Origin of the sequence: Pedobacter frigoris (genome assembly GCF_005116445.1) — a bacterium.
In the GTDB taxonomy this organism is placed as follows: Bacteria; Bacteroidota; Bacteroidia; order Sphingobacteriales; family Sphingobacteriaceae; genus Pedobacter; species Pedobacter frigoris.
In genome coordinates, this window is record NZ_SWBQ01000004.1 from 346030 (window position 1) to 544857 (window position 198828).

General features: G+C 39.1%; 167 protein-coding genes and 1 tRNA gene (1 of these 168 only partly in view). 142 read left to right on the plus strand and 26 right to left on the minus strand.

The genetic code is table 11. The features are described from left to right. Positions 1-979, minus strand: the 5' portion of a protein-coding gene (locus tag FA047_RS15300) for an NAD(P)/FAD-dependent oxidoreductase (protein ID WP_136836945.1). The gene continues 32 nt to the left of window position 1, outside the view; 979 of the gene's 1011 nt are visible here — the first part of the coding sequence; it begins with the start codon at positions 977-979; its stop codon lies beyond the left edge, outside the window. Positions 980-1108: 129 nt separating this feature from the next. Between FA047_RS15300 and FA047_RS15305 the strand changes: the two genes are divergently transcribed. The 14 genes from FA047_RS15305 (at position 1109) to FA047_RS15370 (ending at position 23498) form a co-directional block, all read left to right on the plus strand. Continuing rightward, positions 1109-1858, plus strand: a complete 750-nt coding sequence (locus FA047_RS15305; protein ID WP_136836946.1) for a UDP-2,3-diacylglucosamine diphosphatase — start codon at positions 1109-1111, stop codon at positions 1856-1858. A 98-nt stretch (positions 1859-1956) separates the two neighbouring features. Then, complete coding sequence (prfA, locus tag FA047_RS15310; RefSeq protein WP_136836947.1) at positions 1957-3030, plus strand: peptide chain release factor 1; 1074 nt, start codon at positions 1957-1959, stop codon at positions 3028-3030. A 97-nt stretch (positions 3031-3127) separates the two neighbouring features. Next, positions 3128-3201: transfer RNA gene (locus FA047_RS15315), tRNA-Asp, on the plus strand. A 1391-nt stretch (positions 3202-4592) separates the two neighbouring features. After that, complete coding sequence (locus FA047_RS15320; RefSeq protein WP_136836948.1) at positions 4593-7574, plus strand: SusC/RagA family TonB-linked outer membrane protein; 2982 nt, start codon at positions 4593-4595, stop codon at positions 7572-7574. 18 nt (positions 7575-7592) lie between these two features. After that, a complete protein-coding gene (locus FA047_RS15325) occupies positions 7593-9191 on the plus strand; it encodes a RagB/SusD family nutrient uptake outer membrane protein (protein WP_136836949.1) in 1599 nt (532 codons plus the stop codon). A gap of 20 nt (positions 9192-9211) precedes the next feature. Further along, complete coding sequence (locus FA047_RS15330) at positions 9212-9886, plus strand: fasciclin domain-containing protein (RefSeq protein WP_136836950.1); 675 nt, start codon at positions 9212-9214, stop codon at positions 9884-9886. Positions 9887-9892: 6 nt separating this feature from the next. Continuing rightward, positions 9893-10924 (plus strand): DUF5007 domain-containing protein, encoded by a 1032-nt coding sequence (locus tag FA047_RS15335; protein ID WP_136836951.1) that lies wholly within the window; start codon positions 9893-9895, stop codon positions 10922-10924. A 35-nt stretch (positions 10925-10959) separates the two neighbouring features. Further along, the gene (locus FA047_RS15340; protein ID WP_169304422.1) at positions 10960-14115 is read left to right on the plus strand and encodes a SusC/RagA family TonB-linked outer membrane protein; all 3156 of its coding nucleotides are present in this window, start codon (positions 10960-10962) and stop codon (positions 14113-14115) included. A 9-nt stretch (positions 14116-14124) separates the two neighbouring features. Beyond that, the gene (locus FA047_RS15345) at positions 14125-15645 is read left to right on the plus strand and encodes a RagB/SusD family nutrient uptake outer membrane protein (protein WP_136836953.1); all 1521 of its coding nucleotides are present in this window, start codon (positions 14125-14127) and stop codon (positions 15643-15645) included. Positions 15646-15650: 5 nt separating this feature from the next. Further along, positions 15651-16382: a fasciclin domain-containing protein gene (locus tag FA047_RS15350; RefSeq protein WP_136836954.1), complete on the plus strand. Its 732-nt coding sequence runs from the start codon at positions 15651-15653 to the stop codon at positions 16380-16382. A gap of 33 nt (positions 16383-16415) precedes the next feature. After that, a complete protein-coding gene (locus FA047_RS15355) occupies positions 16416-18089 on the plus strand; it encodes a DUF5008 domain-containing protein (RefSeq protein ID WP_136836955.1) in 1674 nt (557 codons plus the stop codon). Between the two features lie 23 nt (positions 18090-18112). After that, complete coding sequence (locus FA047_RS15360; RefSeq protein WP_169304423.1) at positions 18113-19834, plus strand: DUF4983 domain-containing protein; 1722 nt, start codon at positions 18113-18115, stop codon at positions 19832-19834. 51 nt (positions 19835-19885) lie between these two features. Continuing rightward, positions 19886-21781, plus strand: a complete 1896-nt coding sequence (locus FA047_RS15365) for a M60 family metallopeptidase (RefSeq protein ID WP_169304424.1) — start codon at positions 19886-19888, stop codon at positions 21779-21781. Positions 21782-21794: 13 nt separating this feature from the next. Next, entirely contained in the window at positions 21795-23498 is a 1704-nt protein-coding gene (locus tag FA047_RS15370) for an alkaline phosphatase family protein (protein ID WP_136836958.1), read from the plus strand. Positions 23499-23556: 58 nt separating this feature from the next. Here FA047_RS15370 and FA047_RS15375 read toward each other — a convergent pair whose 3' ends face one another. Beyond that, the gene (locus tag FA047_RS15375) at positions 23557-27561 is read right to left on the minus strand and encodes a hybrid sensor histidine kinase/response regulator transcription factor (protein ID WP_169304425.1); all 4005 of its coding nucleotides are present in this window, start codon (positions 27559-27561) and stop codon (positions 23557-23559) included. A gap of 496 nt (positions 27562-28057) precedes the next feature. On the opposite strand from FA047_RS15375, the gene FA047_RS15380 reads away from it, so the two are divergent. The 17 genes from FA047_RS15380 to FA047_RS15460 all read left to right on the plus strand — a co-directional run bounded on the left by FA047_RS15380 (position 28058) and on the right by FA047_RS15460 (position 57464). After that, a complete protein-coding gene (locus FA047_RS15380; protein ID WP_169304426.1) occupies positions 28058-31066 on the plus strand; it encodes a SusC/RagA family TonB-linked outer membrane protein in 3009 nt (1002 codons plus the stop codon). Positions 31067-31085: 19 nt separating this feature from the next. After that, the gene (locus FA047_RS15385; protein ID WP_136836961.1) at positions 31086-32615 is read left to right on the plus strand and encodes a RagB/SusD family nutrient uptake outer membrane protein; all 1530 of its coding nucleotides are present in this window, start codon (positions 31086-31088) and stop codon (positions 32613-32615) included. Continuing rightward, positions 32599-33297, plus strand: coding sequence for a fasciclin domain-containing protein (locus tag FA047_RS15390; protein WP_136836962.1), 699 nt, complete (start codon positions 32599-32601; stop codon positions 33295-33297). The genes FA047_RS15385 and FA047_RS15390 overlap by 17 nt, the downstream gene beginning before the upstream one ends. 5 nt (positions 33298-33302) lie before the next feature. After that, positions 33303-34349 (plus strand): DUF5007 domain-containing protein, encoded by a 1047-nt coding sequence (locus tag FA047_RS15395; protein ID WP_136836963.1) that lies wholly within the window; start codon positions 33303-33305, stop codon positions 34347-34349. Beyond that, a complete protein-coding gene (locus FA047_RS15400) occupies positions 34346-37543 on the plus strand; it encodes a SusC/RagA family TonB-linked outer membrane protein (protein WP_225872752.1) in 3198 nt (1065 codons plus the stop codon). Before FA047_RS15395 ends, FA047_RS15400 begins: the two co-directional genes overlap by 4 nt. A 13-nt stretch (positions 37544-37556) precedes the next feature. After that, positions 37557-39110: a RagB/SusD family nutrient uptake outer membrane protein gene (locus FA047_RS15405; RefSeq protein WP_136836964.1), complete on the plus strand. Its 1554-nt coding sequence runs from the start codon at positions 37557-37559 to the stop codon at positions 39108-39110. Between the two features lie 27 nt (positions 39111-39137). Further along, on the plus strand, positions 39138-39869 hold the full coding sequence (locus FA047_RS15410) for a fasciclin domain-containing protein (RefSeq protein ID WP_136836965.1): 732 nt from the start codon (positions 39138-39140) through the stop codon (positions 39867-39869). A 21-nt stretch (positions 39870-39890) separates the two neighbouring features. Next, complete coding sequence (locus FA047_RS15415) at positions 39891-41525, plus strand: DUF5008 domain-containing protein (RefSeq protein WP_136836966.1); 1635 nt, start codon at positions 39891-39893, stop codon at positions 41523-41525. 45 nt (positions 41526-41570) lie between these two features. Beyond that, positions 41571-43295 (plus strand): DUF4983 domain-containing protein, encoded by a 1725-nt coding sequence (locus FA047_RS15420; RefSeq protein ID WP_136836967.1) that lies wholly within the window; start codon positions 41571-41573, stop codon positions 43293-43295. Between the two features lie 11 nt (positions 43296-43306). After that, positions 43307-44761 carry a M60 family metallopeptidase gene (locus FA047_RS15425; RefSeq protein ID WP_136836968.1) on the plus strand — a complete coding sequence of 485 codons (1455 nt, stop codon included), beginning with the start codon at positions 43307-43309 and terminating at the stop codon, positions 44759-44761. A gap of 26 nt (positions 44762-44787) precedes the next feature. Continuing rightward, the gene (locus FA047_RS15430) at positions 44788-46266 is read left to right on the plus strand and encodes a M60 family metallopeptidase (protein WP_136836969.1); all 1479 of its coding nucleotides are present in this window, start codon (positions 44788-44790) and stop codon (positions 46264-46266) included. A gap of 69 nt (positions 46267-46335) precedes the next feature. Then, on the plus strand, positions 46336-48090 hold the full coding sequence (locus tag FA047_RS15435; protein ID WP_169304427.1) for an alkaline phosphatase family protein: 1755 nt from the start codon (positions 46336-46338) through the stop codon (positions 48088-48090). Positions 48091-48163: 73 nt separating this feature from the next. Next, positions 48164-50422, plus strand: a complete 2259-nt coding sequence (locus tag FA047_RS15440) for an SMP-30/gluconolactonase/LRE family protein (protein WP_136836971.1) — start codon at positions 48164-48166, stop codon at positions 50420-50422. Positions 50423-50529: 107 nt separating this feature from the next. Beyond that, positions 50530-52578 (plus strand): polysaccharide lyase family 8 super-sandwich domain-containing protein, encoded by a 2049-nt coding sequence (locus FA047_RS15445; RefSeq protein WP_136836972.1) that lies wholly within the window; start codon positions 50530-50532, stop codon positions 52576-52578. A 34-nt stretch (positions 52579-52612) separates the two neighbouring features. Continuing rightward, the gene (locus FA047_RS15450; protein WP_136836973.1) at positions 52613-54094 is read left to right on the plus strand and encodes an alpha-L-fucosidase; all 1482 of its coding nucleotides are present in this window, start codon (positions 52613-52615) and stop codon (positions 54092-54094) included. Between the two features lie 889 nt (positions 54095-54983). Further along, on the plus strand, positions 54984-56198 hold the full coding sequence (locus FA047_RS15455) for a glycoside hydrolase family 88 protein (RefSeq protein WP_136836974.1): 1215 nt from the start codon (positions 54984-54986) through the stop codon (positions 56196-56198). Positions 56199-56201: 3 nt separating this feature from the next. Further along, complete coding sequence (locus tag FA047_RS15460) at positions 56202-57464, plus strand: DUF2264 domain-containing protein (RefSeq protein ID WP_136836975.1); 1263 nt, start codon at positions 56202-56204, stop codon at positions 57462-57464. A gap of 79 nt (positions 57465-57543) precedes the next feature. Here the strand turns inward: FA047_RS15460 and FA047_RS15465 are convergent, their stop codons facing one another. Beyond that, positions 57544-57891, minus strand: coding sequence for a hypothetical protein (locus FA047_RS15465; protein ID WP_136836976.1), 348 nt, complete (start codon positions 57889-57891; stop codon positions 57544-57546). Positions 57892-58017: 126 nt separating this feature from the next. Between FA047_RS15465 and FA047_RS15470 the strand changes: the two genes are divergently transcribed. Continuing rightward, positions 58018-58551 (plus strand): ExbD/TolR family protein, encoded by a 534-nt coding sequence (locus FA047_RS15470; RefSeq protein ID WP_136836977.1) that lies wholly within the window; start codon positions 58018-58020, stop codon positions 58549-58551. Between the two features lie 213 nt (positions 58552-58764). On the opposite strand, the gene metK is transcribed toward FA047_RS15470, so the two are convergent. Next, on the minus strand, positions 58765-60015 hold the full coding sequence (gene metK / locus FA047_RS15475; protein WP_136836978.1) for a methionine adenosyltransferase: 1251 nt from the start codon (positions 60013-60015) through the stop codon (positions 58765-58767). 231 nt (positions 60016-60246) lie between these two features. On the opposite strand from metK, the gene FA047_RS15480 reads away from it, so the two are divergent. The 30 genes from FA047_RS15480 to FA047_RS15625 all read left to right on the plus strand — a co-directional run bounded on the left by FA047_RS15480 (position 60247) and on the right by FA047_RS15625 (position 86963). Continuing rightward, entirely contained in the window at positions 60247-61128 is an 882-nt protein-coding gene (locus tag FA047_RS15480) for a diacylglycerol/lipid kinase family protein (RefSeq protein ID WP_136836979.1), read from the plus strand. 27 nt (positions 61129-61155) lie between these two features. Then, positions 61156-61506 carry a translation initiation factor gene (locus FA047_RS15485; protein ID WP_136836980.1) on the plus strand — a complete coding sequence of 117 codons (351 nt, stop codon included), beginning with the start codon at positions 61156-61158 and terminating at the stop codon, positions 61504-61506. Positions 61507-61652: 146 nt separating this feature from the next. Beyond that, complete coding sequence (gene pckA, locus FA047_RS15490; RefSeq protein WP_136836981.1) at positions 61653-63257, plus strand: phosphoenolpyruvate carboxykinase (ATP); 1605 nt, start codon at positions 61653-61655, stop codon at positions 63255-63257. Between the two features lie 287 nt (positions 63258-63544). Beyond that, the gene (locus FA047_RS15495) at positions 63545-64387 is read left to right on the plus strand and encodes a MotA/TolQ/ExbB proton channel family protein (protein ID WP_136836982.1); all 843 of its coding nucleotides are present in this window, start codon (positions 63545-63547) and stop codon (positions 64385-64387) included. A gap of 86 nt (positions 64388-64473) precedes the next feature. Beyond that, positions 64474-65091 carry an ExbD/TolR family protein gene (locus FA047_RS15500; RefSeq protein WP_136836983.1) on the plus strand — a complete coding sequence of 206 codons (618 nt, stop codon included), beginning with the start codon at positions 64474-64476 and terminating at the stop codon, positions 65089-65091. A 9-nt stretch (positions 65092-65100) separates the two neighbouring features. Then, entirely contained in the window at positions 65101-65634 is a 534-nt protein-coding gene (locus FA047_RS15505; protein WP_136836984.1) for an ExbD/TolR family protein, read from the plus strand. Between the two features lie 24 nt (positions 65635-65658). Continuing rightward, positions 65659-66480, plus strand: a complete 822-nt coding sequence (locus FA047_RS15510; RefSeq protein ID WP_136836985.1) for an energy transducer TonB — start codon at positions 65659-65661, stop codon at positions 66478-66480. Positions 66481-66483: 3 nt separating this feature from the next. Further along, positions 66484-66708 carry a hypothetical protein gene (locus FA047_RS15515; protein WP_136836986.1) on the plus strand — a complete coding sequence of 75 codons (225 nt, stop codon included), beginning with the start codon at positions 66484-66486 and terminating at the stop codon, positions 66706-66708. Between the two features lies 1 nt (position 66709). Further along, complete coding sequence (locus FA047_RS15520) at positions 66710-67615, plus strand: PstS family phosphate ABC transporter substrate-binding protein (protein ID WP_136836987.1); 906 nt, start codon at positions 66710-66712, stop codon at positions 67613-67615. A 188-nt stretch (positions 67616-67803) separates the two neighbouring features. Beyond that, positions 67804-69519 carry a tetratricopeptide repeat protein gene (locus FA047_RS15525; protein ID WP_136836988.1) on the plus strand — a complete coding sequence of 572 codons (1716 nt, stop codon included), beginning with the start codon at positions 67804-67806 and terminating at the stop codon, positions 69517-69519. A gap of 78 nt (positions 69520-69597) precedes the next feature. Further along, entirely contained in the window at positions 69598-69969 is a 372-nt protein-coding gene (locus FA047_RS15530) for an NADH-quinone oxidoreductase subunit A (protein WP_136836989.1), read from the plus strand. 106 nt (positions 69970-70075) lie between these two features. Next, the gene (locus tag FA047_RS15535; RefSeq protein ID WP_136836990.1) at positions 70076-70618 is read left to right on the plus strand and encodes an NADH-quinone oxidoreductase subunit B; all 543 of its coding nucleotides are present in this window, start codon (positions 70076-70078) and stop codon (positions 70616-70618) included. Further along, positions 70618-71121, plus strand: a complete 504-nt coding sequence (locus FA047_RS15540) for an NADH-quinone oxidoreductase subunit C (protein ID WP_136836991.1) — start codon at positions 70618-70620, stop codon at positions 71119-71121. Before FA047_RS15535 ends, FA047_RS15540 begins: the two co-directional genes overlap by 1 nt. A gap of 6 nt (positions 71122-71127) precedes the next feature. Beyond that, positions 71128-72339, plus strand: a complete 1212-nt coding sequence (locus FA047_RS15545; protein ID WP_136836992.1) for an NADH-quinone oxidoreductase subunit D — start codon at positions 71128-71130, stop codon at positions 72337-72339. Further along, a complete protein-coding gene (locus tag FA047_RS15550; protein ID WP_136836993.1) occupies positions 72332-72844 on the plus strand; it encodes an NADH-quinone oxidoreductase subunit NuoE family protein in 513 nt (170 codons plus the stop codon). The genes FA047_RS15545 and FA047_RS15550 overlap by 8 nt, the downstream gene beginning before the upstream one ends. Further along, positions 72844-74211, plus strand: coding sequence for an NADH-quinone oxidoreductase subunit NuoF (nuoF, locus tag FA047_RS15555; RefSeq protein WP_136836994.1), 1368 nt, complete (start codon positions 72844-72846; stop codon positions 74209-74211). The genes FA047_RS15550 and nuoF overlap by 1 nt, the downstream gene beginning before the upstream one ends. Positions 74212-74216: 5 nt before the next feature. After that, entirely contained in the window at positions 74217-75221 is a 1005-nt protein-coding gene (locus FA047_RS15560; RefSeq protein ID WP_136836995.1) for a 2Fe-2S iron-sulfur cluster-binding protein, read from the plus strand. Next, positions 75221-76258 (plus strand): NADH-quinone oxidoreductase subunit NuoH, encoded by a 1038-nt coding sequence (gene nuoH / locus FA047_RS15565; protein WP_136836996.1) that lies wholly within the window; start codon positions 75221-75223, stop codon positions 76256-76258. The genes FA047_RS15560 and nuoH overlap by 1 nt, the downstream gene beginning before the upstream one ends. 33 nt (positions 76259-76291) lie before the next feature. Then, positions 76292-76792, plus strand: coding sequence for a NuoI/complex I 23 kDa subunit family protein (locus FA047_RS15570; protein WP_136836997.1), 501 nt, complete (start codon positions 76292-76294; stop codon positions 76790-76792). 20 nt (positions 76793-76812) lie between these two features. Next, positions 76813-77310, plus strand: a complete 498-nt coding sequence (locus tag FA047_RS15575) for an NADH-quinone oxidoreductase subunit J family protein (RefSeq protein WP_136836998.1) — start codon at positions 76813-76815, stop codon at positions 77308-77310. Positions 77311-77318: 8 nt separating this feature from the next. Next, a complete protein-coding gene (gene nuoK, locus FA047_RS15580; RefSeq protein WP_394347590.1) occupies positions 77319-77639 on the plus strand; it encodes an NADH-quinone oxidoreductase subunit NuoK in 321 nt (106 codons plus the stop codon). 24 nt (positions 77640-77663) lie between these two features. Further along, a complete protein-coding gene (gene nuoL, locus FA047_RS15585; RefSeq protein ID WP_136837121.1) occupies positions 77664-79556 on the plus strand; it encodes an NADH-quinone oxidoreductase subunit L in 1893 nt (630 codons plus the stop codon). Positions 79557-79577: 21 nt separating this feature from the next. Further along, a complete protein-coding gene (locus tag FA047_RS15590; protein WP_136837000.1) occupies positions 79578-81044 on the plus strand; it encodes a complex I subunit 4 family protein in 1467 nt (488 codons plus the stop codon). A gap of 4 nt (positions 81045-81048) precedes the next feature. Beyond that, positions 81049-82422: an NADH-quinone oxidoreductase subunit N gene (locus FA047_RS15595; RefSeq protein WP_136837001.1), complete on the plus strand. Its 1374-nt coding sequence runs from the start codon at positions 81049-81051 to the stop codon at positions 82420-82422. A gap of 45 nt (positions 82423-82467) precedes the next feature. Further along, on the plus strand, positions 82468-83127 hold the full coding sequence (locus FA047_RS15600; RefSeq protein ID WP_136837002.1) for a DedA family protein: 660 nt from the start codon (positions 82468-82470) through the stop codon (positions 83125-83127). Positions 83128-83130: 3 nt separating this feature from the next. Then, a complete protein-coding gene (locus FA047_RS15605; RefSeq protein WP_136837003.1) occupies positions 83131-83682 on the plus strand; it encodes an inorganic diphosphatase in 552 nt (183 codons plus the stop codon). A 17-nt stretch (positions 83683-83699) separates the two neighbouring features. Then, positions 83700-85094, plus strand: coding sequence for a hemolysin family protein (locus FA047_RS15610; RefSeq protein ID WP_136837004.1), 1395 nt, complete (start codon positions 83700-83702; stop codon positions 85092-85094). 11 nt (positions 85095-85105) lie between these two features. Then, a complete protein-coding gene (locus FA047_RS15615) occupies positions 85106-85810 on the plus strand; it encodes a 16S rRNA (uracil(1498)-N(3))-methyltransferase (RefSeq protein ID WP_136837005.1) in 705 nt (234 codons plus the stop codon). Further along, positions 85807-86463 (plus strand): DUF4159 domain-containing protein, encoded by a 657-nt coding sequence (locus FA047_RS15620; RefSeq protein WP_136837006.1) that lies wholly within the window; start codon positions 85807-85809, stop codon positions 86461-86463. The genes FA047_RS15615 and FA047_RS15620 overlap by 4 nt, the downstream gene beginning before the upstream one ends. 2 nt (positions 86464-86465) lie before the next feature. Beyond that, positions 86466-86963: an acetyl-CoA carboxylase biotin carboxyl carrier protein subunit gene (locus FA047_RS15625; RefSeq protein ID WP_136837007.1), complete on the plus strand. Its 498-nt coding sequence runs from the start codon at positions 86466-86468 to the stop codon at positions 86961-86963. Between the two features lie 53 nt (positions 86964-87016). On the opposite strand, the gene FA047_RS15630 is transcribed toward FA047_RS15625, so the two are convergent. Further along, on the minus strand, positions 87017-88630 hold the full coding sequence (locus tag FA047_RS15630; protein ID WP_136837008.1) for an SUMF1/EgtB/PvdO family nonheme iron enzyme: 1614 nt from the start codon (positions 88628-88630) through the stop codon (positions 87017-87019). Between the two features lie 251 nt (positions 88631-88881). Between FA047_RS15630 and porV the strand changes: the two genes are divergently transcribed. After that, on the plus strand, positions 88882-90063 hold the full coding sequence (gene porV, locus FA047_RS15635; protein WP_136837009.1) for a type IX secretion system outer membrane channel protein PorV: 1182 nt from the start codon (positions 88882-88884) through the stop codon (positions 90061-90063). Positions 90064-90098: 35 nt separating this feature from the next. Continuing rightward, positions 90099-90581, plus strand: a complete 483-nt coding sequence (ispF, locus tag FA047_RS15640; protein ID WP_136837010.1) for a 2-C-methyl-D-erythritol 2,4-cyclodiphosphate synthase — start codon at positions 90099-90101, stop codon at positions 90579-90581. Positions 90582-90814: 233 nt separating this feature from the next. Here the strand turns inward: ispF and FA047_RS15645 are convergent, their stop codons facing one another. The 9 genes from FA047_RS15645 to FA047_RS15685 form a co-directional block, all read right to left on the minus strand. Further along, positions 90815-91690 carry a pirin family protein gene (locus FA047_RS15645; RefSeq protein WP_136837011.1) on the minus strand — a complete coding sequence of 292 codons (876 nt, stop codon included), beginning with the start codon at positions 91688-91690 and terminating at the stop codon, positions 90815-90817. Between the two features lie 46 nt (positions 91691-91736). Next, positions 91737-92267 carry a YceI family protein gene (locus tag FA047_RS15650; RefSeq protein WP_136837012.1) on the minus strand — a complete coding sequence of 177 codons (531 nt, stop codon included), beginning with the start codon at positions 92265-92267 and terminating at the stop codon, positions 91737-91739. Between the two features lie 91 nt (positions 92268-92358). Continuing rightward, positions 92359-92949 carry a Crp/Fnr family transcriptional regulator gene (locus tag FA047_RS15655; RefSeq protein WP_136837013.1) on the minus strand — a complete coding sequence of 197 codons (591 nt, stop codon included), beginning with the start codon at positions 92947-92949 and terminating at the stop codon, positions 92359-92361. An 18-nt stretch (positions 92950-92967) separates the two neighbouring features. After that, positions 92968-93126 carry a FeoB-associated Cys-rich membrane protein gene (locus FA047_RS15660; protein WP_136837014.1) on the minus strand — a complete coding sequence of 53 codons (159 nt, stop codon included), beginning with the start codon at positions 93124-93126 and terminating at the stop codon, positions 92968-92970. Positions 93127-93175: 49 nt separating this feature from the next. Then, a complete protein-coding gene (locus tag FA047_RS15665; RefSeq protein WP_136837015.1) occupies positions 93176-94366 on the minus strand; it encodes an ATP-grasp domain-containing protein in 1191 nt (396 codons plus the stop codon). A 2-nt stretch (positions 94367-94368) separates the two neighbouring features. Then, positions 94369-95214 (minus strand): type 1 glutamine amidotransferase, encoded by an 846-nt coding sequence (locus tag FA047_RS15670; protein ID WP_225872753.1) that lies wholly within the window; start codon positions 95212-95214, stop codon positions 94369-94371. Continuing rightward, complete coding sequence (locus FA047_RS15675; protein ID WP_136837016.1) at positions 95214-96317, minus strand: carboxylate-amine ligase; 1104 nt, start codon at positions 96315-96317, stop codon at positions 95214-95216. The genes FA047_RS15670 and FA047_RS15675 overlap by 1 nt, the downstream gene beginning before the upstream one ends. A gap of 3 nt (positions 96318-96320) precedes the next feature. Further along, complete coding sequence (locus FA047_RS15680; protein WP_136837017.1) at positions 96321-97361, minus strand: ATP-grasp domain-containing protein; 1041 nt, start codon at positions 97359-97361, stop codon at positions 96321-96323. Between the two features lie 137 nt (positions 97362-97498). Next, positions 97499-98203: an esterase family protein gene (locus FA047_RS15685; RefSeq protein ID WP_136837018.1), complete on the minus strand. Its 705-nt coding sequence runs from the start codon at positions 98201-98203 to the stop codon at positions 97499-97501. A gap of 290 nt (positions 98204-98493) precedes the next feature. Between FA047_RS15685 and FA047_RS15690 the strand changes: the two genes are divergently transcribed. Next, positions 98494-99303 carry an alpha/beta hydrolase gene (locus FA047_RS15690; RefSeq protein ID WP_225872754.1) on the plus strand — a complete coding sequence of 270 codons (810 nt, stop codon included), beginning with the start codon at positions 98494-98496 and terminating at the stop codon, positions 99301-99303. Here FA047_RS15690 and FA047_RS20555 read toward each other — a convergent pair. Beyond that, positions 99300-99476, minus strand: a complete 177-nt coding sequence (locus FA047_RS20555; RefSeq protein WP_169304428.1) for a hypothetical protein — start codon at positions 99474-99476, stop codon at positions 99300-99302. The genes FA047_RS15690 and FA047_RS20555 overlap by 4 nt on opposite strands. A gap of 371 nt (positions 99477-99847) precedes the next feature. Between FA047_RS20555 and typA the strand changes: the two genes are divergently transcribed. Both typA and FA047_RS15700 read left to right on the plus strand, forming a co-directional pair. Next, positions 99848-101647 (plus strand): translational GTPase TypA, encoded by a 1800-nt coding sequence (gene typA, locus FA047_RS15695; RefSeq protein ID WP_136837019.1) that lies wholly within the window; start codon positions 99848-99850, stop codon positions 101645-101647. Positions 101648-101759: 112 nt separating this feature from the next. After that, entirely contained in the window at positions 101760-102476 is a 717-nt protein-coding gene (locus tag FA047_RS15700) for a 3-ketoacyl-ACP reductase (RefSeq protein ID WP_136837020.1), read from the plus strand. Positions 102477-102487: 11 nt separating this feature from the next. Here FA047_RS15700 and FA047_RS15705 read toward each other — a convergent pair whose 3' ends face one another. Together FA047_RS15705 and FA047_RS15710 are read right to left on the minus strand one after the other, a co-directional pair. Beyond that, complete coding sequence (locus tag FA047_RS15705) at positions 102488-103237, minus strand: glycosyltransferase family 2 protein (RefSeq protein ID WP_136837021.1); 750 nt, start codon at positions 103235-103237, stop codon at positions 102488-102490. 18 nt (positions 103238-103255) lie between these two features. After that, complete coding sequence (locus FA047_RS15710; RefSeq protein WP_136837022.1) at positions 103256-104527, minus strand: glycosyltransferase; 1272 nt, start codon at positions 104525-104527, stop codon at positions 103256-103258. 142 nt (positions 104528-104669) lie between these two features. Between FA047_RS15710 and FA047_RS15715 the strand changes: the two genes are divergently transcribed. Then, positions 104670-105419, plus strand: a complete 750-nt coding sequence (locus FA047_RS15715) for a class I SAM-dependent methyltransferase (RefSeq protein ID WP_136837023.1) — start codon at positions 104670-104672, stop codon at positions 105417-105419. Positions 105420-105421: 2 nt separating this feature from the next. Here the strand turns inward: FA047_RS15715 and FA047_RS15720 are convergent, their stop codons facing one another. After that, positions 105422-106321 (minus strand): glycosyltransferase, encoded by a 900-nt coding sequence (locus FA047_RS15720; RefSeq protein ID WP_136837024.1) that lies wholly within the window; start codon positions 106319-106321, stop codon positions 105422-105424. Between the two features lie 163 nt (positions 106322-106484). On the opposite strand from FA047_RS15720, the gene FA047_RS15725 reads away from it, so the two are divergent. Further along, the gene (locus FA047_RS15725; RefSeq protein WP_136837025.1) at positions 106485-107165 is read left to right on the plus strand and encodes an FkbM family methyltransferase; all 681 of its coding nucleotides are present in this window, start codon (positions 106485-106487) and stop codon (positions 107163-107165) included. A 2-nt stretch (positions 107166-107167) separates the two neighbouring features. Here the strand turns inward: FA047_RS15725 and FA047_RS15730 are convergent, their stop codons facing one another. Genes FA047_RS15730 through upp form a run of 5 tightly spaced genes read right to left on the minus strand, consistent with a single transcriptional unit; the run spans position 107168 to position 111240 of the window. Beyond that, positions 107168-108502, minus strand: a complete 1335-nt coding sequence (locus tag FA047_RS15730) for a flippase (RefSeq protein WP_136837026.1) — start codon at positions 108500-108502, stop codon at positions 107168-107170. Between the two features lie 18 nt (positions 108503-108520). Further along, entirely contained in the window at positions 108521-109033 is a 513-nt protein-coding gene (locus FA047_RS15735; protein ID WP_136837027.1) for a DinB family protein, read from the minus strand. Between the two features lie 3 nt (positions 109034-109036). Continuing rightward, positions 109037-109786: a DUF4476 domain-containing protein gene (locus tag FA047_RS15740; protein WP_136837028.1), complete on the minus strand. Its 750-nt coding sequence runs from the start codon at positions 109784-109786 to the stop codon at positions 109037-109039. 60 nt (positions 109787-109846) lie between these two features. Then, on the minus strand, positions 109847-110536 hold the full coding sequence (locus tag FA047_RS15745) for a YjjG family noncanonical pyrimidine nucleotidase (protein ID WP_136837029.1): 690 nt from the start codon (positions 110534-110536) through the stop codon (positions 109847-109849). Between the two features lie 59 nt (positions 110537-110595). Beyond that, a complete protein-coding gene (gene upp / locus FA047_RS15750; protein WP_136837030.1) occupies positions 110596-111240 on the minus strand; it encodes a uracil phosphoribosyltransferase in 645 nt (214 codons plus the stop codon). Positions 111241-111304: 64 nt separating this feature from the next. Here upp and uvrB point away from each other — a divergent pair, with 64 nt between their 5' ends. From uvrB to FA047_RS15880, 26 genes are all read left to right on the plus strand, one after another. After that, the gene (uvrB, locus tag FA047_RS15755) at positions 111305-113344 is read left to right on the plus strand and encodes an excinuclease ABC subunit UvrB (protein ID WP_136837031.1); all 2040 of its coding nucleotides are present in this window, start codon (positions 111305-111307) and stop codon (positions 113342-113344) included. Positions 113345-113361: 17 nt separating this feature from the next. Next, positions 113362-113562 (plus strand): YwbE family protein, encoded by a 201-nt coding sequence (locus tag FA047_RS15760; protein WP_136837032.1) that lies wholly within the window; start codon positions 113362-113364, stop codon positions 113560-113562. A gap of 94 nt (positions 113563-113656) precedes the next feature. Beyond that, positions 113657-113908 carry a DUF4834 family protein gene (locus FA047_RS15765; RefSeq protein ID WP_136837033.1) on the plus strand — a complete coding sequence of 84 codons (252 nt, stop codon included), beginning with the start codon at positions 113657-113659 and terminating at the stop codon, positions 113906-113908. A 77-nt stretch (positions 113909-113985) separates the two neighbouring features. After that, a complete protein-coding gene (locus FA047_RS15770) occupies positions 113986-116481 on the plus strand; it encodes a YfhO family protein (protein ID WP_136837034.1) in 2496 nt (831 codons plus the stop codon). 114 nt (positions 116482-116595) lie between these two features. After that, complete coding sequence (locus FA047_RS20700) at positions 116596-117582, plus strand: energy transducer TonB (RefSeq protein WP_205943324.1); 987 nt, start codon at positions 116596-116598, stop codon at positions 117580-117582. A gap of 216 nt (positions 117583-117798) precedes the next feature. After that, a complete protein-coding gene (locus FA047_RS15780) occupies positions 117799-118050 on the plus strand; it encodes an energy transducer TonB (protein ID WP_262709996.1) in 252 nt (83 codons plus the stop codon). A gap of 158 nt (positions 118051-118208) precedes the next feature. Further along, positions 118209-119060, plus strand: a complete 852-nt coding sequence (locus FA047_RS15785) for a UDP-2,3-diacylglucosamine diphosphatase (RefSeq protein ID WP_136837125.1) — start codon at positions 118209-118211, stop codon at positions 119058-119060. A 73-nt stretch (positions 119061-119133) separates the two neighbouring features. Then, positions 119134-120120: a glycosyltransferase family protein gene (locus tag FA047_RS15790; RefSeq protein WP_136837036.1), complete on the plus strand. Its 987-nt coding sequence runs from the start codon at positions 119134-119136 to the stop codon at positions 120118-120120. A 29-nt stretch (positions 120121-120149) separates the two neighbouring features. Then, positions 120150-121130 (plus strand): DUF6427 family protein, encoded by a 981-nt coding sequence (locus FA047_RS15795; RefSeq protein WP_136837037.1) that lies wholly within the window; start codon positions 120150-120152, stop codon positions 121128-121130. A gap of 74 nt (positions 121131-121204) precedes the next feature. Continuing rightward, positions 121205-121960 (plus strand): type III pantothenate kinase, encoded by a 756-nt coding sequence (locus FA047_RS15800; protein WP_136837038.1) that lies wholly within the window; start codon positions 121205-121207, stop codon positions 121958-121960. Further along, positions 121944-123242, plus strand: coding sequence for a porin family protein (locus tag FA047_RS15805; protein WP_136837039.1), 1299 nt, complete (start codon positions 121944-121946; stop codon positions 123240-123242). The genes FA047_RS15800 and FA047_RS15805 overlap by 17 nt, the downstream gene beginning before the upstream one ends. Then, positions 123242-123811, plus strand: coding sequence for an LPS export ABC transporter periplasmic protein LptC (lptC, locus tag FA047_RS15810; protein WP_225872755.1), 570 nt, complete (start codon positions 123242-123244; stop codon positions 123809-123811). Before FA047_RS15805 ends, lptC begins: the two co-directional genes overlap by 1 nt. Positions 123812-123934: 123 nt before the next feature. Beyond that, positions 123935-126031: a peptidylprolyl isomerase gene (locus FA047_RS15815; RefSeq protein WP_136837040.1), complete on the plus strand. Its 2097-nt coding sequence runs from the start codon at positions 123935-123937 to the stop codon at positions 126029-126031. Positions 126032-126118: 87 nt separating this feature from the next. Then, a complete protein-coding gene (locus tag FA047_RS15820; protein ID WP_136837041.1) occupies positions 126119-126634 on the plus strand; it encodes a DUF2480 family protein in 516 nt (171 codons plus the stop codon). Between the two features lie 30 nt (positions 126635-126664). Beyond that, on the plus strand, positions 126665-127444 hold the full coding sequence (locus FA047_RS15825) for a DUF3108 domain-containing protein (protein WP_136837042.1): 780 nt from the start codon (positions 126665-126667) through the stop codon (positions 127442-127444). Then, positions 127444-128013: a DUF3109 family protein gene (locus FA047_RS15830; protein ID WP_136837043.1), complete on the plus strand. Its 570-nt coding sequence runs from the start codon at positions 127444-127446 to the stop codon at positions 128011-128013. The genes FA047_RS15825 and FA047_RS15830 overlap by 1 nt, the downstream gene beginning before the upstream one ends. 66 nt (positions 128014-128079) lie before the next feature. Beyond that, positions 128080-128940: a glucose-1-phosphate thymidylyltransferase RfbA gene (gene rfbA, locus FA047_RS15835; RefSeq protein ID WP_136837044.1), complete on the plus strand. Its 861-nt coding sequence runs from the start codon at positions 128080-128082 to the stop codon at positions 128938-128940. A gap of 223 nt (positions 128941-129163) precedes the next feature. Continuing rightward, positions 129164-131521 (plus strand): PDZ domain-containing protein, encoded by a 2358-nt coding sequence (locus tag FA047_RS15840; RefSeq protein WP_136837045.1) that lies wholly within the window; start codon positions 129164-129166, stop codon positions 131519-131521. 22 nt (positions 131522-131543) lie between these two features. Then, complete coding sequence (locus FA047_RS15845) at positions 131544-133682, plus strand: alpha-L-fucosidase (protein ID WP_136837046.1); 2139 nt, start codon at positions 131544-131546, stop codon at positions 133680-133682. Positions 133683-134082: 400 nt separating this feature from the next. Next, the gene (gene fucP, locus FA047_RS15850; RefSeq protein WP_136837047.1) at positions 134083-135339 is read left to right on the plus strand and encodes an L-fucose:H+ symporter permease; all 1257 of its coding nucleotides are present in this window, start codon (positions 134083-134085) and stop codon (positions 135337-135339) included. Position 135340: 1 nt separating this feature from the next. Continuing rightward, positions 135341-135676 (plus strand): L-rhamnose mutarotase, encoded by a 336-nt coding sequence (locus tag FA047_RS15855; RefSeq protein WP_136837048.1) that lies wholly within the window; start codon positions 135341-135343, stop codon positions 135674-135676. Further along, positions 135676-137334, plus strand: coding sequence for a UxaA family hydrolase (locus tag FA047_RS15860; RefSeq protein WP_136837049.1), 1659 nt, complete (start codon positions 135676-135678; stop codon positions 137332-137334). The genes FA047_RS15855 and FA047_RS15860 overlap by 1 nt, the downstream gene beginning before the upstream one ends. 14 nt (positions 137335-137348) lie before the next feature. Further along, positions 137349-138113: an SDR family NAD(P)-dependent oxidoreductase gene (locus FA047_RS15865; protein ID WP_136837050.1), complete on the plus strand. Its 765-nt coding sequence runs from the start codon at positions 137349-137351 to the stop codon at positions 138111-138113. A gap of 32 nt (positions 138114-138145) precedes the next feature. Continuing rightward, positions 138146-139003 (plus strand): fumarylacetoacetate hydrolase family protein, encoded by an 858-nt coding sequence (locus FA047_RS15870; protein WP_136837051.1) that lies wholly within the window; start codon positions 138146-138148, stop codon positions 139001-139003. Next, positions 138990-139826, plus strand: coding sequence for an amidohydrolase family protein (locus tag FA047_RS15875; protein WP_136837052.1), 837 nt, complete (start codon positions 138990-138992; stop codon positions 139824-139826). The genes FA047_RS15870 and FA047_RS15875 overlap by 14 nt, the downstream gene beginning before the upstream one ends. Before the next feature lie 6 nt (positions 139827-139832). Then, positions 139833-140621 (plus strand): L-fucose dehydrogenase, encoded by a 789-nt coding sequence (locus FA047_RS15880; RefSeq protein WP_136837053.1) that lies wholly within the window; start codon positions 139833-139835, stop codon positions 140619-140621. A 287-nt stretch (positions 140622-140908) separates the two neighbouring features. On the opposite strand, the gene FA047_RS15885 is transcribed toward FA047_RS15880, so the two are convergent. Next, positions 140909-141331: a lipocalin-like domain-containing protein gene (locus FA047_RS15885; RefSeq protein ID WP_169304429.1), complete on the minus strand. Its 423-nt coding sequence runs from the start codon at positions 141329-141331 to the stop codon at positions 140909-140911. 107 nt (positions 141332-141438) lie between these two features. Then, the gene (locus tag FA047_RS15890) at positions 141439-143214 is read right to left on the minus strand and encodes an aminopeptidase P family protein (RefSeq protein WP_136837055.1); all 1776 of its coding nucleotides are present in this window, start codon (positions 143212-143214) and stop codon (positions 141439-141441) included. Between the two features lie 144 nt (positions 143215-143358). Between FA047_RS15890 and FA047_RS15895 the strand changes: the two genes are divergently transcribed. Next, positions 143359-145623, plus strand: coding sequence for a glycosyl hydrolase family 95 catalytic domain-containing protein (locus FA047_RS15895; RefSeq protein ID WP_136837056.1), 2265 nt, complete (start codon positions 143359-143361; stop codon positions 145621-145623). 23 nt (positions 145624-145646) lie between these two features. Here FA047_RS15895 and FA047_RS15900 read toward each other — a convergent pair whose 3' ends face one another. Then, complete coding sequence (locus FA047_RS15900; RefSeq protein ID WP_136837057.1) at positions 145647-146315, minus strand: response regulator transcription factor; 669 nt, start codon at positions 146313-146315, stop codon at positions 145647-145649. Between the two features lie 855 nt (positions 146316-147170). Here FA047_RS15900 and FA047_RS15905 point away from each other — a divergent pair. The 46 genes from FA047_RS15905 to FA047_RS16130 form a co-directional block, all read left to right on the plus strand. Next, on the plus strand, positions 147171-148013 hold the full coding sequence (locus FA047_RS15905; RefSeq protein ID WP_136837058.1) for a hypothetical protein: 843 nt from the start codon (positions 147171-147173) through the stop codon (positions 148011-148013). A gap of 1 nt (position 148014) precedes the next feature. Continuing rightward, on the plus strand, positions 148015-148908 hold the full coding sequence (locus FA047_RS15910) for a hypothetical protein (RefSeq protein ID WP_136837059.1): 894 nt from the start codon (positions 148015-148017) through the stop codon (positions 148906-148908). A gap of 2 nt (positions 148909-148910) precedes the next feature. Beyond that, on the plus strand, positions 148911-149906 hold the full coding sequence (locus tag FA047_RS15915) for a hypothetical protein (RefSeq protein WP_136837060.1): 996 nt from the start codon (positions 148911-148913) through the stop codon (positions 149904-149906). A gap of 1 nt (position 149907) precedes the next feature. Further along, positions 149908-150879, plus strand: coding sequence for a hypothetical protein (locus FA047_RS15920; protein ID WP_136837061.1), 972 nt, complete (start codon positions 149908-149910; stop codon positions 150877-150879). Positions 150880-150888: 9 nt separating this feature from the next. Next, positions 150889-151779: a hypothetical protein gene (locus FA047_RS15925; RefSeq protein ID WP_136837062.1), complete on the plus strand. Its 891-nt coding sequence runs from the start codon at positions 150889-150891 to the stop codon at positions 151777-151779. 10 nt (positions 151780-151789) lie between these two features. Further along, positions 151790-152650 (plus strand): hypothetical protein, encoded by an 861-nt coding sequence (locus tag FA047_RS15930; RefSeq protein WP_136837063.1) that lies wholly within the window; start codon positions 151790-151792, stop codon positions 152648-152650. Between the two features lie 4 nt (positions 152651-152654). Continuing rightward, positions 152655-153716, plus strand: a complete 1062-nt coding sequence (locus FA047_RS15935) for a hypothetical protein (protein WP_136837064.1) — start codon at positions 152655-152657, stop codon at positions 153714-153716. Next, on the plus strand, positions 153713-154777 hold the full coding sequence (locus FA047_RS20705) for a hypothetical protein (RefSeq protein ID WP_136837065.1): 1065 nt from the start codon (positions 153713-153715) through the stop codon (positions 154775-154777). Before FA047_RS15935 ends, FA047_RS20705 begins: the two co-directional genes overlap by 4 nt. A gap of 13 nt (positions 154778-154790) precedes the next feature. Next, a complete protein-coding gene (locus FA047_RS15945; RefSeq protein WP_136837066.1) occupies positions 154791-158099 on the plus strand; it encodes a hypothetical protein in 3309 nt (1102 codons plus the stop codon). A gap of 12 nt (positions 158100-158111) precedes the next feature. Then, positions 158112-161552 carry a DUF6443 domain-containing protein gene (locus tag FA047_RS15950; RefSeq protein ID WP_136837067.1) on the plus strand — a complete coding sequence of 1147 codons (3441 nt, stop codon included), beginning with the start codon at positions 158112-158114 and terminating at the stop codon, positions 161550-161552. Then, entirely contained in the window at positions 161552-161854 is a 303-nt protein-coding gene (locus FA047_RS15955) for a hypothetical protein (RefSeq protein WP_136837068.1), read from the plus strand. The genes FA047_RS15950 and FA047_RS15955 overlap by 1 nt, the downstream gene beginning before the upstream one ends. 1342 nt (positions 161855-163196) lie before the next feature. Then, positions 163197-164471: a nucleotide sugar dehydrogenase gene (locus FA047_RS15960; RefSeq protein ID WP_136837069.1), complete on the plus strand. Its 1275-nt coding sequence runs from the start codon at positions 163197-163199 to the stop codon at positions 164469-164471. A 53-nt stretch (positions 164472-164524) separates the two neighbouring features. Next, entirely contained in the window at positions 164525-165661 is a 1137-nt protein-coding gene (gmd, locus tag FA047_RS15965) for a GDP-mannose 4,6-dehydratase (RefSeq protein WP_136837070.1), read from the plus strand. Between the two features lie 145 nt (positions 165662-165806). Then, positions 165807-166535, plus strand: a complete 729-nt coding sequence (locus tag FA047_RS15970) for a tyrosine-protein phosphatase (protein ID WP_136837071.1) — start codon at positions 165807-165809, stop codon at positions 166533-166535. 79 nt (positions 166536-166614) lie between these two features. Further along, entirely contained in the window at positions 166615-167421 is an 807-nt protein-coding gene (locus FA047_RS15975) for a polysaccharide biosynthesis/export family protein (protein ID WP_136837072.1), read from the plus strand. Positions 167422-167447: 26 nt separating this feature from the next. Next, the gene (locus FA047_RS15980; protein ID WP_136837073.1) at positions 167448-169808 is read left to right on the plus strand and encodes a GumC family protein; all 2361 of its coding nucleotides are present in this window, start codon (positions 167448-167450) and stop codon (positions 169806-169808) included. A gap of 102 nt (positions 169809-169910) precedes the next feature. Continuing rightward, a complete protein-coding gene (locus FA047_RS15985; protein WP_205943325.1) occupies positions 169911-171098 on the plus strand; it encodes a UDP-N-acetylglucosamine 4,6-dehydratase in 1188 nt (395 codons plus the stop codon). 1 nt (position 171099) lies between these two features. Then, positions 171100-172248 carry a LegC family aminotransferase gene (locus FA047_RS15990; RefSeq protein WP_136837075.1) on the plus strand — a complete coding sequence of 383 codons (1149 nt, stop codon included), beginning with the start codon at positions 171100-171102 and terminating at the stop codon, positions 172246-172248. Between the two features lie 41 nt (positions 172249-172289). Further along, positions 172290-173315: an N-acetylneuraminate synthase gene (gene neuB / locus FA047_RS15995; protein WP_136837076.1), complete on the plus strand. Its 1026-nt coding sequence runs from the start codon at positions 172290-172292 to the stop codon at positions 173313-173315. Beyond that, positions 173312-174418, plus strand: coding sequence for a UDP-N-acetylglucosamine 2-epimerase (gene neuC, locus FA047_RS16000; RefSeq protein WP_136837077.1), 1107 nt, complete (start codon positions 173312-173314; stop codon positions 174416-174418). The genes neuB and neuC overlap by 4 nt, the downstream gene beginning before the upstream one ends. A gap of 5 nt (positions 174419-174423) precedes the next feature. Further along, positions 174424-175473, plus strand: a complete 1050-nt coding sequence (locus FA047_RS16005) for a nucleotidyltransferase family protein (RefSeq protein ID WP_225872756.1) — start codon at positions 174424-174426, stop codon at positions 175471-175473. Next, entirely contained in the window at positions 175470-176168 is a 699-nt protein-coding gene (locus FA047_RS16010; protein WP_136837079.1) for an acylneuraminate cytidylyltransferase family protein, read from the plus strand. Before FA047_RS16005 ends, FA047_RS16010 begins: the two co-directional genes overlap by 4 nt. Continuing rightward, a complete protein-coding gene (gene hisF / locus FA047_RS16015) occupies positions 176155-177000 on the plus strand; it encodes an imidazole glycerol phosphate synthase subunit HisF (protein ID WP_136837080.1) in 846 nt (281 codons plus the stop codon). The genes FA047_RS16010 and hisF overlap by 14 nt, the downstream gene beginning before the upstream one ends. After that, positions 176988-177656, plus strand: coding sequence for an imidazole glycerol phosphate synthase subunit HisH (hisH, locus tag FA047_RS16020; protein ID WP_136837081.1), 669 nt, complete (start codon positions 176988-176990; stop codon positions 177654-177656). The genes hisF and hisH (FA047_RS16020) overlap by 13 nt, the downstream gene beginning before the upstream one ends. After that, the gene (locus FA047_RS16025; protein ID WP_136837082.1) at positions 177656-178891 is read left to right on the plus strand and encodes an N-acetyl sugar amidotransferase; all 1236 of its coding nucleotides are present in this window, start codon (positions 177656-177658) and stop codon (positions 178889-178891) included. The genes hisH (FA047_RS16020) and FA047_RS16025 overlap by 1 nt, the downstream gene beginning before the upstream one ends. A gap of 10 nt (positions 178892-178901) precedes the next feature. Further along, entirely contained in the window at positions 178902-179912 is a 1011-nt protein-coding gene (locus tag FA047_RS16030; RefSeq protein WP_169304430.1) for a Gfo/Idh/MocA family protein, read from the plus strand. Positions 179913-179922: 10 nt separating this feature from the next. Beyond that, a complete protein-coding gene (locus FA047_RS16035; protein ID WP_136837084.1) occupies positions 179923-180885 on the plus strand; it encodes a Gfo/Idh/MocA family oxidoreductase in 963 nt (320 codons plus the stop codon). A 36-nt stretch (positions 180886-180921) separates the two neighbouring features. Further along, the gene (locus FA047_RS16040) at positions 180922-182091 is read left to right on the plus strand and encodes an O-antigen ligase family protein (RefSeq protein WP_136837085.1); all 1170 of its coding nucleotides are present in this window, start codon (positions 180922-180924) and stop codon (positions 182089-182091) included. Then, entirely contained in the window at positions 182066-183358 is a 1293-nt protein-coding gene (locus FA047_RS16045; protein ID WP_136837086.1) for a lipopolysaccharide biosynthesis protein, read from the plus strand. Before FA047_RS16040 ends, FA047_RS16045 begins: the two co-directional genes overlap by 26 nt. 5 nt (positions 183359-183363) lie before the next feature. After that, on the plus strand, positions 183364-183873 hold the full coding sequence (locus FA047_RS16050) for an acyltransferase (protein WP_136837087.1): 510 nt from the start codon (positions 183364-183366) through the stop codon (positions 183871-183873). Further along, positions 183873-184877, plus strand: a complete 1005-nt coding sequence (locus FA047_RS16055; protein ID WP_136837088.1) for a hypothetical protein — start codon at positions 183873-183875, stop codon at positions 184875-184877. The genes FA047_RS16050 and FA047_RS16055 overlap by 1 nt, the downstream gene beginning before the upstream one ends. 61 nt (positions 184878-184938) lie before the next feature. Then, the gene (locus FA047_RS16060) at positions 184939-186075 is read left to right on the plus strand and encodes an N-acetyl sugar amidotransferase (protein WP_136837089.1); all 1137 of its coding nucleotides are present in this window, start codon (positions 184939-184941) and stop codon (positions 186073-186075) included. After that, the gene (gene hisH, locus FA047_RS16065) at positions 186072-186686 is read left to right on the plus strand and encodes an imidazole glycerol phosphate synthase subunit HisH (protein WP_136837090.1); all 615 of its coding nucleotides are present in this window, start codon (positions 186072-186074) and stop codon (positions 186684-186686) included. Before FA047_RS16060 ends, hisH (FA047_RS16065) begins: the two co-directional genes overlap by 4 nt. Positions 186687-186713: 27 nt before the next feature. Continuing rightward, positions 186714-188159, plus strand: coding sequence for an MBOAT family O-acyltransferase (locus FA047_RS16070; protein WP_136837091.1), 1446 nt, complete (start codon positions 186714-186716; stop codon positions 188157-188159). Between the two features lie 6 nt (positions 188160-188165). Further along, positions 188166-189101: a hypothetical protein gene (locus FA047_RS16075; RefSeq protein WP_136837092.1), complete on the plus strand. Its 936-nt coding sequence runs from the start codon at positions 188166-188168 to the stop codon at positions 189099-189101. A gap of 35 nt (positions 189102-189136) precedes the next feature. After that, positions 189137-189916, plus strand: coding sequence for an AglZ/HisF2 family acetamidino modification protein (locus FA047_RS16080; RefSeq protein WP_136837093.1), 780 nt, complete (start codon positions 189137-189139; stop codon positions 189914-189916). Positions 189917-189941: 25 nt separating this feature from the next. Continuing rightward, positions 189942-191099 carry a glycosyltransferase family 4 protein gene (locus FA047_RS16085; RefSeq protein WP_136837094.1) on the plus strand — a complete coding sequence of 386 codons (1158 nt, stop codon included), beginning with the start codon at positions 189942-189944 and terminating at the stop codon, positions 191097-191099. A gap of 35 nt (positions 191100-191134) precedes the next feature. Further along, entirely contained in the window at positions 191135-192169 is a 1035-nt protein-coding gene (locus FA047_RS16090) for a polysaccharide biosynthesis protein (RefSeq protein ID WP_136837095.1), read from the plus strand. A 1-nt stretch (position 192170) separates the two neighbouring features. Further along, positions 192171-192602, plus strand: a complete 432-nt coding sequence (locus FA047_RS16095) for a WxcM-like domain-containing protein (RefSeq protein WP_136837096.1) — start codon at positions 192171-192173, stop codon at positions 192600-192602. Between the two features lie 9 nt (positions 192603-192611). After that, positions 192612-193736 carry a polysaccharide biosynthesis C-terminal domain-containing protein gene (locus tag FA047_RS16100; protein WP_136837097.1) on the plus strand — a complete coding sequence of 375 codons (1125 nt, stop codon included), beginning with the start codon at positions 192612-192614 and terminating at the stop codon, positions 193734-193736. Between the two features lie 23 nt (positions 193737-193759). Continuing rightward, positions 193760-194902, plus strand: coding sequence for a non-hydrolyzing UDP-N-acetylglucosamine 2-epimerase (gene wecB, locus FA047_RS16105; protein ID WP_136837098.1), 1143 nt, complete (start codon positions 193760-193762; stop codon positions 194900-194902). Positions 194903-194905: 3 nt separating this feature from the next. Then, entirely contained in the window at positions 194906-196111 is a 1206-nt protein-coding gene (locus FA047_RS16110) for a glycosyltransferase family 4 protein (RefSeq protein WP_136837099.1), read from the plus strand. Further along, positions 196104-196706, plus strand: a complete 603-nt coding sequence (locus FA047_RS16115) for a sugar transferase (RefSeq protein WP_136837100.1) — start codon at positions 196104-196106, stop codon at positions 196704-196706. The genes FA047_RS16110 and FA047_RS16115 overlap by 8 nt, the downstream gene beginning before the upstream one ends. Further along, positions 196706-197326 carry an acetyltransferase gene (locus tag FA047_RS16120; RefSeq protein ID WP_136837101.1) on the plus strand — a complete coding sequence of 207 codons (621 nt, stop codon included), beginning with the start codon at positions 196706-196708 and terminating at the stop codon, positions 197324-197326. The genes FA047_RS16115 and FA047_RS16120 overlap by 1 nt, the downstream gene beginning before the upstream one ends. Continuing rightward, a complete protein-coding gene (locus tag FA047_RS16125; protein ID WP_136837102.1) occupies positions 197316-198473 on the plus strand; it encodes a DegT/DnrJ/EryC1/StrS family aminotransferase in 1158 nt (385 codons plus the stop codon). The genes FA047_RS16120 and FA047_RS16125 overlap by 11 nt, the downstream gene beginning before the upstream one ends. A 17-nt stretch (positions 198474-198490) precedes the next feature. Beyond that, a partial coding sequence (locus tag FA047_RS16130; RefSeq protein WP_136837103.1) for a 2-dehydropantoate 2-reductase N-terminal domain-containing protein occupies positions 198491-198828 on the plus strand: 338 nt, incomplete at its 3' end.

The following is a 198828-nucleotide window of genomic DNA, read 5'->3' on the forward strand; positions in this document are numbered from 1 at the left end:
ATTTCATGGTGTATTTAATTCCCGGGTTCATATATTGATATGCGCTATGGCTCATTAAAGCTGCTTCGTGGAAACCACAAAGTATCAGTTTTAATTTATTTGTATAGGTATTGATGTCGCCAATTGCATATATACCAGGGATATTGGTTGAATAATCATCTGTATTTACCTCTATTGCACTTTTGCTGATGTTTAGGTTCCATTGCTCAATAGGTCCTAATTTAGGACTTAAGCCAAACAAAGGAATCAGGTGATCAGCAGCAACGTTGGTAGCCTCTAATGTTTTGTTGTGAACGATTTCTACATTTTCAAGTTTTCCTGAGCCAGATACAGAGTTAAGGTTGCTGTTTAAGATCAGGTTGATTTTACCACTTTCAGCTAATGCCATTACTTTGTTTACAGAATCAGGCGCGCCACGGAAGCTTTCGCTGCGGTGTACCAGTGTTAATTCCTCTACGATATCAGCAAGGAAGATGGTCCAGTCCAGGGCAGAGTCGCCCCCACCTGCAATTACCATCTTTTGTCCGCGGTATTGCTCCGGATCAAGGATCATATAATTTACCCCTCTGCCATTTTCAAATTGCTCAAGACCGGCTACCGCTGGTTTACGAGGTTCGAAACAGCCTAGTCCGCCTGCAATTACGACCACCTTGGATTCTATAATTGTACCCATGTTTGTGGTCAGTACAAAATCCCCTTCACCACGTTTTTCTAAACCTTCTATACGTTCACCTAATGTAAAACCAGGATGAAAAGGTTTTCCTTGTTCCATCAGGTTGTCGATTAGTTCCTGAGCCAATACTGTCGGGTAGCCAGGGATGTCGTAGATTGGTTTTTTAGGATATATTTCAGATAGTTGTCCACCCACCTGAGGCAAATAATCAATTAAATGACAACGCATCTTCAATAATCCAGCTTCAAAAATTGCAAATAAACCTACGGGTCCGGCGCCAATAATGGCTATATCAGTAGAAATCATGTGTTTAAAATTTGTGCGAATTTACGAACTTTTGTTATCAATAACGATTCTATTTGTTAATATTCTACATAATCTGTAGAACTTCTGAAATGAAACCTGGTTGATATTTTGTTTATCTTTGTTTTATTGATGACTAAGAACATATATTTCGCCTCTGATTTTCATTTAGGCTCTCCTGATTTTGAGGAGAGCAGAAAACGTGAAGATCGCATCGTTAGATGGTTAACTTACATTGAATCAAGCTGTAGTGAGCTGTTCTTGATGGGAGATATATTTGACTTTTGGTTTGAATACAAGACGGTTGTTCCCAAAGGATTCATTCGTTTGCAGGGTAAGCTTGCGGCTATGGCTGACGGCGGAATTAAGATTTACTTTTTTAAGGGGAACCACGATATGTGGGTCGATGATTACTTTATCAAGGAAATTGGAATTGAAATTGTAAGCGACGAATTGGTTATTGAGCGGGCGGGGAAAAGGTTCTTTTTACATCATGGTGACGGATTGGGGCCGGGTGACAAGAAATATAAGTTGCTAAGAAGGGTTTTTAGAAATCCTGTTTGTCAATGGCTGTTTTCGCTAATCCCTCCAAGAATTGGTCTTGGAATAGCAAATGGCTGGTCCGGACATAGTAGAGCTGCTAATAACAAAGAAGAAGTGTTTTTGGGTGAGGAAAATGAATGGCTGGCGATTTATGCAAGGGAGCAATTGTTAAAACAACATTATGATTACTTTGTATTCGGACACAGGCATTTGCCACTTGAAATAAATCTGACTGCAAATAGTAAATATGTAAATATAGGAGAGTGGATTAATTTTAACTCTTATGCCGTATTTGATGGTAATGAATTAAGTCTTAAGTATTTTGAGAAGGTTAATTAAAAAAGCTGTAATTTTGCTGCCCGAATAAAAATCATGCATTAAGTGTTCAATTATAACCAGATTGAGGCTTAATGATCATATAAGTTTCTGAAAAAGATATGTTAGAAAAATTAGAAGCAATTAAACTGCGTTGGGAAGATGTTGAGGAGCAGTTAAGTAATCCTGATACCATGCAGGATATGAAGCGTTTTGCGGCTTTGAATAAAGAGTATAAAGATCTTGGTAAAATTGTAGAGGAGTATAAGGTCTACAAGAATGTGATGAGCAACATTGAAGCGAATAAGGAGATCTTAAGCACAGAGAAAGATGCAGAGATGCGTGATATGGCTAAAGAAGAGCTTGATTTGCTATTGGTTCAGCAGGAGGAGATGGAGGAGAAGATTAGGCTGATGCTGATTCCGGTAGACCCTGAGGATGCCAAGAATGCAGTATTCGAGATTAGAGGTGGTACAGGCGGTGATGAAGCTGCTTTGTTTGCTGGGGATTTGTACAGAATGTACAGTCGCTTCTTTGAACAAAAAGGCTGGAAAGTAGAAACTGTTGACGTAACAGAAGGTACAGCCGGAGGCTACAAAGAGGTGATTTTAAAGGTGAGTGGCGAAGATGTTTACGGACAGTTGAAATATGAATCTGGTGTGCATCGCGTACAGCGTGTGCCAGATACAGAAACTCAGGGCCGCGTTCATACTTCAGCAGCCTCAGTTGCTGTTTTACCAGAAGCTGAAGAAATTGATCTTTATGTTAATCCAGCTGATATTGACCTGCAGACCTCACGTTCTGGTGGTGCGGGTGGACAAAATGTAAATAAGGTAGAAACTAAGGTGCAGTTGACGCACAGACCTTCAGGAATTGTAGTGGTTTGTCAGCAGGAGCGCTCTCAGTTGGGTAACCGGGTTATTGCCATGGAGATGCTGCGCAGTAAGCTTTACGATATTGAGCTGCAGAAAAAAAATGGTGATATCGCAGCCAGGAGAAAGACAATGGTGTCTACGGGAGACCGTTCAGCTAAGATCAGGACCTATAATTATCCTCAAGGCAGGGTTACTGATCACCGTATCGGATTGACGCTTTATAACCTGAACGGAATTATGGATGGTGGAGTTCAGGAGCTAATTGATGCATTGCAATTTGCTGAGAATGCAGAGAAGTTAAAAGAAGGTTCTGGAAATTAAGGACTTGCAATTATTTTAAAATAAATGTTGCAAAGTTGAATTAAGTGCCTATATTTGCAATCCCGAAACGAAACAACGATACAAACAACGGGAAAACGGACCGGTAGTTCAGCTGGTTAGAATGCCGCCCTGTCACGGCGGAGGTCGCGGGTTCGAGTCCCGTCCGGTCCGCAAAAGCCACTCAAACGAGTGGCTTTTTTGTTTTCAGGCCAATTCATCATGTGCGGAGTAACTGCACTTTTGTTCATAAATACTTGCTGTTTATTGAGCGGCGATATGCATGATTTTTAGGTCATCCTATCTATCATTGACTGGCTTTAATCGGTAGCAGTATCACTTAGTATTTAGCAGGCCGCTAATGCCGACGATTCGTCATTGTTTATGAGTTTTCCGGAGTCTTATTTTTCTTTATACCTTGGTGAGGTCAGGTAATTCATTGCTTTATTATTTTAGTAGGTATTATCGGAGCTGAACACATTGATTGTATTGTTGCCGTAGCTATTTCATGCCTTTTATGACAACGTTTTCATGAGAAATTTTTATCAATACTATATTTAATTTTAATCGTCTTGATCAATAAATAGTTATTAATCAGGTAATATATTACTTTGACTGTCCCATAGCCTAATGTAAAGTTTAAAAAAATTTGCATTGTATATTTATTCTGCTTTACTTTGTGAAAACGTTTTCATATCTGTTTTGCAATAAAGTGTAAAAACTGAATTAATTTTGTCAAAGATTCCAAAGGGCAGAATGTCCTTTTTAGTAGTTTAAACACAGATTTAAGACAGTGAAAAGTTGATTTTTCGTGAGTCTGTTATATCGTAAGCCTCCTTTTTGTTACTATTAAGGCGGTTTTTATGTAATGCAAACGGTTGTGTTGTTTTTTTGAATAGCATTGGCATTCTGCTTGCATCAACACTTTGTTTTTCTTCGTCTTTTCTTCTTTGAAGAAATTAATTGATCTATTTTGTGATTATCACAATATTTTTAACTCTTTATGGTTAATGAATCCAATTTTTTTTTAAGTAGTTCTTGTAAAGAAAGCTTCCGGTTAAAATAAATAGGGTAATTTGAATATCAACCGTTTGCGTTGATATTATATATAACATGTTAGACTTAATGTTATACTTTAGTTTTTGTATATTTAAATATGTGTAAGTTAATTGTTTAGGGAACAATAGTATTGAACATATATTTTATATAAATGAACAGAACAACCTAACCCAAAAAACCGACTATGAACCAAACCTTTACTTTAATCTTTTCGAAAACCGATTTACTCATCTTTAATAAATAAGATGACAGAGGTCATCGATTGCATGATCTCTCTTTCTATTGGTTATAACTAAATCTAAAACAAACTAATCGTTCTTAATGCATTTTTTTGCGCTAAGAATTAATATTAAACAATCCTAATCCAAATTCTATGTTCAAAAAAAATTACTCTTTGTCCTTTGGCGTTTCTATGGCCAATAATCTCAAATCGATGTAATTTCCAATTGGTATTTTAACAATCGAGATTATTTTTTAAACACTAAAACTTTAATTAAACTAATAAAATGGTTAAAATTTATACAAGCGTTTCTTTTACCTTGTTTTTATCTATTTTTGGATTACAATCTTTATATGCTAATAAAACGTGGCATAAGACATCAGACAAGAGCTATTTTGTTTTTCAGCAAGATACTACCAAGTCTAAGAAGGATTCATCCATTTATTCCATAAAAACAGATACAATTGGTCAGATGGTTAAAGCGTTGCAGAGATTTAAAACTGGACGTGATACCATAAATATTCGTTCTTCAGCTCCAGTTCCTAATTTGTCATTGCAACAAATAATTAAGGGAAATTTGGCTGGAGTATACGTGCAGGAGCCAAACGGAGAACCAGGTACTGAGCAAAGTATCATTGTTCAGGGAGCATCAGGCCTATTATTTACAAAAAGAGATATCTATGCATTGCAGCCGGCCGTTTATTTAAACGGCGTACCACTCGTACAGGATAATCCTTTTGCTTTTGATGTACAAAAATACGACTACAATAGAATTGGCCCCGCTACAAATTTGCTGTCACAAATTAATATTGAGAACGTACAGTCAATTACAGTAGTTAAGGATCCTTTTGAATTGGCTAAACTGGGCCCAAATGCTGCGAATGGAGCAATATATATCACGACAAAGAATGCAAGAGCAGGTCTTAAAGACATTAGCTTGAATTCTTATTTCGGTTACGTAACACCTCCTAATGTAAACACAGTTAACGGGGTTTATGAGAATAATTTCAGAAAGCCTTTTTATCAAAAATATGCAACTGCCGAGAATTACGATGGTTATGCATCTTACTTAAGGGACTCTACGAATACAGCCTACTATGGTCCGTCAAACTGGAATGATCTATATTATAAAAACACACCTACGTTTTCAGCTGATTTGGGGATTACCGGTGGTAGTGACAGAGCTAATTTTAGATTTTTTGGTTCAGGTACGAAGAATGCAGGTAATGCCGACGATACGAAGATCAATAGATACAATCTTTTCTTTGGAATCAATATGGCACCATTTAAATGGCTCACAGTTTCAAGTGTGGTAAATGCGGTTCGTTTAGATAGATTTAGAAATAAGAGTTTAAGAGATCGTTTTGCAGAAACCAGGTATATACCGGATTTGTCAAGTCCGTTATCTCCTAATGCAGCTATTTATAGCGGGTTCCTTACTGAGAATGATAAAAATGTTGATAACAACCGTTCTTCAATCCTAAATGGTAACCTTACGTTAAGTGCGAAAGTGAATAAAGTAATTCTTTCGACAAGCTTGATTTTTGATTATAATGAAGGTAGCAGGGATTATTTTACGCCTTCAACTTTAATGGATGGTGTTAGTTATATTTCTAACTATTTCGGTTATAGTCAACGCCTCATTATGAATAATGAGGCATCTTATAAATATACAATAGATAAGAAAAATACGATTGATTTTGAAGTAGGACAAAGTTTACAGGGAGATACTTATAAATATAATTACGCACGAGCTTACAATGGCCCTAATGATTATGTAAAGTTGAACCTGGTTAACGGTAATTCAGCAACAGGCGGATATTTAAATACTTTATCTTCTGGCGGATTTTATGTTTTCAGATATATTGATAAGGAAAAAAATAATTTGATGTCTATTTATGGCTCTGCAAAGTATAGCTATAATAACATTTTCGAGTTAAGTGCGATTCTTAGAAGAGATGGTTCATCAAACGGACAGCCAGACAGCAGATGGGTGACCACTCCGGCGTTTAATGCGAATTTCAATCTTAAGGAGCAATTTTTTAAAACCAGTACTACTTTTGACAAGTTAAACATTAGTGCAGGTTGGGGTAGAAGTATTAGAATTTTCCTTGATGACCGCTATGCTGCCGGACCTCAATATCGTTCAGAAAATGGATGGTTTGAGGAGCCAACAATACCTGGATACGGTGGTAGACTTGGAATTAACAGGCCTTACGACAGTGGTTTCATTGGATATGGAATTACATTGCCATATGCAGACAGAACCAATTTAACGATAGATGCATCTTTCTTTAATAACAGGTTGAATGCAGCAGTTACAGCTTATAACAGAGACGATAAAAATCAGATTATCGGGATTCCGGTGCCATTCGAGACAGGTTATGGTCTTACTCACAAAACGGGTATGAATATTAACAACAAAGGTCTGGAATTGATGCTAAACGGATTGGTGATCAGTAAGCCTAATGGAATAAACTGGAATACTAGCGTTAACTTAAATTACAATAAAAATGAGCTTAAGGCATTGCCGGAAGGTTTGACTGAAGTGATCAACGGCGACAACAAGTTAGTTGTGGGTAAGCCTGTAGGTAGTTTCTGGCTATATACTAACAATGGCATTTACGGTAGCAACGGAGAAGTTCCAGCAGGTAGAACATTTAATGGGATACCATTGAAGGCAGGAGATCCAAACTGGGTAGATTATAATAATGACAATAGGATAGACAGTAAGGACAAAGTCCTGACTGGTGACAGATTGCCAAAATTCATTGGTGGTTGGAATAACACACTTGCCTACAAAGGTTTTGATCTTAATTTTAATTTAATATTTGCGTTGGGACAAAAGGCGATGAATCAATATGAGTCAACCCGTTATGGATTTATCAACCGTGAAGCTGGAAATGATATCAACTCTGTTAAGGAAGTTTCTTCATGGCAAACATTTGATAATGAAAAAACTTATCCGATTTACAACCCATGGAGCGATGTTGATGCATACAGAGTAGATCAGGATTTATTCCTGGAAAATGCATCGTACATGAAACTGAGATCAGTAACAATAGGTTATGACTTTGGTAAAACGACGTTGTTTAAAAAATCAGGAAATTTCAGAAGAGCATATTTATATGCAACTGCTATGAACGTTTTTACAGTAACTAATTTTTCTGGTGCAGATCCGGAATTGGTAAACTATAACGGATATTATGATGGTGCGAATTTAACCATCCCAAGAACGTTTGTATTAGGTTTTAAATTGGATTTATAAAATAATTATAGAGTTAATATGAATTATATAATCAATAAAAGGAATAATTTCTACAAAATTTCTGCTGCGGTTTTTATGCTGCTGATAGGAGTAGGGAATTTTTCGTGTAAGAAAATTGACGACGTCGCCTCAACAAGGTTAGCTACGGAAGAAACTAACTGGAAAACGTTAGAGGATGCTAAAGCCAATTTATTGTCGGTATATGGATTACTTCGTTCAGCTACTGTAGCTGATAACGGACATTGGGTATTGGGTGACTTAAGACAAGGTGACTTTACTATTACCAATCGTGCGGATTTAAAAGCGGTTGTGAATGGGCAATTGAATGCGTCATATCCTGTAATTAATCGTTTAACAAACTGGAGGAGATTTTATGCGGCTATAAATGCAGCAAGTCTTTTTGTGGAGCGATCAAAAGAGATATTGGCTTTGGATCCTCGTTATACAAAACTTAATAATGATGTAGACGTTGCACAGGCAAGAATGCTGAGGGGATTCGCATATTTTTATATGAGCAGAATCTGGGGAGACGTTCCTTTGCTTACCTCTTCACATGATGGTGAGTTCATTAAACTGGCAAGAACATCTCAGCAGAAGGTTTTGGCATATGCTACAAATGAGGTTCTTGCGTCTGCAAAGGTAGTGCCTTTCAGATATGGTGGAACCGATCCGATTATGCCTGGTTTATATTATGGTGCTGATTGGCCTTCGTGGAATGGTATTGTTTTTACCAGGTTGTCGGCTTACATCATTCTTGCGCACATAGCTGCGTGGCAAGGTAATTATATAGATGCGGCGAATTATTCCAAATTCGTATTGGATAATCAATCTACTCAATATTTCGTTGATGGTGCGAATCCATTGGACTATATAGATATGCTGGCATTAACAGAAAATCAAAATAACTATAGTCCATTTGCTTATAAGAGAGCAAATCTTATGGTAGGTTTTCCTTTTGAAGCAGGTAACGGTTTGTCTACGGCAAATGGTCATATTGAGCAATTGACATTGGCATCGCCATTTATTCCGAAGTCAATGCCAGAGATGTTTGTACCTAAGGACACTATTCTTAAGGCATTCCCGAATGCTGCAGATTTGCGCTTTAGCATTGATGTGGTTACCAAGCAGTACAGAACAAATTACTTTTACAATTTCCAGTCTGAAAGACCAATCTTTAATAAAGTGAAAGTTATTTATCCATCTAATACCTCAGGGAATGTGACATTATTCAGTTCATCTATGGTATTTAGCCGCATGGAAGAAATCACTTTGTTGAGAGCAGAAGCTTTAGCTGCTTTAGGTCAGAAGGAGGACGCTTTTAATGCGCTAAACAGGGCCTGTAATTTAAGAGGAATTAGCTTTTCTCCGACAACTACACCGGATTTGATGGCTGCAATTTTTGCAGAAAGAAGAAGAGAATTAATGGGCGAGGGTTGGAGATGGTATGATATCATAAGGTATAACAGAATTAAAAACTCTAACGGTGTTTTTGCTGTGAAGAATGGCCAGCAGATGACTTTTAAACAATTTGAGCAAGCAGGTGGAATTTACTGGCCGGTATCTCAGGATGTAATCACGGCGAATTCATCAATTACTCAAAATCCTTATTGGCAATAACTAACCTAATTAGAAATAGAATGAAAAATATAGTATATAAAAAAAGCACATTTTTTCTTTTAGGGCTTATTTGCTTGTGCGCTGGCGCATGTAAAAAAAGTGATTCGCCTTATTATGATTATGTAAATACAGTACAGACTTTTAATGGGACAGCAATGGATTATCTTAAGGCTCAGCCTGCTGGCACTTTTGATTCCCTGTTGTTAGTACTTGACCGTTATCCGGCATTGAAGACCTCATTGACTACTGAGGAGTTAACGGTTTTTGCTCCTGTTAACAAAAACTTCCAGGCGGCCATTAAATATTTAAATATAGCACGTAAAGCACAGGGAAAGGCTCCAGTATACCTGGCTAATGCAGATGAAATTCAGCTGTATGAGATGTTGTGTAAGTATATTGTTAAAGGAAAAAGAACTACAGATGCATATCTTAACAGTGCTGACGGTTCTTTATTTGACTCAATTGAGGATTATCCTATGCATATTAAATACACTAAGTCGAGTTCAGCTGGTTACGTAAAGGGCGGGCCTGCTGTATTAAATTTCAGCGATACAAAAGGATCTATTTTTAATATAGATTGGGTAACAACTACAACAAATGCCGTAAATATCAAAACTAACAATGCCACAATTAACATTTTATCTGCGGTACATAATTTTGGCTTTGATGAATTCACAAACAGATTGAACAACTAGATAGGAATGATGAAAAATATTATATATATCTTACAAGTATTCTTAACCATATTTACAGGCGGTTTGCTATTAACGTCGTGTAGAAAGAATTTACCCAATGAGCGCTTATCAATAGCAAATGATTCTCAATATACTCAATATGTATACCAGCCGGTCTTAGGAAGAAACACATTGTTTGCCAATAATTTTCAATACGGGAATTCCAGCAGGCCTTTGGATTTCAAGATTGTAAATATGAGGACCTTTTCAGGAGAAGATGCTCCTGAGCTAACGAACAAATATCCGGTAACTGTATGGAAAACTGCATATGACGGTACCGAGAAATCTATAGCAGAGATCAATGCTAAACGTACTACAGAGAATCATTCCTTATTTGAAGTAAGACCTCATTCAGGAGAATTTATCATGTGGGCAGCGGCAAATTTAAATATGGTGAAGGCTCAGCCAGACTCAGGTTATCTTTTTGATGTAGAGATGTCTAATTCAGGAGGAAGAAGATATTTCCAGAATTTTAGGTTGCGCCCGTTACGCGAACGTCCTTATGAGCCATCGAACTTTGATCCGATAACCGGTCAGGGGCCATCCGTATCAGTGAGTCCAAGCAGTGTGGAAATCACTGGAGAGCGAGGCCAGCCACTAAATACAAGAGATGACGTGCAGGTTTTGTTCAAAAAAATTGAAGGGGGAAGCGGGAATAGCATCACTTTTAAGTTTATAGATACGCTGTCTAATCCTATCAATCCGGATAAGTTTGCGACAACGGACTGGCCGAACCTGATTCACGGATTTAACATGGTGAAGGATGCCACTAAAGTAAAATATGATGTTGCTTATCCAATCCCTTGCAGTGCCTATCCAACTAAGTATACCACGCTTTCGGGTGAGCAGGCAAGAGTTGTTTTTAGATTCGAAAGAATGGCATTTGGTAACATTCTAAGGAAATGTCACCTGGCATTCAACTTTAATATTTACCAAAAAGGCGACTGGGAGATAACCTTCTGGTTTAAAAGGGATAAACCAAAATTTGATAACGATTAATGGAACGATATAATTTAAAACAAAACATATTTCCGATGAAGTATTTTTACACCATAGTTATTTTATTGTGTTTTGGTTTGCAAAATGCTGCTATAGCTCAGCAGCGCATAACCGTGACAGGCGTGGTCACTGATGGCTCGTCAAAATCAAAGGAAACGATATCTGGAGTCAATATCAGTAGTGGAAATAATCCGCTGGGGTATACGGATGTAAATGGTAAGTTTAAGGTTCAGGTAGCCGATAACGGATCGTTAACCTTTAAATATATAGGTTTTGAAACCGTTACTGTAAAAGTTAACGGTAGAACAGATATCAGGATTGCAATGAATACATCTGAGAAAACATTAGAGGTTGTAACCATAACTTCAGGATATCAGACTAAAACCAAAACATTGAATACAGGTTCTGCTGTAACTATTTCCGGAAAAGATATTCAAGGTCAGCCAGCGGGTGACGTAATGTCTTTATTACAAGGTAAGGTAGCAGGATTGAATATTCAAAATAACACGGGAGCTCCTGGTTTCAGGGGTAGTGTTACTATACGTGGTATTTCTAATATTAACGTATCTGGTTCTGGAAACGCGTCATTTCTAACCCCAACGTCTCCTTTGTATGTTATCGATGGTGTGCCTGTGGATGACAATACAAATTATTCCTACGGTTTCCAACAAGCAGGACCTGGTGTTTCTCCAGCGTCTCAGATTCCACCAGAGGATGTTGAAGATATAACCGTTCTAAAAGATGCTGCAGCTACTTCGCTTTATGGATCGAGGGGTGCTTATGGGGTAATTTTGATTACAACTAAGCGTGGTAATTCTAAAGTGCCTGTTGTACGTTACAATGGCCAGGCATTTATGTCAGCCGTTCCTCAATTGCGTACTGTAGTCGGTGGTAAAGACGAACGGTTATTGCGAATTGATCAAATTATGCGTTATGACACTTCAGCAAACCACGCTATAGATTTAGTGAATTCTACTCCTTTCTTATCAGACAGTTTAAATGCTTATTACAACAACTCTACGAACTGGCAATCTTATTTTTATAGACCTAAGCTAAGCCAGACCCACAACTTAAATATTTCTGGTGGTGATATCTTATTCAACTATAAGGTAGCATTGGGAGTTTATGATGAAAATGGAATTCAGGAAAATACAGGATATTCCCGTTATAACCTGAACATGAATATGACTTATAATCCTACTACAAGATTTAAAATTGAGGCGCAGTTAAACAACTCCATACAGAAACAGCAAACAGGTAGTGGAAATGGGCTTCAGAATAGTGGTGTCGCTGACGGAGGAAGTTCTTCTTCACTATTACCTGCTCCTTCACTCTACTCTTCTGTAAACTCAGTACTGGGAGCAATGACGACAGATAATGACAATAAAGTTTTAATTACTACTGCGACATTAAATGCCAGTTATGATATTGTCAAAAATCTTAAGCTTAGTTCATATTTGAATTATAATGGACAATCCTCAACCAAGGATAACTTTTCTCCTGCAGCATTGAATTCAAACCAATCTATATACTACACTTATAACGACCGTGCTACTACGCTTTATAACAGGAATCAGTTGGCTTATGTATTTTCACTGAAAGAAAAAGGAGAAGATGCGCATACCTTCAACATCTTTGCTTTCTCTGAGTTGAGGTCTTCGTTTTTTAAAGCAGATGCGATAAACAACGATAGAGGTGTAAATGATCAGTTAAGGGGGCCGTTGACTAACATGTCTAGTTATTTAGTATCTCAAGGTGGAACCATCGATTATACCGATCTAAGATCAATTGCTTTTGCCGGTGCATTCTCTTATAACTACAAACAGAAATACGTATTTGATTTTAACTACCGTATTGATGGTTTGTCGACAAATGGTCCTGATGCTGGCTACAAAAAGAATCCCGCTATCTCGTTAAAATGGAATTTCGATAGGGAATCATTTATGGAAAATGTTAAGTGGTTAGATTTTGGAGATATTCGTCTTAGTTATGGTTCTAACATTACTCCAAATGGGGACATTTATCAGGCTTATGGTAAATATGTCGGAAGTAGCCGCTATAATAATAGCAATACAATCGTATCTGATTTGGGTTATTTACCTAATTTATCTTTAGAGCCGACTAAGTCTACAACATATAACTCTGGTTTTGATTTTGGTATATTTAAGAACCGATTATCGATGCAAGTGGATGCTTACTACAGGCAAACCGACAATATGCTTCGTCCAAAAAGGTTATCTACTTCCAATTCATTTACCAATATCGCTTCTACAGAGATTAGTATTGTCAATTACGGATGGGAGTTCCAGGCTACTGGTCGCCCGCTGAATCCAGAAAGTGCTTTTCAATTGACATTAAATGGATCATTAGCGATTAACCGCGAGGTATTGGCTCAGCTTCCTGATGGTTTACGTGAAATCATTTATTCTGATTCGGATTTTGGACAGGATACTTATTACAGACTGGGAATTAATGCTTTGTCTAACTATTTATACAATACGAAAGGTGTATATTCCACAAATAGTCAGGTTCCTGTAGATCCCGTTACTGGCTTGCCGTATCGGATTGGCGGAAATGGACTTCTGAATTATTTTAAAGCAGGAGATCCAATATTTACTGATTTGGATGGTAATTATGTATTGAATTCATTCGATAAGGTAATTGCAGGAAACTCTCAACCGCAGATCACTGGAGGTTTTACAGCTATGGGTAGATATAAAAACTGGACTTTGGAGGTTCTCACATCATTTACTTTGCAACGTGATGTACTAAATAACAGTTTAGCGGCCCGATTCGCTTCATTTGGAAGCCCAACGACATTAGGCAACATCGTACCTCTTACCGAGTTTAGTTATTGGTCTAAGCCGGGAGACGTTGCATCATATGGTAATCCTCTGGACTTTGTAAGGTCAGGATTAATTAATCCATTCAGGTTTCCTCAGACAATATTTCAGGAAGACGGATCTTACTTTAAGCTGAATGCCGTTAAATTGTATTACAACCTAAATCAGTCATTTACAAGCAGGTTTGGTATGAACAGGGTAAGCCTTCATGCTACGGCTTCAAACTTAGGGTTCATCACACGCTATTCAGGGCCGAATCCAGAGAATGTTACGGCTTTGGGTAGAGATTCGGATGGTAATTATCCGATGCCTAAGACTTTTACATTAGGATTAAACATAGAATTTTAATTTTTTGATATGATGAAAAATATAAAATATTTAATAGTGGTAATGACCATATTTACTATGGTCTCGGGATGTAAAAAATTCCTCAATGTGACGCCAATCGATGCTTTATCCGGAAATAATTTTTGGCAAACCAGAGAAGATGTTGAAGGATTTACGAATGGTATATACTCCAGATTAAGGACTAAAATTGGCGGAAGCGTAATGATGCCTGCACTTGATATCAGAGGAAACTTTGTTAAAGTTGTGGGTACAGTAGATGGCAGTGGGAACAATCAGGTGAATGCCTTGATCTCGAATAACTTAAAGCCGATGGTTACTGGTACATCAACTTATGATGGCAGGTTCAGAGCAATAATGGACTGGAAGGCCTGGTACGATATTATTGCTGCCAGCAATATATTATATGTTGAGGTTGATAAGGTTCCTGCTTCAATTTTATCGGATACTGATAAGAAAAGATACAAAGCTGAAGCAGTTTTTACACGTAACCTAAGTTACATGTTCCTGTGTAAGTTATTTGGTGATGCGATTTATTATACAAACGCGTATAACAGCGTAGCTCTTCCAAGAACGCCACAAGTTGAGGTTATGAATAAATGTATTGCGGACATGTCTGCTGCAAAAAATGATTTGCCAACTTCATATACCGAGAGTTCTTTGATTGGCGTCAGGCCTACAAAAGCAAGTGCTGTAGCTTTGCTGATGCACCTGAATATGTGGGCAGCAGCTTGGGATGAAGGTAATAAAGCCAACTATTATGAATCGGTTCTCACACTGGCTGAAGAGATGGCTACTTATACGAACTACCGTGTTTTGCCAATTACTGTTGAGAATACAAAAGCAATTTTCAAAGGTCGTACACCTGAAAATCTATTTGGCGTATTGCAGGACTTTAATTATGGTGAGGTTTTCTCTGAATTTTCTAATCTTTCTTTTTACTTTTCTCACTATCCATACAGGGGGCAGGTAACAAAGACAACGAGTTTCATGACTTTTGAGAGAGACTACATCACCAAGTTATTTCCTGCTGGAAGTCCTGATGCCAGATTGGCGACATGGTTTGAAAATTACAACTCAGATAATACCAGCTTTCAATTTAAAAAGTACATTAATGTTTATGCTACTGGATCTGGCTCGAGTTTGAATGTAAAGAGCGATGACAGCGCAATTATTTTTAGGTTACCGGACGCTTTGTTATTGGCAGCAGAAGCAGCAGCAGAGCTTGGTAGAGATGTCATAGCCCGAGGTTATGTAAATCAGGTAAGAGAAGCCGCGTCTGCTTTACCTATCACTACTTCAGGTGAGATGTTGAAAGTAGAAATTTACCAGGAAAGATGCAGAGAGCTGATTGGTGAAGGACATTTCTTCTTCGATCTTGTGAGAACAAAAAGAGCGGTAGACTCGGAATTTACAAAATCAGTAATTAGTGTCGGAAACTTTAATAATGGAGCCTGGACATGGCCTTTAACAATTAGCGCTACTGAACGTGCTGCGAACCCTAAATTAGTTGGTAACACCTTTTGGAATTAGAAATTATGAAAATACAAAACAAAAATAGAGTATTCTTACTAACACTGGCAGCTATGCTGATGCTGTTTGGCAGTTGCAAAAAGTACTATTTTGATTCAGGGATACACGAGGCAAAGTATAATGGCAGCACATTACAATATCTAAAATCAAAACAATCTTTTTTTGACAGTACATTAACTGTAATTGATTTGGCTGGAATGAATGATGTTCTGGATAAAGAAAATGTAACGTTTTTCGCGCCTCCTAGTGGATCGGTTTATAAATCAATCAAAAGATTAAATATCTTTTTAAGAAGCACGGGAAAAGATACGGTGTCAAAGTTGAGCCAAATCAAACCCGAAGTATGGAGGAATACACTTTCTCAATACCTTTTTAAAGGCAGCTTTTTGCTAAAGGATTATCCACAAAGAGATACTACATCTTATATCGCTTTTCCCGGACAAAATTACACCAATTATGGGGGGCGTATCATGAATGTCGGGGTGATTTTTAACGATGCGAATGCAGATGGTAATGTGATTAAATATGCGGGGTACCGCCAATTGTTTCTGGCGTATATTCCAGATCTTTCAAACCCGCAGATTGCATTGCAAAATAATCCCGTTGCGAGTTCAGATATTCAGACTAAAAATGGTGTGATACACGTGCTGACAAAACTTAAGCATAACCTGGGCTTTAATACGGATACCTTTATCGATCAGGTAATTGCTTCTGGGGTTTTACCTCCAACACCTTAACTAATTAAGTTATTAATATAAATTAACTGATAAATGTTAACGAACATAAAATATAAAATAAGCCTTTTTGCAGCATCAGCTGTTTGCATTGCTGGCTTGATGGTTTCTTGCAAAAAAAGTAAGGGCTTAGCAGACGATCCTTATGCCGGAGGTAAACAAGTTCTAGGAATCACTTTTGTTTCAAAAACTACAGATCCGGATATTGTAACCGCGGGTACAACTTTAAATCTCATGGTCAATGGACTAATGAAATATAAAGATGATTTCAAATTATATGTAAATGAAATTGAAGCTGAAGTTTTAAACTATACTGATAGCACGGTACAATTTAAAGTGCCATTGACTGCGAGTACCGGTAGTGTTTGGATCACTTCACAAGGTCAGAGTTTCTTCGGGCCAATTGTTAAAGTTGGGGGTAAAGTCTCGGTAGATCCTTTGTTTAAAATTGTGAATGGAGCAGGAAGCCAGGCTGCAGGTGGAGCGGCTACGGTTTTTGATGCAGAGAAATTACCTAGCGGTAGGTTTTGGCTTGGTGGCGCTTTCAGTAATTTTGAATTGAAAGCTACTACGACGGTGCCGAATGGCGGAATAGTTCAACTGGATCCTGATGGCGGTTACCTTACGACCGATATCAATTTTGGTAAAGGTGCAGGCGGTGGAGAAAGGACAATATATTCGATCAGCAGAATTGCAACAGGTACCCATAATGGTAAATTTATCGTTGCCGGTAACTTTAGTGCGTATAATTCAACGAAACCGAATCGTCAGACCTTAAGCAACATTACCAGATTAAATGCTAATGGAGGTTTGGACAGTCTTATAACTAAAGATATCATCAATCCTAGACCAGAACTAATATGGAAAAATGCAGATACTGTTGCTGCATTTAATGCAGGTGTTGACGGCACTGTAAAAAAGACATTTATTTTTGGAGAACAGGTTTATATTATTGGGGACTTTCAGAACTTTAAACGGATGTTTTATCCAAATTCGACATATGATGACAAGGTTTATGACATCACCAGAATGAGACAAATGGTACGCGTCAATTCAGATGGATCAATGGATTCAACTTTTCACTACAATAAGTTAACTAAACAAAGTGCTATTGGCGGTAACGGCCCGATAATTGACGCTACTATGCAATCAGATGGCAAGCTTATACTGGCTGGTAGTTTTACAACATTTAATGGTGTTGCTGCTAACCGTATTGTAAGATTGAATTTGGATGGTTCTGTTGATCCTACATTCAATGCAGGCACTGGTGCGAATGGCGATATTTATTCTTTAAGATACAATTCAACCACTAACAAGATTGTAGTTAGCGGTACTTTTACAAGTTATAACGGAAAATCTTCTTCAGGTCTGGCCTTGTTAAATGCGGACGGATCTACGGTAAGTACATTTACTGGTGCTCAAATCTCCGGAGGTACCGCAACTTTTGCCGGTCAGTTGAACAATGGTAAAATTATAGTGGCAGGGTCGTTCAATAAATATGGAGATTACCTGAGACAAGGTTTCATGATATTAGAAGCTAATGGTCAGTTGGCTGTTGGCTACAACAATACCGGTGGATTCCAGGGACGGATATACGACATGATTGAGACACCTGTTAATAACGGTTCTCAAGTTGTTCTAGTAGGCAATATTATTAGATTCAATTCTATTCTACCTCGCAACGTACTTAGGTTAATCATTTCTAATTAATGGGGCTTTTAATTTATACGGATATGAAAAAAATTATGAAATCAGTTTTTGAAAGAAAAACTTTGAGTATTACCATCATCCTGGGTCTTATTTTGGTAAGCTCAGCCTGTAATAAGAGTTTTGACAATGTTCTGCCGAAGTCATTTAAAAATGACACGCTTGGTGTTGGAGATGGCTCAAAGAGAGTGTTATACATTATTTTGGATGGAGTAAGAGGATCTGTAGTGAAGTCTTTAGCTCCGGCAAATCTTACTCAGATTACGAGCAGGTCAGTTTATACTTATGATGGTTTGGCGGATTATCAGCGTAACCAGATAACAAATGCTGCTTCCTGGACTACTATGCTGACGGGGGTGGATTACACTAAACATAATGTGACTAACGAAAATTTTGCAGGATTTGATAATCAGGTTACGCCGACCATTTTCACAAGACTTAAGTCTGTTCTTGCTAAAGCAAGGACAATTTCATTTGCAAGTACAGCAGTATTCAATGATAAGCTGGCTGCCGATGCGACGGTAAAACAGAATCTTTCTAACGATGCAGCGGTGAAAAGTGCAGTAGTTACTGAACTTACAACCAATGATCCGTCTTTTTTAGTCGCTCAATTCAACAGTGCAGAATTGGCTGCAGGTAGTAATTACACTTCTGCTAACACTGCCTATACATCAGCAATTACAACCCTTGATGGATATATTGGAGAGATTTTGACGGCATTAAAAGCAAGAAAAACCTACGCTGGTGAGAACTGGTTAGTAGTTGTATCGTCAAATAAAGGTGGCGGCGTTTCTGGCGGTGCAGCCGGATCAAATATCTTTTTTGATGAATCAAGAAATACTTTTGTCGCGTTTTATAATCCGAAGTTTACTTCTGTGGTTTATAGTATGCCAGATTTAAATGGACTGCCTTATTCAGGATCTGGCCCAAGGTTTCTCTCTAACTCAGGGGGAAGTGGGATAGCCGTCCAAAACAATACCTCAATTGGTAATTTTGGTTCAACTGGTAATTTTACCATGATGTTCAAAATTAGAGATGACAATCCGGGAGTTAACAATTACCCGATGTTCGTAGGGAAGAGAAACCCAGCTAATACAGGAGTAGGTACAGGCGGATGGAGTTTTCTACTAGGGGGAGGGAGTTTCCAATTGGATTGGAATGGATCTCCTCGTCCGGGAGGTGTAATTAGTACTAAAGACGGAAAGTGGCACACCATGGGTTTCACCATTTTTAATGAAGGTACAACCCGTAGACTAGCGTTGTTTGCAGATGGAGTCAAACAGGCGACTGTAACTATCGGCGCAAATACTGATAATAATTTCCCGTTAAGAATTGGTACCGATGTAAACTCATCAACGAATTTGCTTATCAGAGAAATTGCGATATTTAATGTGACGATGTCTGATGCGGATATGGTTTCAAATATGAGAAGACAACTTCAACCTGCAAATCCATACTACGCTAATCTTATCGGATATTGGCCTGGAAATGAATCTTCAGGGAGTACAATGTTTGATATTTCTGGAAAAGGTAATAATTTTACTTACAGCAGTGCGACCCAGTTTGCTAACTTCAGTGATATTTCCCCAAATATTTCTCCAGAAATATCTCAAGCGGCTTTTAGTGCTGTTCCTAATGGCGTAGATATACCTTCAATGATTTATAACTGGATGAATATTTCTATTCCGGAACAATGGAATTTAATGGGTAAATTTTATAATCCAACGGTTGCTTTACCTAAAAACTAATTAAATATTAGACATATGAAACTTTACCATTTCACAAAATTATTTGCCGTTATGATGCTGCTAGTAGTAACATCATGTAAGAAATACGGTTACAATATCCCAGACGGTTACCCAGATGATTCTAAAACTGTAGCCGATGGTGGTATTGATACAAACATGAAGCTCATAGATAAATCGATGTACGCAAAGGCAAGGGTATTTCCTGGCCTGGTAGATCAGACAGAGCCTCGTGTTCAAGGTGTTAAATTTACCATGAATTTGAAATTTACGGATCAAACTACCGACAATCTTCGTATTTCTGTAGCTCCGCAACCGCAATTTAGCACAGGATATTATGCAGCTCCAGGGGAGCTTGTTAAAATTGACGTTCCAGCCGGTATAGAAGGATTAACAGTTCAGGTTGGAGGACATACCGACAACCTGGGCGGTAAATATCCTTTACTTCGTGATCCACTTGTTTACATGCGTCAGAGATTGTACACGGGTGCAAACTACGTTCGCAATCTATATGGCGGTACAATATACTTTATTGCCAACAAGTCTTATGAAAATCCTGTAGAGTTTACAATTACCAATGCCTGCGTTTCTCCGGATTTTATTCTCGGACAGACGACTGACGCTGAGTGGGTAGCTAAAGTAACAGCTTCGAAGGTGCCATGGTTAGAGCTTAGAACAAACAGGGTAATCTTTTTGATCCCTAGAGATAAGGTGATCAAAACATTAACTTCAGCAGAGCCATTTAACAATCCGACGGCGGTTATGACTAAGTGGAATGATGTATTCGATTTAGACTATAATGCATGGATGGGCTTATCAGATAATGCACTTGATCCTGTAGACAGAAGTCCGCAAGGAGCATGGAGAGGAGTTTTAGATATCCAATTGTCATTGGGTTATGGCCACTCAGGTTTTCCTTTTGTGGGTCTGAATGATGACTATTGGTTTGCCAGTTTTACCAGTTTGAAGTCAATTACTACAAGTGCTGGTCAGTGGGGAACTTACCATGAATTTGGACACAACTGTCAGCAGGGTAGAGTTTGGAGTTGGAGTACTTTGGTAGAGACAACCAATAACCTCTTCAACTTTAAAGTAGCGAATAGAATAGGTGCGGATTACAAAATTCTTCACCCCTCGGTAACTACTGGTTTCCCGCAGGCGATTGCTTATGCAAGCGGAACTGTAGCTAAGAATTTTGACTTCGATGGGGCAATGAACGATCCATTTAAGCGTATGACGCCATTTGTTCAGATTTTCGAACAATTTGGTTACGGTGCAATGACGCATTTATATACAGAAGCCCGTCATGCTCCCCGTCTTAATTCAAATGACCTTGCAATGCACAATTGGGTTTATGAGAAGCTATCTGATTATACGAAAATAGATCTTGCACCATTTTTTGATGCATGGGGTATTACATATAGTGATGCTGTAGCTGTGAAAATGTCAAGTAAATATCCGTTGTTGACCAAGCAAATCTGGACTTATAATCCTTTGACGAAATCAGGTGGTACAGGTACTATAGTTTATAACACAAGTGTTGTTTCCACAAGTTCGCCAGTACAGGAAGGAACTGTTGCTGCACTTGTTGATAACAATCCAGCTACTTACTATCATAGTAAATATTCCAGTCCAACTCCTGCGGAATCCTATCCACATACGATCGTGCTGAATGCGGGTGCCAATATTGCCATAAAAGGAGTATATTTTAATGCAAGGGCAGGAAGTAATAGAGCTGGAGACGGGAAAGACATTGAGATTTTTTATAGTAGAGACAATCTTAACTATACAAGTATCGGAACAACGACTTTGCCAAACAACGCCAATAGATACGAATACATATTTCCTAATGGAAATATAAATGCTAAATTCTTCAAAATCGTTGTTAAAAATGGATATAGTACTAATCCTTATATAGTATTCGGTGAAATGAATTTGATTAAGCCATAATTATCGATATATCATGAAATTAAATTATAAAACTTTTACAGCTCTTTCAGCAGGTCTATTGAGCATTTTAATTTATTCTGGCTGCAAAAAATACGATAATCCACCGCCGGTATTTGAGGAGTTAAAAAACTTAGCATCTGCCCCACGTAAGGTTTTGATTATTAGTATCGATGGGCTAACAGGCACAGAACTTCAAGCCGTTGCCCCGCCTGTGATTACCGGATTACAAAAGAATTCAAAATATACTTACAATACCCTAAAAACGGCTTCTGACGCCGGAGGTTGGGTTTCTATGGTAACAGGTACTGGATTTTCCAAGCACCAAATTAGCAATGATAATTTTGAAAGAACTCAGAATCCTAATGATGATGTGCATGGGAACATCACATCATACCGTAATGTATTAGATTATGTAACGCAATACAAAGCGGTAACCACAGCAATGGTAACAACCTGGCCCAATCTCCGTAATTATGTTCGTAATGCTGACTTTTCGCCTGTTGTGACTACTGATGTAGCTGTGAAGGACAGCACGATTAATCTCTTGGCTAACAAAGCAGGTTTAGGAACTATTTTTGTAAACTTTAGAGATGTTCAGGCTGCCGGAGGCAATGGTGGCTATGTAGCTACTAACAGCAATTATAAAAATGCAATTCTCAAAGCTGATGAATATGTAGGAGAAATAATGACGGCTCTAAAAGCAAGAAAAAATTATGCTAATGAAGACTGGTTGGTTATTATAACGGCTAATCATGGAGGAAGCAGCGCAAATCCTACAAATGGATTTACTTTGGCCTACAATCCGGCATTTAAGGAATTCGAATTGAAGAAATCAGGATTTAATCCGGTTCTTTTCAGTACCGCTACGTCAAGAGCTGTTGTGCCCAATGATAATGGACTTTATGATGTAGGAGATACCAAAAACATAACTGTACAAATGGAGACCAAATTTAATAGTACCAATATTAACTATCCGACTTTTTTTGGTAAGAGTACTGATTTGAATGGTAGTGTTATAACTGGTTGGCAATGGGGTCACTACGGCGACCAATGGTCTGTGACAGTGGGAGGAATTGCGAATGGTGGCTCTGGAAAACTACAAGTGAATGCAACAACTGCACCGGGTACAAACTGGCACACTTTGACTATGAGTATAACTACCACGGTTAATGGCTCAGGCGTGGCAACGGCCAGATCGCTTAAATTATATATGGATGGAAATCTGGAAGCGACAAGTGATATTTTAGGCAGGAAGAGTTTGAGCACAACTGAGTTACTCAGATTAGGTCACAGAAAGGGTGATACTGACACACCTACGCCGTTTTACGGTGCTAACCTACAGTTTTTTAACGTAGCTTTAAGTGATGCTACCATAAAAGCGAATATTGGTCTTAAAGACATAACAAAACACCCGAACTATTCCAATTTAATTGGTTTTTGGCCAATGGATGAAGGAACTGAAGGGACTTTCTTTAATAAAGCCCCTGTTGGATATAACATGTCTTTATCAGGAGTTTATACCTGGGCTAATTTAGCTGCATTATATCCTCCAGGAACGACAGTTGAGCCGGTTACGTCAACTTTGTCAATCCCATCAACGGTAAGTGATATACCTGCATTAACATTATATTGGATGAAGATTCCAATCCTTGCTGATTTCGGTTTTGATGGTAAACCTTATCTCAACAAATTTGAAATAGAATTTTTGAAAAACTAATTAAAAAAGGCCCTTGTCGAATGATAAGGGCCTTTTTACTTAACAGGACGATAAGATATTAGTCCATTGTATTAATAAATACCCTTGGCGTCTCGCCAAACTGCTTTTTAAATTCCCTGCTGAAATATTTGGGATCATTGAATCCCACTAAATAGGAAACCTCAGATATGGTGTAGGTTTTCAATTCCAGCAACTGAGCAGCTTTTTTTAATCTTATAGACTTGATGAAATCATTAACAGAGAGATCTGTTAGTGCCCTTACCTTTTTATAAAGCACCGGCTGACTCATGCCCATTTCAACAGAAAGTTCTGGAACCCCAAAATTCTGGTCTTCCATATTGGTTTCTATATATTGAATGATCTTAGTCATAAAAATATGATCAGTAGAATTTACAGTAATATTCTGCGGCTGTAAACTAACTTCCTGGCTATATTTTTCTCTCATTTTAACTCTTGTGGAAAGCAGATTTCTAACATTAAGCTGTAATAATTCCATACTGAAAGGCTTGGTAATATAGGCATCTGCACCAGTTTCCAGGCCACTTACCTGATGAGTATGTGAAGACCTGGCCGTAAGAAGCACGACTGGAATATGGCTGGTACGCTCATCAGTCTTTAATTTTGCGCAAAGCTCCAACCCATCCATAATTGGCATCATTACATCGCATATAATCAGATCTGGCAAAAGTTCAATAGCTGTCTCCCAGCCCTCCAGTCCATTTTCGCTGGTTTCTATGTGGTAGTGCTTACCCATAAACGAAGAAATGAATTCTTTTATTTCTTCGTTGTCTTCGATAATGAGGATTGTCTCCGGACTTAAGGCACCTAAAGTCGTTTCCAGATCATTTGAGACAAGCTCCGGAAGATCTGTGTACAAATATTCTTCATCATATATAGGACCGGCCAATTCTGAGGCTTTAAAATGATCTTTCCCTTTTTTGAGCATCACAGTAAAGCAAGTCTCTCCGAGTTGAACTGACGTAGCAGGATTGCTTTTAATGAGGATATTTCCCTTATGTGTATCAATAATGCTTTTAGAAAGTGCCAATCCTATTCCCGAACCAATGTGGCTTGATCCAGATTCATCAATTTGAAAGAAGTCACTGAATAATTTACTTTGGCTTTCATATGGGATCCCCTTTCCATTGTCCTTCACTCTAATTTCAACTTCCTGGTCAAGGTTTTCAATGGAAACGGTGATCCGTCCTCCGTTGTCTGTGAACTTAAAAGCATTTGACAGCAGGTTGAATAGCACTTTTTCCATTTGCATCTTGTCGAAGAAAAGGTCTATTGTTTCTAATTCGCAATTAAAAGTGTAGTTGATGGTGCGATTAAGTGCTTCATGCGAAAAAGCCCGGAAATTATTCCTGGTAAAGTCAACAATGTTAGTTTTACTTACATTTAGTTTTAAATGTCCGGATTCCGCCTTTCTAAAATCCATTAATTCAGTAACGAGTCTGAGGAGACGATCGGCATTATTTTTAACCAATGTTACCTGATCATTCACTTCAAAATTGTCCTTTGTGCTTTTTAGCAGACTCTCAAGCGGCCCGACAATCAATGTAAGCGGGGTACGAATTTCGTGTGAAATATAGGTGAAGAAATTGAGCTTCATTTGCTGCACGTTTTCCGATCTTTTCAGTAATGCACGCAAAAAGAGATAGCGTATTGTCAAGAACAGGATGATAGAAAAAATGAGCAAGTATGCGAAATAAGCCCACCAGCTAGCCCATAATGGTGGAAGAATCTTAATATCGATTACTGCACTTTCGCCACCGGATATGCCATCATTATTGGTTCCTTTAACAGTAAATGAATAACTGCCAGAAGGAAGATTGGTATAGGTTGCACTAGGGCTGCTTACTTCGTTCCAATCTTTGTCATAACCCTGGAGTTTATATACATAGCGGTTTTTATCGGATTTAACATAACTTAATAACGCAAAGCCTATTGTGAAATGATTTTGGTCATGTTTGAACTTAATTTGCTCCGTATTATTGATGCTCTCTTTAAGCAAATTGTCTGGTGCATTTACCTTTACTTGTTCATTAAATAGCTTTAGTCCTGTAAATACTATTGGAGCTTTGTGATTGTTAACCTGAATTTGACTAGGATTAAAAGCTGTTAGGCCACTATGCCCGCCAAAAAATAAAATGCCGTAACTGTCTTTAAATGCAGACCTGAGGTTGAAATCATTACCTGCAAGACCATCACTTTTTGTATAATTTCTAAAGCTTGAGGTCTTTAAATCCAATTTTGATAAACCATTATCCGTACTGATCCACATGGTACCCCGATCTTCAACCATTGCAAGTACATTGTTATTTGATAGGCTATTTTTTTCAGTGTAGGTCTTAAATTTTTTCGATAAGGGATCGTATACGCTTACTCCTCCATAATAGGTTCCTATATAGATTTTACCCTCAGTGTCCTGCAAAAGACAATTGATGTGATCGGATTGGAGTGCATTGAGGTCTACCTCGTTTTTGAAATGAGAAGTTACTTTTCCAGTATGGTAGTCATAAACAAATAAGCCACCGGTAGTGCCAATCCATACATTTTTGTCTTTATCCTCGAATATTACCTCAATGCGTTTATTAGAGAGTAATTTTTCGACCGGACTTTTAGTGGTAATATGATCATATACTCCATTCGTTCTTTTCAGATTAGTAAGACCACTATGACTTCCAATCCAGATATCACCGTTACTGGTTTCATTGATTGCCACAATTTCTGAGGTACTTGCAGTATTATTATTGCCAATATTTATGATATTTTGAAATCTCCTGGTAGTTGGATCAAAAACATTTAACCCTCCGTGGTGTGTACCAATCAATAAATTTCCGTCCCTGCTTTTGTGAATAGTTTTGATTAGGTTAGAACTGGGTCCGGCCCCAGGTATTGAACTAATTTTGTAATGCTGGTAGATGTTGTTCTTTCGATCAAAATAATCTAGCCCACCTCCTTCAGTCCCAATCCACAAATTCTGCTTAGCGTCTTCTACTATCGAACTTATAATATTGCTGCTGATACTGGGACGAATCTTACTGTTTTCATAAACGTAGAATACCTTGGCATACGGAGAAACCATATTTACTCCGCCATAGTAGGTGCCAATCCACACATTCCCGGTAATATCAAAGAAGATGTCATGAGTAGAATTGTGGCTCAGACTAGATTTGACCTCTGGGTCGTGCTGATAATTGGTGAATGTCTTGGCTACAGGGTTTAGTATACTCAATCCCTCCTGAGTACTAATCCACAGCATTCCTTTTTTATCAGGATTAATTTTCCTAATGTCATTGTGAACAATTGTGTTTGGATCTTGTGCATTGTGCTTATAAACAGTGAATGTTCGAGTAGCTTTATTATAGAGGTTCAAACCATTGTCTGTACCTATCCAAAGGTTTTGCTGTGCATCTGCATTAATACTCGTTATGTAATTTGAACTGATGCTTTCAGGGTTTTTATTGCTACGGAATATGCGATTATTAAAATGGCCTTTTTTAAGCGACATCCGGATCAGGCCTGTTACCGTTCCGAGCCATAGGTCACCTTCATTGTCTTTAAAAATTGAATAAATTTGATTTTGCCTATTGCCTGCTTCTTTATTTCCGAAAAAGAAAGATTTAAATTTACGGCTCCCGTGAGCGAGTAGATTGAGCCCTGAAGAGGTTCCTATCCAGAGATTTTTTTGATCATCCTCGTAAATACAGTTGATTGCATTGTTACTTAAACCTGACCCTGAGGTTTTAGAGATACGTGTAAAAGCATCTCTATTTTTATCGTATTTATTTAGCCCTTTAGAGGTGCCAACCCATAGCCTGCCTTTTGAATCGTTGAATACACATGAAATTGAATTACTGGAAACGCTTTCAGAATCTGTCGGATCATTTAAATATATTTTAAATTGATAGCCATCATAACGATTTAAACCGTGATTTGTACCAAACCACATGAACTGCTGCTTATCCTGGGTAATGGATAAAACGGAATTTTGGGACAATCCATTTTCTATGGTAAGACTGTTAAAAGTAATCGCTTTCTGTGCATATATTTCCATTTGTATTGTAATAAAGGAAAAGCACAGAATAAAAAATTTCCATTTAACAAGTTTCATAAAGTATCAGTTAGTTATCCTTCTTATTCGCCGTGTGAGGTCTAATGTCAGGTTTTTTTATGATTTTTCTACCTTTTCTTTTAGAATTTTCATCTTTTTTACGCGAATAATGCAACAGATTTGAGAATAACAAAACAGTTGTCATTCTTATATCATTTGAATGATTATTGAAATACTAGGGGGATAGATCGGACTGAATATCAGTGATCTATATTTAATATAAAATGCGTATGAATAAAAACTAACTAAACCATAGTCAGTCATGACTTAAAAAAATGAACCAATATCAGCTTTTAAACTAACAAACCACTAACCACACTATGATGTCTAATACATTGACCAAAGCGTATACGCTGGTAGGCCTATCCCTATTTTTCTGGTTGCGTCCCAAGCCCATTTTTTCTAACCTGGCTATAAATAAATAATATATCGAATGTTAATGAAAAATACCCGAACTATTAAACACATTCAATGGCAATTTGTCATTTCATCTTTTCTTTTTGTAGGGATTATTGTTCCGACAGAAGGATATAGCGCCGATTCCTATCGGAAAGCCAGTTTTGATTCTTTTTTTCAGGATACTTCTGCAAACGTTTTCAGTAAAGATACTGGTACTGTGGATTCCAGCAAAGTAAGATTGAGACGGTTCGTTTCAAAGAAAAATGTTGACTCATTGAATGTTAGAGAAATTTCAAAATCGCCTTTTGTTTCTTTGCAACAGGTACTGAAAGGCAATACTGCTGGCGTGTATGTGCAGGAAACAACTGGTGAACCAGGAAATGTAGAACAAAGTATGTTGATAAGAGGCTTGTCTATGCCGTTATTATCCAGAAAGGATATCTATCAGGCTCAACCTGCTGTTTATATAAATGGAATCCCTTTAATTCAGGATAACCCATTTATGTTTGATGTCCAAAAGTATGATTATACTCCGATTGGAACAGCAACAAACTTATTGTCTACCCTGGATATGGATAATATAAAATCCATAAATATTGTAAAGGGCGGTGCTGCCTCAGCCATATATGGCCCTAGAGCTGCAAATGGGGCAATATTAATCACGACAAAGAATGCCGAACAAGGCCTGAGCCAAATTAGCGTAAATAGCTATTACGGTATGGTCCAAAAAGATGGAGTAACCACCGCTAATGGCCAGGATGAAAACGATTTCAGGATGCCTTTTTATCAAAAATTTGCTTCTCCTACTGATTTGGATAATTTTCCAGCCTATTTGAGGGATGCCACTAATGAAAATTATTATGGCCCATCAAATTGGACAGATTTATATTATAAAACAAGTCCGGTCAGAGCCATCAACGGGAGTATCACAGGAGGAACTAACCGATCTAATTTCCGTTTTTTTGGCGGTAATACTAGTAATGCAGGTAATGCCGACGGCACTAAGCTAGACAAATACGTAGCTTCTTTCTTCATCAATATGCTTCCATTGGAGTGGTTGACGGTGTCAAGTATGATTAACGCTACAAGACTGGAAAGAGACAGGAACAGAAGTTTTAGAGACAGGTTCTCTGAAATGCAATATGTACCGGATCTAACAAGTCCTATTGCACCAAATAAGCTGATCTATGGAAATTTACTCAACGACTATGATTCGAAGTCTATAGACAAAAATAAAAACAACTCCATTCAAGGTTACTTCTCAGTTAATGCTAAGACAAAAAATCTGGAGTTTATGTCGCGTGTTGGGTTTGATTACAATGAAGGTCTTCGCGATGTGTTTTTCCCTTCTACAATGCTGGATGGAAATAACTATATCTCTAACTATTTTGGTTATAACCAGCGGTTTGTTTTTGATAACGTATTGAGCTATAAATATAAAGTAACTGAGAAACATAAACTTAATCTTGAAGCCGGGTACTCTGTTCAGGCAGACGTAAACAGGTATAACTATGCTTATGGTTATAAAGGCTCAAGTGACTACATCAAAATAAATGTAGTTAATGGAAGTACTGGAGCTAGTGACTACCTGCTCCCTAAGGATTTTATAGTTTACCGTTTTACAGATCGTCAAAAGGCGAATCTGAACTCATTGTATGGTAAAATTGAATATACTTATAATGATGATCTGACTTTAACAGCTGTAGGACGGACTGATGGATCGTCCAATATGCAACCCAGTGCAAGGTGGTTTTTCTCTCCGATAGTGAGTGCAGAATATGATTTAAAGAAGTTCTTGCCTGCAGATAAAAGCACCATTTCTAAATTGGCTTTAACAGCGTCATGGAGTCGTATTGGTAATTTGATCTTAAATGATCGTTTTGCAGCAGGACCGCAATACACTGTAGATTTGGGCTGGTCTTCAAATCCTGCATTTTATTCTTACGGAGGATTCGGTACTTTGTCAAGACCATACACGGCAGGATGGGTTGGATATGATATCCCATGGGCATATGTTCAGGAGACAAATTTTGGTGTAAATGCTGATTTCCTTAACAATCGTTTGTCAGCCAGGGTAGAACTCTATTCTAAAAACAATAACCGTATGTTATTGGCTATGCCGGTCAATTCCGAATCGGGATATACATCAGCTTACCAAAGCGGAATGGATGTAAACAATAGCGGAGTAGAGTTGATGCTGCAAGCCAATATACTGAGTGGGGGTAAAGATCAGTTAAGCTGGTCAAGTGGTTTTAATGCAAGCTATAATAGAAATAAATTAAAGGCACTCCCTGGAGGATTATCGGAAATATTGATCGGTACTCAAAAGCTTGTTGTTGGTGAAGCTGTAGATAAATTCTGGGTTCTTCAAACTCAGGGGGTATTTAACTCAGATGTAGATGTACCGGTTAATCCTGCCAATTATCAGATTTTCAACTATAAAGGACTTGCATTCCATGGTGGAGATCCGAGATGGAAAGACCTGAATGGCGATTATACCATCAACGAGCAGGATAAAGTAGCCTTAGGTAATTACATGCCAAAAGTAACCGGTAACTTCTCAAATACTTTTAGTTACAACAATCTAAGCCTTGACTTCAACCTATATTTTGCATTAGGGCGTAATATCTTAAATCAGGCTGTAGCCAATCGTTTTGATTTTATAAACAGAAGGGGACAAAATGATATCTCTTCAATAGATGAAATCACTTTCTGGCAAAAAGATTTTGATGCTTCAAAATACCCGGTTTATAATCCATGGAGTGCTGTACAGGCGTACCGTTCAGATCAGGATATTTTTATCGAGAATGGTTCATTTTTAAAATTAAGGTCTCTTTCGTTGAGCTATGACTTTGGAGGACTAAATTTTCTGAACAAAACCAAAGGAAAGCAAAATAGATTCCTTTTATATGTTACTGCTACCAACCTGTTCACAATCACTCCTTACACAGGTGGAGACCCGGAGGTTGTTGGATATACCGGAATTGACAGCGGCTACGGCTTGTCTATTCCAAAGACATACACATTAGGTTTTAAGGTCGATTTATAAGCATAGAAATAGAAAAGATATGATGTTTAATATAATAACAATTCCTTATCGCATCTTAACCGGGATTTTAATCGTCGGATTATTAGCCTCAGGATGTAATAAAAATCTTGAAATAGATTCAAGTCATTTGGTTAATGAAGGAAATAACTGGAAGTCGATTACTGATACACGTTCTGCTTTGTTGGGTACATATGGTTTACTGCGTGCAGCGATGGCCGACAATAATGGGCATTGGTTATACGGTGACCTAAGAAGAGGAGATTTTCAGGCTACTTCCCGTCTGGACCTAAAAGCAATTGTTGGAAACAATTTAAATGCACCTTATCCTGTTGTAGAGTCATTAAGAAGCTGGCGCAGGTTCTACGCTGTAATTAACAGTGCGAGTTTGTTCATAGAACGCGCACATGAAGTTATGGCAAAGGACAAACAATACACAGAAAGAAACTACAAAGTTGATATTGCCCAAATGCATGCTTTAAGAGCTTTTGCTTATTTCTACATGAGCAGAATTTGGGGAGATGTACCTTTGATAACTTCATCGAAAGATGGTTCGTTTGAAAATGTAGCCCGTACGCCTAAATCCGTAGTTCTGGGTTATGCTGAAAGTGAATTATTGAAAGCAGTAGATAACCTTCCTTATAAATATGGCGACGTAAATGATCCTGTTTTTCCGGGGCTTTACTATTCACAAGCTACTGCAAACTGGAGTGGAGTGTTGCTTACGAAAATTTCAGCATATGCCATTCTTGCACATATAGCAGCATGGAATGAGAGATATATCGACGCTTCTGGATATGCATCTTTTGTACTGACCAATTTTGACAAGGCTGGGGCTGCTTACACAGCAACTGCCAATGTGAGTAAATACGATGGTCTTTTCTACGATAAAAAAGCATCACAGATCTTTGGGCTTGCATTTGCATGGACCGATAGGGAAGCAAGTGTAGTAGGACATATAGAAGACTTAGCGCTCGCTGCTCCTCTGGTAACAAAGCCAGTTCCTCAAATCTATGTTCCTGATCAAACGATTCTATCCATCTTCAATGAAGACAAGGATGAAAGGTTTTCCATTAATGCAACGACAGGTAGGGCAGTAACGGATTACTTTACAAATTTCGGCAGCTCAAATACTGTATTCAGTAAAATCAAATGTATCCGTGATGCATCTTCAGATGGCTCTTTGGGATTGTTTAGTTCAGCTATTGTATTCACAAGACTGGAAGAGATTACTTTATTATATGCCGAATCTATGGCTGTTATTGGTAACACTCAAGAGGCTATAGATGCGCTGGACCGAATCAGGATTGCCCGTGGATTGCCACTTTATCAAGGCGCTAATGACGGTGTAGTTGATGCCATTTTTAAAGAAAGACAAAGGGAACTTATGGGTGAGGGATGGAGATGGTATGACCAGATCAGGTACAACAGGATTAAGAAAACCAATCCTGAATTTAATAAGCTAATCAGTACTAATGGTATTTTCTGGCCTATTTCAGAAGACGTCCTAAGCCGCAATTCTTTACTGGTTCAAAATGAATATTGGAGATAATACGATCATGAAGAAACAATCAAATATAATAAAAGGCCTTGCCGTAGTATTTGCCGCCGCATTGTTAATCACGGCATGTAAAAAACAAGATCCGGGAGCTTACGATTTCGAAAACAAAGTAAACGTATATGAAGGAAATGTTTATGCTTACTTTAAGTCTCAACCAGGTGTCTACGATTCACTGGTTAAAGTAATTGACCGAATGGACTGGTTGAAAGAAGCCTTGAGCTCCAATACTCAATTTACAGTATTTGCACCTACCAATCGCAGTTTTGTGCTTGCATTACAAAATCTAAATAACCTGCGTACTTCACAGCATAAGCCGGCATTGAATTTATCTACGGCTAATCTGGATGAACTGGATGTACTTACGTGCAGATACGTCATCGAAGGTAAATATTCTACTGACAGCCTTTTGCTTGCCGATGGAGTGTTGTTGAATACTATAAAGTATGATTATATCATGCACGGAGAACAAAAAAGCACTAATGCTTATGGTTTTGTAAATGGCGGACCTAAAAGTATCATCTATAGTGATATTAAATACTCACAATACATAGCTGAATGGCAAAGAACAACTACTCAGGCCGTAAATATCTATACAGACAATGCCATTGTACATGCGTTATCGCCATCACATGAGTTTGGTTTTAGTGAATTTACACTGCGTCTCAATAAATAACCTACATGAATTTAGTAACAAAAATTATGATCAATAAAAAAAATATAATCATTAGTACAATTCCATTGATGATGCTTTTGGGATTATTGGGTGCATGTAAAAAATTCCTGCCAACTGATAGGGATACCTTCAATACACAAGCAAGGTTTACGCAGACTATTTATAAACCCGTTATGGGCAGAACGACCGTAATGGGAGATAATTTTGATTCTCAGAGTTCATCATTGCCGCTTACGTTTAAAATAGTAAATATAAGGAACAGTGATGGTCTTTCAGCACCCGAGCTTATTAAACCATTCGATGTATTGGTGTGGAAGAAGGCTTACTTCGGAACTGAAAAATCAATTGCCGAAATCGAAGCTAAAAGAGTGATTGAAAAGCATCCTTTATTCGAAATCAGAGAGCACTCTGGAGAATTTATCATGTGGGCGGCTTCAAATTCTTCAATCATAAAAGCACTGCCTGATTCAGGATATACATTTGATGTAGAAGTTACCAATAATGGAGGTCGCCGGTACTTTAACAATATGCAATTGCAACCTTACAGAGAACGAAAGTACGAACCAAATTCATTAGATCCCACAACAGGAGCTGGTACAAATGCAGCGATCAGGCCTAATGTGATCAACAATATGAAAGGTGAAATTACTTCAAGTAACCTAAGTAGCAATGACGTGAATGTATACTTCAACCGCATAGGCGATGGCAATTCAATAACATTTCGCTTTTTAGATACTTTGTCCAGGCCTATTGATCCGGCAAAATTCAAACTTACAGACTGGCCTAATCTTGTTCATGGTTTTAACATGGAAAAAACAAGTACTTACGTAAAATATGATGTTGCCTATCCCATTCCACTGGTAGAAATACCAACAGCCTATACAACACAGGATGGTAGACAAGCGAGAGTAAAATTCTCCTACGACCGGCTGGGTTTCGGTGGTGTAAAGGAGGTTGCAGAGATGTCTTTCAACTTTAGTATTTATGAGAAGGGAGCGTGGGAAATTGTCTTTTGGTTTAACAGGGATAACCCAAAATTCAGTAACGAATGATGAACCGTAGAGATAAAAATATACTTAAGCTAAGCACGCTAAAACAAAATATTGCTATGAAGCACCTGTTTAAATATTTAATATTCCTTTTAGTTCTGATGACTACCTCTGCCTATGCGCAGAAAATAGTGAACGTAAAGGGAACTGTAGTCGAAAAATCAAATAATCTGGGATTGCCGGGGGTAAACATCCTGAGCGGAACCCCGTTAAAATCTGTGGGTAGCACAGGTGGTGATGGGTCGTTTAGTATTAATGTCCCTGAAAATGCATCATTGGTTTTTACTTACATCGGTTTTAACAACCAAACGATAAAACTAAATGGTAAAAACGTGTTGCGGGTACTCATGCAGGAATCTAACAATGACTTAAAAACGGTTGTTGTTGTGGGTTATGCGCCAAAAACAAAAGAGGTAGCTACCGGAGCACTGACCACGATCAGCGGAAAAGCTCTGCAAGATGTACCGGTTGCTAACGTAATGGAACTTTTGCAAGGTAAGGTAGCCGGTTTAAATATTCAGAATAATACAGGTAGTCCTGGTGCGAGGGGTTCAATCTTTGTACGTGGATTGTCCAGTATCGAAGTTCAGGGTTCAGGTAACGATGCTTTCCTTACACCTACATCACCTTTGTTCGTAATTGATGGTGTGCCATTGGACGCAAATACCAATTATGAATACGGATTCTCACAAGGCGGACCAGGTATTAGCCCATTGTCTCTGATCCCACCTGAAGATATCGAAGAAGTTACCGTTTTAAAAGATGCGCAGGCTACCTCATTATATGGTTCTCAGGGAGCATATGGAGTAATCCTGATCACTACCAAAAGAGGTAAATCTAAAACTCCAATTATACAGTATGTAACCAGTTTCTTCGTAAATACTCCCCCTAAATTGAAACAGGTTATCGGAGGTAAGGGTGAGCGCGATCTTAGACTTTGGCAGATCATGAACTACGATACAACGGTTTACTCCGCAAGACAGCGAATTGATAATAACCCATTGCTGTCCGACAGTTTAAATGCTTTCTATAACAACTCAACGGACTGGCAAAATGTATTTTACCGGACTACATTAAATCAGAATCATAATGTTAATGCATCTGGTGGTGATGAAAGGTTTAACTATAAAGTCAATCTTGGATATTACGACGAACGCGGTATTGTTGAAAATACAGGCCTAAAGAGGTATTCCTTAGGTATGAATGTGCTTTATCAGCCAAACGAGAAGTTCCGCCTTTTTGCAAATGTTTCGAGTGCTTTGGGTATGAGTCAGAAAGGTAGTGGAAATGGTATTCTTCAGAGTGGGGTTGCTTCGGGAAGCTCAGCATCTTCATTGTTGCCGGCGCCTTCATTATTCAGTAGTTCGGGAGCAGCAACTGGAGTTCTTATCGTAGATAACAACAACAAGTCCGGCAACATAAAAACCAACCTTGAGGCAAGATATCAGGTGCTTAAGCCAGTTTCGGTAACAAGTGTTATCAATTATGATTACAATACCGGAACAGAGGATACATTCAAACCATCAATATTGAACAACAATAGTTCGAATGTTTACTCCTATAATGATCGCCGCAGTACATTATACAACCGTAACATGATCAGTTATGCGCAGACTTTCAATGCAGTACATAATGTGAATGCTTACGTCTTTAACGAGATGTATATCCGTAATTATCAGGCACAGGCGGTGAGTCAGGTACGGACACCGAATGACCAATATCAGGGCCCATTGGGCTTTAACGCGGCAACCTCTAGAGGCGGGGTGCTTAGTAGTTATGCTGATTCTCGTTCGGCAGCACTGGCTACGCAGCTTTCTTATAACTATGACCGAAAATATGTGCTTGATCTTTCTTATCGCTGGGATGGCGTATCAAGTAGTGGGCCAGATGTGCCTTGGTCTAAAAACCCTTCAATCGGATTAAAATGGAACTTTAACAGAGAAAGTTGGTTTAAAAATGCTAAATGGTTGGATTACGGGTCTCTTCGTACCACCTGGGGTAAAAACATTGTACCTAATGGTACTGTATTCGATGCATTTGGATCTTATAATTTCAGCGGAGTATATAACGGATCACAATCTATTGGTGTCGGATTTGGTAACCTTCCAAATACAACATTGACCCCAACAGTTACAACTCAATATAATGCTGGTCTTGATGTCGGTTTATTTGAAGGGAAGTATCAGTTTACGTTTGATACTTATTACAAAATGGTTGACAACCAGATCAGAGAAAAAACCCTGGCCGATCATAATGGATTTGGAGCTGTAAAAACCAACGAGGTAAGTTTGGTGAATTATGGTTATGAACTTAGCTTAACGGTTAGACCTCTTGCGAAAACCAGTAAAGTAAACTGGACTGTATCAGCAAACGGTGCTATTAATAAGGACGTATTAACAAGTTTGCCGGATAGGGTACGTCAGATTTTACTAGACGGCGGTGCGACAGGACAAGCAATACTTTACCGTTTGGGTGTTAACAGTTTGTCTAATGTATTGTACAATACCAAAGGGGTTTATGCCAGCACTGATGCAGTGGCTGTCGATCCTGCAACCGGAAAAAGATATCAGACTACGAACGGTGGATCTACAGTTTTCTTCCAGGGAGGTGATCCTTACTGGACAGACCTTAACGGAGATTATAAATTAGATGGAAAGGATCTTGTGATCGCAGGTAATTCACAGCCAATGATCACTGGGGGTGTTAGTTCATTCTTCTCCTACAAAAATTACTCTGTCAATGTAAATATGTCTTATACGTTGAGAAGGGATATTCTAAACGTGCCTTTGGCTGAGCGTTTCCAGAATTTTTCTAATCCTGGCGGTGCAAATAGCTTAGTGCCAATTGAGGAACTTCAGTATTGGAAGTCCGCAGGTGATGTAGCATTATATCCAAATCCTTACGATTACCTGCGTTATTCCGCATACTCGCCTTTCCGTTATAACCAAACCTTATTTCAGGAAGACGGATCATACCTAAAGCTAAATACGCTAACCCTGGCATATACCTTTGACAAGAAATTTGCTGAGCGTTTAGGAATCACCTCTATGCGTGTTTATTGTACAGGAAATAACCTTTACACCTTTACAAACTACTCAGGGCCCGATCCTGAAAACGTAAGTGATTTAGGTCGTGATAACTCATCGGGTTATCCCAGCAGACGCAGTTACTCACTTGGTCTAAACATTCAGTTCTAAAATGAAATTAATTATGAAAAGGATTTTATATATACTCCCATTATTAGTACTGGTTATAGCAAATCCAGGCTGTAAAAAGTTTTTAAATGTTGAACCGGTAACAAGTCTTTCTGGCAATAATTACTGGAAAACATCAAAAGACGCTGAAGACTTCACAAAGGATGTTTATCGCATGTTCCGAGTTTCTACCATGTCCAGCATTGTTCTGGCAATGGGGGATTTCCGGAATGGCCCGGCAAAGGCAGGAGCAACATTTCCTAAGCGTCATGATTTTGACTACATGTCTGTAAATAACCTTAAGAAAACATTGGCTGCTGATGCTTCACGTACCAGACCAGGTTATAATGCAGAATTAGAATGGTATCAGGCCAGAGCCCGTTATGATTTAATTCCTGATTGGACACCGTGGTACAAAACAATACAGGCCTCAAACATTCTGTACAAAGAGGTAGATCGAATAGAAGATCCTGCTTTTTCAGAAGCCAACAAGAAACAATATAAAGCAGAAGCGGTCTTCATGCGTTGCCTCTCTTATTTCTTTTTGGTAAGGTTATACGGTGATGTTCCTTATTACACCAATGCTTATAATCAGGATCCTTTGCCAAGAACAAACATGATCACAGTATTCAGAAACTGCATTGCTGATCTGGAAAAAGTAAAAAATGATCTGCCATGGACTTATAAAGATCCGGCTAACCGTGCAGTAAGGGCAATGCGCGGAAGTGCTATCGCGCTGATGATGCACATGAATATGTGGTGTGCTGGGTTTGATTTAACGCGATCAGCGGAGTATTACAGGGCCGTTGATACCTTAGGTATTGAAATAGAAACTATTGGCGAAGCAGAGCAGGGGGCATATACATTATTGCCTATTGAACAAACCTATCTTGTCATGTTTGGGCGCTCTAAAGAAGGATTATTTGAAATTCAACTGAGCAATAACTATGGCGAGGTAAGTTCAGAACGCCGATATAAATTCTCGAACAGTGTTGCCCATTTGCCATTCCTTACATCTACTGACCGTACATTAAGTGAGCTTGCTTTCAGATCTGCTTATATGAAGAAGATCTTTCCGGAGACAGTGGCTGATAAAAGGAAGACCGAATGGTTTGACATTGCGGATATTTATGATGAAACAGGGAAAGCGATCATCTATAAATTCTTTAACCGGTCGGCACCTACACAAGGTGATGACGACAACCCGATCATTTTCCGCTATGCAGATGTAATATTGCTCCATGCTGAAGCGCTGGCTGAACTGGGAGACGATATAACTGCAAAAACATTATTGAACCGAATCAGAGCCAGAGCAGGCGCTGAAGAGTTTCCTGCAAATCCAGGAGAAGGAAAACTTAAAGACGCCATTTACTACGAACGTTGTAAAGAGCTATTGGGAGAAGGTCAGTACTACTACGATTTGGTACGTACCAGAAAGATTCTTAGTGCAGATTATTGCTATAGTCCGATGTCTTACTCAGCATTTATTGCAAATGCCTGGACCTGGCCAATTGCGACCAAGGCGCTAAACAACAATCCTTACATGACATTAAACAATTACTGGCAATAAAGCAGGTTTCATATTTAATAATAAAAGATGTACACATTAAAAAATATAACAAAAGGCCTCACTTTAATTGCAGTCATTGCAATCGGTCTTACTACAGGTTGTAAAAAGTATGAGCATTATCTGGATACTGGCACCACCACTCCAACATATAATGGCAGTATTATGCAGTACCTGGAATCAAAACCGCTGAATTTCGATACCCTTACGCAAGTGATCAAGCTTGCTGGCATGGAAGATGTTTTTAAAAATGAAAATGTTACCCTGTTTGCACCGCAAGATCCTTCTATCGCAAAGTCTATCAACAGACTAAATGCATACTTGAGTTCGGCAGGTAAGGACTCTGTAAAAACATTGTCAGACATCAAGCCGAAAGCCTGGAAAGAGATACTGTCCATGTACGTATTTAAAGGGACTAACCGCTTGAAAGATTACAGACAAGTGGATACCCTGGCATTAGATACTTATTCAGGACAAGGTTACCTATCATACAATGAAAAGCCGCTAAACATAGGTGTAGTATATAACGATGCGGTTAATGGCAGCGTAACCATTAAATATGCAGGTTATAGACAACTGATGATCTCCTATATTCCAGATCTGTCAAAACCTAAAAGCAACTGGATAAATGCATCGATATCTTCCTCGGACATTAATCCAAGTAACGGGATAGTTCACTCGATTAAGTTTGCTAATCACTCATTTGGCTTTAGTGTAGACAGGTTTATCCTGATTGCAACAGAAAATGGTATAGGGAATTAATTTGTAATAGGAGATAAAAATATGTTGAACAGAACAAACAATAATAATCAAAAGATGAATGCTCAAAAATGGTATTTTCTATGCCTTACCTTACTCTCCATTGTATTTTTTTCCTGCAAGAAATCTGAAAAGCTTCAGGATGATCCATATGCCGGAGGAAAAGAGGCCCTCGGTATCAGGTTTGCCGATGCTACCCCAAAGCCTGCTTTTGGAATAACAGGAGCAGAGGTGATTTACCAGATTTCAGGCTTGCTCCCATTCAAAGATAAAATGAAATTTTATTTGAATGAAACAGAAGCCACGGTATTAGAAGTAACAGACAAAAGCATCAAGATTAAGGTTCCTGAGAATGCCAGTTCAGGTGGTGTTACTATCGTGATAGATGGACAGATTTTCTTTGGTCCGGAGTTTACCGTATCGGGTAAAGCCGGTATAGACCCTACTTTTAAAACCATCGTAGGTACCAACCGAGTAATCAATCAGATCATGCCGCTTCAAAACGGGAACTTCATTTTTGTAGGAGGGTTTACAGATTTTGACAAAGGAGCTACCACTAAAAAGCCGATTAACTATATCGTATCTACTACCTCTGACGGAACTTATCTTCCTAGTTTTTCTACAGGAGCTGGAGCCAACGGAACATTAGCTTCCATGGTAAAACTTCCGAATGGACAATTTATGGTTGGAGGGTCATTTACGGCTTATAACAAAAGAAAAAGTATTGGCGGCATTACCCGGTTGAATTCAAACGGTTCACTGGACAGTACAATTGTTGAGGTGGTAAACCTTACGCCATTGGAACCAAAAAACAGCTATGATACACTTGCCGCATTTAATGGAAGTGTAACAGGATCAGTAAGAAAGATCTTCTCTTATAATGACAAGATCATCGCTGTAGGTAGTTTCAATAATTATGGTGAATACTTCTATGAGCGCTCAACCCGTGATAATAAGGTTATCGGGTATACTAAAATGACCAATGTATTAAGATTGAAATCAAATGGTAAGTTAGACTCTACCTATAATTTTAATACGGCAACCAATATGAGCTATGAAGGAGGTAATGGTGCTATTAATGATGCATTCATGCAGGCTGATGGTAAAATTATCCTGGTAGGTAGTTTCAGCAGGTATAATGCAACCACAGCAAACTACATCGTTAGGCTCGATAATAACGGAGTAATAGATCCGACATTCCAGGTAGGTACAGGAGCTGACGCAGCGATTACGAACATTCGTTACAACACCGCTACTCAGAAGTTCATGGTATCCGGAGCATTCAAAAACTTCAATGGAAAACCGGCTAATGGTTTGGTGATGTTAAATAATGACGGTTCAGTAGATCAGTCTTTTGTAATGGGATCACTTGAAGGTGGTAGTGTTGGTTTCTCTGCTCAGTTGTCCAGCGGGTTAATCCTGGTTACGGGCTCTTTCACCAAGTACAATACTGCTGTAAGACAGGGTTTCATGATCCTTAATAGTGATGGGACTTTGGCTGCCGGCTATAACAACACAGGAATGTTCCAGGGGGTAGTATCAGATATTTACGAGACCAAATCAGCACTCGGATTTCCTGCAGTTTTAATGGTTGGTAACATCTCCAAGTTTGATAATAAAACAGTAGGTAATATAGTGAGAGTGATCTTGCGTCCATAAATAGAATCAATAGCAATACGATCCGTTAAAATAACAATTAGAGAAATGACAAAATATTGGTTAAATAACAAAAGTTCATGGGGATTGCAATTATCCTTATTAACGATGATCCTTATTACTATGGTTTCCTGTAATAAAGATTTTGAAAACAAACTAGACCTGTCCGCAAAAAAGGATAGCATAACGGGATATAGAGTTTCTAAAGTCCTGTATATCATTATTGATGGGGCAAGAGGTGAAAGCGTAAATACTGTTCAGGCACCGACCATAACTGAAATGGCGTATAATGCGCTGCAAACCTTTAATTCAGTAAGTGATGAAAGCGGATTGCCTGCTACAACCCTTACTGACATGGTTACTGGTGTGACTAAAGCAAAACACAAGGTGACAACAGCTGATTTTGCCGGGAATAACCTTACGAATTATCCGATGTTCTTTAAACAGATTAAGGAAAAAAGTGCTGATCTGCGTACTGCGGCATTTACTTCAACTTTGTCTTTTTCACAAAAATTGATCAGCAATGCTGATGTTAATCAAAACTTCAATAATGATGATGCTGCGGTTAAAACAGCAATGATCAACGAACTGAAAGAAGACAATGCCAGTGTTGTTCTTGCTGAGTTTAACAGCGTAGACAGGGCTGGCCAGCAATATGGTTATGATGCCAGTGTGGCGCAATATAGCAGTGCTATTCTTACTGTTGATGGTTACATCAAAGAGGCATTAAGTGCTTTAAAACAAAGGAAAAATTATGACAAAGAAGATTGGTTAGTCATCGTCGCTTCCAATCAGGGAGGTAATTACACATTGCCGCCATCACAGGTAGACATTTCATTGTACAGCAAACCGTTATTAAATGGATTTGTATTATTTTACAATCCACGCTTTGCCTACCAGTTTTACGGTAGACCAAACGTATCTGAACTTCCATACGAGGGAAAAGCAATTCAATATACTGCAAGTACCATATTCGGTTCAATTCCTGTTGCTGATGCAGCTATTTACAACTTCGGAACTACAGGGGAATATACTGTGCAATTGAAAATTAAGCTGTTAACCAGAGGCTCAAACAATCCTCCAATTATAGCTAAGTCGGATGATACAGGAAATTCTGCCGCAGGCTGGTCATTTTTATTAACTACTTCCAATAGTTCCTGGAGGATGCAACTTGCCGGATCAAGCGTTTCCGGAACTGCACTGAACCTAAACCAATGGTATACCCTGACCGGGAAATTATATATGGAAGGTACAGCCCGTCGTATGAAAGTATTTACGGATGGGGTATTAAACAACCAGGCTGCCATGACTGCCAATGGTACATCTACAACTGCTGCATTAAATGTAGGTAACTCGAAATCTGCATTTGGTGGAGGAACCGCACAGACTATCGTGACTGACGTAAGAATTTACAATACGGCCTTACCTGATGCTTATATCGCGGCCAACTACTGTAAAGCAGAAGTTAAACCAAATGATATTTATTACAATAAACTGATCGGCTACTGGCCGTCAACTGATGGTACAGGAAAAGAACTTGTAGATCTAAGCCCAAGTAAAAGAAATTTCACATTGAACGGTGCTTTCTCATGGAATGCATTCAATGATTACCAACCAAACTTCTGTCTGGATTTGCCTGTGGATATCTATAAAAGAATTCCTAATGGTGTTGACATTCCGAATTTCATCTTCGGATGGATGGGCATTAAATCTCTCGGCTTAAACCTGGATAGTAAAACCTGGTTGCCATTATATAATAGTACTAAACCTTAAACTGAGAAAAGATGAAAAAGATTTTTAATAGCCTGCTTATTTTTATGCTATTCGGTACAGTTCTTAGTTGTACTAAAAATTACGGTTTGCAGGTTCCAGACGGGACTACCGATGGTAACCATCCTGCTGATACTATCGATTTGGTATTGGATACTGCGATGAGCAAGATAGACAGAACCCAATTTACAGCAGCGAGAGCTTTCCCCGGTATGGTTGGATTGGAAGAACCAAGACTAAAAGCATACAAGGTGACTCTGGACCTCGATTACGTGCAGGTTAAATCAAGTGATCTTCGAATCAGTGTTGCACCCGGAGGATTTTTCAGTACGGGAATGTACGCGCCGGCAGGTGAACTGATCATGATTGAGGTTCCGGCTGACACCTATGGATTACAGGTTCAGGTAGGAGCTCAGGATGATAACCTGACAGGTAAAGCGCCTTTACAACGTGCCCCAATTATTTATACCAGGATTCAACTATTCCCAGGAAAAAATTACGTACGTAATCTTTTCGGTGGTACTATATGGATCATTCCATCGAAACCGCTGGGACGTAAAGTTGATCTTCTTTTTACAGGTTCTGTAAAATCTCCCGATTTTATATTGGGTGAAACAACTGACGCTGAATGGAAAGAAATGATTTCCAAAACAACAGTTCCTTGGTTTGAATTGCGCAGCAGACGTATGATTTTTACATTGCCGACAAATAAATTAGCTCGGTACCCGATTGAAAGTCCAACGCAATTAATGACGGCCTGGGATCAGGAAATTTTGCATAGCTATTGGGAATGGTACGGACTTTCTGAAACTACTACTGACGTGAGGAATAGAAACCCAAGTTTACCATGGCGTATTGTACATGACATCCAGCCTTCAGTAGGTGCGCAGCATTCCGGGTATCCGGTAGTTGCTACAGCCAATGAAAATTACTTTAAGCAAGCTGTTACATTGAATCTGGTTGTCGGTTCAAACTGGGGAACATACCATGAGATTGGTCACAATATGCAAATGGGATCCACATGGAGCTGGTCAGAGCTGGGCGAGGTTTCTAACAACTTGTTCTCATTAAAAATTACAAACCGAGCTGGCTATAAACACAGTAACCTCTACAGGGCTATGCCTGCGGCAATTGCATTTGCATCAACCGATAACGCAGCTAAGACAAAAGCATTCTCGGCAGCTACAGGCGATGCCAGGATGGGAATGTTTATCCAAATCTTTGAAAAATATGGCTATGGTTTCATGACCTACTTATGTACACAAGCACGCCTGGCCAGATTTGGAGCAAATAATGAACAGGATAAAAAGGATTTCTTTTATGAAAGACTTTCAGAATACACCCAAAAGGATATGGAGCCTTTTTTGACTCAGTGGGGATTATATGTGAGTTCAGTGTCAAAAACTAAGATCTCTGCTAAGTATCCGCTGCTTACAGAGCAGGTGTGGTTATACGATCCATCAAAGTAGATTTTTAACCAAACCCTATAAAAATTATGAGAACCACATCATTAATCTACAGCAGTTGCATGCTTGTCCTCCTAAACGCAAGCTGCACAAAAAGCAAATTGGATACCGTTGAAGGTAAAACTTTAGCAGCTAAAGACCTGCATAAATCTGCGGGTGTATTACCGCTTGTACCAGGTACGGACACCTCCAAGTATGCTGCTGCCAGAATTTTTCCAGGATTGGTAGGTCCCAATGAACCACGACTTGCCAATCAGATCGTTCCGCTGGATCTTACATATACCCAGGTAACGACAGCCGACCTTAAAATATCCAAGGCTCCTGATGCATGGTTGAGTACCGGATTATATGCGCCTGCAGGAGAGTTAATTACGATTGTGGTGCCTCCAAATACTCCCGGACTTGAGGTTCAGATCGGGGCTCATACGGATAACCTGACTTCTGCAGATCCTGCAACACGTAAGCGGGATCCAATTATCTTCACAAAAAATGCACTGGTATCGGGCACCAATACAGCGCGAAATCTTTATGGCGGACAAATCTGGATCAGGGTTGCTAATCCTCTTGGAAGTATTGTAAACCTGACCATAAGCGGAGCTGTAAAATCTCCTGATTTTGTGAGAGATCAAACTACAGATGCACAATGGCAAACGATGATTGCCAACACAACGGTACCATTCTTTGAATTGCGCGGAAGAAGGTTGATCCTGACCCTGGAAACCAAAAGATTGGCGACCTATCCTATAGCTAGTCCTACAGCATTAGTAAATAAGTTTGACGATAAAATATACCACGACATGATGGCCTGGTATGGTTGGTCGTCTACAACATCCAATGTAAAAAACAGGATGCCTGGAGTTCCATGGCGTATTGTACATGACATTCAGCCTAGCGCTGGTGCACAGCACGCCGGATATCCTGTGGTAGCTACAGCAAATAACAGCTATTTCTCTCAGGCCGTAGATATCAATCAGTGGACCGGAGGAAACTGGGGTTCATATCATGAAATAGGGCACAACATGCAAATGGGAGGCTTGTGGAGCTGGATTGACCTTCAAGAGGTTTCGAATAATATATTCTCTCTTAAAGTGACCAATCGCGCAGGCTATAAACATTCTAAAATAGCACAAATGATGCCTGCTGTTCTTGCCTTTACGTCTACTCCCAACCCAAATAATACGAAGCTGTTTACTTCAGCAAGTTTGGACGTAAGATTTGGGCTGTTTATGCAGCTTATGGAAAAATATGGTTATGGAATCATCACATATATGTCTAATACAGCAAGAGCGAGTACGCTTGATTTTAGCACCACGGCATATCCCAACTCTGTAATCAGGAACCAGAAAAAGCTGGATTATTTTTATGAACTGATATCTGATTATACCGGTAAAAATATGCTGCCATTTTTAAATGCATGGGGTATTTACCCTAGTTCAGCAGCACAAACATTAGTGGCGTCCGAACACCCAATGCTCATTGAGCAGGTTTGGTTGTACGACCCAAGTTAATAACAGAAATGGTTGTAGTTGGGCTTGTAGCACAACTACAACCATATAATTTAAATGAAATTGTATAAAATGAAAAATAAAGTAAAATCACACCGCCCCTACAGGTCCTTTGCATCGGTAACCGCTGCGATAGTATTGGCACTGTTTTGTTTACAAGGTTGTAAAAAGTATTACGATCCGCCATTTGTTTTTGAAGAACAGGCTGTAAATAACAAAAAGAAGAGAAAAGTACTCTTGATCAGTGTAGACGGAGCTACGGGCGAGGATGTAAAAACAATAATGCCACCACAAATAGCAGAACTACTAAAAAACAGTAAATACTGCTGGAACGCGTCCAGTGATTTTAAATCAAATGACGGAAGCACCTGGAAAAATATCATGACAGGAGTTGGTGTTGGTAAACACGGCATTATTGACAATACATTAGAGATTCCTTCTGCTGATGATGGTGACGAACATGCTACTGTGAATTACTATCCAAGTTTTATCGAGCGTTTGCAGGAATCCGGTAAAATGAAATATTCTGTAGGTATAACGCCATGGAAGACCCTTGCTGATAAATTGTTCATCTACGGTACGCAAGCTATCACAGTAGCAAACGATGCGGCGGTTAAAGATTCTACTTTAAACAAAATCAATGAACAAAAAAATGACCTGATCATCGCTGATTTTACAAGTGTAAGTGATGCAGGTAAGCAATATGGTTTTTCTGCTGATGTTCCTGAATATAAAAATGCAATGCTTACTGTAGACGGGTACATTGGGGAAATTGTGGGGGCTTTGAAAAAGCGTAAGACCTACAGTAGTGAAGAATGGCTCGTAATCATTACTTCGAATCACGGCGGAACCGGTAAAAGCTATGGTAATGGTTCTGCCAGAGACAGGAATATTTTTATGGCTTATTACAATCCAAAATTTCAACCGCTGGAGATTACTTCGCCAAGTGGATTCGATGCAGTTAAGCTGAGCGCCGGAACAATTTTAGGAAAAGTTCCTGCTTCAAAAGCTGGCATCTATAATCTCGGGTTAACAGGAGAATACACCATTGAATTCAAATTAATGATAAATAGTTTTGGGACTCAAAATGCTCCTATTTTTCTTAAAACAAATAGTGCTGCTAACAGTAATCCAGGTTGGTGGTTTGTACACAACGGATCTACTGGCAGCTGGAGATTTGCACTTAGAGGGAGTCAATTACCTGCTGTTTCTCAATCGATAAAAACGTTAAACTCTGCAGACCCTAAAATGGTGATCAATAAATGGTATACAATTGCCGCAAAAATTTATATGCTTTCTGGCAAACGCTACATGATGATTTACCAGGATGGAGTGCAGGCGGCAGCAGCACCGATTGAACTCACTGGTCAGGATATATCAAATGATATTGATTTGCAGGCAGGATGGAAGTCAGGTTTTGGAAATAATGCCAATCAAACCATAATGAATATCAAAATATGGAATACGGCTATTCCTGATTCAAAACTTGTCAGCAATGTGTGCTCAACTTTTGAAACACCTGCTGATCCTTATTACAATAACCTGATTGGCTACTGGCCTGCTAATGATGGCTTAGGCGAATTTGAAAACATCAGCCCTCTTGGCCAAAAACGAGATTTTATATTATCAGGAGCTTACTCATGGCAGTTGGTAACACCTTATACCTGTGGCTATGTCGCCCCTGTTATTTCCGGGCTCCAAATGCAGATGTCTAATAATGACATTGCGCCCCAACTGTATTATTGGTTTGGAGCTGCCATTGGTGATACCTGGGGGCTTGATGGTAAAGTATTCCTTACCCCTTATGAATCTGAATTTATAAAATAGCGCTCAACTATAACCTCTGGCTGCAAATACTAAAATATTTGCAGCCATTTAAAAAACTTTTAACCAAACCAGTATGAAAAGATATTTCTACTATTCTATTCAGGTAGTACTCTTATTGATCGTGTTCATGGCCTGTAAGAAATTGGCCAATGATTCATTAGATGTAGTACCTGTTGTAAAAGCACCGCTCAGTGTTTCAGTAATTAATGACGATGATCAACTTCCTGTTGCAGGAGTAAAGGTGATCATCAGCCGCAAGATATCGTCAAAAGGGGATTTTGTTCGTGTAGATACCATTAGAACAAATGCGCAAGGTCAATTGAGCCTTGAATTGCCGTATCCAAATTACCTTAAAGTTGAAGTAGATACGACTTACTATCACACAGCGGTTCAGGAATTAGAATTCCTGAATGAAAATGGAGGTGAAGTGACTTTGCATACAACGCCTAAATATGGTATGTCTCCATTAGACATCACTGTAACGGATCAGGCTAATGTGCCACTGCCTAACTTTTCTTTAGCAATATCTACCAAATCTCCTGATCAGACTAATTTTTTTTCAACAGGTCCCGAAAATAGTGATGCAAATGGGAAGCTGATGGTTTCATTACCATATCCAAATGACGTTCGCGTTGCCGTGGGCGATACTATGAAGTATTTCCCTGATACCGTAACAGCTCAGCTTAAAAATGTCAGGGGTGCGACAGTTGCGCTAAAAGCAGAATTAAAGCCTTTAACTGTTCCCTTGGAAGTAACTGTTTTGGATAAAGACAATAATGCTCCATTAGCTGATATCAGCATAGCAGTATTACAGAAACTTACCGGAGAAGCTGATTTTAAAGACATAGGTTTGCTAGCAAACACAGGTTCAAATGGAAAAGTAACATTCAATGCCCCGTTTGAGGGAGAAGTTCGTATTATGACAGCAGATGATCTTTATAGTACTCCGGCGGAGGTAATTACAAGAATGGCTTATGAGAAAAACAGAAAGGTAACACTTCTGTCTAAGGCTCTTACACCAAAAGCTCCGGTTGAAATCAGTGTTTTCGATCAAAGCAACTCACAAATTTTGCCGGGAATAAGTGTTAAAGTCAGCTATAAGCGTACAGGACAGACAGTTTTCACTGAAGAAACTACAGCAATTACAGGTGAGGATGGGAAATTAAATGTTAGTGTACCTTTTTCTGGTGAAATGAAGTTTGAAGTAATTAATGATGCTTATTTCGCTGATAAATCAGTTACGGCTCAAAATGTTGGTTCAGGTGCTAAGAAAATAGATCTTCCTTTGACGCTTGCTACTGCAAAATATCCAGAGCCAATAACAACCAGCCTACAGGTAAGTACACTAAAGCTAAATAATGCAATAACCCTTGCTGCTCCTACAGATGTTGTAACCGATAGACGCGGTAACACTTATATCTGTGATCAAAATAACAATAGAATTGTTCGCGTGAGTAAAAGTGGAAATACTACGGTTCTTGCAGGAAGTGGAACAGCAGGTACAACAGATGGAACGGGAACAGGCGCAACCTTTAATAAACCTTGGGGATTGGCATTAAATGATGCCGGAACAATTCTCTACGTTTCCGATAATAGCGGACATAAAATTAGAAGGGTTAGTATTAACCTTTCAACGATGGTTGCAGCGGTTACAACCATTGCAGGTACAGGGTCTACCGGAACACTTGATGCAAACGGTACAGCTGCCACATTTAACAGGCCGGCGGGTCTTGCCCTCGACGAAACATCAGGAACATTATACGTAGCAGATTACAGCAATAACAGGATTCGCAAAATAGCATTGAACAGCAGTAATGCCGTTACAACAGTATCTTCAACAGTTGTATACGCTCCTGTGGCACTCGCATTGAATCCTGCAAAAACATTAGTATATGTAGGAGCATTTGGTAATACATTTGGTTCAACAGGAAGCCAGTTGATGAGATTTACACCAACCGGAACGAGAACGGGATTAAAAGGGCAAATTGACGATAATTATAATAACCCTTCTGGTTTATTTATCAGTCAGGCAGGTAAGATATTTGTATCAAATGACCAGGCCCATATGATTTCTCAACTTGCAACTGAGGTTGCGGCAAGTGGATCAGGAAATGGAACTTCAACTTTTAGCTATGTTGCAGGATCACCAACATTTACTACCACCGTGACAAATGGTGTTACAGGGACACCAGGAAATGTTGACGGATCAGCTACAACTGCTAGGTTTACAAATCCTTGGGGCATCAAGTACAATACCTTTACAGGTAGCTTCCTGATAGCCGATCAGGGAAATAATAGCATTAGAATAATGAAATCTAATACAATTAATTAAATATCTCAATTGATATGAATGCATATGGAATAGTCATCTATGCGCATTCTTAAAATAAATAAAAATCCCGGGTGCTTTAAGCACCCGGGATTTCATCCGTATAAAGAATGAGTAAAAGATATCCTGCATTTTATATTCTATTGCTGCTGACAACTAAAGCAATAGCCCAGGTCAATACTGACTTTGAAATGGTAACTGCCCGTTGTAAGCAACTTGTTTTTAGTGATACAGCATATGCCAATGAACAGAGCCTCCAGTTGACTTACGAAATGGACACCCGTCTCAATCCTAAAACCATACTCAATTCTATTGAGGAAGAAGGTTGCTGGGAAGAGATAGACTACGCATCCAAACAGCGCAGTAAGTGGGAGACCTCCTGGCACCTCTACAGGGTAATGTCATTGTGCAAGGCCTGGAAAAAAAATAACGATAACAACTACCTGCAAGCCATCCACAAAAGCCTGAACTATTGGATTACAAAAGATTTTTTGTGCAATAACTGGTGGCACAACCAAATTAACGTACCATATATATACTCCAATATCATGCTCGTTCTTGGAGACGCTGCTAATGCAGAAGAGAAGGAGTTCTTCAATAAAAAGATGATATCCAGAGTGGCTATGCAGAAGTATGCGATAGGACAAAATAAAATCTGGAAACACGATATCGAAGCCCGGATTGCTCTAGTCCAGCAAAACCCAGAAGCTTTTAACGAGGCCATCCAAAATATGCAAACTGTAATTGTTAGCTCCACCCGAGAGGGAATCCAGCCTGATTATTCATTCCAGCAACACGGTACGATGCTCCAGTTTGGAAACTACGGTATTCATTATACAAACAGTCTTCTTTTCTGGCTCAGTGTAACCGCTAAAACCAAATACGCCTTTGAACCTGCTAAACAAAAAATACTGTTTGACTACATCTCCAACGGTTTAAGATGGTCAGTATATAATGGCGCCATGGACATCACTGCTATTGGCAGACAACTAAGAGATCAGGCAGAACAAAAAAGAGCCAGTAACCTAAATGATAATTATAACCTATTACGTAAGCTTGGAACTGATTCTCTGTGGCGCTTCGCTGTGGATGGCTTTGCTAGTGCCAGCCAGTTGTCCCGTAACCCTTTGATTGGTAATAAAAGCTTTTGGAGAAGCGACTATATGATTAATCTAAGCGAAGGAAAATACCAGCTGAGTGTGAAAACTCATGGTCCTTTTTCCACCAAAGTTGAATCTATAAATAGTGAAAACCTCAAGGGTGCATTCTTAAATGACGGCATCACGATGATTCGCTATACAGGAAAAGAATACTTGAACATAGCACCCCTGTGGAACTGGACAATGCTGCCGGGAAGTACACTGGATACTACCATGAATCCTGCCTCAAATCAAATATTTGAAACCAATAATAAATCAGATTTTGTAGGTCAGCTATCTGACGGCAATGCGGGATTTTCCGCAATGGACTATAACCGGTTGGGCGTACACGCGCATAAAAGTTACTTTTTTATCAAAAATATGATGATCGCTCTGGGGGCAGGAATACAGGCTGATACCATTCAGCATGTAGTGACTACGATCGATCAAAAACTCAATAAAGGAAAACTGCTGCAAAGTAAAAACAATAAAGCCTGGTGGTCTGGTGGGGTAGGTTATAAACTATTAGATCTGAAAAATATCGTAAAAACACGTATACAGTCGAGAAAAGGCGATTGGGGAGATATAGATGCTGCCTCAAAAGGAGAACTGGTTAAAGCGTCTGTATTGAGTATTTTTATGAGCCATAAGCAAAATGACACTTATGCTTATCTGGCGCAAACAGGTGTAAGCGCTAAGCAATTCAATACATTTACCAGTCAATCCACCGTTAAGGTAGTAAAAAACACTACTGATGTACAGGCAATTCAGTCTGAAAACCTAATTATGGTGGTGTTTTACAAAGCCGGTCATCTGAAGTCTGATCAATACGAGATAGCAGTAGATAAACCATGTATGGTCATGGTTAGCAGAACAGGAGGAAAGCCGGTTGCCTGGATTTCAGATCCGACCAGAAAAGCACAATTAATAAACCTTAAATATGGCAAGCAAAATGCGGAGATTAGTTTACCGTCCGGTATGTATGCCGGATCTGCTGCAAAACACAACTTTGCCGACTGATCGATACGTTAACTTGCAACAACAAACACACAAAATGAACAAAAAACAATTATTATCCTGGTTATTCATCTTAAGTGCAATCACAGCTTCCGCGCAACAGCCCAATGAGAAAAAAGCGGACAAAATAGCCCTGCAATACGGTGCACATCGCATTGGTAACCGTACTGATGCGGCCATGCAAAGGTGGCGTGATTATGGTCTTGGCCAATTCATTCATTGGGGAATCTATGCAATTCCAGGTGGACAATGGGAAGGTAAAACATACAACGGTGCAGCGGAATGGATCCGTTCATGGTCGGAAAAAGATTCTCCGGCAAACTGGCGCAATACCTATGATAATCTGTACAAACAATTTAACCCTACTAATTTTGATGCTAAGCAATGGGCACAGCAAGCGAAGGATATGGGTGCTAAATATGTGATTTTTACAACTAAGCACCATGATGGATTTTGTCTTTGGCCAAGTAAATACACCAACTATACTATAAAAAATACTCCGTATAAAAAAGATATCGTAAAAGAAGTAGTAGATGCATACGATGCTCAGGGGATAGATGTATACCTGTATTTTTCTATCATCGACTGGAATCACCCGGGTTACAGAAGCGGCACACCGAAGACCGAAAAGGATATTGCTGCTTATGAGGACTTTAAGAAATTTACCCGCAATCAACTGATTGAGCTCCTTAAAAATTATCCAACAGCAAAAGGTCTTTGGTTTGATGGTTCATGGGATGCCGCATGGATTAAACAAACCAAGTGGACAGACGATCTGGAAAAAGAACTCAGGGCATTGCGTCCGGGGCTAATTATTGGTAGCCGTTTTAGAGCGGATGAAAAAGGAAACCGTCATTTTGATGCCAATGGTGATTTAATGGGTGATTACGAACAGGGCTGGGAACGTAAATTGCCATCGTCTATAGAAGTGGTAAAAGGAAATGACTGGGATTGCGTGATGACCATTCCGCCAAACCAATGGGGATACAATGCAAACTGGGCAACTTCTTACATCAAAACTCCTTATGACCTTGTTGGTATGCTGATGCAGGCAGTTTCTATGAACGGTAATTTTGTGATCAACTTTGGTCCTGATGGCAAAGGGGCCATACGTCCGGAGGAGGCTAATATTGCTAAAAAGCTGGGCGAATGGATGAAGGTAAACGCGGAAGCTGTATACGGTACTGAATATTCAGGCCTGCCAAAACCTGATTATGGTTATTATACCAAAAAAGGAAATAAACTATACCTTACTGTGTTTAACAGACCAATGAATGGGATTGTTAGAGTAGCTATACCAAGGTCATACAAGCAAAGACCAGCGAAGGCTCATTCATTGGCTGATCAGCAAACTTTGAAATTGGTGACCACCAATATGGGAATGGATAAGGATCAAAATATGTATTACGACATTACTGTTCCTTTTGCCCCATCTTCGGATATGCCATTTGTGATCATAATGGATCTTAATGGTGCATCAAGAGATAACGGAAGCAATTACGGAGATGCAAAAACATAGAATTGAAGAAGTCATAGTGAAATGATACCTAGTTGTGACTCCGGTTGTATTGAGTGTATCTTAATATAATAATGAAAGCACAGTGAGTCCACGTTTTTACTGGAAAAAGGTGGACTCACCCTGCACTCATGGTGCACTCACCGTGGACTCATTACGAATGGAGTCTGACTTAAGTTTAATTTAGGTCGAATTAAGTGATCAAGATGAAAATAAATTTGGAAATGCAAGTATTTATTTAGCATATTAACATCATAAATTAACATATCATATAACGCTCTTTTCTCATATGTATTCTACTAATTAATTCCGGACTGTATAAATAGAAGCGCCATTGCTTTTAAGTATTTACTTGAATCATTAGTAATATTAAGAATTTTAGAATTTCAAGATGAGAATTAGAAATTTCACAGTGTTTATTGTCTTACTCTCAGCGAGTTGCTACCATATAAGTAACGAAGAAATCAAGGTCATGTTGTCGAGTGAAGATAAAAGAAAAATTATAAAAGCCAGTATCTATATATCTGAGTTAAGAGATACAACGCTTGTCTCGTATATGTTAGATGACGGAATGGATCCTAGAATATCTCATGACTTCAGATATTATGGAATGAGTATTTATCAAATAAAAATGGGAGCTATGAAAAAGTTGACGGGAATCAATCCTCCATATATATACAATTCCGAGCCAGACTCGGTAATTTTCAAATTCTATTTTAACCTTGCACAACAAAAAGGCTGGATAAAGACTAAAGATTAAGAGCCAGATATATGCCATTTAGAAGTATCAAACAAAATACGCAACCGTTTGCGTTTGTTTTTTATTTCACTAGTATGAAAACGTTTTCATAGATTAGAGTTTTACAAGTATAAACACACATACCCAAGAACCATGAAAAAAGTAATGTTTGTTTCCTGTATGTTATTAATCTCGGGAGGATTATTAGCACAGAGTGGAGGAGGCAAGAAAGACGCAGCTAATAAAAAGCAGCAAATGAAGCAGATGATTGATGAACAATTCAAATTTGCTGTAGAGCAATATAAAGTTTTGGCCAAAAACACGCCTGCTAATGTGATGCCTAAGACCTATTATGCAAAAAATAATAAATCAGAAACCAGTGATACCAAATGGTGGTGCAGCGGTTTTTATCCAGGCTCACTTTTATACATTTATGAGTATACAAAAGACGCGGCTACTTTAAAAGAAGCGGAAGCCAGGTTAGGAATTCTGGAAAAGGAAAAACACTATACAGGCAATCATGACTTGGGTTTTATGATGTTTTGCAGTTTTGGTAATGCTTACCGCATCACTAAAAATCCAGCATACAAAACAACTATTGATACTTCTGCTGCTTCATTGAGTACACGTTATCGCCCTGCAGCAAAACTGATCCAGTCATGGAATTCCAGCAGCAGATGGAAGGGCCCTGTAATCATCGATAATATGATGAACCTGGAGCTATTGAACTGGGTAAGCGCTAACGGTGGAGATAAGAAATATGCAGCGATTTCAAAAAGTCATGCAGATAAGACTATTCTTAATCATTTCAGACCAGATTATAGTTCATATCATGTGGTAGATTATGACATGAAGACTGGTGAAGTGGTTAAAAAAGCAACCTGGCAGGGAGCTGCAGATTCTTCTGCATGGAGCAGAGGACAGGGCTGGGCACTATATGGCTACACCATGATGTACCGTTTTACAAAAGACAAACGTTATTTGAATCAGGCAAAAAACATTGCAAAGTTCATATTGAACAATCCAAATATGCCGGCTGACATGGTGCCTTACTGGGACTTTGACGCACCGGGAATTCCAAATGCCGACAGAGATGCTTCTGCTGCTTCTCTCATGGCTTCTGCCCTGCTGGAACTGGGACAGTATACTAAAAAAGCGGAACGAAATACATATGTGACTGCGGCCGAAAAGATGCTTACTTCACTTTCTACCGACGCATATAGGGCTAAATTAGGAGAAAACGGCGGATTCTTATTGATGCACAGTACTGGTGCATTGCCACTTAAATCCGAAGTAGATGTACCCCTTACATATGCCGATTATTATTATTTAGAAGCAATGCTTCGTTACAAAAACTGGTATTTATAAGATATGGAAAGAAGGAAATTTTTAGGAGCCTTATCATTGGCAGGAGTAGCTACAGCACTTAGTCCTAAGGAGCTCTTGGCAAATCAGGCTAAGCCTAAAGAGGTATTACCTGCCGCCGCAAAAAACCAGCGGGAATATTGGTATCAGCTTTTGTATAAAATGGCTAATCCAGTAGTCTCAAATCTAGCTAATGGTACGTTGAAGAAGAATATGCCGCTTGAGAAATCACCTACATTTGACAGCAGATCACCTACGGTAACTTATTTGGAGGCCGTTGGCCGTACTTATGCAGGTATCGCTCCCTGGCTTGCTTTGCCTGATGATACGACAAAAGAAGGCATACTAAGGAAAAAGCTGAAAGAAAATGCCCTACTGGGGTTGAAAAAATGCTTTGAACCAGGAAGTCCTGATTTGCTGACTTTTGGAAAGGACTATCAGCCGATCGTAGATGCTGCTTACCTGGCACAGACCTTTCTAAGGGCGCCAAAAGCTTTGTGGGAACCATTGGATGCAGATACTAAGAAAAGAATAATAGATTCTTTTAAATCGTTAAGAAACAGAAAGCCATTTCAGAGCAACTGGTTGTTGTTTGGTTCTATTACAGAAGCCTTCTTGTTATCAATCGGTGAGCAATACGATACTGCCAGATTGGAAGAAGGAGTTAAAAAACTAAATAGCTGGTACAAAGGAGACGGAAATTACGGTGATGGCCCTAACCTGGCATTTGATTATTACAATTCATTTGTGATTCATCCGATGATGGTAGATACACTCGCTGTACTGGTAGACAAGAATATGGCTGAAAAGAAGGCCTATGATCTGGCTTTGAAACGTATGCAGCGTTATGCAGTAGGACAGGAGCGCATGATTTCTCCGGAAGGTACATTCCCGCCAATCGGAAGGTCTATAACTTACAGAACCGGTGCACTTCAGGCATTGAGTCAGATTGCACTTATGGAAAAACTGCCTGAAACGATAAAGCCGGCGCAGGTTCGATGTGCGCTGACTAAAGTTTATCAGAATATGTATGATGTGCCGGGGACTTTTGATAAAAACGATTGGCTGCAGTTGGGTTTCTGTGGACATCAGCCTGAAATAGCAGATTATTATACTTCCACCGGAAGTTTATATATGGCGACGCTTTCCTTTTTACCACTTGGATTGCCAGCTTCAAATACATTCTGGACAGCACCAGATGAAGATTGGACTGCTAAGAAAGCATGGGGAGGGAAGACCTTTGCCAAAGATTATCATGTAGATTATTAAGTGTGTTCTACTGATTGTATTTAAATTAAAAAGGGCCCCGATGTGAATCGCGGCCCTTTCTCTTTATTCAGGATTGTGATTAGCTAAAAAGTTCCTGCAGATCGCGGTCTGCGGTCGGTATTTTCTTTAAGAAATCATCAAAACCGGCATTTTCCTGCGAACTGTACATGCCATACGCGTCCAGGATATAGCCAATCTGGCCCTCTTTATCTTCCAATATATAAAGTACCGAATTATCTCCCGGATCTGAGTCGCCCTCAAAACGATAGGTTTTAATGATGCTGAGGTCCTCAGGGTTATAAATTTTATTGACACCGACACCCTGCATTTTGCCATGGTCGGTCATTTTGATTTCGTTGTCTAAGCCTTTGAGCCTCAGTTTTTCTAATATCTGGCTCAGTGTATTCATTTCTACCGGATGTTCCATAACAGTTGTATTTTTATTAATAAACAATAGGGTTTTGAAATGGTTTTGTTTTTCTGTCCGGGAATATTGAACAGGTGGTTTATGCATTTTGACATTTATTGTCATCATCATTAAAACTTAAAAACTATGGCAACCTTAAACGTTCCTCAAAATGGCCAGGCCACAAAAGGAAGAAACAGAACCCGAAAACCAGTTCCTTCTGTAGACTTGACTGCAATGGTCGATCTGGCTTTTCTGCTGATCACATTTTTTATGCTCACTACTTCATTGTCTAAATTTCAGGCTGTGGATGTTGCTAAACCGGTAGATATGGAAAAAGGGGATTATCCCGCGTCACGTACGGTCACACTACTACTTGGTAAGAACAATCAGATTGTTTGGTATAGAGGAGAGGTGGAAAAAGCGAACCCCGCAAAAACTGATTTTAGGATGATCAGCACGGTATTGAAAAGGAATCAAAAGGAGATAGCGGCTATGCATAGCAATGATCCTAAGAAGTATATGATTGTAATTATAAAGCCAACTGACAGGTCGGTTTATAAAAACTTTGTAGATGCATTGGACGAGATGAGAATTGCCAATATCCTGTCTTATGTTATTGATGACGACAAATTGCTGGGTGAAGAGGATGCTTATTTGAAAAGATTAGGAGCTATTTAACCTGAAGTAATTAAGGCCTCTCTTTAGATATTAAACATAAATTAAGCAATAGTAATTTTATATAGAAACAGTGTTTATTCAATAAATAATTGTATAAACATTGTATAAGCATTGTTTAAAATATAAATCAATTCCGAAGATATTGTCAATTATTGCGCATAAAAAAGCCTCCTTGATTTTCCAGGAGGCTTGCTATATAATATTGTTTACAGCTTACAAAGCAAAAGCATTTTTTACCTGATCTACGAAATCTAATTTTTCCCAGGTAAATAGCTCAACTGTTACTGTTTTCTCTTCACCGTTAGGGCTTTTGAAAGTTTTGGTAACTGTCTCTGCTTTACGTCCCATGTGACCATAAGCAGCTGTTTCACTATAGATCGGGTTTCTTAGTTTCAAGCGTTGTTCAATAAAGTAAGGGCGCATGTCGAATATGCCTTCTACGATTTTAGCAATTTCACCATCTGTTTTGTTCACTTTACTAGTTCCGTAAGTATTAATATAAATACCCATTGGTTTTGCAACTCCGATAGCATAACTCACTTGTACCAGAATTTCTTCTGCTACTCCGGCTGCTACAAGATTTTTAGCAATGTGACGTGTTGCATACGCCGCACTTCTGTCTACTTTACTTGGATCTTTTCCTGAGAATGCACCACCACCGTGTGCGCCTTTACCACCATAGGTATCAACAATGATCTTACGGCCAGTTAATCCTGTATCGCCATGAGGTCCGCCGATAACAAATTTACCTGTTGGGTTGATGTGGTACTGAATCTTATCATTGAAAAGATGAGCGTATTTAGGGTTTTTCGCAATGATTCTTGGAATAAGGATGTCTACAAGATCTTTTTTGATCTTAGCTAACATTGTTGCTTCCTCATCAAAATCATCGTGTTGCGTAGAAATTACGATGGCATCAATACGTACAGGTTTGTTATTGTCATCATATTCAAGTGTTACCTGAGATTTCGCATCAGGACGTAGATACGTAATTTCTTTGCTCTCACGTCTTAATTCCGCAAGTTCCTGTAGTAATTTATGAGAAAGATTAAGCGCCAAAGGCATGTAATCTTCTGTTTCGTTGGTTGCGTAACCGAACATCATTCCCTGATCACCGGCGCCTTGTTCCTCTTTGCTGCTGCGGTCTACACCTTGATTGATGTCCTGAGATTGTTCGTGAATAGCAGAAAGAATACCACATGAATTGGCTTCAAACATATATTCACTTTTTGTATAGCCAATCTTTCTGATCACATCGCGTGCAATTTGTTGAACGTCAAGATAAGTTTGAGATTTTACCTCACCTGCCAGAATAACCTGTCCTGTTGTAACCAGTGTTTCACAGGCTACTTTCGACTCAGGGTCGAAAGCCAGGAAGTTATCAATAAGCGCGTCAGAGATTTGATCGGCAATTTTATCTGGATGACCTTCAGAAACTGATTCGGATGTAAATAAATACGACATTCTAAATAATTAAGATTTTAATTAAACAATTACCTAAATGGAATCAGATCCTGCTTTACAGGCGGTAAAATGAAGTGTATGATAGGTTAGCACTTTTTTTTACGTGGTTGCAATCCCGCTATTTTTTAGATAACATCGCAAATCAGTCCACTTTGATGCCGCAAAATTACACTATATATTTAAATAGTCAAAAAATATCAATTATTTTGTACCGTCATTAATCTCAAGCTTTTGTCAAAATCTAACATTTTATTTATTATCAATCCCATTTCAGGTGGTAAGGATAAATTAAAGATCCCTGCATTGATTGATGCAAAACTTGACCGTTCGAAATTTAACCCGAATTTCAGCTTTACAGAATATGTTGGTCATGCTTCAGAAATAGCGGAAGAAGCTGCCAATAAGAACTTTGATGTAATTGTGGCTGTTGGTGGAGATGGTACTATTAACGAAGTAGCTACAAAAGTAATGCAGCATGATAAAGTTCTGGGAATTATACCCTTTGGTTCCGGGAATGGTCTGGCCAGATTTCTAAAAATCCCTCTGAAATCCGCGGAAGCTATACAGGTGATCAACAACTTTAACGTTGATGTAATAGATACAGGCAGATTTAACGATAAGTGTTTCTTTAATATGGCCGGTATGGGCTTTGATGCACATATCAGCTCTGTGTTTGCCGGAAATAAATCAAGGGGTCTTACAGGGTATTTGAAACTGGGTTTTAGAGAGGTGTTGAATTATAAGCCGCAAACCTATCATCTCTATATAGATGGGGAAAAATATGAGCGGAAGGCTGTGGTTATTAGTATAGCCAATTCCTCTCAATATGGTAACAATGCCCATATAGCTCCGGGGGCATCTGTTAAGGACGGTTTGTTGGATGTCTGTGTAATTAAAGAGTTTCCGATGTACAAGCTCCCGGTATTGGCCTATGAGATGCTGAATGCCAAAACAGATCATTCTGACATGGTAGAAATCATTAAAGGGAAACACATCAGGATCGTGCGAAGTCAGGGTGATGCAATTCATATTGATGGAGAACCTTTTTTTATGGGTGAGGAAATAGAAGTTACCGTAGCACCGTTATCATTAAATATCATTACACCCAGTTAATACATATTAATATTATATTACCTTATTATGAAACCTAAAAAAAACAGTCTTAGTGATTTGGGTGGGATTATGTACTCTACAGATCCCTCTTTTGTATACGAGGAAGAAAATTTAGTGCAAGAATCTATCCCTAATAATCAGCAGGATCTCAGGGTGATGCTGGATAAAAAGAACAGGGGAGGGAAGGCTGTGACATTGATAACCGGTTTTTCAGGAAGTGATGAAGAATTGGAGAAATTGGCAAAGACCCTGAAAACCAAATGTGGCGTAGGTGGTTCATCCAAAGATGGAGAGATTTTAATACAGGGCGATTTCAGAGATAAAGTGCTGCAGTTGCTTCAAAAAGAGGGCTTTAAAGTAAAGAAATCCGGAGGATAAATTAAGGCGGTTATTTGCTTTTAAATTATTGTTAATCAATGTGTTATATATTAGTGTATAAGGGACAATAAGTAAATTTTTTCCCTTAAAATGGTGTTTTTTACCTTTTTATCTATATAACTTTGCCTGACTAACTTATTATTTATATGAGCAAAGCATTGATGCCTATGCCTGATTTGAAGTACCTGAATCTGGATTCTGAGAAGGCCTTATATCAGCTAAATGTAGCACAATTAGTCGAAGAAGCGCTGTCAAACGGTGAGGGAAGCCTTGCGGATACTGGAGCGTTGGCAGTTGATACCGGGAAATTCACCGGTCGTTCCCCAAAAGACAGGTTTATTGTATGTGATGAAATAACTCAGGATACCGTTTGGTGGGGAGATATCAATATCAAGATTGATCCGAAGAAGTTTGACGGTTTATTTCTGAAGCTTACAGATCACCTTAATCAGAATAAGTATTATGTAAGGGATGCTTACGCCTGCGCGGATGAGTCTTACAAGACGACAATCAGAGTAGTGACTGAAACCGCTTATCAGAATCTGTTTGCGAATAATCTTTTTTTGAGACCTGATGAAGCGGATATTACTGGCAGGCCGGAATGGACTATTATCGCCTGTCCTTCCTTTTTTGCTGATCCGGAAGTGGATGGCACAAGACAGGGCAACTTCTCGATTTTGAACTTTTCAAAAAAGATGATCCTTATCGGAGGGTCAGGCTATACGGGAGAAATTAAGAAAGGAATATTTTCAGTATTGAACTTCATTCTGCCACAACAAAGAAATACACTATCTATGCACTGTTCTGCCAACGTAGGTAAGGATGGAGATACAGCGATCTTTTTTGGACTTTCAGGGACTGGTAAGACCACATTATCTGCCGACCCGGAACGGGGATTAATCGGTGATGATGAACATGGTTGGGGAACTGGTACCGTGTTTAATTTTGAAGGTGGCTGCTATGCAAAATGCGTAGATTTGACCGCTGAAAAAGAACCTCAGATCTTTAACGCCATAAAGCCGGGCTCATTGCTAGAAAATATCAATTATTTTCCAGGTACAAAGACTGTGGATTTCTCCAATATTGAAAAAACTGAGAACACAAGGGTAGCTTACCCAATTGACTATATTGATAATGCCGTTATCCCTTCAATAGCTTCAGATCCTAAGAATATTTTCTTTCTGACAGCCGATGCGTTTGGGGTTTTACCTCCAATTTCCAAATTGAATGCAGGTCAGGCGATGTTTCATTTTATTTCGGGATATACAGCTAAGGTGGCTGGAACAGAAGCAGGCGTAACGGAGCCTCAGGTTACCTTTTCAGCATGCTTTGGCAAGGCATTTCTACCTCTTCATCCAACGAGGTATGCTGAATTACTGGGTAAAAAGATGCAGGAGCATGATGTTAACGTTTGGCTGGTCAACACTGGGTGGAGTGGCGGCGCCTATGGCGTAGGACAGAGAATGAAGTTGTCTTATACCAGGGCGATGATTACAGCGGCTTTAAGAGGTGAACTGGAGAACGTGGAATTTATAGCTGATCCTATTTTTGGTTTAAGTATGCCGGTAAGTTGTCCGAATGTTCCATCAGAAATTTTAAATCCAAGAAATACCTGGAGCGACCAGCAAAAATACGACAATAAAGCCAACGAGCTTTCGTTGGCTTTCGTTACCAATTTTAAGCAGTTTGAGGAGTACGCTAGTGAGGAAATGCTTGCATCTCTTCCAAAAGTGGTTGAAAACACGGCTTAAAAGCATTTTTTTACTGAAAAATTTGCATTTCAGTTTTTTTTTAGTTTTAATTGCGAAAGATTGTCTCGACACCGTGGCAATCTTTTTTAATTATACGGTAATACGAACAGGGGAAATAAACTCAGCGAAACGAATTAGCAAGCTAATGATTATTTAATGTTGGAATTAAAATCAAAGTTATAAATTTGTTACTGCAACAAATGTTTGTAATCGTCGTTGTGTGTATTACGGAATATTTAACATAATTTTAAAAAACAAAGTACTAAAAACTAAAAAACTAAAAAAAAATGGCAAACGCACCAAAACCAACAACAGTTAAAAAAGAAAGCTCTTCTTCAGCTTCAAACTTATTCGCTACGCTTACTATTCCAATTTGTATTATTATCGGAATTTGTGTTTACAAGTTTATTTTAGGTGATAGGGGTAATTTCATCGGTGGAGCAGATCCTGATTTACATGAAACAGCTCCATTACCAGGAAACTATATGGGTATGGCTTACAAAGGGGGTGTGATCGTTCCTATTCTATTGGGGATGTTTTTAATGGTAATTGTGTTCTCTATTGAGCGTTTCATCGTTATCAGTAAAGCAACTGGAAAAGCAGGGTTAGATTCATTTGTGAAAAAAATCCAGGCTTTCTTAAATTCAAACAACATCGAAGCAGCTATGGCTGAATGCGATAAACAACAAGGTTCTGTTGCCAACGTAATCAAATCAGGATTGAAAAAATATCGTGAAATGGAAACTGAAGCTAACATGGATACAGATCAGAAATGTTTAGCTATCCAGAAAGACATCGAAGAAGCTACAACTTTAGAGATGCCTATGCTTGAGCAAAACTTAACAGTAATTGCTACTTTGGTATCAGTAGGTACATTGACAGGTCTATTAGGTACAGTAACAGGTATGATCAAGGCCTTCGGTGGTTTGGCTACATCTGGTGCTCCGGATCAGGCTGCGTTAGCAAACGGTATTTCTGAGGCCCTGATTAACACGGCTACTGGTATTGGTACTTCTACCTTCGCGATCATCATGTATAATATCCTTACTTCTAAAATTGATAAGTTAACTTATGCAATTGATGAAGCAGGTTTCAGCATCATCCAGACTTACGCTAGTACGCATAAATAAAAAATAATGTATTTTTTTTTACCGGCTTTATGGAAAACCGGAAGAATTAACATCATTAGTAAAAAGAATAAATAATTTTTAAAATTATGCCAAGAGCAAAGGTCCAAAGAAAGAGTACTTCGATTGATATGACTGCCATGTGCGACGTATCCTTCCTGCTACTGACTTTCTTTATATTAACAGCAACAGCGCGTCAGCCTGATCCTTTAGATATCAGCATTCCCGCCTCGACCTACAAGATTAAGGTTCCGGATAAGGATTTGGTGATTCTATCGATCGGAAAAGGTAAGCTTTTTTATGAAATCATAGGTAATGATATCAAAGGGGCTACACTTGATAAAATGGGCGAGAAATACGGAATTAAATTCACATCCGAGGAAAGAAAGCGTTTCAGTGTTTTAGGTGCATTTGGTGCTCCTATAGGTGATCTGAAAAGATTCATCATGATGAGTTCTGACCAGCGTGAAAAATACGCGGAACAAACTCCCGGGATTCAGGCTGATACTACAGGTACCAGTGAATTGGATAACTGGATTTTGGAAACCCGTAATGCCGTAGCTGAATTGCACAATGAGCCTTTACGTATCAGTATTAAAGGTAATGCGGAAGAAGAATATCCAACGATTAAGAAAATCACGGACGTTCTTCAGAAACAAAAAATGAACAAGTTTAGTTTAATTACATCAGCCGAAGGCGGTAAATAAGATAAAATTATGGCAGAATTAGATACCTCCAGCGGGGGAGGAAAAAAAGGCGGTAAGGTAAGAAGTAAGAAAGCAAATACTAAAGTCGATTTAACGGCGATGGTGGATTTAGCGTTCTTGCTAATCACTTTCTTTATGCTGACTACCTCCCTATCGAAGCCGATAGCAATGGATATTGCAAAGCCGGATGATGAGGAAAACGACGTGAAATTGGAGCTCCGTGCATCAGAGACTATGACTATTTTATTGGGTAAAAAGAATAAAGTAGCCTGGTATATGGGAGAAGCGAAGACCGCACAACCTACTATAGAGAGCTATACAGAAATTAGAAAGTCTATATTGAAAAATAAGAATGACTTGTATAAATCTAAAGGAAGACTACTGGTTGTTGTGATTAAACCTACAGATGGAGCAACTTATAAGAACTTCGTAGACATTATGGATGAATTACATATCACTGACATCAAAACGGCACCTGCTATTGATGATAAGTATATTCTTGATGGCGAAAAGGATTTCATGAAAAATGCGGGGATATTATAAAAAATTAGTATAAAATATTAAGCTATGTTAGGTTCTAAAATAGATTTATTAAAAAGGGATTGGCTTGATGTTGTATTTGCAAACAAGAACAAAAGCTACGGAGCTTATGAGCTGCGTCAGAAAAGTGCTTCAAATACAACTAAATCATTGCTAATAGCATCAACAGCATTTGTCCTGTTGTTTCTATCCCCTAAGATTGTTGACCTGTTTAAAGGTGCAGCGCCCGTGGAGGAAGAGGTGAAGCAAGTGGAGGTTATTATGCAACCACCGCCACCCGTGAATCCTGAAACGCCGCCACCGCCGCCGGTTCAACCACCTCCTCCAAAACAGGATCAGGTTAAATTTCCTCCTCCGGTAGTAAAGCCGGATGAGTTGGTAAGGGATGAAGAGCCTGTAACCATTGAAGATTTGAAAAAAGCTGACCCAGGTCAGAAGACTATTGCAGGTGATCCTGATGCAGATATTGTGATTACTACAGCAGCTGGGGACGGTCCTAAGCAGGCAGCAGTAGTTGAAGACACTAAAGTTTATGACTTTACGAGTCTGGAGAAAAACCCTGAATACCCAGGAGGTATTGAGAAGTTTTACGCTTATGTTCAGAAAACTGTAAAATATCCTCAAATGGCTCAGGATGCTAATATTCAGGGTAAGGTGTTGTTGTCTTTCGTAGTAGAGAAAGATGGTTCACTGACTGATATTAAGGTAGACAGAAAGCTTGGTGGAGGAACAGATGAAGAAGCAATGAGGGTGCTAAGGAACAGTATTAAATGGATTCCTGGTATTCAAAATGGTAAAAAGGTTCGTGTGAAATACAACATCCCAATCAGCTTTACCTTATCACAATAATATATGTTTGATTTGAAAACATTTAAGCAGAAATCGCCTCAACAGCGATTTCTGCTTATTTTAGGCCTGGTCATGTTTGCTTTTTACCTGGTATTAGGTATTACTTTGATCGCCTGGAAAGATATGCCAGTGACATTAGAAAGAAGCTATCGCATCGCACTTGGGGTATTGTTAATTGTTTACGCCGCAATCCGGTTTGCCAGAGTAAATAAGCAAAAAGCTGATTAAAATGAAGAATTTAAGTTTTATATTTCTTGTTCTGTTGTTTGTGTCCTGTAAAGACGGAAGCAAAAAGGGTAAAGTTATCCAAACACGTACTTCAGGTACTGCTAAAATAATGGTAGATGAGTCTTTTTCAACTATTATTGCAGATCAGATCGAAGTTTTTAATTCTGATTATCCGGATGCGCATTTTACAGTGGTAACAGGCAATGAAAATAAGATCGTCCCTGACTTCTTGAGAGACTCAATGGGTGTCATTATTTTATCAAGGGTACTGAAGCCTGATGAAGAAAAAGGATATCGTAAAAGAGGGATTATACCCAGAACTTCCAGGTTTGCTATTGATGGGATTGCATTGATAACGAATAAGGACAACTTAGATTCAAATATTACAGCTGATCAGGTAGTTGATATTTTCAAAGGGACGTCGACAGATAGTCGTAGCCTTGTTTTTGACAATGCTTACTCAAGTACCATACGTTATTTTAAAGATCTGGCCCAGACAAATGAATTGCCAAAAAAGGGTGTTTATACTTTAGAGAGCAATAATGACGTTATAAAGTATGTTGCAGAAAACAAGAATTTTATTGGCGTTGTTGGTGTTAATTGGTTAATTGCTGAAAATGTCAAAATGTCTGATTATATTGCAAAAGTAAAAATGCTTGGGGTAAAGAACCTGGAGGGAAAAACTAAGGACGCTACTTTCTATAAACCGACGCAAAAGAACTTGATGGATGGAATTTATCCGTTTTTGAGGAATGTTTATATCATTAACTGTGAGGGCAGGGATGGTTTAGGCACGGGTTTTGCAAATTGGTTAATGGGGCAACGCGGTCAGCTGATCGTACTTAGGTCTGGATTGGGGCCTCACCAGGTAATGCCAAGGGAATTTAACTTGAAGAATTCAAAGTAAATTTTATATTTGGGAAATGAAACCATCAGGTATGTTTCTAACGTACATCATATCTGTAAGTTTATATTTAAAAAGTAGTAAAGAACCATGTAAGCTGCGAGCAGCTATATAGACAATAAAATTAATTTAAAACAACCAATGAAGCCGGCTTAACAAGCTTCGTTATTAAAATTAAAACAGAAGAACCAATGAAAATGACAAAGAAAGCAATAACCTTAAGTTTAGGTTTAGTAGTGATGGGTTCTGCCTCTTTTGCTCAGAGTTTAGATGATGCGAAGAAGGCTATAGATGCCGAACAGTACCAAAAAGCGACAACAATGCTTAAATCATTAGTACAGTCTCAATCTAAAAAGGGAGATAATTACTATTATTTAGGTGAAGTTTATTTAAAAAGGGATTATATTGATTCTGCGAGAGCTGCCTTTAATCAAGGTATCACTGCGGATACTAAATATGCTTTGAATTACGTAGGGTTGGGACATGCGGACTTAATGGACAACAATGCTGCATCAGCAAAGACAAATTTTACTAAGGCACTTGAGATGGCTTCACGTAAAGACCATACTCCAAATTTATATGTTGGCAAGGCTTACTTAGCTATTGATAAACCTGATTTCGAATCAGCATTGCCTAATTTACAGAAAGCAGATGAGATCGATGCTCAGGATAAAGATGCGGAAACTTTCCTTGCATTAGGTGATTACTATGCCTTGCAAAGAAAAAATTCTGAAGCTTTATCAGCTTATATGAGGGCTTTGAGTATCAATGCCGGCCTGCATAGAGCTACGGTTCAGATTGGTAAAATGTATAAAGAGTCAAGGGCATTTCCGGATTCGGAAACGGAGTTGAAAGCAGTAGTTACGGCTGATCCTAATTATGGACCTGCTTACCGTGAGTTGGCTGAGCTATACAGACAGTGGGCTGATTTTGAGCCGGCAAATGCAGCAGCAAAAAATGCAGAAGCGATTACAAATTATAAGAAATATCTTGACCTGACTGATAAGTCTTATGAGTCGAGGTTAAGGTATGCGCAGATCTTGTTCTATGCTAAGGATTATAAAACTCTTGAAGAAGAAACGAGTGCAATAGCTACAATGAATCCTAACGATCCTAAAAATCTAATCGTTTTGAGGTTACGTGGTTACTCTGCATATGAGAACGGAAACTATCCTCAATCACTTCAGTTCATGAATGACTTTTTTGCTAAGGTTAAAGATACTGCTCGTGTTATTCCTGAAGATTATTTGTACCTGGGACAGGCTCAATTGAAAAATCAGCAAGATAGTTTGGGTATTATCAATGTAACGAAAGCACTTCAAAAAGATTCTTCTAAAGCAGTAGTTTTAGCAGATCTTGCGAAATCTTACTACGATGCTAAGAATTATGAAAAGGCAGTTTCTACTTATGAGATCGCCAACCGTTTTAACCCAAATGGTAAAGGTTCTCTATATAATTTGTTTTACCAGGGCGTAGCGTCTTATATCTATTATGCAAAAGGATATGCAGCTAAGACTAATCCTTCAAAAGAAGTATTGAAAAAGGGAGATGCCGCGTTAGCAAACTTATTAAAAACTTCTCCAAGTACTGTTGATGCGTTGATGTATAGAGCAAGGATCAACGACTATCTGGATAATGAAAAAGAACCAACAGGGTTGAAATTACCATTCTATCAGCAATATCTTGATACTGTGGAAACTAAAACAGATCAAAGTGCAGTGATGAAGAGAAATATGGTAGAAGCCTATAATCAAATTGCCGGTTTTGCCGCTTATAAAGAGGATAAGGCAAAAGCAAAGTTATTTTGGGACAAAACATTAGCTTTAGAACCAGCTAATGCGATTGCATTAGAAGGAATTAAGTCATTGACTGCCCCGGCACCTAAGGCACAGCCTAAGAAAAAGTAATAAAATTCTAATAAAAGAAAAAGGCAGGGTTGTTATCCTGCCTTTTTCTTTTATTTTTGTCCCATAATTATCATGCTAATGGAAACGCAAAGTGCACCTGTAGATTTTCTACCTATAATATTTCAAGTAGTTGTAGCCCTAGGCTTTGTTGTGGGTACTTTAATCATAACTCACTATTTAGGCCCGAGAAGAAAGACTGCAGATAAATTGTCGACTTTCGAAGCTGGAGTTAAGGTGGTTGGGAACGCCCGTCAGCCATTTTCGATTAAGTATTTTCTCGTAGCAATACTATTTGTATTGTTTGATGTAGAGGTGATTTTTATGTACCCTTGGGCAGTTAACTTCAGAGAGTTGGGAATGGCTGGTATGGTAGAGATGTTCATCTTTATGGGAACGTTATTATTAGGCTTTATTTATGTAATAAAGAAGAAAGCGCTGGACTGGGATTAAGCTATTTAGATCGGTTCTAAATGCGGTCTCTCAGAGCGATTTGCTTTAAAAAATTGTAGATTTGTGGTTCATTCTTTACAGGAATGAGCCTTTTTCGTTTTGTATCATGAGTAACATCAATATAGTAGACGCGCCCCCAGGCATAGAAGGATCTGGTTTTTTTGCAACCTCCCTGGATAAGGTTATCGGTTTGGCAAGATCCCACTCGTTATGGCCTTTACCATTTGCAACTTCTTGTTGTGGGATTGAATTTATGGCGACCATGGGTTCTCATTACGATTTTGGTCGTTTTGGGTCTGAACGCCTTAGTTTTTCTCCCCGTCAGGCTGATTTGTTAATGGTAATGGGTACTATCGCAAAAAAGATGGCCCCGGTTTTAAAACAGGTTTATTTACAAATGGCTGAACCACGCTGGGTGATGGCTGTTGGCGCATGTGCATCAAGCGGAGGTATTTTTGATACCTATTCCGTATTGCAGGGTATTGATGAGATCATTCCTGTGGATGTTTATGTGCCTGGATGTCCTCCAAGACCGGAAGCGATTTTAGATGGTTTTGGCAAGATACAGGAGCTGGTTAGAAACGAATCGGGAAGAAGAAGAGATTCTGATCAGTATAAAGAAATGTTGGCTTCATACGGAATATTGTAATGGCAGAAGTAACAAATGAACAACTGATCCAACTGCTGACTGAGAAGTTTGGCGGAAAGATCATGGGAGTTAATGAACCGTATGGTTTGCTTACGTTTGAGACTACAACAGATGTAATTATTGATGTCCTTGGTTTTTTAAAGCAAAACGGTTTAGCAGATTTTAATTTTCTAACAGACATTACTGCAGTTCACTATCCTGAAAAGAAACATGGTATTGCCGTGGTTTATCATTTGCATAGTATGGTAAGCAGGGTAAGGGTGCGTGTAAAGGTGTTTATTGATGAGCATCATCCGGATATTCCAACAGCAACTGTTTTATGGAATTCGGCAAACTGGATGGAGAGAGAAACTTACGATTTGTTTGGAGTAAAGTTTGAAGGACATCCGGACCTGAGAAGAATCCTGAATATGGATGATTTGGGTGTACATCCAATGCTGAAGCAGTATCCTTTGGAAGATCCAAATAGAGTAGATAAAAAAGACGAATACTTTGGTAGATAATAACCCATGAACAATCAGCCAGTATATACAGATAATGATCCGCAGAATGAGTTGGTAACCTTAAACTTAGGTCCAACACACCCTGCTACACATGGTGTTTTTCAGAATGTAATTCAATTGGACGGAGAGCGCATCGTTAGTGGTGTATCGACTATTGGATATATTCACCGTGCTTTTGAGAAAATCGCTGAACACAGGCCGTTTTATCAGATTACGCCTTTAACAGACAGATTGAATTACTGCTCGTCGCCAATCAATAATATGGGATGGCACATGACAGTAGAGAAATTATTAAATATTAAGACTCCAAAAAGGGTTGATTACCTGAGGGTAATGGTGATGGAGCTTTCACGTATTTCAGATCATATCATCTGTAATACCATTATTGCACAGGATACCGGCGCTACAACCACCTTCCTTTACTTGTTTCAGTTCAGAGAACACATTTATGAAATCTTCGAAGAAGTATGTGGCGCAAGGCTGACTACCAATATTGGTAGAATAGGAGGATTTGAAAGAGATTTCAATGACATCGCCTTTGCTAAAATCAATAAATTTCTGAAAGAGTTCCCTGTTGCATTAAGAGAATTTGAAAGTTTACTGAACAGGAACCGCATATTCATTGACCGTACGGCTAAAGTAGCGACAGTGTCCGCTGAGCAGGCATTGGATTATGGCTGGACAGGGCCTTTACTTCGTTCTGCTGGTGTAGATTATGATGTGCGCGTGAGTGACCCATATTCTTCATATGAAGATTTTGATTTTGAGGTGCCGGTTGGGACCAGCGGAGACATTTATGACCGCTATCTTGTAAGAAATGAAGAGATGTGGCAGAGTTTGAGGTTGATTGAGCAGGCTTTGGAAAAGATCAAAAGTGAACCTGCAGGTATTTTCCATGCCGATGTTCCTGAATTCTATTTGCCGGCTAAAGAAGAAGTATATAACAATATGGAGGCTTTGATCTATCACTTTAAAATTGTGATGGGTGAAATTGATGCCCCTAAAGCTGAAGTTTATCATTCTGTAGAGGGTGGAAACGGAGAGCTTGGTTTTTATCTGATCAATGATGGAGGGCGTACCCCTTATCGTTTGCATTTCAGAAGACCTAGTTTTATTAATTATCAGATGTTTGCTCCTATGAGTAAAGGCATGCTGTTGTCAGATGCCATTATCAATATGAGTAGCATGAATATTATTGCAGGAGAATTAGATGCTTAAAGTAGAAGAACAACAACCTGTAGAGTTTTCGCCGGCTTTGATAGAAAAGTTTGGTGAGATAATTGGCAGATACCCACAGGGTAAACAGAAATCTGCTTTATTGCCAATGCTGCATGAAGTGCAGGCAGAACTTGGATGGTTAAGTACAGTTGCAATGGATAAAGTTGCCGCACGTCTTGACATCCAGCCTATCGAGGTATATGAAGTAGCGTCATTTTATACGATGTACTTCTTAAGACCTCAGGGTAAGTATATGTTGGAAGTATGCAGAACAGGGCCATGCTGCCTTGTTGGTGCTGAAAAGCTAATGAACCATATTGAAGACAGACTGGGTGTGAAGGAAGGCGAAGTGACACCAGACGGCTTATTTAGCTGGAGAGGCGTAGAGTGTCTGGCTGCCTGCGGATATGGTCCTGTATTGCAGATTGGCCCTGAATATACATTTTACGAAAACCTTGATGAACAAAAGGTTGACGCATTGATAGAAGATTTACGCAAGAAATAATGGCTCGTAAACTATTATTAGAACACATAAACGTACCCGGCATCAATACCCTTGATGTTTATCGCCAGAAAGGCGGATATCGTGCAGTAGAAAAGGCTTTAAAAACCCTGACCCCTGATGAAGTGGTGGAAGAGGTGAAAAAGTCAGGACTACGCGGGCGTGGTGGTGCGGGATTCCCGACAGGGATGAAATGGAGCTTTTTAGCAAAACCAGAGGGTGTTCCCCGTTATCTGGTGTGTAATGCTGATGAATCTGAACCGGGTACTTTTAAAGACCGTTATTTGATGACCCACATTCCCCATGCATTAATTGAAGGAATGATTGTTTCAAGTTTTGCATTGGGAGCGAACACCTCTTACATCTATGTAAGAGGAGAGATGATGCCTCAGATCAGGATACTGGAAAGGGCAATTGCAGAAGCTAAGAATGCCGGATTTTTAGGTAAAAATATATTAGGTTCAGGTTATGACCTTGAGCTTTATGTTCAGCCAGGAGGCGGTGCTTATATCTGCGGGGAAGAAACGGCATTATTAGAATCTTTAGAAGGAAAAAGAGGGAATCCAAGAATAAAACCTCCATTCCCGGCAATTGCGGGTTTATACGGTTGTCCTACTGTAGTCAATAACGTTGAATCTATTGCTGCTGTTGTCCCTATCGTTAATGACGGAGGAGATGAGTATGCGAAGATTGGAATCGGACGTAGTACAGGTACCAAGCTGATCTCTGCTTCAGGTAATTTAGTGCGACCGGGAGTGTATGAAATTGAATTGGGATTACCGGTTGAAGAATTTATTTATTCTGATGAATGGTGTGGCGGTATCGCAAATGGAAAAAGACTGAAAGCTACGGTGGCGGGAGGATCTTCAGTTCCTATTTTACCAGCGAACCTGACTTTAAAACTTGCGAATGGCGAGCCAAGACTGATGAGCTATGAGTCTTTATCAGAAGGTGGTTTCGCTACCGGTACGATGATGGGATCAGGAGGTTTCATTGCGTTTGATGAAGATCAGTGCATTGTAAGAAACACCTGGAATTTTTCACGCTTTTATCATCACGAGAGTTGCGGACAATGTTCGCCTTGCAGAGAGGGTACAGGATGGATGGAGAAAGTGTTGCATAGAATAGAATACGGACATGGAAAGATGAGTGACATTGATCTTTTAGTAGACGTTTCGAAGAAAATAGAAGGAAATACGATTTGTCCGTTAGGTGATGCAGCGGCCTGGCCGGTTGCGAGTGCCATCAGACATTTCAGAGATGAATTTGAGTGGCATGTAAATGAGCCAGTTAAATCTCTAGATACAAATTATGGTTTGGCTAATTATGCTGAACCGATTGCTAAAGCAGAAGTTACGACAGGAAATTAACAATCATGAGTGATACAGTTAAGGTAACCATAGACGGAATAACAGTAGAAGTAGCACCCGGTACAACTATCTTGAATGCTGCAAGGCAGATAGGTGGGGATATTGTACCTCCTGCAATGTGTTATTATTCAAAATTAGAAGGTAGCGGCGGAAAATGCCGTACATGCATTGTTAAGGTAAGTAAAGGTTCTGAAAAAGATCCTCGTCCGATGCCTAAACTGGTAGCGTCCTGCCGTACTACGGTCATGGATGGGATGGAAGTGTTAAATATCACCTCTCCAGAGGTGATTGAAGCGAGAAGCGGGGTTGTAGAGATGCTGTTGATCAACCACCCATTAGATTGCCCTGTTTGTGATCAGGCAGGAGAATGTGACCTTCAGAATCTGGGCTATGAGCATGGGTTGCAGAAAACCAGGTATGAATTTGAGCGCAGAACTTTCGAACGTATCGATATAGGAGATAAGATCCAGTTGCACATGAACAGGTGTATTTTATGCTATCGTTGTGTATTTACGGCTGATCAGATCACAAATAAACGCGTTCACGGCATATTAAACAGGGGAGATCATTCAGAGATTTCTACTTATATCCAGACCGCGGTTGACAATGATTTTTCTGGTAATGTGATTGATGTTTGTCCGGTTGGCGCGCTAACAGACAAAACATTCAGGTTTAAAAATAGAGTTTGGTTTACCAAGCCAATTGATGCACACAGAGACTGCCCTACCTGCAGTGGTAAAGTGACTTTGTGGTATAAGGGTGAAGATGTTTTACGTGTAACCGCCCGTAAGGACGTTTATGGAGAAGTAGAAGAATTCATCTGTAATACCTGTCGTTTTGATAAGAAAAAAACAGCTGACTGGACTATTGAGCACCCTACACATATTAGTGATGCTTCAGTAATTGCTTCAAATCATTATGAGACTTTAAAACCCCTGCCTGTAATTCAGGATAATCCACAATTACAGCAAGCAAATAAGGTTGAACTAGAAAAAACCACTAAATTCTAATGGACTTAGCTTTTGTTATAGAAAAATTTGTGCTGGTAACCATCATTTTTGCGATCAGTTTATTGATAGCGATGTATTCTACCTATGCAGAGCGAAAGGTCGCTGCCTTTTTACAGGACAGACTTGGACCGGACAGAGCAGGGCCTTTTGGAATTCTTCAACCACTTGCTGATGGAGTAAAGATGTTTATGAAGGAAGAAATTGTTCCTTCTAATGCGAGTAAATGGTTGTTCATGGTAGGGCCTGGTCTGGCCATGCTAACCGCCTGTATTGGTACGGCGGTAATCCCATGGGGAAGTGACATTACGATTGGCGACCGGGTAATTCCTTTGCAGGTTACGGATATCAACGTCGGTATTTTATACATTTTTGGGGTAGTTTCTCTTGGTGTATATGGTGTAATGATTGGTGGTTGGGCTTCCAACAATAAATATTCTTTGCTGAGTGCAATTCGTGCGGCCTCTCAGAATATCAGTTATGAGATCGCAATGGGATTATCCATCATTGCCTTATTGCTGGTAACGAATACCATGAGTCTAAAGGAAATTGTAGATCAGCAGCACGGGTGGCGCTGGAATGTATTGTATCAGCCCCTTGGCTTTCTGATTTTTCTGATCTGCTCTTTTGCCGAGACCAACAGGGCGCCATTTGATTTACCTGAGTGTGAAACTGAGTTGATCGGTGGATACCATACTGAGTATTCTTCGATGAAACTCGGCTTTTACCTGTTTGCGGAATACATCAATATGTTTGTTTCTTCTGCGGTAATGGCCACATTATACTTTGGAGGATACAATTATCCGGGGATGGATACTATGGCTGTATGGCTTGGGCCGACATGGGCTCCGCTGTTTGGCACATTCATTTTCTTTGTTAAAATATTTGCATTTATATTTTTCTTCATGTGGGTACGCTGGACAATTCCTCGTTTCCGCTATGACCAGTTGATGCATTTGGGCTGGAAAGGATTGATCCCTCTGGCTATAGCGAATATCATTATCACAGGTATTGTGATTGCAATAATTGAGAAGTTTTAACTGCCGCAATTGCGGATAATATAAGGAGGTTTAATGGAACCATTAACCAGTAAAAAGAAAGTATTAGAACAAAAGCCACTAACGTTTGGAGAACGTATGTATCTTCCTGCGATAGTAAAGGGATTGTCTGTTACCATAAGCCATTTATTTAAAAAAGAGGCTACAATCAGGTATCCTGAGGTAGAAAGAGAGTTCTCTACAAATTTTAGGGGCATGCACTCTTTAAAAAGAGATGAGGAAGGAAGAGAACGTTGTACTGCATGCGGACTTTGTGCTTTATCATGCCCTGCTGAGGCGATCACGATGATTGCTGCTGAGCGCAAGCCGGAAGAGAAAGCGCTGTACCGTGAGGAAAAATATGCATCTGTATATGAAATCAACATGTTACGTTGCATTTTCTGCGGTTTATGTGAGGAAGCTTGTCCTAAAGAGGCCATTTATCTTGACGGTCCGATAGTGCCTTCAGATTACCTGCGTAAGGACTTCATTTATGGTAAAGACAAGCTGGTAGAACAGCCATTAGATAATAAATAGACAATAAATTAACATAGATAATGGGTACATCAGTATTCTATTTTGTAGCAACATTAAGCGTGATTTTCTCACTGATGGTTATTTTTTCAAAAAACCCGGTGCATAGCGTCCTTTACCTGATTGTTACATTTTTTACCTTTACGGTTCATTATATTCTTTTGAATGCTCAGTTCCTTGCTGTTGTAAACTTCATTGTTTACATGGGGGCAATTATGGTTTTGTTCCTCTTTGTGCTCATGCTATTGAACTTAAATAAGGACAATGAACCTTTGAAATCTAACATGGTGAAGATCGTAGGTGTGATTGCGGGATGTTGCCTGGTAGTAACGCTGGTAGGATCTTTAAAGGCAACGGCAATTTCAGATCCTGTTATTTTAAGAAATCCAAACCTGGGTCTACTGAAAAATCTTGGAAAGGAACTATTTGGACCTTATATGTTGCCGTTTGAACTGTCGTCAATACTATTGCTTTCTGCAATGGTTGGTGCGGTATTGTTAACTAAAAAAGAAAAAGTATAGTGGAAAACATGACTCAACAATTACAGGGTGTTCCGCTTAACCATTACATTTGGTTAAGTGCTATTATTTTCACCATAGGCGTTATAGGTGTATTGACACGTAGAAATGCGATCGTTATTTTCATGTCTGTCGAACTCATGCTGAATGCTGTTAACTTATTGCTGACTGCATTCTCAGTACACAGCAATGATCCTTCAGGGCAAGTATTTGTATTTTTCATTATGGCTTTGGCTGCCGCAGAAGTTGCAGTGGGCTTAAGTATTATTGTAATGGTTTACAGGAATACACAATCAGTAGATATTAATGTGTTGAATCGCCTTAAGTGGTAGTTATTAAGAATAAGTTATAAGATGATAATAGATTTAGTTTGGCTGGTTCCGTTAATTCCACTAATTGGTTTTATAATCAATGGATTGGGAAGAAACACATTATCTAAAAACCTCATTGGTTTTATTGGAAGCAGTGTGATATTCATTTCGTTTGCGATCAGTATAGGCATTTTTGCCGAACTTGCATCAAGTCCTGTAAAAACTCATGAGGTATTCCTTTTTGACTGGATCAGTGCGGGTTCATTGCATATCCCTTTATCATTTCTGGTAGATCCTCTGAGCGCAATTATGCTGCTTATCGTAACGGGAGTCGGCTTTTTGATCCATATCTATTCAATAGGATATATGCATGAAGATGAAGGTTTTGGTAAGTTTTTCAGTTACCTGAACCTATTTATCTTTTTCATGCTGCTGCTGGTATTGGGATCCAACTATATTGTGATGTTTATTGGCTGGGAAGGTGTTGGTCTTTGTTCCTATTTATTGATCGGATTTTGGTATACGAACAGCAGCTATGCATCTGCGGCAAAAAAAGCCTTTGTGATGAACAGAATAGGGGATTTAGGATTTCTTCTGGGTGTGTTCTTTATCTTCACTACTTTCGGAAGCGTTGAGTTCTCAAAAATATTCCCTCAGGCAGCAGCCATGCTGCCGGGTGATGGTACAATTGCTTTAATTGCATTATTGTTATTTATTGGCGCCTGTGGTAAATCGGCTCAGTTGCCACTGTTTACCTGGCTTCCTGATGCGATGGCTGGCCCAACGCCAGTTTCCGCTTTGATTCATGCTGCAACGATGGTGACGGCAGGTATCTATATGATTGCCAGGTCTAACCTGATCTTCGATCTGGCACCGGTGATTCAGCATGTGATTGCGATTGTTGGTTTGGCTACGGCAATTGTAGCGGCTATTATTGCGCTAACCCAAACAGATATTAAAAAAGTACTGGCTTATTCTACCGTGTCTCAACTGGGATATATGTTTTTAGGCTTAGGTGTTGGTGCTTACAATGGTGCATTTTTCCATGTAATCACTCATGCATTCTTTAAAGCGTTATTGTTCTTATGTGCAGGATCTGTCATTCATGCTTTACACCATGAACAAGACATGAGACACATGGGCGGCTTACGTAAAAAATTGCCGGTAACTTTCCTGACGATGTTAATTGGTACAATTGCAATTGCAGGTTTGCCACCATTCTCAGGTTTCTTCTCCAAAGACGAGATTTTGGCCCACGTGTATATGCACGATAAGATCATGTGGGGTATTGCGGTGTTTGGCGCATTTCTGACAGCATTTTATATGTTTAGAATGTTATTCTTAACTTTTTATGGCAAATACAGAGGTACCCACCATGCAGAAGAGAAGATTCACGAGTCTCCAAAAACCATGACCTGGCCTTTGATTGTACTTGCGGTTCTGTCTGCCATTGGAGGTATCATAGGTATACCGGAAACACTTGGGGGAAATCACTGGCTTTCGCATTGGTTGTCGCCGGTTATCCAACACGCTGGCGAAGCGCCAGATCATGCTACTGAATACGCATTAATGGCTGTTTCTGTCGTTGGTGTATTGATCTCTATTGCTTTTGCTTATACCAAATACATTAAGAAAGATCACATACCTGCTCCGGATGAAGCAGAGAGATCATTTCTGGCCAAATTGTCCTACAATAAGTTTTATTTTGATGAAATCTATGATACGCTTTTCAGGAAGCCACTTGATGCGATTTCAGTCTTCTTCTATAAGGTAGTGGATAATAAAATTGTAGATGGAATAGTGAACGGCCTTGGATGGGGTACGTCGGAAGCGAGTAAAGGCTTGCGATTGGTACAGTCCGGTAATGTCGGGTTTTATATTTTTATGATGGTGGTAGGAATCATCTCATTGTTATTGTATACTTATTTATCTCTATAAAAGATCGTTCAAGAAAAGATAATGGAACAACTTTTACTACTTCTTATATTCTTACCACTGGTTGGTGCACTGGTTACCGCTTTTTCCGGCAATGCCGCTAAGCATGTAGCATTAGTTTCATCCATCGTTTCTCTGGCATTGACGTTGGCCCTGGTATGTAATTTTTCTCCAAATGCAAGTACTCAATTTGTGGTTGATTTTCCATGGATTCAGGAATTAGGAATCAATTTCCATGTTGGTATCGATGGGATAAGTATCATTACGGTATTACTGACCAATGTGCTGATCCCTTTAATTATACTTGCCGGTTATCAGCATAATTATAAAAATCCTAAAGGGTTTTTTGCGTTGATCTTGTTCATGCAAAGTGGCCTTTTATTGGTGTTTACTGCTCTTGATGCCTTCTTGTTCTATATTGGATGGGAAGCCGCTTTAATCCCTATTTACTTCATCTGTGCAATATGGGGAGGTAAGGATCGTATTAAAGTAAACATGAAGTTCTTTGTGTATACCATTGCAGGTTCACTATTCATGTTAATGGGTATCATTTATTTATACCTTCAAAACCCAGCGCACAATTTTGATATACAGGCGTTTTATAGCCTGAACCTGGATTCCACTCAGCAATGCTGGATTTTCTGGGCCTTCTTTATTGCGTTTGCGATTAAGATGCCGATATTTCCTTTCCACACCTGGCAGCCAAACACTTATACCGAAGCTCCCGCGGTGGGAACTATGCTTTTATCTGGCATTATGCTAAAGATGGGTATTTATGGTGTGATCAGATGGTTGTTGCCAATTGTACCATCCGGGGTTCAGGACTGGGCGCATCTTGCAATTATTCTTTCTGTGATTGGCATCCTCTATGCTTCTATCATTGCTTTTACTCAAAAGGATGCAAAAAGATTGGTAGCCTATTCGTCTATAGCTCACGTGGGGTTAATCAGTGCAGGTATCTTTGCATTGAATGTGCAGGGGATGCAAGGCGCGATGGTACAAATGCTCAGCCACGGTATCAACGTAGTCGGGTTGTTCTTTGTATTGGACATCATTTCCAACAGAGTAAAAACCAACAGGATCAGCGAATTGGGTGGTATCGCCAAACAAGCTCCGATACTCGCTATCGTTTCTTTAATCATTGTCTTCGGAACTGTGGCGTTGCCTGGAACAAATGGTTTTATTGGTGAGTTTCTTTTGCTAATGGGAGTTTATCAGTACAATGCATGGATAGCAGCCTTTGCTGGTTTGACGATTATATTCGGAGCGGTATATATGCTTAGAATGTATCAGAATGTAATGTTGGGTAAGACCAACGAACTAACCATAGGATTTACAGATATCAAAGGTTCGGAAAAAGTGGTTTTGTATACCATCTGTGTGCTGATCATTGTATTGGGTGTATACCCAAAACCAATTCTTCAGTTGTCAGAAGCTTCAGTACAACATTTAATAGAACAAGTAACACAAAAATTAACTTCGGTAAACTAAACAAATGAATATCATTATAACCATTGCTGTTACAGCCTTAGTAGTGCTTTATGCAGGTTTGTTTAAGGCAAAAAAAGCATTATTGCCAATCACACTGGTTGGTTTGCTTGCCTCTCTGGCGTTTGTTGTTACTTCGTGGAATACAAACAAAACCTATTACGGTATGATGCAAATGGATAATTTTGCATTGGCTTTTGCCGGGATTACTATAGTGGGAACAATTTTTATATTCCTGCTTACGCAGAATTATTTTGCGGAGAACAGTGAAAATATAGCGGAATATTTTACGCTGATCTTGTTTGCCCTGGCAGGTATAGAGATTATGGTATCCTATAAAAATATGTCCATGTTGTTTATTGGACTGGAGATCATGTCTGTGAGTTTATATATTCTCGCAGGCATACGTAAGGGTAATTTTGCGTCTAATGAAGCATCTTTAAAGTATTTCTTAATGGGTGCATTCTCCACCGGGTTTTTATTATTTGGAATCACCTTAATTTATGGGGCTACAGGGTCTTTTGATCTTGATGTCATTAACCAATATCTAGTGGGTAATTTTAAGACCATTTCACCAATGTTTTATCCTGGTGTAATTTTAATATTAATAGGTCTTAGCTTTAAAATTGGTGCCGCACCTTTTCATTTCTGGACTCCAGACGTGTATGAAGGAGCGCCGACATTGATTACATCATTCATGTCGACAGTGGTGAAAACTGCTGGTTTCGCAGCATTTCTTAGACTATTTGCTGATACATTTGCTCCTCTGCATGATTTCTGGCTTCCACCACTAATGGTGATTGTATGCCTTACCCTATTTATAGGCAATGTGACCGCGTTGTTCCAGAAAAACTTCAAGAGAATGCTTGCTTATTCAAGTATCTCACATGCAGGATATCTGCTATTCTCGTTGGTTACACTTAGTGGTAATTCGGCTAATAATGTTTTGGTATATGCTGCGGCCTATACTTTTGCAAGCATTATAGCCTTCGCTGTATTGATTTTAGTAAAGCAGAAAACTGGCAATGATCATTTTGACAGCTTTAACGGTCTGGCGAAGAAAAACCCACTAACGACATTAATACTTACTGTGGCCATGCTTTCATTGGCAGGGATTCCGCTAACCGCCGGATTTATTGGTAAATATCTGATGTTCCTTAATGTGATGGGAGAGTATCAGGTTTACCTCGTTGCATTTGCAATTTTAAACGCACTTGTTGGCTTCTACTATTACTTTAAGGTAATTGTGGCTATGTATTTCAAAGAAGGCAATGAAATCGAGCTTGATACACCCGTTCAGTATAAAGTTGTATTGGTGTTATCAGTAATAATTACCGTGTTTTTAGGAGTTTATCCGGCAGTAATTTTAAATTTGATATAAGCTTATCTCTAGATAATTATTAGTAGTTTTACGAGTAATTGAACTATGCAAGATTTCTGGAACTCACTACAGCATTTTATCGACCCCGAAAAATTACTTAAAGAAGGTGGTTTTTATGTTGTAATGTTTGTGATTTTTGCGGAAACAGGCTTGTTTTTTGGATTTTTTCTACCAGGCGATTACCTTTTATTTTTAGCGGGCATGTTTGTGGCAACAGGCAAATTAGATGTGAACATTTACGTGTTGATATTGGGTTTGTGTGTTTCTGCGATTTCAGGTAATTTTACAGGATATTGGTTTGGACGAAAGACTGGGCCTGTACTGTATGATAGAAAGGACTCCTTCTTCTTTAAAAAGCGTTATTTGAAGGCCGCTGAAGAATATTATAACAAACAAGGGGCATTTGCATTAATTATGGGCAGGTTTGTTCCAATAGTAAGAACTTTTGCACCGATTTTTGCTGGTGTGGTTAAATTAGATTTTAAGAGATTTGCATTATATAACATTGCAGGTGCAATATTATGGATAGCTTCATTAACTTTGCTCGGTTATTTTCTGGGTAAAAGATTTGAAAAAGAAATTAACGATTATTTATTATACATAATTATAGGGTTTATTGTGGTAACATCACTTCCTTTACTATATGCGTTTTTAAAGAAGAAGGTAGTTAAGAGCAATAACGAAGAGACAACAAATATTGAATAAAGAATGAGTAAATACGATCATCACCCATGGCACAGCGTTTCACCTGGCGAAAACTTACCTGAAATTGTTAATGCTATTATAGAAATCCCTAAAGGTTCAAAAGCGAAATACGAAATTGATAAAGACTCTAACTTAATTAAACTGGACAGGGTACTTTTTTCGTCAGTAATGTATCCTGCTAACTATGGATTTATTCCTCAAACCTATTGCGACGATAATGATCCATTGGATATTCTGGTTTTATGTTCTGTAGATGTTTACCCGCTTTCAATTATTGAAGCAAAGGTAATTGGGGTAATGCATATGGTGGATAACGGTGAGCAGGATGATAAGATCATTGCCGTTGCAAAAAATGATATGTCTGTCAATTATATCAATGACTTGGCAGAGTTACCGCCGCATACCATGAAGGAAATTGTAAAGTTTTTCCAGGATTATAAAGCTTTAGAAGAAAAGAAAGTAACGATAGAACATTTGTTAGGCGTTCGTTATGCGCACAAGGTGATACAGGAAAGTATTGCACTGTATGATAAAAAATTTAGAAATAATACTTAATGATTTACCCCGTCAGTATGTCCGTTATTGCATTTCTTCCTCCATCGGTATTAACAACTGTATTGGTTGCTCCCGGCACTGAGGGAGATGCCGTAGGCTGGCGTCTGCTATTCGCGTTATTTCTGGTGTTTTTAAACGGTTTTTTTGTTGCGGCAGAATTTGCAATAGTTAAGGTTCGTGCTTCGCAGATAGAAATTAAAGCTAAATCTGGCAGCAGAGTTGGTAAAATGGCTAAAAATATTGTCCACAATCTGGATGGATATTTAGCGGCCACTCAACTTGGGATTACATTGGCATCTCTTGGGCTAGGTTGGGTTGGAGAAGGGGTAATGCATACCATTTTTCAGAACTTGTTTAATAGTTTTAACTTCAATGTTAGTGATGCTGTTATACATTCTGCATCGACAATTGTTGCCTTTTCGATCATTACCATTATGCACATCGTATTTGGCGAGCTGGCTCCAAAATCCCTCGCGATACAACGTCCGGTTGCAACTACGTTGTTTATCTCTATTCCGCTACAAATTTTTTACGTTGTGCTAAAGCCCTTTATTTGGGCTTTGAATAGTTTAGCCGCGGTCATTTTAAAACCTTTTGGAATTAATACGGCAGGTGGACATGAATCTTTGCACAGCAACGAAGAACTACAATACTTGCTGGATCAGGGTAAAGAAAGTGGTGCTTTAGAAGATAATGAACATGAACTCATTAAAAATGTTTTTGATTTTAATGAGCGGGTCGTTAAAAACATCATGGTTCCCCGAACTAAAATTTCCGGTATTGAATTAAGCACATCAAAATCAGAAGTGGTAGAGAAGATCATTGCCGAAGGATATTCCCGCATGCCTGTATACGACGACGTAATAGATAAAATCATCGGAATCATACATGCAAAGGATGTGCTGCCATTGTTAGCAAGCAACAAAGAATGGTCGTTGAGCGACATTATTCGTAAGCCTTACTTCGTTCCGGAAACAAAGAAGATTAATGATCTTTTGAGCGAGCTTCAGCAAAAGCGCATCCAGATTGCTATTGTAATTGATGAGTTTGGTGGAACTGCCGGAATGGTGACATTAGAAGACATCGTAGAAGAGATTGTTGGCGAAATTCAAGATGAGTATGACGAGGAGAAACCGACCGTTGAAAAGATCTCTGATACCGAGTTTGTAATCAATGCTTATGCTACGGTTTATGATGTAAATGAGCACCTGCCCCATGATTTGCCTGAAGACGAAGATTTTGATACTGTAGGTGGACTTGTTTCTCATGCTTTTGGGAAAATTCCGGAAGTAGGCGACAGTGAAGAATGCTACGGGTATCTGTTTACCATCCTCAAGAAAACAGAACAGAATATAGAAACCATAAAACTTGAGTTGGTAATCAATAAAAGTGATATGGTCGATAATCACTAATCCTTTCTCTCATGCATGTCTTTTATACACCCGACATCAATTCTAATGAGTATGTCTTAAATGAGGATGAAAGCAAGCATTGCCTGAAAGTATTAAGGTTGGGCATCGGAGCACAAGTCAATTTGATAGATGGCCGTGGGGGTATGTACCTTGCAGAGATCATCCATGAATCAAAGAGAAACGTAACCCTTAAGGTGATTGAAACCGCATTTGAGTATAATAAACGTAACCACCATCTTCATATTGCTGTCGCACCTACTAAAAATATCGACCGTTTGGAGTGGTTTCTTGAAAAGGCAACTGAAATAGGTATTGAAGAGATAACGCCATTGATCTGCGACCGTTCAGAGCGCAAGATAGTAAAAGAAGACAGGCTGAATAAAGTGATAACATCTGCGGTTAAGCAGTCACTCCAAGCCTACCACCCCGTATTAAATCCACAAATTAACTTTGCTGATTTCCTGAAGATCAAAAATGATTCCGTCAAGATGATTGCTCACTGTATAGACGGAGAGCCAAGGAAATACATCAGTGAAATTATTACAGCAGGACAAAATTATACTTTGCTTATTGGTCCTGAGGGTGATTTTACTCCTTCGGAAATAGAATTGGCTTTGGGGAATGGGTATAAACCATTAACTTTAGGTAATACACGACTACGTACAGAGACAGCTGCGTTAGCCGCTTGTTTTGAAGTGAATTATTTAAATAGATGAGATTTAAAACATATCTGTTGGCCGGATTGGTGTTGCTGAATTGCAGCTTTTCTGTGCCGACCTATAAAATGGCTAAGCTTAAGTATAATGGTGGCGGGGATTGGTATGCAAACAGAACAGCTTTGCCAAACCTCATTGATTTTTGTAATAAAAACCTTAAAACCAATTTTGCGAGCCAGGAAGGAATTGTCGAGGTAGGCAGTTCAGAGTTATTCAATTATCCGTTCGTGTATTTGACAGGACATGGAAATGTTGTATTTAGCAGTACAGAAGCCAGTAATCTAAGGAAGTATCTAATAGGAGGCGGCTTTTTGCATATCGACGATAATTACGGTCTGGATAAATTCATACGAAAGGAAATGAAGAAGGTCTTCCCCGAACTGACTTTCGTTGAGTTGCCTGCAAACCATGCTTTATACAATCAAAAATTTAAGTTTCCCGGCGGATTACCTAAAATCCATGAGCATGATGGTAAACGGCCACAGGGATTTGCATTGATGTGGGAAGGAAGAATGGTTTGTTATTATACATTTGAATGCGATCTGGGTAACGGATGGGAAGACCAGGGCACATATCCTGATGATACTCAACCGAAGAGATTAGACGCGCTTAAAATGGGCGCAAATCTCGTTCAGTATGCTTTAACACAATAGCCATGAAAGTAAAGGTAAATGAGAAGTACAATTTTAATGTGGATATCAATAACGACGAAATCACCGTTGATGACCAGATGCTATCAGTAGATTCAAGAAAACTAGCAGATGGGCACTCGCATTTTATTTATGACAACAAGTCGTACAGAATAGAACTTGTGTCAGAAAATAAGGCTGATAAAACGGCTGAGGTTAAAGTCAACGGCCGGATATATCAGGTAACGATTGAAGATCAGTATGATCAATTACTTAAACAACTTGGACTGGATAATTCACAGTCCAGCAAAGTAAAAGAGATTAAGGCCCCAATGCCGGGTCTGGTACTTAATGTAATCGTAGCAGAAGAACAGGAGGTACAAAAGGGAGATAGCTTACTGGTATTGGAGGCGATGAAGATGGAGAATATAATCAAATCACCAACAGATGGGATTGTAAAGAAGATCCTGATCAAAAAGGGAGACAAAGTAGAAAAGAACGAGATATTGATACAATTCAGCTAAACAAAAAAGGAGCAGTTAATTACTGCTCCTTTTTTATGGCTATCAAAAACCGATTATCTTTTGCGGCCATTAAAAGCCTTTTGGTTCTTTGGTTTGAATTGAGGCTTGCCGAAGGATCTGATTTCAGAGGCACCAAGCATCGTCATGGCACACCTAAAGCCTATGTCGGCCGTAGACTCGTCCTGCTGCATAAAGCGTCTTGCTGCCGGATTTAACCATATTGCCTGATCTTCCCATGAGCCACCTTTGTAAACCCTGGATTTGTCATTGATTAATGTAGTCTCTCCATACAAGTCACTTGCTTTATCGCGGTATCCTCTTTGGTCTGCGTAAGTATTTTGTGCGACTGGTTTACCAAGAGAATCTACAGCAGGTTGTGCAGCTGCAGTTGAAGAAGCTTGTTTTTCCGCCCAGGTTTGCTTCCTTGCAGATATTGCGGGAGTCATCACAGGTCTGTTGTGCTTGTCTATTTCTATTTTTCCTGTTGCAGCATCAGCTACTTTATAATCCTGGTAATAGTTACCGCGATAGGGATTGAATGCATCTGCAGCCTCAAATGTTTTCGAGCGATACACATCGGCCACCCATTCATTCACATTTCCGGCCATATTATACAAGCCGAAATCATTAGGCATATATGACCTTACAGGTACAGTTAATCCACCTTTATCATTAAGTGAACCACCAACGCCCATATAGTCGCCTTTAGTTCTTTTAAAGTTAGCCAAAATCAGTCCCCTGGTTTTTTTCTTGGCAGAACTTAAGCCCAGCCCATTCCATGGATATATTTTATTTTCTGCTATGTTTTCATACTGAGTATTTCCAATCAGGCCCAGAGCTGCATATTCCCATTCTGCCTCTGTGGGCAAGCGATATGGTTGTTTTAAAATGCCATCTTCAAGTCTTACCGTCCTTGTCGGAGCTCCATTGCCGCCTGGTGTAGTAGAAGCTGTAGCGCCGGGACTTAGGTCTTTCATCGCTCTTTTTCCTTTGTCGTCATGCTGACCTTTTAAATAAGCATCAGTATTAAAAGGAGCTTTCGTTGCCGTGCTTGTTGTAGCGGCGGCTGTATTACCACTTCCGTTTAAATCCTTGAAACTGGTCATGTAACCCTGTTCTCGGAGCAGAAGCTCATTGACCCTGTCAGTCCTCCATTCGCAATATCTTGAAGCCTGTTCCCAGGTTACACCCACGACAGGATAGTCCTGATAGGCAGGATGCCTTAAATAATTGTCTACATAAGGCTCATTATAAGACAATGGTCTTCTCCATACCAAAGTATCCGGAAGCTCATTGTAATAATACTCATAATCTGTTGGATAGTTCGTCCTGATCCAATTTAAGTACTCAAGCCAGTTCGTATTTGAAACTTCTGTTTCATCCATGTAAAATGAAGATACGGTGGTTTCTCTTTTATGGTTATAATTGCTTAATTCTTCTCCGGGAACGTTAATGGCACTTCCGCTCATGACAAAAACGCCGCCTTCAATTTCTACCAAACCCGGACCTGGTCCCCGCTTGAATTTGTTATTTACCTGAAAACCTCCATATTCTTTTTTGTTGTATGCCAGCCCTGTCTTATCTGATGTGCCTGATTTGGATTTGCAGGAGACAAGGGAAGCTACAGCCACAAGAGATGCAAGTGAATATAAGTACGTTTTTTTCATTGGACTATGTAAATAGTTACTCTAACTGTTAAAACTACATAAAAAAACAGGTATGCTCCAAAAAAACTTTGTTATTCAATCAAATTTAATGTTGCCAAATAAATCCAGATTTGAAGCAGTAGCGGAATTTTTAATCAATCCATGTGTTTTGATCAGGAAGTTCTGCTTAAAATCATCGAAAGGAATCGAATCCTTTGAAATTAATGAACACTATGCTAACTTGCGTTCAATAGGAGTTAATATTTCAAGAAATGAATTTAAGGTACTTAGTAAAAACTGTATTAGGCATTTTTTCTTTAGTAACAGTTTCTGCTGAGCTATCTGCCCAGATAGTAGCTCCTGGCACCCAGGCAAATGGGAGTCAACCCAACAACATCGTTACTGCGGTTCCTTTTTTGCTGATTACTCCAGATGCAAGGGCAGGGAGTATGGGCGATGCCGGGGTTGCAGTTCATCCTGATGCAAATGCGATGAGCATCAATCCATCTAAAATCGCGTTTTTAGATAAGCCCTATGGTTTTGCAGCCTCCTATAGTCCATGGTTGAAAACCCTTGTTCCCGACATCAACCTTGCTTATTTAAGTGGGTTTTATAAAATGGACGAGAAGAATACTATTGGTGGATCCCTTCGTTATTTTTCTCTCGGTGAAATTCAGTTTGTCGATATCAACCAGCAGGATCAGGGTGTATATAGTCCGAATGAGATTGCGTTAGATGTAACTTATGCCCGTAAATTTGATGAGTCATTCTCGTTGGGGACTGCAGTCAGGTACATTTATTCTAACCTGGCTTCCGGACAGTTTTCCGCCGGACAGGAAACAAAACCGGGTACAGCTGTAGCTGTTGACATCTCCGGGTATTTTAAGAAGCCCACCACAATGTTTGGCACCAAGGCCATACTCTCTGCGGGACTCAATATTTCCAATATAGGTACCAAGATCAGCTATGTCGGAGGAGGAGAAAACAGAGGTTTCCTACCGACTAACTTTAAGATTGGCGGGGCGTCAACATTTATCATAGACGATTATAATCAATTTACCTTCGCACTTGATTTTAATAAACTGCTGGTGCCTACACAACCGATCTATGATACAGACGGAAGCATAGTAGCAGGGGAAGATCCTAACCGTTCTGTTCCATCCGGCATATTTGGCTCATTTTCTGATGCTCCAGGCGGCTTTAAAGAAGAGGTCAGGGAAGTAAATGTTGCCGCAGGAATGGAATATTGGTACAACCAGCAATTTGCTTTTAGAGCGGGGTATTTCTATGAAGCGCCTACCAAAGGCGACAGGAGGTACTTTACTGTAGGGGCGGGATTGAAATACAATGTGTTCAATATAGATTTTGCCTATTTACTGGCAAATGCACAAAAGAGCCCTTTGGCAAATACGCTGAGGTTTACGCTGCTCTTTAATTTTGGCGATGCCAAATAAAACAATCAGCAATAAATTACAAAATATAGAATAGAATGAAGATTAAAGTGGGATTTGGTTTTGACGTACATCAACTTAAGGATAATCATCCTTTCATCGTAGGAGGTGTTGACCTGGAGCATCATAAAGGAGCATTTGGACATTCCGATGCTGATGTTCTGTTGCATGCCATTTGCGATGCGCTGCTAGGTGCTGCCAACCTGCGTGATATTGGCTTTCATTTTAAGAATACTGACCCAAGATGGAAAGGGATCAGCAGTATCGTCTTATTGCAGGAGAGCGTAAAGTTGCTGAAAGAAAAAGGATTTGAAATAGGTAATATCGATGCGATGCTTTGTCTTGAAGCACCAAAAATTAACCCCCATATTCCGGCAATGCAACAAAACATTGCAGATGCCATAGGTATTTCCGTTGATGATATCTCCATAAAAGCAACGACCAACGAGCAAATGGGTTTTATCGGACGGGAAGAAGGTGTGGTGGCATATGCGGTTTGTCTTATTGAAAAGGAAAAATAACCGTTCTCTTCGAAGACTGCGCCAGCTAAGTTTCCTTTGGTCACATACCTGACAATGTCTTCTCTGAGAAGGTAATTTTTCTCCGGAAAAGTGCAGATAGCAAACGTAAAAAGGCAGGATGCATTCACATCTTGCCTTTTTACGTTTGCCTGTAAAATCACCTTCTCAGAGAAGACCTTAGCGCTGGTGTTGCGAAGCTTCAGCAGATGCAGTCTTCGAAGAGAACGGTTATTTTAATCTTCTAAATAGCCAAATTTCCCCTGGTTATAATCACTGATTGCTTCCTGAATTTCCTCGGCGGTATTCATCAAAAATGGACCGTACTGTGCGATAGTTTCATCTATAGGCTCGCCACTCAATACCAGTACTACCGCATTTTCAAGCGCTTCGATCTCAATCTCAGAGCCCTCATTTTTAAAATGTACAAACTGGTCGGTTTTAGCGGTCTCTGTGCCATTTATCAAAATGCTCCCTTCTATGATCACAAAACCTGTGTTGTAGTTTGCAGGGAAGCTAAATGAAGCTTTCTCGCCCTTATTCAGTTTCGCATTGTACAAGTGTAGAGGAGAAAAGGTAGAAGCCGAACCGTTAAGCCCTTTATATGCTCCTGCAATGACTTCAATTGAACCCTGTCCATGCTCCAGTTCAAACTTAGCCATTTCGGAATGCTTCACGTCCTGATACTTTGGTGCATTCATTTTGTACTTCGCCGGCAGGTTTACCCAAAGTTGTACCATCTGAAAAGCACCGCCCTTTTTACTGAATTCCTCTTCATGGTATTCTTTGTGTAAAATACCTCCAGCGGCAGTCATCCATTGAACATCTCCCGGGTAAATCACGCCGCTATTTCCTGCACTGTCATGATGTGCAACTGCCCCATGATAAGCAATTGTTACGGTTTCAAAACCGCGGTGCGGATGTACACCAACACCCCTCGGTTCATTGCGTGCCGAAAACTCTATTTTTGCATTGTAATCAAGCATAAAGAAGGGACTCATTTTTATTCTGTATCCGCTGGGAAAGAAATTATGAACCCTAAATCCATCACCGACCATATGAGGTGCCGGCGCATTCAATATGGCCGACACGTTTTTAATATTTGCTTCCATTTTGTCTCCTCTCTGTTTTTTTGACTGGATGCTTATTTATAAATTCTTAGGCTTGTTTTACGAATTGTAATTCGCCTACTATTTTAACTTCCTCACTCACCATTACGCCGCCGGTTTCGAGTGCCGCATTCCAGGTCAGTCCAAAATCAGTTCTGTTGATCTTTCCTGCCAATGTAAATCCAGCTTTGGTGTTTCCCCATGGATCAGTAGCGATACCACCAAACTCTACGTTCAATTTTACTGGTTTAGTTACATCTTTAATGGTCAAATTGCCTTTCAAGATATAGTCTTCGCCATCCTGGTTTAAAGAAGTAGAAGTGAATTTGATAGCAGGATATTTTTCAGCGTCAAAGAAATCACCGCTTTTTAAGTGGTTGTCTCTGTCTTTGTTGCCTGTATCAATCGATCCTGTTTCAGCTTCAAAAGAAACTTTAGCATTTTCGAAATCATCAGTTTCTGATTCCAATGAAGCATTGAAGGAAGTAAGGCTACCTGTTACAGTAGTGATCATTAAGTGTTTTACTTTAAACTGAAGTTCACTGTGGGTTGGGTCTAATGCCCATTTTGTAGTCGCCATAATATTGTTTTTTGAGTTGATTCTTTTTAATTAACAACACAAAATTACGGCGTATGTATTAGTCCGGCATTGACCTATGATAAGAAACGTGTTAAGGTTTGAAATGCTTATGCGCTAAGTCCTTACGTACCCTGCTCAGCGATTCTGGCGTAATGCCGAGATAGGAGGCAATCATCCACTGAGGCACCCTTAAAGTCAGGTTAGGATATAGCTTTATAAAATTCAGGTAACGCTCCTCGGCTGTAGCACTTAGCAGCATATTGATCCGTTTTTGCATGAACCGTATGGAGTTGTTCAGCATGGTATTGTTGAGGTCGTTCATGCAGGGGACATGTTTAGCCGTTTCATTCATGAAATCTTTATGTAGGATGACAGCTTTAGTAGGCTCTATCGCATCAATAAAGAAATCAGAAGGCTCACTAAACAGCATTCCGTTACGTTCGGTCAGCCACCACTGCTCGGGAGCGAATTGTATGATGTGTGTTTTTCCCTTACTGTCTATGGAATAACTGCGAAGTAATCCGCTCAACACAAAAAAACCATAAGACGAAACATCACCCTTCATCAGGATCATTTCATTTTTATCAAAGCTTTTTACTTTAAGCTTTTCGGAAATCAGACTAAATTGTTCGTCAGTCAGGTCAACTCTCTGTTGTAAATAGGCTTTGAAAGGTTCGAGCATGGTGGTTATAGATGAAATCTATTTCTTGTCTGGATTGATATTGGAAAAATCTACACCGCATTTACAGTTGCTCCCGCAGCCTCCTTTTTTAGGAGAAACCGAGCGATACACAATTCGGCCCACATAAAATACAGCGGCTGCAAAAAGTAAGATCACCAATATAGTTTGAATATCCATATTACAAATTTAGTATGCCAGCAGGTAATCGGGGTCTGTCAATTGTAAATTATTCGCCTTCCACCAAGCCAATTGTACCACCCACCCAGTCAAAATCTTTATTGTAGCGTACGCCAATCATTTTTCCCCGGCTTAGTCGTGCCAGATTAATACACAATTGAGGCTCTCCTCCATCGGGCCACAGGTACATCAATCTGATTTCTGCTTTTACCCCTCCATCCGGAGCCTGCACTACAGGCTCATAAACCACTTTTTTCTGTAAGATCCAGTTTTCCGGATCTTTAATAGCCTCGATATCTGAAATACTGACATCAATGATAACTCCCATCCCTGCAAAAGAAAATAAGGGTTTCAATACATAGTTTTCCAAATCAGCAGGTACAGCATCCAGTTCATTCAAAAAATACGTCTCCGGTACAAATTCGCTCTTCAAAAAAGGCATGGTGTATTTACTGATGCGGTAAAACCAGTTCGGATGCGTTACCCATTCTATATCCAGTTCCTCGCGGGGATCAAAGCTCTCCTTAAAAAGATCAGTCTTATCAGCAATTTCATCAAAAATCAGGCGGTTGTATATTCTCTTCAATTTGATCTTCTCACCGCCTTCTCTATAATACAGCGAATTCCCTTCCTTAAAAATATCTGTCAGCCCCAGGATCTTTATTCCTAAATACCCTTGCGTGATATAGAAATCTATGGCTGTTTTTTGCTCCAGGGCATCAATATCCATAAGCGCCACTTCATGTGGTTCGCAATCTCCCAGTATCACTTTTTTCAGCAGGGCAATATAGCTTTCTTCATCAAAACCATTGAGAAAAGGAGTCAGGCTACTAGCTAAGCCATAAGCCTCTTTATAAGCTTTTCCTAAAACAGCCTGAAACCCGTATAACGAAGGGAATCCCTGCATTTCGATCAGTTTGGGCACCAAATCTCCCTTTTCATCTTTACAGATTCCGAAATCGAAAGTTAGGAAATGTGGCTGGCTATTTTCATTGGGCACATTCCATTGCGCAGGAATTGAACCTTTGGTCAGTTCCCCGAAATTCGGCTGTTGGATCAACTTTATAATTTCTGCTCCGGCCTCAACCAATTTAGATACGAGGTCTGCCGGAAGAAAGATAGGGGTTTCCGCTACCCTGAAAGGAATTTCAGGAAATCCCTCTCCCAATGCATTCAGGAAATCTTTGTATTTCTGTTCCGAAAAACTGCTGTTAAATTGTTTCCTGTATTTGCTGATCATAATTATGCTTCCTGCAAGGCATTTACAGCCTCATTTAAAAAGTTTGGTAAAATAATGCTTTGAGTAAGCTTGATCTTATTTGGATTGTCCAGGCTCAAAAGCATATCGTTATATTTATGCTCGCCATGGTTTTCTACAATAGCATTTTTCTTATCATCTCTCAGCAGGTACATTTTCATGCCTACAGGATCTGCTTCAGGATGGAACTGAGTACCGACAATCTCTTTTGTAAATCGCACAGACATTACACAGCGCTCCAAATCTACATGAGGGCGTTCTTTTTCCAATGCCAATACCGTTGCATCTGAATTTGAGAAAGCCAGATCATCAGGATTGATCACCTGCCAGTCGCGGCTATCTACTGTGTAAAAAGGGTTTGGTAAACCATTAAAAATCACGTCTTCTTCACCCTCTTCTGTTAAGAAAACAGGGAATATACCAAAAGCTGTAGAGCGCCTGCGGACTACCTTGCCAGCATTATATTTCCGGCATGCCATCTGAAAAGAGTGACAGATCAGGAATACATGCTTTTTATGATCGCTGCTCAGATTATGTGCTTCAATAGCATTAAGCAAATCAAAGAAGTCATTTTCCCATTTTTGTCCCTCGCCGTCATACGGACTTCCCGGGCCGCCACTCGAGATGTAAATGTCAAAAGACAGCGAAGGAATCTCTCCCTTTTGCCTCAAATCAAAGATCTCAAAAGACATGTCGATACCCGTATCCTCCTGACAATGCTCCTTATAGCGTAATAAGATCTCCTGTATCCCACGCATCCCCTGGTTCGGAGCACCGTTATTCATATCGATAACGGCAACCCTCACCTTATTTTTTCCAGTTGAACTCACTATTTTGCTCCTATTAACGTTTGAGTAGTAATGTAATCTACTACGGCCTCAAAGTTACCACTTTGTTCGTAAACAGCCAATTGCCTGTCGGCTCCCGTTCCGTTTTCCAGTATCTTGTGCACATAATTGATCTCATTTCTGCAGCCCAGATCGTCCACTACGTCATCAATAAAATCCAGTAATTCCAGCACCAGGTTCCGGCAATTTACCTCCATTTCCTTTCCAAAATCAATCAGGTTTCCGTCGATGCCATAGCGCGCTGCACGCCATTTGTTCTCATTGATCAGGGCTCTTGAATAGCTGATGAAATTGAGGTTTTGCAGCCTTAGCTTGTACAATTTCGCACATAGTGCCTGAAACAAGGCCACGAAAGCCATCGTCTCATCAATCAGCATCGGACAGTCGCAGATCCTGAATTCAATCGTTTCAAAGAAAGGGTGTACCCTGATGTCCCACCAGATCTTCTTGGCATTGTCGATACTGTTCGTCTTGATCAGCAATTTCACATAATTGTCATAATCTTCAATGCTGTTAAAAATGTCCGGAATCCCTGTGCGCGGAAACTTATCAAAGACCTTAGTCCTGAATGACTTATATCCCGTATTCCTGCTTTCCCAGAAGGGAGAGTTTGTAGACAATGCAAACACATGCGGCAGGAAATACCTTACCTGATTGGCAATGTGTATAGCGAGTTCGCGCGATTGAAACCCCACATGCACATGCAAACCGAAAATCAGGTTTGACCGAGCAGCTTCCTGCAGTTCATTTACAATTTCACTATAACGCGGATGCTCTGTGATCAACTGTTTCTCCCAATGAGAAAAAGGATGCGTACCTGCTGCGCCAATGCGCAGCCCCTGTTCCCCTGCAAGCTGCGATACCGTATACCTCAACTGGGAGATTTCGGTGCGTGCCTGATCTGTATTCTTGCAAATTCCCGTTCCTACTTCCACCACAGCCTGGTGCATCTCGGCCTTCACCTGATCCTTATGGATCTTCTGTGCGGCTTCTACTATTTTCTGGTCATGCGATGTGAGTTCCCTGGTTACAGGGTCTACAACCATGTATTCTTCCTCAACACCGAGCGTAAAATCATTCATCATAACTTATTTCTTTTTAGCCGGAGCTTTTTTTACAGTAGTTGGTTTAGCGGCTGCCTTTGCCGGAGCTGGCTTTTCAGCAGCAGCTTTTCCTACCAGAGGCAAACCAGACGAAGAAGTTTTCACATACTCACCCCAGGTCAGGTTGTCCTGTCCTTCTACCTGTGCCCTTGCTCTTTCAATTGCATATAGGGCAGCATGTTCTACTACCCAGTCAAAGTTTTCCTGGCCCACACTGGTCACTTCCGCATCCGGAGCAGGGTTACAGAAGTCAATCGCATAAGGAATGCCATCGCGTACCGCAAACTCTACAGTATTGAAATCATAGCCCAGATATTTGTTCAGCTTCAGTACATAATCATGAATTGTAGCCAACAGCTTCTCGCTTGAAGGAGGAGTATCTACCTGGTAGCGTAAATGGAAAGGATTACGCGGTTCATACTGCATGATCTTCACATACTTTCCGCCGATGCAATAGCACCTGAAATATTCATCAAAGACGATCTCTTCCTGGAGCATCATTACCGTTTGTTTGGTCTGACTGTGTTTGTCAAAGAAATCCTCTTTGTCATGCAACTTGTATACCTCTTTCCACCCTCCGCCATCGAAAGGCTTCATGTAAGCTGGGAAGCCTGTGTATTCAAAAATGCCGTCCCAGTCCAGCGGAAAGGCAAGGTTGCTGAAAGATGCATCCGTTGTGTCATCAGGCTGTTCATAAGAAGGGATCAACGCCGTTTTTGGCACAGGTACCCCAATTTTTATGGCCAGCGCATTATTGAAGAATTTTTCATCAGCACTCCACCAGAACGGATTATTTATCACTGCAGTCCCTGTGATTGCTGCATTTTTTAAAGCCGAACGGTAAAAGGGTACATCCTGAGAAATGCGGTCTATAATCACAGCATAATCCAGAGGCTCCGCCTGAAATATCCTGTCGATATTTACAAATTCAGCTTTGAACTCTTTTCCTGCGAGTTCATTTACACGCTTCACAAAAGCTTCCGGGAATGACCTTTCCCTGCCAAATAAGATTCCAATTTTTTTCATAGTTATTGTTGTTTTTTAGAGGTTGTTAGATGTTTTTTTAGAGATTGTCAAAATTTCTCTTTTAATTGTTAAGTCAATATTAGCATTGTCTTATGCTTTTACATAGGGGCTGCCTATAATTGAGTTCATAGTCCCTTTCACAGCTGCGATAAATACTCCGGGAGCATCTGTCGCCAGATAGGCCAATCGTGATCTGCATTCTGTCTGATGTCCAGCCAGTGATTGATGCCTTTCTGGTTCAGGATCTCTGAAAGACGTTCATTGTCCCCCCTGCACATATCCCTATCCGATGTTCCGAGCACAATTTTCATCTGCCACAATTCAGGATTACCGTCATTCGGCAAGAAATCAACAGGGTTATTGAAATAAACATCATCATTATAAAACCCGTCCAACTGCCCTCTGATGTCAAATGCACCACTCATGCTATACATATGACTGACCGTCCATGGGTGCCTGAATGCGAAATTGGCGGCATGATAACCTCCGAAACTACATCCTGCAGTGATGACCTTGCCGTGTCCCGTTTCATGTTTTGCCATCGGAACTACTTCTTCCAGGAGCAATTTATCATACCAGATGTGATTTTTGACCCGGTCGGCCGGATGAACACCTTTATTATACCAGCTCATTTTATCAATGCCATCCACACAATAAACCTTCACTTTCCCCTCATCAATAAACCATTGGATAGACTCCATCATTTTGAAATCCTTATTTTCAAAATACCTGCCCATACTGGTTGGAAAAAGAAGCACAGGGTGTCCGCTGTGTCCAAAAGCCAGTAGTTCAAAGTCGGCGTTTAGATTAGGGCTATACCATTTCTTGTATTCCTCTTTCATAATGTAAAATTTAGATGCTATAAGATAGGAAATAAACAATATTAAAAACAAAATAAAAAAGGCTTTTGTTGCTGTAAATCCGCATTTTAACCAGACCTGTATAAGCTTTTGCTTTAAAGGTTAAAATGAGTCGGATGATGCAAGGCCGGCGATTGGCTGAAATGGTTAGATGAGCGTCAAAATCATCCAATGATCAAATTATATTGCCCAGCCTGTAAATATATTTTGCTGATAATAGTACCTTTGTGCCAAAATTGTGAGAAAGGGGATTGCCGATTATGTACACCACCATGCTGTCAGCTGAAATTATAAAAACTGAGAAAACCATAAAGTCTGTTTACCTGAAAAGGGAAGTGGAACTGGAGATTTTTACTCCGGACAATCTTTTGGGCAATGAAACGCTCAATCTGTTGTTGCTAAATGATGGTCAGGATGCTGAAGTGTTGGATTTGCAAAATACCTTATCTACACTTTACAATCAGAACAGGATAGATGCCCTTGTAGTTGTGGCCATCAAGGCTTCAAAAGACAGGATTCAGGAATACGGCGTTGCCAGTGTTCCAGATTTTCTAGGCAGGGGTAGCAAAGCAGCGGCTTATACAGATTTCATCATTAAAGAACTGATTCCATTTGTTCAGGCAGAAGTGCAATTCCCCATCAATGGAAAACGTGCTTTTGCAGGTTTTTCTCTCGGCGGGTTGACCGCATTTGATGTGGCCTGGAACAATGACAACTATTTTGATGCGGTAGGTGTCTTTTCCGGTTCATTTTGGTGGAGGAAAAAAGACCTTAAAGATGGCTATACAGATGCCGACAGGATACTGCATCAGCTGATCATCGACACCGAAGTGAAACCAGAACTTAAATTCTGGCTGATGACTGGTACTGAAGACGAGCTGGCCGACAGGAATAAGAATTTCATCATTGATTCTATAGATGATACCATTGATGTCATCAAAGAATTGTTAAAAAAAGGTTACAAAAGACCAGATGACATTGCTTATTTTGAAATGGTAGGAGGTAAGCATGATGTGCCTACCTGGGGCAAAGCGATGCCAGCCTTCTTAACATGGGCATTTGGGCGGAAATTATTTAACTAACTTTCCTTTTCGTCCGACTGGTCGCCACTTCCTTCCTCTTCAGAATATTCCCTGGCATTTTCATCCGCCTGTTCATCGCCTTTGTTTTCCGGTTCGAGGTTGTTGTCCAGGCGGTCATTCCATTTATCGAGGCCGTTTTTTTTAGGCTGTTCTTTTTTAACTGGATCTTCCATAGTGATTAGTTTTTAGTATCAACAGAAAAGAATGCGTATGGTTTTTTTTACCCGTATTTACCAGAGATGTGTTTATTATGTACTTATATTTTCTTTTGCTATTCTTTTGCTTTCCTTTTGCTATTGTTTTGCTATCCTTTTGCTTTTAGCAAAATAAAGACAATATTGTAGTAAGATAAATGCAAAAAAATAACAAAGTTGAATATCTGCACACCGTGAACTAATACTCAGCTCAGTGGATAAATTGATAATTTCATATTGAAAAACGTTTTGAACTTGATGTTTTGCGCTAAATGTAAAATCCACACTAACTAATGTGCTGAAATCTCGATAATTAATCTTATCTTTGCGCCAAAAATTAGTAGCATTTTATGCAAAAAATAAGAAATATAGCTATCATAGCCCACGTTGACCACGGTAAAACTACACTGGTCGATAAGATCTTACACTCTTGTTCAATCTTCCGCGATAATGAACAATCGGGAGACTTAATACTTGACAACAATGATTTGGAGCGTGAGCGCGGTATTACCATCGTGTCAAAAAACGTTTCGGTTCAGTATAAGGACGTTAAAATCAACATTATTGATACCCCTGGTCACGCCGATTTCGGTGGTGAGGTAGAGCGTGTATTGAAAATGGCTGATGGTGTATTGTTATTGTGTGATGCTTTTGAAGGCGCCATGCCTCAAACACGTTTCGTAACTCAAAAAGCTTTGGCTTTAGGCTTAAAACCTATTGTTGTTGTAAATAAAGTTGATAAAGAAAATTGTCGCCCTGAAGAAGTTTACGAGCAGATCTTCGAATTGTTCTTCAACTTGGAAGCAACAGAAGAGCAACTTGATTTTCCGGTAATCTACGGTTCATCTAAACAAGGATGGATGAGTACTGACTGGAAAGTACCTACTACTGATATCTTCGCATTGTTAGATGCAGTAGTTGCAAATATCCCTCCTGCGCCGGTTAATGATGGTACATTGCAAATGCAGATCACTTCGTTAGATTATTCATCTTTCGTGGGTCGTATCGCAATTGGCCGTGTTCACCGTGGTAGCATCAAAGAAAACCAACCGGTTACTTTGATCAAACGTGATGGTAAAATGGTTAAATCAAGGGTAAAAGAATTATATACTTTTGAAGGCTTAGGTAAAATCCGTGCCACTGAAGTAAAATCTGGTGATATCTGCGCAGTTGTAGGTATTGATGGTTTTGATATCGGTGATACCATTGCTGATTTCGAAGCTCCAGAGCAATTGCCTGTAATCAAAATTGATGAGCCAACGATGAACATGTTGTTCACGATCAATAACTCACCATTTTTTGGTAAAGAAGGTAAATTTGTAACTTCTCAGCGATTGAAAGAACGTTTATACAAAGAAATTGAGAAAAACTTAGCCCTTAAAGTGGTTGAGACTGAATCTCCTGATTCTTATTTAGTATACGGAAGGGGTATCCTCCATTTATCAGTATTGATCGAGACGATGCGTCGCGAAGGATACGAAATTCAGGTTGGTCAACCACAGGTAATCATCAAAGAAATTGATGGTAAAAAATGTGAGCCTATCGAAACTTTAATCGTTGATGTACCAGGCGAAGTTGCAGGTAAAGTAATTGAATTGGTAACACAACGTAAAGGTGATTTGTTGGTGATGGAGCCTAAAGGTGATTTGCAACACTTAGAATTTGATATTCCCGCACGTGGTATCATCGGGTTAAGAAATAACGTATTAACTGCTACAGGTGGTGAAGCGATTATGGCTCACCGTTTCAAATCTTACGAGCCTTGGAAAGGTGTTATCCCTGGTAGATTGAATGGTGTATTGGTTTCTATGGAAAAAGGAAGCACTACAGCGTATTCAATTGATAAATTACAGGATCGTGGTCGTTTCTTTGTTGATCCGGGAGTAGATATCTACGAAGGACAAATTTTAGGAGAACACATTCGTGATAATGACTTGGTTGTTAATATTGTAAAAGGTAAAGCTTTAACTAACATGCGTGCTTCTGGTACAGATGATAGTCAGCGTATTGCTCCGGCAATTAAATTCTCTTTGGAAGAGGCTATGGAATACATCCAGGCTGATGAGTACATCGAGGTAACTCCGTTGAGCATGCGTTTACGTAAAATTCACTTAACTGAAGCTGCACGTAAAGTCAATAAATTAGTATAAATAGGAACTTTTTCTATTGATAAGTCATAAAGCCTGTTTCGCAAGAAACAGGCTTTTGTTTTTGGTATTTTTGTGTTTTAATACAGGAAACCCCATTTTAAAACAAGATACTATGGAATCATTAAAAGGTAAGAACGCAATAATTACAGGAGCCGGAAAAGGTATAGGACGTGCAATCGCTATTGCACTAGCGCAGGAAGGTGTAAATATAGGTTTGCTGGCCAGAACAGCATCGGATCTCGAAAGTGTAGCAGAAGAACTTAAACCATATGGAGTAAGAACTGCGATTGCCACAGCGAATATCGCGTCAATTGATGAGGTGAATGCAGCAGTTACTACATTAAAGTCCGCATTAGGTGCTACAGATATACTGATCAATAATGCAGGAATAGGTTCATTTGGTTCTTTTATGGCTTTGGAGCCGGATAAGTGGGAAGAGATTGTGAAAGTCAACCTGTTTGGAGCATATTATGCAACGAGAGCAGTACTTCCTGAAATGATAGAGAGAAAAACAGGAGATATTGTGAATATTTCTTCTACTGCAGGTAAAAATGGTGCTGCGGTAACGAGCGCATACAGTGCTTCAAAATTCGGATTGATTGGCATGTCAGAATCATTGATGCAGGAGGTTCGCAAACATAACATCCGTGTAAGTACAATGCTCCCAAGTACGGTAGCTACAGATATGGCAAAGGATCTCAACCTTACAGACGGGAATCCGGACCGCGTGATGCAGCCGGAAGATTTTGCTGAACTGATTGTGGCACAGTTGAAACTCAACAGAAGGGTGTTTGTGAAGGAAGCAGGGCTGTGGTCTACTAATCCTTAAACGATTGCTTTTTAATCGTTGGTTTTGCGGTGGCGGATAAAATAAGTGGCTAAGCTGGCCGCTATAACGATGTGATTGATGAGGTTGGGGATCAGGCCATAATATTTAGTAAAAATCCTGAACCTTTCTTTCAGACTGGCGAGGTGTTTCTTTTTAGAAATGCCGCCTACCAGATATTTGGCTACATAGGTGTGTGTATTTACGATGCTGGATGCATTTTTCGCTGCTTTGATGATCCAGTCTATATCTGAACTGTATTTGTATTTCAGGTCATAGGGCTGGGCAAGGTTACGCTTCACATAGATGGCCTGGTGACTGATGCTCATGCCATATTTAAAGCTTTTCCAGTCAAAATGCTCTGGCGCATGATGCCTCCGTTGTCCCAGACTTTGCCATTGCTCATTGAACATTTCGGTTTCACCGTAATAAATGTCGGCAGATGCTGCGGAATCAAATACCTCAGTTACCGTTTCATAGGAATAGATTTCATCGCCAGAATTCATAAATAGCACATAGTCGCCGGTTGCAAGTGCCAGTCCTTTATTCATCGCATCATAAATCCCTTTATCAGGCTCGGAAGTGAATTGTGCAAGCTTTGATTGATATTTATAGATCACGTCTCTGGTGCCGTCTGTTGAAGCTCCGTCAATGAGGATGTACTCAATGTTGGGGTAGGTTTGATTGAGAACAGAAAGCATGGTGCGCTCAATATCTTTTACATTATTATAAACGATCGTGATGACACTTAACTTTGGCTGCATGCGGCTTAAATACTAAAATTACTTGGGTTGGAGATCTAAAAGTGACTGATACAATAATAAGTGTTTTTCTGCAATAACCGATTCTGAAAATTGAGTTAATATTGTTCTTCTTGCTTCTTTTTGAATATCCGGGCCATTATCCTCATGATATAGCCATTCAATGCCGGTAGCGAGGTCTTCTGAGGACTGATAGTCGGCTAGATACCCATTCTCAAGATGCCTGACCATATCAGGAATACCCCCCGTTTTAAAGGCGACTACAGGAGTAGCGCAGGAAAGGCTTTCCATTACTGTATTTGGAAGGTTATCTTCCAAAGAAGGTGTGATGAAGACATCAGCAGCTGAGTAGCATTTAGCCAGATGATCATCATTGCTGATGGTACCCAGAAATGTGGTCTTGAATGGGAACTCAGGCATATCAGTAGTGTCTTTATTACCGAATATGACCAGTTCAATGTTTTCTTTTATAATTCCAGGCCTCGTAGCGAGGTCATTTAAAGCATCTATCAGGTATGAAGTCCCCTTGTGTTTGTCATTTTTTGAGGGCATAAAACCGCTCATCAATACAAACTTTTCGGGATTAATCTTTAAGATTTTTTTAGCCTCTGCTTTTACATAGGGTTTAAACACATTGGTTTCAATAGTATTGGGGATCACCGTTACTTTTCTGGATCCCATAAGCGAACTTAACTTCACTGAATCTGCCATCCATCTGCTGGGCGCTACAATGTGACAATTCATTTCTGAATAGGCTTTCTTTTTGCGCAGCCAGGTTTTATGGGAGAAATCATCCTCACCGCTCATTTTTAGCAGCGGACAAAAACCACATTCCTTGAAATAGTTTTCGCAGGAATAGCGGACATGGCAGCCTCCGGTAAAGGCATTGCTGTCGTGGAATGTCCATACAATTGGTTTTTCCAGTTCATCGAGCTGGGCAAGGAATTTAGGAGAAAGGAAGCCATGATTTACCCAGTGCAAATGTATGATATCCGCTTCCTTTAAACTAGGGTGATTGATGACGGAACGTCCAAACCATTGTAATGAAAACGGTGTCTTTAAAGCTTTTGAAACGGCTTTTGATAGATATCTTTCCGAAAGGATATTGAAAATAGCTTTGGCTTTCTGGAAGGGACTTTTACTGAAACTACCTGCTTTGTCGCTTTCTTTGAACTGAAAGTAGACCATTACTTTAGAATCTGCACCGCTATCGTTTAGTGCATCATTTAGCCTCATGCAGGCCCTTCCGGCGCCTCCATTACCTTCGTATGTATTTAGGTGTACTACTTTCAACTGATCAAACTTAGATAAATTTAAAGAATCATGACGCTGAAAATTACATATTATTTTAAACCTTTATTAAAACTCTTGTGTATTTTCGCTGCCCTGTAGTTGGTGCTTTTAAGCGGCTTAAAATAAAAATAACATTTGCAATATGGATAACCTGTTAACGGACAGACAGTTTTGGGTGAATTACTGGGAGAGTAAGACCGGGTTGTCGGTAAATATTCCTGCAAATTATTTATTTCATGAGCAGCTTGCTTCGATTATAAAACAACAGGGCGTAGAAACAGCTATTGAGCTTGGCGGATTTCCGGGCTATTATGCCGTATTTTTGAAAAGGTATTTTAAACTGGATGTAACCCTGCTGGACTATTTTGTTCATCAGCCGGTTACCAACGCTTTATTGGAGGCCAACCAGCTGAAGGCTGCGGATGTGCACATCGTCGAAACAGATCTGTTCAATTATACTCCTAAGCAGCAGTTTGACCTGGTACTTTCCTGTGGATTGATTGAGCATTTTAATGATACTGCAGATATCATCAACAGACATATTTCTTTTGTAAAGCCAGGTGGTACACTGTTTATTACTTTGCCGAATTTCAGGGCGTTAAATGGCTGGTTCCAAAAGTCCTTCGACAAGGAAAACTATGACAAGCACAATATCAATTGCATGGACCCACAGTTGCTGCGGGAAATTTGTGAAAAAGCAGGGCTCAGTGTAGTTCAGTCACGTTATTTTGGCCGGTTCAGCTTATGGTTTGAGAATGAAAGCCAGAAACCTGCTGCTGTAAGAATACTGAAGAAAACGATGTGGCTTGCAGGTAAAGTGTTTACAAAAATAATTCCTTTTGATTCCAGGCAGCTGTCGCCATACATCATCTTAGAAGCCAGAAAGCCATAGCCTTATTTAAGGCGCTGTATGACATAGCGTTTGATCCTTTGCCAAAGCGTACCTTTTCTATTGGCCAGGAATGCTTTAATGGCTTCGTAAGCCTTCTTATTTTCTTTGATCTCTTCCGGGAAATGCACAATGGGCTTGGGATTGATGATCACATTGTAGATGTCATTGATGCCTGAGTGTATTCCGGTGCCGTCATGACCTATGTTATTAACCAGCGAATGTGAGGGATTGAGGGTCAGTCCGCCTTTCAAAAATATGGATGCATACCACCTGATCGCCCATGAATTGTTACGTCCATTTTTGAAATCCTGCATTTGTTTCCAGAAATTCATGGTATGCTCTATAGAGAAAGCACTTTTTTTGGCGCCGTCAAATTGAGACATCAGCGTGTCTATATTTGGTTCAAAATGCTGCCATGCCCTGTCCCATGTAGCCCATCCCCAGCTGGTAGCAGCTCTGTAAAAGAAGGTTTCCGGCAGCTCTGCATCTTTCAAACTGTACATATAGGCACCAATGTGCATAACTTTTTCTTCGTCGCGGTAGCGCTCTAAAGCCTCGTTAAAGTAAGTAAGGGTGTGCGGAGAACTGATGAGGTCATCTTCAAAAACAATAACCTGTCCATAATCTGCTGTCAGTTTGCTGACTCCTGCAATGATAGAATTGGCTAGCCCCATGTTTTGGCTGCGCTCAATGACTTCGACAGATTTAAAACCCTCTACCGTTTTCAGCAATTCCCTCACTTCATTTACGCTTGCTTCATCGGCGGCAGATTTGAAGCCGTCAGAAAAAATGAACAGCCGGCTTTCCGCAGCCAGCTCATTTTGAGCTAAAAACTTTAACGTACGTGCGGTGTGCTGCGGACGGTTGTAAACAAATAGCGCAATAGGGGCAAAGGTTTGCATAATAGGATTGCAGTTGTGTAGATTTCAGGTATAAAATGAGTGTAAAGATATTATTTATCTGGTGATTGTCAGAGCCGTTCTTTTCAGTGGTTAAAAAAATGTTAAATAACAGCGTGCAGAATAGCGTCTTAAATGTATTTTTACCGAAAATCTAAAAGAGTTTATGTTAAAGAAGCTGATCGCTAAATACCTTCCTGTTTATTATTTAAGTTCGACAACGTCTTATTCACAGGACGGTGAGGATATGATTCTGAAAGCACTTTATGAAGCAAAGAAAGGTTACAAAGGTTTCTTTGTAGACGTAGGTGCACATCATCCGGTGAGGTTTTCAAATACCTGCTATTTTTATAAACGCGGATGGAAGGGAATCAACATTGAACCAACTCCGCAGGCGATCAGGGCATTTAATCTTTTCAGAAAACGGGATATCAATCTCAATATAGGTGTGGGTGAGACACGTGGTTCCATGAACTTTTACTGTTTCAATGAGCCGGCCTTAAATAGTTTTTCTAAAGAGGTTTCTGAGCGCATAGACAAGGAATCTCCAAAGTATAAGATCATCAAACAAGTGCCTATAGAGGTGCTGCCTTTATCGGAGGTATTTGATACCTACCTTCCCAAGGATACTAAAATTGATTTCATGAGTATTGACGTGGAGGGACTGGATTTTCAGGTATTGAAATCGAACAACTGGGATAAATACAAGCCCGACGTGATTCTGGTAGAAGAACCCATTAATGTAGATGACCTCAGCAATTCAAAGATCTATCATTTCCTGAAGGAAAAAGGTTATGAATTCTTCGCAAAGACGTTAAGGACTTGCGTGTATAGAATTCCTCAATAGGATTACCGGGTTTTTATTTTTTGTACAAGGGTAATCAGGAAAAGCGATTTGAGCATCATGATGCCCTGAGGTCTGGTTTTCGGCAGCATTAAGATCCAGAAAGTAGAAGAGAAATAAGCCACGAGTGTCGCTGCCGCCGCTCCTGCAATCCCATATTTTGGAATCCAGAATATGTTTAATCCTATGTTTACGACCGCACCTACGATTGTCCGCGTCATGGAAAGTTTCACATGGCCTTCGGCAATCAGTATTTGTCCGCTTGCAGTTCCCAGAAATACAAATATACCTGCCCAAATGTGAATGGCAAGCACTGGAGCACCGGGCCAGTATTCCGGTGTTGTAGCGTAAGCGATCCGGTATATGAACGGTGCTGTGAAAGTGATGAAAATGGCAAGGCTGAGGCTGATCCAGACCATAAGGTCGTATAAGTTTTGTGTTCTTTTCAGGTACCTTTCCGGATCATCTCTTTTCGCGTTCATAATGGCCGGAAAAATAGAAGTGACAATGGCTATAGGAATGAAATACCATGATTCAGCTAGTTGTACTACGGTAGTATAAATTCCCAATGCAGATTTTCCCAGGTACTGGTCGATCATGAGCTGATCGATCTTCATGTAAATGGAAACAAGAATAGCCGAAAATGCAAGGGGCCAGGAATTGGAAAGCAGGTGTCTGGCTGTCGCGCCATCAAATTTCCAGTTAACTATTGAATCTGCATTTTTCTGATAAATATACAGATAGCCTAGGGCAAGTAAAACAGCGTCAAACAGCAATGCGCAGACAAACCAGGGAAGACTGAGGTTTAATAGAATTAATAATATTTTAACCCCTGCCGAGATGAGATTGGCGGCAATCTGCACCTTCATAATGTGTTTTGCCTGTGTTCTGGACTGGAAATAACTATCGATGATATTAAAGGCCTGCATGATGCCGGTAAAACTCACAATTAACAAATATGAAAATGGTGTTTCAGGAGTTTTAAGTAGCGTCAAGATTTGATAGGCAAGGTAAACTAGCGGGAGGATAGCAACACCACCGATGATTTTTAAGATAAAGGCCGTTCCAAGGAGTTTATTCTTGTTTTCCGGATTTCGAAGTAGTTCCCGGGTAACAAAGCCATCCAGCCCCAATGCTGCTGCAGCAATAAAAAAGGAAGCAAAAGCCGTCTGATAGCTCAGCATTCCATATTGCGTTTTGAGGAGGTAATTGGCCAATGCAATCCCAACGAGTATTTTAATACCTAAACTACCTACGCGGGCTACCATTAGCCAGCCAGTGTTTTTCAAGTATTTCTCAACGGCATTCTGATCGAAACCGGGTATATTGGGGATTTTCATCAATGCAAAGATGTGAATTTAAAAGCTCTTGTCAATCCGCATCAACTGCTTTAAATGATGGTTTAGGTGAATTTGCACAAATCTGAACCATTGAAAGGCATTTAAATATCCCATCCGGGGATGCTTTGTCTTGATGTTTTTGTCAGCCATTCTGATTTTCGAATAGACTTCATCCAGTTCCTTCCGGAATTGCCTGATCATGCTTAAAGCCTCAATCTTGTCAATTTTCCTTACACGGTCTGCAAGCCTTTTAGGTGCTTTGTATTTTTTACCTGGTGGTAAACTGCCAAAGAATAAGATCATTTTAACAATAAATGCAGTTGGCTTAACTTCCCCTTTTCCCTCAATACACTCGTCAATAGTTTGTAAAGCGAGTAGGCTTGCGTCGAAGATATGGAAATAGACCTCACTATAAGACCAGCCGCCAGTTGAAGGGCTCTGCTGAAAAACCTCTTCCGCAATATCTTTTAACCTCGATTCATATGAAGCAACAATCTGTTGGATTTTTCTATATTCTTTGGCAGCACTCATGCCTTAAAGATTGGCAGCTCTTTTACTTACGTAATCCATCAATTGGTTCTTATTGGTAGAAAAATCGAATAGTGGATATATTTTAAAGAAGTTTTGTCTGTCTATTACGCTATCGTAACCAAGTTTTGCTACTTCCAGCTTTTTCCCGTCAAAATCCATAATCTTTACCAATGCTGCCAGTTGATTTGTGCTGATTCGATTGCCGGCGAGACTTGTTTTGATCATTTTGGCCTTGTTCGCATCGAAGTCCTCGCGTTTTACAACAGCTAATAGCTCATTGAAAGAAGCGTCGGACATTGCGTAGTTAACGGCCGGTCTCGCAGGCCTATCACCATCATATGAAGGTCTGCCATTGGTTGGCCTCCCGTCTGTCGGTCTGCCCATTTGTATATTGCTTCCGTCCCAGTTATCCAGGACATATTGGTTATTGCTAAACAATGGTAAGGTCTTTAACACCCTGAAACCCGCTTGTTTGTCATATGACACGACGGTGCGGCTATTAGATTCCAGGTTCAGTGATGTTTTTACGACCTGTCTGTTGTTTTCCATAATGGTAATGGTTGGCGCTGTGGCTTCTACGTCGTAAAAGCGGAAGCGGCCTTTTGCTGAACCTGCCATTTCATCGTTCACATACACAGTGTACATGCCAGGTTCACGAAGTTCAATAAAAAGTTCTTTGGAGTTTGAAGAGCGTTGAGCGAAGGCGTTGACTGTGAGCAGAAGTACTGCGGCCAGAAAGGTTAATTTTTTCATGTTTGTTTCGTTTGTTTGTACAGCTGTTCCATCTAAGGCTATACCAGAATTTCTTGAGTATTAAAAATGTTGCAGCAATTCTTCCAGATGGTTGATCTGCCATTCTACATCTGCGGGGATTTCTTTGTTTAAAGGGTTGAAGAAAATGGCCTTCATGCCGTAGTTTTGTGCGCCTCTGATGTCTGCTTCTATGCTATCACCGATCATGATGCTTTCATGTTTTAAGGCTGCAGCTTTATCGAGTGCGTATTCAAAAATGGCTTTATCGGGTTTGTTTACGCCTACATCTTCAGAAATAATGACATTCTGGAAATAGGGATTAAGGCCGGATACTTCCATTTTCGTTAAGGTTGATTCCTTAAACCCATTGGAGATGATGTGTAAAGTATATTTCTTTTGCAGATAGCTGAGCACGTCTTTTGATCCTGCAAAAAGATTTGTTTTTCTGGGTGTAAGGCTGACATAGTCGTCTTCAAATTTAGACGGTATACTATCTGGGTGTATACCCAGCTGAATGAATGTTCTGCTAAACCGTTCAGATCTCAATACATCTTTAGTGATTTTGCCTACATGATATTCAGCCCAAAGCAGATGGTTGTTTTCGGTGTAGGTAGCAATAAATTCTTCGGCAGAGCTGAGCCCCAGTTTATGCAGCTCGTATTGCGTATAAAGTTCCAGCAGGGTTTCCTGTGCATTTCTGTCAAAGTCCCAGATGGTATGATCTAAATCGAAAAAAATGTGTTTAATCATTATTGCCTTTTTGCGTGCCAGTGTACAAAGTTGCAATAAGTATTTCGATTAGGAGGAAATTATTGTTTAACTCCGTAGGAAAGGTCTCCTGCATCTCCCAATCCGGGTACGATATAGGCCTTACTGGTCATCTCTTCATCAATGGCGCCCAACCAGAGCCTGGCTTTGGGCAGGTTAGCCCTTACATGCCTTACGCCTTCCGAACTGGCGATTACAGAAACAATATGAAGTTCCCTGATCTTGTATTTTCTGATCAGCTCTTTACAACAAAGTACCATGCTGAGTCCGGTCGCGAGCATGGGGTCGCTCATGATCACAATCTTATCTGTGAGGTCGGGGGACGATACGTTTTCTACCTGAATTTCAAAACTGCCGCTTTTATGATTTCGGCGGTAGGCAGTGATGAAAGCAGATTCGGCCTGGTCGAAGACGTTGAGCATCCCATTATGGAGAGGTAAGCCTGCCCTTAATATTGTTGCGAGAACAGGTTGTTGTTCCAATTTTACCGTTGGAGAAACCCCCAGCGGAGTTTGGGTTTCAGTTTTGGTGTATTGCAGGACCTTACTGATTTCAAAGGCAAAGCATTCACCCACCCGTTCCATGTTCCTGCGAAAACGCATGGCATCCTTTTGGATGTTCTCATCCCGAAGTTCAGCAATGAAAACATTAGCTACAGAGTTTGTTTTACTGAGTTCGAATATCATTTTACAAGAATTTGATGAGGTAAGCCTGTATAAATTTACTAATTTTTATCTAAGTTTGATAGCTATGGAGTTTAAAATCGTTTCTAATTATAAACCGACAGGGGATCAGCCCAATGCCATAAAACAGTTGGTAGAGGGGGTGAATAACGACGAACATTACCAGACACTTTTAGGAGTTACCGGATCAGGTAAAACATTTACTGTTGCCAATGTGATTCAGCAAACACAGAAGCCAACATTGATCCTGAGTCATAATAAGACACTAGCCGCACAGCTTTACGGAGAATTTAAACAATTCTTTCCGGAAAATGCGGTAAACTATTTCGTGTCTTACTATGATTATTACCAGCCTGAGGCTTTTATGCCGAGTACCAATACCTATATTGAAAAGGATTTGAGCATCAATGAGGAGATTGAAAAACTCCGGCTGCGTACGACATCAGCTTTGATGTCCGGCCGCAGAGATGTAATCGTGGTTTCCTCTATCTCTTGCATTTATGGTATGGGAAATCCTGAAGATTTCTCAAGATCTGTATTCAGGTTTTCTGTGGGAACAAGGATTTCCAGAAATTCATTTTTACACAGCTTGGTAGAGATTCTGTATGCACGTACAACAAACGAATTTAAGCGCGGAACTTTTAGGGTAAAGGGAGATACAGTAGATATATTTCCAGCTTACCTTGACAATGCTTACCGGGTTTCCTTTTTTGGAGATGACATAGAAGAATTGAGCATTATAGACCCGGTAACCGGGAAAACTATTGAAAAGATCCTGGATATGGCAATATATCCTGCGAATTTATTCGTGACGCCAAAGGACAGGTTTAACTCTTCTATCTGGGGAATTCAGGAAGAACTGGAGATCAGGAAGAATCAATTGATAGGCGACAGGCAATTGCTGGAGGCAAAACGGCTCGAAGAAAGGGTAAATTTTGATATAGAAATGATGAAGGAGCTTGGCTACTGTTCGGGAATTGAGAATTATTCAAGATTCTTTGATGGTCGTGCACCGGGAATGCGGCCCTTCTGCTTGCTGGATTATTTCCCGGATGATTACCTGATGGTGATTGATGAGAGCCACGTTACGGTGCCACAGATCAGAGCCATGTATGGCGGCGACAGGTCCCGTAAAATGTCGCTGGTAGAATATGGGTTCAGATTGCCTTCGGCATTGGATAACCGTCCGCTTAATTTTGATGAATTTGAGCGTCTGGCCCCTCAGACTATTTATGTGAGTGCTACACCAGCTGATTATGAACTGCAAAAATCAGAAGGTATTGTGATAGAGCAGGTGATCAGGCCTACAGGTTTGCTCGATCCTTTAATCGAAGTGAGGCCGGCGATTAACCAGGTAGATGATCTTCTGGATGAGATTGATAAAACCATCAAGCTGGGCGACCGTGTTTTGGTCACTACCCTAACCAAACGCATGGCCGAGGAACTGACCAAGTATATGGACAGGCTGAACATCAAATGCCGTTATATTCACTCGGAGGTGAAAACACTGGAAAGGGTAGAGATATTGAGGGGCTTGAGGTTGGGTGAATTTGATGTTTTGATCGGCATCAACTTGTTGAGAGAAGGACTGGATCTTCCGGAGGTCTCACTGGTTGCGATTCTGGATGCAGACAAAGAAGGGTTTTTACGTTCTGAAAGGTCGCTGATCCAAACGATTGGAAGAGCTGCGAGGAACGACAGGGGAAGAGTGATCATGTATGCAGATAAAATCACTGATTCTATGGATAAGACCATGGATGAAACCAACAGGAGAAGGGAAAAACAGATTGCATATAATCTGGAGCATGGCATTACCCCGAAAACCGTAGGCAAGACCAGGGAGGAAATTATGGAACAGAGCTCAATGCTAGATTTCTCTGAAAACAATACGAGGGCAAAAGCCTACGTAGAAGTAGATGAGGTGAGCATGGCTGCGGATCCAATTGTGCAGTATATGACCAAGCCTGAAATGCAGAAATCTATTGATAAAACGCGTAAAGACATGGCTAAGGCAGCAAAGGACATGGATTTTTTGCTGGCGGCAAGGCTGCGTGACGAAATGTTTGCAATGGAGAAAATGTTTGAAGAAAGATTTGGGAAGAAGTAATAATTGTATTAATAGTAATGGACGGAAAGAATAGAAAAGATATATATCCCGGTTTAGAAGTGGATATTATCCTTAAGAAAGATCAGCGCAGCGGGAAGCTGACCAGGGGTATCGTAGCAAACCTGTTGACATCTGCCGCGTATCACTCGAGGGGGATTAAAGTTCGCTTGGAAGACGGACAAATCGGCAGAGTCGCGGCAATTACGGATGACAATTGAGCCGATGGTATTGTAATTGTTATGCAATAAACATCATGACGCTGTAATAAGAAATGTGCTTATTCGTCATAATTGTAAATATTAAAATATAAGAATGGTACTATTAAAATTCTTCTTTATAACGTTGTTGGTGCTTTATCTGCTTAGAGTTATTTTCCGATTGGTGTTTCCGGTCGTCTTAGCAAAGATGTTTAGTAAAGTTCAGCAGAAAGCTCAAAACCAGTCACGTCAGCAAAGTACAAAGCCTGAGGGCTCCATATCTATAGATTACATGCCACCCAAGACCGAAAAGAAGGGTAACAGCGACAAATTGGGCGATTTTGTAGATTACGAAGAAGTCAAGTAACTTTTTTTAGAAAAGTTCGTAAATGATTCACAGTTTTATCTAAGTTTGGGGTTAGTTCGAATCTTAAACAAACCTTAATGAATAACTGGTTAAAAGCTAATGGCATACACCTGGCCATAATTGGATTTTTTGTAATCATCTGTTTCGTCTATTTCAGTCCTGTTTTACAAGGCAAAGCCCCCGCACAAAGTGATGTGATCCAGGCTAAGGCCATGCAAAAGGAGATCATGGATTATAAAGCCAAAGACGGTAAGGCACCACTTTGGACTAATCAAATGTTTGGCGGTATGCCTGCCTATCAGATCTGGGCGCAACATGCGTACAATGGGGCTACTTATGGAATACAGCTGGTCACAAAAACATTTCCTGCTCCTACAGGAGTAGTTCTGTTATTACTAATTGGAACTTATTTTCTGTTTATCGTACTGCGGCTTAATCCATTTTTGGCCGCGGTAGGAGCAATTGCTTTTGCTTTTACAACGTATAATTTTGTGCTCCTGGCCACAGGGCACAGTAATAAGGCATTGGCTATAGGCTTCTTTGCGCCAATTCTGGCCGGAATTCTGTTGACATTAAGGGGAAGGTTGCTGCTGGGTGCGAGTCTAACCGCATTGTTCCTGGCATTAGAGATCAGGGCCAATCACGTCCAAATGACTTATTATCTAGGTATATCTATACTCATTTTTATAGGAATAGAGATTTATCATGCTTATAAAGCCAAGACATTACCTCAGGTAGGGAAGTCTATTGGCTATCTTGCCGGGGCGCTGGTACTGGCATTGATGGTGAACGCTGGTTTATTGTGGACCACATCAGAATATGCGAAAGAGACCAATAGAGGGAAATCTAATTTAACCAGCGTAGCAGCAGAGGCCGGACAGGGGATTTCTAAAGAAAAGGAATATGCTTATGCATGGAGTCAGGGTGTAGGAGAAAGCTTTACCTTTTTGATACCCGACCTTTATGGAGGGGCAACCAGTATTACTGAATTGGTGAAGCCTGAAAGTAATATGTATAAAGCAGTCTCTGAACTTACAGGAGGTGATCCAAATCAAACGGGCACTATTATACAGGACTTAGCTGGAAATCTTGGAATGCAACAATACTGGGGTGAGAAGCCAGGTACTTCCGGAGGTTATTATTTTGGCGCCATTGTCTGCTTCCTTTTTGTATTTGGTTTGTTTATCGTCAGAAGCCATTTGAAATGGTGGATATTGGCAACAAGTATCTTGTTTTTACTATTGTCTTTCGGAAAGAACCTCCCGTTTATATCTGACTTGTTTTTTGACTATTTCCCGCTATACAACAAATTCAGAGCAGTAGAATCTATCCTGGCAGTAGTAGGATTGATGGTTCCTGTGCTGGCTTTTCTGGCAGTTAAGGAGGCTATGGAAACTAAACTGGATCAAAAGGAAGTCATTAAAAAGCTAATCTGGTCAGCAGGAATTACGGGAGGATTTGCATTAATTGTAGCCCTGGTGCCTACTTTGTTCTTTAGTTTTAAGACAAATAACCATAATGAAATTGTACAGGCACTGACGCAGGGCCTTCAGAACAATGCGGAGATGGCACATAGAATCGCCAATGCATTGGTTGAGGACAGGATTGCAATCGCCCGTGCAGATGCAATTCGTGCATTCCTGTTTATATTGGTAGGATTCGGTTTGATATGGGCTTTGATCACAAAAAAAATGACAGCGAACTTCGTTTTCATTTTGTTGGGACTGGCTGTCTTAATTGACATGTGGCAGGTTGACCGCCGTTATCTGAACAATAGCAATTTCGTTAGTAAGATCGATTTGGAGAATCAGATTCAGCCGCGTGATGTGGATACATTTATCATGTCTGATAAAGATCCTGACTTCAGGGTGTTGGATTTAGCTGTTAACACATTTTCAGAGGCCAGTACTTCACAGTTCCACAAAACAGTGGGTGGTTATCATGCTGCTAAGTTGAAGCGCTATCAGGAGCTTATTGAAAAGCAGTTTTCAAAAAGCATCAATCAGGATGTACTGGATATGCTGAACACCAAATATATCATCACGAAGGATCCACAAAATGGTTCTTATAAAATGCAGCGTAATGAAACAGCTGCAGGTCATGCATGGATTGTACAAAATGTACAATTTGCAAAAGATGCTGATGAAGAAATGAAGGCAATTAACAGCTTTGATCCTAAAAAAGAAGCTATTGTTGACATCAGATATAGAAATTTAATTGATGCTAAACGTGTAGGCGCAGATCCTACAGCATCAATCAAGCTGGAAAGCTATCATCCAGATCACCTGGTGTATTCTTACAGTGCGCCAAGGGATATCATAGCAGTATTCTCTGAAATCTATTATGACAAAGGCTGGAATATGTATGTGGACGGCAAACAAAAACCTTATTTCAGAGCTGATTATGTGCTGCGTGCAGCACAGCTAGAGGCTGGAAACCATAAAGTTGAATTTAAATTTGAGCCGGTATCTTACTATATGGGCGAGAAAATATCTCTGGCTGGATCTATATTGTTATTGGCCGGTCTTGGTTTTGCTTTTTATAGCGAAAATAAAAAGAAGAAAGTAGCGTAGCTAATATTTAGTTATAGAAAAGGGGCTTATTGTTTATCAATAGCCCCTTTTTGGGTTTATAGGATTTTGTAATGATTTATTTTTTATTTTATCCTGAAATTTTAGATTTGTGATATGAAAAGAATTGCGCTCATCCTCACTTTGTTAGGCTTTACCAGTCTGGTAAATGCTCAAAAAAAACAGAATATTTACTTTTTTACCAATGATGGAAAGGAAGTGCAATCCAGAGATAGTGCGGATTTTGTGCGAGTGATACAGGAACCGGATTCCGCAAGTGCAAACTTCCCATTACTAGAGGATTACATTAACGGTAAGCCAAAGACCCGTGGTGAAGTTTCCGCATTTGAACCGAGGCTGGTTTATGAAGGACAAACGTTAAGGTATAGGAAAAGTGGCGGGAAAGAATCTTTGACCAACTATAAAAACGGTTATCCGGTGCATCATCGTTTATTTTACTTTAGCGATGGTAAAGTAAATATGATATTAGATTACGACAGTATAAATACAGTTGTGTCAACACCGGCTGTTATACCTGACTCAAGAATGTTACCCTATCGCCTGGTCTACTATGCCGATTCTGTTGATGGTGTAATGGTAGAGAATGGAAATGGATATTTTAAACAGAAGTTGAAACCCGGTGAATCAGGTATTGTTCAGGAGGGTACAGTTGTGGGAGGATTTAAAGAAGGCGATTGGTCGGGAGCCGGTGCTCCCGGGGATTTTTCATTCAAAGAGAAGTATTTAAAAGGGAAGCTTATCTCTGGAGAAAGCCTTCAGAACGGGAAATCTTATACCTATACATTTGTGGAGGAAGTACCTACTTTTGAAGGGGGAATGGGTGGATTTTATACGTATGTACAAAAGTCTATTCGTTATCCTGAAGATGCATTTAAACAACAGATTACGGGAAGCGTTTCTGTTAGTTTTGTAGTGGAGGCTGATGGAAGTCTTAGTGGATTTAAAGTTATCAAAAGCGTGAGTCAGTCTCTCGATAAGGAAGCGCTTAGAATTATGAAAGGTTCACCGAAATGGATTCCGGGAAAACAGAATGGAATTCCTGTACGAACGATGCTCAATATGCCATTTACTTTTGCACGTTAAAAATTTTAATATCGATTGTTCAATTAGATTATATAGGTGGCGAAAAAGACGGGATATAGACTTTTGTTACTAAAGCCGGAAATTATTCCTACAAAGAAAAATATTTGAAAGGCAAATTCCTTTCTGGAGAAAGCATCAAGGACGGGAAGTCCTATTTATACGCTGTATTGGCGGATCCCGAGTTACAACGGCGGAATTAATGCTTTTTATGATTATGTGTCCGCGCGGTTAAAATATCCGATGGATGCGCAGAGAGATAGTGCTTCCGGAAAGGTTGTTTTAAGTTTTTTTGTGGATGCGGATGGGACGGTCGATGATGTCAAAGTAGAACGTGGTGTTTACCCGTCTTTAGATCAGGAAGCAGTTCGTGTCGTGCAGGCATCTCGCGGATGGATTCCAGGCAAACAGCGTGGGGTGCCGGTTCGTGTGAAATATAATATTCCAATTAGCTTTAATTTGCATAGATAAGAAATACGATAACATCTTCTTAACGGCTTATTAATCTATGGGTTGCATATTTGTTGGATAAACTAATATCCCTATGCTGGAATTGTTTTTTATAGTATGCCTGATCGTGATCATCGCTTTCTTCTTTGGGCCGTATGAACTGACAATGGATGAAGATGATGTCTAAGAGAGAAGTAGATATTGCAGTAATTTCTGATGTACACCTTGGTACTTATGGCTGTCACGCCAAGGAATTGTTGAAATATCTTAAGAGTATAAAACCTAAAATGTTGGTGCTGAACGGCGACATTATCGATGTCTGGCAATTTAGCAAACGTTACTGGCCCGAAACCCACATGAAGGTGGTTCGCAAACTCATGAAATTTGTGGTGGAGGGCGTACCAGTCTATTACCTTACTGGCAATCATGATGAGCTGCTGAGGAAATTTGCAGACATGCACATAGGGGCATTTCACTTGCAAAACAAGCTTATTCTAGAGCTCGACGGTAAAAAAGCCTGGTTTTTTCATGGAGACGTATTCGATGTAACAATGCAGCATTCAAAATGGCTGGCTAAACTGGGCGCTGTAGGATACGATACGCTAATCTTAATCAATAGTTTTACAAATTGGTTCTTAACCGCCATTGGGAGGGAGAAAATGAGTTTTTCAAAGCGGATCAAAGCAAAGTTCAAAGATGCAGTGAAGTTTATCAATAAATTTGAGGATACAGCTGCGGAACTTGCAGTGGAAAAGGGTTATGGATATGTCATATGCGGACACATCCATCAGCCTGAAATGCGAACAATAAGCACAGAAGAAGGATCTGTAGTTTATTTAAATAGTGGTGATTGGGTAGAAAACCTAACTGCCTTGGAATATTATGACCAGTCATGGAAAATATTCAAATATGACCAGAAGGACTTTGAGAAAGATGAGGTAGAAGAAGGGGTTTTGTCCGATAGTGAAGATCTTCATAGCAAGCTTGATATCGGCACACTATTGCAAAAGATTAAATTAGAGATGCTTTAGATTCTCCCGATCAAGGTTTGCAACCTATAAAAAAACAATACATTTTAACGAAAATTACAGATATTCGGTGCGGATGAAGATACTATATGCCATTCAAGGTACAGGAAACGGTCACATTAGCCGGGCAAGGGAAATTGTGCCCTTGTTGCAGCAATATGGTGAGGTTGATCTGCTGATCAGTGGTACCCAGGCTGACGTAAAGTTGACCCAGCAGGTCAAATACCAGTTACATGGGTTTAGCTTTATTTTTGGAAAGAAGGGCGGCGTAAACCATTACGAGACATGGAAGACCATGAACCTGCCCCGTTTTGTAAAAGACATGAATAGCATTCCGTTGAAGGAATACAACCTGATATTGAATGATTTTGAACCCGTAACTGCATGGGCCTGCAAAAGACAAGGGATAGAAAGTGTCGGACTTAGTCATCAGGCATCATTTCAATCGGGCAAGGTACCTAAGCCAAGGAGTATTGACTGGGCACAATTGGTGATGAAATATTATGCCCCTGCCAGTCATTATGTTGGTTTTCATTTTGACAGGTATGATGATTTCATATATACCCCTGTGATCCGTGCGGAAATCAGGAAGATGATTGTTTCCAATCTCGGACATTATACTGTCTATCTGCCGGCGATTGACGATAAATTTCTGGTACCTGTGTTGAAACAAATTCCTCACATCAGATGGGAAGTGTTTTCAAAACATACAAAGGAAGCTTATAAAGATAGCAATGTAGCGGTTTATCCGGTCAATAATGAGTTGTTTAATAAAAGCCTGGCATCTTGTGAAGGGTTGTTTACAGGCGGGGGTTTCGAAGGTCCCGCAGAAGCCTTGCACATGGGGAAGAAGCTGTTGGTAGCACCCATGAAATTTCAATATGAGCAACAATGCAATGCTTTTGCATTAAAACAATTCGGGTTGCCGGTGATATGGGGCAGTAATAAAAACTGGTTGCCGATCATTAAAGACTGGGTGGCAAAGCCTCAGGAACATCAGTTTTTCTTTCCCGATGAAACAGCAGCGGTAATTGATAAAGTTGTAAAGCAGTTTGCCAGATAATTTCCTTTACTTTGCCTTTGTATACAGGCATGATTAATCAATTTAGAAATTTAAACCCTATAAACCTGCTGATCTTATTCGCATATACTTTTTTTATGCGTATGGCCATATTTGCGGATCTCCCTTCCGTATTGCAGTTTGAGTTTTTAGAGCCCTATACCAAGTTCTTCATCCAGATTCCTATTCAAAATACTTTCTCGCCTGCAGGTAATGTTTTCTTTGCAGGAGTGATCATCTATATCCAGGCTATTTTGTTCAACAGGGTAGTAAATAATCATGGATTGTTAAGTAAACCAGGTTACCTGCCTGCGTTGCTTTACATTACTTCGGCAAGTTTATTCATGCCATTTTTGATCCTGAGCCCTACACTGATCTGTAATTTTTTACTGATCTGGATGATGGATAAGTTTTTGAAAATAGGCAAATCGCCAAATGCAATCATGATCATGTTTGATATCGGGATGATCATTGCGGCAGGTACATTAATCTATTTTCCATTCATTGTGATGCTGGCGATGCTATGGTTTACACTGCTTTTATACCGGTCCTTTGCATGGAGGGAGTGGGTTTCCGGACTGGTCGGTTTTCTGATCATATTCTTTTTTGTAGGCGTTTACTATTATTGGAATGACAATCTTTCGATGTTTTACAAGATATGGCTGCCGCTGGCTAATAAGTTTCCTTCAGTGTTTAAAATCAATTATAATGACTACCTGGTTCTGGTGCCAGTTTTTGTAATGATCGTACTGGCTACATTACAGCTGCGGGAGAATTTCTTCAGGAGTTTTATCAGTACAAGAAAGGCCTTCCAGATGTTGTTTTTTATGTTTATCATCAGCATTGTCAGCTTTTATACCAAGCCAGACTTCAGGCTCTATCATTTCCTGCTATGTGTTCCTCCCGGTGCAGTGCTTTTGGCCTATTACTTCTCAAATGCTAAAAAGCGTTGGTTTTACGAAAGCTTGTTTCTGATATTGGTTTTTGCTATACAGTACTTTTTGTTTGTTTAACTTTTTTTAACAATTTGAAGGCTCGAAACTTGCTAAAGATTAATAGCTTTGTGGGATGAAGTTGAGAATGGCTAATGCATAATCTTGTTCTGGATATTGGCAATACTAATGGAAAACTTGCTGTTTTTAACAACAGGGAGTTGATTCATTACCAAAGCTTAAGACAAATTACCACATCTGCGCTGGCCAACCTAATTGAACAATATAATATAAGTAATTCTACCATTTCGAGCGTAGCTGATGAGTTTTCGGAAATAATTGAGGTGCTTAAACAGCGGACGAACTATGTAGAATTCTCAACGGCTTTCAATCCTGGGATTAAGAATTACTACAAAACATTAGCTACTTTGGGATTAGACAGATGGGCTAAGGTTGTCGCAGCTCATCATTATTATCCTAAGATGAACTGTTTTATGCTTGACGCCGGAACATGTATTACTTATGATCTGCTTACCGGAGAAAGTGAATATTTTGGAGGTAGTATCAGTCTGGGCGTACATATGCGTTTTAAAGCATTGAATCATTATACAGGGCGTTTGCCTTTGGTGAAATGGGAGAGGGAAGATGAGGTGATACCGGATGGAACTGATACGGAATCGGCCATAAAAAATGGGGTATTACAAGGGATAGTTAATGAGATTGAAGGGTTTATAGCCAATCAGAATAAAAGAAATAAGGCCCTTAGGGTATTAATAACAGGTGGTGATGCGGCTTTTTTGCTAGTGCAATTAAAAAAGAGCATCTTTGCGCCTCAAATTATACACGATCCTTATTTGGTATTAAAAGGATTAAACGAAGTCATTGCATTTGAATATGTACAAAAAGATTAATTATATAGCAGCAGTATTAATATTGCTAACAACTATTTCTGTTAAAGCACAGGTTACCACGCAGTCGCCTTACTCAAAATATGGCCTTGGAAATGTGAGGGGATCATTACTTCCTCAGTTCAGAGCCATGGGAGGAATTTCTACTGGTGTTTATAAACCAAGTATTTATAGCAATATAAATATGCAGAATCCGGCTTCATATACTGGAATTACCATGACTACACTGGATATGGGGATGTCTGCCGGTTTTACTGAAGTAAAGAAGAACGGGATCGGGGAAGCCAGCTTCAACTCGACGTTAAGTCACGTTGCCATGGCATTTCCGTTAAAGTCCGGTAAATCTGCTATCAGTGTAGGTATATTGCCGTATACTGAACTTGGTTACGAATTCTCTTCTGTTGAGAAATACAGCGCAACTGACACCAATTCTTATAATGCCCTGTATTCAGGAGAAGGTGGTTTAACAAAAGCTTATTTTGGTATTGGTCAGCAGTTTGGTGATCATTTCAGAATAGGGGCCAATGTGGAATATCTTTTCGGAAATCTTCAGGAAAATAGATCGATAGAACTTCAGGCATCGCCATCTATCAATAACAGACAACAAAATAAAAATAGCATAGGTGGTATCGGATTTTCTTACGGGTTGCAGTATGATATTCCTCTGAGTAGCAAAAGCAGGATCACCCTGGGATACTCAGGTTCCTCTCCTTCAAAAGTTAATTCTACCAAAACCTTTGTGGTGACACAATATTTCAGAGATGCAGTGGGCGAGGAGCAGGCAGCATTTGATACGGTGCTCGTTAACGAGAACAGCTCTGCGAAATTAAAACTCCCTTTAATCCATAATTTTGGATTTTCGATTCAGAAAGACAATAAATGGATGTTTGGTGCAGATTATAGAATGGGACAATGGTCTAAGTTGAATATTGATAACACCAACCAGGGATTACAAGATAGCTGGGGTTTTTCAACTGGCGCGCAAATCACTCCGGATATTACCTCTATAGGAAGTTATTTCAAGCGTGTAGATTATCGTTTTGGTTTTCAATATGATAAGACCTATATCCAGTTGAACGAGCAGGATGTGAAGCAGATGGCTGTTACACTTGGTTTTGGATTACCTTTGGCTCCAAACAGGTATTCTTTTTATAAGATGAACTTTACAACTGAACTGGGAAGAAGAGGAAAATCAACCAATGGATTAATTCAGGAAAGCTATATTAATTTTCACTTAGGATTTACGCTAAACGACCGTTGGTTTACACGATTTAGATTCGATTAATGAATTCCCGTGGTATAATATATTGCAGTGTTATACTTTGCCTGATCCAGCTTTGCCTGAGCTCCTGTGCTGAAGATGATCTGAAAAAGGCCGCGCGTTTGTCTAAAAAGGTTGCCCTGAATGTCGACCGCACGATAAAGGTGGACATCATTTACAGTGATTCTGCAAAGGTAAAGGCACAGGGATTTGCTCCGGTGCTGGATAAAGTAACACCTGCAAATGGCGCTGTTTACCAGGAAATGCCAAAAGGCGTAAAGATCAATTTTATTGATGAGCAGATGAAAATCAAAGGCTCCATTACTTCTGATTATGCCATTATGAGGGATACAGAGAAGACTGCAACTTTTAGGCGTAATGTGATTGTCGTAAATGAAAAACTGACTTTCAATACAGAGGAACTGGTTTGGGACCAGAATAAAAAGATGTTTTTTTCTCCCAGTGGCGTCATTACAAAGGCTGATGGAACTGTTCTGAATGCAGTTGATTTTAGTGCTACGGAGGACTTCAATCTGATCAACTGGTCTAATGGAAATGGCGAGACCTATATTCCGGATGGTTTCGGGAAGTAGGATGTCTGAATGCTGTTATTTCCTTAATTTTTAAATACTTATTCAAATACAATTTAATATTTTCTTTTTTTAGCAAAAGTTGTATCTTGCGCCCTCTTAAAAAAAATTATAAATAAGAATATTATGGGATTAATGACATTTTTGCGGAATCGTGCGGGCTATATCCTGATTGGAGCCATCGGTTTTGCAATTGTTGCATTTTTAGTTGGTGACGCAATTCAGGCAGGTAAGCCTTTTTGGGCGGAATCTCAAAAAGTTGTAGGTTCAATTGATGGACAAGATATCAACATAGACGAGTTTAGCGGCAAAGTTGAGCAGAGTCTAGCTCAATACAAACAACAGTACGGTGGTGCTGGCAATTCGCAGATGCAGGCTATGGCTGTTGATAATGTGTGGCAAGGTGAGATTGCTAATGTTTTACTTGGAAAAGAATATAACCGTTTAGGTTTAACTGTTTCTTCTGACGAACTGAATGATTTGATCCAGGGAAATAATCCAAGTCCGCTTATCGTGCAGTACTTTGGTAACCCTCAGACTGGACAAGTTGATCGTGCACAAGTAATCAGAACTTTTAAAGATGGGTATAAAGATCCAAGAGTAGCACCTCAACTGAAATCTCTTGAAGTAGAAATTGAAAAACAGGCATTACAGCAAAAATATGCTAAACTGGTTAACAATTCAGTTTACGTAACTACGCTTGAGGCTAACGATGAATACATCAATCGTAATAAACTGGCTAATTTCAAATATGTAACACTTCCATACTCATCAGTTAAGGATGCAAGTGTTAAACTGACAGAATCAGATTATTCGGATTACTACAATGCAAATAAAAAACGTTTCGAGAATCCTACGGAGACCCGTACGTTTGAATATGTTTCTTTTAGTGTAAATCCTACCGCAGCAGATTCTACAGCTGTTAAAACTCAGGTTGATAAACTTGCGGCAGATTTCAGAACTTCAGCAAATGATTCTTTATTTGCAGCGAATAACTCTGATGTTAAAGTGCCATATACTTACATCACGAAAGGCAAACTGGATCCTGCTGTTGACTCAGTAGTATTCAATTTACCTGCAGGTAGTTTTTATGGTCCTAAGTTTTCAGGTAACTCTTATAAAATCGTAAAGGTGATCAACACACGTTTTTCTCCTGATTCAGTTAAGGCAAGTCATATCTTAATCGATCCAAGTAAGTTGGGCGGTGTTGATAAAGCTAAAAAACTAGCTGACTCATTGAAAGGATTGATTCAAAAAGGTGCGAGTTTCGCAACGCTTGCTCAGCAATATAGTGTTGACGGATCTAAAGATAAAGGTGGCGAACTGGGAACTTTCACAAGAGGGCAAATGGTTGCTGAATTTGAGAACGCAGCATTTGACGGAAGTGTTGGGGACCTGAAAGTGGTTCAATCTCAATTTGGGGTTCACCTGATCAAGATAGAAAAACAAATAGGTTCTTCTAAAGTAGCCAAGCTCGCTTATATCGAGAAAAGCTTAAGCTCAAGTAATAAAACTAAAGATGCTGCTTATAAAAAAGCGAGCGCTTTCCTTAATGAAGCGAAATCAGGTAACTTCGCTGAACTGGCTCAGAAAAAAGGATATACGGTAGGTGTTGCTGATAAGATCACTCCAACTCAGGGCTTTGCGCCAGGCTTGGATAATCCACGTCAGTTAATCCGTGATGCTTATTCAGCAGATAAAGGTGATATCCTGGATGAGGTTTATTCAATGGACAATGGTTTCGTTGTTGCTCGTGTGACTGACGTCAAACCTGAAGGTACATTACCTCTTGAAGCAGTGAAGAAAGACATCGAACCAATGGTTAGAACTGCTGTTAAAGCAAAAATGCTTAAAGAGAAACTGGACAACGCATTAAAAGGTGCTGTGTCGATTGATCAGGTGGCTCAGAAAGTAGGTCAGGTGGCAGCTCCGGTTACCAACATGGTATTTGCCAATCCTATTATTCCTGGTTTAGCTCAGGAAAATAAGCTGGTAGGTGCTGTTTTCGGTTCACAGCCAGGTAAGCTTTCTAAAGCGGTAGACGGAGAAAGCGGCGTATTCGCTTTTGTAATAGATGGATTTACCAATCCAGCTCCATTGGCAAACACTTACAAGCAAAAAGAAGCAATGATGCAAGTGTCGGGTCAACGATCTTTAGGATCGGCTTTCCAGGCGTTAAAAGATAAAAGCAAGATAAAAGACAATAGGGTGAAATTCTATTAATCTTATTTTACGTAATTTTGTAACCGGAGGTAATTGTTGCTTCCGGTTTTTTTATTTTTAGGAACCCATTGTTTTCAGTATAACATCATGGACATTCAGGAGAATTTTGTTAATAAAGTAGCGGCTAGCGGTTTGATCACTCTTAATCTGGAGGAATATCTTCATCAGGGAGAAAGGTTGGTCTATGACATCAAGGATAATCTTTTTCATGGGTTAATGCTCAGAGAAAAGGATTTCAGGGAGTTCATCAAGACTCATGACTGGTCGGCCTACGCTGACAAAAATGTAGCCATTACCTGTACTGCAGATGCAATTGTGCCGACATGGGCCTATATGTTGCTGGCCAACAAAATGAAACCATTTGCCAATGAAATCGTATTTGGTAGTCTGGAAACATTGGAGACCGTGCTATTCACAAAAGCACTGGCCAAAATAGACCTTAGGGCATTTGAAAACGAGCGGGTAGTGGTAAAAGGCTGTGCTGATATTGAACTTCCTGTGTCTGCCTATGTTGAAATTACGAGTTTACTTACACCTGTTGTTAAAAGCATTATGTATGGAGAGCCCTGCTCTACGGTTCCCATTTATAAGCGCAAGGATTAATTTTGGATTGTTTTTTGTTTTAGCTTAGGTATGAGAAAGTTGTTTTTGTTTTTTGTTGCTGCATTCCTAAGTTATAAAGGTGTTGCCCAGGAGTTACCTTTTGTGAAGGATCCTGTATTTCAGGCTGGAGAAGTGCTAACTTATAAATTGAAATACGGCTTTATTACAGCTGCCGAAGGCACGCTGAAAGTGCTGGAATCTGATCTTAAATTTGACGGGAGCCCAACTTACCGATTGAGCGTCGACGGACAGACTTCAGGTACCTTTGACGTATTTTACAAAATAAGGGATCACTACGACTCTTATATAGATAAGAAGGATTTAAAGCCGTATTTCTATCAGGAAAACATTAGAGAGGGAAGCTACAGAAGACAAGATAAGGCAAGGTTCAGTCAGGATGAGCAGAGGGTAGTTGCCACAAAAGGGACTTATAAAACCCCGACAAAGCAAACATTTGACCTGGTGTCTTCTTATTATTTTGCCAGAAGCCTGGACATCTCAAAAATGAAGGCCGGTGATTTTGTAAAGCTGAATTACTTTCTTGGAGATGAGATCAGTCAGCTGGAAATTCAGTTTGTAGGCCGGGAAACAGTTAAAACTAAATTGGGTACAATAAAGTGTTTGAAATTTAGCCCCTCTATAAAGCCAGGCAGGATATTCCGTAAGGACAGTAAATTGTACCTGTGGGTTACTGATGATGGCAACAGAGTGCCTGTAAAGGCCCAGGTAGAAATATTGGTGGGTTCTGTGATAATGGAAATTAAATCAGCCAGCGGACTTAAATATCCTTTGGCTATAGTAAATAAGTAATGATAGAAGTACAAAATACTTTGGTACATGAAGACCTGATCAGGGAAAATTTCGTGTGCAATCTGAATAAATGCAAGGGGATATGTTGTGTGGAAGGTGATGCGGGAGCCCCTCTTGATGTTGCGGAAACGGCAATCCTGGCGGAAATATATCCAAAAATACAACATCTGTTAGAGCCTAAAGGCATTGCAGCAATTGAACAGTATGGTACTTCTGTCGTGGATACAGATGGCGACCTGACTACACCTTGTGTAGATGGGAATAAAGAATGTGCCTATGTTACTTTTGAAAATGGCATCACGAAGTGTGGAATAGAGAAGGGCTATGAGCAGGGGCTTGTGAATTGGCAAAAGCCAATTTCCTGTCACCTGTATCCTATCCGGGTTACACAGTATCCGGAATTTGAGGTATTGAACTACGACCGCTGGCATATCTGTAGCGATGCTTGTTCTTTTGGCCGTGAATTGAAAGTTCCGGTATACCAATTCCTGAAAGGACCACTGATTAGAAAATATGGTGCAGAATGGTTTAAAGAACTGGAAGAAAACGTATCTTCAAGTCAGGATTAAGATTTCTGGGCTTAAAGCACGATAAATCTGTAAATGACATTTTAAATAAATTAACCCATATAACTCTTGAAAGGAATAATTTTAGCAGGTGGAAGTGGCACAAGGTTGCATCCTTTGACCTTAGTGATGAGCAAGCAAATGATGCCGGTTTATGATAAGCCGATGATCTATTATCCCTTGTCGACCCTGATGCTTGCCGGGATCCGGGAGATATTGATTATTTCTACCCCCCACGATTTGCCAAACTTTGAAAAGTTGTTGGGTGATGGGAGCAGACTTGGCTGTGAGTTTTCTTATGCGGTACAGGAACAGCCCAATGGACTTGCTCAGGCATTTGTCATAGGGGCCGATTTTATTGGTGATGATAAAGTTGCCCTTGTTCTTGGCGATAATATCTTTTATGGTGATGGAATGTCCAGGTTACTGCAATCGAGTGCTGATCCTGATGGAGGAGTTGTTTTTGCATATCGTGTTTCCGATCCTGAAAGATATGGAGTTGTGGAGTTTAATGAGGAGAATCAGGCAGTATCTATTGAAGAGAAGCCTCTTCATCCAAAGTCTGACTATGCGGTTCCCGGCCTTTATTTCTATGACAATTCAGTCGTAGAGATCGCCAAAAACATCAAACCCTCCGCACGGGGTGAATATGAAATTACAGATGTAAATAAAGTATACCTGGAACAAGGTAAATTGAAGGTAGGTGTGCTGAGCAGGGGTACAGCCTGGTTAGATACAGGCACTTTTGCTTCATTGATGCAGGCCGGCCAGTTTGTTTACGTAATCGAAGAACGCCAGGGACTAAAGATCGGATGTATTGAAGAGGTAGCCTACAGAATGGGCTTTATCAATAAAGAACAACTCAAAGCTGCAGCCGAACCATTGGTAAAGAGCGGCTATGGTGCTTATCTGCTAAAAATGCTCAAGTAAGTTAGCTGAAAATACTCAACCTACCTACATCTACCTCTCATTCCCTTTAAAGTCAGTGTCTCAGAACAGGCATTGTCAGGTTTGCCCGCCTGTCGCCGGGATTAGCTGGCGCAGCCTGAGAAGAGAGCACTGACTTATCTGCCAAAATTGTTTATTGTTTTGACAATTGAAGTAAATTTTGCTTAGTCTAATTTGCTTTCTTTGAATATACCAAATTCAAACCATGAAAACATTGTTCTCCTTTATTCTTGCGGTGTTGCTGTTGCAAACCAGTGATGGCATTGCTCACGATATTTATGTTTCTGTTAAGGGAAATGATCAATCAAAAGGCACCAGGGCCCAGCCATATGCCAGTATAAAAAGAGCACAGCTGGAGGCCCGTAAAGTGAAGGGGAAAGTTGCCGTTTACCTGCTGCAAGGAACCTATTACTTGTCCGAAAGTATCACTTTTACACCAGCTGATTCCAGGAAGACAGGGGAGGAAATGGTAATTAAAGCTTGTCCCGGAAATAAGGTAATCATTAGCGGGGCAGTTCCTTTAAAATTAAATTGGGAGTCTTATGAGGGTGGTATAATGACGGCCAGGATCACCAATGATATTGATTTTGATCAGCTTTATGTGGACCATAAACAGCAGAGAATGGCAAGGTATCCCAATTACAACCCTTCCATCAGATTTTATGGCGGTTTTGCTGCTGATGCACTCAGTCCAGATCGGATTTCCAAATGGAAAAATCCGGCAGGAGGATTTATTCACGCCTTACACAAGGCAGAATGGGGTGGATATCATTATGAAATAAAGGGCAAAGAAGATGAGGGCAAGTTGAAGCTCGAAGGAGGCTTTCAGAATAACCGGCAGATGGGCATGCACGATAAATATAGATTCGTAGAAAATATTTTTGAAGAACTGGATACCGCAGGTGAATGGTTTTTTGATAAAGCTGAAAAGAAAATCTATTACTACCCAACGCAAACCAACGCAGCTCTGGAAAAGGCCAGCATAGAAGTGCCACAGCTGAAGCATCTTTTTGAATTTAAAGGATCTGTCGCCAGACCTGTGAAAAACATCAGCATTGAAGGGCTTGAGCTGGCCCATACGGTCAGGACTTTTATGGAAACCAAAGAACCCTTATTAAGAAGTGACTGGACGATTTACCGGGGAGGTGCTGTTTTCATGGAAGGCACTGAGCGCTGCCAGGTCAGATCTTGTTATTTCAATACTGTAGGAGGCAATGCCATATTTTTAAGTAACTATAATAAGAATAGCACCATTTCAGGTTGCCATATTGCTTATGCCGGCGCAAGTGGAGTTTGTTTCGTTGGAGATCCAAATGCAGTACGTTCAGGGAGTTTTGAGTATAATAGGTTTGTGCCTCTGGAGCAAATAGATACTGCAAGGGGGCCGAAGACTAACAATTACCCTCAGAATTGCAAGGTTGAGAATACGCTGATGTATGGATTAGGACAGGTAGAAAAGCAGGTTGCAGGTGTACAAATCTCTATGTCTATGGACATTACCGTCAGCCATAATACTATTTATGACGTACCAAGGGCAGGTATCAATATCAGTGAAGGTACATGGGGAGGCCACGTCATCGCATACAATGATGTTTTTAATGCCGTTCTGGAAACCGGCGACCATGGTGCTTTTAACTCTTGGGGAAGAGACCGTTACTGGCATCCTGAGGTATCAGTAATGAATGAAATCGCAAAGAACCACCCGTCACTCATCACTGCAGATGTTGTCAAAATCATCACCATTCACGACAACCGTTTTCATTGTAATCATGGCTGGGATATAGATCTGGATGACGGATCCAGCAATTACCATATTTACAATAATGTTTGTTTAAACGGAGGACTAAAACTCCGTGAGGGATTTTACAGAACCGTTGAAAATAACATCATCCTTAACAATTCCTTCCATCCGCATGTCTGGTTTGCGAATAGCGGTGATGTTTTTAAACACAACATCGTCATGCGCAATTACTATCCGATTGGTATCAATCATTGGGGAAAGGAAATTGATCACAACTTATTCCCGGATAGTGCAGCTTTAAAGAAAGCCCGGCTTGCAGGCACAGATCAGCATTCTGTTTATGGTGATGCCATGTTTATAAATCCAGAGGTTGGAGATTACCGCGTAAAACCAGGTTCTAAAGCATTGGCTATGGGCTTCAGGAATTTCCCTACAGATCAATTTGGGGTAAGTCCGCAGCTCGCTAAAATTGCGAAGAAAGCCCCGCTGCCGGTATTGGCAAAGCCGATTCAAGTCAGTAGGGATCCGATCGTGCAATGGCTTGGTGTCCGTATCAAGAACCTCGAAACACTTGGAGAACGCTCAGCCACAGGAATGTCTTCTGAAAAAGGCGTGCTGGTGTTGGGTATAGATGCAAGTAGCCCATGGGCTGGTATATTAAAGCCCAATGATGTGATACTGGGTTTCAGACAAAGGGAGATCAATAAAATGGCTGATCTGCTTAATGAACAGGAACGGGTGAAGTCCAATCAAAGCATTGAACTCACTATATTTAGAAATCAGAATACTCAAAAAGTAAAACTGGATAAACCCATAAAATAACCGGAACTAAAGGTTTTAAACCATGAAACAGAAACAAACTATTTTATTAGCCCTCTTGATTTTTGCGAATGCCTTCGCTTTTGCACAACATGATCCAAAGGCACTTAAGGATTGGCAGGCTCAGAAGTACTCTATGTTCATTCACTATGGAATATATTCTGTATTGGGAGGTGTTTGGGAAGGTAAGCCTGTGTCAAAAGGCTTGAGTGAACAAATACAGGCTCATGCAGGTATTTATAGCGATACTTATGCTGATGTTGCTAAAAGGTTTAATCCGGAAAAATGGAATGCGGATTCTATTGTGTCCCTCGCTAAAAAAGCAGGCATGCGGTCCATTGTGATCACTTCAAAACACCATGATGGTTTCTGCATGTTTAAGACCAGTACTACCGATTTCAACGTTGTAGACGCTACGCCTTTCAAGCGGGATGTGCTGAAGGAATTGTCTGAGGCCTGTAAACGCGGTGGATTACGATTTGGATTGTATTTTTCTTTGATTGACTGGCATTTTCCTCAGGCCTCGCCAATCTCAAGTCATAATTCAGACTTCATTACTCCCGAGCATGTGGAGTACAATAAGAAGCAGATTACAGAACTTTTGACCAATTACGGGCCGGTTTCTGAGCTTTGGTTTGATATGGGATCACAGCGTGAAAAGGACAGCCGTGAATTGAGAGATGTAGTACATAAATTACAGCCCAACTGTATGATCGGAAGCCGGATTGGAAATGATATGGGTGATTTCAATGTAATGGGTGACAATCAGGAGCCGGATTATGCAATCGGAGTGCCATGGCAATCTCCCGCGTCTTTCTTTGATGAAACCTGGGGTTATCGCTCATGGCAGGAAAGAGGCAGTGAAGAAGAAAAGCAAAAGGAGAAACTGACCAGTTTGATTCGTGTGGTCAGCCGCGGAGGAAATTACCTGCTGAACATTGGTCCTAAAGGCGATGGCTCTGTTGTGCCTTTTGAAAAGGACATTCTGCTGAATATTGGTAAATGGCTGGAGAAAAATAAGGAGGCGATCTACGGAACAGATGCCGATCCTTTTCATGTTTCATTTAAATGGGGTAGCCTGACCAGCAGACCCAATAAAATATACTTACACCTGCTTTCATCTCCGGAGAATGGCATCATTACCTTGCCAGGCCTTACCGGAAGGATAAAAAGCGCAAGCGTCTTAGGTGAAGATAAGAAGGCTAAGTATACTCAAAATGCGGCTGGAGTCACCATTACGGTTCCAGCAGACCTGGATATTGCTAAAGAATTTAAAGTAATCGCTATAGAGTTTGCAAACGGATACAACGTACCTCCGGCAAATATCATTGAGAAAAACACGGGCATTTTAACACTAAACAGTCACAATGGGTTTAAGCATTACAGCAACTCAGGAATTGATTACAACAACCGCTATCAAAGTACCGTAAAGGAATCCTGGACTTTGAGTCCTGCAACAAGCGGAATCATAACACCTAAACTCTACTTTACAGACAATGAAAGGGGCAAAGAAATTGATCTTGAAATCAATGGTAAAGTCAGTACCGTAGCATTGAGCGGAAATGAAACCGATAAGCTGGACAATACACCGTCATCTATTACTTGGGGTCCGCTTTATAAATCGGGCAGTTACTATTCAGGCCCGGGTGGAGTACATGGGAATCTAAAAGATATCGATGTGAGTAAACCCTGGCCGGCCAATAGGGGCAAAGTTTGGGAAGCAATGTCTGGATGGAAGAATAACTTAACTTATGAAGTGAGTGCGGAGAAAGAGACAGCGATTTATCTGCTCCAGGAGATTACTTCTGATAAGGATCAATCTTATCTGGTAGGTATTACAAGTGGAGATGCTGTAACAGTAGCATTCAATGGAGAAATCCTGGATGAGCATAATAATCCCCTGAAGGAAAAACTAATGAAGGATGTCATTCTTCTTCCACTGAAAAAAGGTAAGAACCAGCTGATCGTTAAGTTCTATAATGGTTTTCAGAAAAGTACGACTGTAGGGATTGCCAATGATGTGCCGCAGGTCATATATCATAAAACACTACCATCTTTGCAGGTACAAAAAGGGAAATATTATCCGGTTAGCTGGAAATTGCACAATCCACGGTCAGCACACACTACTTTAGGTTTGCCAAATGTCCGGCTAGAGTTTAAGTAATTTTTGGTGCTTTAATTTTTCAGGAAAAACAGCAGACTCCTCACAGGCTGCGCCAGCTAAGCTCCCTGCGGTCACATACCTGACAATGCCTGTTCCGAGCAGCTATTTTTTCCTGAAAGCAGGGAGCAAAGAATATTTCTCCCTGCTATAAAGATCCAAGCTGCTTCCTTGCTCTGCGCCCTGGTTTCTTTTCGCCCGCTCATTATACATCCTGTTTCCTTTAAAGTCAGTGTCTCAGAACAGGCATTGTCAGGTTGCCCAGCCCTTCGCTGGGCCTAACTGGCGCAGTCTGTGAAGAGATCACTTACTTTATCTGCCAAAATAGTTTAATGAATGGATAAAATGATTAAATAAATAACGTCGGAAACCACGTTATTTGAATAACCAAATAAATAAACCGATGACAAAAAACAAATACTTATTTCCGTTCATTATGATCACCTCACTATTCTTTATGTGGGGTTTCGTTCATAACCTGGATCCAATTCTTATTCCACATTTAAAAAGATCTTTCAGCCTGACTAACTTACAGGCATCACTGGTAGACTCTGCGGTGTTTATTGCCTATTTCGTGATGGCTTTACCTGCGGGATTTATCATGAAAAAATATGGTTATAAGACGGGGATCATCTTCGGATTAGCCTTGTTTGCCATTGGTTCATTTTTATTTATCCCCGCGGCTAATACACAGATGTATGTGTTTTTTCTGGGAGCACTATTTATCATCGCATGTGGACTCACCATATTGGAAACTGCCGCTAATCCGTACGCGTCTTTGTTAGGTCCGCCGGAAACGGCTACATTCCGCCTGAACTTTGCCCAGACTTTTAATGGACTTGCTGCAACTTTAGCACCAATGCTTGGGTCAAGGATCATCATGATTAAAGGACTTTCGGACGAGGAGTTAAATGTCATGACTGCCTCGGCAAGAGAAGTAGCGCTTGCTTCTGAAGCGTCATCGGTAAAGACTCCTTACTTTATTTTAGGTAGCATCATTCTGGTCATAGCCATCATATTTATCTTTCTGAAACTGCCTGAGGTTCAGGAAACAGAAAAAGAAACAGGCGGAAAAAAAGGGGTGTTTCATGCGCTTCGACACAAACATCTGAGTTGGGCCGTTGTGGCGCAGTTCTTCTATGTAGGTGCGCAGGTTTGTGTATTTAGTTTCTTCGTACTGTATGCTACTAAAGCTGCCGGTATAGATCAGCAAAGAGCAGCAGATTTAGCAGGAATAGGCGCAGGACTAGCGTTCCTGATCGGAAGGATTGTCGGGACGTTCTTAATGAAATTCATTAAAGCAGAGTTGCTGCTTGTGATCTATGCCGTAATCAACGTACTGCTTTGTGTAGTCGCTATGACAGCCACCGGGACATTAGCATTGGCATCTGTTATTGGCATCGCCTTCTTCATGTCCATCATGTTCCCTACAATTTTCTCACTTGGAATTAAAGATCTGGGAAGTGATACCAAATATGGAAGTAGTCTGATTGTCATGTCTATCGTAGGCGGTGCAATATTACCTCCTGCAATGGCGTATATAAGTGATGTCACTCATAATATCCAAACGGGTTACATTGTGCCACTCATCTGTTTCATTGTTGTATTCCTGTTTGGAATAAGCGGACATAAAGTTGTTAAAGAAGTTAAAAATATATAATATGAACAGGTACTGCTTAACTCTGGATCTGGTAGATGATCTGGAGTTGATTAAACAATATGAAGAAATGCATCAGGAAGTATGGCCTGAGATTAAAAGTAGTATCACTACTGCGGGAATTGAAGCGATGGAAATTTACCGCTATGGCAACCGTTTGTTCATGATCATGGAGGTAAATGCTACCTTCAGTTTTGAGAAAAAAGGTGCTATGGATGCAGCAAATGAAAAAGTACAGGAGTGGGAGCAGCTGATGTGGAAATACCAGCAGGCAGTACCGGGTGCAAAACCCGGTGAAAAATGGATGATGATGAATAAAATATTTGAATTGAGGGCCTAATGTCAGCAAACGTTAAAAAGAGTTTTTTACAAATACACCCGGACGACAATGTCCTGGTAGCCTTACAGGATTTACCTAAAGGACTGGTCGTGGAATGGAACAACCAAACCATCACCCTGCAGGATGATGTGCATGCCAAACACAAATTTTTCATTACCGAAAGAGCGGTAGACCAGGATGTACTCATGTATGGTGTTCTGGTAGGAAAGGCAACTGCCTTTATTCCAAAAGGTGGTTTGATGACAACTGATAATGTACACCATGCTGCTCAGGATTATGCTTACCGTGATGTAAATTATCAATGGCAGGCGCCTGATGTTTCTGCATTTCAAAACAGAACATTCAATGGCTACCATCGCGATAATGGAGAAGTGGGAACCGCCAATTACTGGTTGTTTATCCCAACAGTATTCTGCGAAAACAGGAACCTGGACGTGATTAAGGAAGCGTTATATAATTCTCTGGGATACAATGTGACCGACAAGTATAAGCAGTTTGCTAAAGATTTATTGAATGCCTATCAGGATGGACAGGCGATAGATTCCTTTCAGGTAGACAGTCTGTCTGCGCTCAATCCTGTCGACAACAGGGTTTTCAAAAACGTAGACGGCATTAAATTTTTAAATCACCAGGGAGGATGTGGCGGTACGAGACAGGATTCTGCTGTACTGAGCAATTTGTTGGCGGCATATGCAGACCATCCTAATGTTGGTGGTATTACGATCTTAAGTTTAGGATGCCAGCACCTTCAGGCCAATGATTTTCTGAACGATATTAAGACAAGGAATCCATCATTCAATAAAAAGGTGCTCATTTTTGAACAGCAGCAGAGTCAAAGTGAAGACCAAATGATTAAAGATGCCATTCTTAAGACTTTCGTCGGACTGACGGAAATTAATGAAATGGAAAGGTCTCCTGCTCCCCTCAGCAAACTCTGTGTGGGTGTAAAATGTGGCGGCAGCGATGGCTTTAGCGGTATTTCTGCTAATCCGGCAGTCGGATATACGTCAGACCTGCTGGTAGCACTGGGCGCAAAAGTTCTTCTGGCAGAATTTCCTGAATTGTGCGGTGCGGAACAGAATATTGTAGACCGTTGTGTGAATAAGCCAATTGCTGAAAAGTTCATCTCTTTAATGCGTACTTACGATGCTCAGGCACATGCGGTCGGTTCTGGTTTTCACATGAACCCTTCTCCGGGAAATATCAAAGACGGGCTCATCACTGATGCCATCAAAAGTACAGGGGCAGCAAAGAAAGCAGGTACATCTCCGGTAGTTGATGTGCTTGACTATACAGAACCGGCCACTAAGCCAGGCCTGAGTCTGGTTTGTACCCCCGGCAATGATGTAGAAGCCACAACAGGAAAAGCCGCAAGTGGTGCTACACTCATCCTGTTTACCACAGGTCTTGGAACCCCAACCGGCAATCCGGTTTGTCCTGTGATCAAAGTAGCTACAAATACTTCATTGGCTACACGGATGAATGACATTATAGATATCGATACCGGTGCCATTATCCGTGGAGAAAAGACCATTGAGGAAATGGGTACCGAGATTCTGGAATATTGTATTAAAGCTGCAAGTGGTGAAATTACGCCAAAAGCTGTATTATTGAACCAGGATGATTTTATCCCCTGGAAAAGGGGAGTTTCATTATAAATAGACAAATTAATATGTTCAGTTTAAAAGGAAAAACAGCAGTTATTACAGGTGGTGGAAGCGGGATCGGAAGAGCGATTGCCACGCTATTCGCGAAACAAGGCGCATTCGTTAACATCATCGAAGTAAATATTGAAGCTTCGTCGGGCACGCTCAACGAAATTAATAAATTCGACGGCGAAGCGGTTACCTATATGTGTGATGTGACCAGCCAGGAAGAAGTGGTTGATATTTTCAACAAGATCGGGGATATAGACATCCTCGTAAATAATGCCGGAATTGCACACATTGGCAAGGCCGACAATACCAGTGAAGAAGATTTTACCAAAGTTTTCAATGTCAATGTAAAAGGCGCCTACAATTGCATGTACGCCGCCCTTCCTTTAATGAAGAAAAAAGGCGGCGGTGTGATCCTCAACATGGCATCTATTGCGGCTTTGGTGGGCATCACAGATCGTTTTGCTTACTCTATGAGCAAAGGGGCCATCTACGCGATGACGCTTTCTGTAGCGCGCGATTACATGTCTGAAGGCATCCGTTGCAACAGCATCTCTCCGGCAAGGGTACATACCCCTTTTGTTGATGGCTTCATCAGCAAGAATTATGCTGGACAGGAGACTGAAGTATTTGATAAGCTTTCTAAAAGTCAGCCTATCGGAAGAATGGGCAAACCTGAAGAAGTTGCCTCACTGGCATTATACCTGTGTTCTGATGAATCAGGTTTTGTAACAGGCAATGACTATCCTATAGACGGAGGATTTATAAAATTGAACAACTAAGTATTAGCATAAAGAAATAAAAAAATTAAGCGATGAAATTAATCAGATGGGGAGCAGCCGGGCAGGAAAAGACCGGTGTAATTATAGATGACGTTTGGTATGACACTTCAGCCTTCGGCGGAGATTACAACGAGCAGTTCTTTAATGACAATGGTTTGGAAAGACTGGAGCAATTTATAGCTGCAAATAAAGATTCGTTGGTAAAAGTACCTGAAGGGAGCCGCTTAGGTTCTCCTGTTGCGCGCCCTTCAAAAATTGTTTGTATCGGTTTAAACTATGCAGACCATGCTAAAGAAACCAATGCGCCACTACCTCCGGAACCGGTGATATTCATGAAATCTACTACCGCAATGGTGGGGCCGTTTGATGATGTTGTCATTCCTAAAAACTCTGTAAAGACAGACTGGGAAGTAGAGCTTGCCATTGTGATCGGCAAAAAAGCAACTTATGTCGAAGAGGCTGATGCACTGGATTATATCGCAGGCTATGTACTGCACAATGATGTTTCAGAGCGCGAGTTCCAGATCGAGAGAAACGGAACCTGGGACAAGGGTAAAGGTTGCGATACTTTCGCTCCGCTGGGGCCGTTTATGGCTACACGTGATGAAATTAAAGATGTAGACAACCTTCGTCTGTGGCTCACAGTAAATGGTCAAAAGATGCAGGATGGCAATACGGCCAACTTCATATTCAATGTACCGTTTGTAGTTTCTTATGTGAGCCAGTTCATGACACTCCTTCCGGGGGATGTGATTTCTACGGGTACTCCGGCTGGTGTCGGATTAGGGTTTAAACCTCCGGTTTACCTGAAGCACGGGGATGTGATTGAACTTGGAATTGATGGCTTGGGTACTCAAAAACAGCAGGTAAAAAACTATGTTAAGGATTGATTCCCATCAGCATTTTTGGAAATTCAATAAGGTAAGGGACAGCTGGATTACCGAGGATATGGAGGTGCTGCGGGACGATTTTCTTCCCAAGCACCTGGAGCCCATACTTGAACATTTTGAGTTTGACGGGTGTGTGGTCGTCCAGTCCGATCAGTCTCCGGCTGAGAATAAATTTCAGCTTCAGAATGCCAAAACAAATCCATTTATCAAAGGGGTTGTAGGCTGGGTTGATCTTCAGGCAGACGATATTGAGTCGCAACTGGAAGAGCTGAGTGTGCATGAGCGCTTAAAGGGTTTCAGACATATTTTACAGGGTGAGGAAGACCGAGCTTTAATGCTGAAACCTGCCTTTGTAAATGGCATCAGCAAATTGAGAGATTTTGGTTATACGTATGACCTGCTGATATTCCCTGATCAAATGAAGTACGCAGCAGAGCTGGTGGCTAAGTTCCCAAATCAGCTTTTTGTGCTGGATCATATTGCTAAGCCCGAGATCAAGAACAAGAAAATAGCCGATTGGCAAAAAGATATAGAAATGCTTGCCGGGTTTGAGAATGTGTATTGCAAGGTATCCGGAATCGTGACAGAGGCCGACTGGAATTACTGGAAAGCGGAAGATTTTACACCGTACCTCGACGTGGTTTTTAATGCTTTTAGAGCCGAAAGGGTAATGTATGGGTCAGACTGGCCGGTCAGCCTACTTGCGGCAATATACGGGCAACTGATAGACATCATGGAAGGCTACGTGTCGAAGAAGCTCTCCCTGCATCAGCAAGAACTATTCTGGGGCGGTAATGCAACTAAATTTTACAATTTAAAATAGCAATCAATGGATCTGCAATTAAAAGATAAAGTGATCATCGTAACCGGTGGCGCAAAGGGAATCGGAGAAGGAATCGTTAGGGTCCTTGCTAAGGAAGGTGCAATTCCGGTGATCGTTGGGCGCAATGCTGCCGACAATGAAAAACTCGCAGATAGCATTAAAGCTGAAGGAGGGCAGGTGTTTAGCCTTACAGCTGAACTAACCAATCCGGCAGATAATGAAAATGCAATAAAGCAGGTGCTTGCGCAATTCGGTCGCATTGATGGACTGGTAAATAATGCCGGTGTAAATGATGGCGTTGGTCTGGCCAGTGGCAACTATGAGAAGTTTGTAGAAAGCCTTCATAAAAATGTAGTTCATTATTACCTGATGGCGCACCACGCATTACCGGCATTGATCGAGTCTAAAGGCTCGATTGTAAATATCGGTTCCAAGGTAGCAGATACCGGTCAGGGTGGCACTTCTGCTTATGCTGCATCTAATGGAGCCCGCAATGCGCTGACCCGCGAATGGGCGGTTGAGTTACTGCCACATGGCATCCGTGTCAATTCAGTGATCGTAGCGGAATGTTATACGCCATTGTACGAGACCTGGATCAACACATTGCCTAATCCTGAAGAGAAACTCGCTTCCATCACGTCAAAGATACCTTTGGGACAGAGAATGACGACGGCAGAGGAAATTGCCAATGCGGCTGTGTTTCTGCTTTCAGAAACTTCAAGTCATACCACCGGACAAATGGTGTATGTTGACGGAGGTTATACGCATCTGGACAGGTCTATCAGTCCGCTTTAGAAGAAAGTTTTGTATATGATTCTGGAATGTAAATCTGGAATAAGTTCTGGAATAGAATTCTTGGAATAATAAAAAAGGGTCAATGTTTTCAAAACATTGACCCTTTTTGTATTTGTCATCCCGAGTTTCGAGGGATCTCTTTGTTAAGTTTTAACGGCATCCGGCTATTTAGAAAAATTAAGCATCCTCTTCGAAAGCTGCATCTGCTGAAGCTTCGCATCACCAGCGCTAATGCTTTCTCTGAGCAGCTGAATTTTTACTAAGCGCCTTATTTAAAGCGACCGTTATTATTTCTTTTTCAATTTAATCTCCGTCACCTCTTTGTATGTAATATTATTTTCAACGTCGATATCTTCTATTGAGATGTGCAAATCAGTTTTACTTAAAGACTTAATTTTAAAGACATCGGCCTCATCACCATCCCAGGTTATTTTTAACTCTGAGTCAGTCGCGGTCCATTTGAATGAATCTGAATATTGTCCGTCTGTCTGAATTCCATTGCCATCTGCCTTGAATTCAAGTGTCTCACCATTTCCGGCGTCTTCATCTCTGCCTGTCTCCACGTTGTTCTCATATTCTATGTCAAGAATACTTTGTACAGCCCAGGTTCCAACAAGTCTGTCAGAATTTTTTTCTGCTTGGTCTTTTTTACAAGCGAATAATGTTGCCACTACGGCAATGAGTGCGATTAATTTGATTGTTTTAAACATGTTCTTTAATTGGATAATATTATCGTCCGGCACCATGCCAGATTTTCTACAAAGGAACATCAAATAATCAAAAGGCAAAATACCCATTTATAGGTATTTTGATCCTATTATATCGCCTTTGTTTCCGTTTCTAAAAATGCACGCTCATCTTCATTCAACAGCGGACTTAACTTTTCAAACACCAATGCGTTGTATTCATTCAGCCATGCGATCTGCGACGCTTCCAATAAATCCTTCTTCACGATTTTAGTACTGATCGGTGCTATTGTCAGACATTCAAAGGCATAAAACTCATTGAACTCATTGCTCACACCTTTCACCGTATTTACCAGGTTCTCTATTCTGATCCCATGCTTGCCCGGACGGTAAACACCAGGTTCTACAGAGGTGATCATCCCCAGCTCTACCGCTACAGGGGTTGCCGTTGGGTTAAATACCTGCGGGCCCTCGTGTACATTTAAAAAATATCCTACACCGTGACCGGTACCATGGCCGTAATTGATTGCATAGTCCCACAAAGGCTTGCGCGTGATGGCATCTATCTGATAGCCGCATGTACCCTTCGGAAAACGAACCTTACAGCCGTCAATCATGCCTTTCAAGACCAATGTGTAATCTGTGCTTTCCTCTTCCGTGTTGTTGCCCATCGGGATGGTACGGGTGATGTCAGTCGTGCCGTAAAAATACTGACCTCCCGAATCTACCAGGAATAAACCTTCTGCCTTCACTTCTGAATTGCTTTCTTCTGAAGCACCGTAATGAGGCAATGCCCCATGAGGTCCGTATGCACTGATGGTATTGAAGCTGTCGCCAATAAAACCATCTTGTTCTGCTCTGAAACCGCGTAATACCGCAGCGGCAGAAAGTTCCGTAATGGTAGTTTTGCCAATGTTTTCCGACAACCATTTCAGGAAACGGGTAATCGCCACACCATCTTTAAGCATGGCAGTACGTGTATTCGCCAGCTCAGTCTCATTCTTAATGGCCTTCAACACCGTAGAAGGATTAATGGCCTTTATGATCCTTACCGAAGCAGGGATCAATTTTGCGTAGGCAAAGCAATTGCGCTTAGGGTCTATCAGTATGGTTTTGTTTTCAGGGATCTGTTGCAGGGCAGTTTCTATTTCCTCATAAGCAAATACAACTACACCGCTTTTCAACAGTAGCGCTTTATCTTCATTGTTCAGCTTATCGGGGTTGACAAACAGTTTCGCCTGGTCCTGATTGATCAGGGCAAAACTCAATACCACCGGGTTATAGCTTACATCCTTGCCACGGATATTGAATAACCATGCCAAGTCATCCAAAGAAGAAACCAGGTGATAATCTGCACCCTGTTTTTGAAGCATTGTCCTTACCGCAGCAAGTTTGCTGCTTACCGACTGACCGATATGCTCGTCTGCGATTAAAAATGCTTTTTCAGCAGGCAGCTGAGGCCTGTTTTCCCAAATCGGGCTTAAGTAATCTTTGCTGGTCAGGTTAATGCCCTTTGCAGAGAATTGCTGGGAGATCATATCACCCAAAAGCAGGGACAGCAATTTCTCATTGCTCGCTACAGTAGCACCTTTATCCAGTTTTTCTACCAGCCACTGAATGTACTCAGGAGCATGCTGCACTTTTTGTTTTACCAGTTCAAAACCGCTGTTTTCCAACTGTTCTGCTGCCTGTTCGAAATAACGGAAGTCAGTCCACAAACCTGCAAAATCATGCGTAATGACCAAAGTACCTGCAGAGCCGCTGAAGCCCGAAGTAAAAGGGATACATTTATAATGGTTTGGCAGGTATTCGCTGATGTGTGGATCAGCAGAAGGAATGATGTAGGCCGCTACATGATCGGCTTTCATTTGTTTACGTATTTCGCTCAGTTTTTCCTGGTAAGTCATATTTAACTATTTTATTGCTATACTATTATGGGCAAATCTATGCAATCATTTTACGTTTTCGTCATAATGTTCAGGGATTTTGGTAAATGTCATATAAAATCAAAAAAAGTGTTTAGTTTTAGTTAATATGTTATTCCAATGCGTATGAAATATAGCTCTACTTTTCTATTTCTGCTGTTATTTGCAGGAAATGTAAATGCACAGGTTAAAAAAATCACGATTGACTGGCCTTCTTTTATGGGAAGGCAGACTTTAAAGTGGGATTCCATCAGTACCAACTACTATACGGGGATTATTTTGGGGAATGGATTGTTGGGAACGAACATCTATAAGGAAGATGACCGTGCTGTCCGTTTTGATATTGGTCGCACTGACGTCACAGACCAGCGGGAGCATAGCAGCGAGCTCATGACAGAACCTTTGATTTCACGTGCCAGGCTTCCGATTGGGAAGCTGCTATTAAAAACATCGGGGACAATTACCGGGGCAAAGATGGAACTGAACATTTACAACGGGAAAGCCAGTGGGGTTGTCTATACCAGCAAAGGGAGCATCGAATTCGACGCTTACGTTCACGCCAATAAAAATGTCATCTACATTTCTGCTAAGGGAAATAGACAGGAACTCGTGCTCAACTGGGAGTTTGTACCTGAGAAAAGCAGGACACCAAGAATGGCTCAGAATAATGGAGGCAACCCTGCGGTATACACAGAAAACCCGCCTTTCAAGCTCAGCAGCGAACAAGGCTTCTCCATTTGCCGTCAGCCTTTATTGAACAATGGAGGTTACGCGACAGTCTGGAGCATTAAGAAAGCATTACGCACCGAAGTAATGATCTCGGTAGGTTACGATGCAAAAGGAAACCAGGATGAGGTCAGGGAAGCCACCACTGCGCTGAAGAGTTTCAATACCGCCAAGCTCAGTGCCGAATTCGCGGCCCACGCCAATTGGTGGCACCAGTTTTACCAGCAAAGCTTTATATCTCTTCCGGATCAGCGCATGGAATCTTTCTACTGGATCCAGCTCTATAAATTGGCCTCGGCTAGCCGGCAGGGTAAGCCCATGATCGACCTGATGGGACCCTGGTTTACCAGCAAGACCCCATGGCCGGGCATATGGTGGAACCTCAATACACAGCTTACTTACTCGCCGATCTTTACGGCTAATCACCTCGAACTTGGAAAACCATTGTTTCAGGCACTCAATCAGAATACCCAAAACCTGATCAATAACGTTCCTGCGGAATGGAGAAAAGACGCAGCCGCGATCGGCCGGATCAGCGGTTATGATTTAGTAGCGCCGGTTGCTGAGGCCATGCAGGAAAATGGACAATTCGAACTGGGTAACCTGACCTGGACACTGTTTTACTATCATCAGTATTATACGTATTCGGGCGATAGTAAAGAGTTGAAGTCATTTATCTATCCTTTGCTGAAACGTTCCGTAAACCACCTCATCTACCACCTCAAAAAAGACGATAAAGGTATTTATCACCTGCCGGTTTCATTTTCTCCGGAATACAAATCTGCTGCTGATGCCAACTATGTACTTTCCAGCCTGAACTGGGGACTACAGACCCTCATTCAACTGAATGCTGACGAAAACCTGAAAGATCCTGATAAAAGTAAATGGGAGGAGATTTTACAGCACATTACGCCATATCCTGTAGATGATACCGGCCTGATGATAGGCAAGGACGTGGCCCTGACCAGCTCGCATCGCCATTTTTCACATATGCTCATGATTTATCCGTATCGGGTGCTCAACTGGGACCAGTCTGAAAACAGGGAACTCATAGAAAAGTCCATGAACCACTGGCTTTCATTAAAAGGCGCATTACAGGGCTATACCTTTACCGGGGCAGCTTCTATCAATGCCATGATGGGCAGGGGAGATCAGTCTTATGACCTTTTAAACCAGCTGTTCGATAAATACATCCAGCCCAATACACTTTACCGCGAATCAGGACCTGTGATAGAAACACCATTGTCGGCGGCTACATCCATCCAGGAAATGCTGTTGCAAAGCTGGGGTGGAAAGATCAGGGTATTCCCGGCCATCCCTTCCAAATGGCAGGATGTAAGTTTCGACAAGCTACGTGCAGAAGGTGCCTTCCTGGTATCTGCCAAAAGGGTACAGGGGAAAACAGTATTCATTAAGATCTTCAGCACCAAAGGCGGAAAATGCAAGATAGAGACAGACATGCAGGTCAGCAGGGTGAGTTCCGATAAAACAGATTCGCCGGCACTGATGATGTCAGAAGTGGAAGGGAAAACAGATGTGGTGATCAATACTGTAGCGGGAGAAACGCTATGGTTGTCTGGAACCGAAGCCAACCATGATAATATAGTTCCGGTAAAGTCAACGCTATTTGAGCAATGGAGCTGGGGACTGAATAAGAAACGCTGAAGCTTTTCCGGTAGTGCATGAGTTTAGATCAGATCAAAAGCCCTGGCATACTGGCACACCTCATAATAAGAATTCGTATTCAGCTTTTGCCGAATGTTTTTACGGTGGGTCTCAACCGTGTTTTGTGAGATGAACAACTCTTCGGCCGTTTCTCCGGAACTCTTTCCCAGCGCCATCAAGCGGAGTATTTCCCGTTCCCTCGAGCTTAACTTGCTATAGATGTGAAAGTTTTTCCTAAGGAAGTTGTTCTCCTCCAGCAAACGGGACGCCTTCGTGGTCATATGGTGCATTGCATCTATGGGAAAAGACATGGATATGGCCAGTAAAGGCAGCTCTTCCTCATCGCGGAGGAGGATTTTGACACTGCTCATGTGCCAGGTCCAGTCGGTATTGTTGTCTCGCCTTACCTGCTGGAAAAACGTGAGTATTTCATCATCATTGTTCCTTTGCAGGAGTTCCAGAATTTTGGGTACATAATCCTTTGCATCTTCAGGATTAAAGAAGCGGTTGTGGTATTCGTCGGAAGTTTTTCCAATGATCTCTTCGGCAGTAACGTTTAGCCCCTTCAGACCCCGGTCAGACATCCATACAATGGACCAGTCCCTGAGGTTGTGAATCGTTACTACTCCGGGAAGTTTATCAGCATTAGCCGCAATTTCAGAAATGGTCTGATCAATACTAATACGAGACATAATTAATTTAGATAACCCATGGATAACCAAAAGTATAATATTTTTAGGTGAAACAGTGAGAATCTACAGGTTCAATTTTAAAACTGTAACAAAAGTCCCCTAAAATGGTCTATAAAGCGATATGTGGCCATTTATTTTTTTCTACAGAGGAAAATACCCAAAAATGGGTATTGTTGTTTAAACATCAATGGAGTTTCTTTGCAGCGGATAATTCAGCCCACATTTTTTTAAGGAAAATTTCATGCCTCTGATCATCGGGCATTGAATTTTATATAGGTGATTAAAAAATAAAATTTAGGTTAGAAAAGGATAGGGCAGTGGATGCTGACTATCCTTTTCTTGTTTTAGGTGGTAATGTGCTTGCCTTGTGCTCATATTTTGTTTTGCTATTCTTTTGCTTTCCTTTTGCTATTGTTTTGCTATCCTTTTGCTATCCTTTTGCTTTTAGCAAAATAAAGGCAATAGAGTAGTAATATAAATCCAAAAATATAATAAAGGAGAATAGCTGTGCATTGCAGAATGAACTGACATTAAGTGGAGGTTTACATCGCCGTTATTTCGGATTATCGCAAGGCGGTTCCGGATGGTGGATACTCAGGGAATGTGAGCATGAAGTCCTAAAAGTGTATTACATCCTCAAAATTATGTAGTTCGTCCCTAAACCGGAATATTTTATAGAGAAAGTTGGTTTTATAAAAAGTTTATTACCAACTTCGCAATGTAAAAATACTGTTAATGTTCTCAGCTCAATTAACTCTCTCTCTTACAGGCCTTAGCCTGTCAATCAATAGAAGCCGATTTCTGGCTTTAGTTAACTCTTATCGTGTTATCGTAATTAATTACAAACTCATTCTTATGAAAAAATCACTCGTTACACTTGTGCTGGGATTGGTATGCTCTGGCGCTTTTTCGCAAACCAATACGTTTCCTGCTAGTGGGAATGTGGGGGTTGGAACCACCACGCCAACTCAAAAGCTGACAGTGGTTGGTAATATCAATATTGAAGATCCTACCGCCGGGAAATATTTAGCGTTCGGTAAACCATTGGATAATGAATATAATACGATAGGAAGTCTCTATTCTTCTGCGGGTTTCACTATAAGTCATGGACTTAAGCCTCATCCATCGCAAGCTAAATTGGTCTATAGTTTTCCTACGATGTCGCGAAGTGCAATTATGGTTGGTGGGTTTAGTGAAAATGGGATTAACTTCTATACTCAGCAATCCAGTGAAAAAACTATGGGGGATTCCTTTGATGATAGTCCAAGGATGCTTATCAGAAACGATGGCAATGTTGGAATTGGAACTACTATTCCCAATGCGAAACTTGCAGTAAATGGCAACATCCGTGCTAAAGAAATTAAAGTTGAAACTGCTAACTGGCCCGATTACGTGTTTCTGCCATCTTATAAGGTTCCTACACTTCAGGAAATAGAAAAGCACATTAAAGACCATGGTCATTTGCCAGGGATTCCTTCGGCAAGTGAGGTAAAAGCTAATGGGGTGGATCTAGGGGATATGAATGCGAAATTGCTTCAGAAGATCGAAGAGTTGACGCTTCATTTGATTGAACAGAATAAAACTCTTGAGCATCAAAATAAACAGATTGAGCACCAGAATAATAAGATTGAGAGCCAAAACAAAGATTTGCAAGACCTAAAAACGGAAGTTAAACAGTTAAAATCTAATAAGAAATAACATGAAGAAAATTTACCTCTTAACAAGTTTAATAGCATCCTGTATTGTTTCATTTGGCCAAACGAATATTTTTCCTGCGAGTGGAAATGTTGGGATTGGTACGGGTAGTCCGGCTACTCCATTACATGTGACTGGTGGAAGCGCGATGACTTCCGGTTGGAATAAGACAGCCACACTTAGTGCCACGTATCCTGTTTTGATTTTTAATAGTAGTAATGCAAAATGGGCTGGAATTGGTTATGATTATAGTAGCAACCTCAACTTTTGGGTCAATGCTTCTTCTGATGATGTGAATGGAACCGGTAATGCAGTTTTCAGGATTGGCAATGATGGGAATATTGGTATGGGACATCCTGGTATGTCTTTTAAATTAAATGTTACTGGTGAGGCTTCGATTACCAAAAGTCTAAATCTCACTTCTGATAATCAGGAGATGAGATTTTATAAAGATGGAGCTGTTTATGGGTACCTATGGTCAAATGTTAATGGATTGCATTGGGGGAAAGGAAATCCTAACAACAGTATTACAATCGATAATAACGGTAACGCAGGTATTGGAACCAATTATCCTAATGGTTATAAATTAGCTGTGGCAGGTAATATGATTGCAGAATCTGTGAAAGTGAAGCTTCAGGGTGCTTGGCCGGATTATGTGTTCGCACCGTCTTATAAGGTTCCGACACTTCAGGAAACAGAAAAACACATTAAAGAGAAAGGTCATTTGCCAGGGATTCCTTCGGCAAGTGAGGTGAAAGCTAATGGGGTTGACCTTGGGGATATGAATGCCAAGTTGCTTCAGAAGATTGAGGAGTTGACGCTGCATTTGATTGAAATGCAGAAAGACAACGCAAGACAAAATAAAGAGATTGAACTTTTAAAAGCTTCAAAAAAATAGCTATGAAAAAATATTTATTGACAATGTTTTTTGCTCTTGCGGTAACAGATATCTTTTCACAAATCCATACTGATCAGAATGGGTTGAAGACAACAGTGATAAATAATATTCAAGCTAACGAAGCACAAGCAAGAAGGTATGAAGTTGCTACAATCGGTTATAATTCTCATCACTGGCAATTCGGCGGAGTAATAGTGATTGAGTTATTTCAACATTCTTTTCAAACAGGATATGAAAAATATATTTTGGAAAATGGGCATGGACAAGGTGCCAACAGCGGGAGTGCTGTTTTGAAATTAGTAGAAAGTGATGGGATAGGACATAATGCTAAGGTGACATTAGGAACGCCTTACGATCTCGGAACAAATTATTCCGATAAAGCAAATATGGGTTTGCCTGTATATGTTGATGTTAGGTTTTATACTAACTACAAAGTCAAAATTACTTATCTGCAGAATAGGGTAGAGACAGTAAATGATCAGAATCAAATTAAAATTAACACTTCTCCAATAGGAGTTAATATTGATGATTTTATACCTGTAGTACGCCCTAGTAAAGATCTTGTCACCATCGGTAATTTAAAAATAAAGGGTAACGGGTTAAACTACATAGAGGAAGGTACTTTAGGAATAGGTACTACTGACACAAAAGGATATAAACTAGCTGTAGCCGGTAATGTGATTGCGGAGTCTGTGAAAGTAAAGCTTCAGGGTGCCTGGCCAGATTATGTGTTTACACCATCTTACAAGGTCCCGACACTTCAGGAAACAGAAAAGCACATCAAAGATAAAGGTCATTTGCCAGGGATTCCTTCGGCAAGTGAGGTGAAGGCGAATGGTGTGGATTTGGGAGATATGAATGCAAAGTTGCTTCAGAAGATTGAGGAGCTGACGCTGCATTTGATTGAAAAGAATAAACAGCTCCAGGAACAAAAACTGCTTAACAATAATCAGGAAGACAGATTGAGAAAATTAGAGATGACAATAAATAAAAAATAATATGAGGAAAATTTACATTTTAATTCAATTAGTGCTTTGTGGAATTTTTGTAAATGCGCAGACAAATACACTACCAGCTAGCGGTAATGTTGGGATTGGAACACTAACTCCTGGTAGTCCCCTAACTGTTAATGGGGATCTACATGCTTCAGGAACAATTGGAGGAAACGGAGGATTTATTAATGTTTTAAAAATTCCTCCGTTGGATCATGGTGTTGCATACTTCTACATTAATACCAATATACCGGCCAGCGATTATGCTGCACCTCAGATCCAAATAACAGGCTATATGTACTATGCAACGAATAAGGCTATGAAGGCTACACTTGGATGGTATCATTATCAGGGCAATTTTTCCTGGTCGCAGTGGCAAAGTGATCTAGGGTATCAGAAGCCTTCTAGAATTAGACTTGGAACCTATATGAAAAACGGTTCTCCCTTTATCAGAATAGAGATTTCTAATAATTCGGTTTATTGGGCTAACTATACGATTTCAGCAACTGATTATTCAGACTCGTTTTATCATTATTACAGTGGCTGGACCTATGCCGTAGGCGAAATGCCAGCTGGAACAACTTCCCAAATTCATACTGTAAGTAGTAATAACGATGTACTCGTTGATGGAAAAATTGGAATCGGAATGAATACCCCTACAGAGAAATTAGAGGTAAATGGTAAAATAAGGGCACGGGAGATCAAGGTAGAGAATGCCAATTGGCCGGATTATGTTTTCGCTCCTTCTTATAAGGTTCCGACGCTTCAGGAAACAGAAAAACACATTAAAGAGAAAGGTCATTTGCCAGGGATTCCTTCGGCGAGTGACGTGAAAGCTAATGGGATTGATTTGGGTGACATGAATGCGAAGCTGCTTCAGAAGATTGAGGAGCTGACGCTGCATTTGATTGAGAAAGATAAAAAAATAGTTAATCTGGAAGACAGATTAGAAAAGATAGAAGCACTTATTAATAAATAAATCGATCATATGAAAAAGATATTTTTCTTACCTGTCTTACTGTTTTTCATTGTAAAGGCTAACGCACAACAAACAGTCCAGCAAGTCTTGTCCCTGACTAGTAATGGAATAAACTCCACGGAAATTTTGATGTATAAACAGAATAATTCTAGTTTTTATAGCCTTTATTCAAATAGTTGGGGATTCGGATTTACAAATAGTACCAACGCTAGCATTCCATTTCATATAAGTTCAGATGACTTTATTGGTTTGGGGACAACTACGCCAACTGCGAAACTAGATGTTAATGGAAATACCATAGTCCGGGGAAGCATTATTAGCAGTTTGTCTGATCCAAATATTGGCGGTTCAATACAGATACAAAATCCTGCTAAAACCGCTGCGGGAGCAGCTAATAACTGGCAGATATTTAACATGACTGGTTCGTATGGAAATAGCTTACAGTTTTGGGCTTATGATAATTTAGGTTGTACAGATCCGAATGGCCTTTGTGCGAGTCGACTTACTTTAATGGATAATGGGAACGTTGGGATTGGAACTTCTTCTCCAAATGAAAAATTAGCCGTAAATGGTAAAATCAGGGCTAAAGAGATCAAAGTAGAGAATGCTAATTGGCCGGATTATGTGTTCGCACCGTCTTATAAGGTTCCGACACTTCAGGAAACAGAAAAACACATTAAAGAGAAAGGTCATTTGCCAGGGATTCCTTCGGCAAGTGAGGTAAAGGCTAATGGGGTTGATTTAGGTGATATGAATGCCAAGCTGCTTCAGAAGATTGAGGAGCTGACGCTGCATTTGATTGAAAAAGGAAAGAAAGATAATGAACAACAACTCAAAATAGATCAACTTGAAAATCGACTCAACAGGCTACTTGAAAAATGCAAACAGCCTAGTTATTAATGCTAAAAATATGAAAAGATTATTATTAATTTCCTTGGTCTGTCTTGCTTTTCTAAGCACCAAGTCACAGACTCCAACACAAATTATCAACATTCCAGGGCCAAAGTATGTGTTTGTCGGAAGTTTGAATATGGGCAGTAACAATTCTGAAAATTCGCAGAAGTTGATTATTAAAATCCTTGGCGGAGGTTGGTTTGGGGATTCCAATGGAGAAACAAATTACTATATCTCTAATCGAGGGGGCTTACAGATTAGACAGGTAAGCTTTGGAGGATCTGCAAATATTTTAGTTCCATTAAAAGCATATCAGAATGGAACTAATATAGATTTCTTTATTGTGCCTGATGCTGCAAACTATACCTCGTTTGCTGTAAATGCTTTTTCATACGGTTTCACACTTACACCACATTACGTAGTGATTACCGAACAAACGGCTATTCCTCAAGGAACCGACATTACCTCTTCAGCTATAGTTAACACCGTTACCACAACTGACGGCAGCGGGAATGTTGGGATTGGAACTGCCGACACTAAAGGTGATAAATTGGCCGTTAATGGGAAAATCAGGGCGCGGGAGATCAAAGTGGAGAATATCAATTGGCCGGATTATGTATTTCTTCCATCTTATAAGGTTCCGACACTTCAGGAAATAGAAAAATATATTAAAGAAAAAGGTCATTTGCCGGGGATTCCTTCGGCTAGTGAGGTAAAAGCTAATGGGGTTGATCTGGGGGATATGAATGCAAAGTTGCTTCAGAAGATTGAGGAACTGACGCTGCATTTGATTGAAAAGAACAAACAAATAGAAATTATTAATGAGCGCAACAAGGATTATGAAAAACGATTGGAAAAGCTTGAAAATAAAAAATAGACTAATGAAATTGACATTCAAAATAATTGTTTTTGTGGTGGCAATGCAAGTTTCCGCTATAGAGAGCTACGCTCAAAACTTATTGAATCTAGAAGGTTGGACTGTAGGACAAGGGGCTCCAACCGGTTTTATACTATCGGGTTCGACTACAGAAAATTTTAGGGAATGGGGAGAAAGCCCACAAGGCAAACGTGCGATAATATGGCGGGCGAAACCTGATGGCGGAAATGACGCTGATGGGGGATGGAACACTGCACCTTTTCCTATTGTGCATTCTAATATGTACAGGTTTAGTGTTTGGTTGAAAAAGACAAACTCTAATAATGGGACATCGTATCTCGGATGTGATAACGTTTTGAACCTGGATAATACCGCAAATGATAACCCTTACTTTTGGTATGGCGACTTACCGGAACTTAATAAATGGTATTTACTTGTAGGATATGTGCACGGCAGTGGCGATAATTCCTCTGTTAGCTATGGTGGTATATATGATGGAGTTACAGGAATTAAAGCAGTCGATATTACTGATTTTAAGTTCCCTGTAGGTGCTACAGAATCAGTTCACCGGTCATATTTGTATTATGATCCGATCGTAAATGATGAGCAGTTTTTCTATGCCCCCCGTGTAGATTTAGTGAATGGTAATGAGCCTACAATAACATCCTTATTAGGAATACAGAGCTTAGCTTCTGCAGCTAATTTATCTTATTTTCTAGGGAAAGTAGGTATAAAAACGCCGAATCCGGGTAATTACGACTTAGCGGTTAATGGAAAAATTAGGTCTCAGGAAATCAAAGTGGAGACTGCTAATTGGCCGGATTATGTATTTCTGCCAGCTTATAAGGTTCCGACACTTCAGGAAACAGAAAAACATATCAAAGAAAAAGGTCATTTGCCAGGGATTCCTTCGGCGAGTGACGTGAAAGCTAATGGGATTGATTTGGGTGACATGAATGCGAAGCTGCTTCAGAAGATTGAGGAGTTGACGCTTATCATTATTGATCAAAATAAGCGGCTGGAAAATTTAGAGAATAAATCAAATTTAAATGCTGGAAAAAAATGATACATCGAAATATGCTTACTAAAGCATTCAAAACTTGTTGCGCATTATTAGTGGGGTTACTTATTCAGACCAATTGCTATGGACAGGCAAGCGAATTGAGTGTCCATGATACTAGAACTGTGAATGATTTGCCTAGCGCCTTTCAATACAAGGTCCGGTTCGATTTTAAAGATAGAGTTGTTATTGGTGTGCCAGGAACTGGTGCGTATTCAGGTATGATGACGATAGCACCTTGGGGAGACGCTTCGGGAGGTAAAAATCACCAGCTTAACTTCAATGATGGGGGCATATTTTACAGGACTGGGGCACATAATGTCAGTTCCTGGGAGGCATGGAGGAAATTGCTGGTAGAGGATGTGAATGGAAATGTGGGGATTGGCACTCTTAGTCCTCAGAACAGGCTCCAGATTGTAGGTGGACACAGCAATACGAATATGAACTTTCACTATGAAAATCCGATGCCAGAAAGAAATGCAGATCTGACATTGTGGGCAAGTGAGCCAGGATTGACATATACGGGCGTAGGAATTGGAAATAATGTATATAACAGTGTTGAACCGGTCGCTGGTATTCAACGAATAAGTACAGTAAAAGGCGGCTCTTACATGAGATTACTTGAGCAGGAAATCAGATTTAATGTAGTGAAGCTAGATGGAACTGATATTACGTCAATGGCGGTCGATGCTTCTGGAAATGTTGGAGTTGGTACGGCTGACACAAAGGGTTATAAACTCGCTGTGGCTGGTAATATGGTTGCGGAGTCAGTGAAAGTAAAGCTCCAGGGCGCCTGGCCGGATTATGTGTTTACGTCAGCTTATAAGGTTCCGACGCTTCAAGATACAGAAAAGCATATCAAAGAAAAAGGTCATTTGCCGGGGATTCCTTCGGCAAGTGAGGTAAAAGCCAATGGCGTAGATCTGGGAGATATGAATGCAAAATTGCTTCAGAAGATTGAGGAGCTGACGCTACATTTGATAAGGCAGGAGAAGGAAATAGGTGCATTGAAGGAATTGGTGAAGGGTGAGAAGATCAGTAAATCCAAAGAAAATATAATTAAATAGCTAAAAAATAAACATGAAAAATTTATATACAAGAATTCTATCTCTTAGCTTTTTCCTAGTGTTAAACTCGGCAGCTTTTGCCCAGGATAATGCTTACATAAAGAACAAAATCAAATTGCCGCCATCTCCAAATGCAGCGGCACTTGGGAAATATGGAGAGGTGCCGGTAAGTAAGTTTACTGGTATGGCAAATATCGGTGTACCGTTGTTCGAAGTAAAGTCTGGTAGCATTACAGTTCCTATCAATTTGAGTTATCATAATTCAGGTTTTAAGGTGGATGAAAGGGCATCATGGACAGGTGCTGGCTGGACAATAAACGCCGGAGGGGTAATTACCAGAGCTGTGCAGGGACAGCCTGATGAAGCATCATTTGGTTATAATAATGTAATGGGCGTTGGTGGTACAATTAACCCTCCAGATCCTATCCTTGATAATGCTGGTTTTAGTGCTGTTCGACCAAACCTTACAACATATCAGAAAACTGAACTGGCAACCGGTCATTGGGATGGTTTACCGGATATCTACTATTTTAATTTCATGGGCAGATCTGGGAAATTGTTGATCACATCCAGAGGTATTCAGGCAGTTCCGTACCAGTCGCTAAAGATAGAGAGATCAAGTGATAACTGGGTGATTACTGATGAAGGTGGAGTTAAGTATGTTTTTGGTGCTTCAGAAGATAGATACGGAATTGAGACCACTGAATACGATGATACAAATGGTGCACCAGGGGTTCCAATCCCACCAGTTACTAAGACCGCATGGTATCTGGTCGACGTAATAGCTCCTGATGGTGATGTAGTTAAATTTGAATACGTAACAGAAGGAACAAGTATCCTCGGTCAGGATTCTCAGACTAGGTATTACTTCGCTGGTGGTCCTACAGGTGATTTTCCTTCTTTGGAAAGGGCAGCATGTGAAACGATGACAAGTCCAGTTGATAACTATGCCACTTATTTGTATATCAATGGAAAACGACTGTCTAAGATAAAGTTTCAGGATGGAGAGGTTAACTTTATAGCAGAAACTACACGGGCAGACCTTTTCTCAGGAGGAGAGGCAAAGAGATTGGACCAGGTTGTATTAAAGAATTCCAATAGTGAAGTCATTAAAAAGTTCAATTTTGATTACAGTTACCTGGGGCCATCTAATTTTAACACGAGTTCTGAAATTTTTAACCGGCTCATGCTGAGTTCAGTAACAGAAGTGGCCGCTGACGGAACTCTGAACAAGCCTTATCAGTTCATTTATAATACAGCTTCAATTCCCTCATCCAAGACCTATAGCATAGATCACTGGGGGTATTACAATGGGGCAGCTAATGGGTCTAATCTGGTGCCGTGGAAATTGGGGACGGCATACGATCAATATTTTCAAACCTCTCTTTCCAGCAGGGAGCCGGATTCCTTATATGCCGCTATTGGTATGCTAACTAAAATGATCTATCCTACAGGCGGATCATCTGAATTCAAATATGAGGTACATGATTATAGCAGCATCAATGCTAATGCTCTTCCCCTGGAATATAAAAGTTCGCCGGGTTATGCTACGGCAAACGTAAGCAATCCAAGTAACGGTGCTAACGTTGTTAAAGAACAAACTACTCCTTTTACACTTCAGACGGCACAAAAGGTATTAATCAATTACAGGATCCAACGTAGTGCTTTCACTGCCTTGGGCGATTATTATGTGTCGCTCTATAAAGTTGGGCAGTCAACACCAATCTTTACCTACAATGGAGAAAATACAAATCAGCAACAGATTTATCTGGATTTAGTAGCTGGAAACTATACAATTATAGCTCATATAGAAGATAAGGGTTACACTGCTAGCATCAATGCAAATTACATTATCTATGATTTTAATGTAATTATTAAGAACAAGAAAGCTAGTGGTTTTAGGATCAAACAGATTATTAATGACCAGATAAATGATAATCTGGTGAAAGAAACGATCAATTATGTTTACAGGCTTGAAGGAGACGCAGGAGTATCAAGCGGAATACTTAATGCAAGTCCTAGCTATGAATATGAGACTAAAAAGGTAGGTACTTACATTGTGATGGGGCCAACACAGAATAATGTTCATGAATGCGAATGTAGAATGATCGCCAGAACTTCAAACAGCATAGCACCACTTGGAGCCTCTGATGGGGGGATAGTTACTTACAGCGAAGTTAAGGTGTTTAAGAACAATGGGGATAATGGTAGTACCAGAAGCTGGTTTACATCTGCTTATGATGCTCCGGATGAAATATTCAATCTTCCTCCGTTTCCACCGACACGCAGCAATTCTTTTAAAAGAGGTTTACTGAAGAAAGAAATTCAGTATGACAAAGACAATAGAAAGATTCAGAAAATTGTGAACGAATACGAATACAATAGCTCTCTGTCTTCTCCAAATTTGTATGGAAGCGGTACTTTGGCAGTAAGCTATGACTTGCATTATACACTTATGACCAGCCCCCCATCTTCTTTTTTAAGTGTTTTGTACGCCAATCGAAGTGAATGGCAATATTTAAAGAAAACAACAAAAATAGATTATACCTATAATTCAGTAGGGACACCGGATTCGGTAAGCAATATAACGGATTATATCTACAATAACCCTTTGCATGCGCAATTGACCGGTACGATCACAACTAATAGTAAAGGACAGTCTATATCGTCTGTAAACCGGTATCCTCACGAAATGGTTGCTTTAGGCAAGACAGTTCCTTACCAGGAAATGATAAACAGACACATGTTTTCTCCTGTTGTAGAACAGGAGCAGCTTGTGAATTCTGTAAGGCAGACAAAACAGATGACGACTTATAAAATGGGCTGGTCTCCCGCCATTACTTTAATACTTCCGGATTCTGTAAATACGCAGTTTAAAAATGAAACTCCTGAAGCCAGACTGCGCTATCTGCAATATGATGATAAAGGTAATCCCTTAAGTCTTATGCAGGAAAAAGGAACTAAGATCTGCTATGTATGGGGTTATGGAAAATCTGTTCCTATTGCTGAGATCAGTAATGCAGATTACGCGACTGTTGAAACCGCTTTAGGTGGCAGTTCTGCTGTAAGTACTTTCGGGAATATACTTCAACCTACAAATTCGCAGGTAGCAACTTTCCTGGCTCCCTTAAGAACAGCTATTTCTTTGAAAGATGCATCTGTAAATACGATAACTTATGCTCCACTGATTGGGACAACCAGCCAGACGGATGCAAAAGGCATGACTACTTACTATGAATATGATTCGTTCCAGCGGTTGAAATATATTAAAGATCAGGACGGTCACATCATCAAAAGTTACGATTATCATTATAAACCATAAACGCTCTTAAACATGAAAAAGCAATTTAACAAAGCGCTGAGAAGAGGCGTATATATGACCGCTGCTTTATTAGCAGTGTTTGGTATGGGGCGTGTAAGCGCCCAGCACATTACATTAAATACCTATAGTGGACAGACAGAGATCAAAGCCAGTGGCAGTGTAACTTTGGCTGATGGTTTTTATATACCTGCGGGTAATACCGTAAGGATTTTTACAGGAGGGAGTTTCCAGGATTGTACACCGTTGGCATGGACACCGAGTATGAATCAGAATTACATTCGTTCAAGGGTATTTAAAGTAGCGGGAGTAAACAGCACGAATATTGATAATGTAAGAAGCGTCTGCGAGGTAAACCAGACGGTTCAATATTTAGATGGTTTGGGAAGGCCATTGCAGACAGTAACAGTGCAGGGTAGCCCGACATTCCGGGATGTGGTACAGCCTGTGGAATACGACGCTTTTGGCAGAGAAGTAAAAAAGCACCTTCCTTATACTGCTGCTTTAGGTAGCAGCAACGGTAGTTATAAAAGTACGGCGCTTGCAGACCAGGTCGCTTTTTATAACAACCCGGTGGCTTATTCCGCTCCCGGGGTAAGTGCCATTGCTAATTCTGCTTTTGCAGAAACCAGGTTTGAGGCTTCGCCATTGAACAGGGTATTGGAACAAGGTGCACCAGGGGCGTCCTGGCAGCTCAGTGCGGGGCATACACAGAAAATGGAGTATGGAACGAACAATCTTTTAACCGGATATGCTACGACGGGGTTTGCAGTGAGGTTATATAAGGCTGATGAAGTAACAACATCCGGACAGGAATATAAAAGAACGCTGTCAGGAACTGGTTATTATGCGGCTAATGAGCTTTACCTGACCATAACGAAAGATGAGAATTGGGTCAGTGGTGATGGCAAAGCAGGTACTACGGAAGAGTATAAGGATAAAGATGATCGTGTAGTACTGAAAAGAACATTCAATAGGAAGCCGGATAACAATATAGAGACTTTGAGTACTTACTATGTTTATGATGACCTGGGAAACCTAAGCTTTGTGCTGCCTCCGGGCGCTGATCCTGATGCAGCTTCTATACCTACCCAGACGGTGCTGGATAATTTTTGCTATCAGTACAGGTACGATGGCAGGAAGCGTTTGATTGAGAAGAAGCTTCCCGGTAAAGGTTGGGAGTATATGGTTTATAATAAGCTTGACCAAGTGGTATTCAATCAGGATACTAAGCAGAAGAATGCCGGCAAATGGATTTTTACCAAATATGATACATTTGGTAGGGTAGTGATTACAGGTCTTTATGGTGATGCCTCAGAGAGACCAACATTACAGGCCACTGTGAATACCCATGCAGATAACGGCTTGCCGTTGTGGGAAACAAGAACAAGTAATGGTGTAACGGATTATACCAATGTTGCTTTGCCAAAGACCAATGTTGATTTTTACTATACCATGAATTATTATGATGATTATAATTTCATGGGTATGCAGTCTGTACTGCCTGCGCAAAATACTGCAAGTACTAAGACGAAAGGATTGTTGACTGGCACCAGGGTTTATCAGACTGATGGGGGTTTGTCAAGCTGGACGCTGAATTATTATGATGATGAAGGACGGTTACAGGAGTCTGTAGCTGAGAATCACCTGAGTGGTACCGATAGGGTAGTTAATACCTATAACTTTGCGGATGAGCTGATCTCCAGTACCAGGACACATGTTGTAGGTGGAGCAACTACAACTATTGCCAGTCGTTATGAATATGATCATATGGGAAGGAAGAAGGCTACGTTTGAGTCCATTAATGGGCAGTCAGAGGTTGTTTTGAGCAAGATGGATTACAATGAAGTTGGGCAGTTGCTGAAAAAATCATTACATAGTACTGATGGGGCAACCTTCCTTCAACATACAGATTACGCGTATAATGAGCGTGGCTGGTTAGGAACCAGCATTTCTGACCAGTTCAGTGTGAAGCTGAAATACGATAATGGAACGTCGCCGCAGTACAATGGCAATATTGCTAACCAGGAATGGGGTACAGGATCGAGTTTTCCGAATGTGTTTACTTATGGTTATGATAAGCTGAACAGGCTGGCAACTGGTACCAGTACGGGTATTACCATGTCAGAGGTATTGACCTATGATGTCATGGGAAATATTAAGACATTGAGCAGGGATGGCGGTGCAGTGGGATTGTATAACTATACAGGTAACCAGCTTCAGAACATTGCAGGCGGGCCACTTGCTACAGGCAGTTATTTGTATGATGAGAATGGAAGCGTGACTTTTGATGGCCGCAATGGCGTGACGCTGAGTTATAACCATTTGAGTTTACCTATAGCCGTAACAAAATCAGGTTTGAGCATGACCTACACTTATGATGCGACGGGTAAGAAGCTAAGGAAAGTGAGTAGTTCGGAAGCTACTTCAGATTACGTGGACGGAATCCAGTATACTGGTGGTGCGATCGAGTTTATCATGACTGAGGAAGGTAAGGCCAGGAATAATAGCGGGGTTTATAGTTATGAATATAACCTGGCGGATCATTTGGGTAATGTGAGGTATACGTTTAATAAACACCCTGTCACAGGGAGTATTCAAGCTCTTCAAATAGATAACTATTATGCTTTTGGGATGCAGAAGGTTGCAAGTGCCGGGGTGAATAAGTATCTTTATAATGGCAAGGAGTTGCAAACAGAGCTGGGACAGCTTGATTATGGGGCAAGGTTCTATGACCCGGTGATTGGGCGTTTCAACGTTGTTGATGCTTTAAGTGATGACGAAGAGCAGATCGATAAATCTCCATATGCCTACACTTGGAATAATCCCATAAATCTGATTGATCCGGATGGAAACTGCCCCGACCACCCGTGTGACGGAAGTTGCGGTATGTCAATGTCAAATGAACTAGGATTTATCGGTGCGGATATCTCGGAAGGATTTAAAAAACTACCTGGACTTTATTTGAGTTTTACGGATGTTAACGATGCAACCGTACTAGCTACTACTTTAACGAGAGGTTCAAAAGCAATAAATATAGATGGTTCAAGAGCAACAGCAGTAGATAAGACGGCCGCAGGCTTAGGGATTTTACTCCCTGTTATTTCTGGAAGCACCGCAAAGAAATTACTTAAGTATGTTGGTGAGAAAGTAGCCGATGTGGTTACACATGTGGGACAAAAGCTAGATGTTAAAACAGGTCAAAAACTAGGCCCTAGTGGTAAACCTATGGTACATACTGTACATCATTCTTCGCAAAAACAAGCAAAAGACGCTGCAAGGCAGGGTGGAAAGGGAACGCCAGTAAAGCATACTAAAGATAACAAAGGCGGATCGCATTATCACCATGGCACTGGCGTTAAGGGAAAAGGCAAGGGTACAAAGGATTATGGGACTAAGGCCGGAAAAAAAAGTGACAACGTTCATCATGAATATCCAAGTAAAAAGAAAAAATAATGAATAAGAAAATATGGTTGGCCTTAGTGGAAGTTATACCACTTGAAGGAAACGAATTCATAACCTCAGATGGAGCATATGTAAATGTTGCTTGTTTGGCAGAGAGTAAAAGCCAGTTTAAGTCTGAACTTCATTCTAATTTCGAACGAAATAAGTTTAAGGTACTTGATATAGATGACATAGAAACTGAGAAAAGTTTAATTGTTACTAATGCTGAAAATGCTGAGAGATTAAGATTGATTGATGAAATAAACGAGGGGTATGAGTTTGCATGGGGTACTTTTTATACCTTTGACCGGTAGGGCATGGGATAAACCCAAGTCGTAGAGGATCATTTTTTGTAGTCATGTGTGCTGGAAGTGGGGTTTGTAGAACGGATTAGTTGGAAAACAGCTAAAAAGTTATAGTAAGCCGCTTGACTATGGTGCGAAGGTTCTACGACCTGTTGATTAGAAGGTGGAATGTAGTTGATGAATTGGCAAGTGAGCCTGACTATTACTACACTGCAAAATATGATGTAAATCCAGAGCTCTATTCTAAACACAATTTTGGCAATTGTTACTATCTTATTTCTAAGATAAAAGCACTACTGTTGAAAAGTGTTTACGAGACTGCAAAATTTGTTTGACTAGTGCTGCGGTAGAAATTACACCAATGATTTTTAACGAAAAAGTATTTCTTATACCTGACAAAAGTAAAGTAGCTTTAGCAACTTGGCCGTAGATTTTGGGTTGTATACAAAGCTTATTGAGTTACAACTTTTTGATATGCTATATTGGGTCGCGATATGCGGATCGGATCATGAAATTTTATTGATCTTCAAGAAAAATTAATTAAAAGTGGTGATAGACAAAAAGATTATGTGTTGATGTTACGTCAAAATAAGTCGGCTGAAAGGCCGACTTGTTTTCATCTCAGTTAATGTAATTTTAAGTTACGTGATTGTCCTGATTTTCCTAGTTTTAAATGTCCGAGTCTCTGGGGAAAGTCGCAAAAAATAAAACATTTGATTAAATGACGAACAAATAGCAATATGTAATAAATTTAACGCACGGACTATTTGAATAATTCCTATTTGATCAATTATCTAAGCTGTATTTTAACATCCCATTACCAAACCATCCTTGGATAAGCTAAAAATAGCATTCCAAAATGCTATATAACCAAATTGGGTTTCTTATAAAAGGGAAGTGTTACTGATAATAGCCCCCTTTAACAAATATATACGTAACCACTTAGTGACTTAAACCTGTCCTTAGAAAATTTGGTCAGGTTTTTGCTTACAAGGGGGTAACAAATGAAAATGATAATTTATCTATTCGTGAATTAGGTAATGTAGCGAAATGACAAGTTATCACGTTAACGCAAACAAACACACATATAAATGAGCTATTTAGATTACAAATGCAGAAAATGCAACTCTGATTTCCACTATCAGGTACCACGGGGTTTCCTCCTTAAACAGGTCTTTGGTTTTGTTCCTGTAAGAATTTACTGGTGTCCAAAATGTACTACAAACAGATATGTTTTGCTTAAAGAAAAGAAAACAGGGCTTATTTAAAGCCCTTTTGTTTTTAATATTCTTTAATTTATAGATTGTCATGCGTTTTTTACAGATCGAATATTTCAGTATGTTTGTCCACTATGCCGGGTATTGAAAAGCCATATATTGCTATAATAGGATTAGGTTATGTAGGGCTCCCTCTTGCGATGGCATTTGCAAAGCATTATGATGTTCTGGGATTCGATATCAATGAACAACGGGTAAACGATCTGCTAGCTAATCAAGACCGAACTAAAGAAGCTGATCTGTCTGAGTTGAACACTGTTTTAAATAAAGGATTACGTCTATCGGCCGATAAAACACTATTAAACAAAGCCGATATCTATATCGTTACTGTCCCTACGCCTGTAGATCAGTTTAAAGCCCCGGATTTGAAACCATTGCTTACTGCGACTAAAATGATTGCCCAGGTTTTGACTAAGGGTGATACGGTCATTTATGAATCGACTGTTTACCCAGGTTGTACGGAGGAAGATTGCGTGCCAATCCTGGAAAAATATTCGGGCTTGAAATACAATGTAGACTTTTACTGTGGGTATTCACCAGAAAGGATAAATCCGGGAGATAAAGTAAATACCCTTACAAAAATAGTTAAGGTCACTTCAGGCTCAACGCCTGAAATTGCAGATATGGTAGATCAATTATATGGTCAGATCATTACCGCAGGAACACATAAGGCACCTAGTATCAAAGTGGCCGAAGCCTCGAAGGCGATTGAAAATGCACAAAGGGATTTGAATATTTCTTTTGTGAATGAGCTGGCCCTTATTTTTGATAAATTGAACATTGACACTTCTGATGTACTTGCGGCGGCGGGTACAAAATGGAATTTCTTAAAATATAAACCAGGACTGGTAGGCGGTCATTGCATCGGTGTGGATCCTTATTATTTAGTGCATAAGTCAAACGCTTTGGGCTATAATCCTCAGGTTATCCTCTCAGGAAGAAGGGTAAATGAAGATATGGGTGTGTTTGTTGCAGGTAAGGTTGTGAAGATGCTCATTGCAAAGGGGTCGGTTGTGAAAGGAGAGAGGGCATTGATACTTGGTTTTGCATTTAAAGAAAACTGTCCGGATATAAGAAACACAAGGGTAATAGACATCTATACCGAATTGAAGCAGTTTGGGATGGTAGTGGATCTTTATGATCCGTGGGCCGATCCGGAGGAAGTAAAGGAAGAATACGGCATTGAATTGCTTAAGAATTTAGACTCTTTGGAGTATAAGGCCATCATTATTGCTGTGGCGCATTCCGAATTTTTGAATTTGGACTACCAGCAATATAAAGATAGTGGAGCGGTAATATTTGATACCAAATCATGTATTGACCGCAAGTTTGCAGATGCTCGACTGTAGCAAAATAAATAATTGCGTATGTTTACAGACTTAAATATTAAAGCGTATAATCGATGAAAGTAGCCTTAATTACAGGGGTGACAGGTCAGGATGGGGCCTATTTAGCAGAGTTTTTGTTAAAAAAAGGATATTTTGTGCATGGTCTTAAAAGAAGATCATCTTTATTCAATACTGATCGAATCGATCACCTGTACCAGGATCAGCATGAGCAGGGAGTAAACTTCAAACTTCATTTCGGTGATCTAACGGATTCAACCAACCTGATCCGCATCATTCAGGAAACGCAGCCGGATGAGATTTATAACCTGGCAGCGATGAGTCACGTTCATGTGAGTTTTGAAATGCCGGAATACACGGCTAATGCAGATGGCGTGGGTACATTGAGACTATTGGAAGCGATACGTATATTGGGACTGGAGAAAAAAACAAGAATCTACCAAGCTTCGACTTCAGAATTGTATGGTTTGGTTCAGGCGGTGCCTCAGAGTGAGAGTACTCCTTTTTATCCACGTTCGCCTTATGCAGTTGCTAAGATGTATGCATATTGGATCACTGTTAACTATAGGGAAGCTTATGGGATGTATGCCTGCAATGGTATTTTATTCAACCATGAAAGTCCACTGAGAGGGGAGACTTTCGTGACGCGTAAGATCACCAGGGCAGCAGCTAAGATTGCTTTGGGTTTACAGAGCTGTTTATACTTGGGCAACTTGTCGGCACAGCGCGATTGGGGTCATGCTAAAGACTATATAGAAGCCATGTGGCTGATTTTACAGCAGGAAAAAGCAGAAGATTATGTGATCGCAACTGGGGTGACAACAACAGTAAGAGATTTCGTGAGGATGAGCTTTGCTGAGCTGGGTATAGATATAGAATTTAGCGGTAAGGATCAATATGAGCGGGGTGTAATTATCGATGTAGATCAGGATATGGTGGCCAAGTTTGGATTAAACGATGAGTATTTGAAGCCGGGCACAGTTGTTGTTCAGGTTGACGAGAAATATTTCCGCCCTACAGAAGTTGATTTGTTGTTAGGTGACCCTACCAAGGCAAATACAAAATTGGGATGGAAGCCAAAATACGATCTAGCAGCGCTGGTAAAGGATATGGTTCAGTCGGATCTGCATTTGATGAAGAAAGATGAGTATTTGAAAGACGGCGGATTTAAGACTTTGAATTATTTTGAATAGGTTATCAGAATGATACTCTAGTGTTAAATGATTGAATATTAATACAAAATGTGGTTGTTGCGGATTTTTCTTTATATTTTTGGCAGCGCCTGTTTTAGGTTACAGGGAAAAATTTGGATATGTTAGAATCAATTAAAAATAATTAATGTTTTCAATTTTTAACAAAAGTAAGCCGGTTACTGACCTGGAATGGCTGGGCGTCGATATCCATTCTCATTTACTTCCGGGTATTGATGATGGTTCTCCTGATGTTCAAACTTCTGTTCACTTGATTAAAAGGCTGAATGAGCTTGGTTTTAGCAAATTCATTTGTACCCCACATATCTATACTGAACTTTATCCTAATACGACTGAAACTATTTTGCCTGCTTTGGATTTGGTAAAATCAGCATTAGCTGAGAAGGGGCTGGATATCAGTGTCTCTACTGCCGCAGAGCATATGATCGACAATACATTTAGCGTTCATGAAAGTCTCTTGTGTATGCCTGATAAGCATATCCTTGTTGAGATGTCTTACCTATTTGAGACTCCTGATATAGAAAAAAGCATTTTTGATTTGCAGATCAAGGGTTATAAAGTAATCCTGGCACATCCTGAAAGATATAATTTTTACCATAACCACCATGCAAAGTATCATCGGTTGAAAGACATGGGGGTATTTTTCCAGTTGAATTTGCTGGCCGTTACGGGTTATTATGGTAAGGAAGTAAAGAAAACCGCAGAATATTTATTGTCGAAAGGCATGTATGACTTTGCTGCAACAGATTTGCATCATGAAAAGCACCTGGATGCATTATCTAATGCGGTAGCAAATGGTTCTTTGCATCAGAAACTAGGGAATTATCCGTTTAAAAACAAGGAGCTTTTCTTATGATGGTAAAAATAACCTGTGAAAATATAATTAAAAAGTTAAATTTGCGCCTGCCAATTTGATTATAACAATAATCGTACCTATGAATATAAATATTAACGTAATTAAAACTCTCAAATTAAGTCTATTTGTAGCAATTGTTGCTTTAGCATCTTCTTGTGTGAGCAATAAAAAGATCGCTTATTTCCAGGATATACAGGGCGTTGATCAGGCAAAGCTTGAAAATGCAGCTAAATTTACGGAGCCTGTTATTCAAACTGATGATATTTTAAGTATTAATATTTTTACGCTGAATCCTCAGACGGGTGCGGTTGTTAACCAGGCGGCGGCAACACCATTATTGGGGGGAAGTACAAATTCTGCTGCAGCAAGTCAAACCACAGGTTTCCTGGTAGACAGGAACGGTGATATTGAACTTTCGCTGGTTGGTAAAGTTAGAGTTGCAGGATTGACCACCTATCAAGCCAGAGAATTAGTTCGCGAGAAGGTGAGTAAGGATTATAAGGATCCGAATGTTCAACTGCGTTTTGCTAATTTTAAAGTAAGTGTGCTCGGTGAGGTTAATACGCCATCGACTTATACTTTACCCAATGAGAAGGTATCTATTTTAGATGCATTAAGTTTAGCCGGGGATTTGACCATCTACGGAAGAAGAGAAAATGTACTGATTGTTCGTGATAATGATGGTAAAAAAGAATTTGCAAGGCTGAATTTGAATTCATCAGAGATTTTCAATAGCCCTTTTTATTATTTGAAGCAGAATGATGTTATTTATATTGAACCGAATAAACGTAAGGTTTCTGCATCTAATTCAGGGCAAATTCAGACTATTGGCGTAATAGCATCAGTACTTTCTGTGATTGTAATCGCAATTACAAATCTCAAATAGATTTTTATTTATTATACTATATATACATGCATACAGCTGAAGGAGTTCCATCGAAGAACTTTGATAACGAAGAAAATAGCATTGATTTAAAAAAGGTTTTCAATAAATTGATTGATAAATGGCACTGGTTTATTTTTAGTGTATTTATATGCCTGGTTGCTTCATTTCTATATTCAAGATATACTCCGCCAACTTATCAGATAAAAGCTCGTCTCCTAGTTAATGACGATGAAAAAGGAGGGGGAATAAGTAAGCAGGCGGGAGCTTTGATGGATCTAGGTGGATTAATGGGTGGTAAAAATTCAGTCGATAATGAGGTCGAGATTCTGAAAACCAGATTTCTAATGGAGCAGGTGGTTAGACAAATGGAATTAAACATTGTCTATACACGAAAATCTAATTTAATAAGTAGGGAGTTGTATAGGGCCCCGTTTAAATTAAATATCATCAAAGGAATTGATACGATAAGGCAGACGAGACTGAGCGTAGAAGAACTTTCCGGAGACAGATTAAAAATAAGTTCTGATCATTTTGAAAAAGACGTTAAGTGGAATGAAAATTTTGATGTTGCAGGCATTGGAACTTTAAATTTAACCCAAAATAATGGTTTGAAAATGCCAGAGGGAGAATATTTTGTTACAGTTAGTTCTATTGACTCACGTGTTGCAGCATTAATGAAACAACTTTCTGTTAATGTTTCAAATAAACAAGTTTCGATTATCGACTTAGGGCTGTCTTACACCTTACCTAATAAGGGTGAAGACGTTTTGAATGCGCTGATTAATAGATATGCCGAGGCTAATTTAAGTGATAAAAATGCTATTGCAGATAGTACTTATCGTTTTATAACGGAACGGCTAAATTTGATTGCATCTGAATTGGGTGATGTAGAGAATAAAGTAGAAAGCTTTAAACAGCAGAATAAATTAGCAGACATGACAGAGCAAGGGAAGCTATTAGTGCAGAATTCGGGTGAGTTTGCATCAGAGTTAGCTAAAGCCGAGACTCAGGTCACCGTTCTAAGTGATCTGGAAGATTATCTTAAGGATGAAACTAAAAATAAGCGTGTCTTTCCAACCTCTTTACTACCTCAAGACCTTATATTTTCTAATTTGATGAATCAATATAATAGCTTGCTTATTGAAAGAGACAAACAACTATTAGGTCTTACAGAAGAAAGCCCTTTTATTCAGAATATCGATACCCAAATTACGGGACTGAGAAAAGGTATATTATCAAATATTCAGAGTACAAAAAATTCTTTTGTGGTAACGAGAAATAAATTAAGAACACAACTAAAAGAAGCCGAAGGTCAAATTGGAGGTGTCCCTCAAATTGAGAAGAATTATTTGAAATTAGCTAGAAAACAACAAATTAAGCAAGAGTTATATATTTTCTTGATGCAAAAAGCTGAAGAAACAGCAATATCAAAGACATCTAATATTTCCATAGCTAAAATGATAGACCCTCCAAAGTCAGAGGTATTGCCAACTAGTCCTAAAAAGAGCGGCATTTATTTGGCTGGATTACTTTTTGGAATAATTATCCCAATATTGATAATACTTGGAAAAGAAGTTTTAAACACAAGTATATCAACAAAAGAAGAAATTTTAGCTTTAACTCAGGTGCCTGTAGTTGGTGAAATTAGTCACAATTTAAGCTCAGATAATTTGATCGTTGCGAATCAGAGTAGATCTTCTATTTCTGAACAATTTAGAGCCTTACGAACTAATTTATCATTTTATTTGAAAACTAAGGATGAAAAAATAATTCTTCTAACATCTAGTATGTCTGGAGAAGGCAAGTCCTTTACTGCGATTAATTTAGGTAACATTTTGGCATTGGCAGGGAAAAAGGTTTTATTGATGGAATTAGATTTGCGTAAACCGGGACTATCTGCAAAATTGGATGTAAATAATGATGTGGGATTTAGTAATTATACCATCAGTCCGGATATTAATGTAAAAGACATCGTAAAACCACTTAAAATTAATCAAAATATGTTTATCATTTCATCGGGTCCGTTGCCTCCAAACCCTGCTGAAACTATAATGAGTGAAAATACCCCTTTATTAATAGATGAACTCAAAAAACAGTTTGATTATATTATCATGGATGCTCCCCCGGTTGGTATCATAACTGATGCACAGCTATTGTCTCAGTACGCAGATGTGACACTTTATTTGGTCAGACAAAAAGTTACTCAGAAAGCACAGCTTTCAATTGTGGAGGATTTATACCGTAAGGGAAAAATGAAAAACCTAGGTATTGTTGTAAATGATATTGCCAGCAAGTACTATGGATATGGATATGGATATGGGAATTATGGCGAAAATGATTCTGGTTCGTGGATCGGGAAAATGCTTAATAAATTTAAAACGAGCTAACTGTAAAACGAATTTTTATTGCAGGTGATGGTCTCAGAAAGCCCCATAGGCTTACAAACCGTATTATTTTAATAAGACAATATAAATAGAAGACAGTAAATAATGAATATTCTTAACCTAATTGGCAGAAATAAAGAATTATTTTTTCAAGACATAAAAAGTCATGAAACAGTATTAAAAGAGATTGTTTCAAATTCGAGTTTTTTAGTAATTGGGGGAGCGGGCTCAATAGGCCAGGCTGTAACAAAAGAAATATTTAAGAGAAATCCACTTAAACTGCATGTTGTTGATATTAGTGAAAACAATATGGTGGAACTTGTGCGTGACATAAGGAGTTCATTTGGTTATATTGATGGAGACTTCCAAACATTTGCGTTAGATATCGGATCTGTAGAGTATGATGCTTTTATTGAAAATGACGGTTATTATGATTATATTTTGAACCTATCTGCATTAAAACATGTAAGAAGTGAAAAAGATCCTTATACATTAATGAGAATGATTGATGTAAACATTTTTAATACTGAAAAGACTATTAATCATGCTATAGCAAAAGGAACTAAAAAGTATTTTTGTGTATCAACAGATAAGGCCGCTAATCCTGTAAACATGATGGGTGCATCCAAGCGGATTATGGAAATGTTTTTAATGAGAAAAAGTGAAGAAATTAGCATTTCCACTGCACGGTTTGCAAATGTTGCATTTTCTGATGGATCTTTATTACATGGGTTTAACCAAAGAATTCAAAAAAAACAACCCATCGTTGCTCCAAATGATATTAAGAGGTATTTTGTAATACCTAAAGAATCAGGTGAGTTGTGTTTAATGTCATGTATTTTTGGTGAGAACAGAGATGTCTTCTTTCCGAAATTAAGTGAAGATTTACATCTGATAACTTTTGCAAGTATTGCCGAGAAATATCTTGCAGAATTGGAATATGAACCTTTTTTGTGTAAAACCGAAGGTGAAGCCCGGGGATTGATTGAAACACTTCCTCAACAGAAAAAATGGCCATGTCTGTTTACCACCAGTGATACTACCGGGGAAAAGGATTTTGAGGAGTTTTTTACAGATAATGAAACCCTTGATATGGACCGTTTTGAAAATCTTGGAGTAATTAAAAATGAATCGGGTTTTGACCAGTATAAGCTTGAATATTTCAGTGATGCTATTACAAAGTTGAAGAGTAATAGATCATGGACAAAAGATGACATTGTAGACTTATTTCATAAGATGATTCCTGATTTTGGACATAAAGAAACAGGTAAGTATTTAGACGCCAAGATGTAACATGATAGAAAAATTTGAGAAAATAGTCACTTTTGTTAAAGAGCAGTATCCGGAGAGGGATTTTGTAGGGTTGCATGAACCCGTTTTTATAGGTAATGAACGAGAGTATGTTCTTGATGCTATAGATTCGACTTTTGTATCTTCGGTTGGATCCTATGTAAATAAATTTGAAGAAATGATGGCACAGATCACTGGTGCCAAATATGCGGTTGCCATTGTGAATGGCACAAATGCATTACATATGGCATTGATCCTGGCGGGTGTAAAATCTGGAGATGAAGTTTTATCTCAATCTTTGACATTTATTGCTACCGCCAATGCGATTAGTTATGTAGGGGCTTCACCACTTTTTGTAGATGTAGACAGAGATACTTTAGGAATGTCTTCTAGTGCCTTAAAAAGCTTTCTGGAACAGAATGCCGAAAAGAAACCAAATGGTACATATAATAGGTTAACGGGAAAGAAGATTTCCGCTTGTGTACCAATGCATACTTTCGGATTACCTTGCCGAATCGATGAAATTGGAGCAATATGTGAAGAATGGGGTATTTGTTTGGTCGAAGACGCAGCTGAATCATTAGGGAGTTATTATAAAGGTAGACATACCGGAGTTTTTGGTAAAATTGGTGTTTTCAGTTTCAATGGGAATAAAACTGTTACTTGTGGTGGCGGCGGCGCTTTAATAACAGATGATGAAGAGCTAGCAAAGAGAGCTAAGCATTTAACCACTCAGGCAAAAGTGCCTCACAAATGGGAATTCGTTCACGATGAAATTGGATTCAATTATCGGATGCCAAACTTAAATGCAGCCTTAGCCTGCGCACAATTAGAACAGCTGGAGAAATTTGTCGAAAATAAGAGGAATTTATCTAGTTCTTACAAAGAATTCTTTGAATCGCAAAATATCGAATTTATAGCCGAAATCTCAGAGGCTAAAGCTAATTATTGGCTTAATGCTTTATTATTTGATAATCGTGAAGAACGTGACGCATTTTTAACTTATTCTAACTCTAATGGAGTAATGACTAGACCAGTTTGGGAGTTGATGAATAGATTGGAAATGTTTAAAAATTGTCAGGCGGATGACTTAAAAAATAGCATTTGGTTGGCAGACAGACTTGTTAATATACCAAGTGGTTTCAGGGTTTAAAATTGGAGTTTATGTTGGTAATCCTGTAATAAAATAATTTAATGAAACATACAGTTATAATTGCGGAAGCGGGTGTAAATCATAACGGAAATTTGGATAATGCTTTCAAGTTAATAGATGTTGCTGTCGCTGCGGGAGTTGACTATGTGAAGTTTCAAACCTTTAAGGCCGATAAACTCGTCTCCAGCGCAGCAAAGAAGGCCGATTATCAGATAGAAAATACCCAAAATAATGAAGAATCTCAATTAGAGATGCTTAAAAAATTGGAGCTTTCCATAAAGGACCATGAAAATTTGATTGCTTACTGCAAAAGTAAAAATATTAAATTTTTTTCTACGGCTTTTGATTTAGAGTCTTTAACATATCTTTCAAGTATAGGTTTGGATATGGTTAAAATTCCATCGGGAGAGATCACTAACCTTCCCTACTTAAGAAGAGCTGCGGAATTATTTTCAAAAGTAATCTTATCTACAGGTATGGCTACGATGGAAGATATTCATTTAGCGATAAATGTATTCTTGAAAAATGGAATTGGAAAAGATGATATTTCAATACTTCATTGCAATACTGAATATCCAACACCGATGCATGATGTCAACCTAAAGGCAATGCTTCATATAGGGGAAGTTTTTGGGACAGAAGTCGGGTACTCAGATCATACCCTTGGTATTGAAGTCCCAATCGCAGCTGTGGCGCTGGGAGCTAGGATAATAGAGAAACATTATACACTTGACCGCAATTTGCCAGGGCCTGATCATGCTGCATCTTTGGAGCCTTTGGAGTTAAAAGCAATGGTTAGTGCGATTAGAAATATAGATGCAGCCATATCCGGATCAGGCCTAAAGGAGCCGTCTATTTCTGAAATGAAAAATTCGAGCATAGCAAGAAAGAGTATTCATTTAAACAGAGATAAAAAGGCCGGGGAGTTTTTATCTGCAGAAGATTTTGAAATGCTAAGGCCGGGTGACGGTATTTCACCAATGATTATGGATGATCTTATTGGAAAAGAGTTAAATAAAGATTTAGAGGCCGGTCATAAACTATCTTTTACTGACTTTGTATTATGAGGATAGGAGTTTTAACGAGTTCAAGAGCAGATTTTGGAATTTACCTTCCTTTATTAAAAAGATTAAGCGAAGACAAATATTTTGAATTAAGCATTATTGCATTTGGAACCCACTTGTCCACTTTTCATGGTGAGACGATCCAACAAATAATCAAAGAAGGATTTGAAGTAAAATATGCGATTGAGTCTATGCTCATGACCGATAGTCGGGAATCAATTTCTACCGCAATTGGGTTAACTACTATTAAATTTGCTGGTTTTTGGGCTCAACATGCTGCCAATTTTGACTTGATATTTTGCCTTGGAGATAGATATGAAATGTTTGCAGCAGTAACAGCGGGTATTGCATTTAACATTCCTTTTGCACACTTACATGGTGGTGAAACTACACTGGGGGCTATTGATAATGTATTTAGACACGCAATTACTTTAGCATCTAAATTTCATTTTGTTTCCACTGCATTGTATGGTAAGAAAGTTAGTGAAATCATAGGCTCAGATAATAATATATATTATATTGGGGCGCTAGGTCTTGAAAATATTTCAACCATTCCATTGTTGACAATACCTGAATTTAAAGAAAAATGGCATATTGACTTGTCTAAGGATACAATTCTTACCACATTTCATCCTGAAACAGTTTCTCCCTCAGATAATGAAAAATATGCTTATGAATTGGTCAATGTTATTAAAGATAATCCTTCTTTTCAGTTTTTAATAACAATGCCTAATGCTGATACTAAAGGCAATATTGTAAGAAAAATATTGGTTGACGAATTGAGAAATAACAACAACGTTTATTTAGTTGAAAACTTGGGCTCTCAAAGCTATTTTACTGCTATGAAGTATTGTTCATTCTTATTGGGAAATACTTCGAGTGGGATAATAGAAGCTGCGAGTTTTGGAAAGTATGTGATAAACATTGGAAATAGGCAAGAAGGACGAGCAACTAGTAAAAATATTTTGCAGGTTCCAATAATCCAGGCTTCTATTCAAGAAGCCATAAATACAATAAATGATAAAAGACATTTTTCTGAAGAGAATATATACTTTAAAAAGAATTCATCGAGCAATCTCATTAATATTTTAAAGCAATTAAAATGAATAACATGGAACAACATATTGTTAATTTGAATGCAGAAGCTAGGGTTGCTTTGAGGGCGCTTGATTTATTGAGAGATTTTGTGAGCAGAACATTGTTTGTTGTGGATAATGATCATAAGCTGGTCGGTTCTCTAACTGATGGTGATATTAGAAGGGGATTGCTTAACGGGCTGGAAATTTCACAGCCAATTTTTTCCTTCATGAATAGCAATTTTAAATTTTTAAAGAATAGTCAAGAGAATATTTTACTTATCAAAGAGTATAAGAAAAATGGCATTCAATTAATTCCTTTAATCGATGATAATTATCAACTTTTAGATGTAATTGACCTAACCAAAACGAAGACGATTCTTCCGGTTACAGCATTGATCATGGCTGGAGGTAGAGGAGAAAGATTAAGCCCGTTTACAGATACATGCCCTAAGCCCATGCTCAAAATAGGAAATAAGCCAATCATTGAGCATAATATTGATCGTTTGATCGCTTATGGTATTTCGGATATTTATATCAGTGTTAAATATTTGAAAGAACAGATCATGAATTATTTTGGAGATGGTACTGCAAAAGGGGTCAAAATCACATATTTAGAAGAAAAAGATCCTCTGGGAACATTAGGGGCATTGTCATTAATAGAAAATTTTTCTTATGATGATTGCTTGGTTATGAATTCGGATTTATTGACAAATATAGATTTTGAAGATTTCTATAATTTTTATACTGAGAATAAGGCTTGTATGTCCGTAGCCAGTATCCCTTATAATGTAAATATTCCATATGCTGTTTTAGAGACCGAAGGAAACCAAGTAAGTGCTTTTTCTGAAAAACCAACTTATACTTATTATTCAAATGGTGGAATTTATTTAATTAAATCACATTTAAAAAAATATGTAAATAAAGATACTTTTTTTAACGCTACTGATTTGATGGATATACTCATTGAGGACGACCAACATCAGCTTGTTCATTACCCTTTACTAGGATATTGGCTAGATATAGGTAAACATCAGGATTTTATTAAGGCGCAAGAAGATATAAAACATATTAATTTAACATGAAAACTTTAATTTTAATTCCCGCTAGAGCGGGCTCAAAAGGTTTGAAAGGTAAGAATGTTAAGAATTTGGGTGAACTTCCGTTGATTGCTTATTCAATATTATTTGCAAAAGAGGTAGCTACTCATAATGATATCGTTTGTATTAGTACGAATGATCCTGAGGTGATTGATATCGCTGAAAAATATAATTTACCCGTTCCGTTTGTAAGGCCGGATGCATTGGCGTCAGATTTTGCGGGATCCTATGAAGTGATTATGCATGCCTTAAATCATTACGATGCCTTAGATATTAATTTTGATAGTGTACTTTTGTTGCAACCAACTTCACCGTTTAGATTAGTTGAAGATTTTAACAAAATGAATGCTTTGTATACTGCAGATTGTGATATGGTTGTTTCAGTCTGTGTGTCAAAAAATAGCCCTTATTTTAATTTATTTGAACAAGATCAATATGGCTATTTAAAAAAGTCAAAAGAATCGGATGGCATACGACGACAGGATTGTCCAGAGGTTTATGCTTTCAATGGTTCAATGTATTTAATAAGTGTAGCAGCGTTAAAGAGAACTAATTTTCAGGGGTTTACAAAAATTATTAAAAGCGTGATGCCAGAGGAACGAAGTATTGATATCGATAACATGAGAGATTGGAAAATAGCAGAATATTTCTTAATAGAAGCGAAGAATGAAAACAGTTAGAATTATCCCTAGATTAGATATTAAGGGGCCAAATTTAGTAAAGGGAATACATTTAGAGGGATTGCGGGTTCTGGGCAAACCATCAGATTTTGCGAAGTTTTATTATGAACAAGGAGCTGATGAGCTTATGTTTATGGACGTTGTGGCCTCTCTGTATGAGAGAAACAGTTTGCATGATATTATTTCTGAAACTGCAAAGAGTATTTTTATCCCTATTACCGTTGGTGGTGGTTTAAGAAGTATTTCTGACATTAAAGAGGTATTAAGAGCGGGTGCAGATAAAGTTTGTTTAAATACAGCTGCCATAAATAATCCACAATTGATAAAGGATGCAACGAGAATGTTTGGATCATCAACTATTGTTGTCGCTATTGAAGCAATTAAAGAACAAAATGGACAATATCTTGCATACACTGACAACGGGCGGGAACATACTGGCTTAGATGTATTTGAATGGGCGCAGAGGTTAGATGATATGCGTGTCGGAGAGATAGTAATTACGTCGGTAGATAAAGAAGGAACTGGAGAAGGATTCGATTTAGAATTGATTTCGAAAGTAAGCTCATTAATTTCAGTTCCCCTTATCGCACACGGTGGAGCAGGAAAGAAAGAACACATTCCCGTTGTAATTAAAGAAGGAAAAGCAGATGCGGTTGCATTGGGATCTTTACTTCACTATCAATTTATTAAAGAGAATGAATCTCAAAAATCTGATAAAGAAGGAAATACAGAATTCCTCCAGCAGAAGAGAAATTTTCATATTTTTGAACCGTGCAGCCTCAATGATATAAAATCATACTTAGTTGACAACAAAATTGAATGCAGAATATAATGGGTGACTTTAAGAAAAAGGTAGTCATAATTGACTATAATCTTGGGAATTTATTTAGTGTAAAACAGGCATGTGATACAGTAGGGATGAATGCTATAATAAGTTCTGATAAGAAAGAGATTGAAGAAGCTGATGCGCTAATTTTGCCTGGAGTCGGGGCTTTTATTGAGGCGATGACAAATCTAGAAAATTTGAAGCTAGTAGAACCGATAAAAAATGCTGTGGGAAATGGCAAACCGCTGTTTGGAATTTGCTTAGGATTGCAACTGCTTTTTACTAAAAGTGAGGAATTTGGATCAGGAGAAGGATTAAATTTAATAGACGGTGTTATTAGAAAATTTCCAGCTATTTATAACGAAAGAAAAATAAAGGTTCCTCAAATTGCATGGAATAAGATTTATTCCTCAAAACAACATTGGGGAAATAGTCCATTATCTGAGATTGAAGAAAATGAATTTATGTATTTTGTTCACTCTTATTATGTCGATCCGACAGAAGAATCTTGTGTAATGACTTTAAGCAATTACGAAGGTTTAGAATATTGCTCAGGGATATCAAAAAACAATATATTTGCCACTCAATTTCATCCTGAAAAAAGTGCTGAAAAAGGAATTTCAATTTATAGAAATTGGGCTATAATTAATAATTTATTATAATGTCAGAAAAAAAATTAGAAGCTTATTATGGGCTGCCTCACGAGGTGAAATTTTGTGCTAAATGTGTAATGTCTAATCAAAGGCCTGCATCGGCAGTTGAGTTTAAACATACCATTGATAGTAAAAAGGTGACTATGCAGTTCGATGAAAATGGTATTTGTGATGCATGCAGAACAGCAGAAATTAAAGATAATATTAATTGGGGGATGAGAGAGGAGGAACTGATTAAGTTATTGGATAAACATAGGAAAAATGACGGATCTTATGATTGTCTTGTACCTGGCAGCGGAGGGAAAGATAGTGCTTATCAGGCACATATTTTGAAATATAAATATGGAATGAATCCTCTTACTTGTACTTGGCCCCCGATATTGTATACAGATTATGGGTTGAAAAATTGGAGAAATTGGTTAGATAGTGGATTCGATAACCTTTCTTTTTACAGAAATGGAAAGGTAATGAAACTTTTGACTAAATTATCTATAGAAAATCTATTACATCCGTTTCAAACATTTATTCTCGGACAAAAAAATTTAGCTCCAAAAATTGCTGCTGCGCAAGGTATCAATTTGATTTTCTATGGTGAAAATGAGGCTGAATATGGTAATCCTATTGCTGACAATATGACTTCATTGAGAGATAAGTCTTACTACAGTTTCGAGCATTTGGATGAGATTTTCCTGGGTGGAGTTTCAGTTCCCGAACTGATTGATAAATATGATGTCAGACTTTCTGATATCATGGCTTTCCTACCTCCAAAAGCAGAGGAGTTGGAAAGAGCTAACATTGAAGTTCATTATTTAGGTTATTATCTAAAATGGACTCCACAGGAAGTTTATTATTACGCTGTGGAAAATACCGGCTTTAAAGCGAGACCCTTTAGAACTCAAGGTACTTATAGTAAATATAGCGGGATAGATGATAAGATAGATGATCTACACTTCTACACTACATTTATAAAATTTGGTATAGGAAGAACTACTTATGATGCTTCTCAGGAAATACGCAATAGACATTTAACAAGGGAAGAAGGAATTGCCTTAGTTAATCGTTTTGACGGAGAATTCCCTGATCGTTATTTTGACGAAGTGATGCAATATATCGGAATGAAGCCAGAAGACTTTCATGCTCTATGTGATAAATTTAGATCGCCACACCTATGGGGTAAAGATGAAGATGGTAAGTGGAAGCTACGACATAATGTGGCAGGAAAAGGTTTAGATGATATCAAATAAATTATATAATATGAAGTTGATAATAATTGGAGCAGGCAGGATGGGTATGAGGCATGCGATAGGAGCTGCTAGAAATAATAATATTACAGAAATTTTATTGTTGGATATTAATGCCTCGGCATTAGACAATGCGAGGATTCAATTGGCCCAAGAATCATTACTGCATAAGTTTAAATTAGATTTGTTTGATAATTTATCTGCTTTAGATTTTAGTGCAGATATTGCGATTATTGCCTCCCCTGCTAAGGATCGGAAAGAAATTTGTCGTTTGTTAATTAGCAAAGGTGCTAAAGATATACTTGTCGAGAAACCATTAGGGCAAAATTTGAAAGAAGTTGAAGACCTATCATCGTATATTGAGAGTACAAACGTGCGTGCTTATGTTAATCTTAATATGAGGTTATACCCTTCCTTCATAACATTAAGAGATGACTTACAAAACAGACCTCAACTATCTGGATATAAAATCTTTTCAATAAATACCGGATCAATAGGTATAGGAGCAAATGGAATTCACTATTTGGATATGTTGTTTTTTCTTTTTGACGCGGATGAAGCAAAAATCGTTGCTGGTGAGATCGAGGAAGATCTTTTAGCAAGTGGACGAGGACCGGACTATGGTGATTTTGGAGGGTGGTGTACTATTAAGTTTTTTGCCAATGGTGATGAGGTGGGTAGGGCCCATGTTTCAATCACAGCTAAGAGCTCTGTTTTTGGTAATTGGGACATTATTGCGCCATTCGGTCATATAATCATTAATGAAATAGAACAAGAAAGAATAACAACTTTAAGGAAAGAAGATAGTGCGATGCCCATCCAAAGGTATGGTGCAGATTACTTGCCATCTTTAAAGTCGGAGTTTGTATCTCCATTTTTAGGAGAACTAACTTCTGTTTGGATTGATTCTATAGCTAATGGAGAGTCGGCATTACCTAGCATTAGTGAATCTTTAAAAGTACATAAATTGATGTTTGATTGGTTGGAATTGAGCCAACATCATACTGTTTTTCCAATAACATAATTATGATATAATGAAAGTTTTTGAAAACGACCTTTGGATTATAGGAACTGGTTTGATGGCAAAGGAATATGCGAAGGTCCTGAAGGCTCTAGATGTGCCATTTATAGCAATAGGTAGAGGTGAGAAGAATTATGAAGAATTTAGATCAGAATTTGGTGTAACTGTATATTGTGGTGGACTCTCAAAATTTTTAAGTGAAAGTCCAAAGATTCCAAAAAAAGTTATTGTAACAGTTGGTATCGAGGCTTTGGCCGACACAACATTACAGCTTTTAAATTACGGCGTTCTTGATATTTTACTAGAGAAACCTGGATTTGGATATCCATCTGAAATCAAATCAATTGTTAATACAAAAGCTGAAAATCAAACAGTTTTATTGGCTTATAATAGAAGATTTTACTCCTCTATTAGAACTGTGAGAAAGTTAATAAAAGCTGATGGAGGGGTTACTTCTTTCTTTTTTGAGTTTACAGAATGGTCTCATTCCATACGAGATTTAGTAAAACATCCTGCAGAACATAATAATTGGTTTTTTGGTAATTCTACCCATGTAATAGATACCGCATTTTATTTAGGAGGCAAGCCCAAAGTTCTCTCTGCTTACCATTCCGGATCAATTGATTGGCACCCGAGTTCTGCAATTTTTGTTGGTTCGGGTATTTCTACTAGCGAAGCCTTATTTTCCTATACAGCTAATTGGGAAGCGCCTGGCAGATGGGCCATTGAAATAATGACCAAGAAGCATAGGTTTATTTTAAAGCCTATGGAGAAATTGGCTGTTCAGGTTATAGGCAGTGTTCAAATTAATCCGATTGAGATAAAAGATGAAGAATATGACATCGATTTTAAACCAGGCTTATATTTGCAAACGCGAGCATTTTTAGAAAATGATTATTCTGATTTCTGTAGCATATCTGAACAATTTGAAATGATGGATATCTATATTAAGATGAGTGGTTATCCATATGAGTAAGAATTGGAGTTACAAGCTTTTTCAGTTAATCTTTAGATGTTATTAGATAATTTCTTGATGGGAAATATTAGATCATATTTAGTTTCTATTACATTTATTTTTTTATTTATAGCTCCTTTCACTATATCTATTTTTCTATCTGAAAGCAATACCAAGTTATATTATTTATTACTTGTTTTTTGTTATGGATTATATGCTATTCTAAATATAAAAGGATTAATATCTAAGATATATGTAAAACCACTGCTTCTTTCGGTGGTTTTTCTCTTTTTTGGTGTGGTCAATGTTATTGTTAAAGGAGAATTGGACAACTTTTTTTTTGTAGCTCCTATTATTACTTATTTTGCATATTACTACGTAAACAATAATAGAATAAAATCAAAGGTGATGGACTTTTATATTATCTTCCTATATATATATTATGGAATCGTATATTATGCAACATTGCCAAGTTTGCTGATCCATCCCGAATTAGAAGATTTTTTTGGCAAGGCATCGTCTAATGCAATACCATTGACCTTAAACATTTCACTATATGCTTATATGATATTAAATAAGTATTATAACGAAAAAAATAACAGGAAAATAGTTTTTTTTGCATCTCTTAACTTAGTATTGATCCTGATTCAACAAAGCCGAGCTGGAATAGTTATAGCTGTTGTTATTTTATTGATAGCTAGCTATGAATATTCCAAGAAACTGGCATTAAAAATGCTCATCATAATAAGTGTACTTTCATTCTTTTTTATAACTTATTATTATCATCAAATTCTAGAATATATTGACATCGTAGGCACTGTTGATACAAATAGCATAAAAGATGATATAAGAGGTGAAGCCCAATCCGCTTTTTTTCAAAAAATGAGTTTTCAAGAGGCATTATTTGGATATAAAGATGGGGACTTTGCGGGAATGACTTATACTTACAACAATTTTCTAGATATTTGGAATAAATACGGTATTATTCCACTGATAATTGTTTCGCTGCTATTTGTTTATAGATTTATTTTCTATAAACTTTTTAAATACCCCTTATATTATTTCGTTCCATTTTTTGTTTATAGCTTAGTTGAATCAAGATTTTTCCCGAACTTCTGGGATATAATTATTTATTTAATGCTTTTTGCATTAGCACGGACTCAAACATCTACTGTTCTTAATAAAAAAAGCCAATCCCAAAATGATAAAGTCATTAGCACTATTTAAAAATACAGCAATTTATCTTACTGCTAATGTAATTAACGCCGCAATTCCTTTTGCTTTAATTCCTGTACTCACAAATTATCTATCTCCAGAAGAATACGGTATTATAGCACTTTATACGCTTTTTGTGAGCTTCATTACCCCCTTCATAGGTCTTAGTGTTCATGGGGCAATTACAAGGAAATATTTTAGTCTCAACCGGATAGATTTTAGACAATATATAGGAAATTGTCTTTATATTGTTTTGATAAGTTTGATCCTATTTATTGTAATTATCAGTTTCTTAGGAACCCCTATTTCCTATTTTTCAGGATTACCTGAAGATATTCTGTATCCAGTTGTTCTTATTTCCTTTTTTCAATATATTACATTAATCTTATTGTCTATTTTACAAGTTAAAGAAAAGTCAATACAATATGGCATACTCCAAATAGGTGTATCTTTACTGAACTTTGGTCTTAGTTACCTATTTCTCGTAAAATATTTGGAGGGGTGGAGAGGACGCCTGCTTGCTTGGGAATATGCTGCGGGAAGCTTTGCTATTATTTCCTTCCTTATTATTCTTATCTATCAAAAGGCAATTTTTAAGTTTAAAATATCTTTTATAAAAGACATTTTAAACTTTAGTCTACCTTTAATCCCACATACCGTGGGAGGATTGATTATTGCTTTGAGTGATAGATTGATTATTAGCAAAATTCTTGGTTTAAACGAGACTGGCATTTATACCATTAGTTTTCAGATAAGTAGTATTCTTCTAATTGTATTGACATCTTTTAATAGTGCATATGTACCTTGGCTTTTTAATAAACTGAAAATAAATGATAAGAAAATTAATATTCAAATTGTTGTAATGTCTTATTATTTTATGGTTTGCATTTTACTAATGGTAGTTATTGGTTATTTGATCTCACCTATATTTTTTGAATTTTTTGTTGGTGAAGGCTTTCGGGAAGGGAGTAAATATTTATTTTGGATGCTTCTATGCTTTGGGTTAAATGGCATGTATTTTTTGGTTTCAAATTATATATTTTATGCAAATAAAACTAAGTTTTTAGCTGCCACTACCTTTTTTATTGCAATAATAAATGTTCCAATTTGTTATTTTTTCACAAAAAAATGGGGCCTGATGGGATCTGTTCAATCAAGTGTGCTATCGTGGTTTTTATTATTTTTAATTACTTGGGCGCTAAGTAATCGGGTTTATAATATGCCATGGAAGATTGGTTTTTTTGAAGCGATTAAATTTAAAATGAAATTTAGATTTTGATATAAATGTTAGGAAGGATAAAGCGATGGATAATTAGCATTCGTAATAATGCAAGAGGATTTCTAGTTTTAAAGCAAGTTGGATCTCATAAAGGCGAAATTTATGTTGGTGGTAGAACACGTTTGTCTAAACAAACGCATTTAGGAAGAAACCCTAATTTTAATGGCATGACTATTAATGGAATCGGTAAAGTATTAATTGGGGATAACTTTCATTCTGGTACAGACTGCTTAATTATTACTAGTTATCATAATTACGATTATGGTAAAAAGATCCCTTATGATGATACATACTTAATAAAAGATGTATTTATAGGTGATAATGTGTGGTTTGGAGATAAGGTTTTGATATTAGGCGGAATTGAGATAGGGGAGGGAGCTATTGTTCAAGCTGGAGCCGTTGTTAGTAAAAGCATACCGGCTGGTGGAATTGCTGGTGGCAATCCTGCTCAGGTATTTAAATATAGAAACATGGATCATTACTATGATTTAAAGGAAAAGGAGCAATTTCATTAATGAAAAATTATGTTTTTCTCATAGGAGCGCAGCACCAATTATTTCAAGTCTATGAGGCAATTAGGAAATATAGCGTTGATAGCTCTCAAGTAACAGTTGTAATTGAAGATACCGGTGATCAACGTGTGGTAAAGAGAGCACAGGACGAAGAGAAATTCGGAGAGGTCATTGTTTTTGAAAACTGGGTTTTTAAAGATATTTTGCTAAATCCAAATAAGCATCTGAGTTATATTAAATACTGCAAATCGCTAAGACCTATCTCAACGGATATTCTTTTTTTTGCAAGTCATTATGATAGCGACAATACTCTCCTTTTTTTATCTATTGTTAATCCGGCTCTGTTTTATTTGATGGATGAAGGAACAGCTAGCTTTACTGTTAGCTCCATGAGAGCAAAGAAAGATAATCGAGGTTTATTGTTTTTAATAAAGTCGCTTCTATATAGACATAGGATAAAGCTTAGTAAAGGTCTCATCTACTTTACCAAATATCAATTTGAAATTCAAAAATATGATCAAGTTGATTTTTATCTTCAAGAGAAATTCGACAATCCACTGGAAACTTTAGTTGATCACGAATTTATTTTCCTTGGTAGTAGTATTGTGGAGGTTGGGTTGCTCAAGGAAGAGGATTATCTATCTTTTCTAGCACAAATTTTCTTAATAAATTGCGATAAGAAAGTGCTTTATTATCCTCATAGAAAAGAAAGTGAAGAGAAGCTGGCAAAAGTTAAAGATATAGGTTTTGTAATTGTAAAAATTGATCTTCCATTTGAAGAGGAATATCAGCGTATGAAAAGATGCCCTGCAACTATTGGCTCTTTTTTCTTTACAACTGTACTGGACAATATTTCTAGAACTAATAAAAAAAATCCGGAGTTGGTCATTTATCATTTTAATATTGAACTTTTATCAGAAGATAAAGAGGTCTATTATAAAATACTAGCTCATTTATATACAAACAAGTATTTGAAAATTTTAGAAGTTCAAAAAATAGAGGCGTAAATTACTTTATGTCAGAAGATTTATTCATTTTTGCAAAAAAAATACAATTACGAAACTACATATGAGAGAATATCAGATTTGCACAAAAACTATTATGGACACTTCCGATCCAAATATTGTTTTTGATGAAAATGGCGTAAGTGATTACTATCATAATTTTCATAACACTATGCTCCCTAATTGGCATCCCGATGAAGAAGGAGAAAAAGAATTGATGAAAATGGCTGAAAAGATCAAGAAGCAGGGAGAAGGGAAAGATTTTGATTGTATAATAGGCATGAGTGGTGGGTTGGATAGTTCTTATCTGGCATATATTGCTAAAGTGAAAATGGGCTTAAGGCCACTAATATTCCATGTTGATGCTGGCTGGAATACGCAGCAAGCTGTAGGGAATATTGAAAAACTAATAGATGGACTTGGTTTAGACCTTTATACGGAAGTTGTGAACTGGGAAGAAATCAAAGATTTACAAGTTGCATTTTTGAAATCTCAGATTCCAGATCAAGATTTAGTTCAGGATTACGCATTTTTTTCTGCTTTGTACAAGTTTGCCAGAAAAAATAAAATAAAATATGTATTAACAGGTTCCAATATCTCTACTGAATGTTGTAGAGAACCTGAAGAATGGGGCGGATACGCGGGTATTGATACTACTTTAACGAAAGACATACATAGGCGTTTTGGTAAACGGCCTTTAAAAACATTTCCTTTGGTCGATATTCTAAAATATAAAATATACTATAAATATGTTCTTGGAATGCATGTTTTTAAGCCTTTAGATTTAGTTCCTTACAACAAAAAAGAAGTGGAAAAGATGCTTGAGGAGAAATTCGGATGGCAAAAGTTCCAGCATAAACATCATGAATCCAGATTTACTCGTTTTTATGAAGATTATTGGCTGCCACGAAAATTCGGTTTCGAAAAAAGAAGAGCTCACTTTTCTAGTTTAATTTTGACTAATCAAATGACTAGGGAAGAGGCCTTGGACAGAATTTCAAGACCGGAATTAGATGAACAATTCTTAAAGCAAGAGTTTGAATATGTAGCAAATAAGCTAGATCTGACAGTCGCCGAGTTGCAAGAAATTTTTGAAGGAGAAAACAAGACATATAGAGATTACAAAAACAAAAAGAACATCATTGCTCTAGGATCAAAAGTGATGAGGATTTTAGGTTTGGAGAAAAGGTTGTTTAGATGATAGCAATTATAGACTATGGAGTAGGTAATATTAGGGCTTTTGCTAATATTTTTAAAAAATTAGATGTCCCCTTTAAAATAGCAAAGGTTGCAGATGATTTAAATCATGTAGACAAGCTAATATTACCAGGAGTAGGGGCTTTTGATCATGCAATGGAACAATTGGATGGTTCTGGAATGCGCTCTAAACTGGATGAATTGGTCTTGAAAAATCAGACTCCTGTAATGGGCATATGCGTTGGCATGCAAATGCTGGCAAATTCAAGTGATGAGGGGCGGCTTCCTGGTTTGGGATGGATTGATGCAACAGTGAAAAAATTTGATGAAACTAAGATCAAATTCAAAACACATCTCCCACATATGGGATGGAATGATATTGCTCTCGTAAAAGAAAATAAGTTGTTAGCAAAATTGGAAAATGATGCGAAATTCTACTTTTTGCACTCTTATTACTTTAGTTGCAATGATTCTGAAGATACTATTGCTATCACGGATTATGGAATAGAGTTTAGTTGTGCAGTAAATAAAAATAATGTTTATGGAGTTCAATTTCATCCTGAAAAAAGTCATGATTACGGAATTCAGCTTTTAAATAATTTCTCAAGATTATAAACTTGCATAAATTAAAACCACCTAAGTATGCTCTTTAATTCCGTCAATTTTGCCATATTTTTACCGATTGTTTTCATATTATATTGGTTTGTAACTAATAGAAATTTAAAAGCCCAAAATATTCTGCTTTTACTTGCTAGTTATTTTTTCTACGCTTGTTGGGATTATCGGTTTTTATTCTTGCTTATTTTTTCCACTTTTTTAGATTATTTTACTGGACTGAGAATGGAACGGTCTAAATCTCAGAAATTTAAAAAAATGTGGTTTTGGATTAGCATTGTAGTGAATTTAGGGTTTTTGGGACTTTTTAAATACTACAATTTTTTTATCACATCATTTGTTGATGTACTTTCAAATTTTGGATTAAATGCGAATCTAGGTACCCTACAAATAATCCTACCTGTGGGTATTTCTTTTTACACTTTTCACGGTCTTTCCTATGTGATAGATATCTACAAAAGTAGAATAAAGGCAGAAGCTAATTATATTGATTATGCTGTATTTGTCAGCTTTTTCCCTCTATTAGTCGCTGGACCAATTGAAAGAGCTACGCATTTATTACCGCAAATTAAAAAGAAGCGTGTATTCAACTATGTACAGGCGGTCGATGGCCTTAGGCAAATACTTTGGGGGCTATTTAAAAAAATTGTTATTGCTGATAGTTGCGCTGAATTTGCTAATCAGATTTTCAATAATTCTGATAATCTCAATGGAAGTACTCTTGTTTTAGGCGCTATTTTCTTTACTTTCCAAATTTATGGAGATTTCTCAGGTTATTCTGATATTGCTTTAGGTACAGGCAGACTCTTTGGTATAGATTTGTTAAAGAACTTTTCATTTCCTTATTTCTCAAGGGATATTGCGGAATTTTGGAGGCGTTGGCATATCTCTCTTTCGACATGGTTTAGAGATTATTTATACATTCCATTAGGTGGAAGTAAAGGTGGAATGTGGGTAAAAATTAGGAATACGTTAATTATTTTTCTAGTGAGCGGTTTTTGGCATGGAGCAAATTGGACTTTTATTGCCTGGGGTTTGTTAAATGCTTTGTATATCATGCCTTCCATTATCTTTAATACTAATAGAAACAATTTGGATATAGTTGCGAAGGGTAAATACTTCCCTTCTTTTAAAGAATTATGCCAAATGATTCTCACATTTAGTTTAACTGTATTCGCTTGGATCTTTTTTAGAGCTTCTGATCTTCAACACGCTTTACGCTATATTACAAAAATATTTTCAAAGTCAGTCTTCGAAATTCCTATCTATTTCAATCGATTCGCATCATTAATTGTTCTTTTTGTTATTGGTATTTTTCTAATAATAGAATGGCAGGGGAGAGAAAATAATTTCGCTATTGAAAGGATTTTCACAAAGAATCTCCTTCTGAGATGGCTGTCTTATATTTTAATTATTTTGGCTATCATCGTTTCTTTCGGAAAGGCAGAATCTTTTGTGTATTTTCAATTTTAATCAACAATGGGGAGATTTATATTAAGGTTACTTTTATTTTCAATAGTGTTAATTGTTTTCTTAGCTCCATTGTTTTTTTTTAGAATCGGCGGCGAAAGACTGAAATATATTGACAATCCTGTTGCTGCTATTATAGATAAACATGAGAGAATAAAAAAAATTAATTCTCCAAGGTTAATTATAACCGGAGGTTCTAACGCATTCTATGGAATAAACTCAGCCAAATTAAGAGATAGTTTGAATTTAGATGTTTGTAATATGGCTTTGTTTGCAGGATTTGGATTGGATTTTATGTTAAATGAGCTTAAAGATGAGCTAAAATCCAATGACATAGTCTTGTTGAGCATTGAATACTTTTTACCTTCTCGTATTAATCCTAAGGCTGAAGAGCAATTGATTCGATATTATCCAAATTCAATTAAATACCTCAATAAAGATATTTCTACAAAAGAAAAGCTGTTGAATCCAATTAAATTAAATATTGAATCGGTTCAGAATTTTGTGTTGAAGCCACTGACAAGTAAAAGTAGTATTTTTATCCAAACCCGATTAACAAATGAATATGGTGACGCGATAGGGAATTTGAACTTTAAAAATCCTGCACATTCAGATTTTGCTGTCAAATTCGAATACAAAGATTGGGAAGGGATAGCTAAACTTAACCAATTTTTGGAAATTGCTGCTTTAAAAAATGTTAAGGTACTTTTTGTATTTCCACCTATACCAGAAGTTACATATAATATTAATAAGGATATTATTGCTCGCCTTGAAGCGGATTTGAAATCGAGACTTAAAATACAAGTATTATGTACACCACAAGATATGGTGTTTGATGATAATTTATTTTTCGATACAGAATATCATTTAAATAAATTTGGAAGAGAATTGAGAACAAACAAACTTATAGAAATGATAAAGGACTTTCAGATGTCCTTATTATAACTATTGACTGTTTCAGTTATTACGTAAAAATACAAATGCTTAGACCTAGAATAATACCTTGTTTGCTGGTTCATGATAAAGGATTGGTTAAGACCGTTAGATTTAAAGACCCAAAATATGTTGGTGATCCAATAAATGCTGTTCGTATTTTCAACGAAAAGCAAGTAGATGAACTAACGGTGCTTGATATTGACGCTTCGGTACAGAATAGAGAACCAGATTACAGAATGATTGAAAATCTTGCTGCTGAGTGTAGAATGCCATTATGTTATGGAGGAGGAGTTAAGACACCCGAACAGGCACAAAGGATTTTTAGCTTAGGGGTTGAAAAAATAGCAATTAGTTCTGCTGCAGTTGAGGATCCATTACTTGTGACAAGAATTGCCGAACGTGTGGGGAATCAAAGTGTTGTGGTGGTAATTGATGTTAAGAAAAAAATGCTTGGAGGATACGAAGTATATATTAACAATGGAAAAAAAAGTACTGGTAAAAATCCCTTTGAGTTAGCAAAACAAGTTCAAAAATATGGTGTCGGAGAAATCGTTATCAATTTTATAGATAACGATGGGGTTATGAAAGGCTATGATTTAAGTTTAGCGGAAAAAATGAGGGATAGCGTTACAGTTCCTTTGACTATGCTTGGAGGCGCCGGTTCTTTAGATGATATTGGTAAATTAATTAGTAAATTTGGAATTATTGGTGCATCTGCGGGGAGCTTATTTGTTTTCAAAGGTGTTTATAAAGCTGTACTCATTAATTATCCGAACCAAAACGAAAAGACGCAGTTAATCTTAAATAATTTCGATTTGAAATAACCTATTATTTGGATAAAAGCTTTATATGAACAGATTAAAGATTCTTATATTACTAGACTACTACCTGCCGGGATTTAATGGGGGTGGACCGTTAAGATCAATTAAAAATCTGGTTGATCAATTAGGTGACGATTTTGATTTTAGAATCATTACTTCTGATAGAGATTTAGGAAGTGATTTGCCGTATGATGAAATTCAAGCAGATACATGGATAAATTTTGAAGGGGTGAATGTTTATTATATTTCTCCTGGTAATCTTTCGATAAGCGGATGGTCAAAAATAATTTCAAATACAGAACACGATATTTTATACTTAAATAGTTTTTTTCAGCCTAGGTTTACTTTTTTGCCCCTAATGGCAAGGAGGTTAGGGAAATTGCCCTCAAAGCCTACTATTGTCGCCCCTAGAGGTGAGTTACTGGAAGGCTGTTTAAAGATAAAATCATTAAAAAAGACCATATACCTTTTCTTAGCAAAATCAATTGGTCTTTATAAGAACTTAAATTGGCAGGCTTCAAGCAAATTTGAGGTAGTTAGTTTTAAAGATGTAATGGGTTCTGTCGCGTCTAGGATACAGATTGCAACCAATTTGCCCCCAATTCCGCAAGAGATCAATATTGAAAATCCAAGAATAAGTGGGACACCCCTTAAAGTCTGTTTTATTTCTAGACTAACGCAAGAAAAGAATTTAGAATACGCACTTCAAGTGTTAAAAAAAGTAGAAGTTCCTGTGGTTTTTGACATATACGGACCAAAGCAAGATGAAGAATATTGGAAGATGTGCGAGGCTTTAATACTGGAACAAAAAGAACCGGTATCTGTTAGTTATTGCGGGGAATTGGAGCATAAATTTATAAATGAAACTTTTTTAAAATATGATCTATTTTTCTTTCCTTCAAAAGGTGAGAATTTTGGTCACGTGATTATTGAAGCAATGCTTATGGGAACACCTGTCTTGCTTTCAGATACTACACCATGGAGATCACTTAGAGAGAAAGGTGTAGGTTGGGATTTGTCACTTGACGACCCTCTTTCATTTGTAAAAGCCATAAATGATGCCTATAATGCTACACCTGAAGAATATAAGGTATTTAGGGAAAGCGTTAGGCAATATGCTATAGAGGTTAGTTTGGATAAAGAAGCTATAAAAGCAAGCAAACTCTTGTTTCTAGATGCATCATAAATGCAATATTATAAATAGTTCATAAAATATAGAGAATGTTTTTAAATAAGACTTTATTGATTACTGGTGGAACTGGATCATTTGGAAATGCAGTTTTAAATAGATTTTTATATACGGATCATTTTAAAGAAATCCGGATTTTTTCCAGAGACGAGAAGAAACAGGATGATATGAGAAATCAACTTAAAAATGATAAGTTGAAGTTCTATATTGGCGATGTTAGGGATTATAATAGTGTAGAACGAGCGATGAAGGGCGTGGATTATGTTTTTCATGCCGCTGCTCTAAAGCAAGTACCTTCATGTGAATTTTTCCCTATTGAAGCCACTAAGACAAATGTATTTGGGACACAGAATGTAATAGACGCTGCGGTTGCAAATAAGGTCAATAAGGTCATATGCTTAAGTACAGATAAAGCTGCTTATCCAATTAATGCAATGGGTATATCAAAAGCATTGATGGAAAAGGTCGCCATCGCAGCCTCAAGGAATTTAGAACACACAACTGTATGCCTTACACGTTATGGGAATGTGATGGCGTCCAGAGGTTCCGTGATTCCTTTATTTTTAAAACAAATCCAATCTGGGCAGCCTTTGACGATTACAGATCCTAATATGACCCGATTTTTGATGTCATTGGAGGATGCTGTTGATCTGGTGTTATTTGCATTTGAACATGCTAATCCGGGAGATCTTTTCGTAAATAAGGCTCCGGCGGGTACAATCGGAGACTTAGCAGAAGCACTTAAACAGCTGTGTAAAGCAGATAATGAGATTAAAATTATAGGTACACGGCACGGCGAGAAATTATACGAGACATTGTGTACTCGCGAAGAAATGGTTAAAGCTCAAGATATGGGCGATTTTTACCGTATCCCTGCAGATAACCGCGATTTAAATTACGCTCAATATTTCTCTGAAGGGGAAACGGATATTTCTAAAATAGATGATTACCATTCTCATAATACCGAGCAACAGGGAGTTGAGGGAATGAAAAGGTTGTTGTCAAATCTTCCTCTAATAAAAAAAGAAATTTTCGGTGATTTAACTGCTGTTCAATATCCGGGATAAAATGAATGAAAATATCATGGTTATCAAGGGTGGGCGACATATAGACAATCGGGGCATAATGGATTATATTAATGAATTTGACATGTCGTTGATTAAGAGAATGTATATGATCAACCATCCCAATAAACATATAAAAAGAGGATGGAGGGCACATAAATTGGAACAACGTTGGTTTTATGTTGTCAAAGGAGGATTTGAGATCAACCTTGTGAAAATTGACGATTTTGAAAATCCAGATCCTAATCAAAAAATAGAAACATATGAACTCACAGACCAACAACCGATGGTTATACATGTGCCTGTTGGTTATGCAAGTGCTTTTAGGGCATTAGAAAATGATTCTAAAGTCGTAGTATATGCGGATGCCAATATACAGGCGGCCGTTAACGATAATTATCAATATCCTATTGATTATTTTGTCAATTGGAAATAACCCTTTATAATGAGTAAAATAAGAATAGGCATAACAGGCCAGGAAGGCTTTGTCGGACAACATTTATTTAACACACTTGGTTTATTCCCTGATGAATTTGAGAGAGTTTCGTATCATATTGACTTTTTTAAAAATAAAGAAAGCCTTGAATTATTTGTGGGTCAATGTGATGTAATCGTTCATCTTGCAGCAATGAATAGGCATGACGATCCTGAGGTACTTTATCAAACCAATATAGGTTTGGTAAAACAGCTAATAGATGCGCTTGAAAAAACATCGAGCAAAGCACATGTTCTTTTCTCTTCTTCGTCACAAGAAGAGCGGGATAATCTATATGGCAAAAGTAAAAAGGAGGGAAGAGAACTTTTAATCCGGTGGGCAACCTTAACTGGAGGGACATTTACAGGATTAGTTATACCAAATGTTTTTGGACCTTTTGGTCATCCTTATTACAATTCATTCATTGCAACTTTCTCACACCAGCTTACGCATGGGGAACAGCCAAAAATTGAAGTTGACGGCGAAGTTAAATTGATTTACGTCAATGAATTGATTGAAGTTATCTTGGGTGAGGTGAGAAGTAAATTGGGTAACCCGCTATTTATAATCCCCCATACTTCTGTTAATAAGGTCTCAGAGATATTAGCATTATTAGAGCAATATAAAGAAGAATATTTTCTAGCGGGGATCATTCCCGAATTAAAGAGTTCATTTGCACTTAATTTGTTTAATACCTTCCGATGCTATATAGATATCAAGTCTCACAACCCAGTGAAACTGGTTAAACACACAGATCCTAGAGGGGCATTTGTAGAAATCATACGCCTGAAAGCAGGTGGTCAAGTTTCATTTTCTACTACTGTAGCTGGAATTACGAGGGGAAATCATTATCATACACGAAAAATTGAGCGTTTTGCTGTAATTAAGGGCAAGGCTCTAATTCAATTGAGACGTATTGGTACAGATGAAGTCCTGGATTTCTATTTGGATGGCAATGAGCCCGCTTATGTAGATATGCCAATTTGGTATACGCATAATATCAAAAATATCGGAAAAGAAGAACTCTATACGAACTTCTGGATAAACGAGTTTTTCGATCCAGATGATCCCGATACCTATTTTGAAAATGTTTAGATTTAATACACGATACTAATATTATGAAAGAGAAATTAAAGGTGATGACAGTTGTGGGTACCCGCCCCGAAATTATTCGATTGGCGAGAGTGATGGCTGCTTTGGATGCTTCTGACGCAATAGACCATATTATTGTGCATACTGGTCAGAACTATGATTATGAATTAAATCAGATTTTCTTTGATGATCTTTCTATACGTAAACCAGATTTTTTCTTAAATGCCGCGGGTAAAAGTGCTACTGAAACCGTGGGGCAAATTTTAATTAAGATAGATCCTTTATTGGAATCTGAACAGCCCGATGCATTTTTGGTATTGGGCGATACCAACTCTTGTTTATGTGCAATTCCAGCAAAAAAACGTCATATACCAATATTTCACATGGAAGCCGGAAACCGTTGCTTTGATCAGCGAGTTCCCGAAGAAACTAATAGAAAAATTGTAGATCATATTTCAGATGTAAATTTGACTTATAGTGACATAGCAAGGGAATATCTTTTGCGAGAGGGATTACCGGCGGATAGAATTATTAAAACAGGCTCTCCAATGTTTGAGGTATTGAGTCACTATATGACTCAGATCGAGGGTTCTAATATACTGGAACGGCTGAATCTTGAAGAACAAAAATATTTTGTAATTTCCTCTCATAGAGAGGAAAATATCAGTAGTGAGAAAAACTTTACCAATTTGATGAAGAGTCTAAATCTCATTGCCGAAAAGTATGGCTATCCTATTATTGTTAGTACACACCCAAGGACAAGAAATATGATCGAATCGAAAAAAATTGAAATGAGGCCAGAAGTTCAATTTTTAAAGCCTATGGGGTTCAATGATTACAATGCTTTACAAATGCGGTCTTATGCTGTATTGTCAGATAGTGGTACAATATCTGAAGAGTCTTCAACTCTTAATTTTCCAGCATTAAATTTACGGGATGCACATGAGAGGCCAGAAGCGATGGAAGAAGCATCAGTAATGATGGTAGGTATGAATCCGGAGCGCATTATGCAAGCTCTCGTTCAACTTACTTACCAGAAAAGAGGTACTGAAAGAAATTTCAGAAAGGTAGCGGATTATTCTATGCCAAATGTCTCAGATAAGATGGTTCGTATTATTATTAGCTATGTTGATTATATCAAAAGAGTAGTTTGGGGCGAAAGGGATTAAATAATGAAAATTCTTTTTTTGACTATAGTTAGAATTGATGATGTTTCGGAAAGAGGCATTTACAACGATCTAATGTGTTATTTCAGAGATCAGTCGCATGAAGTTTATATAGCTTGCCCCAACGAGAGACGTTACCAAGAATCGACCCGGTTAAATGTTTCACATGGGATCCATGTTTTAAAAATTAGAACGCTAAATATTCAAAAAACAAATTTACTTGAGAAAGGAATTGGAACCTTATTGTTAGAGAGGCAATTTCTTTCTGGGATAAAAAAGTATTTTTCAGACATTAAATTCGATTTAATCATATATTCTACTCCTCCGATTACCTTTACTAATATTGTTAGTTATATCAAGCAAAAAAGTAATGCAAAATCCTACCTGCTTCTAAAAGATATTTTTCCACAAAACGCTGTAGATCTTGGCTTTATTAGAAAAGGAGGGGTATTACATCGATATTTTAAATATAAAGAGAGTAAACTTTATCGAGTTTCTGATCATATTGGCTGTATGTCTCCGGCAAATGTTAAATTTGTCCTTCAAAATAATCCCTATTTAAAAAGCGACGTTGTCGAGGTAAATCCTAATAGTCTTTTACCTGCTAATATCATAGAAAATGTAAACAAAGCCGATATTAGAAAATTTTATAACATCCCTATAGACAGTACCGTGTTTATTTATGGGGGAAATTTAGGCGTTCCTCAAGGTATTTCTTTTCTATTAGATATTTTGAAATCAAATTTAGAAAAGGCTGATATTTTTTTTGTAGTCGTTGGTTCAGGTACTCAGTATCACTTGTTAGAAAATTGGAATAATGAAACGCTTCCTAAAAATGTAGCGCTTTTAAAAGGCTTACCAAAAAAACAATATGATGAGTTACTCGGTGCTTGTGATGTTGGTTTAATTTTTTTAGACAAACGCTTTACAATTCCTAATTATCCGTCCAGACTTTTGTCTTATATGGAGGCCTATATGCCGGTTCTAGCAGCCACTGATACTGCTACGGATATTGGCATGATTATGGAAGAAAATGGTTTCGGCCTTTGGTGTGAGAGTGGGGACTTAGCGAAGTTTAATTCCAATTTGAATAAATTGATGTCAAACCTTAATTTATTAAAGGATATGGGACTTAAGGCAAATCAATTTATGATTGACAACTATCATGTTTCAAATTCATACAATAAAATAATTGAAAAATTCAATGTATAAGATTTTTGTAAAGCGACTAATAGATTTCTTTTTTGCGTTAGTTGGATTTATTATATTATTACCTGTTTTTTTTTTAGTTCTTTTATTGTTGACAATTGTTAACCAAGGAAAGCCATTTTTCTTTCAAATAAGACCAGGAAAGAATAATCATATGTTTAAAATAATAAAATTTAAGACTATGAATGACAAACGAGGCAAAAATGGTGAATTAATGCCGGATGTTGTTCGTTTAACAAAAATTGGAGCTTTTGTAAGAAGAACCTCTTTGGATGAAATTCCTCAACTATTTAATGTTATTAAAGGTGAGATGAGTCTCATAGGCCCGCGTCCATTACTGCCAGAATATTTACAACTTTATTCCAAGGAACAAATTAGGAGACATGAGGTAAAGCCAGGAATTACTGGCTGGGCACAAATTAATGGACGTAATGCAATTAGCTGGGATCAAAAGTTTAAACTTGATATTTATTATGTTGAGAATCTAAGTTTTTGGCTAGATTTGAAGATAATATTATTAACCATAAAAAAAGTATTGATCAAAGAAGGTATTTCTTCAGGAAGTTCAGTGACAATGGAAAAATTTACAAGAAATTAATGCACATAATAGGAGCTGGTGGACATGCAAAGGTGATAGTTGAAATCATACTGGAATCCAACTTTAAGATAGAAGGAATTTGGGATGAAAATCCTGATTTAATTGAATTTATGGGGTATCCTGTAAATGGAAATTTCAAATCTTTTATGGAAAAAATTATTCCTAATGAAGCTATCATAGCTATAGGTAATAACGGTATTAGGAAGAAGCTTGGTGAACAACTTTCGAATAATAAGGGTGTTGCGATTCATAAATCAAGTGTAGTATCTTCCAGTGCTTCGATTAATTTTGGTACCGTTATTATGGCTAATGCAACTATTAACGCACATGCAACTATTGGTAAATACGCTATAATAAATACAAACGCCTCTATAGATCATGATTGTCATTTAGGTGATTATGTGCACGTTTCTCCACAAGCTGGACTTGGGGGTAATGTAACTGTTGGTGAAGGTACGCATATTGGATTAGGATCGTCGATTATACAAGGCATCACAATTGGCAAATGGGCAACTATAGGCGCTGGTGCAGTAATAATAAATGATATTCCAGACTATGCAGTTGTTGTAGGAAACCCGGGACGAATTATTAAATATAATAAAAGACACGATGAACAATAAGATATGGCTTTCTTCGCCTCATATGGGTGGCGGAGAACAAAAGTATGTAAATGAAGCATTTGATACTAATTGGGTTGCTCCGTTAGGCCCGAATGTGATGGGATTTGAGCATGATTTGAAAAAATATTTACATCAAAATGTACATGTTGCAGCTTTAAGTTCTGGGACATCTGCTTTACATTTAGCTTTGATTCTTTTAGGTGTGGGTCCGGGAGATGAAGTTATTTGTCAGAGTATGACATTTTCAGCTTCTGCAAATCCAATAGCCTATTTGGGTGCGACACCTATATTTATAGACTCAGAGGCGGATACTTGGAATATGTCCCCTGAATATTTAGAAATAGCGATAAAGGATCGTATAGCTAAAGGAAAAAAACCGAAAGCAATTTTGCCTGTCCATTTATATGGCATGCCTGCAAAAATGGAAGAGATATTGACAATCGCCGCTAAGTATGAAATTCCTGTTTTAGAAGACGCTGCTGAAGCTTTGGGATCTCATATTAATGGACAAAACTGTGGTACTTTCGGGGAAATGGCCTGCCTTTCTTTCAATGGCAATAAAATAATAACTACTTCTGGCGGAGGGGCTTTAGTAGCGAAGCAAAAGGTAAATACTGATAAGGCGGTCTTTTTGGCAACTCAGGCTCGAGATAATGCCCCTCATTATGAGCATACCCATATTGGCTATAATTACAGAATGAGTAATATTGTTGCTGGTATTGGTCGTGGGCAAATGGAAGTCTTGGATAAACATATTCAGAACCGTAGAAATAATTTTGAATACTACAAAAGTGCATTTTCAAGTAATGAACAAATCGGATTGCTGGAAGAACCTGCGGGTTATTATTCAAATCGCTGGTTGTCTTGCATTCTTACTGACCGAGATTCTGAGGTTTCAAGAGAGGATTTAAGATTAGCACTGGAAGCTGAAAATATTGAATCTAGACCACTTTGGAAGCCTATGCATATGCAGCCAATATTTCAAGATGCCCCATTTTATGGAGATGGTACTTCTGAAACGCTGTTTGATAATGGTTTGTGCCTTCCTTCGGGATCAAATTTATCAGAGAAAGATCTTAGTAGAGTCACCAATTGTGTGGCATCTGTCTTTAAGAATCATTCTGTTAAGATGGAAAAAGTTAACTAGAAATTTAATTACAATATATGAAAATAGCCGTAATAGGAACAGGATATGTAGGTTTAGTTACCGGTACTTGTTTGGCTGAAACAGGCAATAACGTGATTTGTGTGGATGTGAATGCAGCCAAAGTTCAGAAAATGCAAGAGGGAGAAATCCCTATTTATGAGCCAGGACTTGATGTTTTATTCCACAGGAATATTGCACAGGACAGGCTGACTTTCACAACAGATCTTGCTGCAGGAATCAAAGATGCCCAGATCATTTTTATGGCCCTGCCAACTCCTCCCGGAGGAGACGGAGCAGCAGACCTTTCTTATATACTTGGGGCGGCAAAGGACATTTCTAAACTGGTGACTGACTA

Coding starts and splice junctions, on each gene's coding strand:
- FA047_RS15870 (WP_136837051.1), top strand. CDS start 138,146: ATGAAATTAATCAGATGGGGAGCAGCCGGGCAGGAAAAGACCGGTGTA.
- FA047_RS15800 (WP_136837038.1), top strand. CDS start 121,205: ATGCATAATCTTGTTCTGGATATTGGCAATACTAATGGAAAACTTGCT.
- FA047_RS15405 (WP_136836964.1), top strand. CDS start 37,557: ATGAAAAGGATTTTATATATACTCCCATTATTAGTACTGGTTATAGCA.
- FA047_RS15955 (WP_136837068.1), top strand. CDS start 161,552: ATGAATAAGAAAATATGGTTGGCCTTAGTGGAAGTTATACCACTTGAA.
- FA047_RS15420 (WP_136836967.1), top strand. CDS start 41,571: ATGACAAAATATTGGTTAAATAACAAAAGTTCATGGGGATTGCAATTA.
- FA047_RS15655 (WP_136837013.1), bottom strand. CDS start 92,949: ATGCTCGAACCTTTCAAAGCCTATTTACAACAGAGAGTTGACCTGACT.
- FA047_RS16070 (WP_136837091.1), top strand. CDS start 186,714: ATGCTCTTTAATTCCGTCAATTTTGCCATATTTTTACCGATTGTTTTC.
- FA047_RS15410 (WP_136836965.1), top strand. CDS start 39,138: ATGTACACATTAAAAAATATAACAAAAGGCCTCACTTTAATTGCAGTC.
- FA047_RS15765 (WP_136837033.1), top strand. CDS start 113,657: ATGGTACTATTAAAATTCTTCTTTATAACGTTGTTGGTGCTTTATCTG.
- FA047_RS15515 (WP_136836986.1), top strand. CDS start 66,484: ATGTTTGATTTGAAAACATTTAAGCAGAAATCGCCTCAACAGCGATTT.
- FA047_RS15440 (WP_136836971.1), top strand. CDS start 48,164: ATGAAAAGATATTTCTACTATTCTATTCAGGTAGTACTCTTATTGATC.
- FA047_RS15720 (WP_136837024.1), bottom strand. CDS start 106,321: ATGCAAACCTTTGCCCCTATTGCGCTATTTGTTTACAACCGTCCGCAG.
- FA047_RS15980 (WP_136837073.1), top strand. CDS start 167,448: ATGCATACAGCTGAAGGAGTTCCATCGAAGAACTTTGATAACGAAGAA.
- FA047_RS15920 (WP_136837061.1), top strand. CDS start 149,908: ATGAGGAAAATTTACATTTTAATTCAATTAGTGCTTTGTGGAATTTTT.
- FA047_RS15370 (WP_136836958.1), top strand. CDS start 21,795: ATGAAATTAAATTATAAAACTTTTACAGCTCTTTCAGCAGGTCTATTG.
- FA047_RS16030 (WP_169304430.1), top strand. CDS start 178,902: ATGAAGTTGATAATAATTGGAGCAGGCAGGATGGGTATGAGGCATGCG.
- FA047_RS16010 (WP_136837079.1), top strand. CDS start 175,470: ATGAAAACTTTAATTTTAATTCCCGCTAGAGCGGGCTCAAAAGGTTTG.
- nuoK (WP_394347590.1), top strand. CDS start 77,319: ATGACTCAACAATTACAGGGTGTTCCGCTTAACCATTACATTTGGTTA.
- FA047_RS15455 (WP_136836974.1), top strand. CDS start 54,984: ATGAAAAAAGTAATGTTTGTTTCCTGTATGTTATTAATCTCGGGAGGA.
- FA047_RS16120 (WP_136837101.1), top strand. CDS start 196,706: ATGCACATAATAGGAGCTGGTGGACATGCAAAGGTGATAGTTGAAATC.
- FA047_RS15945 (WP_136837066.1), top strand. CDS start 154,791: ATGAAAAATTTATATACAAGAATTCTATCTCTTAGCTTTTTCCTAGTG.
- FA047_RS15935 (WP_136837064.1), top strand. CDS start 152,655: ATGAAATTGACATTCAAAATAATTGTTTTTGTGGTGGCAATGCAAGTT.
- FA047_RS15345 (WP_136836953.1), top strand. CDS start 14,125: ATGATGAAAAATATAAAATATTTAATAGTGGTAATGACCATATTTACT.
- FA047_RS15360 (WP_169304423.1), top strand. CDS start 18,113: ATGAAAAAAATTATGAAATCAGTTTTTGAAAGAAAAACTTTGAGTATT.
- FA047_RS15520 (WP_136836987.1), top strand. CDS start 66,710: ATGAAGAATTTAAGTTTTATATTTCTTGTTCTGTTGTTTGTGTCCTGT.
- FA047_RS15335 (WP_136836951.1), top strand. CDS start 9,893: ATGATGAAAAATATTATATATATCTTACAAGTATTCTTAACCATATTT.
- FA047_RS15890 (WP_136837055.1), bottom strand. CDS start 143,214: ATGACTTACCAGGAAAAACTGAGCGAAATACGTAAACAAATGAAAGCC.
- FA047_RS16055 (WP_136837088.1), top strand. CDS start 183,873: ATGAAAAATTATGTTTTTCTCATAGGAGCGCAGCACCAATTATTTCAA.
- FA047_RS15545 (WP_136836992.1), top strand. CDS start 71,128: ATGAACAATCAGCCAGTATATACAGATAATGATCCGCAGAATGAGTTG.
- hisF (WP_136837080.1), top strand. CDS start 176,155: ATGAAAACAGTTAGAATTATCCCTAGATTAGATATTAAGGGGCCAAAT.
- FA047_RS15330 (WP_136836950.1), top strand. CDS start 9,212: ATGAAAAATATAGTATATAAAAAAAGCACATTTTTTCTTTTAGGGCTT.
- hisH (WP_136837090.1), top strand. CDS start 186,072: ATGATAGCAATTATAGACTATGGAGTAGGTAATATTAGGGCTTTTGCT.
- FA047_RS15745 (WP_136837029.1), bottom strand. CDS start 110,536: ATGATTAAACACATTTTTTTCGATTTAGATCATACCATCTGGGACTTT.
- FA047_RS15540 (WP_136836991.1), top strand. CDS start 70,618: ATGGCAGAAGTAACAAATGAACAACTGATCCAACTGCTGACTGAGAAG.
- FA047_RS15795 (WP_136837037.1), top strand. CDS start 120,150: ATGATTAATCAATTTAGAAATTTAAACCCTATAAACCTGCTGATCTTA.
- FA047_RS15715 (WP_136837023.1), top strand. CDS start 104,670: ATGGATAACCTGTTAACGGACAGACAGTTTTGGGTGAATTACTGGGAG.
- FA047_RS15620 (WP_136837006.1), top strand. CDS start 85,807: ATGAGATTTAAAACATATCTGTTGGCCGGATTGGTGTTGCTGAATTGC.
- FA047_RS15450 (WP_136836973.1), top strand. CDS start 52,613: ATGAACAAAAAACAATTATTATCCTGGTTATTCATCTTAAGTGCAATC.
- FA047_RS15400 (WP_225872752.1), top strand. CDS start 34,346: ATGATGAACCGTAGAGATAAAAATATACTTAAGCTAAGCACGCTAAAA.
- lptC (WP_225872755.1), top strand. CDS start 123,242: ATGAATTCCCGTGGTATAATATATTGCAGTGTTATACTTTGCCTGATC.
- FA047_RS16025 (WP_136837082.1), top strand. CDS start 177,656: ATGTCAGAAAAAAAATTAGAAGCTTATTATGGGCTGCCTCACGAGGTG.
- FA047_RS15770 (WP_136837034.1), top strand. CDS start 113,986: ATGAATAACTGGTTAAAAGCTAATGGCATACACCTGGCCATAATTGGA.
- FA047_RS15600 (WP_136837002.1), top strand. CDS start 82,468: ATGCAAGATTTCTGGAACTCACTACAGCATTTTATCGACCCCGAAAAA.
- FA047_RS15840 (WP_136837045.1), top strand. CDS start 129,164: ATGAAAACATTGTTCTCCTTTATTCTTGCGGTGTTGCTGTTGCAAACC.
- FA047_RS15990 (WP_136837075.1), top strand. CDS start 171,100: ATGATAGAAAAATTTGAGAAAATAGTCACTTTTGTTAAAGAGCAGTAT.
- FA047_RS15660 (WP_136837014.1), bottom strand. CDS start 93,126: ATGGATATTCAAACTATATTGGTGATCTTACTTTTTGCAGCCGCTGTA.
- FA047_RS15510 (WP_136836985.1), top strand. CDS start 65,659: ATGTTAGGTTCTAAAATAGATTTATTAAAAAGGGATTGGCTTGATGTT.
- FA047_RS15725 (WP_136837025.1), top strand. CDS start 106,485: ATGTTAAAGAAGCTGATCGCTAAATACCTTCCTGTTTATTATTTAAGT.
- FA047_RS15885 (WP_169304429.1), bottom strand. CDS start 141,331: ATGTTTAAAACAATCAAATTAATCGCACTCATTGCCGTAGTGGCAACA.
- FA047_RS15975 (WP_136837072.1), top strand. CDS start 166,615: ATGAATATAAATATTAACGTAATTAAAACTCTCAAATTAAGTCTATTT.
- FA047_RS16075 (WP_136837092.1), top strand. CDS start 188,166: ATGGGGAGATTTATATTAAGGTTACTTTTATTTTCAATAGTGTTAATT.
- FA047_RS16050 (WP_136837087.1), top strand. CDS start 183,364: ATGTTAGGAAGGATAAAGCGATGGATAATTAGCATTCGTAATAATGCA.
- FA047_RS15790 (WP_136837036.1), top strand. CDS start 119,134: ATGAAGATACTATATGCCATTCAAGGTACAGGAAACGGTCACATTAGC.
- FA047_RS15690 (WP_225872754.1), top strand. CDS start 98,494: ATGCTGTCAGCTGAAATTATAAAAACTGAGAAAACCATAAAGTCTGTT.
- FA047_RS15985 (WP_205943325.1), top strand. CDS start 169,911: ATGAATATTCTTAACCTAATTGGCAGAAATAAAGAATTATTTTTTCAA.
- FA047_RS15590 (WP_136837000.1), top strand. CDS start 79,578: ATGGAACAACTTTTACTACTTCTTATATTCTTACCACTGGTTGGTGCA.
- FA047_RS15465 (WP_136836976.1), bottom strand. CDS start 57,891: ATGGAACATCCGGTAGAAATGAATACACTGAGCCAGATATTAGAAAAA.
- FA047_RS15910 (WP_136837059.1), top strand. CDS start 148,015: ATGAAGAAAATTTACCTCTTAACAAGTTTAATAGCATCCTGTATTGTT.
- FA047_RS16045 (WP_136837086.1), top strand. CDS start 182,066: ATGATAAAGTCATTAGCACTATTTAAAAATACAGCAATTTATCTTACT.
- ispF (WP_136837010.1), top strand. CDS start 90,099: ATGAAGATTAAAGTGGGATTTGGTTTTGACGTACATCAACTTAAGGAT.
- FA047_RS15825 (WP_136837042.1), top strand. CDS start 126,665: ATGAGAAAGTTGTTTTTGTTTTTTGTTGCTGCATTCCTAAGTTATAAA.
- wecB (WP_136837098.1), top strand. CDS start 193,760: ATGAAAGAGAAATTAAAGGTGATGACAGTTGTGGGTACCCGCCCCGAA.
- FA047_RS15560 (WP_136836995.1), top strand. CDS start 74,217: ATGAGTGATACAGTTAAGGTAACCATAGACGGAATAACAGTAGAAGTA.
- FA047_RS15900 (WP_136837057.1), bottom strand. CDS start 146,315: ATGTCTCGTATTAGTATTGATCAGACCATTTCTGAAATTGCGGCTAAT.
- FA047_RS16080 (WP_136837093.1), top strand. CDS start 189,137: ATGCTTAGACCTAGAATAATACCTTGTTTGCTGGTTCATGATAAAGGA.
- FA047_RS15495 (WP_136836982.1), top strand. CDS start 63,545: ATGGCAAACGCACCAAAACCAACAACAGTTAAAAAAGAAAGCTCTTCT.
- FA047_RS15530 (WP_136836989.1), top strand. CDS start 69,598: ATGGAAACGCAAAGTGCACCTGTAGATTTTCTACCTATAATATTTCAA.
- FA047_RS15960 (WP_136837069.1), top strand. CDS start 163,197: ATGCCGGGTATTGAAAAGCCATATATTGCTATAATAGGATTAGGTTAT.
- typA (WP_136837019.1), top strand. CDS start 99,848: ATGCAAAAAATAAGAAATATAGCTATCATAGCCCACGTTGACCACGGT.
- porV (WP_136837009.1), top strand. CDS start 88,882: ATGAATTTAAGGTACTTAGTAAAAACTGTATTAGGCATTTTTTCTTTA.
- FA047_RS15625 (WP_136837007.1), top strand. CDS start 86,466: ATGAAAGTAAAGGTAAATGAGAAGTACAATTTTAATGTGGATATCAAT.
- FA047_RS15380 (WP_169304426.1), top strand. CDS start 28,058: ATGAAAAATACCCGAACTATTAAACACATTCAATGGCAATTTGTCATT.
- FA047_RS15685 (WP_136837018.1), bottom strand. CDS start 98,203: ATGAAAGAGGAATACAAGAAATGGTATAGCCCTAATCTAAACGCCGAC.
- FA047_RS15605 (WP_136837003.1), top strand. CDS start 83,131: ATGAGTAAATACGATCATCACCCATGGCACAGCGTTTCACCTGGCGAA.
- FA047_RS16040 (WP_136837085.1), top strand. CDS start 180,922: ATGTTATTAGATAATTTCTTGATGGGAAATATTAGATCATATTTAGTT.
- FA047_RS15665 (WP_136837015.1), bottom strand. CDS start 94,366: ATGATCAGCAAATACAGGAAACAATTTAACAGCAGTTTTTCGGAACAG.
- FA047_RS15575 (WP_136836998.1), top strand. CDS start 76,813: ATGGGTACATCAGTATTCTATTTTGTAGCAACATTAAGCGTGATTTTC.
- uvrB (WP_136837031.1), top strand. CDS start 111,305: ATGGAGTTTAAAATCGTTTCTAATTATAAACCGACAGGGGATCAGCCC.
- FA047_RS15860 (WP_136837049.1), top strand. CDS start 135,676: ATGTCAGCAAACGTTAAAAAGAGTTTTTTACAAATACACCCGGACGAC.
- FA047_RS16090 (WP_136837095.1), top strand. CDS start 191,135: ATGTTTTTAAATAAGACTTTATTGATTACTGGTGGAACTGGATCATTT.
- FA047_RS16115 (WP_136837100.1), top strand. CDS start 196,104: ATGTATAAGATTTTTGTAAAGCGACTAATAGATTTCTTTTTTGCGTTA.
- FA047_RS15460 (WP_136836975.1), top strand. CDS start 56,202: ATGGAAAGAAGGAAATTTTTAGGAGCCTTATCATTGGCAGGAGTAGCT.
- FA047_RS15705 (WP_136837021.1), bottom strand. CDS start 103,237: ATGCAGCCAAAGTTAAGTGTCATCACGATCGTTTATAATAATGTAAAA.
- FA047_RS15895 (WP_136837056.1), top strand. CDS start 143,359: ATGAAATATAGCTCTACTTTTCTATTTCTGCTGTTATTTGCAGGAAAT.
- FA047_RS16110 (WP_136837099.1), top strand. CDS start 194,906: ATGAAAATTCTTTTTTTGACTATAGTTAGAATTGATGATGTTTCGGAA.
- FA047_RS15820 (WP_136837041.1), top strand. CDS start 126,119: ATGGACATTCAGGAGAATTTTGTTAATAAAGTAGCGGCTAGCGGTTTG.
- FA047_RS15915 (WP_136837060.1), top strand. CDS start 148,911: ATGAAAAAATATTTATTGACAATGTTTTTTGCTCTTGCGGTAACAGAT.
- FA047_RS15365 (WP_169304424.1), top strand. CDS start 19,886: ATGATGCTGCTAGTAGTAACATCATGTAAGAAATACGGTTACAATATC.
- FA047_RS15970 (WP_136837071.1), top strand. CDS start 165,807: ATGTTTTCAATTTTTAACAAAAGTAAGCCGGTTACTGACCTGGAATGG.
- FA047_RS20555 (WP_169304428.1), bottom strand. CDS start 99,476: ATGGAAGATCCAGTTAAAAAAGAACAGCCTAAAAAAAACGGCCTCGAT.
- pckA (WP_136836981.1), top strand. CDS start 61,653: ATGAGCAAAGCATTGATGCCTATGCCTGATTTGAAGTACCTGAATCTG.
- FA047_RS15675 (WP_136837016.1), bottom strand. CDS start 96,317: ATGATGAATGATTTTACGCTCGGTGTTGAGGAAGAATACATGGTTGTA.
- prfA (WP_136836947.1), top strand. CDS start 1,957: ATGTTAGAAAAATTAGAAGCAATTAAACTGCGTTGGGAAGATGTTGAG.
- nuoF (WP_136836994.1), top strand. CDS start 72,844: ATGGCTCGTAAACTATTATTAGAACACATAAACGTACCCGGCATCAAT.
- FA047_RS15320 (WP_136836948.1), top strand. CDS start 4,593: ATGGTTAAAATTTATACAAGCGTTTCTTTTACCTTGTTTTTATCTATT.
- neuB (WP_136837076.1), top strand. CDS start 172,290: ATGAAACATACAGTTATAATTGCGGAAGCGGGTGTAAATCATAACGGA.
- FA047_RS15700 (WP_136837020.1), top strand. CDS start 101,760: ATGGAATCATTAAAAGGTAAGAACGCAATAATTACAGGAGCCGGAAAA.
- FA047_RS15570 (WP_136836997.1), top strand. CDS start 76,292: ATGGAACCATTAACCAGTAAAAAGAAAGTATTAGAACAAAAGCCACTA.
- FA047_RS15435 (WP_169304427.1), top strand. CDS start 46,336: ATGAAAAATAAAGTAAAATCACACCGCCCCTACAGGTCCTTTGCATCG.
- FA047_RS15925 (WP_136837062.1), top strand. CDS start 150,889: ATGAAAAAGATATTTTTCTTACCTGTCTTACTGTTTTTCATTGTAAAG.
- nuoH (WP_136836996.1), top strand. CDS start 75,221: ATGGACTTAGCTTTTGTTATAGAAAAATTTGTGCTGGTAACCATCATT.
- FA047_RS15615 (WP_136837005.1), top strand. CDS start 85,106: ATGCATGTCTTTTATACACCCGACATCAATTCTAATGAGTATGTCTTA.
- FA047_RS15325 (WP_136836949.1), top strand. CDS start 7,593: ATGAATTATATAATCAATAAAAGGAATAATTTCTACAAAATTTCTGCT.
- FA047_RS16095 (WP_136837096.1), top strand. CDS start 192,171: ATGAATGAAAATATCATGGTTATCAAGGGTGGGCGACATATAGACAAT.
- FA047_RS15830 (WP_136837043.1), top strand. CDS start 127,444: ATGATAGAAGTACAAAATACTTTGGTACATGAAGACCTGATCAGGGAA.
- FA047_RS15595 (WP_136837001.1), top strand. CDS start 81,049: ATGAATATCATTATAACCATTGCTGTTACAGCCTTAGTAGTGCTTTAT.
- FA047_RS15905 (WP_136837058.1), top strand. CDS start 147,171: ATGAAAAAATCACTCGTTACACTTGTGCTGGGATTGGTATGCTCTGGC.
- FA047_RS15500 (WP_136836983.1), top strand. CDS start 64,474: ATGCCAAGAGCAAAGGTCCAAAGAAAGAGTACTTCGATTGATATGACT.
- FA047_RS15650 (WP_136837012.1), bottom strand. CDS start 92,267: ATGGCGACTACAAAATGGGCATTAGACCCAACCCACAGTGAACTTCAG.
- FA047_RS15805 (WP_136837039.1), top strand. CDS start 121,944: ATGTACAAAAAGATTAATTATATAGCAGCAGTATTAATATTGCTAACA.
- FA047_RS15525 (WP_136836988.1), top strand. CDS start 67,804: ATGAAAATGACAAAGAAAGCAATAACCTTAAGTTTAGGTTTAGTAGTG.
- FA047_RS15305 (WP_136836946.1), top strand. CDS start 1,109: ATGACTAAGAACATATATTTCGCCTCTGATTTTCATTTAGGCTCTCCT.
- FA047_RS16060 (WP_136837089.1), top strand. CDS start 184,939: ATGAGAGAATATCAGATTTGCACAAAAACTATTATGGACACTTCCGAT.
- FA047_RS15950 (WP_136837067.1), top strand. CDS start 158,112: ATGAAAAAGCAATTTAACAAAGCGCTGAGAAGAGGCGTATATATGACC.
- metK (WP_136836978.1), bottom strand. CDS start 60,015: ATGTCGTATTTATTTACATCCGAATCAGTTTCTGAAGGTCATCCAGAT.
- neuC (WP_136837077.1), top strand. CDS start 173,312: ATGAGGATAGGAGTTTTAACGAGTTCAAGAGCAGATTTTGGAATTTAC.
- FA047_RS15680 (WP_136837017.1), bottom strand. CDS start 97,361: ATGAAAAAAATTGGAATCTTATTTGGCAGGGAAAGGTCATTCCCGGAA.
- FA047_RS15815 (WP_136837040.1), top strand. CDS start 123,935: ATGGGATTAATGACATTTTTGCGGAATCGTGCGGGCTATATCCTGATT.
- FA047_RS15470 (WP_136836977.1), top strand. CDS start 58,018: ATGGCAACCTTAAACGTTCCTCAAAATGGCCAGGCCACAAAAGGAAGA.
- FA047_RS15350 (WP_136836954.1), top strand. CDS start 15,651: ATGAAAATACAAAACAAAAATAGAGTATTCTTACTAACACTGGCAGCT.
- FA047_RS15735 (WP_136837027.1), bottom strand. CDS start 109,033: ATGAGTGCTGCCAAAGAATATAGAAAAATCCAACAGATTGTTGCTTCA.
- FA047_RS15855 (WP_136837048.1), top strand. CDS start 135,341: ATGAACAGGTACTGCTTAACTCTGGATCTGGTAGATGATCTGGAGTTG.
- FA047_RS15610 (WP_136837004.1), top strand. CDS start 83,700: ATGTCCGTTATTGCATTTCTTCCTCCATCGGTATTAACAACTGTATTG.
- FA047_RS15645 (WP_136837011.1), bottom strand. CDS start 91,690: ATGGAAGCAAATATTAAAAACGTGTCGGCCATATTGAATGCGCCGGCA.
- FA047_RS15630 (WP_136837008.1), bottom strand. CDS start 88,630: ATGAAAAAAACGTACTTATATTCACTTGCATCTCTTGTGGCTGTAGCT.
- FA047_RS15485 (WP_136836980.1), top strand. CDS start 61,156: ATGAAACCTAAAAAAAACAGTCTTAGTGATTTGGGTGGGATTATGTAC.
- FA047_RS15550 (WP_136836993.1), top strand. CDS start 72,332: ATGCTTAAAGTAGAAGAACAACAACCTGTAGAGTTTTCGCCGGCTTTG.
- FA047_RS16085 (WP_136837094.1), top strand. CDS start 189,942: ATGAACAGATTAAAGATTCTTATATTACTAGACTACTACCTGCCGGGA.
- hisH (WP_136837081.1), top strand. CDS start 176,988: ATGCAGAATATAATGGGTGACTTTAAGAAAAAGGTAGTCATAATTGAC.
- FA047_RS15785 (WP_136837125.1), top strand. CDS start 118,209: ATGTCTAAGAGAGAAGTAGATATTGCAGTAATTTCTGATGTACACCTT.
- FA047_RS15865 (WP_136837050.1), top strand. CDS start 137,349: ATGTTCAGTTTAAAAGGAAAAACAGCAGTTATTACAGGTGGTGGAAGC.
- FA047_RS15730 (WP_136837026.1), bottom strand. CDS start 108,502: ATGAAAATCCCCAATATACCCGGTTTCGATCAGAATGCCGTTGAGAAA.
- FA047_RS15930 (WP_136837063.1), top strand. CDS start 151,790: ATGAAAAGATTATTATTAATTTCCTTGGTCTGTCTTGCTTTTCTAAGC.
- FA047_RS16100 (WP_136837097.1), top strand. CDS start 192,612: ATGAGTAAAATAAGAATAGGCATAACAGGCCAGGAAGGCTTTGTCGGA.
- FA047_RS20700 (WP_205943324.1), top strand. CDS start 116,596: ATGAAAAGAATTGCGCTCATCCTCACTTTGTTAGGCTTTACCAGTCTG.
- FA047_RS15505 (WP_136836984.1), top strand. CDS start 65,101: ATGGCAGAATTAGATACCTCCAGCGGGGGAGGAAAAAAAGGCGGTAAG.
- FA047_RS15875 (WP_136837052.1), top strand. CDS start 138,990: ATGTTAAGGATTGATTCCCATCAGCATTTTTGGAAATTCAATAAGGTA.
- FA047_RS16035 (WP_136837084.1), top strand. CDS start 179,923: ATGAAAGTTTTTGAAAACGACCTTTGGATTATAGGAACTGGTTTGATG.
- upp (WP_136837030.1), bottom strand. CDS start 111,240: ATGATATTCGAACTCAGTAAAACAAACTCTGTAGCTAATGTTTTCATT.
- FA047_RS16125 (WP_136837102.1), top strand. CDS start 197,316: ATGAACAATAAGATATGGCTTTCTTCGCCTCATATGGGTGGCGGAGAA.
- FA047_RS15760 (WP_136837032.1), top strand. CDS start 113,362: ATGGACGGAAAGAATAGAAAAGATATATATCCCGGTTTAGAAGTGGAT.
- FA047_RS15740 (WP_136837028.1), bottom strand. CDS start 109,786: ATGAAAAAATTAACCTTTCTGGCCGCAGTACTTCTGCTCACAGTCAAC.
- FA047_RS15445 (WP_136836972.1), top strand. CDS start 50,530: ATGAGTAAAAGATATCCTGCATTTTATATTCTATTGCTGCTGACAACT.
- FA047_RS15375 (WP_169304425.1), bottom strand. CDS start 27,561: ATGGAAATATATGCACAGAAAGCGATTACTTTTAACAGTCTTACCATA.
- FA047_RS15415 (WP_136836966.1), top strand. CDS start 39,891: ATGTTGAACAGAACAAACAATAATAATCAAAAGATGAATGCTCAAAAA.
- fucP (WP_136837047.1), top strand. CDS start 134,083: ATGACAAAAAACAAATACTTATTTCCGTTCATTATGATCACCTCACTA.
- FA047_RS15355 (WP_136836955.1), top strand. CDS start 16,416: ATGTTAACGAACATAAAATATAAAATAAGCCTTTTTGCAGCATCAGCT.
- FA047_RS15390 (WP_136836962.1), top strand. CDS start 32,599: ATGAATATTGGAGATAATACGATCATGAAGAAACAATCAAATATAATA.
- gmd (WP_136837070.1), top strand. CDS start 164,525: ATGAAAGTAGCCTTAATTACAGGGGTGACAGGTCAGGATGGGGCCTAT.
- FA047_RS16005 (WP_225872756.1), top strand. CDS start 174,424: ATGGAACAACATATTGTTAATTTGAATGCAGAAGCTAGGGTTGCTTTG.
- FA047_RS15340 (WP_169304422.1), top strand. CDS start 10,960: ATGAAGTATTTTTACACCATAGTTATTTTATTGTGTTTTGGTTTGCAA.
- FA047_RS15880 (WP_136837053.1), top strand. CDS start 139,833: ATGGATCTGCAATTAAAAGATAAAGTGATCATCGTAACCGGTGGCGCA.
- FA047_RS15395 (WP_136836963.1), top strand. CDS start 33,303: ATGAATTTAGTAACAAAAATTATGATCAATAAAAAAAATATAATCATT.
- FA047_RS15845 (WP_136837046.1), top strand. CDS start 131,544: ATGAAACAGAAACAAACTATTTTATTAGCCCTCTTGATTTTTGCGAAT.
- FA047_RS20705 (WP_136837065.1), top strand. CDS start 153,713: ATGATACATCGAAATATGCTTACTAAAGCATTCAAAACTTGTTGCGCA.
- FA047_RS15385 (WP_136836961.1), top strand. CDS start 31,086: ATGATGTTTAATATAATAACAATTCCTTATCGCATCTTAACCGGGATT.
- FA047_RS15425 (WP_136836968.1), top strand. CDS start 43,307: ATGAAAAAGATTTTTAATAGCCTGCTTATTTTTATGCTATTCGGTACA.
- FA047_RS15430 (WP_136836969.1), top strand. CDS start 44,788: ATGAGAACCACATCATTAATCTACAGCAGTTGCATGCTTGTCCTCCTA.
- FA047_RS15535 (WP_136836990.1), top strand. CDS start 70,076: ATGAGTAACATCAATATAGTAGACGCGCCCCCAGGCATAGAAGGATCT.